196 protein-coding genes, 1 pseudogene and 1 riboswitch (2 of these 198 cut by a window edge) are annotated in these 230,686 nt (G+C 71.3%); of the genes and pseudogenes, 96 read left to right on the top strand and 101 right to left on the bottom strand.

From position 1 onward, the window contains the following. The 4 genes from OHA21_RS04305 to pgm all read right to left on the bottom strand — a co-directional run. Positions 1 to 997, bottom strand: partial view of a hypothetical protein gene (locus tag OHA21_RS04305; protein WP_328470348.1) — the 5' portion only. It extends 299 nt beyond the left edge of the window; only the first 997 of its 1,296 coding nucleotides appear in the window; the start codon lies at positions 995 to 997; the stop codon falls past the left edge of the window. A gap of 154 nt (positions 998 to 1,151) precedes the next feature. Next, a complete protein-coding gene (locus OHA21_RS04300) occupies positions 1,152 to 2,525 on the bottom strand; it encodes an MFS transporter (RefSeq protein ID WP_328470346.1) in 1,374 nt (457 codons plus the stop codon). 49 nt (positions 2,526 to 2,574) lie between these two features. Beyond that, positions 2,575 to 4,812, bottom strand: a complete 2,238-nt coding sequence (locus tag OHA21_RS04295) for a putative bifunctional diguanylate cyclase/phosphodiesterase (protein WP_328470344.1) — start codon at positions 4,810 to 4,812, stop codon at positions 2,575 to 2,577. A 147-nt stretch (positions 4,813 to 4,959) separates the two neighbouring features. Continuing rightward, positions 4,960 to 6,600 carry a phosphoglucomutase (alpha-D-glucose-1,6-bisphosphate-dependent) gene (gene pgm, locus OHA21_RS04290; protein ID WP_328470342.1) on the bottom strand — a complete coding sequence of 547 codons (1,641 nt, stop codon included), beginning with the start codon at positions 6,598 to 6,600 and terminating at the stop codon, positions 4,960 to 4,962. Positions 6,601 to 6,721: 121 nt separating this feature from the next. Between pgm and OHA21_RS04285 the strand changes: the two genes are divergently transcribed. From OHA21_RS04285 to yaaA, 3 genes are read left to right on the top strand one after another with little or no spacing between them, the layout of a single operon-like run. Beyond that, positions 6,722 to 8,476, top strand: coding sequence for a copper resistance CopC/CopD family protein (locus OHA21_RS04285; RefSeq protein WP_328470340.1), 1,755 nt, complete (start codon positions 6,722 to 6,724; stop codon positions 8,474 to 8,476). Between the two features lie 32 nt (positions 8,477 to 8,508). Continuing rightward, a complete protein-coding gene (locus OHA21_RS04280; protein WP_328470338.1) occupies positions 8,509 to 8,859 on the top strand; it encodes an STAS domain-containing protein in 351 nt (116 codons plus the stop codon). Between the two features lie 9 nt (positions 8,860 to 8,868). Next, entirely contained in the window at positions 8,869 to 9,678 is an 810-nt protein-coding gene (yaaA, locus tag OHA21_RS04275) for a peroxide stress protein YaaA (protein WP_328470336.1), read from the top strand. 15 nt (positions 9,679 to 9,693) lie between these two features. On the opposite strand, the gene OHA21_RS04270 is transcribed toward yaaA, so the two are convergent. Beyond that, positions 9,694 to 10,233, bottom strand: a complete 540-nt coding sequence (locus OHA21_RS04270) for an FKBP-type peptidyl-prolyl cis-trans isomerase (protein ID WP_328470334.1) — start codon at positions 10,231 to 10,233, stop codon at positions 9,694 to 9,696. Between the two features lie 223 nt (positions 10,234 to 10,456). On the opposite strand from OHA21_RS04270, the gene OHA21_RS04265 reads away from it, so the two are divergent. The 3 genes from OHA21_RS04265 to OHA21_RS04255 all read left to right on the top strand — a co-directional run bounded on the left by OHA21_RS04265 (position 10,457) and on the right by OHA21_RS04255 (position 18,908). After that, positions 10,457 to 11,218: a hypothetical protein gene (locus tag OHA21_RS04265; protein WP_328470332.1), complete on the top strand. Its 762-nt coding sequence runs from the start codon at positions 10,457 to 10,459 to the stop codon at positions 11,216 to 11,218. A gap of 94 nt (positions 11,219 to 11,312) precedes the next feature. Then, positions 11,313 to 17,204 carry an MMPL family transporter gene (locus OHA21_RS04260; protein WP_328470330.1) on the top strand — a complete coding sequence of 1,964 codons (5,892 nt, stop codon included), beginning with the start codon at positions 11,313 to 11,315 and terminating at the stop codon, positions 17,202 to 17,204. A 300-nt stretch (positions 17,205 to 17,504) separates the two neighbouring features. Then, positions 17,505 to 18,908 carry an SDR family NAD(P)-dependent oxidoreductase gene (locus OHA21_RS04255; RefSeq protein WP_328478288.1) on the top strand — a complete coding sequence of 468 codons (1,404 nt, stop codon included), beginning with the start codon at positions 17,505 to 17,507 and terminating at the stop codon, positions 18,906 to 18,908. Positions 18,909 to 18,966: 58 nt separating this feature from the next. Here OHA21_RS04255 and OHA21_RS04250 read toward each other — a convergent pair whose 3' ends face one another. The 7 genes from OHA21_RS04250 to OHA21_RS04220 all read right to left on the bottom strand — a co-directional run bounded on the left by OHA21_RS04250 (position 18,967) and on the right by OHA21_RS04220 (position 27,210). Continuing rightward, positions 18,967 to 19,629: a hypothetical protein gene (locus OHA21_RS04250; protein ID WP_328470328.1), complete on the bottom strand. Its 663-nt coding sequence runs from the start codon at positions 19,627 to 19,629 to the stop codon at positions 18,967 to 18,969. 458 nt (positions 19,630 to 20,087) lie between these two features. Continuing rightward, positions 20,088 to 21,023 (bottom strand): membrane protein insertase YidC, encoded by a 936-nt coding sequence (gene yidC / locus OHA21_RS04245; RefSeq protein ID WP_442875063.1) that lies wholly within the window; start codon positions 21,021 to 21,023, stop codon positions 20,088 to 20,090. A gap of 100 nt (positions 21,024 to 21,123) precedes the next feature. Further along, the gene (locus OHA21_RS04240; protein WP_328470326.1) at positions 21,124 to 21,405 is read right to left on the bottom strand and encodes a DUF6412 domain-containing protein; all 282 of its coding nucleotides are present in this window, start codon (positions 21,403 to 21,405) and stop codon (positions 21,124 to 21,126) included. A gap of 28 nt (positions 21,406 to 21,433) precedes the next feature. Then, positions 21,434 to 22,201: an SWIM zinc finger family protein gene (locus OHA21_RS04235; protein ID WP_328470324.1), complete on the bottom strand. Its 768-nt coding sequence runs from the start codon at positions 22,199 to 22,201 to the stop codon at positions 21,434 to 21,436. Then, positions 22,194 to 25,304 (bottom strand): DEAD/DEAH box helicase, encoded by a 3,111-nt coding sequence (locus OHA21_RS04230; protein WP_328478284.1) that lies wholly within the window; start codon positions 25,302 to 25,304, stop codon positions 22,194 to 22,196. Before OHA21_RS04230 ends, OHA21_RS04235 begins: the two co-directional genes overlap by 8 nt. 67 nt (positions 25,305 to 25,371) lie before the next feature. Further along, complete coding sequence (locus OHA21_RS04225) at positions 25,372 to 25,818, bottom strand: DUF5990 family protein (RefSeq protein WP_328470322.1); 447 nt, start codon at positions 25,816 to 25,818, stop codon at positions 25,372 to 25,374. A gap of 555 nt (positions 25,819 to 26,373) precedes the next feature. Further along, a complete protein-coding gene (locus tag OHA21_RS04220; protein ID WP_328470320.1) occupies positions 26,374 to 27,210 on the bottom strand; it encodes a PHP domain-containing protein in 837 nt (278 codons plus the stop codon). A gap of 56 nt (positions 27,211 to 27,266) precedes the next feature. On the opposite strand from OHA21_RS04220, the gene OHA21_RS04215 reads away from it, so the two are divergent. From OHA21_RS04215 to OHA21_RS04190, 6 genes are all read left to right on the top strand, one after another. Further along, the gene (locus OHA21_RS04215) at positions 27,267 to 28,025 is read left to right on the top strand and encodes an arginase family protein (RefSeq protein ID WP_328470318.1); all 759 of its coding nucleotides are present in this window, start codon (positions 27,267 to 27,269) and stop codon (positions 28,023 to 28,025) included. A 45-nt stretch (positions 28,026 to 28,070) separates the two neighbouring features. After that, entirely contained in the window at positions 28,071 to 29,102 is a 1,032-nt protein-coding gene (locus tag OHA21_RS04210; protein WP_328470316.1) for an alpha/beta hydrolase, read from the top strand. A 16-nt stretch (positions 29,103 to 29,118) separates the two neighbouring features. Beyond that, positions 29,119 to 30,357, top strand: a complete 1,239-nt coding sequence (locus tag OHA21_RS04205) for an ATP-grasp domain-containing protein (RefSeq protein WP_328470314.1) — start codon at positions 29,119 to 29,121, stop codon at positions 30,355 to 30,357. Between the two features lie 32 nt (positions 30,358 to 30,389). Continuing rightward, positions 30,390 to 32,603: a glycoside hydrolase family 9 protein gene (locus OHA21_RS04200; protein ID WP_328470312.1), complete on the top strand. Its 2,214-nt coding sequence runs from the start codon at positions 30,390 to 30,392 to the stop codon at positions 32,601 to 32,603. Positions 32,604 to 32,622: 19 nt separating this feature from the next. Beyond that, positions 32,623 to 33,885, top strand: coding sequence for a cytochrome P450 (locus tag OHA21_RS04195; RefSeq protein WP_328470310.1), 1,263 nt, complete (start codon positions 32,623 to 32,625; stop codon positions 33,883 to 33,885). A 959-nt stretch (positions 33,886 to 34,844) separates the two neighbouring features. Then, the gene (locus OHA21_RS04190; RefSeq protein WP_328470308.1) at positions 34,845 to 35,744 is read left to right on the top strand and encodes an NAD(P)H-binding protein; all 900 of its coding nucleotides are present in this window, start codon (positions 34,845 to 34,847) and stop codon (positions 35,742 to 35,744) included. Here the strand turns inward: OHA21_RS04190 and OHA21_RS04185 are convergent. Then, the gene (locus tag OHA21_RS04185; RefSeq protein ID WP_328470306.1) at positions 35,637 to 35,972 is read right to left on the bottom strand and encodes an STAS domain-containing protein; all 336 of its coding nucleotides are present in this window, start codon (positions 35,970 to 35,972) and stop codon (positions 35,637 to 35,639) included. The two genes, OHA21_RS04190 and OHA21_RS04185, sit on opposite strands and share 108 nt — an antisense overlap. Before the next feature lie 283 nt (positions 35,973 to 36,255). Here OHA21_RS04185 and OHA21_RS04180 point away from each other — a divergent pair, with 283 nt between their 5' ends. Further along, positions 36,256 to 37,779, top strand: coding sequence for an amino acid permease (locus OHA21_RS04180; protein WP_328470304.1), 1,524 nt, complete (start codon positions 36,256 to 36,258; stop codon positions 37,777 to 37,779). Next, positions 37,776 to 38,654: a universal stress protein gene (locus tag OHA21_RS04175; protein WP_328470302.1), complete on the top strand. Its 879-nt coding sequence runs from the start codon at positions 37,776 to 37,778 to the stop codon at positions 38,652 to 38,654. The genes OHA21_RS04180 and OHA21_RS04175 overlap by 4 nt, the downstream gene beginning before the upstream one ends. A gap of 223 nt (positions 38,655 to 38,877) precedes the next feature. Here OHA21_RS04175 and OHA21_RS04170 read toward each other — a convergent pair whose 3' ends face one another. The 3 genes from OHA21_RS04170 to OHA21_RS04160 all read right to left on the bottom strand — a co-directional run bounded on the left by OHA21_RS04170 (position 38,878) and on the right by OHA21_RS04160 (position 42,362). Then, positions 38,878 to 39,834 (bottom strand): serine/threonine-protein kinase, encoded by a 957-nt coding sequence (locus OHA21_RS04170; protein ID WP_328470300.1) that lies wholly within the window; start codon positions 39,832 to 39,834, stop codon positions 38,878 to 38,880. A gap of 613 nt (positions 39,835 to 40,447) precedes the next feature. Continuing rightward, positions 40,448 to 41,359 (bottom strand): hypothetical protein, encoded by a 912-nt coding sequence (locus tag OHA21_RS04165; protein ID WP_328470298.1) that lies wholly within the window; start codon positions 41,357 to 41,359, stop codon positions 40,448 to 40,450. Between the two features lie 67 nt (positions 41,360 to 41,426). Continuing rightward, positions 41,427 to 42,362 (bottom strand): sulfotransferase family protein, encoded by a 936-nt coding sequence (locus tag OHA21_RS04160; RefSeq protein WP_328470296.1) that lies wholly within the window; start codon positions 42,360 to 42,362, stop codon positions 41,427 to 41,429. Positions 42,363 to 43,140: 778 nt separating this feature from the next. Between OHA21_RS04160 and OHA21_RS04155 the strand changes: the two genes are divergently transcribed. The 6 genes from OHA21_RS04155 to OHA21_RS04130 all read left to right on the top strand — a co-directional run bounded on the left by OHA21_RS04155 (position 43,141) and on the right by OHA21_RS04130 (position 53,085). Continuing rightward, a complete protein-coding gene (locus tag OHA21_RS04155; RefSeq protein ID WP_442875062.1) occupies positions 43,141 to 44,331 on the top strand; it encodes a glycosyltransferase family 2 protein in 1,191 nt (396 codons plus the stop codon). Between the two features lie 100 nt (positions 44,332 to 44,431). Next, positions 44,432 to 45,400 carry a glycosyltransferase family 2 protein gene (locus OHA21_RS04150; protein ID WP_328470293.1) on the top strand — a complete coding sequence of 323 codons (969 nt, stop codon included), beginning with the start codon at positions 44,432 to 44,434 and terminating at the stop codon, positions 45,398 to 45,400. Further along, positions 45,397 to 46,737, top strand: coding sequence for a glycosyltransferase (locus tag OHA21_RS04145; protein ID WP_328470290.1), 1,341 nt, complete (start codon positions 45,397 to 45,399; stop codon positions 46,735 to 46,737). Before OHA21_RS04150 ends, OHA21_RS04145 begins: the two co-directional genes overlap by 4 nt. Positions 46,738 to 48,767: 2,030 nt before the next feature. After that, on the top strand, positions 48,768 to 51,008 hold the full coding sequence (locus OHA21_RS04140; protein ID WP_328470288.1) for a hypothetical protein: 2,241 nt from the start codon (positions 48,768 to 48,770) through the stop codon (positions 51,006 to 51,008). Then, on the top strand, positions 51,005 to 51,829 hold the full coding sequence (locus OHA21_RS04135; protein ID WP_328470287.1) for a DUF1616 domain-containing protein: 825 nt from the start codon (positions 51,005 to 51,007) through the stop codon (positions 51,827 to 51,829). The genes OHA21_RS04140 and OHA21_RS04135 overlap by 4 nt, the downstream gene beginning before the upstream one ends. Before the next feature lie 29 nt (positions 51,830 to 51,858). Further along, the gene (locus OHA21_RS04130) at positions 51,859 to 53,085 is read left to right on the top strand and encodes a glycoside hydrolase family 26 protein (protein ID WP_328470286.1); all 1,227 of its coding nucleotides are present in this window, start codon (positions 51,859 to 51,861) and stop codon (positions 53,083 to 53,085) included. A gap of 27 nt (positions 53,086 to 53,112) precedes the next feature. Here OHA21_RS04130 and OHA21_RS04125 read toward each other — a convergent pair whose 3' ends face one another. Both OHA21_RS04125 and OHA21_RS04120 read right to left on the bottom strand, forming a co-directional pair. Further along, on the bottom strand, positions 53,113 to 54,183 hold the full coding sequence (locus tag OHA21_RS04125; RefSeq protein ID WP_328470284.1) for a glycoside hydrolase family 26 protein: 1,071 nt from the start codon (positions 54,181 to 54,183) through the stop codon (positions 53,113 to 53,115). Beyond that, entirely contained in the window at positions 54,180 to 55,010 is an 831-nt protein-coding gene (locus tag OHA21_RS04120) for a polysaccharide deacetylase family protein (protein WP_328470282.1), read from the bottom strand. Before OHA21_RS04120 ends, OHA21_RS04125 begins: the two co-directional genes overlap by 4 nt. A gap of 257 nt (positions 55,011 to 55,267) precedes the next feature. Between OHA21_RS04120 and OHA21_RS04115 the strand changes: the two genes are divergently transcribed. Next, positions 55,268 to 55,930: a hypothetical protein gene (locus OHA21_RS04115; protein WP_328470280.1), complete on the top strand. Its 663-nt coding sequence runs from the start codon at positions 55,268 to 55,270 to the stop codon at positions 55,928 to 55,930. 1 nt (position 55,931) lies between these two features. Here OHA21_RS04115 and OHA21_RS04110 read toward each other — a convergent pair whose 3' ends face one another. Further along, positions 55,932 to 56,903, bottom strand: coding sequence for a ScyD/ScyE family protein (locus OHA21_RS04110; RefSeq protein ID WP_328470278.1), 972 nt, complete (start codon positions 56,901 to 56,903; stop codon positions 55,932 to 55,934). Positions 56,904 to 57,004: 101 nt separating this feature from the next. Between OHA21_RS04110 and OHA21_RS04105 the strand changes: the two genes are divergently transcribed. From OHA21_RS04105 to OHA21_RS04090, 4 genes are all read left to right on the top strand, one after another. Next, positions 57,005 to 57,634, top strand: coding sequence for a nucleoside/nucleotide kinase family protein (locus OHA21_RS04105; RefSeq protein ID WP_442875061.1), 630 nt, complete (start codon positions 57,005 to 57,007; stop codon positions 57,632 to 57,634). Positions 57,635 to 58,465: 831 nt separating this feature from the next. Continuing rightward, positions 58,466 to 59,650 (top strand): metallophosphoesterase, encoded by a 1,185-nt coding sequence (locus tag OHA21_RS04100; protein ID WP_328470275.1) that lies wholly within the window; start codon positions 58,466 to 58,468, stop codon positions 59,648 to 59,650. A 1,335-nt stretch (positions 59,651 to 60,985) separates the two neighbouring features. Further along, positions 60,986 to 62,221 carry a styrene monooxygenase/indole monooxygenase family protein gene (locus OHA21_RS04095; protein ID WP_328470273.1) on the top strand — a complete coding sequence of 412 codons (1,236 nt, stop codon included), beginning with the start codon at positions 60,986 to 60,988 and terminating at the stop codon, positions 62,219 to 62,221. Positions 62,222 to 62,684: 463 nt separating this feature from the next. Then, on the top strand, positions 62,685 to 66,173 hold the full coding sequence (locus OHA21_RS04090; protein WP_328470271.1) for an ABC transporter ATP-binding protein/permease: 3,489 nt from the start codon (positions 62,685 to 62,687) through the stop codon (positions 66,171 to 66,173). 52 nt (positions 66,174 to 66,225) lie between these two features. Here the strand turns inward: OHA21_RS04090 and OHA21_RS04085 are convergent, their stop codons facing one another. Further along, positions 66,226 to 67,107, bottom strand: coding sequence for a S1C family serine protease (locus OHA21_RS04085; RefSeq protein WP_328470269.1), 882 nt, complete (start codon positions 67,105 to 67,107; stop codon positions 66,226 to 66,228). Positions 67,108 to 67,366: 259 nt separating this feature from the next. Between OHA21_RS04085 and OHA21_RS04080 the strand changes: the two genes are divergently transcribed. From OHA21_RS04080 to OHA21_RS04060, 5 genes are all read left to right on the top strand, one after another. Further along, positions 67,367 to 67,567 carry a hypothetical protein gene (locus OHA21_RS04080; protein ID WP_328470267.1) on the top strand — a complete coding sequence of 67 codons (201 nt, stop codon included), beginning with the start codon at positions 67,367 to 67,369 and terminating at the stop codon, positions 67,565 to 67,567. Next, positions 67,564 to 68,034 (top strand): DUF732 domain-containing protein, encoded by a 471-nt coding sequence (locus OHA21_RS04075; RefSeq protein WP_328470265.1) that lies wholly within the window; start codon positions 67,564 to 67,566, stop codon positions 68,032 to 68,034. Before OHA21_RS04080 ends, OHA21_RS04075 begins: the two co-directional genes overlap by 4 nt. 180 nt (positions 68,035 to 68,214) lie before the next feature. After that, entirely contained in the window at positions 68,215 to 68,496 is a 282-nt protein-coding gene (locus OHA21_RS04070) for a peptidoglycan-binding protein (protein ID WP_328470264.1), read from the top strand. Positions 68,497 to 68,524: 28 nt separating this feature from the next. Beyond that, positions 68,525 to 69,220, top strand: coding sequence for a TIGR03089 family protein (locus tag OHA21_RS04065; protein ID WP_328470263.1), 696 nt, complete (start codon positions 68,525 to 68,527; stop codon positions 69,218 to 69,220). Positions 69,221 to 69,497: 277 nt separating this feature from the next. Beyond that, entirely contained in the window at positions 69,498 to 71,408 is a 1,911-nt protein-coding gene (locus OHA21_RS04060) for a LysM peptidoglycan-binding domain-containing protein (RefSeq protein ID WP_328470261.1), read from the top strand. A gap of 15 nt (positions 71,409 to 71,423) precedes the next feature. Here the strand turns inward: OHA21_RS04060 and iolB are convergent, their stop codons facing one another. The 4 genes from iolB to OHA21_RS04040 form a co-directional block, all read right to left on the bottom strand. Next, positions 71,424 to 72,359 carry a 5-deoxy-glucuronate isomerase gene (gene iolB, locus OHA21_RS04055; RefSeq protein WP_328470259.1) on the bottom strand — a complete coding sequence of 312 codons (936 nt, stop codon included), beginning with the start codon at positions 72,357 to 72,359 and terminating at the stop codon, positions 71,424 to 71,426. A gap of 281 nt (positions 72,360 to 72,640) precedes the next feature. Further along, on the bottom strand, positions 72,641 to 73,240 hold the full coding sequence (locus OHA21_RS04050; RefSeq protein WP_328470257.1) for a GNAT family N-acetyltransferase: 600 nt from the start codon (positions 73,238 to 73,240) through the stop codon (positions 72,641 to 72,643). Continuing rightward, a complete protein-coding gene (locus tag OHA21_RS04045; protein ID WP_328470255.1) occupies positions 73,237 to 74,745 on the bottom strand; it encodes an APC family permease in 1,509 nt (502 codons plus the stop codon). Before OHA21_RS04045 ends, OHA21_RS04050 begins: the two co-directional genes overlap by 4 nt. 51 nt (positions 74,746 to 74,796) lie before the next feature. Next, entirely contained in the window at positions 74,797 to 75,447 is a 651-nt protein-coding gene (locus tag OHA21_RS04040) for a GOLPH3/VPS74 family protein (protein WP_328470253.1), read from the bottom strand. A gap of 431 nt (positions 75,448 to 75,878) precedes the next feature. On the opposite strand from OHA21_RS04040, the gene OHA21_RS04035 reads away from it, so the two are divergent. Beyond that, a complete protein-coding gene (locus tag OHA21_RS04035) occupies positions 75,879 to 76,640 on the top strand; it encodes a dioxygenase family protein (RefSeq protein ID WP_328478280.1) in 762 nt (253 codons plus the stop codon). 743 nt (positions 76,641 to 77,383) lie between these two features. Continuing rightward, positions 77,384 to 78,391 (top strand): TerC family protein, encoded by a 1,008-nt coding sequence (locus OHA21_RS04030; protein WP_328470251.1) that lies wholly within the window; start codon positions 77,384 to 77,386, stop codon positions 78,389 to 78,391. A gap of 172 nt (positions 78,392 to 78,563) precedes the next feature. Here OHA21_RS04030 and OHA21_RS04025 read toward each other — a convergent pair whose 3' ends face one another. The 8 genes from OHA21_RS04025 to OHA21_RS03990 all read right to left on the bottom strand — a co-directional run bounded on the left by OHA21_RS04025 (position 78,564) and on the right by OHA21_RS03990 (position 86,164). Next, entirely contained in the window at positions 78,564 to 78,803 is a 240-nt protein-coding gene (locus OHA21_RS04025; protein WP_328470249.1) for a hypothetical protein, read from the bottom strand. A 193-nt stretch (positions 78,804 to 78,996) separates the two neighbouring features. Then, positions 78,997 to 79,560, bottom strand: coding sequence for a hypothetical protein (locus OHA21_RS04020; protein ID WP_328478278.1), 564 nt, complete (start codon positions 79,558 to 79,560; stop codon positions 78,997 to 78,999). A gap of 18 nt (positions 79,561 to 79,578) precedes the next feature. Continuing rightward, positions 79,579 to 80,769, bottom strand: coding sequence for an ABC transporter permease (locus OHA21_RS04015; RefSeq protein WP_328470247.1), 1,191 nt, complete (start codon positions 80,767 to 80,769; stop codon positions 79,579 to 79,581). Then, the gene (locus OHA21_RS04010; protein WP_328470245.1) at positions 80,766 to 81,476 is read right to left on the bottom strand and encodes an ABC transporter ATP-binding protein; all 711 of its coding nucleotides are present in this window, start codon (positions 81,474 to 81,476) and stop codon (positions 80,766 to 80,768) included. Before OHA21_RS04010 ends, OHA21_RS04015 begins: the two co-directional genes overlap by 4 nt. Further along, the gene (locus OHA21_RS04005) at positions 81,473 to 82,642 is read right to left on the bottom strand and encodes an efflux RND transporter periplasmic adaptor subunit (RefSeq protein WP_328470243.1); all 1,170 of its coding nucleotides are present in this window, start codon (positions 82,640 to 82,642) and stop codon (positions 81,473 to 81,475) included. The genes OHA21_RS04010 and OHA21_RS04005 overlap by 4 nt, the downstream gene beginning before the upstream one ends. Positions 82,643 to 82,733: 91 nt before the next feature. Then, positions 82,734 to 84,161, bottom strand: a complete 1,428-nt coding sequence (locus OHA21_RS04000; protein ID WP_328470241.1) for a sensor histidine kinase — start codon at positions 84,159 to 84,161, stop codon at positions 82,734 to 82,736. Continuing rightward, entirely contained in the window at positions 84,158 to 84,907 is a 750-nt protein-coding gene (locus tag OHA21_RS03995) for a response regulator transcription factor (RefSeq protein WP_328470239.1), read from the bottom strand. Before OHA21_RS03995 ends, OHA21_RS04000 begins: the two co-directional genes overlap by 4 nt. Positions 84,908 to 84,940: 33 nt before the next feature. Then, on the bottom strand, positions 84,941 to 86,164 hold the full coding sequence (locus OHA21_RS03990) for an efflux RND transporter periplasmic adaptor subunit (protein WP_328470237.1): 1,224 nt from the start codon (positions 86,162 to 86,164) through the stop codon (positions 84,941 to 84,943). A gap of 161 nt (positions 86,165 to 86,325) precedes the next feature. Here OHA21_RS03990 and OHA21_RS03985 point away from each other — a divergent pair, with 161 nt between their 5' ends. Beyond that, the gene (locus tag OHA21_RS03985; RefSeq protein ID WP_328470235.1) at positions 86,326 to 86,943 is read left to right on the top strand and encodes a hypothetical protein; all 618 of its coding nucleotides are present in this window, start codon (positions 86,326 to 86,328) and stop codon (positions 86,941 to 86,943) included. A gap of 260 nt (positions 86,944 to 87,203) precedes the next feature. Here the strand turns inward: OHA21_RS03985 and OHA21_RS03980 are convergent, their stop codons facing one another. After that, positions 87,204 to 88,091: an alpha/beta hydrolase family protein gene (locus OHA21_RS03980; protein WP_328470233.1), complete on the bottom strand. Its 888-nt coding sequence runs from the start codon at positions 88,089 to 88,091 to the stop codon at positions 87,204 to 87,206. A 181-nt stretch (positions 88,092 to 88,272) separates the two neighbouring features. Here OHA21_RS03980 and OHA21_RS03975 point away from each other — a divergent pair, with 181 nt between their 5' ends. After that, on the top strand, positions 88,273 to 91,257 hold the full coding sequence (locus OHA21_RS03975; RefSeq protein ID WP_328470231.1) for a helix-turn-helix transcriptional regulator: 2,985 nt from the start codon (positions 88,273 to 88,275) through the stop codon (positions 91,255 to 91,257). Between the two features lie 208 nt (positions 91,258 to 91,465). Here OHA21_RS03975 and OHA21_RS03970 read toward each other — a convergent pair whose 3' ends face one another. The 4 genes from OHA21_RS03970 to OHA21_RS03955 form a co-directional block, all read right to left on the bottom strand. Continuing rightward, positions 91,466 to 91,873 (bottom strand): hypothetical protein, encoded by a 408-nt coding sequence (locus OHA21_RS03970; RefSeq protein ID WP_328470229.1) that lies wholly within the window; start codon positions 91,871 to 91,873, stop codon positions 91,466 to 91,468. A 106-nt stretch (positions 91,874 to 91,979) separates the two neighbouring features. Next, the gene (locus OHA21_RS03965) at positions 91,980 to 92,954 is read right to left on the bottom strand and encodes a LacI family DNA-binding transcriptional regulator (protein WP_328470227.1); all 975 of its coding nucleotides are present in this window, start codon (positions 92,952 to 92,954) and stop codon (positions 91,980 to 91,982) included. Between the two features lie 9 nt (positions 92,955 to 92,963). Then, complete coding sequence (locus tag OHA21_RS03960) at positions 92,964 to 93,542, bottom strand: histidine phosphatase family protein (protein ID WP_328470224.1); 579 nt, start codon at positions 93,540 to 93,542, stop codon at positions 92,964 to 92,966. A gap of 9 nt (positions 93,543 to 93,551) precedes the next feature. After that, positions 93,552 to 93,938: a hypothetical protein gene (locus OHA21_RS03955; protein WP_328470222.1), complete on the bottom strand. Its 387-nt coding sequence runs from the start codon at positions 93,936 to 93,938 to the stop codon at positions 93,552 to 93,554. A 94-nt stretch (positions 93,939 to 94,032) separates the two neighbouring features. Between OHA21_RS03955 and OHA21_RS03950 the strand changes: the two genes are divergently transcribed. The 4 genes from OHA21_RS03950 to erm all read left to right on the top strand — a co-directional run bounded on the left by OHA21_RS03950 (position 94,033) and on the right by erm (position 96,320). Next, on the top strand, positions 94,033 to 94,251 hold the full coding sequence (locus OHA21_RS03950; protein WP_328470220.1) for a PLD nuclease N-terminal domain-containing protein: 219 nt from the start codon (positions 94,033 to 94,035) through the stop codon (positions 94,249 to 94,251). Positions 94,252 to 94,387: 136 nt separating this feature from the next. After that, a complete protein-coding gene (locus OHA21_RS03945; protein ID WP_442875060.1) occupies positions 94,388 to 94,948 on the top strand; it encodes a DoxX family membrane protein in 561 nt (186 codons plus the stop codon). Between the two features lie 152 nt (positions 94,949 to 95,100). Beyond that, positions 95,101 to 95,289 (top strand): DUF1918 domain-containing protein, encoded by a 189-nt coding sequence (locus tag OHA21_RS03940; protein ID WP_328470218.1) that lies wholly within the window; start codon positions 95,101 to 95,103, stop codon positions 95,287 to 95,289. Between the two features lie 269 nt (positions 95,290 to 95,558). Next, complete coding sequence (erm, locus tag OHA21_RS03935; RefSeq protein WP_442875153.1) at positions 95,559 to 96,320, top strand: ErmE/ErmH/ErmO/ErmR family 23S rRNA (adenine(2058)-N(6))-methyltransferase; 762 nt, start codon at positions 95,559 to 95,561, stop codon at positions 96,318 to 96,320. A 236-nt stretch (positions 96,321 to 96,556) separates the two neighbouring features. Here the strand turns inward: erm and OHA21_RS03930 are convergent, their stop codons facing one another. The 7 genes from OHA21_RS03930 to OHA21_RS03900 all read right to left on the bottom strand — a co-directional run bounded on the left by OHA21_RS03930 (position 96,557) and on the right by OHA21_RS03900 (position 104,664). Then, entirely contained in the window at positions 96,557 to 97,153 is a 597-nt protein-coding gene (locus OHA21_RS03930; RefSeq protein WP_328470214.1) for a class I SAM-dependent methyltransferase, read from the bottom strand. Between the two features lie 115 nt (positions 97,154 to 97,268). Then, positions 97,269 to 97,589: a carboxymuconolactone decarboxylase family protein gene (locus OHA21_RS03925; protein WP_328470212.1), complete on the bottom strand. Its 321-nt coding sequence runs from the start codon at positions 97,587 to 97,589 to the stop codon at positions 97,269 to 97,271. A gap of 13 nt (positions 97,590 to 97,602) precedes the next feature. Continuing rightward, on the bottom strand, positions 97,603 to 98,157 hold the full coding sequence (locus tag OHA21_RS03920; protein ID WP_328470210.1) for a cysteine hydrolase family protein: 555 nt from the start codon (positions 98,155 to 98,157) through the stop codon (positions 97,603 to 97,605). Between the two features lie 9 nt (positions 98,158 to 98,166). Next, the gene (gene narI / locus OHA21_RS03915; protein ID WP_328470208.1) at positions 98,167 to 98,898 is read right to left on the bottom strand and encodes a respiratory nitrate reductase subunit gamma; all 732 of its coding nucleotides are present in this window, start codon (positions 98,896 to 98,898) and stop codon (positions 98,167 to 98,169) included. After that, positions 98,895 to 99,521, bottom strand: coding sequence for a nitrate reductase molybdenum cofactor assembly chaperone (gene narJ / locus OHA21_RS03910; protein WP_328470206.1), 627 nt, complete (start codon positions 99,519 to 99,521; stop codon positions 98,895 to 98,897). Before narJ ends, narI begins: the two co-directional genes overlap by 4 nt. Next, positions 99,518 to 101,050, bottom strand: coding sequence for a nitrate reductase subunit beta (gene narH, locus OHA21_RS03905; protein ID WP_328470204.1), 1,533 nt, complete (start codon positions 101,048 to 101,050; stop codon positions 99,518 to 99,520). Before narH ends, narJ begins: the two co-directional genes overlap by 4 nt. Next, on the bottom strand, positions 101,050 to 104,664 hold the full coding sequence (locus OHA21_RS03900; RefSeq protein ID WP_442875059.1) for a nitrate reductase subunit alpha: 3,615 nt from the start codon (positions 104,662 to 104,664) through the stop codon (positions 101,050 to 101,052). Before OHA21_RS03900 ends, narH begins: the two co-directional genes overlap by 1 nt. Before the next feature lie 186 nt (positions 104,665 to 104,850). Here OHA21_RS03900 and OHA21_RS03895 point away from each other — a divergent pair, with 186 nt between their 5' ends. Next, positions 104,851 to 105,801: a LacI family DNA-binding transcriptional regulator gene (locus OHA21_RS03895; protein WP_328470202.1), complete on the top strand. Its 951-nt coding sequence runs from the start codon at positions 104,851 to 104,853 to the stop codon at positions 105,799 to 105,801. 183 nt (positions 105,802 to 105,984) lie between these two features. Here the strand turns inward: OHA21_RS03895 and OHA21_RS03890 are convergent, their stop codons facing one another. Beyond that, entirely contained in the window at positions 105,985 to 106,911 is a 927-nt protein-coding gene (locus OHA21_RS03890; protein WP_328470200.1) for a helix-turn-helix transcriptional regulator, read from the bottom strand. 63 nt (positions 106,912 to 106,974) lie between these two features. On the opposite strand from OHA21_RS03890, the gene OHA21_RS03885 reads away from it, so the two are divergent. Genes OHA21_RS03885 through OHA21_RS03855 form a run of 7 tightly spaced genes read left to right on the top strand, consistent with a single transcriptional unit; the run spans position 106,975 to position 110,900 of the window. Further along, entirely contained in the window at positions 106,975 to 107,385 is a 411-nt protein-coding gene (locus OHA21_RS03885; protein ID WP_328470198.1) for a VOC family protein, read from the top strand. Between the two features lie 10 nt (positions 107,386 to 107,395). Then, the gene (locus OHA21_RS03880; protein WP_328470196.1) at positions 107,396 to 108,016 is read left to right on the top strand and encodes a GNAT family N-acetyltransferase; all 621 of its coding nucleotides are present in this window, start codon (positions 107,396 to 107,398) and stop codon (positions 108,014 to 108,016) included. A gap of 4 nt (positions 108,017 to 108,020) precedes the next feature. Beyond that, entirely contained in the window at positions 108,021 to 108,572 is a 552-nt protein-coding gene (locus OHA21_RS03875) for a hypothetical protein (RefSeq protein ID WP_328470194.1), read from the top strand. A 60-nt stretch (positions 108,573 to 108,632) separates the two neighbouring features. Further along, on the top strand, positions 108,633 to 108,959 hold the full coding sequence (locus OHA21_RS03870) for a DMT family transporter (protein WP_328470193.1): 327 nt from the start codon (positions 108,633 to 108,635) through the stop codon (positions 108,957 to 108,959). Continuing rightward, a complete protein-coding gene (locus OHA21_RS03865) occupies positions 108,956 to 109,510 on the top strand; it encodes a TetR/AcrR family transcriptional regulator (protein WP_328470191.1) in 555 nt (184 codons plus the stop codon). Before OHA21_RS03870 ends, OHA21_RS03865 begins: the two co-directional genes overlap by 4 nt. Before the next feature lie 54 nt (positions 109,511 to 109,564). Then, positions 109,565 to 110,299 carry a YwiC-like family protein gene (locus tag OHA21_RS03860; RefSeq protein WP_328470189.1) on the top strand — a complete coding sequence of 245 codons (735 nt, stop codon included), beginning with the start codon at positions 109,565 to 109,567 and terminating at the stop codon, positions 110,297 to 110,299. 10 nt (positions 110,300 to 110,309) lie between these two features. Beyond that, positions 110,310 to 110,900 (top strand): O-methyltransferase, encoded by a 591-nt coding sequence (locus OHA21_RS03855; RefSeq protein ID WP_328470187.1) that lies wholly within the window; start codon positions 110,310 to 110,312, stop codon positions 110,898 to 110,900. A 274-nt stretch (positions 110,901 to 111,174) separates the two neighbouring features. Here the strand turns inward: OHA21_RS03855 and OHA21_RS03850 are convergent, their stop codons facing one another. Beyond that, positions 111,175 to 111,768 carry a TetR/AcrR family transcriptional regulator gene (locus OHA21_RS03850; protein ID WP_328470185.1) on the bottom strand — a complete coding sequence of 198 codons (594 nt, stop codon included), beginning with the start codon at positions 111,766 to 111,768 and terminating at the stop codon, positions 111,175 to 111,177. Between the two features lie 98 nt (positions 111,769 to 111,866). On the opposite strand from OHA21_RS03850, the gene OHA21_RS03845 reads away from it, so the two are divergent. Together OHA21_RS03845 and OHA21_RS03840 are read left to right on the top strand one after the other, a co-directional pair. Further along, complete coding sequence (locus OHA21_RS03845; protein WP_328470183.1) at positions 111,867 to 113,069, top strand: hypothetical protein; 1,203 nt, start codon at positions 111,867 to 111,869, stop codon at positions 113,067 to 113,069. Positions 113,070 to 113,888: 819 nt separating this feature from the next. Next, a complete protein-coding gene (locus tag OHA21_RS03840) occupies positions 113,889 to 114,473 on the top strand; it encodes a cupin domain-containing protein (protein ID WP_328470181.1) in 585 nt (194 codons plus the stop codon). A gap of 420 nt (positions 114,474 to 114,893) precedes the next feature. Here OHA21_RS03840 and OHA21_RS03835 read toward each other — a convergent pair whose 3' ends face one another. From OHA21_RS03835 to OHA21_RS03820, 4 genes are all read right to left on the bottom strand, one after another. Then, a complete protein-coding gene (locus OHA21_RS03835) occupies positions 114,894 to 115,088 on the bottom strand; it encodes a hypothetical protein (RefSeq protein WP_328470179.1) in 195 nt (64 codons plus the stop codon). 101 nt (positions 115,089 to 115,189) lie between these two features. Continuing rightward, positions 115,190 to 115,810: a putative glycolipid-binding domain-containing protein gene (locus tag OHA21_RS03830; RefSeq protein ID WP_328470177.1), complete on the bottom strand. Its 621-nt coding sequence runs from the start codon at positions 115,808 to 115,810 to the stop codon at positions 115,190 to 115,192. An 89-nt stretch (positions 115,811 to 115,899) separates the two neighbouring features. Next, complete coding sequence (locus OHA21_RS03825) at positions 115,900 to 116,376, bottom strand: hypothetical protein (protein WP_328470175.1); 477 nt, start codon at positions 116,374 to 116,376, stop codon at positions 115,900 to 115,902. Then, entirely contained in the window at positions 116,364 to 118,619 is a 2,256-nt protein-coding gene (locus OHA21_RS03820) for a molybdopterin oxidoreductase family protein (protein ID WP_328470173.1), read from the bottom strand. The genes OHA21_RS03825 and OHA21_RS03820 overlap by 13 nt, the downstream gene beginning before the upstream one ends. Before the next feature lie 62 nt (positions 118,620 to 118,681). Here OHA21_RS03820 and OHA21_RS03815 point away from each other — a divergent pair, with 62 nt between their 5' ends. Further along, positions 118,682 to 119,668, top strand: a complete 987-nt coding sequence (locus OHA21_RS03815) for a serine hydrolase domain-containing protein (RefSeq protein WP_328470171.1) — start codon at positions 118,682 to 118,684, stop codon at positions 119,666 to 119,668. On the opposite strand, the gene OHA21_RS03810 is transcribed toward OHA21_RS03815, so the two are convergent. After that, positions 119,657 to 120,169 (bottom strand): DUF1990 family protein, encoded by a 513-nt coding sequence (locus OHA21_RS03810; RefSeq protein ID WP_328470169.1) that lies wholly within the window; start codon positions 120,167 to 120,169, stop codon positions 119,657 to 119,659. The genes OHA21_RS03815 and OHA21_RS03810 overlap by 12 nt on opposite strands. Before the next feature lie 75 nt (positions 120,170 to 120,244). Continuing rightward, positions 120,245 to 120,700: a hypothetical protein gene (locus OHA21_RS03805; protein ID WP_328470167.1), complete on the bottom strand. Its 456-nt coding sequence runs from the start codon at positions 120,698 to 120,700 to the stop codon at positions 120,245 to 120,247. Positions 120,701 to 120,790: 90 nt separating this feature from the next. Here OHA21_RS03805 and OHA21_RS03800 point away from each other — a divergent pair, with 90 nt between their 5' ends. From OHA21_RS03800 to OHA21_RS03785, 5 genes are all read left to right on the top strand, one after another. Then, complete coding sequence (locus OHA21_RS03800; RefSeq protein WP_328470165.1) at positions 120,791 to 121,075, top strand: pyrophosphorylase; 285 nt, start codon at positions 120,791 to 120,793, stop codon at positions 121,073 to 121,075. Positions 121,076 to 121,118: 43 nt separating this feature from the next. Beyond that, the gene (locus tag OHA21_RS03795) at positions 121,119 to 121,781 is read left to right on the top strand and encodes a protein kinase domain-containing protein (protein WP_328470163.1); all 663 of its coding nucleotides are present in this window, start codon (positions 121,119 to 121,121) and stop codon (positions 121,779 to 121,781) included. Beyond that, positions 121,663 to 122,073: a hypothetical protein gene (locus OHA21_RS52655; RefSeq protein ID WP_442875152.1), complete on the top strand. Its 411-nt coding sequence runs from the start codon at positions 121,663 to 121,665 to the stop codon at positions 122,071 to 122,073. The genes OHA21_RS03795 and OHA21_RS52655 overlap by 119 nt, the downstream gene beginning before the upstream one ends. A 313-nt stretch (positions 122,074 to 122,386) precedes the next feature. Then, positions 122,387 to 123,298, top strand: a complete 912-nt coding sequence (locus tag OHA21_RS03790) for a hypothetical protein (protein WP_328470161.1) — start codon at positions 122,387 to 122,389, stop codon at positions 123,296 to 123,298. Positions 123,299 to 123,300: 2 nt separating this feature from the next. Further along, complete coding sequence (locus OHA21_RS03785; RefSeq protein WP_328470159.1) at positions 123,301 to 123,837, top strand: DUF6529 family protein; 537 nt, start codon at positions 123,301 to 123,303, stop codon at positions 123,835 to 123,837. Here OHA21_RS03785 and OHA21_RS03780 read toward each other — a convergent pair. Beyond that, complete coding sequence (locus OHA21_RS03780; RefSeq protein WP_328470157.1) at positions 123,826 to 124,746, bottom strand: DMT family transporter; 921 nt, start codon at positions 124,744 to 124,746, stop codon at positions 123,826 to 123,828. The two genes, OHA21_RS03785 and OHA21_RS03780, sit on opposite strands and share 12 nt — an antisense overlap. Before the next feature lie 73 nt (positions 124,747 to 124,819). Between OHA21_RS03780 and OHA21_RS03775 the strand changes: the two genes are divergently transcribed. Next, complete coding sequence (locus OHA21_RS03775) at positions 124,820 to 125,695, top strand: LysR family transcriptional regulator (protein WP_328470155.1); 876 nt, start codon at positions 124,820 to 124,822, stop codon at positions 125,693 to 125,695. Positions 125,696 to 125,997: 302 nt separating this feature from the next. Here the strand turns inward: OHA21_RS03775 and OHA21_RS03770 are convergent, their stop codons facing one another. Further along, positions 125,998 to 126,612, bottom strand: a complete 615-nt coding sequence (locus OHA21_RS03770) for an FMN reductase (RefSeq protein WP_328470153.1) — start codon at positions 126,610 to 126,612, stop codon at positions 125,998 to 126,000. Next, positions 126,609 to 127,715 carry an LLM class flavin-dependent oxidoreductase gene (locus tag OHA21_RS03765; RefSeq protein WP_328470151.1) on the bottom strand — a complete coding sequence of 369 codons (1,107 nt, stop codon included), beginning with the start codon at positions 127,713 to 127,715 and terminating at the stop codon, positions 126,609 to 126,611. Before OHA21_RS03765 ends, OHA21_RS03770 begins: the two co-directional genes overlap by 4 nt. Before the next feature lie 130 nt (positions 127,716 to 127,845). Between OHA21_RS03765 and OHA21_RS03760 the strand changes: the two genes are divergently transcribed. The 5 genes from OHA21_RS03760 to OHA21_RS03740 all read left to right on the top strand — a co-directional run bounded on the left by OHA21_RS03760 (position 127,846) and on the right by OHA21_RS03740 (position 134,950). Next, positions 127,846 to 128,142 carry a hypothetical protein gene (locus OHA21_RS03760; protein WP_328470149.1) on the top strand — a complete coding sequence of 99 codons (297 nt, stop codon included), beginning with the start codon at positions 127,846 to 127,848 and terminating at the stop codon, positions 128,140 to 128,142. A 101-nt stretch (positions 128,143 to 128,243) separates the two neighbouring features. Next, entirely contained in the window at positions 128,244 to 129,725 is a 1,482-nt protein-coding gene (locus OHA21_RS03755; protein ID WP_328470147.1) for an Nramp family divalent metal transporter, read from the top strand. Between the two features lie 44 nt (positions 129,726 to 129,769). Next, a complete protein-coding gene (locus OHA21_RS03750; RefSeq protein ID WP_328470145.1) occupies positions 129,770 to 134,476 on the top strand; it encodes a DUF6531 domain-containing protein in 4,707 nt (1,568 codons plus the stop codon). Then, positions 134,469 to 134,672 carry a hypothetical protein gene (locus OHA21_RS03745; protein ID WP_328470143.1) on the top strand — a complete coding sequence of 68 codons (204 nt, stop codon included), beginning with the start codon at positions 134,469 to 134,471 and terminating at the stop codon, positions 134,670 to 134,672. The genes OHA21_RS03750 and OHA21_RS03745 overlap by 8 nt, the downstream gene beginning before the upstream one ends. Positions 134,673 to 134,677: 5 nt before the next feature. Beyond that, positions 134,678 to 134,950 carry a hypothetical protein gene (locus OHA21_RS03740; protein ID WP_328470141.1) on the top strand — a complete coding sequence of 91 codons (273 nt, stop codon included), beginning with the start codon at positions 134,678 to 134,680 and terminating at the stop codon, positions 134,948 to 134,950. Positions 134,951 to 134,956: 6 nt separating this feature from the next. Here OHA21_RS03740 and OHA21_RS03735 read toward each other — a convergent pair whose 3' ends face one another. The 5 genes from OHA21_RS03735 to pgi form a co-directional block, all read right to left on the bottom strand. After that, positions 134,957 to 139,201 carry an FtsK/SpoIIIE domain-containing protein gene (locus OHA21_RS03735; RefSeq protein ID WP_328470139.1) on the bottom strand — a complete coding sequence of 1,415 codons (4,245 nt, stop codon included), beginning with the start codon at positions 139,199 to 139,201 and terminating at the stop codon, positions 134,957 to 134,959. 65 nt (positions 139,202 to 139,266) lie between these two features. Further along, a complete protein-coding gene (locus tag OHA21_RS03730; RefSeq protein WP_328470137.1) occupies positions 139,267 to 140,295 on the bottom strand; it encodes an alpha/beta hydrolase in 1,029 nt (342 codons plus the stop codon). Positions 140,296 to 140,376: 81 nt separating this feature from the next. After that, positions 140,377 to 141,687 (bottom strand): carbohydrate-binding protein, encoded by a 1,311-nt coding sequence (locus OHA21_RS03725; protein WP_328470135.1) that lies wholly within the window; start codon positions 141,685 to 141,687, stop codon positions 140,377 to 140,379. A gap of 286 nt (positions 141,688 to 141,973) precedes the next feature. Continuing rightward, positions 141,974 to 143,047: a winged helix DNA-binding domain-containing protein gene (locus OHA21_RS03720; RefSeq protein WP_328470133.1), complete on the bottom strand. Its 1,074-nt coding sequence runs from the start codon at positions 143,045 to 143,047 to the stop codon at positions 141,974 to 141,976. Between the two features lie 33 nt (positions 143,048 to 143,080). Then, complete coding sequence (gene pgi / locus OHA21_RS03715) at positions 143,081 to 144,709, bottom strand: glucose-6-phosphate isomerase (protein ID WP_328470131.1); 1,629 nt, start codon at positions 144,707 to 144,709, stop codon at positions 143,081 to 143,083. Positions 144,710 to 144,868: 159 nt separating this feature from the next. Between pgi and OHA21_RS03710 the strand changes: the two genes are divergently transcribed. Together OHA21_RS03710 and OHA21_RS03705 are read left to right on the top strand one after the other, a co-directional pair. Continuing rightward, positions 144,869 to 146,197, top strand: a complete 1,329-nt coding sequence (locus OHA21_RS03710) for an SWIM zinc finger family protein (protein WP_328470129.1) — start codon at positions 144,869 to 144,871, stop codon at positions 146,195 to 146,197. Next, a complete protein-coding gene (locus OHA21_RS03705) occupies positions 146,194 to 148,872 on the top strand; it encodes a DUF7824 domain-containing protein (protein ID WP_328470127.1) in 2,679 nt (892 codons plus the stop codon). Before OHA21_RS03710 ends, OHA21_RS03705 begins: the two co-directional genes overlap by 4 nt. A gap of 151 nt (positions 148,873 to 149,023) precedes the next feature. Here OHA21_RS03705 and OHA21_RS03700 read toward each other — a convergent pair whose 3' ends face one another. Then, positions 149,024 to 150,550 (bottom strand): CBM96 family carbohydrate-binding protein, encoded by a 1,527-nt coding sequence (locus OHA21_RS03700; protein WP_328470125.1) that lies wholly within the window; start codon positions 150,548 to 150,550, stop codon positions 149,024 to 149,026. A gap of 185 nt (positions 150,551 to 150,735) precedes the next feature. Here OHA21_RS03700 and OHA21_RS03695 point away from each other — a divergent pair, with 185 nt between their 5' ends. Further along, on the top strand, positions 150,736 to 151,902 hold the full coding sequence (locus OHA21_RS03695) for a dipeptidase (RefSeq protein WP_328470123.1): 1,167 nt from the start codon (positions 150,736 to 150,738) through the stop codon (positions 151,900 to 151,902). A gap of 421 nt (positions 151,903 to 152,323) precedes the next feature. Here the strand turns inward: OHA21_RS03695 and OHA21_RS03690 are convergent, their stop codons facing one another. Then, positions 152,324 to 154,876 (bottom strand): APC family permease, encoded by a 2,553-nt coding sequence (locus tag OHA21_RS03690; protein ID WP_328470121.1) that lies wholly within the window; start codon positions 154,874 to 154,876, stop codon positions 152,324 to 152,326. 146 nt (positions 154,877 to 155,022) lie between these two features. On the opposite strand from OHA21_RS03690, the gene OHA21_RS03685 reads away from it, so the two are divergent. Beyond that, positions 155,023 to 155,289 (top strand): hypothetical protein, encoded by a 267-nt coding sequence (locus tag OHA21_RS03685; protein WP_328470119.1) that lies wholly within the window; start codon positions 155,023 to 155,025, stop codon positions 155,287 to 155,289. A gap of 316 nt (positions 155,290 to 155,605) precedes the next feature. Here OHA21_RS03685 and OHA21_RS03680 read toward each other — a convergent pair whose 3' ends face one another. Then, positions 155,606 to 156,256: a response regulator transcription factor gene (locus OHA21_RS03680; protein WP_328470117.1), complete on the bottom strand. Its 651-nt coding sequence runs from the start codon at positions 156,254 to 156,256 to the stop codon at positions 155,606 to 155,608. Then, on the bottom strand, positions 156,253 to 157,497 hold the full coding sequence (locus OHA21_RS03675) for a sensor histidine kinase (RefSeq protein WP_328478272.1): 1,245 nt from the start codon (positions 157,495 to 157,497) through the stop codon (positions 156,253 to 156,255). Before OHA21_RS03675 ends, OHA21_RS03680 begins: the two co-directional genes overlap by 4 nt. A 132-nt stretch (positions 157,498 to 157,629) precedes the next feature. Here OHA21_RS03675 and OHA21_RS03670 point away from each other — a divergent pair, with 132 nt between their 5' ends. From OHA21_RS03670 to OHA21_RS03645, 6 genes are all read left to right on the top strand, one after another. Beyond that, positions 157,630 to 158,541: an ABC transporter ATP-binding protein gene (locus tag OHA21_RS03670; RefSeq protein WP_328470115.1), complete on the top strand. Its 912-nt coding sequence runs from the start codon at positions 157,630 to 157,632 to the stop codon at positions 158,539 to 158,541. Next, a complete protein-coding gene (locus tag OHA21_RS03665; protein ID WP_328470114.1) occupies positions 158,538 to 159,293 on the top strand; it encodes an ABC transporter permease in 756 nt (251 codons plus the stop codon). The genes OHA21_RS03670 and OHA21_RS03665 overlap by 4 nt, the downstream gene beginning before the upstream one ends. Positions 159,294 to 159,370: 77 nt before the next feature. Beyond that, entirely contained in the window at positions 159,371 to 161,464 is a 2,094-nt protein-coding gene (locus OHA21_RS03660; RefSeq protein ID WP_328470113.1) for a peptidase M6 immune inhibitor A, read from the top strand. A 162-nt stretch (positions 161,465 to 161,626) separates the two neighbouring features. Beyond that, complete coding sequence (locus tag OHA21_RS03655; protein WP_328470111.1) at positions 161,627 to 162,208, top strand: MerR family transcriptional regulator; 582 nt, start codon at positions 161,627 to 161,629, stop codon at positions 162,206 to 162,208. Then, positions 162,205 to 164,736, top strand: coding sequence for a VIT domain-containing protein (locus OHA21_RS03650; protein ID WP_328470109.1), 2,532 nt, complete (start codon positions 162,205 to 162,207; stop codon positions 164,734 to 164,736). The genes OHA21_RS03655 and OHA21_RS03650 overlap by 4 nt, the downstream gene beginning before the upstream one ends. A gap of 347 nt (positions 164,737 to 165,083) precedes the next feature. Next, positions 165,084 to 165,779: an RICIN domain-containing protein gene (locus OHA21_RS03645; protein ID WP_328470107.1), complete on the top strand. Its 696-nt coding sequence runs from the start codon at positions 165,084 to 165,086 to the stop codon at positions 165,777 to 165,779. Positions 165,780 to 166,050: 271 nt separating this feature from the next. Here OHA21_RS03645 and OHA21_RS03640 read toward each other — a convergent pair whose 3' ends face one another. Then, positions 166,051 to 166,473 carry a DUF2000 family protein gene (locus OHA21_RS03640; protein WP_442875058.1) on the bottom strand — a complete coding sequence of 141 codons (423 nt, stop codon included), beginning with the start codon at positions 166,471 to 166,473 and terminating at the stop codon, positions 166,051 to 166,053. A 50-nt stretch (positions 166,474 to 166,523) separates the two neighbouring features. Here OHA21_RS03640 and OHA21_RS03635 point away from each other — a divergent pair, with 50 nt between their 5' ends. Both OHA21_RS03635 and OHA21_RS03630 read left to right on the top strand, forming a co-directional pair. Further along, complete coding sequence (locus OHA21_RS03635; protein WP_328470103.1) at positions 166,524 to 167,300, top strand: helix-turn-helix domain-containing protein; 777 nt, start codon at positions 166,524 to 166,526, stop codon at positions 167,298 to 167,300. 117 nt (positions 167,301 to 167,417) lie between these two features. Next, entirely contained in the window at positions 167,418 to 167,765 is a 348-nt protein-coding gene (locus OHA21_RS03630) for a hypothetical protein (RefSeq protein WP_328470101.1), read from the top strand. Here OHA21_RS03630 and OHA21_RS03625 read toward each other — a convergent pair. The 3 genes from OHA21_RS03625 to OHA21_RS03615 form a co-directional block, all read right to left on the bottom strand. After that, complete coding sequence (locus OHA21_RS03625) at positions 167,762 to 170,458, bottom strand: molybdopterin-dependent oxidoreductase (RefSeq protein ID WP_328470099.1); 2,697 nt, start codon at positions 170,456 to 170,458, stop codon at positions 167,762 to 167,764. The genes OHA21_RS03630 and OHA21_RS03625 overlap by 4 nt on opposite strands. A 254-nt stretch (positions 170,459 to 170,712) precedes the next feature. Next, on the bottom strand, positions 170,713 to 171,498 hold the full coding sequence (locus OHA21_RS03620) for an FAD binding domain-containing protein (protein ID WP_328470097.1): 786 nt from the start codon (positions 171,496 to 171,498) through the stop codon (positions 170,713 to 170,715). 714 nt (positions 171,499 to 172,212) lie between these two features. Further along, positions 172,213 to 174,126 carry an ATP-binding protein gene (locus OHA21_RS03615; RefSeq protein WP_328470095.1) on the bottom strand — a complete coding sequence of 638 codons (1,914 nt, stop codon included), beginning with the start codon at positions 174,124 to 174,126 and terminating at the stop codon, positions 172,213 to 172,215. A gap of 372 nt (positions 174,127 to 174,498) precedes the next feature. On the opposite strand from OHA21_RS03615, the gene OHA21_RS03610 reads away from it, so the two are divergent. Next, the gene (locus tag OHA21_RS03610; protein ID WP_328470093.1) at positions 174,499 to 175,107 is read left to right on the top strand and encodes a DUF6230 family protein; all 609 of its coding nucleotides are present in this window, start codon (positions 174,499 to 174,501) and stop codon (positions 175,105 to 175,107) included. Positions 175,108 to 175,182: 75 nt separating this feature from the next. Next, positions 175,183 to 176,589: a DUF6114 domain-containing protein gene (locus OHA21_RS03605; RefSeq protein WP_328470091.1), complete on the top strand. Its 1,407-nt coding sequence runs from the start codon at positions 175,183 to 175,185 to the stop codon at positions 176,587 to 176,589. On the opposite strand, the gene OHA21_RS03600 is transcribed toward OHA21_RS03605, so the two are convergent. Next, positions 176,576 to 176,971, bottom strand: coding sequence for a J-domain-containing protein (locus tag OHA21_RS03600; protein WP_328470089.1), 396 nt, complete (start codon positions 176,969 to 176,971; stop codon positions 176,576 to 176,578). The genes OHA21_RS03605 and OHA21_RS03600 overlap by 14 nt on opposite strands. A gap of 49 nt (positions 176,972 to 177,020) precedes the next feature. Here OHA21_RS03600 and OHA21_RS03595 point away from each other — a divergent pair, with 49 nt between their 5' ends. Beyond that, complete coding sequence (locus tag OHA21_RS03595) at positions 177,021 to 177,290, top strand: DUF2277 domain-containing protein (RefSeq protein ID WP_328470087.1); 270 nt, start codon at positions 177,021 to 177,023, stop codon at positions 177,288 to 177,290. A 64-nt stretch (positions 177,291 to 177,354) separates the two neighbouring features. Beyond that, positions 177,355 to 178,989 carry a serine/threonine protein kinase gene (locus OHA21_RS03590; RefSeq protein ID WP_328470085.1) on the top strand — a complete coding sequence of 545 codons (1,635 nt, stop codon included), beginning with the start codon at positions 177,355 to 177,357 and terminating at the stop codon, positions 178,987 to 178,989. 61 nt (positions 178,990 to 179,050) lie between these two features. Here the strand turns inward: OHA21_RS03590 and OHA21_RS03585 are convergent, their stop codons facing one another. Continuing rightward, a complete protein-coding gene (locus OHA21_RS03585) occupies positions 179,051 to 180,280 on the bottom strand; it encodes a L,D-transpeptidase (RefSeq protein ID WP_328470083.1) in 1,230 nt (409 codons plus the stop codon). 256 nt (positions 180,281 to 180,536) lie between these two features. On the opposite strand from OHA21_RS03585, the gene OHA21_RS03580 reads away from it, so the two are divergent. Next, positions 180,537 to 181,004: a GNAT family N-acetyltransferase gene (locus OHA21_RS03580; protein ID WP_328470081.1), complete on the top strand. Its 468-nt coding sequence runs from the start codon at positions 180,537 to 180,539 to the stop codon at positions 181,002 to 181,004. Here the strand turns inward: OHA21_RS03580 and OHA21_RS03575 are convergent, their stop codons facing one another. After that, on the bottom strand, positions 181,005 to 181,472 hold the full coding sequence (locus tag OHA21_RS03575) for a peroxiredoxin (protein ID WP_328470079.1): 468 nt from the start codon (positions 181,470 to 181,472) through the stop codon (positions 181,005 to 181,007). A 60-nt stretch (positions 181,473 to 181,532) separates the two neighbouring features. Here OHA21_RS03575 and lon point away from each other — a divergent pair, with 60 nt between their 5' ends. Beyond that, the gene (gene lon, locus OHA21_RS03570; protein WP_328470077.1) at positions 181,533 to 183,881 is read left to right on the top strand and encodes an endopeptidase La; all 2,349 of its coding nucleotides are present in this window, start codon (positions 181,533 to 181,535) and stop codon (positions 183,879 to 183,881) included. Positions 183,882 to 183,993: 112 nt separating this feature from the next. Further along, a pseudogene (locus OHA21_RS03565) lies at positions 183,994 to 184,650 on the top strand (winged helix-turn-helix transcriptional regulator); the annotation flags it as partial. Between the two features lie 50 nt (positions 184,651 to 184,700). Here the strand turns inward: OHA21_RS03565 and OHA21_RS03560 are convergent. The 4 genes from OHA21_RS03560 to OHA21_RS03545 all read right to left on the bottom strand — a co-directional run bounded on the left by OHA21_RS03560 (position 184,701) and on the right by OHA21_RS03545 (position 188,447). After that, a complete protein-coding gene (locus tag OHA21_RS03560) occupies positions 184,701 to 185,318 on the bottom strand; it encodes a Pr6Pr family membrane protein (protein ID WP_328470075.1) in 618 nt (205 codons plus the stop codon). 76 nt (positions 185,319 to 185,394) lie between these two features. After that, the gene (locus OHA21_RS03555; protein WP_328470073.1) at positions 185,395 to 186,750 is read right to left on the bottom strand and encodes a sensor histidine kinase; all 1,356 of its coding nucleotides are present in this window, start codon (positions 186,748 to 186,750) and stop codon (positions 185,395 to 185,397) included. After that, positions 186,750 to 187,409, bottom strand: coding sequence for a response regulator transcription factor (locus tag OHA21_RS03550; protein ID WP_328470071.1), 660 nt, complete (start codon positions 187,407 to 187,409; stop codon positions 186,750 to 186,752). The genes OHA21_RS03555 and OHA21_RS03550 overlap by 1 nt, the downstream gene beginning before the upstream one ends. Before the next feature lie 69 nt (positions 187,410 to 187,478). Beyond that, positions 187,479 to 188,447 carry a dioxygenase family protein gene (locus OHA21_RS03545; protein ID WP_328470069.1) on the bottom strand — a complete coding sequence of 323 codons (969 nt, stop codon included), beginning with the start codon at positions 188,445 to 188,447 and terminating at the stop codon, positions 187,479 to 187,481. A 115-nt stretch (positions 188,448 to 188,562) separates the two neighbouring features. Between OHA21_RS03545 and OHA21_RS03540 the strand changes: the two genes are divergently transcribed. Continuing rightward, on the top strand, positions 188,563 to 189,687 hold the full coding sequence (locus OHA21_RS03540; RefSeq protein ID WP_328470067.1) for a LolA family protein: 1,125 nt from the start codon (positions 188,563 to 188,565) through the stop codon (positions 189,685 to 189,687). A gap of 55 nt (positions 189,688 to 189,742) precedes the next feature. On the opposite strand, the gene OHA21_RS03535 is transcribed toward OHA21_RS03540, so the two are convergent. The 7 genes from OHA21_RS03535 to OHA21_RS03505 form a co-directional block, all read right to left on the bottom strand. Then, complete coding sequence (locus OHA21_RS03535) at positions 189,743 to 190,351, bottom strand: tyrosine-protein phosphatase (RefSeq protein ID WP_328478270.1); 609 nt, start codon at positions 190,349 to 190,351, stop codon at positions 189,743 to 189,745. A 483-nt stretch (positions 190,352 to 190,834) separates the two neighbouring features. Further along, positions 190,835 to 191,605, bottom strand: a complete 771-nt coding sequence (locus OHA21_RS03530; RefSeq protein ID WP_328470065.1) for a phosphatase PAP2 family protein — start codon at positions 191,603 to 191,605, stop codon at positions 190,835 to 190,837. Positions 191,606 to 191,720: 115 nt separating this feature from the next. Next, positions 191,721 to 193,121: a tetratricopeptide repeat protein gene (locus OHA21_RS03525; RefSeq protein ID WP_328470063.1), complete on the bottom strand. Its 1,401-nt coding sequence runs from the start codon at positions 193,119 to 193,121 to the stop codon at positions 191,721 to 191,723. After that, complete coding sequence (locus OHA21_RS03520) at positions 193,118 to 194,578, bottom strand: ATP-binding protein (RefSeq protein ID WP_328470061.1); 1,461 nt, start codon at positions 194,576 to 194,578, stop codon at positions 193,118 to 193,120. The genes OHA21_RS03525 and OHA21_RS03520 overlap by 4 nt, the downstream gene beginning before the upstream one ends. 191 nt (positions 194,579 to 194,769) lie before the next feature. Next, entirely contained in the window at positions 194,770 to 195,735 is a 966-nt protein-coding gene (locus tag OHA21_RS03515) for a C40 family peptidase (RefSeq protein ID WP_328470059.1), read from the bottom strand. Between the two features lie 16 nt (positions 195,736 to 195,751). Then, positions 195,752 to 195,886, bottom strand: a riboswitch (cyclic di-AMP (ydaO/yuaA leader). Positions 195,887 to 196,009: 123 nt separating this feature from the next. Continuing rightward, entirely contained in the window at positions 196,010 to 196,918 is a 909-nt protein-coding gene (locus OHA21_RS03510) for a M56 family metallopeptidase (protein WP_328470057.1), read from the bottom strand. After that, positions 196,915 to 197,268, bottom strand: coding sequence for a BlaI/MecI/CopY family transcriptional regulator (locus OHA21_RS03505; protein ID WP_328470055.1), 354 nt, complete (start codon positions 197,266 to 197,268; stop codon positions 196,915 to 196,917). The genes OHA21_RS03510 and OHA21_RS03505 overlap by 4 nt, the downstream gene beginning before the upstream one ends. Positions 197,269 to 197,344: 76 nt before the next feature. On the opposite strand from OHA21_RS03505, the gene OHA21_RS03500 reads away from it, so the two are divergent. The 3 genes from OHA21_RS03500 to cydC all read left to right on the top strand — a co-directional run bounded on the left by OHA21_RS03500 (position 197,345) and on the right by cydC (position 203,843). Beyond that, on the top strand, positions 197,345 to 198,754 hold the full coding sequence (locus OHA21_RS03500; protein ID WP_442875151.1) for a cytochrome ubiquinol oxidase subunit I: 1,410 nt from the start codon (positions 197,345 to 197,347) through the stop codon (positions 198,752 to 198,754). Positions 198,755 to 198,765: 11 nt separating this feature from the next. After that, positions 198,766 to 199,746 carry a cytochrome d ubiquinol oxidase subunit II gene (cydB, locus tag OHA21_RS03495; protein ID WP_328470051.1) on the top strand — a complete coding sequence of 327 codons (981 nt, stop codon included), beginning with the start codon at positions 198,766 to 198,768 and terminating at the stop codon, positions 199,744 to 199,746. Positions 199,747 to 200,246: 500 nt separating this feature from the next. Then, positions 200,247 to 203,843 carry a thiol reductant ABC exporter subunit CydC gene (gene cydC, locus OHA21_RS03490; protein ID WP_328470049.1) on the top strand — a complete coding sequence of 1,199 codons (3,597 nt, stop codon included), beginning with the start codon at positions 200,247 to 200,249 and terminating at the stop codon, positions 203,841 to 203,843. On the opposite strand, the gene OHA21_RS03485 is transcribed toward cydC, so the two are convergent. Further along, positions 203,827 to 204,996, bottom strand: a complete 1,170-nt coding sequence (locus OHA21_RS03485; RefSeq protein WP_328470047.1) for an acetyl-CoA C-acyltransferase — start codon at positions 204,994 to 204,996, stop codon at positions 203,827 to 203,829. The two genes, cydC and OHA21_RS03485, sit on opposite strands and share 17 nt — an antisense overlap. 84 nt (positions 204,997 to 205,080) lie before the next feature. Between OHA21_RS03485 and OHA21_RS03480 the strand changes: the two genes are divergently transcribed. From OHA21_RS03480 to OHA21_RS03450, 7 genes are all read left to right on the top strand, one after another. After that, entirely contained in the window at positions 205,081 to 205,698 is a 618-nt protein-coding gene (locus tag OHA21_RS03480; RefSeq protein ID WP_328470045.1) for a TetR/AcrR family transcriptional regulator, read from the top strand. Positions 205,699 to 205,774: 76 nt separating this feature from the next. Further along, entirely contained in the window at positions 205,775 to 206,191 is a 417-nt protein-coding gene (locus OHA21_RS03475) for a hypothetical protein (protein WP_328470043.1), read from the top strand. A 2-nt stretch (positions 206,192 to 206,193) separates the two neighbouring features. Next, positions 206,194 to 206,532, top strand: a complete 339-nt coding sequence (locus tag OHA21_RS03470) for a type VII secretion target (protein ID WP_328470041.1) — start codon at positions 206,194 to 206,196, stop codon at positions 206,530 to 206,532. Continuing rightward, complete coding sequence (locus OHA21_RS03465) at positions 206,529 to 207,020, top strand: WXG100-like domain-containing protein (RefSeq protein ID WP_328470039.1); 492 nt, start codon at positions 206,529 to 206,531, stop codon at positions 207,018 to 207,020. Before OHA21_RS03470 ends, OHA21_RS03465 begins: the two co-directional genes overlap by 4 nt. After that, positions 207,013 to 207,579, top strand: coding sequence for a nucleotidyltransferase domain-containing protein (locus OHA21_RS03460; protein ID WP_328470037.1), 567 nt, complete (start codon positions 207,013 to 207,015; stop codon positions 207,577 to 207,579). Before OHA21_RS03465 ends, OHA21_RS03460 begins: the two co-directional genes overlap by 8 nt. Positions 207,580 to 207,591: 12 nt before the next feature. Continuing rightward, on the top strand, positions 207,592 to 207,933 hold the full coding sequence (locus OHA21_RS03455; RefSeq protein WP_328470035.1) for a hypothetical protein: 342 nt from the start codon (positions 207,592 to 207,594) through the stop codon (positions 207,931 to 207,933). A gap of 15 nt (positions 207,934 to 207,948) precedes the next feature. Then, the gene (locus tag OHA21_RS03450) at positions 207,949 to 208,512 is read left to right on the top strand and encodes an exonuclease (RefSeq protein WP_328470033.1); all 564 of its coding nucleotides are present in this window, start codon (positions 207,949 to 207,951) and stop codon (positions 208,510 to 208,512) included. Here OHA21_RS03450 and OHA21_RS03445 read toward each other — a convergent pair. From OHA21_RS03445 to OHA21_RS03390, 12 genes are all read right to left on the bottom strand, one after another. Next, positions 208,484 to 209,653 (bottom strand): RNA polymerase sigma factor, encoded by a 1,170-nt coding sequence (locus OHA21_RS03445; protein WP_328470031.1) that lies wholly within the window; start codon positions 209,651 to 209,653, stop codon positions 208,484 to 208,486. The genes OHA21_RS03450 and OHA21_RS03445 overlap by 29 nt on opposite strands. After that, positions 209,650 to 209,994, bottom strand: a complete 345-nt coding sequence (locus OHA21_RS03440) for a YciI family protein (protein WP_328470029.1) — start codon at positions 209,992 to 209,994, stop codon at positions 209,650 to 209,652. The genes OHA21_RS03445 and OHA21_RS03440 overlap by 4 nt, the downstream gene beginning before the upstream one ends. 88 nt (positions 209,995 to 210,082) lie before the next feature. Next, on the bottom strand, positions 210,083 to 211,048 hold the full coding sequence (locus OHA21_RS03435; RefSeq protein ID WP_328470027.1) for a DNA topoisomerase IB: 966 nt from the start codon (positions 211,046 to 211,048) through the stop codon (positions 210,083 to 210,085). Further along, a complete protein-coding gene (locus OHA21_RS03430; RefSeq protein WP_328470026.1) occupies positions 211,029 to 211,955 on the bottom strand; it encodes a glycosyltransferase family 9 protein in 927 nt (308 codons plus the stop codon). Before OHA21_RS03430 ends, OHA21_RS03435 begins: the two co-directional genes overlap by 20 nt. Further along, positions 211,952 to 212,632 carry an SDR family oxidoreductase gene (locus OHA21_RS03425; protein WP_328470024.1) on the bottom strand — a complete coding sequence of 227 codons (681 nt, stop codon included), beginning with the start codon at positions 212,630 to 212,632 and terminating at the stop codon, positions 211,952 to 211,954. The genes OHA21_RS03430 and OHA21_RS03425 overlap by 4 nt, the downstream gene beginning before the upstream one ends. Continuing rightward, positions 212,633 to 214,006, bottom strand: coding sequence for a PfkB family carbohydrate kinase (locus OHA21_RS03420; protein WP_328470022.1), 1,374 nt, complete (start codon positions 214,004 to 214,006; stop codon positions 212,633 to 212,635). Further along, positions 214,003 to 214,608 carry a D-sedoheptulose-7-phosphate isomerase gene (locus OHA21_RS03415; protein ID WP_328470020.1) on the bottom strand — a complete coding sequence of 202 codons (606 nt, stop codon included), beginning with the start codon at positions 214,606 to 214,608 and terminating at the stop codon, positions 214,003 to 214,005. Before OHA21_RS03415 ends, OHA21_RS03420 begins: the two co-directional genes overlap by 4 nt. Further along, positions 214,605 to 215,807: a glycosyltransferase gene (locus OHA21_RS03410; RefSeq protein ID WP_328470018.1), complete on the bottom strand. Its 1,203-nt coding sequence runs from the start codon at positions 215,805 to 215,807 to the stop codon at positions 214,605 to 214,607. Before OHA21_RS03410 ends, OHA21_RS03415 begins: the two co-directional genes overlap by 4 nt. Continuing rightward, positions 215,792 to 216,712: a glycosyltransferase gene (locus tag OHA21_RS03405; RefSeq protein ID WP_328470016.1), complete on the bottom strand. Its 921-nt coding sequence runs from the start codon at positions 216,710 to 216,712 to the stop codon at positions 215,792 to 215,794. The genes OHA21_RS03410 and OHA21_RS03405 overlap by 16 nt, the downstream gene beginning before the upstream one ends. Then, a complete protein-coding gene (locus OHA21_RS03400) occupies positions 216,709 to 218,367 on the bottom strand; it encodes an HAD-IIIA family hydrolase (RefSeq protein WP_328470014.1) in 1,659 nt (552 codons plus the stop codon). The genes OHA21_RS03405 and OHA21_RS03400 overlap by 4 nt, the downstream gene beginning before the upstream one ends. Next, positions 218,364 to 219,497 (bottom strand): glycosyltransferase family 2 protein, encoded by a 1,134-nt coding sequence (locus OHA21_RS03395; protein WP_328470013.1) that lies wholly within the window; start codon positions 219,495 to 219,497, stop codon positions 218,364 to 218,366. The genes OHA21_RS03400 and OHA21_RS03395 overlap by 4 nt, the downstream gene beginning before the upstream one ends. Then, a complete protein-coding gene (locus OHA21_RS03390; protein ID WP_328470012.1) occupies positions 219,494 to 221,143 on the bottom strand; it encodes a carbamoyltransferase family protein in 1,650 nt (549 codons plus the stop codon). Before OHA21_RS03390 ends, OHA21_RS03395 begins: the two co-directional genes overlap by 4 nt. Before the next feature lie 173 nt (positions 221,144 to 221,316). Here OHA21_RS03390 and OHA21_RS03385 point away from each other — a divergent pair, with 173 nt between their 5' ends. Genes OHA21_RS03385 through OHA21_RS03370 form a run of 4 tightly spaced genes read left to right on the top strand, consistent with a single transcriptional unit; the run spans position 221,317 to position 223,968 of the window. Continuing rightward, on the top strand, positions 221,317 to 222,702 hold the full coding sequence (locus OHA21_RS03385) for an aldehyde dehydrogenase family protein (RefSeq protein WP_328470011.1): 1,386 nt from the start codon (positions 221,317 to 221,319) through the stop codon (positions 222,700 to 222,702). An 18-nt stretch (positions 222,703 to 222,720) separates the two neighbouring features. Continuing rightward, on the top strand, positions 222,721 to 223,479 hold the full coding sequence (locus OHA21_RS03380) for a nucleotidyltransferase domain-containing protein (RefSeq protein ID WP_328470009.1): 759 nt from the start codon (positions 222,721 to 222,723) through the stop codon (positions 223,477 to 223,479). Then, positions 223,463 to 223,639 (top strand): hypothetical protein, encoded by a 177-nt coding sequence (locus OHA21_RS03375; RefSeq protein WP_328470007.1) that lies wholly within the window; start codon positions 223,463 to 223,465, stop codon positions 223,637 to 223,639. Before OHA21_RS03380 ends, OHA21_RS03375 begins: the two co-directional genes overlap by 17 nt. A gap of 35 nt (positions 223,640 to 223,674) precedes the next feature. Next, positions 223,675 to 223,968: a hypothetical protein gene (locus OHA21_RS03370; protein WP_328470005.1), complete on the top strand. Its 294-nt coding sequence runs from the start codon at positions 223,675 to 223,677 to the stop codon at positions 223,966 to 223,968. A gap of 310 nt (positions 223,969 to 224,278) precedes the next feature. Here OHA21_RS03370 and OHA21_RS03365 read toward each other — a convergent pair whose 3' ends face one another. The 5 genes from OHA21_RS03365 to OHA21_RS03345 form a co-directional block, all read right to left on the bottom strand. Next, positions 224,279 to 225,109 (bottom strand): glycosyltransferase family 2 protein, encoded by an 831-nt coding sequence (locus tag OHA21_RS03365; protein ID WP_328470003.1) that lies wholly within the window; start codon positions 225,107 to 225,109, stop codon positions 224,279 to 224,281. Beyond that, entirely contained in the window at positions 225,106 to 226,062 is a 957-nt protein-coding gene (locus OHA21_RS03360) for a TIGR03557 family F420-dependent LLM class oxidoreductase (protein WP_328470001.1), read from the bottom strand. Before OHA21_RS03360 ends, OHA21_RS03365 begins: the two co-directional genes overlap by 4 nt. An 83-nt stretch (positions 226,063 to 226,145) precedes the next feature. Then, entirely contained in the window at positions 226,146 to 226,775 is a 630-nt protein-coding gene (locus tag OHA21_RS03355) for a DUF3618 domain-containing protein (protein WP_328469999.1), read from the bottom strand. Next, positions 226,751 to 227,158, bottom strand: a complete 408-nt coding sequence (locus OHA21_RS03350; protein WP_328469998.1) for a phage holin family protein — start codon at positions 227,156 to 227,158, stop codon at positions 226,751 to 226,753. Before OHA21_RS03350 ends, OHA21_RS03355 begins: the two co-directional genes overlap by 25 nt. Further along, on the bottom strand, positions 227,155 to 227,961 hold the full coding sequence (locus OHA21_RS03345; RefSeq protein WP_328469996.1) for a hypothetical protein: 807 nt from the start codon (positions 227,959 to 227,961) through the stop codon (positions 227,155 to 227,157). The genes OHA21_RS03350 and OHA21_RS03345 overlap by 4 nt, the downstream gene beginning before the upstream one ends. Positions 227,962 to 228,221: 260 nt before the next feature. Between OHA21_RS03345 and folP the strand changes: the two genes are divergently transcribed. Then, entirely contained in the window at positions 228,222 to 229,022 is an 801-nt protein-coding gene (gene folP, locus OHA21_RS03340; RefSeq protein WP_442875150.1) for a dihydropteroate synthase, read from the top strand. A 69-nt stretch (positions 229,023 to 229,091) separates the two neighbouring features. Here the strand turns inward: folP and OHA21_RS03335 are convergent, their stop codons facing one another. Then, entirely contained in the window at positions 229,092 to 229,640 is a 549-nt protein-coding gene (locus tag OHA21_RS03335; RefSeq protein ID WP_328469992.1) for a TetR/AcrR family transcriptional regulator, read from the bottom strand. Between the two features lie 66 nt (positions 229,641 to 229,706). Here OHA21_RS03335 and OHA21_RS03330 point away from each other — a divergent pair, with 66 nt between their 5' ends. Then, positions 229,707 to 230,686: the 5' portion of an MFS transporter gene (locus tag OHA21_RS03330; protein WP_328469990.1), read on the top strand. 412 nt of this gene lie beyond the right edge of the window; only the first 980 of its 1,392 coding nucleotides appear in the window; it begins with the start codon at positions 229,707 to 229,709; its stop codon lies beyond the right edge, outside the window.

Below are 230,686 nucleotides of genomic sequence, written 5' to 3'. Positions count from 1 at the left end.
AGCCCACCATCACCGCACCGGCGAGGTTGACCCGCTGTTCGAAGAGGGATCGCGAGACCGAGGCCCCGCGGCCCAGCTCGTCGGTGTAGGTGAGCAGGTCCTCGTCAGCGATCCCGTCGACCATGCCGCGAATGATGCCGAGCGGATCGCCGGCGCTCCGGTCGGCCGGGCCGGCCCCGAACCGGGCGGCCATCGCCACGGCCAGGTCCCGGTTGTCGACGAGCAGTTCGGCCAGCGGGATGGCCGCCTCCTCGACGTGGTAGCAGGTCTCGGTGCGCAGGCGGGAGTTGTCGCCTTGGGCGACCACGTCCGCCCCGTCCGCGAGCATCGCGACACTCGGGGGAAGCTGCCGCCCGCACCTTCGCTCCCCTTCCGGCGCACGGTCCGGCAGACCGGGACTCACCCGGGCCTTGAACGCCTCGTGATTCGCCTCGCTGGGGTCCAGCATCATGGTCAGGAACGCCTCGAGCACGGCCGGGTCCCGGTAGAGGTCTTCGCAGTCCAGCGAGACACGGCGGATCCGGTAGTGCTCCCGGGCGTCCAACCGGCAGTTGTTGGCCTGGACCACGACCGGGGTGTCCGCGGTCGTCAGGCGTTGCGGTTCGCACGGGGCGCTACTCTCCCAGACCACCAGGCGGTCGTGGGCCGGCGCCACCACGTCCAACCAGAGCGGCGGAAGTTCGCTGCGCCGCAGGCGGAGGTCGAGGTCGTCCATCGGGCCGTCGAGACGGCGGGCCAACTGGTTGAACTGAGTCTCGATCGCCGACAGCTCGCCGGAGGTGCGGCGGACGAGGAAGGCGGGGTCGGAGACCGCCCGCCCGAGGTCCAGGACGGCTGACGTGGCGGCGATGGCCGCCTCGGTAGTTTCGTCCCTTTCCAGCCGGCGCAGACGCTGGGTTAACCGGGCGTACGCCGCCTCTGCCGCGTCCGAGCCGGCGACGAGCGATTTCAGCCGGCTCGTCGGACCGTGCAGCGCATCCGCCGGGGCAGACCGCACAATCTCTGACGGTGTAGGTGGCAGCGAGGGCACCGGCGCGGGTGTGCGGGGCCGCTCCGACGACGGACGCTCCGGGTTCAACCAGCTCACCATCGATCCCCTCTCGCTGCAAGTGAGCGCAGCATGACAGAGAGCGACGCGCGTCGATGTCAGATCATGGACTTACGGTGGGCACGGTGTCGTCCTCGGCGCTGGGCTCGGCCGAGGCAGGGTTCTCGGCCAGGCGGCGGCTCAGGCGGCGGTAGGGGCGGCTGAGCAGGGCGAGCGACGTGGCGATCACGCCGATCAGGCCGGTCAGGATGAAGACCAGGGCCATGCCGCGGTCGGCGCCGGTGCCGAACCACGGGCCGATGGTGCGGGCGCCGGCGCCGTCGGTCATGAACGGGATGAAGACGAACTGGGTGATCGGCGAGATCAGGAACGCGGTCAGCGGGGAGGCGGCCTGTTCCACGCTCTGCGCCAGGCCGAAGACGCGGCCCTGCCGTTCGTACGGCACCACGCGCTGCAGGATGGTCTGCTCGGTGGCCTCGGCGTACGGCACCAGGACCATGTACAGGAAGAAGCCGATTGCCAGCGGGATGATCGACGCCCACAGCGGGAACACGATGATGATCGTCCAGAGCACCAGGTTGATCAGCAGCAGGAGCCGGACCGGGCGTTTGCCCAGACCGGTCCGCGAGACCAGCAGCCCGCCGATGATGAAGCCGGTGCTGAGCACGCCCCACAGCAGGCCCCACGCCTGCACGGACACGAGCGACAACCCGTACGCATCGGCGAGCGCCATGAAGACGCCGCCGAGGAAGTTGTTGAACGTGCTGAACAGGATCAGCGCGGTCAGCCCGGGCACCCCGGCGATCAGCCGCAGGGTGCCGCGCAGGTCGACGCCGGATTTCGGCACGTCCTCGCCGGTGTGCAGCACCCCCCGCTCGGGGATCGTCACGAAGGCCAGGTGCGCGACGGCGAGCCCGAGCACCACCAGCGCCAGCAGCAGCACCGAGAACATCCCGTCCAGCGCCACCAGCAGCCCGCTGATCACCGAGGTGACCAGGAACGTGGTGCCGGAGACCGTGCCGACCAGACCGTTCGCCCGGTCCCGGGTGTCCTCCTCGATCAGCAGCGTGACCAGGGTGGGCAGCGCGATGGTCCGGATGTTGCCGGCGATCACCCCGAACATCAGCAGCAGGACGAACGCCCAGAGCAGCGCGCTCGCCGGGTCACGGAACTCGTCCTCCGGGGTGACCAGGTAGAGGGCGAACGCGGCCGCGTACAGCAGGAAGGACGCGACGGCCGAGCCCTGCAACGCGGTCTTCTTGCGGTGCCCGTCGACGAGGCTGCCGAACCAGATGCCGGTGAGCGCGGTCAGCACCAGGAAGATGCCGGAGATCATCCCGGTGGCGAAGACCGATCTGGTCTGCAGGTACACCCAGAAGGTGACGGCGAACCACACCGTGAAATTCATGACCGACACCAGCAGCGTGTTGCCGAGCAGCTGATAGAAGGTCTTCACGTTCCCCCGGATGACGGCCATCCCAAGACCGTATTACCTCAACAGGTCTTGAGGTCCACCGGATTTTCGGCTACGCGGCGCGGGCCCGGACCGGGTCGGCGGCCATCAGCGCGCCGCACTCGTCCGCCGGCAGCGGCTTGGCCATGAAGAAGCCCTGCCCGTACCGGTAGCCCATCTGCCGCAGCCGGTCCACCTGCTCTTCGCTCTCGATGCCTTCGGCGACCGCCTTGAGCTGCAGATGTTCCGCCAGTTGGGCGACCGCCGCGGCCACCGCGACGCGGCCGCGGTCCTCGCCGTCGGCGATCCCGTCGACGAACGACTTGTCGAGCTTGAGGACGTCGACCGGGAAGGCGCGCAGCAGGCTGAGCGACGACTGGCCGGTGCCGAAATCATCCAGGGCCAGGCGTACGCCCATCTCGTGCAACGCCTGCAGCGTCTCGCGGACCTGCCAGCCGTCGACCACCGAGGACTCCGTGACCTCCAGGATCAGGTTGTTCGGCATCAGCCCGGTGTCGCTGAGCACCGCCGCGACCTCGTCGACGAACCCGGCCTCCCGCAACTGCCGGACCGCCACGTTCACGTTGACCGCCTCGATCGCGTTCGGGTGCGCCTGGCGCCACCGCGACAGCTGCGTGCACGCCTCCCGCAGCACCCACGCCCCGAGCGGCACGATCAGCCCGGACCGCTCGGCCACCGGGATGAACTCACCCGGCGACACGAAACCACGACTCGGATGCTGCCACCGCACCAACGCCTCCGCGCCGTGCAACCGCCCGGTGACCAGGTCGAAGACGGGCTGGTAGAGCAGCCGCAGCTCGCCGCGGATGATGCCGTTCTGCAGCTCACTGGCGAGCCGGGCATGGTTCACCATGTCCTGGCGCATCCGCGGCTCGAAGCGTACCCAGGACGCCTTGCCGGACTCCTTGGCCGCGTACATCGCGATATCGGCGTTGCGGAGCACCTCGTCCGCGGTCTCGCCGGTGCCCGCCAGCGCGATGCCGGCGCTGGAGTGCAGCAGCAGCGTCTGGTCGCCGACCCGGAACGGGTCGGCGAAGGCGAGCAGCACCCGGCCGGCGGCCTCCTCGGCCGCTTCCGGGTCGTCGACCGGCAGCAGTACGGCGAACTCGTCACCGCCGAGCCGGGCCGGCATCTCGCCGGCGCCGCAGCGATCCCGCAGCCGCTGCGCGACCTGGAAGAGCAGCTGGTCACCGGCGGCCGGGCCGAGCGTGTCGTTGATCATCTTGAAGTCGTCGACGTCGATCAGCAGCGCGCCGGCGGCCTGGTGGGCGCCGATCCGCTCGGCCAGCGCGACCCCGAACCGGGCCCGGTTGGGCAGCCCGGTGAGCGAGTCGCTGAGCGCCAGCCGCTCGAGTTCGGCCTGCTGGCGGCGGATGCCCTTCAGGGCGAGGGTGTTCTCGCGCAGGCTGAGCAGCTGACGGGCGACGACGAGCCCGGCGATCAGCACCGCGCCGATGATCAGCGTGCGCTGCCGGCCGGTCATCTCCTGGGCGCTGACGCTGACCACCAGGCCGGCGGTCGCGGTGACCGCGAGGAACGGCAGCAGGTTCAACAGCGAGCGGTGCGAGAGCGCGGCGCCCTGCGGCCGCTCGCCGCCGGTCAGCGCCCGCCGCTGCAGGTGGGCGCCGACGCAGAGGGAGACACCGACCATCGGAATGGCCAGCACGGACAGGGCCAGCCGGCTCCAGTCGCCGCCTGCGATCAGCAGCATGTTCCCGGCGATCGCGGCGAGCGGCGCGACGGCCAGCACGCGCAGCGCGGCCGGGTCGACCATGGTCTGCGGCCGGGCCGCCGCCTTGCCGATCACCACGAGCAGCAGCATGCCGCCCATGCCGACCACGGCGGCCGCGGTCCGGGCCACCATCGAGGTGCCCTCGGGGGCCAGGTCGAGGACGACGTACCAGAAGATCAGACCGCTGGCGACCGCGACGGTGGCGGTGTCGAGCACGCCACGGATCCAGGCCACCGGGGTGCGTTTCGGTCCGGGCAGCAGCAGGAAGGCCGCAAGCAGCAGGAGTACGCCGGCCAGCAGCGGAACCCCGACGTACGGCGAGAGTCCGGTATTGTTGTTCGCCCGGAACAGCGCGACGACCGCGCCCACCAGCAGGCAGATGCTCGCGTGCTCCAGCCGGCGCCAGAACGAGCGCACCGCCCGGGGCAGTTGCACGATCCGGGCGATCCGCTGGCAGGCGAAGACCGCGGCGGCCATGGTGACCGGGCCGCCCACATACCCGAGATGGAGCACGGACGTGTCCACCAGCAGCCACACCAGTACCGCGATGGTGGCCACGACAGCCACCATCACGGGGGTGAGCCCACCGGCTCGCTGCCTCTCGGGTGCGCTCATCGGGTTCGTACGGCTCCTCGCCAGGTGTGCCTATTGCTTGCGGCATACCAGTCGGCGAAACCGTCCCGAACCTGAGTAGAACCCGATCAGTCAGGCATTCAGGGCGGCCGAGACCACGGCCCGGGCCTCCTCCTGGATCCGGGCCAGGTGCTCCGGACCGTGGAACGACTCGGCGTAGATCTTGTAGACGTCCTCGGTGCCGGACGGGCGGGCCGCGAACCAGCCGGACCCGGTGACCACCTTCAGGCCGCCGATCGCCGCGCCGTTGCCGGGCGCGCTGGTCAGCACGCCGGTGATCGGCTCGCCGGCCAGCTCGGTGGCGGTCACCTGCTCCGGCGACAGCTTGCCGAGGATCGCCTTCTCCTCCCGGCTGGCCGGGGCGTCGATCCGCGCGTACGCCGGCTCGCCGAACCGCGCGGTCAGCTCGCGGTAGTGCTCGCTCGGCGTCTTCCCGGTGGTCGCGATGATCTCGGAGGCGAGCAGGTCGAGCAGGATGCCGTCCTTGTCGGTGCTCCACACGCTGCCGTCGCGGCGCAGGAACGAGGCGCCCGCGCTCTCCTCGCCGCCGAAGCCGATCGAGGCGTCCAGCAGGCCGGGCACGAACCACTTGAAGCCGACCGGCACCTCGTCGAGGCGGCGGCCCAGGTCGGCGGCGACCCGGTCGATCATCGACGAGGACACCAGGGTCTTGCCGATGCCCGCGGTGGCCGGCCAGTCGGTCCGGGCCCGGAACAGGTAGCCGATCGCCACGGCCAGGTAGTGGTTCGGGTTCATCAGGCCGCCGTCGGGGGTGACGATGCCGTGCCGGTCGGCGTCGGCGTCGTTGCCGGTGGCGATCTGGAACCGGTCCTTCTGCTCGATCAGCGAGGCCATCGCGTGCGGCGAGGAGCAGTCCATCCGGATCTTGCCGTCCCAGTCCAGGGTCATGAAGCCGAACCGGGGGTCGACGGTGGGGTTGACCACGGTCAGGTCGAGGCCGTGCCGGTCGGCGATCTCGCCCCAGTAGGCGACGCTCGCCCCACCGAGCGGGTCGGCGCCGATGCGCACCCCGGCCCGCCGGATCGCCTCGATGTCGATCACCGAGGGCAGGTCGTCGACGTACGTGGCCAGGTAGTCGTACCCCGAAACGGTCGCCGACTCGCGTGCCTGCGCCGCGCTGACCCGCCGGACGTCCTTGAGACCGCCCGCGATCAGCGCGTTGGCGCGGTCCTGGATCCACTTGGTGGCGTCGGTGTCGGCCGGCCCGCCGTTCGGCGGGTTGTACTTGAAGCCGCCGTCGTCCGGCGGGTTGTGCGAGGGCGTGACCACCACGCCGTCCGCCTTGCGCGACGACGAGCGGTTGAAGGTGAGGATCGCGTGCGACAGCGCGGGCGTCGGGGTGTAGCCGTCCCGGCTGTCGATCAGCGTGGTCACGTCGTTGGCGGCGAACACCTCGAGCGCGGTGATCATGGCCGGCTCGCTCAGCGCGTGGGTGTCCCGGCCCAGGAAGAGCGGACCGTCGACGCCCTGCTCCCGGCGATATTCGACGATCGCCTGGCTCGTCGCGGCGATGTGGTCCTCGTTGAACGCACAGCGCAGGCTGGACCCGCGGTGCCCGGAGGTGCCGAACGCGACCCGCTGCCCCGCCTGCCCGGGGTCCGGGTGCTCGGTGTAGTAACGCGAGATGACCTTGGGCACGTCGATCAGATCAGCGGGTTCGGCTGGCCGGCCGGCACGGGGGTGGACAGACATCGCGGCCTCCTTGGGAGCATGGACCTGTGCCGGATCGTATCCAGATGCGGGCCGGTTGAACCTTTCGCGGGTGCCTTCCGAACTACCTGGAGTGACAAGGGTTCGCAACATTCCACTCCTGATGCTGTTCGCCGTGCTCGGAGTGCTGTTGCTGCCCGCCACGCCGGCCTCCGCGCACGCCACGCCGGTCGGTTCGGACCCGGCGCCGGGCAGCGTCATCAGCGCCTCGCCGAGCGTCGTGACGGTCACCTTCAGCGAACCGATCGCCGTGGTCAGCGGACGGATCCAGGTGATCTCCCCAGCCGGTGAGCGGATCAACGGCACGCCGACCGTCGAGGGCGCCGTCCTGCGCATCCCGGTCCGCAAACCCGACCGCCCGCTCGGCACCTACCTGATCAGCTTCCGGGTCATCTCCGCCGACAGTCACCCCGTCGGCGGCGCCATCACCTTCTCGGTCGGCGCGCCCTCCGAGCGGCCCGAGGCCGCGACCAGCACCGGGCCGCACTGGTCGGTCGCGGCCGCAGTCCCCACCCTGAAATTCCTGGGGTACGCCGGACTGGCGCTGATCGCCGGCCCGGCGATGTTCCTGGCCCTCCTGTGGCCGCCGCGCCGCTCCCGCCGATCGGCGCTGCGCACCGTGCAGGCCGGCGTCGCCCTGACCGCCGTGGCGACCGTCGGAGCGCTCGGCCTGCAGGCACAGCAGGGCAGCGGCTCCGCCCTGTGGCAGGTCAGCGCGAGTGAGCTCGGCGAGGTGCTGACCAGCCAGTTCGGGCTGCTGCTGGTGGCCCGGCTGGCGATCCTGGCGATCCTGGCGGTGATGCTGCCTCCGCTGCTGCGCGGCCCGCGCCGGACTCCGCCGACCGGGTCCTCCCCCGCGCCCGCGCCGGCCCGCGAACTCGTGCCCGCCGGCGGTCCCGCCCTCACCCTGGTCTCGACAGATACCCCGGCGGTCATCCCGGTCCCGCGGGTCGCTTCCCGTGTTGCCGAGCCGCGCGCGCAGCGGGTCCAGGTCACCGCAGTGCTGCTGCTCGCCGTCGCCGGGCTGGTCACCTGGCCGCTGACCGGGCACGCCGCCGCCGCGCCGATGCCCGCGGTCACGATCGCGGTCGGCGTGGTGCACCTGGCCGCCATGGCCGTCTGGATCGGCGGCCTGGTCACCCTGATCGCGTTCCTGCTTCGTGGCACCCACCAGCGGGTCCTCGCCAGGATCCTGCCGGTCTGGTCCCGCTGGGCGGCCATGTCCGTGCTCTGGCTCGCGATCGCCGGCGGGGTGCAGTCGGCCGTGCAACTCGGCTCGGTCGAGGCGCTCTGGCGCACCGGGTACGGCCAGTTGCTGGTCGCCAAGCTGGGCGTTCTCGCCCTGGTCCTCGGCGCCGCGGCGATCGCCCGCAAGCTGGTGCTCTCCGCCCGCAACGGCGGAGGGCTGCGGCGCACGGTCGGCATCGAGGTCGTCGCGACCGTGGTGATCCTCGCGCTCAGTGCCGTGCTGGTGCAGGTGGATCCTGGCCGCACCGCCGGGGTCAAGGACGACGCGATCACCGCCCGGGGCAACTCGGAGACCCTGGACAGCCCGATCTACGCGCTCCAGTTCAACATCTACCCGGTGGAGCTGGGCGAGTACAACACCGTGCACGCGTTCCTCTACTCCCCGTCCGGCGCCCCGCTGCGGGCCGCCGAGTGGCAGCTGACCGCCCGCCTGCTCGATCAGGACCTGGAAGCGGTCCCCCAGCCGATCGCCGGCCTGGACGCCCCCTCGCACCAGGCCCTCGGCTCGGTGACCTTCCCGCTGCCGGGCACCTACGAGCTGGCCTTCACGATCCGGACCAGCGAGATCGAACGGGCGACCGTGAAAACCACCGTTTCCGTGGAGAGGTGACGCGGAGTCGCATTCTGGGCAGAGAGAAGAGAATGTTCGTCTCCCTCGCCGAAGAACCCGGCGCCGTCGTGGTGACGGTGCGGGGGCATCTGGACCTGGACAGCGCCCCGTCGCTGGCCACGAAGCTGGACGAAGCGCTGTCCCGGCCCCGGCCACAGGTCGTCGTCGACCTGTCCGGGATCGAGTTCTGCGACTCGATCGGGTTGAGCACGTTCGTCGTCGGGCACAACCGGGCCCGCGCCGACGGCGGCTGGATCCGGCTCGCCGCGCCCGGCGAATTCCTCGAACGGCTGCTCGACACGGTCGGCCTGACCAACCGGATCGGGGTGTATCCCAGCGTTGCGGACGCCCTGGCCGACCGGCTCGACGGACCGCACGGCTAGTCTCGCCGCGTGCTCATCCTGCTCCCACCGTCCGAGGGCAAGACCCCGGCCACCACCGGCGACCCGGTCGACCCGGCGGCCCTCTGGCTGCCCGCACTCGCCAAGGCCCGGACCCGGGTGCTGACCCGTCTGGTCGCGCTCTGCAAGCGGACCAGCGAACGGTCGATCGCGGACTCGCTCGCGACACTCGGTCTCAGCGCCGGGCAGCGCGGCGAGATCACCCGCAACGCGGAGCTGCCGGCCGCGCCGGCTGCGCCGGCCGCGGAGATCTACACCGGGGTTCTGTACGAGGCACTGGGCGCGGACAGTCTTGCCCCGGCAGCCCGGGAGTGGCTGGACCGCAGCGCGGTGGTCTTCTCCGGGCTGTGGGGCGTCGTGCGCCTGGGTGACCGGATTCCGGCGTACCGGTGCTCGGTCGGCGTCACCCTTCCGGCGCCGGTCGGTGGGCTCACCGCGTACTGGAAGAAGGCCCTGCGCCCGGAACTGGACGCCGCCACCGCGGGCGAGCCGGTGCTGGACCTGCGCTCCGGCGCGTACGCGGCGATGTGGTCGCCGCCCGCCGGCGCGGCGGCACAGACCGCCTCGCTGCGGGTGCTGCACGAACGCAACGTCGGCGGGGTGGTGAAGCGGTCGGTGGTGAGCCACTTCAACAAGGCCACCAAGGGGCGGCTGGTCCGCGCCCTCGCCGAGGACGGTGCCGCGCCCGGCTCGGTCGGCGAGCTGGTCACCGCGCTGCGCGACCTGAAGTTCACGGTCGAGGAGACGCCGGGCGCGGCCGGGAAGCCGCGCGCCCTCGACGTCGTGGTGGCCGAGCTCTAGTTACTTCGCGTCCGGTTACTTCGCCTCCAGGATGTCGAGGACGAAGCGCAGGTCGCCCTTCGACGGCCCGTACGCCAGGTCGGCCGGCACGTCGAGCTGGGCCCGGGTGCCCACCTTGAGGCCGGGCACCGCCTGGTCCCAGCCCGGGATCAGCTGGCCCACGCCGATCGGCGAGGAGAACGGCTGGCCGCGCTCCCAGGACGAGTCGACCAGCTCGCCGGTGGAGTACGAGATCACCTTGTAGTTGACCGTGATGGTCTGGCCCTTCTGCACCACCGGACCGGTGCCCGGCACGAGCTCGGTGATCTTGATCTTCTCGACCTTGCCGGTGCCGGGCTTCACCTCGGGCTCCACGGCCAGCGGGTTCGCCGCCTGGGCGGACGGCTCGGCCGCCGCGGGCTGGGTGGCCGCGGCCTGGGTGGGAGCCGGATCCTCGTCGCGGGACTGCACGAAGAAGAAGACCGCGGTCAATGCCACGAAGACCAGCACGCCGGTGAGCACGCCCGCCACCGCGCGGCCGCGGCCCTTGCTGTTCGAACTGGTCCTGTCACTCATCGCCATCCCCTGTCCGGCAGTCGGAAACTTCGGACACGGTACTCGTGACCGGGAGGTAACCCACGAAGAACCTCCGCCGAATCGCCGATGCGGATGATCACCCGTACGTCCCCGACCCGCGACCCCCTCTTCTATCCCGGGGCATGAGATGAGATCGTTTATCGCCTCGCGCGGGCTGCCTGCGCCGGGTTCCCCCCGCCTATCCGCCTGATCTGGAGGGTCGTTGCCCGATCAGACGACCGTGCACTGGCAGGAACACCTCGCGACCGCGGGCGTGATCCTGCTCGGGGTGCTCGCCGTGCTCTCCTTCGGCCTGGTCGTGCGCGCCCGCTCGACCGAGCACGCCGCACCCGCGGCGCCGCCACCGGCCGCGCCGACCGCCGAGCAGCTGCCGATCCCGCTGCCCAGCGCGTCGCCGTCGCTCACCGTCGACCCGGTCAACTCGATCGCCGTCGAGCGGGTGCCGGCCACCGGCCCGGTCGATCTGTCCCTCGAGGGCCAGATCGACTGGGTGCACTGGGGCGAGCAGGGGCGGTACGCGCTCGAGCGCAAGGCGGACGGCAACTTCGTGATCCTCGAGGGCACCCCGGACGCGCCGCGGGAACGGGTCACCGGCAGCCCGCAGGCATACCGGTGGACCGGTGGCAGCCCGCTCGCCTCGGCGAAGGGTGTGACCAGCGGAGTTCGTACCTGCGGGGAGGGCAACGGCTTCACGCTCACCGCGCCGGTCGGCACGGTCGGCAACACGCTCCGGCTGTACCTCGGGGTCTCGTCCGGCGTGGGCCGGCTGGAGGCGCGGCTGTCCACCGGCGGGCAGCCCTGGACCGATCGGTGGGAGCAGCCCGACGGGCAGTTGTCGACAGCGGCCTACACGGTGAACTACCGGGCGATCAAAGCTGGCAAGATCTCGGTGCGGTGGATCACCGAGGAGTCCACCGGCGGTAATTGCGGCGGGGTCGTCCTGTTCGCCGCAACCGTGAGCTGAGCTGCGGAAACTCGCAGAAGAACGACGATAAGGGGAATTTGTGTTCGCGGGCTGGGGATCGCGGGTCGCCCGTCTCCGCTGGACGGTGCTGTCCGTGGCGCTCGTCGCGGTGATCAGTGCCGGCGTGTGGGGTTTCGGCGTCTTCGACCGTCTCTCCGAAGGTGGCTACAACGACCCGGGCAGCGAGTCCGGCCAGGCCGCCGAGGTGGTCGCCGAGGCGCTCGGCGGGCAGGGTGGCGACGTCATCGCGATCTACACACCCGACCAGGGCGGCATCGACGACGCTGCGCTGACCAAGCGGATCAAGGAGCGCCTCGCGGCGCTGCCCGAGTCGGCGGTGAGCGGGCAGAACTCGTACTGGTCGGCAACCGGCGACGCCCGCGCGGCCTACGCCGCCGAGGACGAGTCCAGCGCGGTCGCGGTGATCACCCTGGTCGGCGATGACGACGCCGAGAAGATGGATGCGTACGCCGAGATCGAGGACGCCTTCACCGTCCCGGGCGCCCACGTCCAGCTGGCCGGCGGTGTGCCGCTGAGCCACACCTCGTCCGAGCGGTCGACCCGGGACCTGGCGTCGGCCGAGCTGATCTCGCTGCCGATCGTGCTGATCCTGCTGCTGCTCATCTTCGGCTCGCTGGTGGCCGCGGCGCTCCCGGTGCTGATCGGCGGCTGCGCGGTGCTGGGCTCGCTCGGCGTGCTGCACGCCGTGGCGCTGACCCACGAGGTCAACTCGTTCGCCGTGAACGTGGCCAGCCTGCTCGGTCTGGGCATGGCGATCGACTACGGCCTGTTCATGGTCGGGCGGTTCCGGGAGGAGCAGGCCGGGCACAGCACTGCGGAAGCCGTACGCCGCACGGTTGCGACCGCTGGGCGTACCGTGCTGTTCTCGGCCACCCTGCTGATGACCGCCCTGGCCGGCCTGCTGCTCTTCCCCCAAGGCTTCCTGAAGTCCCTGGCCTACGGCGGCCTCGCCGCCGTCTTCCTGGCCATGCTGCTCTCGCTCACCCTGCTCCCGGCGATCCTGGCGATCATCGGCCCCGGCGTCGACAAGCTCCCGGTGCGGCTGCCGTTCCGCCGCGGCGCGGAATCCGGCACGCCCGGCGGGTGGGAGAAGCTGGCCGGCGTCGTGCTGCGCCGCCCGTTCCTGGTGGCGCTGCCGATCCTCGGTGTCCTGCTGCTGCTCGCGCTGCCGATCACCGACGCCCGGTTCGGTGAGAACGACGAGCGGGTGCTGCCCGCCGGCGACCCGTCCCGGGTCGCAATCGAGACGCTCAAAGCCGACTATCCGCAGTTCAGCGCGGACGGCGTGCAGCTCGTGGTGCGCGGAACCAACGGCAAGCTGCCGGACGTCCGCCGGTTCACCGAGACCGCCGCCGACATTCCCGGCATCGCCGACGTCACTGTGACCGGCACCAGCGAGGACGTGGTGGTCCTCAACGCCGATCTGGAGAGCAGCGACTCGTTCACCGCCGAAGCCCGGCAGGCCGTCGAGGACCTGCGCGCGCTGCCCACCCCGCGCAGCGCCGAGGTGCTGGTCGGCGGCACGACCGCCCGCAACGTGGACAGCCTGGCCGCGATCGGCGACCGGCTGCCCCTGATGATCGGCATGCTGGCCGGCGCCACCCTGCTCCTGATGTTCCTGGCCTTCGGCTCCATCCTGCTGCCGATCAAGGCCGTGGTGATGAGCGCGCTGTCGCTCTGCGCCACCTTCGGCATCCTGGTCTGGATCTTCCAGGAGGGCCACGGCGCCGGGCTGCTCGACGTCACGCCCGCACCCCTGGAAGCCGGCATCGTGGTGCTGATGGCGGCCGTGGTGTTCGGCCTCTCCACCGACTACGAGGTTTTCCTGCTGTCGCGGATGGTCGAGGCCCGCACCCGCGGCTCCTCCACCGCCGAGGCGGTCACCATCGGCCTGAGCCGCACCGGCCGGGTCATCAGCGCGGCTGCCCTGCTGCTCATCGTGGTGACCGGGGCGTTCGCGCTCTCCTCGGTGACCACCATGAAGTTCGTCGGCGTCGGCATGATCATCGCTCTGGTTCTGGACGCGACGGTCGTACGGATGCTGCTCGTCCCGGCTGTGCTCGCCCTGCTCGGGGATGCGGCCTGGTGGGCGCCGGGGCCGCTGCGGCGGCTGCAGGAACGTGCGGGCCTGGCTGAGCACGCCGGGGAAGCGGAGATCACGGACTGGCAGACGCCGTTGCAGGCCACCGCTTCTCTGCCTTCCTCGTCCTCTTCGCCATCTTCGTCCTTGTCCTCGTCCTCGTCCTCGTCCTCCGATGAGACGGTTACTTTCGCGCTGCCGGCCGGGTTTGCGGCGGCGGGCGCACTGCCGGCCGGCACGTCGGCGTCGGCATCCCAGACTGTGGTGCTGGATTACGCCGCGGTGCTGGAGTACATCGCGGAGAAGGAGGAGGCAGCGGCTACGTCCCGGTCGCTGACCACGCCGCCTGCCGGGCCCGGTGAAGAGACCACGCGGCTTGAGCTGCCCGCGGGCCCTGCCGCCGAGCCGACCTCAACCGACACCGGCTCTCCGGAGCCGGCTTCCGAAGCTGCGGCGCCGGTCTCCGTTGATGCCTCGCCGTCGGACTCCACGTCCGCAGCAACGTCAGATTCTTCGCCGGTTGTAGCGCCGGATTCTTCGCCTGCGGCAGCGGCGGGTTCGTCGTCGGATTCGTCGCCTGCTGCAGCGGCGGACTCTTCGTCGGCTACGGCGGCGGCTGCCTCGCCGGCAGCTTCCCCGGCGGCAGCTTCTTCGCCGGCGGCTTCCTCGCCGGCAGCGGATTCCTCGATCGCAGCAGCGTCGGACGACGCGGTGCCGTCGGCCATCGGAGACGTCTCGCCGACGGTTACCTCGAACGACTCGCTCGCCCCGGCTGAGTCCGACCTGCCGGCGGTATCCGAGGCCGGCACGCCGGACTCCGCCGATGATGACGACATCGTCGACCTCCCGGTGACCTCGCTGCTCGGCCTCGAACCGGAAAAGCTCACCGAAGGCGCCGCCTCCTACCCCGGCCTCTTCGCAGAGTCCCCGCCCGATGCCGAACCGGACATCGCGGTGACCGAAGACGCCACCGTCGAGCCCGAACCCGAGCCTGCCGGCCACGCCGAGGAGCCGGTGCCGGATCCCGAGCCGGAGGACGAGCCGTTGCCGCCGCTCCTGGAAGCCGTGACCAAAGCCCGAACCGCGGTGGACGAGTTCCTCGCCGCAAGCACCCCCACCGAGCCGCCGTCCCCGGTCGCGCCGTCCGAGCCACCCCTCTTCGCCACCACCGCGGCGACCACCGAACTCTCGATCCTGTCCGGCCCGAGAACCCCAGCCGAGCCCGCCCCCGCACCGGCCGACGCCGAACTCTTCCCAGCGATCCCCCCTACCCCGGACACCAGGCCGACCGCGGCGGCAAACACCGAACCGTCCCCGGCATCTCTCCCCGCAGCCTCCGCTGCGACGGACACCGAACCGTCCCCGGCGCCCCTCCCTACTGCCCCCGACGCGGCGGTCGCCGAACCGTCCCCGGCGCCTCTCTCTACAGCCTCCGCTGCCGCGGTCGCCGAACCGTCCGCGGCGCCTCTCTCTACGGCCTCCGACGCGGCGGTCGCCGAACCGTCCCCGGCGCCTCTCTCTACAGCCCCCGCTGCCGCGGTCGCCGAACCGTCCGCGGCGCCTCTCTCTACGGCCTCCGACGCGGCGGTCGCCGAGCCGTCCCCGGCGCCTCGCACCGCGGCTGACGCCGAACTGTCCACCGCGGCCTCCGACCCGGCGGACGCCGAACCGTTCCCTGCGCCTCACACCGCGGCTGACGCCGAACTGTCCACCGCGGCCTCCGACCCGGCGGACGCCGAACCGTTCCCTGCGGCAGCGGCCGAACCTTTCCCAGCGCCGTCCACTACGTCGGATGCCGAGCCGTCCGCGTCGGCAGACGCTGGACTGTCTCCGGCGCTTCCCGATGTCGTGACGCCGCCCGCGTCTGACCGCCCGGCGACGGTGTCCGAGGCAGCGGAGGCGGCATTCGTGCCCGAGCCGCAGACTGAATCCCTCGCCGAGGAGACCTCCGCAGGCTTCGAGGCCGCGGCCTCCGTGCCTGGCAGCGAGGCGGAACCTGCACGCCCCCGCCCCGCGGAAGAGGCGGAACCCGCACACCCCCGCCTCGCGGAAGAGGCGGAGTCCGCACGCTCCGCAGAGGAAGCCAACTCCGCGCGTTCGCTGGAGGAAGCCGAGGTTGCGCGTCCCGTAGACGAGCCTGCGATTACGAAATCGGACACTTCCGCCGACAGCGGCCCGCAGGCTGTGCCAGTCGAGGTCGAAAACCTATTCGCCTGGCGCTCCGACCCGCGTCTTGCAAGCTTGGCCGCGCCCGGTTCGGACGAATTCGACTGGCTGGCAGGGGCAGCTGCGGCCCGCCGCGACCAGAACACGCCGGACGCGGCGGCAACGCCCGACGCGGCGGCAACGCCCGACGCGGCGGCAACGCCCGACGCGGCGGCAACGCCGCACGCCGCCGCAACCCCCAACGCGGCGGCAACCCCCAACGCATCCGCAACGTCAGCGGAACCGGCGTCAGCGGAACCGGCGTCAGCGGAACGGGCGGCAGCGGAACCGGCGGCGGAACCGGCGGCGGAACCGGCGGCAGCGGCAGCGTCGGCGGACCTGTCAGAGCCCGCAATGCCGGCGGCGCCGGTCGAGTTCGCCGGCGAGACCGCTCAGGTAGCCGAGGCTGACTCGGGATCGCTGGCCGGCACCGGGGCCTACGCCGATTCCGGTTCTCACTTGAGGGCCGGCTACGAACTCGGCTTCAGCGAGACCGAGCGGGACGGGCAGGACGCCGTGTCCGCGCAGCGGCATCCGGCCGCGCGGATGCCGGAGGCCGCTCTGCCCTACTCGTTGCCGGATTCCGCCGCCACGGGCCGGCCGCAGGACCTGGGTGACTGGCTGAGCGGAAGCTCGGCCGGCGACCGCCCCCGAACCCTCGACGACCTGGCGGCCCCGGTCAGCGGGATCCCGGCGGGGCGCCGGCCGCAAACCCTCGACGAGTGGCTGACCAGCACAAAGCCGGAAGTCGAACGCCCCTCCGACGCCGGGACGCCAGGCGGCCTCACACCAACCGGCCCGGGCGACCTCCCGCCGGTTGGCTCCGGCGAACTCACGCCAACCGGCCCGGGCGACCTCACATCTGCCGGTCCGGGGGACCTTGCACCGGCAGGCCCGGGCAGCGGAGACCTTCCGGGTGCCGGCGACGGTGCCGCCGAGGGGCCGGCCGCCACAGCCTCGCCGGAACCCATCCCGACCAAATACCTGGAATTCCGGGACTTCGCTGCTTCCAAGCCGCAGACAACCCCGATCGCGAAGCCGCGGCCGGAGGCAGAGCAGGAACCGGAAGCAGCACGGGAACCGGAAGCAGCACGGGAACCGCAAGCAGCACGGGAACCGGAAGCGGCGCAGGAACCGGAACCAGCACGGGAACCGGGAGCGCCGGAACTGGAAGCGGCACGGGAGCCCGAAGCGCCACGGGAACCGAGTCTGGAATCGGCGGCTGCGCCGGTGAGCGGAGCCCCCGGGTTCATCCGGCGGCCGCAAACCCTCGACGAATGGCTGAAGGGCGGCCCGGTCAACCCCGAGCCCGCGGCAGCCACCGAGCGGCCGAACTCGCTCAACGACCTGACCACCCGGAAGATCCGCCGGCCGAAGAACCTCGACGACTGGCTCACCGGCGCGCCTCCGGCCGGGACCCCGGCGGATCGGCCCCGGCCTGCCCGTCCTGCGACGCTCGCCGACGACGAGGCGACGGCACGGCAGCGGCGGGCCGGGAACGGCGCGCCGAACTCGTGGGCTGCCGGGTCGGGCGAGCATCCGTACGATCGATCGGGTCGCCGCCCGTCCTCCCTGGCCGACCACCCCGGGCCGGCACCGCGGGCGCGCAGCAAGCCCGCCGGGGACGAGCGCGAGCCGGCCGCAGGCGAACCGGAACCCGGCACCGCCCCGCACGCCTGATCCCGCGGGCGCGGATCCGAAGATCCGCGCCCGCGAGCAGGTCGCGGCCAGGCCACAGCGTCGTCGTCTCATCCTCCGTTGCCGCAGGCCGGATCCGCGGGGGCGAAAAGGCACTTCCGGGACACCGAAGTCCGGATCCGTGGCTGCCGGGAAAGATGAAGCGGAGGGCCGGGGAAGGATGGAGCGGACCGCCCGGCAAATGCGAAGAGTGACCGGCACCCCTTGCCCGAGACGGTCGGCGGCCGATAGGACGGCCGGGTAAGTACAGTGCCTGCGGTGGGAACAGAGGGGGACGTACGAATGACCGGTGACGCCGTGGGCGTGGACCCGGACCGCCTCGCGGCATGCCTTGCCGTGCTGGCCGAGGTCGAGGCCTTGCCGGTGGAGCACCCGGACGCGGTGCGGGTGCGGCGGGCGGTCGGCGGGCTGTTCAAGACGGCGAAGCTGCAGCGCCGCCGGGATCGCCGGGACGCGGTTCTGGCGAACGACAAGGCGGTGACGGAGCAGACCGCGACCGGCGCGCCGGGGCGGATCGACGACGAGACCGCCGGGATTCCGCTGAAGAGCACGGTTCGCGGGGCGACTGCCGGGGTGCTGAAGCAGGCGCGCGGATGCTATGTGTGCAAGCAGCGGTACACCGTGGTGGACGCGTTCTACCACCAGCTCTGCCCGTCCTGCGCCGAGCTGAATCATGCGCGCCGCGACGCGCGTACCGATTTGTCCGGTCGCCGGGCGCTGCTCACCGGCGGCCGCGCCAAGATCGGGATGTACATCGCGCTGCGGCTGTTGCGCGACGGCGCGGATCTGACGATCACCACGCGCTTCCCGCACGATGCGGTCCGCCGCTTCGCGGCGATGCCGGACAGCGCGGACTGGCTGCACCGGCTGCGGGTCGTGGGCATCGATCTGCGGGACCCGGCCCAGGTGGTCGGCCTGGCAGACTCGGTCGCGGCCCGAGGGCCGCTGGACATTCTGATCAACAACGCGGCCCAGACTGTACGGCGTACCGCAGGCGCCTACTCGGCTATCGCAGCCGCCGAAAATGAGCCGCTGCCCGGCGGAAAGCTCCCCGAACTCGAGTATTTCGGAACCGCCGGCGCCTCCCCGGCTGCCGCCCTGACCGCGGGCACGTCCACGCTCTCCCCGCAGCAGATCACCGAGCTGGCGCTGACCGCCCGGTCGACCGCGATCGACGCGGGTGGTCTGGTGCCGGACACGACGTCGACGAACAGCTGGAGCGACCGGGTGCACGAGGTCGACCCGCTGGAGCTGCTCGAGGTTCAGCTGTGCAATGTGACCGCGCCGTTCATCCTGGTCAGTCGCCTGCGCGCGGCGATGCTCGCGTCGCCGTTCCCCCGGCGGTACGTGGTGAACGTGTCCGCCATGGAGGGGATCTTCGCCCGCGGCTACAAGGGGGCGGGGCACCCGCACACCAACATGGCGAAGGCGTCGCTGAACATGCTGACCCGCACCAGCGCGGTCGACATGTTCGCCGACGGCATCCTGATGACCAGCGTGGACACCGGCTGGATCACCGACGAACGGCCGCACCCGACGAAGATGCGGCTGCACGAGGAGGGCTTCCACGCCCCGCTCGACCTGGTCGACGGCGCGGCCCGGGTGTACGACCCGATCGTCCGCGGTGAACTCGGCGAGGACGTGTACGGCTGCTTCCTGAAGGACTACGCCCCGGTCGCGTGGTGACCTGAGACGACGAATCGGGCCGCATCGTGCGTACGATGCGGCCCGATCTCAGGTTTTGTCAGCCGCCGACAGGCGCGTTTACCACCTGCGGGCCACCCTCGCCCTGGAACTTGTCCTTCATCTTGTCCCTGAACTTGTCGTTCGGGCCCTGGAAGTCCGTCCAGTCCTTGACCTTGTCGTGGGGACCCTGCGGACCCTGCTGGTCCATCCAGTCCTTGACCTTGTCGCCCGGACCCTGCTGGTCCATCCAGTCCTTGTCCTTGTGGTTCGGGCTGTCCATCCAGTCGTCGAACTTGTTCCCCTTGTAGTTCTTCCACGGGAACTTGTGGTACTTGTACGGCTTGCCGATGTCGAACGGGCCGCCCAGGTAGTCCGGCTTGTTCGGCCAGTGGCCGGGCCACACGCCGTTCCAGTCGTCCCAGTTCCAGTATTCCTCGCGGACCTCGAGCTCCCACGCCCAGCTGCGCCAGCTGATCCGCACCGGGGAACACTTGAACTTGTCCCAGGCGCCGAACTTCACGCCGGTCCATCCGGCGTTGCGGCACTGCCGCTGCCAGCGGTAGTACCCGACGACGTAGTCGTAGTCGTCGGCATAGCTCTGCACGTGGTATCCCGCGGTCGTTCCGGTGGACTGGCCCGCGGCCGGTGCCGCCTGCGCCGGGCCAGTCGCGATCATCGCACCGGCGGCGAGGCTCATGCCGGCGAGCGCAAGCAAACGCATTGCTTTGTTCATGTCACACCTTTTCAGGACAAAAACGCCATGACGTGCGTAGCTCATCACGCTCAGCAACGGGCTTCCGGCCTTTGCCGGAATGCTGACCGTTTGGACGACGGCGCAGGGGCCATACCGCCGAAGCGCCATCCCCTCTCCGCCCCGGCCACCCGAAACCCGCAGCCCAACACCCACCAGCTGACCGCCAACGCTGTCTCCCGGCCGCTGAAGGAGCACTCACCGTCAGCCACGCCCCTGCGGCTGACCCCCAGCGCTGCCTCCCGGCCATTGAAGGAGCGTTCAGCGTCAGCCACGCCCCCGCGGCTGACCCCCAGCGCTGCCTCCCGGCCATTGAAGGAGCGCTCAGCGTCAGCCACGCCCCCGCGGCTGACGCCCAGCGCTGCCTCCCGGCCGTTCAAGGAGCGCTCAGCGTCAGCCAGGGTCCGTTGGTTTGCGGCGGGGTGCGGTCAGGAGCGGCGGCGCTTCGGTCTGGCCGGCTTCGCGCCGACCCTGGGCGCCGGGGTTGCCGAACGGGCCGGGGACGTCGAACCGGCGGAGGCGACCGGGTGGGTGGGAGCCGGCGGTGCGGGTGACGCCGGCTTGACCAGGGGGTAGCGGCGCAGGATCCACGCCTGCTGGCCGAGGGCGTAGAGGTTCTGCACGAGCCAGTACAGGACGACGCCGACCGGGAACAGCACGCCGGAGATCAGCAGGGAGAGCGGGAACCCGTACAGCATCAGGCGCTGCACCAGCCGGCCCTGCGCATCCGTCGCCGGGCCGGATTTGCTGATCATCTGGCGGGTGGAGAGGTACGTCGTCGCGGTCATGATCAGGATCAGGGCGGCGGTGACGATCTTCACGGTCAGGGAGGACGCGCCGAGCAGGCTCAGCTGCTCCGCGGTCGAGTTGAAGCCGGCCGCGATCGGCGCGCCGAACAGCTTGGCGTGCACGGCGCTGTCGAACTGGGTGAGGGTCCAGCCGTACAGCGTGCGGGAGGCCTCGCTTGTCACGTCGGGCCGCACATGGCGCAGCACGTGCAGCAGGCCGAACAGGATCGGCGCCTGCACCAGCAACGGCAGCAGGCTCGCCATCGGTTTGATCTTCTCGGTCTGGTAGAGCTTGGCCAGCTCGGCCTGCATGGCGGGCAGATCACCGCGGTGTTTCTCGCGCAGCGCGGCGATCTGCGGTTGCAGCCGCTGGATCGCCCGCTGCGCCCGCACCTGCCGGACCACCAGCGGGATCAGCGCGGTGCGGACGGTGAGGACCAGGAAGACGATGCCGAGCACCCAGGCCCAGTCGGTCTGCCAGCCGTCGGCGTCGCCGAACACCCGGAACCAGACGTCGTGCCAGAACAACAGAATCGCGGAGATCGCCGTGTAGACGACAGCCATCAAGGAGGACATGAGGAAACCCCTCGGAACGCCGGGACGAGGACGCGAGGCTTGTTCACGACGGCGCGAGCCGTGCGGTCGTGAAGAAGCTGCGGCCGGCGAGCAGGGACGCTCAGGCGGCCGCGAGGGCCGCGGTGGGTCCTCGAGGCCGGGTCCGCCCGGCGGCGTCAGGGTCGCGATAGCGGGGCACACCGGTCCGCCGGGCGCGTTCCCGCAAGACCCGGCGACTGGCGCCGGGGTTGACGGCGGCTGTCCGGCCGCCGAGCAGCACACTGGCGGTGAGGACGGTCACCAGCAGCACACCGGCGATCGCGCCCGCTCCGAGCAGCAGACCGGTCGGGCCGGACTCGGTCAGCACGCTGACCAAGCGCCACAACGCCTCGACCCAGATCACCGGCCCACCCTAACCACTCCGCGCAACCCTAGGCACGCTCGTCGTCGGACAACGCCCGGTACGCCGGCCGCAGCACCTCCACCACCGGTTCCCCATGGTGGCTGATCGCCGGTGGATCCAGCTGGTCGAGCAGCGCGTCGGGCCGCACCCCGGAAACCGGCTCCGGCTCCACATCGGCGTCGCTCCCCCAGAACGCGCCCGGATCCTCCGGATCGATCAGAACGTCGACGGGCGCTTCCGGCGTCTCGGGCGCCGGCGCCGACGTCTCGAGCGCGTCCACCGCCGCCGACTCCCGCAGGTGACGCAGGCGCATCAGCAGCTCGTCGCGCGACCGGCCGCGCCAGGCGAACACCTCGAACGGGTCCGTCTCGAACGCCCGGGCCAGCGCATAGGTCGTGGCCGCCAGGTGCACGCACGGCATCGGCCACCGCTCGCAGCTGCAGTCCATCGCCACCTCGTCGAGCGAGAGCGGCAGCAGCCCCAGCCCGGCCCCGTCGAAAACGGCCTCGATCCCGGCCGGCATCCGCCCACTGAGCAGGTCGGCGACGTAGCGGGCCTCGGAGACCAGGGCTTTCTCGACGCGGCCCCAGTCGGCCGCCCCGAACGCCCGGACCGCGATGCGCGCCCGGAAAGCGTTCGGGTCGTCGGGCCCGCGCACCAGCGCGACGGCCAGGCTGCTGGAGACGGTCAGGCTGCGCACGTGCCCGGCGCGCTCGTCGCGGCGGCCGCGGGCGAAGGTCGGCCCCATCCGCAGGGACTCGAACATGCCCAGGAACGCCAGGGGGAAGTCAGTCAACGATCGCCTCCGGGGCCAGGGCGAACAGGTCGCGCAGTTCCTGAGCGGTGAGCGCGCTGAGCCAGCCCTCGCCGCTGCCGACCACGCGCTCGGCGAGGACCCCCTTGTCGGCGACGAGCTGGTCGATGCGCTCCTCCAGGGTGCCGAGGCAGACCAGGTTGTGGACGTGCACGTCGCGGCGCTGCCCGATCCGGTACGCCCGGTCGGAGGCCTGGGTCTCGGCCGCCGGGTTCCACCAGCGGTCGACGTGCACGACGTGGTTGGCGGCGGTCAGGTTCAGCCCGGTGCCGCCGGCTTTCAGCGAGAGCACGAAGACCCCCGGCCGGTCGGCCTGCTGAAACTCCGCGACCATGGCGTCCCGGGCGCCCCGTGGTGTGCCACCGTGCAGGAATTTCACCGGCACGCCGAACCGCGCGGCCAGGTGCGGCACGAGCATCCCGCCGAACCGGGCGAACTGGGTGAAGCACAGCACGCTCTCCCCCACGCCGAGCGCGTGGTCCAGGATCTCCTCGAGACGGTCGATCTTGCCGGAGCGGCCGGGCAGCGGCGAGTTGTCCTTGAGCACCAGCGCCGGGTGCACGCACACCTGTTTGAGCTTGGTCATGGCGGCCAGCACCAGGCCCTTGCGCCACTTCTCCCCCGGCTCGGCGAGGCGGTCCTCCAGCTCGTCGAGGACCGCCCGGTAGAGGCTGACCTGCTCGGTCGTCATCCCGCACAGGTGCCGGACGTGCCGCTTGGCGGGCAGGTCGGCGGAGATGTGCGGGTCCAGCTTCGTACGCCGCAGCAGGAACGGCCGGGTCGCCTGGCGCAGGCGGGCGGCCGCATCCTCCTCCCCGTAGCGCTCGATGGGCACCGCGAACCGGGCCCGGAACGTGTGCGCCGACGCCAGCAGGCCCGGGTTGACGAAGTCGAGGATCGACCAGAGCTCGGACAGCCGGTTCTCCACCGGGGTACCGGTCAGCGCGATCCGGTTGCGGGCCGGGAACCGGCGGACCGCTTTCGCCGCGCTGCCACCGGCGTTCTTGATGTGCTGCGCCTCGTCGAGCACCACCCGGTCCCACTCGATCCCGGCGAGGGCGTCGGCGTCGCGGACGGCCGTCGCATAGGTCGTCAGCACCAGGTCGGCGCCGTCGGCCAGCGCCGCCGGGCCCTCCCGATCGGCACCGTGCAGCACCCGGACCCGCAGCGACGGCGCGAACCGCGCCGCCTCCCGCTGCCAGTTGCCCAGCACCGACAGCGGGCAGATCAGCAGCGCGGGCCCGGCCCGGTGGTGCAGCAGCAGCGCCAGCAGCTGCACGGTCTTGCCCAGACCCATGTCGTCGGCGAGGCAGGCGCCCAGGCCCAGCGACTCCAGGAAGGCCAGCCAGGAGAAACCCCGAATCTGGTACGGCCGGAGCACGCCGGCCAGGCCCTCCGGCGGGGGCAGCAGCTCGAGGCTCTGGTCGAGGCGCCCGGTCAGCAGGTCGGCCAGCCAGCCCTCGCCGCGCGCGTCGGTCACCGGCAGCGGCAGCTCCTCGGGCGGGAGCAGCCGCATCACCTTGAGCGCGTCCCCGGCGGTCATCGTGCCGCCGCCGCGGCGCAGGAAGTCGAGGCCGGCGGCGAGCCGCTGCGGGTCCAGGAACACCCAGCGCCCGCGCAGCCGGACCAGGGGCACCTTGGCGCGGGCCAGGTCGGCCAGCTCGTGCTCGGTGAGAGTGCGCCCCCCGAGAGCCAGCCCCCACTGGTAGTCGACCATCTCGCGCAACCCGACCGCCCGGTCCCGCAGCACGGTGGAGACCGGGTCGCGACCCCGCACGTTCAGCGAGAGCCCGAGGCTGGGCCGTCGCCGCCACCAGGCCGGCAGCAGCACCCCGTAGCCGGCCTCCTCGAGCAGCGCGGCGTGGCTGAGGAACCGGTGGGCGCCCTCGGTGTCGAGCAGCATCTCGGTCGGGTGGGTGCCGCGCAGCGCCTCGCCCAGCTCCGGGTAGAGCCGGGCGGCCCGCCCGAGCCCGGCCAGCAGCCGCTCCTGCGGATGCGAGGTCCACCGGCTGAGCGGCGCATACTGATCGCGCCACACGTCGGCGGCGCTGACCAGCACGCTGGGCTCGTCGGCGGCCTGCAGCAGGAACTCCAGCCGCCAGGCGTCCTCGGGCAGCGGCACCTCGGCGGGCATCACCGGCTCGTGCTCCCGCGGATCGCTGAGCCGGAAGCACACCCGGACCTCGGCCCCACGCGCCGCCTGGGCGAACCACGCGTCGAGCCGCCCGGTCAGCTCGTCGACCAGCGCCGGCGCTGCCTCGAACTCGGGCTCCCCGGTGAGCGCGGCCAGCCAGCCGTAGTCGGCCAGCACCACGCCGGCCTCGGCCAGCCGGGTCCGCACCAGCCCATCAACCAGCCGCTCCAGCGCGGCCGCAAACACATCCGCCGTGGACCCGTCCGCCATGAACCCGTCAGCGGTGAAGACGTCCGCCGAGGACACGGCCGCCCGGGACGCCGGCCCCGGCGCCTGTCTGCGGCGGCGCGCCACGGCGCCGCGCTCGGCCGCACGGGTCTGCCCGGCCCGGCAGGCCGGGGGCATCCGGTCACGAAGCGACGCGGCCCGCACCGCATCGGCCCCGATCAGCACCGGCCGCCACCACGCGGCCGGGCGCGGGCCGTCGAGGCGCACGCCGGGCAGCACCCGCCCGCGCCGCACCAGGCTCGCCGCGAACGCGCAGAACTCGACCAGCCAGCCGACCGACGGCGCGGCCCGCCCGTCGAACTCGGCCACCAGATCGGAATCCAGGAACGGCACCTCGACCGCGGGCACCCGCCAGGGCCGCGCACGTGGCGTCCCCCGGCGTGACGGCAGCCCGAGCTGCGGGGAGGACAGCGGCCCGGCGCTCGTCGAGGGCAGCATCAGCGTGACCGGCCGCGCGGCGCCCGCCGGAAGGGCATCGGCCGGCACCGCGAACGGATGGTCGGGCGCGTCACCCCGCCGCCTCGCTCCGCCCGGCGAGCGGTCGGCATCGGTCTCCGCCCACAACGCGATCGCACCGTCGGCCCCGAGGAGGCCGTGCAGCACGCGAACCTCGGCAGCGGCAACCGTGACCACGGCGGTCAGATCTGGTGAGTCACGGTCCATCAGCACGCCGCCGACTCTAGGCCGACCCCCCGACACTTTCCCGAAGGGTCTGCTCAGCGCGGGACATTCACCACTCCAAGGTCCAGCTGAGGTCCGGCGGCCGGACCCGGGCGCAGCGCGGGCCGCCGTCCGGGTCGGTCAGGCCGAGGCGGCCGACCAGGGTGCCGCGGCCGTCGGCAGCCGCGCGCAGCAACTGGCCGGGGATGTCGCCGAACAGCAGCTTGGCCCGCCGGAACATCGCGAACGTGTCCCCGTCGACCGAGCCCCAGCTCAGGTAGAGGAAGCGGGCGCCGGGCCGGCCGTGCACCCACGGGCCGCCGACGTCGACGAACCCGTCCACCTCGCGGGTGTCGACCTCCAGCTCCCAGACCGCCCGATCCTCGTGGACCGGCACCCGCCCGACGACCTCGCTCTTGCGCTGCACCCCCACATGCACGCCACCGAGCCGCAACTGCTCGGCCTGCGGGGCACCGGGCCGCCCGGGCAGGTCGTGGCCTTCGATCCGGATCCGCATGCCGCCGACCCTAGTCCGCACGCCGCAGAGCCTTCCGCAGGCCGCCACCGAACAGCATCCGCCGGCCACCGCAACATCCGCCGGCCACCGCACAGCATCCCCGGCCACCGAGCAGCATCCGGCCGGTCGGCGGCAGGCAGCGCTAACGCGCGGCCGGGCCCGCTTTTGGAGGCTGTTCGATCACCGGGCCCTGCGGTAGCGCTGTCTCACCGCCCGGCAGACAGCGCTACCGCAGGGCCCAGTGATCAACAAGGCCGAAAACACCGCCTCAGCCGCCCGCTGGCGACGTCACCCGCCCCCCGGCGCCGGTTCCGCCTCTCCGGCCGGGCACGGAGAGCGACGTGCGCGGCCGCAGGCAGCGCTCAGAACAGGCGGGAGGGCGATCTGCCGGGTGCAGCGTGACGATCAGGGTGAGCCCGGCAGCCGCGCTCGGGGCCGTGACGCGATGCCTGGATCGCGCGGTACGGCAGAACGGCCACGACTTCGGCGCGACGGCGTAGCCCGTACCCCGGAAAAGAGCGGAACCGACGAGCAGACCCTGACCCGCGAAGATGTTCAGAGAGAGCGGCGCCAGAAGTCGTAAGGGGTGTCGCCGGGCCGGAATCCGTACGCCTCGGCCATCGCCGCCGCCTCGCGGAAGCCGTGCCCGACCGCCTCGGGATAGTGGGCGTCGCTGCCGAACGACACCGTCCGGCCGCCCTCCTCGCGCCACCAGCCGAGGATCGTCGCGTGCAGCGGCAGACGCGTGTTGATCTCCAGAGCCCGGCCGGACCGGGCGGTCGCCCGCAGCGCGGCCCGGAACTCCTCCTCGAACGCTGCCGGATCGAACGGCGCCGTAGGCCAGAACCGGACCGGGTAGTCGATGTGGGCCAGCACCGCGAAGTCCCCGGTGGCATCGACCAGCCGGATCACCTCGGCGAGATACTCCCGCAGCACCTCCGCCGCGTCCCGATGCGGATAGATCCCCCACGGCTCGGCGTAGTGATCACCGTCCGGCAGGCAGTGCAGCGACCCGAGCACCCGGTCGAACGTCCCGGTCGAGAGAAGAGCCGCGAGCTGCCCCGCGAACCGGTGCGGCTCCCCCATCTCCAGGCCGGTGAGAATGTGCAGGTCAGGGAAGCGCTCACGACAGCGCGAGATCGTCTCCAGATAGCCGGCGGCATCGAAAACGGGCGGGGTGAACAGCCCGGCCGGGTCGGCCGCCGCGGTGATCCGGTCGTTCGCGTACGGCCCGTCGACCGGCGCGAGCCACGAATGGTGATCGACGTGCTCGGTGAACGCGATCGCCGGAAGCCCGATCTCCACGGCCCGGGCGCAGGTCTTCTCCATCGAGCCGTGCACCGCGTCCCAGGACCACTCGCTGTGCACATGGCTGTCCCCGGGTAACGGCATGATTGCCATCGTGCCAGGGCAGCGGAGGACGGCCCTCGTGGGGCACGCTGGGAACCGTGACGATCATTCTCGTTCCGTACCATCAGGACGAACTGCTCCCGGACGGCGACATCCGGGTGCCGGCGGCGGTCACCGTCCGGGTCGATCCACCGGACGACGACCGCTGGCGGCGGATCGCGGCCGTGCAGCACGCGGTGGCGTCGGCGGTCCAGCCGGTCGCCACGGCCGGCGCCCTTCCGGTGGTCTTCTCCGGGGACTGTCTGGTCGCCGGTGGTGTCGTCGCCGGGCTCCAGTGGGCCGGCCACGACCCGGGCATCGTCTGGTTCGACGCGCACGCCGACCTGCACACCATGCAGTCCAGCACCTCCGGCTACCTGGGCGGCCTGTCGTTGCGGCTGGTCACCGGGGCGCATCCGGAGGCGTACGCGAACCTGTTCGGCCTTCGCCCGGTGCCCCCGCAACGCGCCGTCCTGGTCGACGCGCGGGACACCGACCCCGCCGAGGCGGAATACCTCGCCTCCGGCGCGATCCACCGGATGGCGGTGCCCCACGTGTCCGCCGGCACCGTGCCACCCGGCCCGATCGTGCTGCACATCGACGCCGACGTGGTCGACCCCAGCGAGCTGCCCGGCCTGCGGTTCCCGGTGCCCGGCGGACCCTCGGCGGACGACGTGCTGGCCGCCGCCGGGCGCCTCCTGGCGACGGGTCAGGTCGTCGCCGTGCACGTCGCCTGCCCGTGGTGGCCCGCCGACACCCTGGAGACCGCCGACCTGCGGGCCCGGTTCCTGTCCCGGCTCACCACCGGCATCGACTGACAGCGAAGGCAGGCGGGTCGCCGGGCGCGGCGTTAGGGTGCGTTCATGGCGGGCGCGGGCGGGGCACGGTGGGACGGCGGCACGCTGTCTTTCCGGTACGCCGACGCGGCCCAGTCACTGACCGGCGTCCGGGTGCTCAGCTCCGCCTTCAAGGACGACCTCACCGGCCCCGTCGACGGCGTCTGGGAGCTGCGCCGCGAGGCGCCCCCGGTGCAGCGCCTCGAGTACCGGCTGGAGCTGATCCACCGGGACGGCTCCCGGGAGACCGTCTGCGACCCGGCCAATCCCGACCGCGTGCCCGGCGGCTTCGGCGACTCGTCGGTGCTGCGCTCCCCCGGCTACCGGGAGCCCGCTTGGCTAAGCCTGCCGCCCGCTCCCGGCGGCTGGCGGACTGTGCGGCTGCCGGTCCGTGGCCTGCGCACCAACCTGAGCATCCGGATCTGGTCGCCGCAGAGCCCCACCGCCCGGATCCTGGTGGCGCACGACGGGCCCGACTACGACCGGTTCGGCGAGTTGAGCCGTTACACCGCCGCCATGATCAATGCCGAGCGCGTCCCGCCGTACCATCTGGTTCTGCTCCCGGCCGGGGACCGCATGGAGTGGTATTCGGCCTCCCGCGCGTACGGCCTCGCCCTGGCCGGTGAGATCCTGCCGCGGCTGCGCAGCGGCCTGGAGGGCGGCGCCGTCGTCGGCGCCGGCGCCAGCCTCGGCGCGCTCGCCATGCTGCACGCCCAGCGCCGGCATCCGGCCGGTTTCGCCGGCCTGTTCCTGCAGTCCGGCAGCTTCTTCCAGCCCCGCTACGACAGCCATGAGTCGGGCTTCGAGCACTGGGGGCGCATCGTCCGGTTCACCACGCGCACCCTGCGGGCCCGCCGGGGCCCGGCCGTGCCGGCGACGATCACGTGCGGCGCCGCCGAGGAGAACCTGGCGAACAACCGGGACATGGCGGATGCCCTGGCGAAACAGGGGTATTCGATCGCCACCACCGAGAACCCCGACGCGCACACCTGGGTGGGCTGGCGCGACACCCTCGATCCGCACCTGACCTCCCTTCTGCGGCAGGTGTGGCCCCACTGATCTGAAGGAGGCGGCCGTGGCCGACGTCGAGCACACCATCGGATTGCTGCTGGGCACCGAGGACGACTGGCCACGCGCCTACGAGGCGCTGCTGCGCCGGCTGGGCACCGTCGAGGCGCCCGACGGGCGCAGTCACCGGGCCATTTCGGTACGCGTGACGATCGAGCCGTTCAACCTGCGTGACAAGCCCCGCCACGACCTGGTGATCGACCGCCTGGCGCACTGGTACTACCACCCCCGCGAGTGGCTCAAGAAGATCGCGCTGATGGACGACGTGTACCTGCTGAACAGCCCGTTCACCTTCCAGTCGATGGAGAAGCACGCGGCGTACTGCGCGATGATGCGCCTCGGCCTGAAGGTGCCGGAGACGGTGCTCGTGCCGTTCAAGAATCCCCTGGAGAACTCGCGCTGGGCGTACACGGCGGCCCGCTACAACCGGCCGTTCGACCTGGAGGCGACGGCCGCGCAGGTCGGTTACCCGCTCTACATGAAGCCCTACGACGGCGGCGCCTGGGTGGGTGTCTCGAAGATCCGGAATCCGGACGAGCTGCACTCCGCCTACGACGCCTCGGGTGAGCGGCTGATGCATCTGCAGGCGTCGGTGGAGGGCTACGACGTCTTCGCCCGCAGTCTGAGCATCGGGCCGGAGACGATGGTGATGAAGTTCCGCCCGGACCAGCCGATGCACGCGCGTTACGAGGTGGACCACAACTTCCTGTCGCCCGGGGCCGGCGACGAGGTGGTGACCATCTCGCGGCTGATCAACGCGTTCTTCCGGTGGGAGTTCAACTCCTGCGAGTCGCTGGTGCGCGACGACGAGGTGCACCCGATCGACTACGCCAACGCCTGCCCGGACGTGGCGCTGACCTCGCTGCACTACTACTTCCCGTGGGCGATGGCCGCGCTGCTGCGATGGACGGTGTACTGCGTGGTCACCGGCCGCAAGCCGCGCCTGGACACCGACACGTCGGAGTATTTCGAGATCGCCGGCACCCCGGGGATGTCGTACGCCGAGAAGCTCGCCGGCTACCGCAAGCTGGCCGACGACTACTTCGAGGTGGACCGCTACCAGGAGTTCTGTGCGAAGCACCTGGGCAACGTGGACGAGATCGTCTACGACTGGGTGGTCTCCGAGGAGTTCCGCTCGCTGCTGCGTGAGACGGTCCGCGCGATGTACCCCGTGCACGAGCACGAGAAGTTCCTCGCCCACTTCGGCGGGCTGATCGACGCCTGGATCCGTGACCAGGGGCGTTGACGCGGTAACACACCCGCAATCAATATGTCTCCATGCCTCTATGGGAGCGCTCCCTAAAAATCGGCTTCACAGCCGTACTACTCACCGTCGGCGTCGCCGCGCCAGCCCAGGCCGACGAGGTCGAGCAGGTCGTCAACGGCGGATTCGACAGCACCGCGGACCCGTTCTGGTCGTCCGCGGGCGTGCCGATCGACCTGGTCGACGGCGTCGCCTGCCTGGATGTGCCCGGCGGCACCACCAACCGCTGGGACGTCGCGATCGGCCAGAACGACATCGACCTGGTCGCCGGCGAGACCTACCGGTTCAGCTTCGACGCGAGCGGCAGCCCCGAGGGCCATGTGGCCCGCGCGATCGCCGGGCTCGCCGTCGCGCCCTACGACACCTACTTCGAGCAGTCGCCCGTGCTCAGCGAGGGCGGCCTGACCCACTACGAGTACACGTTCACCGCGAGCACCGCCACCGCGCAGGGGCAGGTCGCCTTCCAGGTCGGTGGCAGCGCCGACCCGTGGCGGTTCTGCGTCGACAACGTCTCCCTGGTCGGCGGAGTTCCGCCGGAGGTGTACGAGCCGGACACCGGGCCGCGCGTGCGGGTCAACCAGGTCGCCTACGTCCAGGACGGCCCGAAGGGCGCCACGCTGGTCACCGAGAAGACCACCGCGCTGCCTTGGGAGCTGCGCTCCGGCGACAAGGTCCTGGCCAAGGGAAGCACCAAACCGCACGGCGTCGACCCGTCCTCCGGGCAGAACGTGCACACCATCGACTTCAGCAGGTACCGGCGCAACGCCACCGGCCTCACCCTGAGCGCGGACGGCGAGACCTCACGACCGTTCGACATCGGCGGGAATGCGTACGACAAGCTGCGCACCGACTCGCTCAAGCTCTACTACACCCAGCGGTCCGGCATCGAGATCCGCGACGACCTGCGCCCCGGGTACGCCCGCCCGGCCGGCCACGTCGACGTGCCCCCGAACCAGGGTGACGGCAACGTCCCGTGCCAGCCCGGCGTCTGCGACTACACCCTGGACGTGCGCGGCGGCTGGTACGACGCCGGCGACCACGGCAAGTACGTCGTCAACGGCGGCATCTCGGTCTGGGGCCTGCTCAGCGAGTACGAGCACAACCGCGGCTCCCGCAAGGTGAACCTGACCATCCCGGAGAGCGGGAACCGGACCCCGGACATCCTGGACGAGGCGCGGTGGGAGCTCGACTTCCTGCTCAGCATGCAGGTTCCGGCGGGTAAGCCGTACGCGGGCATGGCGCACCACAAGATCCACGATCAGGCCTGGACCGGCCTGCCGCTCATGCCCCACCTGGACCCGCAGCCGCGCGAGCTGCACCCGGTCTCCACCGCCGCGACCCTGAACCTGGCCGCGACAGCGGCGCAGGCCGCGCGCATCTACAAGCCCTTCGACGCGGCCTTCGCGGCCCGCGCGCTGGCTGCTGCCCGCACCGCCTACGTCGCGGCCAAGGCAAACCCGGCCCGGTACGCCCCGGTGACCGACGGCGTCGGCGGCGGTGCCTACAACGACGACAAGGTGACCGACGAGTTCTACTGGGCGGCCGCCGAGTTGTTCCTGACCACCGGCGAGAAGCAGTACGCCACCGACGTCCTGAACTCGCCCGAGCACACCGCCGACGTGTTCGGCCCGGTCGCCTTCGACTGGGCGGCCACCGCCGCAGCCGCCAAGATCGACCTGGCGCTGCTGCCGAACAAGCTCCCCGGCCGCGTCCTGGTGCAGGCACAGGTCGTCAAGGGCGCCGAGGAGTACCTGGCGGTCCAGCGCGGCCATGGGTACGGCGTCGCCTACGCCCCCACCAACAACGTGTGGGACTGGGGTTCCAGCAGCATCATCGCCAACAACCTGGTGGTGGTCGCGTCCGCGCACAAGCTGACCGGCCTCGACCGCTACCGCAACGGCGTGCTGACCGGTATGGACTACCTGTTCGGCCGCAACGCGCTGAACATCTCCTACGTCACCGGGTACGGCGAGGTCAGCTCGCAGAACCAGCACAGCCGCTGGTACGCCGCCCAGCTCGACCCGTCGCTGCCGCACCCGCCGGCCGGCACGCTCTCCGGCGGGCCGAACTCGTCGATCCAGGACCCGGTCGCCCAGCAGTACCTGACCGGCTGCGTCGGCCAGTTCTGCTACATCGACGACATCCAGTCCTGGTCCACCAACGAGCTGACCATCAACTGGAACGCGGCGCTGGCCTGGCTGTCGTCGTACGTGGCCGAAGTGGACTGACGGTCCTAAGCTGCCGGGTGTGCAGGCTCTGCGATTCGCCGCAGCGTTGTACGCCCGGCGGCTGGGATTCACGTACCACGGTTACGTGCGGCGGGACCCGATGGCCCGGCTGCAGCTCAAACCGGGCCGCGAGGACCCGTACCTGATCTATGAACGGATCCGGGCGGGTGGGGATCTGGTCCCCACCCGCCTGGGCAACTACGTGACGGCGAGCCACCCGGTCTGCAACGCGGTGCTGCGGGACCGTCGGTTCGGGGTGCGGGCCGCCGAGCTCACCGGGCGGGCCGCGCCGGACCAGCAGGTCGACATGTCGTTCCTGGACAAGGACCCGCCCGACCACACCCGGCTGCGGCGCCTGGCCCAGCCGGCGTTCAGCCCCCGCCAGATGACCGGCTACGCCGCCCGCATCGAGCAGCGCGTCGGCGAGCTGCTCGGCGCGGCCGCGGCCAAGGACGACTTCGACCTGGTCAGCGAGTTCGCCGCGCCCCTGCCGATCACGGTGATCACCGACCTGCTCGGGGTGCCCGACGCGGACGCCGAACGGTTCGCCCGGCACGGCGCCACCATCGGCAGCGCGCTGGACGGGATCCGCTCCCTGCGCCACGGCGCCCGGCTGAAGGCCGCCAGCGACGAACTCGACGACGTCTTCGCCAAACTGTTCGTGCTGCGCCGCGCTCAGCCCACGGACGACCTGGTCAGCAGGATCCTGGCCGCCGAGGGCGACAAGATCCAGTCGCACGAGTTGCTGCCGATGTGCCGGCTGCTGCTGGTGGCCGGCTTCGAGACGACGGTCAACCTGATCGGCAACGCGGTCAACGCCCTGCTCGACCACCCCGATCAGTGGGAAGCGCTCTGCGCCGACCCGGCCGGCCTCGCCGGGCCGGCGATCGAGGAGACGCTGCGCTGGGATCCGCCCGTGCAGCGCACCGCGCGCTGCGCCACCGAGGAGGTCGAGCTGGCCGGGCGTACGGTGCGGCGCGGCCAGTTCGTCGTGACACTGCTCGCCGCGGCGAACCGCGATCCGGCCGTCTACCCGCAGCCCGGCCGCTTCGACATCCACCGCACCCCGTCGGTCGACCACCTGGCCTTCTCCAGCGGCATCCACTACTGCGTGGGCGCTCCGCTGGCCCGCCTCGAAGCCGCCATCGCCCTGCGCCTGCTCGCCGAACGCATGCCCGGCCTCCGCCGCGCCGGCGCCGTACGCCGCCGCAACGCCGGCATCATCCGCGGCCCGATCCACTTCCCGGTCCAGGCCGCAGGCCGCATCCCAGCAGTCAGATAACGGGCACGCCTGGACATGCCGCCGCCCGGCTTCGCTCCCGCCCGGTCAATGCTCGCGCCGTCCGGCCCGTCCCGATCTTCGTCCGGTCACCGCTCGCGCCGTCCGGATATCCCGATCGCCCCGGACCGCCTAGCCCTGGCCGCAAAACCAGCCCTGCTGGCGGCTCGCGCAGCTCGGCCGCCACTCACGCATGCTTCCCGGCCCGCGAAACCCGCACTGCTGGCGGCTCGCGCAGCCCGGCCGCCACTCAGGCAGGCATCGCGGGCGGGATTGCATGCGTGGGCGGCGGCTCGCGCAGCCGGGCCGCCACTCACGCATGCTTCCCAGCCCGGGAAACCCGCCCTGCCGGCGGCTCGCGCGCACCGGCCGCCACTCAGGCACGCAACGCGGGCGGGATTGCATGCGTGGGCGGCGGCTCGCGCACTCGGCCGCCACTCACGCATGCTTCCCGGCCCGCGAAACCCACCCTGCTGGCGGCTCGCGCGCACCGGCCGCCACTCAGGCACGCAACGCGGGCGGCGAGCGATGCCTAGATGGCGGCCCGCGCAGCCCAGCCGCCACTCACGCATGCATCCCAGCCCGCGAAACCCGGCGTGCCGGCGGCCCGCGCGCACCGGCCGCCACTCAGGCACGCAACGCGGGCGGCGAGCGATGCCTAGATGGCGGCCCGCGCAGCCGGGCCGCCGCCCACGCATGCTTCCCAGCCCGGGAAACCCGGCGTGCCGGCGGCTCGCGCGGACCGGCCGCCGCTCAGGCTCGTTTCGCGTGTGAAGCGTGTGTGGGTGGCGGCTCCTGTGGGGCCCGCCGGGGTCGGCCGGCCAGCGGGCACGCGATGAGGCTGCCATCAGGTGGGCGGCTGTCCCGCGAGTCGGCGCGAGCCAGACTTTCGGTCCCGGCCGCAGCCGGCGGGCCAGGAGTAGCCTTCGCGGAAACACTGTTTCCATACAGGAGGCGGCGGGATGCGGTTCGCGATCGTCGGGTGCGGCAACGTCGGCATGGAGCTGGCCCGCCGCTGGACCAAGGCCGGTCACACGGTCATCGGCACCACGACCTCGCCGTCCCGGGTGGACGAGGTCGCCGCAGCCTGCGCCGAGGTCGCGGTGCTGCGCGGCAGCGACCGGGACGCCCTGGCCCGTGCCGTCGAGGGCGCGGACGCCGTGGTGCTCACCGTCAGCCCGCGGATCGGACGGGCCTTCGACGCCGCGGCGCGCGTCACCGAGTACGCGGACACCCTCACCGCCACCGCGCAGACCGCCGTCGCCGTCCACCCGCGGGTGGTCTTCACCAGCTCGATCTCGGTCTACGGCGCCGGCGCCACCGACCCGGTGGACGAGACCACCCCGCTGACCGGCGACCCGGACGCTTCGCCGCGCAATTTCATCGCGGCCGAGCAGGCCGTCCTGCGCACTCCGGGCGGCGCGGTGCTGCGCATCCCCGACGTGTACGGCCACCCGCGCGACATCGACTACCCGAGCCGGGTGAAGCTGGCCCACGACGTGCTCGGTGGCAGCGTGCCGTTCGACGGGGACGCCCTGCTGTACCGGATCGACTACCGGGACGCGGCCGCGGCGCTGGACTTCGTGGTGGGCCGGGGGCTGACCGGGGCGTACAACGCGGTGCCGGACGCGAGCGTGCCGGCCACCAACCGGGAGTTCTTCGCCGCGATCGCCGCCGGCACCGGGCTGCCCGAGCTCGCCGCGGGTGCCGATCAGCTCGGCGAAGCTGCGCGCCGAGGGGTTCGCGTTCGGTTGTCAGACCGTGTAGGTGCGCGACGACGACGGGTCGGACGGCAGGCCGAACAGGTCGGTGAGACCGGTGACGCGCAGCTGGCGGTGCACGAACTCGCTCGGGTTGCGTAGCAGGAACCGGGTGCCGATGTCGCGGGCCGCCTCGTGCCCGGCGACCAGCGTGCCGATCCCCATCGAGTCCATGAACGTCACGTAGGTCAGGTCCACGATCATCAGTGCGGGCCGGTCGCTCTGCAGGGTGTCCAGGAGCGACACCCGCAACGCGTCGACGGTGGCCGCGTCCAGACTGCCGCGGACTTCGACGACGATCCCGCCGTCGGCCTGCCGCCGTGTGGTCATCACGGCCTCGCCCATCATGCCCTCCGAACCGGGCGATTTGCCCGTTCGCCTCACCGTACAACTGACGGCACGCACCTCGCAGGCTGCCGCGCACTTCCGGGGCGGGAGCGCACACGGCGTACGCCGAACGAGTTTTCGCCCCACCTGAACCACCGAACGGCCGCTTCGGCAACTCGGGCGGGCGGAATCGGCGCATCGCGCCGATCATCTTGCGGGCCGGCGCGCGCCTCGGCCACGGTGTCAGGACGGCGGCGACGCGGCCGCCCCGGGGGGGAGGCGCGCCATGGCTGGTCCACAGCGGCGACCGGGAGTGTTCGCGGTCCGGGACGTCGGATCGCTGGTCACCGAGACACATGAGCAGGGCACCGAGCTCAAACGCGCGGTCAGCTCCACACACCTGACCGCGATGGGCGTCGGCGCGATCATCGGCACCGGCATCTTCGTGGTGATCGGTGAGGGCGCGGCGATCGCCGGGCCGGCCGTCATCCTGTCGTTCGTGCTGGCGGCGGTGGCGTGTGCGTTCTCCGCGCTCTCCTACGCCGAGCTGGCCTCGTCGATCCCGGTCTCCGGCAGCGCGTACACGTACGCGTACGCGACCCTCGGCGAGCTGGTCGCCTGGATCATCGGCTGGGACCTGATCCTGGAGTACGGGGTTTCGGTGGCCGCGATCGCGGTCGGCTGGGGCGGCAACCTCAACGCGTTCCTGGACTCGGCGTTCGGCGTCGCGCTGCCGGACGCGATCGCGACCTCGCCGGAGGACGGCGGCGTGTTCAACCTGCCGGCCGTCTTCATCGTGCTGGCGATCACGTTCCTGCTGGTCCGCGGCGTGACCGAAAGCGTACGGGTCAACCTGATCATGGTCGTCGTGAAGCTGGCCGTGCTGATCTTCTTCATCGTGGTGGCGTTCGCGAACTTCAGCACCGGTAACTTCTCGCCGTTCGCCCCGGCCGGTGTGGACGGGGTGACCGCGGCCGCGGCGATCATCTTCTTCGCCTACATCGGGTTCGACGCGGTCTCCACCGGCAGCGAGGAGGCCCGCAACCCGGCCAAGGACCTGCCCAAGGCCATCCTCGGCTCGCTGCTGATCTGCACCGTCTTCTACGTGCTGACGGTCGCCGGCGCGATCGGCATCGCCACCCCCGACCAGCTGTCCGGCAGTGACGCGCCGCTGGCCGCCGCGCTCGAGGAGGGCGCCGGGATGAGCTGGGCGGCGGCGATCCTGGCGCTCGGCGCGGTGGTCGCGATCACCAGCGTGGTCCTGGTGATCTTCTACGGCCAGACCCGGATCTTCTTCGCCATGTGCCGGGACGGCCTGATGCCGCGCCGGCTGGCCGCGGTCAACCAGCGGTACGGCACGCCGGCCCGGCTCACCATCGTCCTCGGCCTGCTGATCTCGGTGCTCGCCGCGCTGGTTCCCCTCGGCACCATCGTGGAACTGGTGAACATCGGCACCCTGTTCGCCTTCGTGCTGGTCAACATCGGCGTGATCGTCCTGCGCCGGACCCGCCCGGACATGCCCCGGCCGTACCGGGTGCCGTGGTCGCCCCTGCTCCCGCTGATCGGTATCGCCTTCGCCGTCTACCTGATGGCCGACCTGCCGTTCGACACCTGGATCCGATTCCTCGGCTGGCTCGCGCTCGGCCTGCTGATCTACGCCGCCTACGGCTACCGGCACTCCCGCCTGCGCCAGGCGGCCGCCGACCCGGTGCCGTCCGGCAGCGACTTCACCCGGCCGGAGTCCCGCCCGGAGGAGGACCCGCGCCCCGGCGACGGCACCGACCGCCGCGGTGACGGAGGCCCGTCATGACGGCGCCGGCAGCCGGGCCGGTCGTCGTCGGCGTCGACCGGGGCGCCGCCGCCGCGGACGCGCTCGCCCTGGGCCGCTGGGCGGCGGAGCTCCTGGAGGTCCCGCTGACCGTCGCGGTGGTCCACCCGGCTCCGTCGGCTCTCGGCTCCGGCCGGGTGGACGCCGAGTGGATCGCCGACCGGCACCGGGTAGCCGAGGAGGTGCTGGCCGGCGCCCGCAGCACGCTCGGCGACCCGCCCGGCGCCGAGTACCGGACGATCGCCTCCTCCTCGGCCGCGCACGGCCTGCACGATCTGGCCGAGCAGGTGCACGCGTCGCTGCTCGTGGTGGGCTCCAGCGCGTCCGGGCCGGCCGCCCGGCTGTTCGCCGGCAGCACCGCCGAGCGCCTGCTCGCCGGCAGCCCCTGCCCGGTCGCGATCGCGCCGGCCGGGATGCCGAACGAGCCGGGCGCGGTGGGCCGGATCGGCGTCGCCTACGTGGACACGCCGGACGGCCGTGCCGCGCTCACCGAGGCGGCCCGGCTGGCCCGGCGGACCGGCAGCCCGCTGCTGCTGGTCACGGTCGTGGCACGCGGCGATGCCGCGGTGCCGTTCCTGCTGGGCGACGACGCTGAGCGGGCTTTTCTGGACACAGCCCGGGAGACGTACGAGGAAGCGCTGCGCAAAGCCGCCGAATGCGTCCCGGACGTCCGGGTCGAGTGGGAGCTCCGCTCCGGCGACGTCGTGGAGACCCTCGCCGAACTCGGCGAGGTCGACGTGCTGTTCTGCGGCTCGCGCGGCTACGGCCCGACCCGCCGCGTCCTGCTCGGCGGCGTCTCCACCCGCCTGCTGCGCCGCGCCTGCCGCCCCCTGGTAGTAGTCCCCCGAGCCGCCTGACCCTCGGCGGCTGGTTAACCCGGCTGTTCGGCCGGCGCCGGAACAGCCCTCAGAGCCAGCCAGGCCGGTTAGTCCGGCTGGCTCTCACGGCTGTTCGACGAGGGTTGGAACAGCCCTGTTGACCACCTGCTTAAGCCCGGCGGCCGCGTTGGGGCCGGGACCGGCTGCCTGGCTCGCGCGGTAGCCGAGGTACTCCTTCGTAGCTCGTACCAAATCATGGTTGTCAGGCTCGGTGGCGGCCGACGCGCTCGGAGATCGCGGAGGCGTCGGAGGTCGGCGCGGAGGCGGCGGCCTCGTCCCAGGCGGAGACCGTGGGCGTGCGATGGAGGTCCGGGCCGAGATCGCTGAGCGGCACGTAGACGCGCGCGTCCACCGCCTCGGCCAGCAGCAGCGCGGCCACCAGCGCGGTGGGCCGGTCGGCCGGATCCTTCGCCAGGCAGCGCGAGCAGAGATCGAGGACCTCGGGCGGCAGGCCGTCGATGTGCGGCAGCGGCTGCGGATCCTCGAAGCGCTCGGCGAGGACCAGCTCGGTGTTGGTGCGCGCGTTCCACGGCAGCCGGCCGGAGAGGCAGTGGTAGATCAGCGTGCCGAGCGCGAACATGTCGGTCGCCGGGGTGGCCGGCATGCCCTCGAAGCGTTCCGGGGCGATGTAGGCCGGCGTGCCCATCACCGGGCCGTGCGGATCCGGGTCGGGCGAGCCGACCACCGCGGCGATGCCGAAGTCCAGGACCTTGGCGCCGGCCGGGGTGAGCATGATGTTGGCCGGCTTGATGTCGCGATGCACCACGTGCTCGGCGTGGGCCGCCGCGAGTGCGGCCGCCACTTCGGCGCAGATGCGTACGCCGATGCGCCAGTCCAGCCGGCCGGCGGCGAGGTGCCGGCTCAGGGTCTGGCCCTCGACAAGTTCCATCACGATGTACGGGACGTCGCGTCCCGGGGCGGGCGAGGTGCCGAAGTCGTGCACCCCGGCGACGTTGGGATGGGCGAGCCGGGCCGCCGAGCGCGCCTCCGCCCGGACCAGTTCGACCCCGATCTCGCCGAGGGTGCCCTCCACCGCCGGCGCCATGATCTTCACCGCGACCGGCCGGTCCAGCACCTTGTCGTGTCCGCGCCAGACCTCCGACATGCCGCCGAGTCCGATGCGGTTCACCAGTTGATAACGCCCGCCAAGCGTCCGCATGCGGCCTCCTCGCGCCCTCCGGCAGGTCAGTCTCGACCTGTCGGACCTGGCGTTACCCAGGGCACCAGGGCACAAACGCGACCCCGGGCCGGGGGTACCTCGAACCGGTGGAGAGCGGACGCCGCATCAGTGCCCGGATGTCCGGGTGAGAACAGGACGTTGATTGGGGCTCGGCATCGTCCGAAAGGATGAGGCGGACGTCAATTCGTCGAAGCTTTACCGGGTGGTCGGCCGGCGTTGGAATCGCGGTTTTCGGGAACGCTCCCAAATACGGTTTCGTAACCGGCGGGTTTACCGCTGCAAAAGCGCGCCGAACGGTCCCGGAAACGGACTCCGCGCTCACTGTGAGTAAAGACGGACCTCGTGGACGACATGGTAGCGTCCCGTCGCTACTTAAGATCCACTAAAGGGTCACTGAAAGTGACCGTCAGCATGGCGGAACCGCTCCTTGTGGGCCCGGCCCCGCCATCAGCAGTGCAGCCCGGGTTTCCGCGCGCACCTGACGCCGGGATCGACGTTAGGGCATCCGGAAGATCGGGGGCAGAGCGCCCCCACCTCGGGTGATCACGCTCTCAGCGGCTGTCCGGCCGGGGTGGCCGGACAGCGCCGGAGATCAAGCCAGTTCGGTACGCAGGTCGTGCGCGCCGTCCGCCCGGGTCGACTCGTAGTAGAGCCGCTGCCGGCCGTCGGGCAAGTCGACCAGGCTCAGATAGCGCAGGCCGTAGGGCGGGTGCGGGCTGCCGATCGGCTCCCGGTCCTCGGCGGTGAGCGCGCCGAAGGAGCCGTCCGGCAGGCGCTCACCCCGGGCCGTCCCGGTGCGCTCCTCCCAGTTCTCCCCCGCTGTGGCGCGGCCGTCGTAGGCGGCGATGATCTCGTCGCCCTGCACCCGGACCGAGGAGATCCGCACGCCCCGGGCGTCCCACTCGCCGGCGCGGCCGGCCAGCGCGGTGCGCCGCCAGGTCCAGTGCACGCCGTCCGGGCTGGTCGCGTACTCGGTGGTCATCCGGTCGGCGTCGTCCCAGGACTCCAGGGGGTGCACCGACGCCCACAGGTGCCAGCCGTGCTCGTCGTGGTGCAGCACCGGGTCCTTGACGCCGACCGTCTCGTCGCCGGCCAGCACGGTGCGGGGCACGGCGGTGGCCAGGCCCTCCGGGGTGTCCGCCTCGAGCAGGTCGACCCGCCAATGCTTGGTGCCCGGGGTGGCGGCGCTGACGTACAGCCGCCATTTGCCCTGCGGGGTGCGCACCAGGGCCGGCCGCTCGAGCGACTCGGCCCCGAAGGCGTCCTTGCTCACCTCGGCCACCACCGTGAAGGTGAGGCCGTCGGCGGAGCGGGCCACGACGTTAGCGATGCCGCGGCCGGCCCCGATCGGCAGCCTCAGCCGGTAGGCGAGGTAGATCCACCCGTCCGCGATGACCGAGCTGGGCGCTCCCGACCACGCCCCGGGCTCGGAGCCGGGCGGCTCCACCACCACGGTGGAGTCATCCCAGCCGGGCAGTGGCAGGGTCGTGATTCCAGTGGTCAAGGCAGCTCCCCGTGGTTGCGGCGACGGAACGCGTCCAAGTTTGCATGAACTATCGGAAATGTGGGCTTTACCGGACCCGGGCGTGTCGGTCGAGGCTCAGCCAGTCGTCGTAGTTCTCGCCGGTCACGTCCTTGAGAAGGGCGATGTCGCCGGCGAAGTACGGCAACAGGGCGGCGCGTTCCTCCGGCGTGGTCACCGGGCGGTTGCCCCGCTTGCGATGCAGCAGCGTGAGCAGTGGTCCCCGAGCGGCGAGACGCAGCGGAACCGGGAACCGGTGCCCGAAGTTGCCACCGGCCCGGAGCAGGCCGCGCAGCACCTTGTTGACGCGAGTGTCCTCGACGTAGTGCCGGTTCACGTTCTCCCTCGGGATCGAGGTGAGCACACCGGTCCGCACGCCCAGGAAAGAGCAGACCCGGTCCAGTGTCTCGGCCGGACTGTCCTTGAGGTCGCGGTAGCGTAGCAGAAGCACCTGCTCACGAGGGAAGCGCTGATAGAGGTGCTCGAGCTGCCGGCCGTACCGGCCCAGGCCGATGTAATGCCAGAAGTCGGCCCAGTTCGCGGCCTTGCGCTCCTCCTCCGCCAGGCAGGCGGTCAGGAAGTCGGCCTCCTCCTCCAGACCGGCCACCCAGAGATGGGTCCAGTTGGAGTGCGCCCGGTCCACCGGGTCGCGCAACAGGATGATCAGCCGCGCGTGCGGGACCAGCGCTTTCATCCGGTCGTGCGCGGCCAGGTCGTACAGATAGAAGGGTGTGGCCTCGCCGCGAAGCGTGCCCGGCGGCGCGGGGTCGAAGAGCGCCTCGTACTCGTCCTGCCGCCAGACGTGCTCCTGATAGGTCTGCACGTCACCGGGCCCGCCGACGACCGGTGGCGGCCCGTCGGAGAGGAAGAACTTCGGTTCCTTCACCGACGGGAGGAAGAGCTCGGGATGTCCGGTCAGCGCCGCGTGCAGCGCCGTGGTTCCGGCCTTGGGCACGCCGGCGATGAGGAAGTCGGGTAGCGCCATCGGTTCCCCCTAGGCTTGCTCGAATTGAGACTTAGCCTACAGATCCACTAGGATTTCGCAGCCCGATGACCACGTGGCGGACGTCTCTTACGGCCGCCTTCCCCTCATCTCTTACGGCCGCCTTCCCCCCATCGTCGGCCGCGGAGCCGGCGCCACCAGCGCCCGGCGCTCCGGAACCGGTTGCACTCGCCCGGCTCGCAGAGCGCGCAGTCCGTCCCGGCGCGGTAATGATCGTGTGCCCGATGCGAATGCCCACAAACGCACAGCCTGGTGTCGGTCGTCATCGCATCACCAACGCCGAACGGCTGAGGAGGCTACGGGCGTTCGGCGACATCGTCCCACCGGTCAACGGTAGCGAGTGGATCAGTCTTACGCCCAGCAATCGCACCGTCACATCGGGACACATAAAATTAACTTTAGGTGAAGGCGTACGTCCGGAAAGTAACGGCTGCGGTTTGCCGATCTTGTCCGTTTATGTAGTGATCCACTACTCATTTACATATTCGCGGGAGACTCTCCCGAGAGATCCACCGCTATGGCCAATGTCCGTTACGCAAGGTAACGATGTGGCCTAGGTCCGCGCTCAGCGACCTGGATGTACTTGCTTCTCCATACTGGAACTGTCAGCTTTATGGCAGCTGTGACTTGAGTCTTTCTCATGGTCTGTTGACGCTACGTAATCGTTTGCTAGGTTGTTTTCCTGAAGCGAGCGGCTGTGCGGTCCCACCTTCGGGAAATCGCGCTACAAGTCGCATTGCCGCCCCCGGAAGGGACCGACATGGAGCTTTCGCACTTGAATACGAACACCGACAGTAACCGCCCGCAATCACCGACCGTGAGCGTCGTGATTCCCACGCTGAACGAAGAGCGGAACCTGCCGCACGTGTTCGCGAAGCTCCCGTCCCTGATCACCGAGGTGATCGTCGTCGATGGCGGCTCCACCGACCGGACCGTCGAAGTGGCTCGTGAGCTGCGGCCGGACGCCGTGATCGTGCAGCAGACGCGGAAGGGCAAGGGCAACGCGCTCGCCTGCGGCTTCGCCGCCTGCACCGGCGACATCATCGTGATGATCGACGCCGACGGCTCCACCGACCCGGCCGAGATCCCACTCTTCGTGGACAAGCTGATCAACGGCGACCACTTTGTGAAGGGGTCTCGCTTCAGCCACGGCGGTCACAGCCACGACATCACCGCGCTGCGCAAGCTCGGCAACGACGGCCTCAACATGGTGGTCAACGTCCTGTTCCGGACGCACTTCACCGACCTCTGCTACGGCTACAACGCCTTCTGGCGCAACGTCGTGCCGGCGCTCGACCTGCCGGACGTCACGCTCCCCCAGCCGGCCGACGGCAGCAAGCTGTGGGGCGACGGCTTCGAGATCGAGACGATGATCAACATCCGCGCGGTCGCGGAGAAGCTGAAGGTCGGCGAGGTCGGCAGCACCGAGCACGAGCGGATCTTCGGCGAGAGCAACCTGAACACCTTCCGCGACGGCTTCCGGGTGCTCCGCACGATCTTCAGTGAGTACGGCCGGATGCGCGGCCGCCGCGGCGCCGGCATCGCCCCGTTCGTCGAGGGCCTGAAGCTGCCGACCGCCAACCCGGTCCCGGCGCCCCCGGTCGTCACCCCGCCGCCGGCTGTCCCCCGGGTCCTCGAGCCCCGCGGCTACGAGCCGGCCGTCAACCCGCCCGCGCCGGTCGTGGTCGCCGCCCACCCGGTCGCGGCGAACCGGCACCCGGCCGACCCGCGCCGCGACACCGGCCAGCTCAACCGGGCCAACCGCCCGCACGAGGTCGGCACCCGGCGCACCGACGACATCAACAAGCTGCGCAAGCCGGCCTTCGACGACCTCGGCATGGGCCCCACCCGGGACCTGCGCGCCTTGCGGGCCCGCGCGCTCGACGACATCGGCAGCGGCCCCACCCAGGACATCAGCAAGCTGCGCAGCCGCGCCTCGCTCGACGACTGAACTTCTTCCCACCTGGCAGGGCCGTAGCAGCAGCTCCGGCCCGATGCCAGGTTGGAAAAGTTCACCAGGCGCCCCTTCCGCCCACAGGAGCACTCCCCTCGTGAACCACACCCATCTGCCCACGACGATCGTCATTCCCACGTACTCCGAGGTGCGCTGGGACTACCTCACCCGTACGCTCGAGTGCGCCCACGCTCAGACGCAGAAGCCCGAAGAGATCGTCGTGGTCGTCGACCACAACCCGGCGATGTTCGACCGGATCAAGCGTGAGCTGCCGGGCATCACGGTGCTGCAGAACGAGTACGCCCAGGGCGTCTCCGGCAACCGCAACACCGGCGCCTTCTACGCCCAGACCCCGCTGATCGCCTTCCTGGACGACGACATCATCGCCGAGCCGGATTGGCTCGAGCGGCAGATCGAGCCGTTCGCCGACCCCGAGGTGATCGGCACCGGCGGCTTCATCCAGCCGGCCTGGGAGGGCCCCGCCCCGAAGTGGATGCCGGGCGAGTTCCTCTGGGCGGTCGGTGGCTCGTACACCGGCATGCCCACCGAGACCGCGCCGATCCGCAACGTCTGGTCGGCCAACATGATCGTGCGCCGGGACGTGTTCGTCGCGGCCGGCGGATTCCGGGTCGGCTTCGGCAAGCTCGGCGACCGCAACCGGCCCGAGGACACCGACCTCTGCCTGCGCATGAGCGAGGTCTCCGACAACGGCCATTGGGTGTACGTGCCGGGCGCGGTCATCCAGCACGAGGTGCCCGCCGAGCGGGCCAGCTTCAAGTTCTTCGTGAAGCGCTGCTACGCCGAGGGCCGGGGCAAGGTCCAGATGGGCAGCCTGCACGAGGAGAACAAGAACGACGCCCTCGGCGCCGAGAAGAGCTACATCTGGTCGCTGCCGAAGGCCGTGGTCAAGCACGTGGGTGCGGCCGCCACCGGCAAGGGCGCCGACCACCTGCTCCGCGCGGGTGGCGTCATCGCCGGCGCCGCCGCCGCGGGTGTCGGTGGCGTCGTGGAAACCGTCAGCAAGAAGCGCGCCGGCCGGCGCAACGAGTCGGAGGCCGCTCAGTGACCACCGGAGTCAACGGCGCCCTCCCGGGCGCCCCGAACCTGGACGACGAGAGCAGGTTCCGCCCCGCGGTCGTGCTCGACCTGGACCTGTCCCAGCCGCTGCCGCCGGTCGCCGCGATCGCGGCGGACGGCCGCCGGGTTCTGCAGGCCCACGTCCTGGTCCGGCTCTTCACCGAGCCGCTCGGCACGGTGCTGGTCGACGTGCCGGAGCAGGGGCTCGCCCCGTACGCGCTGGCCGCGGCGATCGACACCGAGCTCGGCGAGGCGGTGAGCTCCCGCCTGGGCGGCGCCCCCGTCCCGGTGCACGGTTACGTCCCGCACACCGAGCCGGAGTTCCTGGCCAGCCGGCGTGCGATCCTGGCCTCCGCGCCGGAGATCACCGTGGTGGTCTGCACCCGGGAGCGGCCCGGCGCGCTGGCCCGCTGCCTGGACAGCCTGTTCGCCATGCAGTACCCGGTCTTCCGGATCCTCGTCGTGGACAACGCGCCGGTGACCGACGCCACCGCCGAGGTGGTCCGGGCGGCGGCCCGCCGCGGCCCGGTCGAGTACCTGCGCGAGCCCAAGGCCGGCCTGTCGTTCGCCCGCAACGCGGCGGTCGCCGCGACCCACGGGCAGATCGTGGCCTGGATCGACGACGACGAGCGGGCCGACCCGTACTGGCTGGCCGAGGTGGCCCGGGCGCTGGCGATGTACCCGGAGGCCGACGTGGTCTCCGGCGTGATCGTCCCGGCCGAGCTGGAGACCAAGGCGCAGCTCTGGTTCGAGCAGTTCGGCGGGCACAGCAAGGGCCGCGGGTTCCGGCCGGACACGTTCGGCCCGCACACCGCGCACCTCCAGAGCCCGCTCTACCCGCTGCCGCCGTTCGGCACCGGCGCGAACATGACGTTCCGGCCCGGCGTGATGGAACGGATCGGCGGCTGGGACAACGCGCTCGGCGCCGGCACCCCGGCGATGGGCTCGGAGGACACCCTCGCCTTCACCCAGGTGCTGCTCAGCGGTGGGACGATCGTGTACCAGCCGACCGCGGTGACCCACCACTACCACCGGGCCGACTTCGAGGGCCTGCACAAGCAGATGGTCGGATACGGGACGGGGCTGACGGCCGCGTACACCAGTCTGCTGATGAACCGGCCGGGCCTGATCTTCAAGCTGATGGCCCTGGCGCCGACCGCTCTGCGCGATCTGACCGGTTCCGACAGCCTGCGGGTCTCCACACTTCAGGACGACTTCCCACGCGAGCTTCTTTCGGCGAACCGACGGGGGATGATTGCCGGACCACGCGCGTACCTTCGGGGACGGCGTGCCGCCCGGGCCAAGCTCCGGGGAACCGCCCGCTGATCATGGCGGCGTACGATGGGGGCTTGTTCGCGCAGGTGCGGACCGTTGCGAGCAGGCCCGCACACCGGGTGACTTCGCCCGCCGAACGGCATCCTCGGACTCGGGGGTGAGCGAGGCGGGCGGCCCGGTGACGGTGCGCGCCGCCTCGCTGACCTGATCGATCCGAAGTAGCTGTGGAGGCTCTTTTCATGGGGGACCAGCCGACGTCCGACCGGAAACGGACGCCGGAGGAAGCGACCGCGAAGGCCGCGGACCCGCGACCCGACGAGACCGTCGTTCTCACCCGGATACCGGACGAGGACGGCGGGGCCGCTACAGCTCGTGACAAGCCGGGCAAGGAAGCGGTGGCCAAGCCTCCGGTTCCGCCCGTTTCCGCAGCTCAACCCACTGGTTCCGGCGCGCCCAGTTCGTCCGGCGCTCCCGGTTCGCCCGGCGCGCCCAGCTCGCTCAGTTCGCCCGGCGCGCCCAGCTCGCTCAGTTCGCCCGGCGCGCCCAGCTCGCTCAGTTCGCCCGGCGCGCCGGCCAAGCCTGGGCCGCCTGGATCGGCCGGCTCCAGTGGTTCCGCTGGTTCCAACGGCTCCGGTGGTTCGCCGGCCAAGCCTGGACCGCCCACCGCCGATACGCAGCAACCCAAGCCGGGACCGCCTGCCGCACCTGCTCCGGCGGCAGCCTCGCAAGCCCAGCCGGGACCGCCGACACCGGCGGCCCCGCACGCCAAGCCCGGACCGCCGGTGCCTCCGGTCAAGGCCGTGGGCTCCGTGAAGGTGGCCCAGCCCGCCTCCCCGGACACTTCCCCGGCGCGCCCGACCAGCCTCGCGCAGGCTCCTACACCGCCGGCCCGGCCCGCCGCGCCCACTCCTCCGGCCAAGCCTGCGGGACCCGCTGCGCCTGCTCCGCAGCCTTCCTCGGCGCCCCCGGCCAACCAGACACGGCCGGGCACAGCAGGCCCGCAGCCTTCCTCGGCGCCCCCGGCCAACCAGACACGGCCCGGCACAGCAGGCCCGCAGCCCTCCTCGGCGTCCTCCGCAAGCCAAGCGCGGCCTGGTACTTCCGGCCCGCAGCCCTCATCGGCGCCGCCGGCGAACCAAGCACGGCCTGGCACGCCGGGTGCGGCCATTCCGCAGGTGACGCCGGGGTCGTCTGCCGTGCAGGGCAAGCCGGGGCAGGCGACGCCGGCCAAGGCTGTTGCGTCTGTCAAGGTGCCGCAGGCCGCGGCGGCCGCTCCCCCGGCTCCGCAAAGTCCGCCGGCTTCTCCGGCGAGGCCCGGGCCGCCGGGTTCGCCCGCGCCCGCTGTGCCGGTGATCCCGCACGTGATTCCGGGAGCGCCGGGGACGTCTGCCCCGCAGGCGAAGTCCGCGCCACCCGCACCTCCCGCGAAGGCTGCGGCGGCCGCGCCGCAGTCGGCGCCGCCTGCGAAAGCCACTGCGAAAGCCGCGGTGCCATCAGCGCCACCCGCGGGATCGGCCGCACAACCCGCTAAGGGTGCCGCGCCATCCGCGCCGCAGTCAGCGCCGCCCGCTAAGGGTGCCGCGCCATCCGCGCCGCAGTCAGCGCCGCCCGCTAGGGGTGCTGCGTCATCCGCGCCGCAGTCAACGCCACCCTCTAAGGGTGCCGCGCCATCCGCGCCGCAATCTGCGCCGCCCGCTAGGGGTGCTGCGTCATCCGCGCCGCAATCTGCGCCGCCCGCTAGGGGTGCTGCGCCATCCGCGCCGCAAGGTGGGGGGTCGGGCCGGGCTGCGGCGCCGTCTGCGGGCGCTGGCAAGGCTGCGCAACCGCCGGCGCCGCCCGCTGCCAAAGCCTCCGCCTCCGCGCCGCCGGCCAAGGCTGAGCAGGGCAGGCCCGGGCAGGCCAAGGCTGAGCAGGGCAAGCCTGGGCCGGCCAACGCTGAGCAGGGCAAGCCTGGGCAGACCAAGCCTGGGCAGGCCAACGCTGAGCAGGGCAAGCCTGGGCAGGCCAAGTCGGTCGGTGAGGAGACCGTTGTCATCCGGCTGTCCGGAGAGACGAAGAAGAAGCCGGACATCGATGACACCGTGCTGATGCGGCTGCCGCAGGCGGCGCCGAAGAAGCCGGCGGCTGATGACACCGTGGTGATCAGCAAGATCGGGGATCTCAAGCCGGCGGACAAGTCCGGCCGGAAGCGGCCGGTCGGTGACGACACCGTGATCATCCGGCTGCCGGGGAGTCCGCCGAAGAAGGACGCCCCGCGTAAGAAGCCGGTCGGTGACGACACCGTCATCATCCGGCTGCCCGGTACCGCGAAGCCGAAGACCGGCGGGGATCCGAACCGCAAGCGGCCGGGGACCGACGACACCGTCATCATCCGGCTGCCGCAGACGCCGAAGAAGCCGAAGGTCGCCGGCCGGGCCACGGTCGAGCGGGGTTCGGTCGGCGAGGACACCGTTGTCATTCGGATCCCGGCCGAGCCGAAACCGGAGCCGAAGCCCACCGGGCCGCTCGATCTGGGCTACGCGCCCTGGGTGCTCGCCATCTCCAGCCTCGGCGTGGTTCTGGTCGCGCTGGCGTACGGCGGCGGCCGCCACGAGTCCACCTGGGCGATGACCGCGTACTGGATCGGCCAGATCATCGTCTTCACCCCGGTGGTGTTCCGGCTGCTCAGCCGGCTCGCCGGGGTCGCCGAGTCGTTCCTGCTGGTGATGGGCCTGGCGGCGAACCAGTACATGCTCAAGTGGATGTACAGCCCGGACCAGTTCCGGTTCCCCGACGAGCTCCAGCACTGGATGGCCACGACCCTGATCACCGAGTCCGGTGATCTGTTCCGGCCCAACCAGGCGCTGCCTCCGGCCGTACATTTCCCCGGTCTTGCCGAGATGGGCGCCTCGGTCTCCCAGCTCACCGGCCTGTCGGTGACCGCGGCCGGAACCATCGTGGCCGGCGTCGCCCACCTGATCTTCGTCGGCATCCTGTTCGCGGCCGTGCTGCGCGGCAGCAATTCGCCGGCGATGGCCGGTGTGGCGTGTGTGACGTACGCGACGGCCATGCACTACCTGTTCTTCAACTCCATGTTCCTGTACCAGACGGCCGCGCTCCCGTTCTTCATGCTCGCCGTCTGGGCGCACCGGCGCTGGCGGACCGGCGGTGGCCGCAAGTTCATCGCGATCGCGCTGGTCGGCATCGCGATGACCACGGTCAGCCACCACGTCACCGCGTTCGCGCTGGTCGCCACGCTGGGCCTGCTCGCCCTCACCGAGGTGTTCCTGGAGAAGCCGCGGCCGTGGGCCACGCTGGGCCTGCCGTTCATCGCGGGCGCGATCGTGGCGGCCTGGATCGGGTTCGTGGCGACCGACGTCATCGCCTATCTGGAGGCCCCGGTCGACAGCCTGCGGGCCTCGCTGAACCAGATGTTCGGTGGCGGCGAGGACGCCGAGGCCACGGTCACCCCGCCGGTGCCGCTCGTGCAGCTCGCCGTACAGGGTGCGGGTCTTCTCGGTCTGTTGATCTTGTTCCTGGCAGTGGCCCGGGACATGCTGCTCCGCAAGGACCGGGACGCCTGGCGCTGGGCCGCGCTGGTCGGTGGCGGCGTGTTCTTCGCCGGCAACGGCGCCCGGTTCCTGGGCTCCGGCGGCCCGGAGATCGCGGGCCGGCTCTCCACCTTCACCTACGTCCCGATGTCGATCATCGCGGCGATCGCGATCGTGTACGCGGTGCAGCTCATCCCGCCGAAGGACGAGAACGGCCGCCGCTGGCTGTCGGCGCCGCCGCCCGGTCTGTCGGTCACCACCGGCCGCCGTCTCGCCGGGCAGGTCTATCTCGGTACGGCGCTGATCACCGTACTGATGATCGGCGCCCGGACCGGTGGCTGGCCGCCGGTGTCCGCCCTGCTGCCCGGCCCCTATCTGCCGGCCGCCTACGAGCGCTCGGTGGACGAGTTCGGGGTCGACGCCGCCTTCTGGCAGGCCGCGACGCTGCCGCACGGCACCCGCGTCGGTGGTGACATCACCGCGGTGGCGCTGTCGTCGACGTACGGGCGGATGGACCCGGTCCGTGAGGTCGGCGCGCTGTTCTACGCCAGCCAGTGGACCGCCGAGGAGGACGACCTGGCTGCCGGGGTGGGCCTCTCCTACCTGGTCGTCGACGACCGGCTCGGCGACGATCTGCCGTCGAACGACGCGTACTTCCAGAACGACCCGATGGCCGGCCGGATCACCGAGCCGATCCCGGACTCGCAGCTGACCAAGTTCGACCGGGTGAGCACGATCTCCCGGCTCTACGACAACGGCCATGTCCGGATCTACCAGATCGGAGCCTCGTGAACGCCGCCCGCGCCGGTGCCCTCGCCGCAGTGACCGTCGCGTCCGGGGCCGCGGTGCTGGCCGGGCCGCTGGCGGTCTCGGTGCCCGGCGGCCTGCTGCTGGCGTTCATGCTGCCCGGCTTCGCGCTGACCGAGGCGATCTTCCGGCCCGCCCGGCAGGACATCGGCGTGGTGGAGCGGCTCATCCTGATCCCGGCGCTGAGCCTGGCCGTGCTGGTGCTCGGCGGTCTCGGCCTGTGGGCCATCGGGGGCTCGCTGAACCAGGCCGGCTGGCTGTCGATCGCCGCCGCGGTCACCCTGATCGCGACCGGGGTGGCGGTGACCCGCAACCGGATCACGCCGGCCGCCGCCTCGGTGGAGTCGGCCACCCGGATCTCCACGGCTGCCGGGCCCACGCCGAAGCCCGGCAAGAAGGGGTTCCCGCGGCTCTCCCGTCGCCGTCTCTTCCGCGACGTGGTGCCGCTGACCCTGTCGGTGCTGCTGCTCGCCGGGATCGGCTGGTGGTCGTTCAACGACTCGGTGGAGACGTACGACGCCACGGTCACCACTCTGTCGGCTGCCCCGCCCGGGCCGGTGAACCCCGACGGCAACCGGTCCGTGCAGGTCAGCGCGACCGGGCTGGACTCGGCGGGCGGGCCGTACCGGCTCGTGCTGACCGGCACCGCGGGGACGGAGCTCAGCGAGCACAACCTGACCCCCGACGACGACGGCTCGTGGACCGGGCGGGTCAGTGTTCCGGGTGAGGAGCGGATCACCATGGATCTCTTCCGCTCCGGTGAGTCGGCCGCGTTCCGTACCGTGATCATCGCTGTCGCTCAGTAAAGTCCCTGGAGAAAATTCGTATGGCCGACGTGCCACCATCTGACCGCACCCGTTCCCGGCGGGGACGTGCCCTGCTCGCTGCCGCCGGCGCCGTCGTACTGGCGGCCGGGGTAGCCCTCGCGACCCGGCTCGGCGGTGATTCGGACACCGAGACCGCTGCCCCGCAACCGTCCGCCGCGGCAGCGACGGTGAGTCCCACCCCCTCGATTGCGGCGCCCGCCTCGCCGTCCGCGGTGCCGCCGGCGCCCGTACCGACGCTGATGCCGGTCGCCGAAGCGGTGGCCGCGGCCAAGACGAAGGCCGGGAAGCGCTCGGCCCGGGTGCAGTTCTCGCTGCCCCGTGAGGCGGGCAGCTGGCCCGGGAAGTACGGCCTGTCCGGCGTCAACGGCTTCCCGATCCTGAACACCGCATCGGTCGAGTCGTTCTGCAAGGCCCGCGGCCGCGCGTGCAACGTGACGCAGACCTACACCGACCGCACCAGCTACGAGTCGATGACCCGCGGAACCGGCTGGACCTTCGACTTCTTCAGCGGCTTCGACGGGGTCCTCGTGGTCTCCCAGGGCCTGGTGCCCAACAAGGGCGAGGACCAGCTGGACGACTGCGCGGCCGGCGACTACGACCAGCACTGGCGCGACTTCGGCTCGCTGATGGTGCGGCACGGGCGCGGCGACTCGGTGATCCGCCTGGGCTGGGAGATGAACGAGGAGTCGATGGGCTGGCGAGCCCTGGACACCAAGGACTACATCGCCTGCTACCGGCGCGCGGCCGACGCCATCCGGTCGACGAACCCGGAGGTCGTCCTGGACTGGACGATCAACGCGCACAACACGCCGGACGAGCTCTGCGGCGGGCTGACCACCAGCTGCTACCCGGGTGACGAGTACGTCGACATCATCGGCATCGACAACTACGACCACTGGCCGTGGTCGCCGGCCAAGGCCGACTTCGACGCCACCGCCGACCGGCAGGACGGGCTGAACTGGCTGTTCTCCTTCGCCCGGCAGCACGGCAAGCTGTTCTCGGTCGGCGAGTGGGGCGTGATGCCGTTCAGCGACGCGAAGAAGGACAACCCGCCGTTCATCGAGTGGATGCACGGGTGGTTCGCCGAGCACGCCCCGTACCTGGCGTACGAGGCGTACTTCCAGCGCTGCGACGGCCGGACGAACCAGTCGAGCATCCTGCGGCCTAACGACACGAACTGCAAGGCCGACACCAGCGGCTCGTCGGACGTGTACCGCTCGCTCTACAAGTCCTGAACAAAGGGGGAACCCCCCGGTCCGGCGTCAGCCGCCGAACCGGGGGTTCCTCGCCATCGCCCGGTACGCCGCCGTCGACGCCGGATCGGTGTCGATGCGCCACCGCTCCGGGTAGCTCGGGTGCGTGTCGGTGTCGAACCAGGTCACCCCGCCGAACGCCGGCCGCTGCTCGATGTACTTCGTGAACGCGGTGATCCAGTCGGCCTTGCTGGTGCCGCCGCGGTCCACCGAACCGATCTCGGTGATGATCAGCGGCTTGCTCGGCGAGTACTTCTGGTAGACCGGGTCGAACAGGGTGGCCGGGTCCTCCTTGTGGAGGTTGTAGCCGGAGACGCCCACCCAGTCGACGAACTCGTCGCCGGGGTAGTAGGCCTCCATCCGGTTCCACGCCTCGGTCGGCGCGCTGTTCCAGTTCGGGCTCCACACCCAGGAGACGTTGTCGGCGCCCTGCTTCTGGAAGATCTTCCACAGGTGCTGGTAGCAGTCGACGTAGCCCTGGGCGTTCTGATTGTTCTTGAAGCCGCCCCACGCATACCAGTCGCCGTTCATCTCCCAGCCCCAGCGCAGCATGGTGGGCCGGCCCAGGTCGCGCAGGTGCCGGGCGGAGGCCGCGATGTAGCTGTCGGACTCGCCGCTGAGGATCGTCTCGTGCTTCGGCCCGCGCCAGGACACCATCGGGATGGCGCCCTTGGGCAGGTACGGGATCGACGACGGCAGATTGTCGCGCCACGCGTAGAAGACGTGCACGATGCGCTGGTCACGGCCCAGCTGCTTCTTGCGCAGCGCGAGCGCCTCGGCGTACTCCAGCCCGTCCAGCCCCAGGTAGGAGCCGAACAGCGCCTTGCCGGGCACGAACGGGACCGTCCCGCCCAGCTTCTCCCCCGGCTTGGCCTGGGCGAACGGCTCCGGCGTCGGGGCGGCCGACGGCTCGGAGACCGGAGTTTTGCCGGGGCCCTTGGTCGCGGAGGTCCCGGACGGCGTGCCGTCCGATTTCATCTGGCTGTAGCCGAAACCGGCGACCGGCAGGGCGGCGAGCGCGGCGAGGCCGAGCAGCCCGCGACGGCTGACCGGGGTGTCCCGGCGGTGCGACTTGCTCATGTCAGGTTCCGGCCTGCTTTGCGTGCCATCTTGCGGACCATCCGCCAGCCCGGCTGGGCCAGCCGCTTCAGCTGCGGAACCAGCTGGGAACCGGCGCCCTCGACGAGGGCGACCAGGTCGGCGCCGGTGTGGTCCGGCGTCGGCTGGAAGCGGGGTACGGCGAACCGGCGCTCACTCGGCGTGTGGAGGCGATAGCCGACCTCGGTCGCGTTGTCGTGCCCGGAGGCCGCGACCACGTCCCGCACCAGACGGCTGTTGTACCCGTGCGGGTACGCGAACGAGCGCACCTTCAGCTGCAGGCGCTGCTCCAGCTGGTCGTGGCTGCTCACCACCTGGTCGCGCAGCTCGCCCGGGGCCAGCACGTCGAGCGGGTGGTGGATCAGGCTGTGGTTGCCGATCTCGATGCCCGGCACGGTGGCCACCTCGGCCAGCTCATCCCAGCTCATCATCGGGCCGAACGCCGGGGCCCACTCGCCCAGCCAGTTCGCTTGGCCGGCGCCGAGGTGGCCGACCGACGCGTACAGCGTGGCGCCGGCTCCGGCGGCCTGCAGCGCGGGCACACCGGCGGTCACGAAGTCCCGGTAGCCGTCGTCGAAGGTCACCGCGACCATCTTCTCGGTGCTGCCCGTGCTGAGCCGGTCGAGGGCCTCGGTGAGACCGACGAGCCGGTAGCCGGCAGCGGTGAGCGCGTGCAGTTGTTCCGCAAGCCGTTCCGGTGGGACGGCCAGATCACGCAGTGGCCCACCGACGGTGGAGACCGAGTGATACATCAGCGCCGGCAGTGTGGTCCAAGCCGGCGTCGCCGCGTCGGTCACCAAGTCCTCCAAGTACTAACACGGTTCCACTGGCCGGGAACTGTATCAACCACAGCAATCGGTCTGACTCCTCCGTTCGCATGGTGTGGATCGTGGTGCGCGCCTCTGGCCAACCCAAACTACAACGAGTAATCTTCGACTGCCTTCAGATCTCCTACCAGCGCAAACGCGGTCACCGTTCAGTTACTTAGCGTCATCGCTGAACTTTTGTCGCATCGGAGACGTACCGAAGGACGACACCGAACCGCTCTACCCCGGGAGCGCGCACCATGTTCCGCCTCATCCAGCTGCACACCGAGGACGGTGTGCCCCGCATCGGCGTCGACCCAGACGGCTACGTCAGCGCCCGCGCCGCCCTGGCCCACTACCGCACCGCCCCGGCGACCTACTTCGCGGTCGGCCGGTTCGACCACGAGGGCACCCTCACCGAGGTCATCCTCGACCCCATCTGCGGGCTGGACGGCGCCTGCCAGCGGCCGGCGTCGGTGGTGCACGCCAAGACGTACGAACGTCTCTGCGAACGGTGCGCGTCCGGCCTCGACGTGCTGACCGTCCCGCAGCTCGCCCGCCGGCTCGGCATCGCCTGCCGCCTCGCCCCGTCCGTCGCCCGCTTCCGGCAGACCGGCCTCGGCGGCCTGCGCGCCCCGGCCGGCAACCGGATCGCCCGGGAGTTCGCCGAGCACGTCCACGACCCGAAGTGGCGCCAGGGCCTCTGCACCGAACTCTCACAGAGCCCGACCGCGCTGAACGGCCTGCTCATCGGCGCCGGCGCGCTCAGCCACCGGCAGGTGCTCGACCTCTACCCGGTGCTCTGCGCGCTCGGCGACGAACTGCCCGCACAGGTCCGCTCCGACCTCACCCGGGCCACCGCCCGCCCGCTCTCCCCCGCCGGGGTGGCCGGGCTGCGCCTCGGGCTCTCCGTCCGGCCCTGAACTACAGCTCGATCCGCACCACCGAGCCCGTTCCCCGGCAGACGCCGCAGTTCGTGACGTAGGCGTGCCGGCCGCGGATGGCGAGACCGCCCGGGGCGGTCAGGCCGGCCGACGCCACGACATGGTGCGGGCCGTGGCCGGAGACGCGGAGCAAGGCGCCGTTCCGGCCGCCGGAGAGCGCGTACAGGCGGCCGTCGGAGGCCCACGCCAGGTCGGTGACGGCCGTAAGACCCGAGGCGTACACCTGGGGCGCGCGGCCCGGTTCGACGCGCCAGATCCGCGCCTGACCGGGCGGGAACGGAAAGCCGGTCAGCTCACCCACGTAGAAAGCCCCGTCCGGGCCGCGGGCCACCGAGGACGGCACCGGGTCCATCGCGATCCGGTCGGCGCGGATACCGGCCGGCGCCGGAACGGATCGGCGTGGGAACGTTGCGACGGTCAGAATCCGGCCGCGCGGGCCGACTCGCAGCAGCGCGTTGCTGCCGGCGTCGACCAGGAGCCGGTCGCGGCCGACGGCGAGCACGGCGGCCGGGTTCGCTGCCTGGGCGGTGATCGCCTGCCCGTCCCGGTAGAGGCCGGGGGCGCCGGGAGACGGGGTACGCCGGTCGGCGCCGACCGTGTAGTAGAGGCCGCCGCCGGGGCCGGCCGCGACGTCCGACGGGCCGACGGCGCCGGTGCCGCCCGGTGCCGCCACGGATGGCAGGTTGGTGAGGATCCGCTGCTGTCGGCCGTACGCGATCCGGGTTATCGCCCCTGATCGGCCGGCGCAAGCCAGGCCGGACCGGCACGGACCGGCACCGCCCCGCCCGGCCTCGGCGACGTAGAGCTCGCCGTGCGGGCCGAAAGCCAGCCCGCGTGGGCTGTCCAGGCCGGTGGCCAGCGTGAGCAGAGGTGGTGGCTCGGCTGCATACGCCGGCGTGGCGATCAGAAACAGCCCCGCCACCGCGGCGCACAGTGAACCTAGCGTGATCATCAGACTCCCCCGAGTATCGGATGGCACCCGGACAGGTTCCGGCACCAGCACGGCTCGGCGGGGCCGGGAGTCGGGGATCCGACCCCGGTACGGTGACGCGTGTGATCTCCGAACTGGTGCGGCGGGCGGCTGGGCTGTACACCGGTGGGGCGCGGGCATTGCTGGGCATCGCGGGGCCGCCGGGGGCGGGCAAGACCACGCTCGCTGAAGAGCTGGTTGCTGCGCTGGCTGCCGCGCCGCCGCCGGGACATGACGCCGGCTGGGTGGCGTATGTGCCGATGGACGGCTTTCATCTGGCCGATGTCGAGCTTGACCGGCTCGGCCTGCGAGGACGCAAAGGTGCGCCGGAAACCTTTGATGTGTACGGCTACGCGAACCTGTTGCGGCGGCTGCGCTCGGACCGGGACGAGATGATCTACGCGCCGGGCTTCGAGCGGGTGCTGGAGCAGCCGATCGCCGGGGTTATCGGCGTACCCCGTGCGGCCCGGCTGATCGTCACTGAGGGCAACTATCTGCTGCTTTCCTCGCCGCCGTGGCAGCGGGTTCGGGAACTGCTGGATGAAGTCTGGTACACCGACCTCGAGCAGGAGGAACGGTTGCGGCGGCTGATCGAGCGGCATGTTCGGTTCGGGAAGACGCCGGAGGCGGCGGAGGCTTGGGCCAGCGGCACGGATGAGCTCAATGCGGTGCTGATCGCCGCGAGCCGTGACCGGGCCGATCTGATCGTCTAGGAAGCTTCCGCTTCCGCTTGGGCCTCCGCTTCCCCTTTCGCTTCCGCTTCCGCTCCGCTTGGCCTTCCGCCTTCCGCCCCTGCGCTTCTCGCGCGAGCCAGGCGGCTCCCGGGCGCGCCCGCCCGGTCCCGTGCGAACAGATCCTCGGGCCGAGGTCGTCCGCCCCGCCAAACCAGCCCGGCTGGCGCTCACGGTCGTTTCCCACCCGCGCAAGCGACGGTCTAACTGTTAGTCGATCAACAGAGCAGCCGTAACTCCCAGCTCGGCTGATCCACAAGGCCCGATCGCGGCTCCAGCTGTGAGCTCTGGCTGCCTCAACCGGATGGAAAGGTGCACAACTCCCAGCCGGATGATCAAAAAGGCCGAAAATCGGGGCCCGGCTGTGCCTTATGTCTTCCGGACCCTCTTGTAGCGCAACTCTGCAGCAAGACGGCTGGCGCCATCGCCACCGACCGGCTTGACCCCAGGGCTGCGGACGGGGCGAGATGCGGTGCCGCCCCGGGTGACAGCACTGCCGCGCGGCCAAGGCCCGATCCGGCGCTCGGTTGATCACCCAGCCGTGCGGTGCTGCCCTCTCACCGCACAGCAGGCAGCACTGGTGCGCGGCTGAGTGATCAACGAGTCCGAAATACCGGTGCCGGCCGCACGTTGGCGCTGTCACCCACCGATCTGCCGACGCGCACCGCAGCCCGCTCGCCAGTTCTTCGTCTTGTCGCGATTGCATTCGGCTTGTCGTAATGCAGGCGCAGGCCGACACCCGGACCTCGATCCGGGAGAACTCCAGCCTCCGGTCGCGCGTTTTTGTCATACCTGAGTGGCATGCTTGCGCTCATGTCAGTGGGTGAGGCGGTCGAGGCGAGACCGCGCAGGCGTGCGCCGCGCGCGACGTTCGGCGTGCTGATTACGGTGATCTTGCTGCTGCTGTTCGGCGTGCCGTGGGCGACGCTCGCGTGGTCCGGCAATGCCTGGCCAACACCCGTGTTCGCCGCGGCCACCGCGGTCTTCGTGCTGGTCGCGGCAAGCTTCCCGGTGCTCATGTTCCGCGGCCACGGCGGGCACAGCGATGCCGCTTCCCGGATCGCCGACACCACGCTGGGTGTCGTCTGGGTGCTCTTCACCTGGTCGATCATCGGCCAGGCCTTCGGCCTGGCGCTCGCGCTGTTCGGCGTTGCCGATCCCGTCCGCTCGCGGGTGGTCACCGCAGTGGTCCTGCTGATCTCGGCACTCCTGCTGACTTGGGGGTACGCGGAAGCGATGCGCGTCTCCCGCGTCCGCCGGATCGACGTCGTGCTGCCACGCCTCGGTCCCGGCCTCGACGGCCTGCGGGTCGTGCTGATCACCGACACGCACTACGGTCCGATCGACCGCTCCCGCTGGTCCCGCGGCGTCGTCGACGTCGTCAACTCCCTCGAGCCAGACATCGTGGCGCACACCGGCGACATCGCCGACGGCCAGGTCGAGCAGCGGATCAGCCAGTCCTCCCCACTCGCCGACGTCCGCGCCCGCTTCGCCCGGGTCTACGTGACCGGCAACCATGAGTACTTCAGCGGAGCCCTCGGCTGGGTCGAGCACATGACCTCACTCGGCTGGGACGCCCTGCACAACCGCCACCTGGTCGTCACCCGCAACGGCGACTCCCTGATCGTCGCCGGCGTCGACGACCGCACCGCCGCCGGCTCCGGCCTCCCCGGCCACCACGCCGACCACGAGGCCGCCCTGTCCGGCGCCGACCCCGCCCTGCCGGTGCTGCTGCTGGCCCACCAGCCCCAGCAGATCACCGGCGCCGTCGCCCACGGCGTCGACCTCCAGTTGTCCGGCCACACCCACGGCGGCCAGATGTGGCCCTTCCACTACCTGGTCCGCATCGACCAGCCGGTCCTGCAGGGCTTGTCCCGCCATTCCGACCGCACCCAGCTCTACACCAGCCGCGGCACCGGCTTCTGGGGCCCACCGTTCCGCATCTTCGCCCCCAGCGAAATCACGCTCCTCACCCTGCGCAGCCCCGCCACCCCCTGACCTGCTCCTCCCCGCCGCCAGTTCCCACCGGCCGCAACGCACCTCGCCGTGCCCTCCCCGCCTGACCGACGGCCGCAACGCGCCTGACCCTGCGCTCCCTGCCTGACCGACGGCCGCAACACGCCTGACCCTGCGCTCCCTGCCTGACCGACGGCCGCAACACGCCTGACCCTGCGCTCCCTGCCTGACCGACGGCCGTAACACGCCTGACCCTGCGCTCCCCACCTGACCGACGGCCGAGCAGACGCTAGCCCGGCCAGCCTCTTCACGCCAGGCCGCCTGCCGACCGTCGTAGCGCATTCTGGCGACTTCCGCGGGGCCTACCTCCGGGCGTCCACGAGGGCTTACCTCCAGCCTCTGCGGGTGTCTACCTCCGGCTTCCACGGGACCTTCTGTCTGTGTCCGCGAGACCTTCCGGCTGCGTCCGCGGGGTCTTCTGTCGGCGTCCACAGGGGCCATCGCCTGCTGCACAAGGCCACTGCCGATGTCCGCAGAGCAACGCGGCACCAGGCCACCCCGGACCGGCATCGAATCGGCCTCAATCCGGCCGCCGACCATGGTTGCCAGCCAAGTGCCAGCCAGGCGCCCATCCCGGCTGTCACCCAGGACCGTGACAACCTCCGCCAACCGCACGAATTGCGAGCAGGTCACCCAACTGTCGCAGAGCGTCCCTTCAACGCCATCGGAGCAGCCCCAGGGGACAGCCCGCCGCCCTTGGCTGACGCCCAACGTCCCTTCCCACCAACCGAAGCAACACCCAACGACAGCCCGGTACCCTGGTTGACGCCCAACGTCCCATCCCGCGCGCCGAAGCAACACTGAATGACAGCCACCCACGCAGTCGCAGAGCGTCCCTTCAACGCCATCGAAGCAGCACCAGGGGACAGCCCGCCGCCCTTGGCTGACGCCCAACGTCCCTTCCCACCAACCGAAGCAACACCCAACGACAGCCCGGCACCCTGGCTGACGCCCAACGTCCCATCCCGCGCGCCGAAGCAACACTGAATGACAGCCACCCACGCAGCGGACGCTCGGCCCTCCCAGGGTTGCCGAAGCGGCGTTGCCGCGGAGGAGGGCGCGACCACAAGCGCGGGCGCAAAGCCACAGCGCGAGCGCAAGCCACGGCACGGACGCAAGCCACGGCACGGACGCAAGCCACGGCACGGACGCAAGCCACAGCACGGACGCAAGCCGCGGCACGGGCGCGAGCCGCGGCACGGGCGCGGCGGGAGGGGACGCCTGAGGGTGAGACGTCGGTGTGGTCGCTCTCGGAGGTGATCGTCTGCTGTGTACGGTGCGAGCGGTTCAAAAGCGACGCACCGGAAGGCGGAGGACTTGCGCGACATTCTCATCGTCGGGGCCGGGCAGGCTGGGCTCCAGCTTGGGCTCGGCCTGCGCGCCGAGGGGTATCAGGTGACCATCGTGTCGGCTCGGACGCCGGCGGAGATCCGGGAGGGGTGGCCTACCTCGACCCAAGCCATGTTCGAGCCGGCGCTGGACACCGAGCGGGCCTACCGCCTCAATCACTGGGAGCAGGACGCCCCGCCGATCGCCGGGCTGCATATGGGGCTTTCGGCGCCGCCCGGGACGCTTGCGCTCGACATCCGTGCGCCGCTCGAGAAACCGGCACGGTCCGTCGACCAGCGGATCAAGATGTCCGGCTGGCTCACCAGGGCGGCCGAGAACGGCATCGAGGTGATCCACCGCGAGGTGGCGCCGGCCGAGCTGGACGAGCTGGGCCGCGAGCACGAGCTCACCGTGGTCGCGGCCGGCCGGGGTGAGCTGGTCGGGGCGTTCGAGCGGGACGCGGACCGATCCGTGTACGCCGAGCCGCAACGAGGGCTGGCTGTCGCGTACACCACCGGGTTGAAGCCGGATCCGGCCTGGCCGGAGCCGCATGTGGAGTTCCTCGCCCTGCCCGGCCTCGGCGAACTCTTCGCCATCCCGGCGCTGACCGCGACCGGCGCCTGCGACATCCTCTTCTGGGAGGCCGTGCCGGGCGGGCCGCTGGACGTGTTCGGCGGCCGGCGCGATCCGGGCGAACACCTCGAAATCACCCTCCGCCTGATCAAGGAATACCTGCCGTGGTTCCACGAGCGGTGCGCCGGCGTGCAGCTGGCCGGCGACCGCGCCACCCTGCAGGGACGATTCACGCCGACGGTGCGCCGCCCGGTGGCGCACCTGCCCGACGGTGGGCTCGCGCTCGGCATCGGCGACGTGGTGATCTCCAACGACCCGATCACCGGGCAGGGCGCCAACACCGCCGCCAAGGCCGCCCAGCACTACTTGCGGGCCATCCTCGAACGCGGGAACCGGTCCTTCGACGAAGAGTGGATGACAGGGACGTTCGAGACGTTCTGGACAGCGCACGGCCGGGCGGTCACCAGCTGGACCAATGCGATGTTGCAACCGCTGCCGCCGCACGTACAGCAACTGCTCGGCGCCGCGGCCGGCCACGAAGGGATCGCGCGGCGCTTCGCGGCCGGCTTCGCCGACCCGAACGATCTCGGCAATTGGTTCCTCGATCCGCGGAAGGCGGCCGGCTACCTGGCTGATCTCGGCATTTCATAGAACCGCTGAGGGGTACGGGAACGCGCCGTCCCGCCGAAGCCGACCCGTCCCCGCTTCTCCACGCGGCCGCGCAGCCGGTCCGGGCCCGCAACGCGTCCGCCGGGCTTGAGCACGGGGAGACGTCAGGACGAACCGGAAAAGCCGGCCGGGGCCAAGCGGACGGGTAGGAGAAGGCCGGGCGGGGGCAGGCGGATAGGTGGGCCGGGCCCGGCGAGGGTTGGCCGGGCCCGGCGAGGGTTGGCCTGGCCCGGCGAGGGCAGGTGGGGTCCCGGCGAGGGCGGGTGAGCCCCGGGCGAGGGCAGGTGGGCCCCGGCGACGGCGGGTGGGCCGGAAGGCTCGGCGGGAAGCGCCGTGAGCGGACGGCACAGGTCGGTGGAATGCCGGGAATAAACCGGTTGAGGCAGCCTCCCGAATCCACGCAGGATGGGGTCACCGCCTTCCCCTACCGCCCCGAGGACTGTTCATGCGTCTGCTCCGCGACCTGTGGGCCACAAGCCGAAGTCGCACCGCGCTCGTCGCGTTCCTGATCGTCCTGGGCGCGGCCGGGTCGGCGGGTGCGCTGGCGCTGGCCGGTCCGGTGCTGGTCGACCGGTCGGTTCCGCTGTTCATGCTGCTCGCCGCGGCGCTCGGGGCCGCGGTGCTCACCGACGTGTCGGTGGGGCTGCTGGTGGCCCGGCTGACCGCGGACTGGGCGGCCCGCGTCCGGCGCGGCCTCAACCGGGTGGCGTTCGGGCAGCCGCTGCCCACGCTGGAGAACACGCCGGTCGGTGAGCTGCTGGACCGGATCGACTCGGACGTCTACCAGGTCGGCGCCGAGCTGCGCGGCTCCGGTGTGCGGCTGGCCCAGTCGATGGCCCTCGCGACGCTCTCGATCGTCACCGCGTTCTTCGTCTGGTGGCCGGCCGCGATCGCCATGATCCTGGTGTCGATCCTGCTCTTCGTCACGATGAACAAGCCGGTGCAGCGGATCGGCCCGATCCGGATCCACGAGGAGGAGGCCTGGTCCGACCTGGCGGCGGTGATGGAGGAGGCCATCCACGGGCAGGACGACGTGCGCACCAGCCTCGCCGCGCCCTACGTGCAGAGGCTCTACGCGATCAGAGCCCGCGAGGTCCTGGTCCGGGGCCGCCGCGTCTGGCGCGCGTCCTCGAAGATCACCATGGGGGCCGGCGCGATCACCCGTACGCTGATCGCCGCTCTTGTCGTGGCCGGCGCCTGGGCCCTGGTCGCCGGGCACATCGACAGCGCCCGCCTGACCGCGGTCTGGCTGCTCGCGCTCGGCTTCGGCGGCACCCTGGAGCACGTCACCCGGATGGTCCCCGAGCTGCAGAACGCGCTCGGCGCCTGGAGCCGGGTGCAGCTGCTCAGCAACGTGCCGCAGGAGCCCACCGACGGCGTGCCGCCGGCCGACGGCGACCTGGCGATCCGCAACCTGACCTTCCGCTACGGCGAGAGCGACAGCACGCGTCCACCCGCCCTGCATGACGTCAGCGTGACGTTCGCGCGCGGCCGGTCGTACGCGTTGATCGGCCGGACCGGTTCCGGCAAGTCCACCCTGGCCAAGATCCTCACCCGGGCCGTGGACGTGCCGCGCGGCACGGTCTTCCTCGGCGGGACCGACATCAACGACATCGGCGTGGAGGGGCTGCGCCGGTGGACCGCGATCGTCCCGCAGCGCACCGAGATCCTGGCCGGCACCCTCGCCGAGAACATCGCGCTCTTCGACGAGGATCTGCAGCCCCGGGCCGCCAGGGCGATCGACGAGCTGGGTCTGTCGGCGTGGGTGGCCGGCCTGCCCGACGGCATCGACACCAAGCTCGGCGAGGGCGGCTACAAACTGTCCGCCGGGCAGGAGCAGCTGGTGGCGTTCGCCCGCATCCTGGTCCGCGACCCGCAGGTGGTGATCCTCGACGAGGCCACCGCCCGGATGGACCCGGTGACCGAGTCCTGGGTGCAGCGGGCCACCGACCGGCTGCTGCAGGGCCGGATCGGCGTGATCGTCGCGCACCGGCTCTCCTCGGTGCAGCGCTGCGACGAGGTGGTCGTGCTCGCCGACGGCCGGGTGCTCGAGTCCGGGCCGCTGCGCGAGTCGCAACGGTTCGCCGAGCTGATGGCCAGCAGCAACCTGGCGGTCCCGGTGGCCCGCAGCGGGTCGGGCAGTGCGCTGCTCAGCGAGAACGAGCGGGACTGGGACACCGCGGTGCAGGTCGAGCTCGGCCCGGACGCGCTGGCGAACCCGCTGCCCACAGTGGAGCCGCCACCGCTGCCGGAGCCACCGCAGGCGCACACCATGCGGGAGATCACCCGGCTGGCCACCAACGACGCGCGGTACGGGCTGGGCGCGGTCTCGCTCTTCCTGCTGCTCGTGCTGTTCGGGCTGGATGGGGCGGTCCTGCCGCTGCTCTGGGCCGACGTGGTCGACGGCACCGGCAACCCGCTGTACCCGGCGGCCGGTATCGCCGCCGCGCTCATCCTGCTGATCCCGACGCTGTACTTCACCGGCGCCTGGTTCCCGGAGTGGTGGGTGCGGCAGATGCTGCGGATCAGCCTGCGGCTGGTGCACGGCCAGACCGGGCCGCGGCGGGTCAGCAAGCACACCCCGGCCGAGGTGGTCGCCCAGGGCGGCGACACCGAGCGGGTGGTCATGCTCGCCGACAACCTGATCGACAACTGCGTGGCGCTGTTCGTCGTGGTGGCCATGACGCTGACCTCGCAGTCGTTCGTGCCGGCGCTGCTGTTCGTCGGGACGATGCTGGTGTCGGGGCTGGCCGCGACCCTGTTCGGGCCGCGGCTGGAGCAGGCCGCACGGCGTACCGTGGCGGCCCGGGCGGCGTTCGCGACCTCGCTGGTCTCGTCGCTGTCGGCGGCACGCACGGTGAAGCTGGCCGGCGCCACCGAGCCGGTGCTCGGGCACCTGGCCCGGCTCGACGCGACCCGCAGCGAGCTGCAACGACACGAGATCGCCATTCAGGTGTGGGCCCGCTCCACGCCGTCGATCGCCAGCGGCCTGCTGCCGATCGTCGCCTGGGGGATGTACCTGAACGGGCAGCTCACCGCGGCAGCCACGCTGATCGCGGTGGCCGTGCTCGGGTCGGCCCGGTGGTTCGCGTGGACGACCGCGTCGCTGGTCTCGCACTTCCCGTCGGCGCGGGTGTGGACCAAGCGGACGGTGGCGATGGCCGGCGTCTCCGACTACTCGTCGGAGGTGCCGGGTGTGGACCTGGCCGAGGGCACGGCGCCGGCGCCGCCGACGGCGGCACGCGAGCCGCTGCAGCAGTTGGAGCTGCACGGTTTCAGCGCGGTGCACGAGAACGGCGCCCTGGGCGTACGCGACATCGACCTCACCGTCGACCGTGGACAGCTGGTGCTGGTGGTCGGGCCGGTCGGGTCGGGCAAGTCGTCGCTGCTGCGCGCCCTGGCCGGCATCGTGCACCACACCGGCGAGCTGCGGTGGAACGGCAAGCCGGTCCGTGAGCCGGAGATGTTCCTGCGGCCCAACCAGGTGGGGTACGTTGCTCAGCTGCCCCGGGTGCTGTCCGGGACGGTGGCCGACAACATCCAGCTCGGGCACGAGGTGGACGCGGAGGACGCGGTGTCGGTCGCCCAGCTGGAACACGACCTGACCGCGGCCGGTGGCGGGCTGCAGCTGCTCATCGGGCACAAGGGGACGCGGCTCTCCGGCGGGCAGCTGCAACGGCTGGCGCTGGCCCGGGCGCTGGCTCCGCGTACCGAACTGCTGATCGCGGATGATGTCTCGTCCGCGCTGGACGTGACCACCGAGCTGGAGTTGTGGCGGGCGTTGCGCTCGCACGGGGTGACCGTGGTCGGCTCCACGTCGAAACGGGCCGCGCTGGCCCAGGCCGACAAGGTCGTCGTGCTGATCGGCGGCCGGGCCGAGGACCAGGGCACCTGGGACGAGCTGGCCGACCGCTGGGGCCACCTGGCCGGCTGACCGGGTGCCCGCGCCGTCGACGCGGCGCGGGCGCCCGGAGAGTCCACACAGGTCAGCGGACCTGGGCCTGGAGCTGGCTGACGACCTGGGTCACGGTGTCGGCGGGGATCGCGAAGCCCAGGCCGACGCTGCCGGTGCTGTCGCCGGCGGTGGCGATCGCGACGTTGATGCCGACCACCCGGCCGGACATGTCGACGAGCGCGCCACCGGAGTTGCCCTGGTTGATCGCGGCGTCGGTCTGCAGCAGGCCGGTGAGCTTCTCGTCGCCGGTGTCCAGGCTGCGGTCGAGGGCGGAGACGATGCCCGAGGTCACCGTGCCCTCCAGGCCGAGCGGCGCCCCGAACGCCAGAACGGTGTCGCCGACCGCCACCGAGTCGTCGGTGGCGAACGTGACCGGCGTCAGCCCGGACAGGCCGGTCGCCTGCACCAGCGCGAGGTCGTGCGTGGCGTCGGTGGCGACCACCTGCGCGGGGACGGTCTGGCCGGTGGAGAGCCGGATGCTGACCGTCCCGTCCGCCTCGACCACGTGGTTGTTGGTGAGGATCAGGCCGTCCGCGGAGAGCACCACGCCGGAGCCGAGCGACGACGAGCGGGCGCTGTCGACCAGCACGGTGACGACGCTGGGCTGCACCTTCGCCACGATCGGGGCGAGGTCGCTGCCCTCGGCCAGGGTGGTCACGGTCGCCGCGGCCGCGGCCGGGCGGCTCTCCAGGTAGCGGTCGGCCAGGACAGCGCCGGTGCTGCCACCACCGGCGATCAGTACGAGGATCGCGGCGCCACCGGCCACCCGGCGCTTCCATCGCGGGTCCCGCGGCGGCTGCACCATCTCCGGGGCGATGTGGGTGGGCGGTACCGGCGGCAGGTCGACGACACGCTCGCCGCCGCTGGTGGCGGTCCGGTCGTCGTGGGCGGGGCGGGTCATCAGGTCGGTCATGTCATCGACAGTGCGCCGGCAAATTGTCCCGTACCGGTGAGCCGGTTGTGACTTAGCTGTATGCCGCCGGCAGCAGAGCGACCACCGCCGGCAAGCAGAGCATGCCGCCGCCGGCAAGCAGAGCGTGCCGCCGCCGGCAGCAGAGCGTGCCGCCGCCGGCAAGCCGAACGGCTGGATCGTGCCGGCCTGCCGGTCCCCCTTCCGGGTGACTCCGGCGCGGCATCCGGATCAGCGGGCGGTCGCGCCTAGGGTCTCCCGCGTGTCCCCCACGAATGTCACACCGCGCGACGGCATCGGCCGTCCGCGTACCTCGGTCGAACGCCGTCCGTTCGGCCCGACCATCACCGAACCGGCTGACGCTCTGCGCCTCTCGGCCGGGCGCGGCCCGATCGACCCGGATGTCCTGCGCCCGTCCGCTCCCCCGGACGAGGCCGGCGAGGCGGAAGGCGGGAAGGCGTGAGGCGGCTCGGGCTACTGGTCGCCGCGACGGCCGTACCGATGATCGCTGCCGGCTGCGGGACGGCTCCGGGCGTACCGGAATGGAAATCGGGCATGTCGGCGCCCGCGGCTCCCAGCGTGGCCGGCAGCGTGCCGGCGCCGGAGCAGCCCACGCAGGCCGCGGCACCCAGCCCGGCCGCGACGCCGGCCGCGACGAGCCCGGCGGTGACGAGCCCGGCGGTGACGAGTTCGGCCGGCGATCCCGGTTCGGATGAGCGCTTCGTCGCGGCGGTGCGCGGGCAGCTGCCGGAGGTCGCGGTGGACCGGCGGCCCGAAGAGATCGCCGAGCTCGGCGGCGCGGCCTGCACCTTCCTGGCCGCCGGGCAGCAGCGGGCCGCGGCCGCCGCGGAACTGACCGGGTACGGCGTGACCAGCACCGACGCCCGCGAACTGGTCGTCCTCGCCCGGACCTTCCTCTGCCGCGCATAAAACCGGCCGCAGCAGCAGCCGCAGCCGCAACCTCAGCCGCAGCCGCAGCCGCAACCGCAGCCGCAGCCGCAGCCTCGGCCGAAAGTCGCAGAGCGGCACAGCAGGTGCAGACCTCCGCCGGATGTGCCGCACAGGCCCCCTCGCGATGCTGGATCCATCAGCTCGCAACGGGAGGTCGCGATGTCCGCACGGGGAATGCTCAGCGTGGTCGGCACGGCCGTCGGTGGCCTGATCGGGTGGTCCGAGCCGGCGCCGCCGGCCGACCCGGCGGCGTTGCGCGCGCTCTTCGCCGACCTGGGCGTGCGGATCGGCCCGGACGACACCGAGCTGACTCAGGCGGTGCGTTACTTTCAGCAACGCACCGGCCTGACGGCCGACGGCGAGGCCGGGCCACAGACGGTCCATCTGCTTGCCCGGTACGCGGCGGAGGCTCGCGAGTTGACCGGGCTGCGGGCCGCCTGAGCCCGGCCGCCGTTAGGGTGATGGCCCGATGAGTACGGAACTGGTCACCTTCTACGACGACGCGACCGGCGAACGGGCCGGCCTCTCCGCCACCGACCTGGGCGCCTGGGCCGGGGCGACGGCCTCGCTGCTGTCCGGCGAGTGCGGTCTGCCGCGCGGCAGCCGGGCGGGTGTGCTGCTGCCACCGCACTGGCAGACCGCGGCCGTGCTGCTCGGCGCGTGGGCGGCCGGGATCGAGGTGTCGTTCCAGGGCTGGGCCACCGCCGGGCTGGACCGCGACGCCGGCCCGGAGCCGGACGCCACGTTCGTGGACCGGCGGCGGGTGGACAGCTGGCTGGAGGACGTGCCCCGGGCGCGGCACCGATTCGTGCTCGACCTCGCCTCCGCGAACTCGCCGGCACCGGACGGTTACCGCGACTTCATGCAGGCCGCCCGCCCGCACCTGGGCGCCCCGCCACCCGCCGGCATGGTCGACGCCGGCGCGAGCGCCACTGTGGACGGTACGACGTTCGGCGAGTACGGAGCAGTCGCCGGCGAGGTGGCCCGGTCCCGTGGACTGACCGCGGGCGACCGGGTGCTGATCGACACGACGACGTCCGAGGAGCCGCTGATCTGGCTGCTGGCGCCACTCACCGCCGGCGCCTCGATCGTGCTCTGCGCCAACCTGGACCGGTCCCGGCTCGACGCACGGATCTCCGCGGAGGGCGTGACCCACGTCTGGTGAACGCTGCGCGCTTCCTGGACCGGGCCGGGCTGCTCAGGTTGCACACCCGCTGAAAGCGTTCGAAGTCTGAAATAACTCGAATACTGTCGCTTACCTGTCCGACCGGCCTTGCGCGGTCGTCCTAAGGTGTCGGCCATAGAGGTACCGGTGGTTCCTGCGCGCCGCCACGTGCGCACCGGCGCCCCAACGACGGCCGCCCCCGGTCGGATCTCTCCTTCGGCCCGTCGCGATCCCGGGTGCACTGCACCCACAAGGACATCTGCGAAGGGAAATCAGCATGCCGCGTCTCGGACACGGACGCCCCATCACCGAACAGGACGTCAGCACCGCCCGCAGCGAAGTAGCCGAAGTGGCCACCCGGTCCCGGCTCTCGTTCGCCCTCACCCCTCCGGTACGGACCCACGATTTCGACCTGCTCTTCCCGACCCTGCAGGAGGACGAGGCGAATCTGCTCCCCCGGTCACCGGACACCCCGGCCCGGCTCAAGGCACTCGGCGCGACCATGGAGGACGCCGACCGGCGGGGTGAGGACAGCCCGATCCCGGCGGCGTACACGTACCTCGGTCAGTTCATCGACCACGACATCACGCTCGAGGCACAGCAGCCCGGGCTCGGCTCCGGAACCATGGCCGAGCTGCTCGACCCGAACATGGCGCCGCTGCAGCTCGCCGACATCCGCAACGCCCTGCGCAACCTGCGCACCGCCACCCTGGACCTGGACAGCCTGTACGGCCTGCCCGCGCCCCGGATCGGCGACAAGCTCGGGGTCGGCCCGGTCGTCAACCTGCCGCAGACCGGCCCGCCGTTCGACCGGCCGCCGGGCAAGTCGGACGACAACGACCTGCCCCGGGAGCCGGAGAGCGACGACATCACCCACGACCGGGCGGCGCTGATCGGCGACCCGCGCAACGACGAGAACACCATCGTCTCGCAGCTGCACGTGGCGTTCCTGAAGGCGCACAACGCCCTGGTCGACCAGGGGCTGTCGTTCTCCGCGGCCCGCCGGGTGCTGCGCCAGCACTACCAGCACATCGTCGTGCACGACTTCCTGAAGCGGGTCGCGGACCCGGAGATCGTCGACGACATCGTCACGAACGGCAACCGCTGGTTCGACCCGTACGCTGACGCGTTCTTCATGCCCTTGGAGTTCGCCGTCGCCGGCTACCGGTTCGGCCACTCGATGGTGCGCGGCACCTACAACTTCAACCTGAACTTCCCGAACGCCACTCTGGAGCAACTGTTCACCTTCACCGCGCTCAGCGGGCAGCTGGGCGGCAGCCCGCGACTGCCGGAGAACTGGATCATCCAGTGGGAGCGGATCATCGGGGACGCCGGCCAGAAGACCCGCCGGATCGACACGAACCTCGCCCGCGTCGGGGGACGGGCGCTGTTCAACCTGCAGACCGTGGACGGCCAGACCGAGACGCCGCCGGACGCGGGCCGGCTCGCCGTACGCAATCTGCTCCGCGGCTACCGGCTCCGCCTGCCCACCGGCCAGGCCGTCGCGGCCCTGCTCGGCGTGCCGGTGATGGGCAAGGACGACCTGCTCGCCGCGGCCGGCACACCGGCTCAGCGGGCCGCGCTGGAGGCCGGCGACTTCCAGTCCCGCACTCCACTGTGGTACTACGTGCTTGCCGAGGCGCAGCACTTCAACGGCGGCGCCCACCTGGGCCCGGTCGGCAGCACGCTGGTCGCCGAGGTCCTCGTCGGGCTGGTTCGCCGCAGCGAGGACTCGATCCTCAAGTTGCCGGCCTGGCACCCGACCCTGCCCGCCGCGAAACCCGGCACCTTCGAGCTGGCCGATCTGCTGCGTCTCGCCGACGTGCTGCCCGGCCGGGAGCCGCCGCGGACCTACACCGTCCGCAGCGGTGACTCGCTCACCCGGATCGCGCAGAACGAGCTGGGCGACCGGGACCGGTGGACCGAGATCTTCCTGCTCAACCGCGCGGTGATCCGCAACCCGAACCGGATCTTCCCGGGTCAGGTGCTGGTCCTGCCGCCGCGTCAGCCGACCGGGCCGATCCCCCGGCTGTACGTGGTGAAGCGCGGCGACACGCTCAGCGAGATCGCCCGCGCCGAACTCGGCAACGCGAACCGCTGGCAGGAGATCTTCGCCCTCAACCGGGACGTGATCAGCAACCCGGACCGGATCATTCCCGGACAGATCCTGGCGCTGCCCGCACGCTGACAGCGGCGCTGCCGCTCACCCCCGCCGGCGTTCCCGGACGGAGGTGAGCGGCAGCCTGGGATCCATCTGTTCGCCGGCCCAGCGCCCGCGCACCCAGCCGTGCGCCGGGTCGTCGCGGACCAGCCAGCGCCGCTGACCGGGGCCGGCCATCACGTTCAGGTAGTAGAGGTCGTAGCCGGGTGCCGCCATCGACGGGCCGTGCCAGCCGTACGGGATCAGCACGACGTCACCGCTGCGCACCTCGGTGCAGACGTCGATCGGGCGGTCGGGGTGGCCGTACACCCGCTGGAAGCCGCAGCCCGGGCCGCCGCCCGGTGAGGTCGCCACCTCGAAGTAGTAGATCTCCTCGAGGTTGCTCTCGCCCGCGCCCTCCTCGTCGTGCTTGTGCGGTGGGTACGACGACCAGTTACCGCCCGGGGTCAGCACCTCGCAGGCGATCAGGCGGTCGGCCTCGAAGCTCTCCGGCGTACAGAAATTGTTGACCTGGCGGCTGGCCTGCCCGGCGCCGCGCAGCTCGACCGGAACGTCCTCGGCCGGCCCGTAGCGGAACGGCAGCTTGCGCCCGGCCCGCGCGGCCGGCAGCGCGAACCGGCCGCCGTTGGGCGCGCGCAGGGTGACCGTGCTGTCCCGTGGCACATATGCGAAATCGGTCACCCGGGAGAAGACCGAGCGCCGGCCGGTCAGCGTGAGCCGCTCGTCGTCGCAGGCCACGTCGCAGCCACCGGAGAGCGGCAGGACCAGCATCTCGTCACCGCCGGTGACGAACCGGACCCGGCCGCCGACCGGCAGGTGCACGACCCGCAGGCCGCTGAAGTCCCAGCCCGCGTTCTCCGGGGAGACCACCACGTCGTAGGGGCGCTCGGCGGAACTCCCGCGGCGCACCAGCGGATTGACCCGCGGCGTGTTCATCACCGGCTGGTCCCGGGTCGGCCATCCGGTCCGCTCAAGCATGAGCGGCACCCGCTGCCGGGGAACGCCACGAGGCGGCGACGGCTCCGGCGTCATTGACGGAGCACGTCACCGCCTCGAGGAGCCGATGATTTCGTCCAGGGTGGAGGTTCACTGATCCGCTCCCTCCGCCGTTGTCACCCAGCGGTAACGGACCGGCGACGCTGGGTTCGGACCTGGTTTCGATGTAATTACGCCACCGCGCCCGCGTCAATACCCGCCGGGCGCGGCGTAAAAGAAAGCCGGGGTACGGGTGACCCGTACCCCGGCTTCCGCAGCGGACGTCAGACGGCCCGCCACATGCGGTAGAACGGCGTGCCGTCGGGCAGGTAGATCTCGAACGGGTCCATCGGCTCGTAGCCGTACCGGCGGTAGAGCCGGACGTTGTTCTCGTTCGTGGCCTCGAGGTAGGCCGGCACCCCGGCCGCGTCCAGCTCATCGTGGGTGCGCTTCATCAGCGCGCCGCCCAGGCCGTGGCCCTGCTCGGACGGGCGGACCGCGAGGAACTGCAGGTGCCAGTGCTGCTCGGTGGGGTGGTTCTTCTCGAACAGCTCACCCAGGGCGCCGAAGCGCTCGAGGTGCTCGCCGGCCAGCGCGGCGAGCCGGTCCATGTAGTCGTCCGGCGTGGGCAGCTCGTTGACCCGGTCGAACCAGACCGCGGCGGCCGCATACCCGCCGTCCGGGTGGTCGATGACCTCGACCTTGCCGTACTTGAAGGCCGTCTCGGTCTCCAGGGTGAAGAAGTCGGCCATCACCCGCTCCCGGTCGGCCGGCACCGGCACCAGGTAGGCGTCCGCGGCGAGATCGTCGAACGAGTTCGAGATCAGGGCGCCGATCGCGGCGAGCTCGTCCTCACGGGCCGGGCGGATCACGGGGTCGGTCATCGGTAGCCCTCCGGCTCGTTCAGCGCAGCGGCGAACCCGCCCGCGGTCGTGGCGCTGCGGGCGCCGAGGCCGATGCCGGCGTACACCTGCGGCCGGGATCCGCGCAGGATCAGGCCCCAGATGATGCCGCCGATGAAGAGCGCGACGAACGACAGCGGCACGACCAGCGCCGGCGTGCTGCCCTCCTCCACGCCGAGCAGACCCGCGATGTTGTCGATGGCCAGGTAGGTCATGATGATCAGCAGGATCGAGCTGACCACCGGCGCGATCACGCGGTGCAGCAGGTCCTCGCCCTGCGGGTTGCGGGCGAAGTAGCCGATCACCGCGAACGAGGTGATGGTGACCAGCAGCAGCACGCCGAGGCCGCCGCCGGTGCCGCCCCAGAAGAAGAGCTGGACCAGCGGGTCCCAGTCGAAGACCGCGTACGCCACGATGACGATCAGGCCGAGCGCCGACTGGGCGAGCGAGCCGTTCTTCGGCGCGCCGGTGCCGGGCACGGTCCGGCCGAACGCGCGCGGCAGCACGCCTTCGCGGCCGAGCGAGAACATGTACCGGGCGATGATGTTGTGGAACGAGATCATCGCGGCGATCAGCGAGGTCAGGAACAGGATGTGCCCGAGGTGCAGGGCGGTGCTGCCGAGCTGGTCGGAGGCGAGGTTGAAGAAGAGCTCGGGGCCCTCGGCGCCGGCCCGCTCCACGACGGTGGGCCCGGCGGCGGAGATCATCGCCCAGGAGGCGAAGGCGTACACCACGGCGATCAGGGCGATCGCGATGTAGGTGGCCCGCGGCACGGTACGGCGCGGGTCGCGCGACTCCTCGCTGAACACCACGGACTGCTCGAAGCCGACGAAGCCGGTGACCGCCATGACCAGCAGCGCGCCGGCGCCGGCGCCGACCAGGTTGCCCGGGTCGAGCGCCTCGGTCGAGGCGGTGAAGGTGTCCGCGCCGATCTCGGCGAAGCTGAACACCAGGGTCAGCGCGATCTCGGCGACCAGGAGGGTGGCCAGGACCTTACCGTTGACGGCGACGTCGCGTACGCCGAGGACGGCGACCAGGGCCCAGGTCGCCAGCGCGAGGGCCCACCACGGGATGTTCAGGCCGAACCAGTCGGCGAACAGCGGCTCGGCGATCGCGCCGAAACCACCGTAGGACGCGACCTGGAACATGTTGTACGACAGCAGCGCGACCCACGAGGTGCCGACACCGACCGGACGGCCGAGACCCTGTGAGACGTACGCGTAGAAGGCGCCCGCGTTGGCGATGTGCCGCGCCATGGCGACGTAGCCGACCGAGAAGATCGCCAGCACCAGGGCGACCGCGAGGAAGGCGATCGCGATGCCGGTCAGGCCGGTGACCGCGAGGCCGGTCGGCACGACGCCGGCGACCACGGTCAGCGGGGCGGCCGCCGACATCATGAAGAAGACGATCGCGGCCACGCCGAGCCGGTCACGGGCCAACGCGTCGGAGAGCTGACTTCCGGGGGGTTTGGTTGCGGTCGAGGACACGCGGACTCCAGATTTACGAGGGGGGTGGTTGTTTTGTCAGCGTTTGTCAGCTCAAGCGCGGCGGGCCATGACGGCGTCACCGACAGCCGCCTCGGCATGCGCGACGAGCTGCTGCAACATGGCTGGGAAGAGCCGTCGGAACTGGTCGAACAGTGCGGCCCGGTCGCGGGCGTTGAGCGTGGCCAGCACGTGCTGGTCCAGTCCCGTGGCGAGGATCAGGCCGGCGAGCAGCAGGTCGGCGACGTCGAGGGGTTCGTCGCGGGAGACCCGGGTACGGATACGGGTGGCCGGCCAGCCGGCCGTCATCGAGTCGGCCGGCACGAAGGAGACCTTCGTGCCGAGCAGGCCGCGCTTCTCCACCCGCTTGATCAGCCCGGCCCGGGCGAGGCGGCGCTCGACCAGGTCGGTGGCGATGCCGGTGGAGAGATACGACAACCAATTGCGTACGCCGTGCTGGCCGGCCTCGCGCCGCAACTGCTCGAGGACGGCGGTGGTCGCGGCGTCACCGGTCGGGCGCTCGTCGATGATCACGAGCTCGGTCTCGACCAGGTCGATCCGCCGCCACAACACCAACTCACCGAGGAGCGCCGCGCCGAGACCGAGGCCGAGGGTGGCCGGTGACAGCAGGGATTTGCCACGGATCGTGTCGTGAGCAGTCAGGTAGAGATCATCCGCGGGCGGTAGCTGCGGCGGCGACGCCACTGCTGGTTCTCCTCTCGACGCCGGGGAAGTTGCCCGCGAGTTCACCGAACGTAGTTATGGTGAGGTTCCACGAAGCAATTACGTTGCGCTCCCCCCAGCGCGACCGGCAGTAGCCTGCCAGGTCCGGACCCGCTGCGCAACGTCCAGATGCGACAAAATCGCGATCCACAGTAGGCGTTGTTGATCACACTGCTGGACAGGAAATTTGAGCATCGATCAATAAAACGACCATGTCGATCCAATATCCTCGATATTTAGCTATTTCGAGTGATCGAAATGTCGGGCGAGATCGTCGGCGATGGGCGCGGAGCGTCACGAATCTTCGCAAAGTTATACGCTAAGTAATTACGCGCGGGGATAGTTGCGGCATCAACAAATTCCGCGTAGCGTGGGTCGAGAAAGTTGAAGTTTCAACGGAGGTCATCGTGCGGATGCCCGCTCTCTTTCTCAGTCACGGCGCCCCGCCGCTCGTCGACGACCCGGCATGGGTCGCCCAGCTGCGCGACCTCGCCGCCGGCCTGCCCCGGCCGCGGGCCATCCTGGTGGCCTCCGCGCACTGGGAGTCGGCGCCGCTGATGCTCGGCGCCACCGAAACGGTCCCGCTGGTCTACGACTTCGGCGGTTTCGCGCCGCGCTACTACCAGGTGCAATACCGTGCGCCCGGCGCACCCGGCCTCGCCGACCGGGTCGCCGCCCTGATGCCGGACAGCGAAACCACCGCCCGCACCAACCGCGGCCTCGACCACGGCGCCTACGTGCCCCTGACCGTGATGTACCCGGAGGCCGACATCCCGGTCCTGCAGATGTCGCTGCCCACTCTGGAGCCCGACAAGCTGCTCGACCTCGGCGCCCGGCTGGCCCCACTCCGCGACGAAGGCGTGCTGATCATCGGCTCCGGCTTCACCACCCACGGCTTGCCGTTCCTGCGCGACTGGCGCCCTGACGCGGCCGCGCCCGGCTGGTCCCGCGAGTTCGACGCCTGGGCCGCCGAGGCCTTGGCCCGCGGCGCGGTCGACGAACTGGCCGACTTCCGCAGCCGCGCCCCCGGCATGCCCTACGCGCACCCGACCATCGAGCACTTCGCCCCGATGTTCCTCACCCTCGGCGCCTCCGGCGACCCGGAGGCCGCCCCTTCGCAGCCCATCGACGGCTTCTGGATGGGCTTGGCAAAGCGCTCCTTCCAAACAGCCTGACCCCGCAGCTGTCACCCACCGCTGCCTTCCGCGCCGCTCCGCAGCATCCAGCGACAGCCGAGACTTCGGGCTGACGGCCAGCGCTCCCTCCCGCGCTGCGAAGCAGCGCTCAGTGACAGCTGAGGGTGCGAGCTGACGCCCAACGCCGCCTCCCCCGCCGCGAAGCAGCACCCAGCGACAGCCGAAACCGCGAGCTCACGCCCAACGCCGCCTCCCCCGCCGCGAAGCAGCACCCAGCGACAGCCGAAACCGCGAGCTCACGCCCAACGCCGCCTCCCCCGCCGCGAAGCAGCACCCAGCGACAGCCGAAACCGCGAGCTCACGCCCAACGCTGCCTCCCCCGCCGCGAAGCAGCACCCAGCGACAGCTGAGGGCGCGGGCTGACGCTCAGCGCTGCCTTCCGCGCTGCGGAGCAGCGCTCAGCGACAGCTGAGGGTGCGGGCTGACGCGCAGGGCTGCCTTGCGCGCTGCGGAGCAGCGCTTGGCGGCAGTTGGGGGTGGGGTGATGCCGGCGTTTGTGCATTGGCCGGCGGCGGGGGCGGCATGGGGTGGCTGGCGGCTGGGTCGGGGATGTGGCGGGACTTTTCGTCGCGCGTACCGGGGAAGGGGGTGACCAAGATCGCCCAGGGTGACCACCGCTATGTCCCCTTGAGCCCTGCCTGACTGGATTATGTGAGCCAGCGTGGGTCCGGAAACTCCGGTTACTCAGCATGTTCGCAGTTTCTTTGGAGATCCTGTGAAGCATGCTTGAGGTCTCCGCGCTCGGGTGGATCGTGACCATCGGGGTCATCGTCGCCCTGCTCGCCCTCGATTTGACTCTCGGGGTGCTCCGTCCACATGTCGTCGGCTTCCGCGAAGCCGCCGCCTGGTCAATCTTCTACATCGCCGTCGCGATCGCGTTCGGCATAGTCTTCGCGAGCATCTCCGGCTGGGAATACGGCACCGAGTATTTCGCCGGCTACATCGTCGAGAAGAGTTTGTCGGTCGACAACCTCTTCGTGTTCGTGATCATCATGAGCACGTTCGCGGTGCCGGAGCGGTATCAGCAGGAGGTGCTGACCTTCGGCATCATCATCGCGCTGATCCTGCGGGTCATCTTCATCGCGCTCGGTGCCGCGCTGCTGAACCTGTTCTCGTTCATGTTCCTGGTGTTCGGCCTGATCCTGCTCTATACGGCGGTGCAGCTGTTCCGGCACCGGGACGAGGATCCGGACGTCGGGGAGAACGCCCTGGTCAAGGCTGGGCGGCGGTTCCTGCCGGTGACCGACGACTACGTCGAGGGCAAGATGATCACCCGGGTCGACGGCAAGAAGATGTTCACGCCGTTGTTCCTGGTGTTGCTGGCGATCGGCGGTACCGACCTGCTGTTCGCGCTCGACTCGATCCCGGCGGTGTTCGGCGTGACCGAGGAGGCGTACATCGTCTTCGTCGCCAACGCCTTCGCGCTGCTCGGCCTACGGGCGCTGTTCTTCCTGGTGAAGGGTCTGCTGGACCGGCTGGTCTACCTGTCCACCGGCTTGTCGATCATCCTGGCGTTCATCGGTGTGAAGCTGGTGCTGCACTGGGCCCACAAGGACATCAGCGAGTCGGTGCCCGAGGTCAGCACCCCGGTGTCGCTCGGCGTGATCATCGGCATCCTGGTGATCACCACGGTGGCCAGCCTGATCAAGTCGGGCAAGGATCCGTCGCTCAAGGCGCACGCCGGCAGCCTGCGGCCGAGTAGGGAGAAGCAGCAGCAGTCCGACCACTGACCCCCGTCCGACGAAACTGCCCCCGGCGCTCATGTGAACGCCGGGGGCAGTTCGCTGTCCGGTCAGCAGTGGCAGCCGGCACCCGGGAATGCGGCGGCCGACACCCGGAGCGCGGTCAGCGCGTGGGGGCGCGGTCGGCGCCTGAGGGCGCGGTCGGCGCCTGGAAATGCGGTCAGCCGTGGTAGCCGGTTACCTGGAGGGTGTCGCGGTAGCGGCGCTCGGCGTCCTGCCGGCTCAGGATCTGCTGGATCTCGCGGGTTTCCTCGGCGGTGTGGCGGCCGAGCATCAGGTCGAGCTCGGTGCGCTCCGCCGCGGTGCGGAACGCCGCGAGCTCCTCGCTCAGCTGCCGGTGTGCGCGGCGGGCGGTCCGGCGGTCGGCCAGGGCGGTACGGGCGTTGCGGATGAACTGCACGGTAACTCCTCGACGGATAGTGACGGAGAAAGCCTCGTCGCTTCCAGGTACAACAATCCACCGTTCGTGCATCATCCCCAAATCGACCAGGTAAAACTCTTGGTACGAAAGTGACCGGCACCACCGTCTGGCGGTGGCGCCGGTCACTCTGAGTGGCGAAGTTGCTGGTCACCGGGGGCCGGTGACGTCGGCCTCACTTGGTGCTGGTCACCGAGGTGGCGGTCACCGTGCCGTCGTCGCCGGTCGAGCCCTGGACGGTGATCGCATCGCCGGCCTTCACGTCGCTCAGCTTGCCCTTCTTGGCAGTGGAGACGGTGGTGCCGCCGTCGGTCTTGACCGTCACGACGGTGCCGTCCTCGGTCTCCACGTAGATGGTCTTGCCGTTGACCAGCTTGACCTTGCCGGTGGTGCCGGCCGCCGCCGTGGTCGCCGCATCCTGGCCGGCGCCGGCGTTGGCGCCGGCGTTGGCGTTGGCGTTGGCCTGGCCGAGGCCCGGGGCGCCACTGGCGCTGAGCCCGCCCGGGAACCCGCCGCTCCCCCGCATCCCGCCGCCCGGGAAGCCGCTGGCGGCGCTGGTCTCAGCCGTACCCCACTGCTTCTGCGCCTGCACCCCACCGAGGAAGCCACCCATCAGCAGGGCCGCCACGCCCAGCCCGACGGTGCCCTTGTTCCACCAGCGCCGGGGAGCCGACGCGGCCAGTTCAGCGGAGAGATCGTCGGCGGGCACCGGGGACAGCACCGCGGTCTCGTCGTTCATCGTGGTCACAGAGCTTCCTCACTCGTAGCGCAGCGCGTCGATGGGCCGCAACCGGGCGGCACGGGCGGCGGGCAGCCCGCCGAAGAACAGCCCGATGGCGATGGAGACGCCCAGGGCGAGCCCGATCGAGCTGGGCACGATCACCGGCTGCACGCCGACGATCTCGAACCGGCTGCCGATCAGCGCGGCCGCCACCCCGAGGCCGCCGCCGATGACGCTGAGCAGCGTGGCCTCGATCAGGAACTGGGTCAGGATCACCCGGCGGGGCGCGCCCAGGGCTTTGCGGATGCCGATCTCGCGGGTCCGTTCGGTGACCGTGACCAGCATGATGTTGGTGATGCCGATGCCGCCGACCAGCAGGCTGATCGCGGCGACCGCGCCGAGCAGCGTGGTGAACGTGTCGGCGGTCTCGGTCTGTGTCTCCAGCAGGGACGACGCGTTCTGGATCCGGTACGGCGTGCTCGTGCTGGACGACGACACGTCGAGCTGCTGGTTCAGGATCGTGGAGACCTGGCCCTGCACGGCGTCGACCTTGTCCGGGTCGGCGGCCTCCACGATGATCGAGGTCAGCGCGCCGTACCCGGTGAGCACCTGCTGGACCGCGGTGAGCGGGGCGATCGCGGTGTCGTTGGCGTCCTGGAAGCCGGTGGAGCTCTTCTCGTCGAGCACCCCGACGATGGTGAACAGCGCGCCGCCGACGGTGACCTGCTTGTCGATCGGGTCGACGCCGGGGAAGAGCTCCTCGGCGACGGTCTGCCCGATCACCACGACCCGCCGGCCCTGGTCCACGTCGTCGTCGGTGAAGGCCGCGCCCTGGCCGACCGGGGTGCTGGAGGCGGTGAACCAGGCCGGGGTGGTGCCGACGAACGTGCTCACCTCGTGCTCGGCGCCTTCGTAGGTGACGGTGGCGGAGGCGCTGACCACCGGCGAGATCGACTTGACGTCGGGCGCGAGCACCGGGTCGGCGAGCGCCTCGGCGTTGCCCGTGGTGAGGCCGGCGCCGCCCCGGCTGGTGCTCATCACGGTGATCGTGTTGGTGCCGAGCGCCTCGATCCGGTCGCTGACCGCCTTGGCCGAGCCGTTGCCGACCGCGACCAGCAGGATCACCGCGGCGACACCGATCAGGATGCCAAGCATGGTCAGCGCGGAACGCAGTTTGTTGGCGGAGAGCCCGCGCAACGAGAACCGGATGACCTCGAAGAGACTCATGCGTAGTGCCGCCCCACCGCGTACTGGCGCTCGTCGTGCACGATCGTCCCGTCGACCAGGCGGATCAGGCGCTTGGCCCGGGCGCCCACCTCGTCCTCGTGCGTGATGATCACGATGGTCCGGCCGGCCGCGCTCAGGTCCTCGAAGACCTGCAGCACGTCTTCGGTGGACTTGGAGTCCAGGTTGCCGGTCGGCTCGTCGGCGAGCAGCAGCGCCGGCTCGGTGACCAGCGCCCGGGCCACCGCGACCCGCTGCTGCTGACCGCCGGAGAGCTGGTTGGGCTCGTGGCCGGCCCGGTCCGCGAGGCCGACCACGTCCAGGGCTTCCAGGGCGCGCCGGCGGCGCTCCTTCGGTTTCACCCCGGCGTACGCCAGAGGCAGCTCGACGTTCGCCAGGGCGCTGGTCCGCGGGATCAGGTTGAACGCCTGGAAGATGAAGCCGATGAGCCGGTTCCGGGCCAGGGCGAGCTGCGCGTCGGAGAGCCGGCTGACGTCCACCCCGTCCAGCCGGTACGTGCCCGAGCTGGGGATGTCGAGCGCCCCGAGAATGTTCATCAGGGTCGACTTGCCCGAACCCGACGACCCCATGATCGCCACGTAGTCGCCGCGTTCGACGGTCAGCGAGACTCCGCGCAGCGCGTGCACGGTGGCCTCACCCGTACCGTAGATCTTCTTCAGGTCGGTGACCTGCAGGACCGGCCGGCTCACCGGCCGGCCCCGCCGCCACCGGGCATGCCGCCCCCGCCGGGCATTCCGCCGCCGCCGGTGAAGCCGCCTCCGCCCGGGAAGCCGCCGCCACCCTGCTGCGATGTGCCGGTCGAGGTGGTGGTCTTCACGACGACCTGCTCCCCCGCGGTCAGCCCGGAGGTGATCTGGGTGGCCGTGTCGCCCTCCAGGCCGATCTCCACCGAGCGGGTCTCCTGGACACCGTTGGCGACCACCGTGACGGTGTGCCGGTTGCCGACCGTGGTGAGGGCGGCCGCGTTCACCAGGACGGCGTTCTGCACCGAGCCGGTGGTGACCGCGACCGAGACGGTCTGGCCGACCTTGGCGCCGGTGGGCACCTCGTCCAGGGTGAGCGTCACGCCGTAGGTGACGACGCTGTTGGTGGTGGTCGCCGACGGGTCGATCGCGGCGACCTTGGCGCTCTGTTCGACGCCGCTGAGCGCGTTCCAGGTGACGGTGGCGACCTGGTTCTCCTTGAGGCTGGTCGCGTCCGCCTCGGCGAAGGCCGCGGCGACCTGCATCTTCGTCAGGTCGGCGATCTCCACGAAGCCGCTGCTGCCACTGCTGCTGCTCTCCGTCTGAGCCCCCTGAGACGAACCGCCGGAGGAGCCTGACGAGCTGCCGATCGTTCCGTTCACGGCGGTCACCGTGCCGGCCGTCGGCGCCTTGAGGACCGTGCCCTCCACCGCGGCCTCCGCCTCGTCCACCTTCAGCTCGGCCGCGTCCACCTGGTTCTGCGCGTCCGAAGTGTCCGAGGTGTCCGAGGCCCGGTCCAGCGCGTCCTGCGCGGCGTCCAGGTCGGCCTCGGCCGCGTCCAGGTCCCGGTTCGCGGCGGCCGGGTCGATCTTGGCGAGGATCTGGCCCTTCTTGACCTTGTCGCCGACCTTGACCCGCACCTCGGTGACCGTGCCGCTGGTCTCGAAGCCGGCGGTCGCGGTGCTCGCGCTCTCCAGCGTCCCGTCCGCGGTGGCGGTCTTGGTGACCGTGCCCTGCTGGACCGGGACCGTACGTTCGGAGGCCACGGCGGCCGTCCCGTCATCGGAACCGGAGAACGTCTCGTACACCGTGAAGGCCCCGGCGACGAGCGCCACGCCGATCACGGCGTTCACCACCAGGGACGGGTGGCGGCTCCATCTGCGATTTTTCATCGGTGTTCCGCCGCGGGGAAGCTGAGCAACTTCATGCCGGCCACTCTGCGGGCGCGGGCTATGAGGATCTTCGGCGGAACCTGGGAGTCGGCTAGGAAGTCTCCCGGACGGCCGGGATCAGGACCCGGAACGTCGCGCCGCCACCGGGTGTGTCGTGCAGCTCCACCCGGCCGCCGTGGCCCTGCACGATGGCCGCCACGATCGCCAGGCCCAGCCCGGATCCGCCGCCTTTGACCCGGGTACGGCTGGAGTCCGCGCGGTACAGCCGCTCGAAGATCCGGGGCGCGTGTTCGGCCGGCACCCCGGGCCCGTTGTCGCTGACCTCCAGGATCGCCAAAGACGGCGCGTCCCGCGTGTGGCCCACGCGTACCGTCACAGTGGTCCCCGGTGGGGTGTGGTTCTGCGCGTTCGCCAGCAGGTTCGTGGCGACCTGCCGCAGTCCGTGATCGTCGCCGAGCACGGTCACCGGCTCGAAGTCGTCGGCGAGCCGGATCGTCCGGTCCGGCGCGCGGGCGTGCGCGTCCCGGACCGAGTCGAGGACGATCTCGAGCAGGTCCACCGGGCGCAGGTCCAGGGTGCGCTGCCGGTCCAGGCGGGCGAGCATGAGCAGGTCCTCGACCAGCACACCCATCCGGCCGGCCTCGCCCTCGATCCGGGCCATCGTCTCGTCCAGGACCGGGCCGGGTGGCGTCCCGCCGCGGCGGTACAGCTCGGCGAAACCGCGGATCGAGGTGAGCGGCGTACGCAACTCGTGCGAGGCGTCCGCGACGAACTGCCGCAACCGCTGCTCCGAGGCGGTACGCGCATCGACCTCGTTCTCGATCCGGGACAGCATGGCGTTCAGGGCCCGCCCGAGCCGCCCCGGTTCGGTGTGCGGGTCCGGGTCGGGCACCCGGCCGGACAGGTTGCCGGCCGAGATGTCGGCGGCCACCCGTTCCATCTCGGTGAGCGGGCGCAACCCGAGCCGGACCACGAACGCGGCGCCCAGCCCGAGCAGGCCGAGGATCAGCACCATCACGGCGGCGTCGATCAGCAGCAGCCGTTCGGTGGTCTGCTCGACCTCCTGCAGCGAGGAGCCGGTCAGGACGTATCCGCCGGTCAGGCCGAAGGGAACGGCGATCATCCGCCAGTCGGCGCCCTCGGCCGTGGAGACGGTGAACGGTTTCCCGGCGGCGACGCGCTGCCGCACCTCGTCCATCGGCAGGGCCGCCGGCCTGGTCGCATCGGCCATGGAGCTGACCTCGGGATCGAGGGTGCCGTCCGGCAGGTAGAGGTACATGACCTGGTCCGGGCCGATCCGGAGGCGCGGGGCGCGGGGCAGGAAGCCGCTGCGCGGAGGATTCGGGTCGGCCATCATCCGGCTGATCGGTTTCAACTGTTCGTCGACCCGATCCAGCAGGTAACCGCGGATGAGGACGAGGCCGGCCACGTTCGCCACGATCAGGGCGACCGCGGAGAGGGCGCCGACGACCAGGACGAGCCGCGAGCGCAGCGTCCAATGTCGCCAGCGAAGGATCATTCCTCGCCGCCGCGGGGCAACCTGAGGGCGTAGCCGACGCCACGCACGGTGTGGATCAGCGGCGGATCGGTCCGGTCGATCTTGCGGCGCAGGTAGTAGACGTAGGACTCGACGATCCGTCCGTCGCCGCCGAAGTCGTACTTCCACACCCGGTCCAGGATCTGCGCCTTGCTGACCACCCGGCCGGCATTGATCATCAGGTAGCGGAGCAGGTTGAACTCCGTCGGGGACAACTCGATCAACCGGCCGGCCCGCCGCACCTCGTGCGCGTTCTCGTCCAGCTCCAGGTCTGCGTAGCGCAGCACGCCGGTCTCCGGTTGCGGTTCGTCCGGCTGGCTGCGCCGCAGGATCGCGCGGATCCGTAGCACGACCTCCTCAAGGCTGAACGGCTTGGTCACGTAGTCGTCGGCGCCGGCTGACAGCCCGTGGATCCGGTCCTCGACCGCGTCGCGGGCGGTGAGGAACAGGATCGGTACCCGGTGCCCGGCGGCGCGCAGCCGCCGGGCCACCTCGAAACCGTCCATGCCGGGCATCATCACGTCCAGGACGATCAGGTCCGGCTCGAAGTCCTGCAGCGCCACCAGGGCCGCGTGCCCGGACTCGGCGACCCGGACGTCGAAGGCGACCAGCCGAAGCGTCGCGCTGAGCAGCGCGGAGATGTTCGGCTCGTCGTCGACGACGAGGACGCGGGCGGGAGGCGCCGCGGGGTCACTGACGACTACGGAACCACGGTTTTCGGAGTGCACCGCACAGACTTACCAAGCCAGCCTTTGAAGAACCTATGAGCGAGCCACCAGATCCCCCTCAGTCAGGCCGGACGTGATCTCGGTGTACTGGTCGCCGCGGAGGCCGATCTTCACCTCGGTGGCGGCGCCGTCCTTGAGCACCGTGGCGGTCTCGCCGGAGACGTCGTGGACGGCGGTGCTCGGTACGCGTACCACGTCGTCCTTGCTGCCCGTGGTCACCCGGACCGCCGCGCTCTGGCCGACCAGCAGCTCGCCGGGCGCTTCGTCGAAGGAGAGCACCACGCCGAACCGGGTCAGCGTGCCGTCGCTGGTGCCGACCGGGTCGACCTGCACGACGGTGGCGCCGAACGTCTCGCCCGCCCGGTCGGCCAGGGTCACGACCGCGGCCAGGCCGACCGCGAGGTGGTCGGCGTCGGCCTCCGGGAAGTCGGCGCTGATCTGCATGTCGTACACATCGGCCAGGGTGATGAACGCCGACCCGGAGCTGACCTGGCTGCCGACCTTGCCACCGACCGTGAGGATCTTCCCGGCGATCGGCGCGGTGATGGTGGTGCCGGCGAGGGCCTCCTCCGCCTTCTCCAGCGTCAGCCGTGCCTGGTTCACCCGCTGTTCGGCGCTGAGGATGGCGTCCCCGCCGCTCCGGGTGCCGCCGCCGGCCGGGCAGGTCGATGTCGAGCTCGGCGCACGCGAGCTGGGCCTCGACGGAGCTGTCGTCTTCGTCGGCGCGGCCGTTGCGGTCCGGGACGCTACGGGCGTGGGAGAGGAAGACGCCGACGGCGACGGCGACGGCGACGGCGACGGCGACGCGGAGGGCGAGGTGGTGAAGGCTGCCGCCACATTCACCCCGGCACACGACGACGACGTCGTCGTAGTCTCCTCCGCCTCGTCCAGCGCATCCTCAGCTTCGGCAAGCGCTTCAGCAGCGTCGTCCACCGCCTCGGCCGCGTCCGCGTCGTCCACCGTGGCGAGCACGTCGCCCGCCGCCACCGTGGTGCCCGCCCGCACCTTCACCGCCTCCACCGTGCCGGAGACCGCGAACGACAGACTGCGCGTCTGCGCCGCCTGCAACGTGCCGGTGGTGGCGACCTCGGTGGTCACCGTCCCCTTGTCGACGGTGGCGGTCCCGGCCGCTTTCGTGTCCTTCTGCGTGGCGCCGGCCGTCAGCGCCCGCACCACGCCGAAGGCGAGCAACGCGAGCACGACGACCGCCACGCCGGACCAGATCAAACGCCGGCGACCGGCCATTGCAACACCCATGGGCGAGGAGTCTGCGCAGCCGTCCTCGCCGCGGGCTAGGTCCCACCTGGGAGTTCGCTAGGAGCCGCGGCTCTTACGAAACTCCTAGGGTCGTCCGATCTTCCGCACAGGTGGCGCCGCTTTCCTGTCCCTCGTCCCACCCCCGACGAAGGAGACCCAACGTGCCGGTTGTCAGTTCGAAGGCGCACCGCCGCGCCGCCGCCCTGCTGGCGGCCTCCGTGGCGATGCTGTTCACGGCGGCCTGCGGCGGCTCGGACTCCGAGAGCACGGCGAACACCTCGTCCGCCCAGAACGGTGGCGGTGGGAACAACGCGTTCGCCGCGTACCTCAGCTGCCTCAACGAGAACGGCGTGACCATCACGATGCCGTCCGGCGGCCCCGGCGGTGGCCCCGGCGGCGTCCGCCCGTCCGGTGCACCGGAGGGTGGTCCGGACGGCAGCCAGCCCCGCGCCATGCCGTCCGGTCAGCCACGCCCCGACGGCAGCGCCGGCCCGCGCGGTGGCGGCGGCTTCCCCGGCGGCGGCGGTTTCAGCAAGCCGGAAGGCGTGGACGACGCCACCTGGGAGAAGGCCCAGTCGGCCTGTGCCTCGGTGCGACCCAGCATGGGCGCCGGCCGCGGCAACCGCGACAACGGCGCGAACGCCGCCTACACCAACTGCCTCAAGGAGAACGGCGTCACCGGCACCGCCGATCTGGACACCACCGACGCGACGGTGCAGAAGGCCGTGGAGACCTGCGCGGTGCTCAAGCCCACCGCCGCGGCTTCCGCCGCTTCCTAGAAACTCCGTGCCGGCGCAGCACGTCCCCCCGTCGTTCGCTGCGCCGGCACGGCCATTTTTTCGGTACGAGTTTTCGAAGGAGTACCCCGCTACCGCGCGATCCAGGCGCGGAGCCGGGCCCCAGCGCGACCGCCGGGAAACACCAGGCGGTCCCGCTCACCCCAACCCATCGGCTGGTCCTCAGGGCTGTTCCGGCGGGGTTTCAACGACCCTGAGCGCCGGCCGGACAGACCGGCTGGCGCTCAGGGCTGCATCGATGATCAGCTCAGCGGGCAGGTGCTCCGGTAGTCCGAGATGGACAGGCCGGTGCTCGGGCCCGGGCAGATGAACTGGTCGTAGCGGGTGTCGTTGTCGACGAACCGCTTCAGCCAGGAGACCATCTGCACCGCGGTCGGCGTGTTGGTGGTCTGCGGGAAGAAGTGGCTGGCGTTGTTGAGCTCCAGGTACGACTTCTCCGCCGACGACGGGATGCTGTTGTAGAACGGGATCGAGTGGCTGCTCACCGAGGCGATGGAGTCGCTCTCGCCACCGATGATCAGGGTCGGCACGCGGAGCTCGCTCCACGACTTGTCCAGGTTCCACGGCGCCAGCGGGACCGCGGCCTGCAGGGACGGCCGGTCACTGGCCGCCTCCAGGCTGCCGCCGCCGCCCATCGAGTGGCCGGCCACCGCCAGCCGGGACGAGTCGATCCGGGTGCGCACCGAGCTGCGCTGGGTCAGGTAGTCCAGCGCGGCGAGCAACTGCTGTCCACGCGAAGCCGGCTGGTCGGCCGTGGTGTTGGTCTCGATGCCGATGACCACGAAGCCGTGCGAGGCCAGGCGCGGCCCGAGCCAGGAGATGCTCGACCAGTACGCGGTGAAGCCCGGCGAGATCGCGATCGCGCCGAACGTACCGTCGCTGGTGGTGCTCGGGTAGTAGATCTCGCCGCCGCCGAATCCGGTGGCCGCGAGGCGGGAGACGGACGTGGTGGAGACGCTGTACGGGCCGCGGGACGCCTCGAGGGCGGCCCGGGTGGGCGCCGGGCCCCGCTCGTACGGGTTGTCGGCGGCCTGTGCGGCGGTGGCGCCGGGAACGGCGACGAGGGCGAGAGCGGTGGCCGCCGTGACGAGGAACCGGCGAGCCCGGGTGGGGACGGATGACAGTTGCACGTCGAATCTCCTTTACCGGGGATTGGATCGACGAGCGTCAGTTTCAGCGGGTCGCGGCGGGTGCCGCATCGGCGAAATCACCGGCGTCGTGTCATAGCCCGGCAACATCCCGGAAATTTCATCCACTGAAATCCGGTGCCAGGGTCTTCCTTCGGGCGGCTCGGCGCGGAACACTCGCCGCATGTTTGATGCACCGTCAGTGCAGAAACTTTCCCCGACGGCAAACTCGGCCGGCACGGCTGGACCGGGCGCCGGGGCGGCCGGGCTGAACCTCGGCCCGGCGAAGGCTCCCGGCCTGTTCGGGCGCGACGCGGACCTGGGAGCGATCAGCCGGCTCACCGCTTCGGCGGCGGCCGGGCGCAGCGGCGCACTCGTCCTCGCGGCGGCGCCCGGCGAAGGACGAACCGCCCTGCTCCACGCCGCGGCGGCCGCTGCCCGGGGGTGGACCGTGCTCACCGCCTCGGGGTGTGTGGAGGAGCGCGCGGTCCCGTACGCCGGATTGCACCGCCTGCTCACCCCCGTGCGGGACGGGCTCGCCGAGCTGGAGTCCGCGCAGCGTGCCGCGCTGTCGCGTGGCTGGTCCGGGCAGGAGACGGACCGGCTCACCGTGGGCCTCGCCACCCTCGGGATGCTGACCCTGGCGGCCCGGCGCGCCCCGGTGTTGTGCCTGCTGGACGACGCGCATCTGCTGGACCTGCCGAGCTGGCAGGCCGTCACCTTCGCGGCCCGGCGGTCCGGCGGCGAACGGCTCGCGATCCTGGCCACCGCGGCGACCGGTACGGAGACCGCCGGCCTGCCGGTGCGCCGCCTGGGCCCGCTGACGGCCGGCGCGGCCCGGGAACTGCTCGCCCACCGCGCCCCGGACCTCGCCGAAGAGGTCGCCGCGGCGGTCGCCGAACTGTCCGGCGGCAACCCGGCGGCCCTCATCGACCTCACCGACGCCCTCACGCCGGAGCAGCGGCGCGGCTTCGCCCCACCACCGGAAACCCTGCCGCCGGGCAGCACGCTGCGCCGCCGCTACCGCGCCGAGCTGGACGCCCTGCCTGCCGGCACCCGGCAGTTGCTCCTGCTGGCCGCCGCCCCACCGCACTCCCCGCTGGCCGACCTGCTCGCCGCAGCCGCCCGCGACGACCAGTGCGGGCTCGCAACGGCCGAGCAGGCCGGGCGAGCCGGCACCGACGCCTCGGGCGGTCTTTGCGGGTTCGCATCGGCCGAGCAGGCCGGGCGAGTCGACACCGACGCCTCGGGCGGTCTTTGCGGGTTCGCATCGGCCGAGCAGGCCGGACGAGTCGACACCGACGCCTCGGAGGGTCTGCGCGGGTTCGAGCCGGCGGAGCGGGCCGGGCTGGTCAGCATCGGCGCGGACGGGGTGCGCTTTGCGTCGCCGTTGTTGGCGGCGTGTGCGTACGCGGAAATGCCTGCGGCCTCGCGCCGGGCTGCGCACGCCGCGCTGGCCGGGGTTGCCGGGGAACGCGGGGCCCGGCTACCGGAGCTGCTGCATCGTGCGGCGGCGACCGCCGGGCCGGACCCGGCGCTGGCCGGGCAGCTGACCCGGATCGCACGCACGGCCGACCCGGCAGTTGCCGCGGAGGCGCACCGGTGGGCTGCCGGACTCTGCGCGGAACCCGGCGACCAGGGCACGGCGCTGCTCGACGCGGCGCGGTCGGCGTGGCTGGCCGGGCGGCCGTACGATGCCGGGCTCCTGGTGCGGCGGATTCCGTCGGCGGCCGGACCGGCCCGGGTGCGCGCCCGCGGCCTGACCGCCGAGATGCGGCTGCCGGAGGGCCGTCCCGGCAGCCGCGAGCTGCTGCTCGACGTGGCCACCGACCTGGCCGCCACCGACACCGCCGCCGCTCTGGACGCGCTCGCCCTGGCCGGGGAGGCCGCCGCCGAACCCGGCGAGCAGGGCCGTTACGCGGGACTGGCCCGCCGGATCGTGGCACGACAGCGCGGCGACGAGCCACCGGCCGTGACCCTCGCCTTCCACCACGTCGCCGGGCTGGCCGGGATCGCCGACGGTGACGAACCGGCCGCGTTCGCGCGGTTCCGGCGGGCGCTCGACGTGGCCGACCGGGTCACCGAGCCGGGGCCGCTGATCCGGGCCGCGACCGCCGGGATCCTGGTCGGCGATTCCCGCCGGGCGGCCGCGCTGGCCGGGCGGGCAACGGTTCTGGCCCGCGAGTCCGGGGCGACCGTGCTGGTGCCGCGCGCGCTGGAACTCGCTGTCGTGGCCGGCATGGCTTCCGGGGACTACACGGCCGCGAACACCGCGGCTCTGGACGGCGCGGCGGTGGCCCGCGGCACCGGGCAGCCGGTGCTGGCGGGCGTGCATCTGGCGCTGCTCGGGGTGCTGGCCGCGCTGGTCGGCGACCGGGAGACGGCATTGACCCGGATCGAGGCTGCCGGCGGCGGGCCGGCGCGGGCGCACAGCGGCTGGGCGCTGGCACTGCTCGACCTGGTGGAGGGCCGGTTCACCACGGCCACCGAGCGTCTGGTGTCGGTGCTGACCGCGCCACCCGGGTACGGTTCCGCGCTCCTCCAGGTCGCCGTGGTGCCGCACCTGCTAGAAGCGGCCGCGCAGGCCGACGCCCGGACGCCGGGCGGGCACCCGGGTGCGTCGCTCGGGCTGGAAGCGGTGGCCACCGGATTCGACCGGTGGACCGGGCGGACCGGGCAGCCGGCCTGGCTGGCCCTGCGCGACCGCTGCCGGGCGTTGCGGGCTACCGACGCCGAGGCCGCGGAGGCGCATTTCGGGCAGGCGCTCGGGCACATCGGCGAGGCCGGATTCCCGCGGGCGCACACCGAGTTGCTCTACGGCCGGTTGCTGCGCCGCCGTCGCCGGCACGTCGAGGCGCGCACCCACCTGCGGCGGGCTGCCGAGACGTTCCGGCTGCTGGACGCGGACCCGTGGGCCGAGCAGAGCGTCCGCGAGCTGCGGGCCGCGGGTGAGCGGATCGAACAGCCGGTGCAGGTGCCCAGCGGGCCACCGCTGACCGCGCAGCAGGAAAGGATCGCCGCCCTGGTGGCCGGCGGCGCCACGAACCGTGAGGTCGCCCAGGAGATGCATCTGAGCCCGCGCACAGTGGACCATCACCTGCGCAACGTCTTCGCCCGGCTCGGCGTCCGGTCCCGCACGGAGATGGCCCGGCTGCTCAACTCACGCTGACCAGCTCCGGCTCCGGCTGCTCGGCGACCGGCGAGCGGCGAACGGCGAGCGGCGAGCGGCGAGTGGTCCGCACGGGAGGGCGCGGCTGCTCGGAGAACGGTGACCCGCTGCTTATGCCCGGCGCCCGCGCTGCGGCCCGGACCCGCTGCCTGATCGCGCGGCTCGGCGGGACGGCGTCGATTTCGGCGGGACCCGATGCCCGTACAAATCAGGATGCAAGGCCGATATGTGCCCAGCGTTCGGTGAGCTGGCGGCGCCGGCAGGCGACGAGGTGGCCGGCGAGAATCGCCGGATGGCCGCCGCGGACGCAGACGTCGGCGCCCGCGCTGAGCACGCCGGCGACCAGCTCGCCCGGCGCCCAGTCGTCGATCAGCGCGATCACCCGGGTGTCGGCGGACAGCACCTCGCGGGCCTGGTGGACAGCGGCAACGGTCGCTCCGCTGAGGACGATCAGCTCGCCGGGGCGCGCCGCCTCCAGGGTGGGGATCAGGCGCATGGTCCAGCCGTGCGGAAGGTACTGCGGCAGGCTCGCCACCCGGCTCGGCTGCCCGAGCACGGCCACCACCGGGTCAGGCGCCGGCTCCGGCGCCACGTCGCGATCGATCTGGGTGAGCATGGTGTCATCCCCTCGCTGGGTCCCTCGTGTGATCTCCACGATTCGCCTCGCGGCTGTGCGTCACCATGTGCCGAAGCTGTGCGTTTCTTGTCAGCTCTTGCCCGGATCAGGCGGATTCACGAATGACGATGGAGATCAGGTCATCGCCCGGCGGCGGCGGGGCCGGGCGGCCGCTGACCGCGGCCAGCACGATGGCGGCGAGGTGGGCGGCCAGCCTGCGCTGGTCGGTGGTCACCGTGGTCAAGGGTGGTACGGCCAGACGCGCCGCCGTGATGTCGTCCACCCCGATCACGGCGAGGTCGCCCGGCGCCGAGAGCCCGAGGCGGCGCGCCCCGGCCAGGACCGCGAGGGCCACCTCGTCGTTGTAGGCACACACGCCGGTCACCCCGCCCGCCCGCCACCGGCGTACTGCCTCCGCCGCACGTTCCGGATCCAGCGGGACGATCTCGACCTGCGGGTCGCCGCCGGCACAAGCCTGCACCCCGGCGAGGCGCGGCTCGGCGAAGATCCGCAACCGGTCGTCGTCGGGGAACGCGTAACCGAGCCGCCGATGGCCGGTGGCCCGCAGATGCTCGGCCTGGCGCCGCCCGGCCAGCCGTTGCGGCATCTCCAGCTCGCGCCCGTCGCTGCTGGCCCGGCCGAGCAGGGCGACCACCGGGGCGACACCGGCGGCCCGCATCGCGTCGAGCTCCCCGTCGGAGAACCCGGCGAACACGATCACTGCGGCCGGGGTGATCGCCTTCCAGATCTCGCCGGCCGGCCGGTCCGCGGGGCTGCCCGGATGCACCACGAAGGTCAGCCCGGCCCGGGCCAGTTCGGTGGAGAGCCGGCCGAGCAGGTCACCGACCTCGTCGCCGATCGGCCAGTCGGGCAGCAGGCAAAGGACCACGTCGGAACGCCCGGTACGCAGGGCTCGCGCGGCGGCCGAAGGGGCGTAACCGAGGCCGGCCGCGGCGGCGAGGACACGGCTGCGCGTGGCGGGCGAGATGCTCTGACCGGGCGTGTCGTTCAGGACATAGCTGACGGTGGCCCGGGAAACCCCGGCGGTGCGGGCGACGTCCGCACTGGTCACCCGTGACATGCGAGCACCTTACCCGGGCAGCGGCGCGTTCCAGGTGATCAGGACCGGATCCACCTCGTGTTCGAAGCCGAGCACGGAAAGGGTCGCGGTATCCAGTTTGAGCAGTCCGCCGGCGCTCGGCGGCAATCCGACCCAGCGCGCCCCGGCGACCCGCAGGCAGTGCCCGTGCGCCACCAGCGCCACGTCGCCATCGGCGGTCAGCTCGCGGGCCCGGGCGAGCACCCGATCCAGCCGGGCGCCGGCCTGCTCCGGGGACTCACCGCCCGGGCAGCCGTCGGTCCACAACGACCAGTCCGGCCGGGTGGCGCGGATCTGTTTCGTGGTGATTCCTTCGTACTCGCCGTAGTTCCACTCGGCGAGGTCCTCGGTCACCTCGGTCACGGTGAGCCCGGCCAGGTCCGCGGTGTGCCGGGCCCGCTTACGCGGGCTGGAGAGAACAGCAGCGAAGGTACGCCCGGCGAGTTGCTCACCGACCACCCGGGCTTGGCGTTCGCCCTCCGAGGTCAACGGCAATTCGGTGTACGAGGTGTGCCGCCCGTTGGCGCTCCACTCGGTCTGCCCGTGCCGGACGAGCACGATCTCCGCCATCGGGTGCGATCACGCCTCTTCGGGGAGGGACAAAGGGTGCCGGGTCCGGTCCCGTTCGGCCAGACAGGCCATCGCCTTCTGGTACTGATGCTGGGTCAGGTCACCCTGGATCAACTGGGCCACCAGCAGACCCTCGGTGCTCTCGGCGCGCGGCAGGCGACGGACCGGGGTTGTTTCCATTGTTGCGGCCGGCGCGGTGGTTTCCGTCGTCGGCGGCACGGCTTCCGGGGCCGGTGAGTCCCGCGCGGTGCGGGGCTTCGGCCAGAGGGCAAACGTCCACGCGGCGATCATCGCCACGATCAGAACCACCAGGACCAGCATGATGACCAACTCCTCGGTTACATGGTGGCCCTTCGATACCCCGGGGGCCAGGGATCTCACCCCGGCATGTCGCATCCCGGAAATGTTACAGCCCCCTCCGGGGCCGTCGGCGACCCGGCAAATGACGCCAATTCCCCCGTCGTACCGCCGGTTCCCTTACCGTGATGCGATGACCGTACGTTCCTGGCAGGACCTGTCCCGCGGGCAGAAGGTGGCGATCGCTGTCGTCGCCCCGATCGAGATCGCCCTCACGACGGTGGCGGTGGTGGACCTGATCCGCCGGCCGTCGTCCGGCGTACGCGGCCCGAAGGCCGCCTGGTGGCCGGTGCTGTTCGTGCAGCCGTTCGGCCCACCGTCCTATCTGCTCTGGGGACGCCGGTCCCGATAGGACTGTCGTCCGGCCAGGTCCTTGGTCCTGAACCGGGCAGGCCGCACGGACCTCGATCCGATGGCCTCCGGCACCGGTGCGAAGCCCTCCACCAGCGAATAGTCATAGGTGAAGACAACGTCGCTAGGAGGACCAGATGGCCACCATCGGTCGCCACAACATCACCCAACTCGAGTCCGTCGAAGCACCCGGCGCCATGCTGACCCACGCCGCGGCCCGTTCGCTGGCCGTCCTCCGGATCGCCACCGGGTTCGTCTTCCTGTGGGCCTTTCTCGACAAGACCTTCGGCCTCGGGTTCTCGACCCCCACGGAGCGTGCCTGGATCAACGGCGGCTCGCCCACCAAAGGTTTCCTCAGCTCGCTGGAGACCGGCCCGTTCGCCGGCTTCTTCCACGACATCGCCGGCGCCGGCTGGGCGAACTGGCTGTTCATGCTGGGCCTGCTCGGCATCGGCCTCGCACTGATCCTCGGCATCGGCCTGCGCATCGCCGCCGTCGCCGGCGCCCTGATGATGGCCTTCATGTGGGTCGCCGAATGGCCCCTGGCCAGCGGCTCCTCCAACCCGGTCGTCGACTACCACGTCATCTACGGCATCGCGGGCGTGGTCGTGGCCCTCACCTACGCCGGCCACACCTGGGGCCTGGGCCGCTGGTGGGCGAAGCTCCCGCTGGTCCAGAAGAACCGCTGGCTGATCTGACCTTCCCCCGTCCCTCCCCCACTGCCCGGCCGCACCCCCGCGGCCGGGCATCTCCGTGTCGTGACAAATCGGTTGATCGGCTCTGCCCGCGGCGTGCGGGAGATGCCATGCTGCCGGAAGCGGCAGTCAAACCGGCACACGTGGAGGCAGGGATGATCGCTCAGGTAGGCGACCGGCTCGTCGTGAAAGGCAAACACGTCGGCGACGGCAACAAGGTCGGGGTGATCACCCGGCTGCAGCACGAGGACGGCTCCCCGCCCTACGAGGTCCGCTGGGAGGACGGCCACACCGGCCTGATCTTCCCGGGCCCGGAGACCCACGTGGAGCGCGGCTCCGAGTAAATCGGATGACCACTCCGGCGGGCCCGGCTAGGGTTCGCGACATGCCTACGACGCACGCTCTTCTCGCGCTGGCGCTGACGCCCGCGCGGGGATCGCTGCATGCCATCCGTCTGCGCGCCGGGCGTCACGCCCTGGCTCGCCGCTGACTTCTCCATCGCTGCGCCAGGGCCCGAGAGTCCTTTTCGGATCGGACGGGCCGCGATGCCGCCTGTCCGTGTTTCGCCGCCGCCCGGCGGCAGACAGGACCCGCCCCGATGGCGCCTCAACCACTGCGGCGCGAGCACAACCGTGCCCGCCGCGTTTTCGGACAGAACTTCCTTTTCGACCCGGCCGCGGCCCGGCTGATCGCCGACACCGCGGTCATCGATCCTGACATTCCCGTCTACGAGGTGGGCGCCGGGCGCGGCCGCCTCACCGTTCAGTTGGTGCGGCGGAGCCGGCGCGTCATCGCGTACGAAATCGATCCCGACCTGGCCGGCATGCTGCCGGAACACCGCGCGCTCACCGTGCGCACCGATGATTTTCTCGCGGCGCAAGCGCCGCCGGGGCCGTTCACCGTCGCAGGCAACATTCCGTACGGGCTGACGTCCGCTGTAATCACCTGGTGCCTGCGCGCGCCCGGCCTGCGGCGTGCCACCCTGCTCACCCAGTGGGAGTACGCGCGCAAGCGCACCGGCGACTACGGCCGCTGGAGCCGACTGACCGTGCTGACCTGGCCGGAGTTCGACTGGCGGCTGGCCGGGCGGGTGCCGGCGGCGGCGTTCCGGCCGGTCCCCCGCGTCGACGGCGGCATCCTGGTGCTGGACCGGCGGCCGGTTCCGCTGGTGCCGCCGGACCGGATGCCCGGGTATCGGCGGCTGGTCGAACTCGGCTTCACCGGGGTAGGCGGGTCGGTGCACGCCAGCCTCGCCCGGCGCTACGGAGCACGCCGGGTGTCGGGGGCGTTCCGCGCGTGCCGGCTGGACGAACGCGTCCCGGTCGGCGCGGTGTGGCCGGAGCAGTGGCTGACCCTCTTCCGGCTGTTGCGCTGAACCGGTTGCCGGCCGCACGGCACAACCCGGCATGTACTTGGAGTCCCCGCACCTCGACCCGAACCGGGACAGCGCGCTGACGGCTGCCCCGCCGTCCGCGCCGCAATCCGGGCCGCCCGGCGGGCCGGCCGCGCAAATCGCACCGCAATCTGCGCCGCTTGCGAAGGGCGCCGCGTAGCCCGCGCCGCAATCCGGGCCGCTTGCGAAGGGCGCCGCGCCATCCGCGCCGCGGCGGATCAGGCAGAGCGGCGCAGGACGGCGACCAGGAAATCGGCGTCCGGGGTGCGGGGGCGCAGGTCCCAGGTGCTGAGCAGCAGGTCCGGGGTCAGGCCGGCCTTGGTGGCGTCGGTGAGGAAGTCGTCGAAGTCGTAGCCGCGGTCGGCGCCGAAGCCGATCACCGCTCGGCCGCCGTCGGCGAGATGGGTGGCGAAGCGGCTCAGGATTTCGACGCGGGAGGCGGGGGCGGCGAAGGTCATCACGTTGCCGGCGCAGACGATGGCGTCGAAGCGGTCGGGGAGGGCGAGTTCGCTGAGGTCGCCGACCTGCCAGCGGGGGCCGGGATGGTTCTGCTGGGCCTCGGCGATCAGCTCCGGGTCCAGGTCGACTCCGGTGACCTCGTGGCCGGAGGCGGCGAGGTGGCCACCGACCCGGCCGGTGCCGCAGCCGGCGTCGAGGATGCGGGAACCACGCGGGACCATCGCGTCGATCAGCCGGGCCTCGCCGGCCAGGTCGTCGCCGCGGGCTGCCATCTCGCGGAACCGGTCGATGTACCAGCGCGAGTGGCCCGGGTTCTCGGCGATCTTGCGCAGCCAGAGATTGTCGGTGGCGGTCATCGAGCGGTCACTACCTCTTCGTCGGGGAGCCGGACGGCCCAGTGATCATCGAACAGCAACTCTACGTCGCGGCCGGCAAACGGCCCCGGCAAGCCGGTACGGGACGCCGGGGAAGTCACCCGGCTTCGGCGACCTCCTCGATCCAGCCCAGGGCGGCGACCGCCGCGGGGAAACCGCACGTGGTCACCGCGGAAAGGGCGACCGCCCGCACCTCGTCCAGCGTGGCGCCCTGCTGCAGCGCCTTGCGGACGTTGGAGCGCACGGCGCCCTCGGCCTCGGCGCCGATCGCGATGGCCAGCTTGAGAAGGCGGTCGGTGCGCGAGTCGAACGGGTTGCGCTCCCGGATGGTGCGGGCCAGGTTGCCCTGGGCCTCGGCAACCTCCGGGAAGCGCGACAGAAACTGCTGGTAGATGCCGGGCAGGTAGTCGTCGGTCATCGTCTCACCGTAGTCAGCCGGCGAAGTCGACCTTCGCCGTTTCGGTCAGCCCGGCGGTGCGGCCGGGAGCGCTCTGCCACTGCCAATACAGGTTGGTGTGGGCGATGACCTGCTCGGGTGCTGGAGCACCATACGCCGAGAGGTCCTCGGTGGTGTGCGCATCCGACACCAGGGTCACGTCGTAGCCCCGCACGAAACCGCCGTGGATGGTGCTGCGGATGCAGGCGTCGCTCTGCGCGCCGGTCACCACGAGGCGGCCGACACCGCGCTCGGCGAGCAGCGACTCCAGGTCGGTGGCCTCGAACGAGTCGCCGTAGTTCTTGTGGACCAGCGGCTCGGCGTCGCGGCGGGTCAACTCGGGCACATATGCCCACTCGTCGCTGCCCTGGACGAGGCCGTCGTCGGAATGCTGCACCCAGATCACCGGCACCTCCTCGGCACGGGCCTTGTCGAGCAGCGCGTTGATGTTGGCGATCACGTCGTCGCGGCGTGGGGCGCCGGCGACCACCCCGTTCTGCACGTCGATGACCAGCAGAGCGGTGTTCGGACGGTCAGGCAAGGTCGTCATGGCCACACCCTAGAGCCCGGGTACGACATTCCGAACGGAAGCGGGAGCGGGCTGCGGTTCCGGGGCCGGGCCGCGACGGCGGCGGTAGACCACGTACGGCCGCGACAGGTAGGCGAGCGGCGCGGACCACACGTGGACCAGGCGGGTGAACGGCCACAGCGCCAGGAACAGGAACCCGCCCAGCGCGTGCAGCTGGAAGACCAGCGGAGCGCCGGTCATCAGGGACGGGTCCGGCTGGAAGTAGAAGATCTGCCGGAACCAGACGGCGAGCGATTCGCGGTAGTCGTACCCGTCGCCGAACAGGTTGATCACGACGGTGCCGCTCATGCCGAGGACGACCATCGCGGTGAGCGCCAGGTACAGGACCTTGTCCATCCGGGTGGTCACCCGCCGGATCCGGCCACTGACGAAACGACGCGCGATCAGCAACGCCAGCCCGACGACCAGCATCACGCCGGTGATGACGCCACCGGTGACCGAGACGAGGTGGTAGGTGTGTTCGGAGACGCCCAGGGCGTGCGTCCACGAGGCCGGCACCAGCAGGCCCATGGCGTGCCCGGCGATCACCCCGAACGCGCCGAGGTGGAACAGCGGCGAGCCGAGCCGCAGCAGCCGGTTCTCCAGCAGCTGGCTGGTGTGGGTGGTCCAGCCGAACTGGTCGTGGCGCCAGCGCCAGATGTGCCCGGCCACGAACACGGCGAGGCAGGCGTAGGGGATCACGACCCAGAGCAGGGTGTTCATCGGGAGGCCTCCGGAACGGAGCAGGCGGCGGCGTAGGGAGAGAGGTCCGGCCCGAGGCCGACCGCGTCGAGGCCGACGGTCTCGACCGGCGGCCCGTCGAAGGCCAGGGCGGCGAGCGCGGCGCGATCTTCATCGGTGAGTTGCGGCAGCACGGCACAGACCGCATCCAACACCGCGGCGTACGGGCTACGCGTCGAACTCAGTGCCGCATGCAGCAGTTCGATGCCCTGCCGGTGCTGACGCAGCGGCGCTTCGCCGTCGCCCGCTCCTACGGTGGCCGCGAACTCCAGGACGACCGGCAGCAAGTCGGGCAGCTCCCCGTCGGCCAGCCGGAGCCCGTGTGCCCGGTAGCGCTGCTTGAGCACGAGCAGCGCCATCCCGCGCTTGCGGGTGTCGCCGTGCAGGTAGTAGGTCAGATAGAGCCCGGACCGACGCCGCAGGTCGAACGTCTGCACGTAGTGCCGCTGCACCTCGATCGGCGCGGTCGCCAGCAGCCAGTCCAGGAACTCCTCGATCTGCGGGAAGCCGTCGGCCGCCGCACGCAGTTCCGGGCCGGCGGCGAGCAGTTCGTCGTCCGGGTAGGTGAGCAGCAGCGAGGCGAGCTGGAACAGCCGGGCTCTCATGACCGCCTCCGCATCGGGTTGAGGGACAGGCCCCGGACGCCCTCGATGAGATGGAAGTTCTCTCCCATGCCCGGCCCGCCCTCGCAGTTCAGCGAGCAGTCCGGCTGGGCCGCGGCCTGGGCTTCGAGGGCTGCGGCGTCGCGCGCGTGCGCCGCCGGGATGACATACCGCTCGTCGTACTTGGCGATGGCGAGCAGCCGGTACATCGCCTCGACCTGCGCACCTGTCATGCCGATGCCGTCGAGAATCTCCTGGGCGACCGTCCCGTCCAGGGTGCGGGCCCGCATGTAGGACCGCATCGCCGCCAGCTTCATCAGCACCCCGCCGGCCACCTCGGTGTCGCCCGCAGTGAAGAGCGACGCCAGGTATTCGACCGGGATCCGCAGGTCCTGGATGGTGTGGAAGATGTCGTCGGCGTCGGTGTCGTCACGCCCGGCGGCACCGGCCGCGTCGAGCACCGGCGACAGCGGCGGGACGTACCAGACCATCGGCAGGGTCCGGTACTCCGGGTGCAGCGGCAGCGCGATCCGGTATTCGCTGATCAGCTTCCAGACCGGGGAGGCCTTGGCCGCCTCGATCCACTCGTCGGGGTGGCCGGCGTCGCGGGCGGCCTGCTGCACGGCCGGGTCGAACGGGTCGAGGAAGACGGCCCGCTGCGCATCCAGCAGGTCAGCTTCAGGGACTGATGCGGCGGCGAGGACGGCGTCTTCGTCGTACCAGAGAATGCCCAGATAGCGCAGGCGGCCCACGCAGGTCTCGCTGCAGATGGTGGGCTGCCCCGCCTCGATGCGCGGGAAGCAGAACGTGCACTTCTCGGCCTTGCCGGTGGCGTGGTTGACGTAGACCTTCTTGTACGGGCAGGCCGAGACGCACATCCGCCACCCGCGGCAGCGGTCCTGGTCGACCAGGACGATGCCGTCCTCCTCGCGCTTGTACATGGCGCCGGACGGGCACGCCGAGACGCACGCCGGGTTGAGGCAGTGTTCGCAGATCCGCGGCAGGTGGAACATGAAGGTCTTCTCGAACTCGAACTTGACCTTGTCGGCCAGCCCGGCCAGGTTCGGATCCTCCTGACCGGTGGCGCCGCCGAGGGAGTCCTCCCAGTTCGCGCCCCACTCGATCGTCGTGGGCTCGCCGGTCAGCGCGGAGTACGGCTTCTTGACCGGGGTGTCGGCCAGGCCACCGGGAGCGTTGACCAGGATGTCCTTGTCGAAAGTGGCCGGCTCGTAATAGTCGTCGATGGTCGGCAGATCCGGGTTGGCGAAGATCCGGCTCAGGCGTTTGGCCCGGCCACCGGACCGCAGCACGAGGCGGCCGCGGGAGTCGAGCTTCCAACCGCCCTTCCAGCGCTCCTGGTCCTCGTAGTGCTTCGGGTAGCCGATGCCCGGCTTCGTCTCGACGTTGTTGAACCAGACGTACTCGGTGCCCTCCCGGTTGGTCCACGTCTGCTTGCACGTGACCGAGCAGGTGTGGCAGCCGATGCACTTGTCCAGGTTCATCACCATGGCGACCTGCGCGCGGATGCGCATCAGTACTCCACCTCCTGCTTGCGGCGGCGGATCACGGTGATCTCGTCGCGCTGGCTGCCGATCGGGCCGTAGTAGTTGAAGGCGTACGTGAGCTGGGCGTGCCCGCCGGCCAGATGGGTGGGCTTGACCAGCAGCCGGGTCATCGAGTTGTGGTAGCCGCCGCGCCTGCCGGACTTCTCGGCCTTGGGGACGTTCACCGTGCGCTCCGGCGAGTGGTACTGGAAGACCGTCCCCTCGGGCATCCGGTGGCTGACCACGGCACGGGCGACCACCACGCCGTTGCGGTTGTGCGCCTCGATCCAGTCGTTGTCGGCGACGCCGATCTTGGCCGCGTCCGCCACGCTCATCCAGATCACCGGGCCGCCCCGGGACAGGGCCAGCATCAGCTCGTTGTCGTGGTACATCGAGTGGATCGACCACTTGGCGTGCGGGGTCAGGAACCGTACGGTCACTCCCCCGTCCACGGCGTCGCCGGGCTTGCCGAAGTGCCGGGCCATGTTGAGCGGCGGCCGGAACGCCGGAAGCTGCTCGCCCAGCTCGGCCACCCAGTCGTGCTCGACGAAGAAGTGCTGGCGGCCGGTGATGGTGTGCCACGGCTTGAGCCGCTCCACGTTGATCGTGAACGGCGAGTAGCGGCGGCCGTTCTTCTCCGAGCCGGACCACTCCGGGCTGGTGAAGACCGGCTGCGGCTGCTCCTGGGTGTCCGGGAAGGTGATCCGGTCGTTCTCGTGGCCCGCGATCAGGTCCACGAAGGACTGCCCGGTGCGTTTCTCCAGCTCGACGAAGCCGGCGTGGGCGACCCGCCCGTTCGTCGTCCCGGACAGCGCCAGGATCGCCTCACACATCCGGTCGGCGGTGGCGAGAGAGGGCCGGCCGTCGATCACACCGTTCTGGTGCTTCAGGTAGGAGATCTCGGGGCTCACGTCTACCGTGATCGCCTTGGTGGTCGTGCCGAGCTTGTCGAGCAGCGGGCCGACCGTACGCATCTTGCGGCCGATCTGCGTGTAGTCACGCTCGATCGACACCAGCTTCGGCATCGTCCTCCCGGGCACCGGCGCGCACTCACCGAACTTCCAGTCACGGACCCGGCCGCTGGGCATGGCCAGCTCGTCCGGGGTGTCGTGCTGCAAAGGCGCGGCAAGCACATCGGTACGCACACCGAGGTGCGTAACCGCCAGCTCGCTGACCTTGTCGGCGAGCGCCAGGAACGTGTCGTAGTCGGTGTGCGCATCGGACGGCGGCTCCACCGCCGGGCTGAACGCGTGCACGAACGGGTGCATGTCGGTGGTGGAGATGTCGTGCTTCTCGTACCAGGTGGCGGCGGGCAGGACCAGGTCGGAGTGCAGGCCGGTGTTGGTCATCCGGAAGTCGAGCGTGGTGAGCAGGTCGAGCTTGCCCACCGGGGCCTCGTCACGCCAGGTGACGTCGCGCGGCCGTTGTCCCGGCTCGCACTCGGTGGCGCTGGCCAGCGAGGAGACGCCGAGCAGGTGGCGCATGAAGAACTCGTTGCCCTTGCCGGAGGAGCCGAGCAGGTTGGCCCGCCACAGGGTGAGGCAGCGCGGGAAGTTCGCCGGGTCGTCCGGATCCTCCGCGGCGGCCGTCAAACGGCCGGCCTGCAGCTCCGCCACGACATGATCTTGAACGGGCTTGCCGGCGGCCACCGCAGCGTCCGAAATATCCAAAGGGTTCTGATTGAAGAACGGGTGACCGGGACTCCAGCCCATCCGCTGAGCTGCGGCAACCGTGTCGGCGAACGCCATCCCGGCGAACCGCCCGGTCCCCAGCGGCGACGACAGCTCGTCGGCCGGCACCCGCTCGTACCGCCACTGATCGGTGTGCAGGTACCAGAACGGGGTCGACGCCTGGTGCCGCATCGGCCGCTGCCAGTCGAAGGCGAAGCTCAGGTGCTGCTGCCCGGTGACCGGCCGGGCCTTCTCCTGGCCGACGTAGTGCGCCCAGCCGCCGCCGTTGACACCCTGGCAGCCGGTGAGCGTGACCAGCGAGATGAACGCCCGGTACGTCATGTCGGAGTGGAACCACTGGTTCGCGCCGGCCCCGAGGACGATCATCGAGCGGCCGTTGCTGCGCTCGGCGTTGCGGGCGAACTCCCGGCCGATCCGGGCCGCCAGCGCCGCCGGCACACCGGTGATCTTCTCCTGCCAGGCCGGGGTGTTCGGCGAGTCGGCGTCGTCGTAGCCGGTGGGCCACTCACCGGGCAGATCACCCCGCCGCACGCCGTAGGTCGCCATGACCAGGTCGAACACCGTCGTGACCAGATGCGAGCCGACGCGCCGGACCGGGACGCCGCGCTTGATCGTCGAGCCGCCCTCGGTGTCGCCGATGTCGAAGCGGGCCAGTTCCACTTCGACGGCGTCGTCCGAGGACCCGATGCCGAGCGCGGGGACGACGTCACCCAGATCGAGATTCCAGCGGCCGGGTTCGGCGTACCGGAAACCGAGCGAACCGTTGGGAACGACCAGCTCGCCGTTGCGTGCATCGATGAGCACTGTCTTGTGCGATCCGTCAGGATCGCCGAGATCGGCGGCGGTGAGGAACCGGTCGGCCTTGCCGTCCTTGAGCGTGACCAGGAACGGCAGGTCGGTGAAGCGGCGAACATAGTCGGTGAAATAGGGCACTTCGCGGTCGGCGAAGAACTCCTTCAGGACCACGTGCCCCATCGCCATCGCCAGGGCGCCGTCGGTGCCCGGGTGCGGGGCGAGCCAGTCGTCGGCGAACTTGACGTTGTCCGCGTAGTCGGGCGAGACGGCGACCACCTTCGTGCCCTTGTAGCGGGCCTCGGCCAGGAAGTGCGCGTCCGGTGTGCGGGTCACCGGGATGTTCGAGCCCCACATCATCAGGTAGGTGGCGTTCCACCAGTCCCCCGCCTCCGGCACGTCGGTCTGGTCACCCCAGATCTGCGGGGAGGCGATCGGCAGGTCGGCGTACCAGTCGTAGAAGCTGAGCAGGGTGCCGCCGAGCAGCGCGTGGTAGCGGGTGCCGGCCGCGAACGACGCCATCGACATGGCCGGGATCGGCGAGAACCCGACCACCCGGTCCGGCCCGTACCTCTTCGTCGTGTAGACGTGCGCGGCCGCCACCAGCTCGATCGCCTCGTCCCAGCTCGCCCGCACGAACCCACCGCGGCCACGCTGCGACTTGTAGGCCAGAGCCTTCAGCGGGGTCTCCACGATCTCCGCCCACGCGGCCACCGGGTCACCCAGGCGCTGCCGCGCCTCCCGATACATCTCGGCAAGAACACCGCGGAGGTACGGGTGACGCACACGGGACGGCGAGTACTCGTACCAGGAGAAGCTCGCCCCGCGCGGACAGCCCCGCGGCTCGTAGTCCGGCGCGTCCGGCCCGGTCGCCGGATAGTCGGTGGCCTGGTGCTCCCAGGTGATCAGCCCGTCCTTGACGAAGACGTTCCACGAGCACGAGCCGGTGCAGTTGACCCCGTGGGTGGACCGGACGACCTTGTCGTAGCGCCACCGGTCCCGGTAGAACGCGTCCCACTCGTTGCCGTCGACCTGGTGCACGGTGCGCCCGTGGTCGCCGACCGTCTCCCTGGTGAGAAAACGGCGTGCGGCCAGTAACGGCGACGGGATCTCGGACACGGTGGGGTTCCTCTCGGGCGGGTGCTCGACGCCCTTTCAGCCTTGTCCGCCGGGGCCGTTCCGGCCTGAGCCGCCGGTCCCGGGCGGCCCGGGACCAAAGTCCCGTATCTTCGTCGCCATGGCCCACGTCGCCGTCACCCACCTCGCCGTCACCCACCTCGCCGTGACCGCGAAGCTCACCTCGCCATGACCGCGAAGCTCACCGATGTCGCGCGCCGCGCCGGCGTCTCGATCGCCACCGCTTCCCGGGTGCTCTCCGGCCGCGGCCCGGCCTCGCCGGCCAGCCGCGACGCGGTACGCCGCGCCGCCGCCGACCTCGGCTACGTGCCGCACCCGGTGGCCCAGCACCTGTCTCGCGGTGAGGGCACCCGGATCGTGTTCGCGTTCCGGGACCGGCGCACCGACATCCTGCGGGACCCGTTCGTCAGCCGGGCCGCCGCCGCGATGGCCAGTGCCGCCGAACCGGACGGCCTCGGCGTCAGCCTGCGCCGCCTCCCGCTGGACGCGGCCGGCGAGCTCGAGTCGATCGCGGCCGACCGCAGCGTCGCGGCCGTGGTGCTGGCCGGCCACGACCGGGCGATGCTCGACCGGCTGCCGGCCCGGCTGCGCGGCCGGACCGCCGCGATCGGCGCCGGCGGCGTGGACGTGGACAGCGGGGCCGGCGTCGGTTCCCTGGTCCGGCACCTGATGGCGACCGGCCGCCGGCGGATCGCCCTGATCGGCGGCCCGCCGTGGGTGGCCGCGTCCCGGGCGCCGCTGCACGCCTACACCGAGCTGATGCGCTCGGCCGGCCTGCCGGTCCGGGTGGTGCCGGGCGACTTCACCACGGTCCGCGGACGCGCCGCCGCCCGCATCGTGATGCGCCGCTGGCCGGACACCGACGCGATCGCCGCCGTCAGCGACGCCACCGCCCTCGGCGTCCTGCAGTCCCTGGCGGCCGCCGGCATCCCGGTCCCGGACGACGTCGCGGTCACCGGCTTCGACGACATCCCCTTGGCCGCGGCCACCAACCCGGCCCTGTCCACAGCCACCCACCCGGTCGAACTGATCGCGGTCGCCGCCGCCCGCGCCGCCCTCGGCGCCCCCGAACGCGGCCGCCTCTTCCCCAGCCGCCCGATCCTGCGAGCCACCGCCTAGCCTCGCCTTCCAGCTGACCGCCACCGCTGCCTCAACGCCCGGGAAGCAGCAGTGGCCGTCAACCCAACCCCATCGGCTGACGCCCACTGCTGCCTCAACGGCCCGGAAGCAACACGGGCCGTCAGCCCAACCCCACGGCTGACGCCCACTGCTGCCTCAACGGCCGGGAAGCAACACTGGCCGTCAGCTGTACAGGGCCGCCAGCTCGGTGCCGATTCGGGCCAGCGAGGCGCGTACCTCGGGTGGGTCGAGGACCTCGACGTCGGCGCCCCATCCGGCCAGGGTGCGGGCGATGTCCAGCGGGGTCGGCGCTCCCACCCGGACCCGGCTGCGGCCGTCGTCCAGCACCGACACCTCCTCGCAGTGCCGCCCGAAGTGGTCACGCAGCACCCAGACGAACCGGGACGCGATCAGCAGCGTCGCCCACGTGCGCGCCCGCTTCTCCTCGACCTCCCCGACCACCCGCTCCCAGGCCGAGTCCAGGGCGAAGTCCGCCGGCCGTTCGAAGCCGGACCCGGTGACGGTCACCGACGACATCCGGTCCAGGCGGAAGGTGCGCTGCCCGCGGGACGTGCCGGCGATCAGGTACCAGATGTCGTTCTTGTCGACCAGGCCCCACGGATCGGCCTCGCGGGAACTGCCCTGATAGGTGAAGCGGATCCGGCGCTGTCGCACCACGGCGTCCTGCAGCAGGCCGACGCCGTCCGGCCGCTCCCGGTCGAGCGCACCCCAGCCCGCCGGGTCGATCAGCGTCGCGGACGCGGCTGCCTCGGCGTCGGTCCGGAACGGCGCGGGCAACGCCCGCAGCAGTTTGCGCAGCGCCGCCTTCGCCTCGCCGGACACCGCTGCAGCCGGGCCCACCAGCAGGAACAGCGCCTGCGCCTCAGCCGCCGACAGACCACTGAGATCGGTACGCGAGCCGCCCACCAACGACCAGCCGCCGTGCCGCCCCGGCTGCGGATAGACCGGGATCCCGGCCGCCGACAGCGCTTCCAGGTCACGGCGCGCAGTCGCCACCGAGACCTCCAGTTCGGCGGCGAGTTCCGCGGCAGTGACCCGCCCACGGTTCTGCATCAGCAACAGGGTGGCGACGAGCCGGTCCGCACGCATGTCCTCAAGGTTCGCAGAGAAAGTGCTCAGAAGATGAGCACTTAACCCGCGAGGATCGGTCGCATGATGCTTCGCGGATTCACCACAGTCACGTTCTTCGCCGACGACATGGCCGCCGCCACCGCCTGGTACACGAAGGTGTTCGGCATCGAGCCGTACTTCAACAAGGAGGACGCCTACATCGAGTGGCGCGTCGGCGACTACCAGCACGAATTCGGCCTGCTCGACAGCCGGTTCGCGCCGCACCAGCCGGCCGGGCGCCCGGCCGGGGCCGTCATCTACTGGGCCGTCGACGACGTGGAGGCCGCCTACCAGCGGCTGCTCGCGCTCGGCGCCGAACCGCACGAGAAGCCGACCGAGCGCGGCCCCGGGTACGTCACCGCGTCGGTCACCGACCCGTTCGGCAACATCCTCGGGGTCATGTTCAACCAGCACTACCTCGATGTTTGCGCTGGAAACGGTTTCACCGCCTAGCGTCGCGGGCGTGCCTGAGATCCGTCAGTACCGCCCCGCCGACCGGCCCGCCCTCTACGACATCTGCGTGCGCACCGCCGACGCCGGCGGTGACGCGCGCGGACAGTACTCCACCGACGACCTGATGGGTGACCTGTTCGCCGGCCCGTACGCCCACCTCGAACCGCACCTGGCGTTCGTCCTGGACGACGGCGGCGAGGCGGTGGGCTACGTGGTCGGCACGTCGGACACGGCGACGTTCGCCCGCCGCTACCGGGCCGAGTGGATCCCGCTGGTCGGCGACCGCTACCCGGTGCCGCCCGCAACCGGCCGGACGCCGGAGCAGGCGATGGTCGCGCTGCACTACGACCCGGAGCGGATGCTGGTCCCGGGACTCGAGGACTATCCGGCCCACCTGCACATCGATCTGCTCCCGCCGTATCAGGGACAGGGCTGGGGGCGGCGGCTCATCGACCGGTTCCTGGCGGTGGTGGACGCTCCGGGCGTACACGTCGGGATGGTGACCGCCAACGTCAAGGCGCGCGGCTTCTACGACCGGCTCGGTTTCACCGGGCTCGCGGTGCCGGATCCCGGCCCGCTCACCTATCTCGGCATCCGGGTGGAACCTGACCGGCCCGCCGCGGTGTCGTAACCATGTGAAGATCCTTCTGACCGCCGTCCTGCTGATCGCCGCCTGTTCTCCGGCCGCACAGCCGCCGATCGCGCCGACGCCACGCGCATCCGTGGACGGCTTCGAGATCGGCTACCTGCCCGCCGGGCTCCGGCTGGACGGCCCGTCCGGCGGGGCCGCCTACGTGATCGAGAAGGACCGGCTGCGCACCGACCGCCCGGCGTCCGGCCGGGACGAGCCCACCGCGGCGATGACGATGCATCGCTACGTGAGCAACGACGTCGGCGCCTCCCGGCTGTGGATCACGGTGTCCCGGCCGGAGCAGACCACCGCGGCGGTCGATGCGACGCTCATCACCCGATGGCTGGTCGGCTTCCACACGGCCGGCACCGAGCTCGCCGACGAGTACGACGTGCCGGCCGGCCTGGCCCGGCTGATCAAGCATGTGGGCAGCGAAACCACGGTCTCCGAGGTGGTGATCACGGCAGCCGGGGGCGCGGTGATCAGTGTGTCCGGGCCGGGCACGATGCCGGCCGCGGAGATCCAGGCGGTGGCCGAGGGCCTACGGCCCCTATAAATGCGTGGACCATTCTTGTACGATCGTACTTGTACATTAGTACAAGAAGGAGTTCCTGCAGTGCCGTACGTCTTCCTGTTCACCGCCATCGCCGCCGAACTCTTCGCGACCAGCCTGATGAAGGCGACCGAAGGCTTCACGAAGCTCTGGCCCACCGTCGCCGTCCTGATCGGCTACGGCCTCTCCTTCGTGCTGCTCGCCCAGGCCGTGAAGGGCATCCAGGTCGGCGTCGCGTACGCGATCTGGTCCGCGGTCGGCACCGCCGCGATCGTGGTGATCGGCGCGCTCTTCCTTGACGAGCCATTCACTGCGGTTAAGGTTGCCGGGGTCTCGCTCATCATCGCCGGAGTCGTCATGCTGAACCTGAACAGCGGGACGGCCCATTGACCGGCCGCCGCCCGCAACGCGCCCGCGACCCCGAGGCGCGCCGTGCCGCTCTCGCCGCCGCGACCATGGAGGTCATCGCCGAGGCCGGCGTCGGCCGCACCACGCACCGGGCCGTCGCCGCGAAGGCCGGCCTGCCGCTCGGCGCCACCACGTACTACTTCCCCACCCTGGACGACCTGATCGCCGCCGGGCTGCGGCACGCCGTCGACCACCTCCAGACCGATCTGGACGAGTGGGCGGAGCGGCTGCGTTCGGCGGCCGACCCGGCTGCCGCGCTCGCCGGGCTGACCAGGGAGTACCTGACCGACCGCCGGCAGGTCCGCCTGGAGTACGAACTGTGCGTGGCCGCTGCCCGGTCCGAGGCGCTGCGGCCGATCGCCGAGGTGTGGATGCGCGGCCTGCCGGAGATCCTCGAGCCGCTTTTCGGGGCCGCGGCCGGTCGCGACATCTCCGCCCTGCTCGACGGGATCATCCTGCTCGCCCTGGTGACCGAGACCGAACTGGACGAGCCCGGGCTGACCGCCGCGATCCGCCGCCTCATCGCGAGCTGATCCGGGACCTTCGTCCCTGGCCGGTCGCCACTCGCGCGACGTAGCGTCCGTCTCGTGCCCGCCACCACCGCCACCGCCCGGCCGGTTCGACGCCGGTACGTTCCCCCGCAGCACGGCGCGTGGGCGATGCTGCTGGTCCCGTACGTCGCGGGTCTTTTGGTGGCTGGTTTCCGCTGGCCGGACGTGCCGCTGCTCGGCGCCTGGCTGGCCGGCTACCTGTTCTCGTACTTCGCGTTCCAGGCGGTGAAGACCCGCCGGCCAGGGCGGGTCCGGAAGCAATTGCTGCTCTACGGCACGGTCACCGCGGTGCTGGCCGTCCCGGTGCTCTGGGCCCGGCCGCAGCTGCTGTGGTTCGCGCCGGTCTACGGGCTGCTGCTCGCCGTCAACGGCTGGTACGCGCTGCGCCGCAACGAACGCGCCCTGGTCAACGACCTGGCCTCGGTCGTGCAGAGCTGCCTGATGATCCCGGTCGTGGCGGTCGTCGCCGGTCTGCCACCGCAGCGGGTGCTCGAGCCGTTCCTGATCGTCCTGCTCTACTTCACCGGCACGGTGCTCTACGTCAAGACCATGATCCGGGAGCGCGGCGTCCTCGCGTACCGCCGGGCCTCGATCGGCTATCACCTGGCCGCGCTCGCCCTGACGAGCCTGCTCGGCGCGCTGCCCGCGGTGGTCTTCGCGCTGCTGCTGGCCCGCGCGTGGCTGCTGCCCGGGCGGCCGCTCACCCCCAAGCGGGTGGGCCTGCTCGAGATCGGGGCGAGTGTTCTGGTGCTGGTCGCCGCCGCCACGTAGAACCAGAGGTGTGGACGACGCGCTGCGGACCCTGCTCGACGACCTGTATGCCGAAGGCCTCACCGCCGACGCCGTCGAGCCGGACCGGCTGCGCCGACGCCGCAACCTCGAACCGGACGCCGCCGCCCTGCTCACCCTGATCATGCGGATGGCCGGGGTGCGGGTCGTCGTGGAGATCGGGACCGGCAACGGGTACTCGGCGATCTGGCTCGCCGACGCTGTCCGGGACACCGGGGGTCATCTGACCAGCGTGGATGTGGCGTCGCCGGCTTCGGCGGTGGTCAATCTGGCGCGGGCCGGGCTGGGTGGGCTGGTGACGTTCGAGGTCGGTGACGGCGGCGGGTATCTGGAACGGCTGCCGGACGGGAGCGTCGACCTGTTGTTCCTGGATGCTGAGCGGGTGCAGTACGCGGGGTGGTGGCCGGCGCCGCGACGGGTGATCCGGGCGGGTGGGATCCTCGCGGTCGACAACGTGCTGTCCCATCCGGACGAGGTCGCCCCGTTCCTTGCGCTGACCGGGGCTGATCCTGCCCTCACGGGCACGACGGTCGCGGTCGGCAAGGGCCTGCATCTGGCGTGGCGCCGCCCCGAACCCGGCTGACCGCCAGGGTTGCACAACGGGCGCGCAGGCAGCCCTGAGCGTCAGCCGGCCCGCCTCGGCTGGCGCTCACGGCTGTTTCGCGGGCTGCGGAACAGCCGTCAGAGCCAGCCGGGCCTACGCGCGGGGACAGCGCTTCCGGTCGGCTGAGGGCTGGGATGGGGGATGGTCTGCATGCGGGACCACCTGCATGGGCCCGGCGGTCGCGTTGGGGCCTTGGGTGGTTAGGCATCGCGCGGATGTCGGGTGTGAGGGCGATTGCTCGTACCCCCGCGTTTCATTCGGCCGCGAGCAGCGCGCGGACCCCGGCCACATAGCTCTGGCGGTCGGTCTCGCCGACCAGGATGCGCTGCAGGATGTAGCCCTGGATCAGGCCGAACAGGGCGGCGCCGACGCCTTCGGCGTCCGCGTCGGGCGGCAGCTGGCCGGTCGTCTTGGCGCGCTCGGCCATCTTCACGGCGCGGCCGCGGACACGCCCGTAGATCTCCGCCACAACGGCGCCGACTTCGGCATCGTGGACGGCCTCACCCCAGACCTGTACGGCGATGCGCACCGGACCACCCTCACCGACGTTGGTGTCGACGATTTCGAGTACGCGTTCGATGATCGTCGTCAGGGGTGGCATCGGGTCCTCGGTGAGCAGGTCGTCGAGGACCGAGGTGACCTGGCCGATCTTCGTGCCGGCGATGGCGGTGATCAGCTCGTTCTTGCTCTTGAAATAGCGGTAGAACGCCCCGACCGACAGGCCCGCCTCCTTGATGACGTCCTGCATCGACGTCTGGTGGAACCCGTTGCGGACGAAGCAGCGGGCCGCCGCGTCGAGGATCTGCTGCCGCCGGGCGGCGAGGTGGGCTTCGGAGACTCTCGGCATGCACCAACTGTAAAACGAACGCTCGTTCTTGACGAGAGGGTGGAGGAGGGTTCATGCTCGGTTCCAACGAGAACGAGCGTTCGTTTTAGGAGATTGTCATGCATGCAAAAGCTCGGCCCTTCGCCATCGCCCTCGTCGTCGTCCTCGTCCAGGCGGCGCTGGTGGCCTTCTTCGCTTGGCCCGCACTGCGGACCGCGCCGCGCGACCTACCGGTCGTGGTCAGCGGCCCGGCCGCCGCCCAGGTGCAGGAGAAACTGCCGCCCGGCTTCGAGATCACCACGGTCGGTGACGCGGCTGCCGCTGATCAGGCCTTGCGCGAGCGTGCGGCGTACGCGGCCTTCGTCACCGGCCCCGACGGCATCTCGCTGCACGTCGCCTCGGCCGCCTCCCCCACTGTTGCCGCGCTGCTCACCCAGCATGCGCCCGGCCCGGTCGTCGACGTGGTCCCGGTCGACCCCGACGATCCACGCGGCGCCGGTCTGGCCGCGGCGTTCCTGCCCATCGTGCTGACCAGCATGATCGCCGGCATCATCCTGTTCCTGGCCGTCCCGTCCCGGCTGGGGCGGTTGGTCGGCCTGACCGGGTACGCGCTGCTCGCCGGACTCGCCGGCTCCTGGGTGCTGCACCAGGGCTACGACATCCTGCCCGGCGACTATCTCACCGCGGCCGGGGCGCTCGGCTTGCTGGCCCTGGCAGTTTCGGCCACGCTGGCCGGTCTCGGCACCGCCCTCGGCCGGCCCGGCCTGGGCCTGGGTGCTTTGCTGGTCTTCCTGCTCGGCAACCCGCTGTCCGCGATCGCCTCGGCTCCGGAACTGCTGCCCCAGCCGTGGGGCGCCGTCGGCCAGTTGTTGCCGCCGGGGGCAGGGGCGACGCTGTTGCGCTCGACTGCGTACTTCGACGGCGCCGGCGGTGCGGCCGCGGCGTGGACATTGGCGGGGTGGGCGGTGGTCGGTTTGCTCCTGGTGACTGTGTCGGGTCGGCGCGGTGGCCTGTCCCCGGCTGGTGGGTCGGCGGGCCAGGACGGCTCGGCTGGCCAGAACGGCTCGGCTGGCCAGAACGGCTCGGCCAACGAGAAGGGCTCGGCCGTAGAGGGCGAGCTGGCCGGCCACGGCAACCTCGCCGGGCATGGCAACTCCGCTGGGCAGGGCAATTCCGCTGGGCACGGCGACTTTGCTGGCGAGAGCGGCTCACGCCACGTGGCTGGCCGGAGCGGATCGGCCAGCCCGGCCGGTAGCGATTCGGGAATTGCTGAATCGGCCGTCACGTCCGGCGAAGACCGCATCATCACAGCCGGCGCTTGATCGTTCCGGCCATTGACCGCTCCGGCGTCGTGCCCCCGACGCCGGAGCCTCGGCCGTCCACAGCCACTTTCCGGCACCAGCACTTGTCACGGTCGGTGGCGGTGAACTCTCCATGTTGACCACGTCGGAATCACCCGGTGCGGCTGGACAGATCGACGAACGGCGACAGGTTCCTAAGTGACAGCTCGCTGACGAGAATGTCCGATTTGGGAGGCGCGGCTGTGCGTTATGGCTGTCTCCCGGCGGCTGAGGCAGCCATAACGCACAGCCGGATGATCGAAAGGCTCCGAAATGGGTGCTCAGCTGTGCGTTATGGCGTTCCGTGCCAGCGTGCCGAGCGCTACGCCGGCGTTTGCCCGGGACTACCGCCAGCGTCGCCGCGCGCTCCCGCCGGCGTCGTCGCACACCACCAACGTTGCCGCGCGCTCCGTCGGCATCGTCGCACGCCAGCAGCGTTGCCGCGCGCTCCCGCCGGCATCGTCGCACGCCAGCAGCGTTGCCGCGCTCTCCCGTCGGCATCGTCGCACGCCGGCAGCGTTGCCGGGCGCTGCAGCCAGCATCGCCGCGTGGGCCATGTCGTGCAGGCCACGGGCCCGGAGCTAGGCGAGCCACCAGCGTTGCCAGCGGCTTCCCTCAGCATCGCCGCACGCCACCAACGTTGCCGGCGCTGCCACCAGAATCGCCGGCGTTTCCCAGTTCGGGTGCGGTCGGCACGCAGCGGCTGGGTGTTACTAATGCCCGGAGCGGCCGGTTCGGGCAGCGCCTGGGCGGCGTCCGCGATGCCTCCGTTCTCGGGGCAGGTCGGTAAGATCGGCGTTCATGACGGTTCGGCCGCCGCTGGCGGAGCAGCTCGACATGGCGCCGCATCCTGAGGGCGGCTGGTTCCGGGAGACCTGGCGGTCTCCGGTCACGTTCTCCCCCGACGGCTATGACGGACCGCGTAGCGTCGCCACCGCGATCTACTTCCTGCTGCATCCGGGCGAGGTCTCCGCGTGGCATGTGGTCCGCTCTGACGAGATCTGGTTCTGGCATTCCGGCGGGCCGCTGGAGTTGCGGCTCGGCGGCAATGGGGAGACGCCTCGCGAGGTAGGTGCCGCAGGAACGGCCCACGCCGTGGGGGCAACAAAGGCGGCCGGGACCGCCGGGACTGGGACCGCCGGTACTGGGACGGCCGGAGCGGCTCAGGGTGTGGGGACGGCGGCTCGGCAAGTCAATGACGCGGAATTGGCCAGCGAGGCTGCCCGGGTGGTGGTGCTCGGCTCGGATCTGGCTGCGGGTCAGCGGCCCCAGATTCTCGTGCCGGCCGGAGTCTGGCAGTCGGCCGTCCCGGCGGGTGATCAACCGGTCCTGGTGAGCTGCGTGGTTGCGCCAGGCTTCGACTACGCCGATTTCCGACTTCTCTGACTTAAGCGGAGAGTCCGCCTAAAGGCCGAGCAGGAACCTGCGGGAACGAGCGGTAGTCCACGGAGATCAAAGCAGGAATCTCCTGAGATCCAGCGGAGCCCGCGACAACCCGCGGAGTACGAGCGGAGCCCGCGGAGAACGAGCAGGAAGCAGCGAGCTGAAGTCCGCGGGAGACCGAGCAGGAGCCCGCGAAGGCAAGCTGCAGCCTGTGGAGACCGAGGTGGAACTCGCTGAGATGGGGCGGCGGCTCGCGAGATGGAGCGGCAGCTCGCCGGGACCGAGCGGCAGCCCGGCGAGATGCGGAAAGGTCGAGCCCACCCCAGCTGGATCCGGCTGTCCACGCCGGTCTGCCCATCAGTTGCCGGATCCGCCGGGGCAGGGTGCGCGCCGACAAGCCCAGCCCGGCCGGCGACGGCCTGGTCAGCCCGGCCGGCGATGGCCTGGTCGGTCAGGCCGGCCGGCGATGGCCTGGTCGGTCAGGCCGGCCAGGAGCAGGCCGAGCGCCTGCCGGTCCAGCGGATCCAGGTCGCCCGGGCTGGTCTCCACCAGGTCGAACGGTCCGGCGCGCAGCGGATACCCCCGCTGCCGTTCCGCCTCGGAGTAGGAGATCAGCACCGACGGCGGTGGCTCAGTGCCGAGGCCGGCGAGTGGGTGCGGTCGCCGTGCAGGGGCAGGAACGCCGCCGAATGTCCTACCGGGACGGCGGCAGCCTCGGCTTAGCGCACCAGGCGCAGGCGTCCGGCCTGGTAGGCGACCACGCCGGCCGGGTCGAGCTCGTACGTGGTGGCCGGGCCGTCGCCGGTGACGCGTAACCGGTTCGGGCTGACCAGGTGGTAGGTGGTGGTGCCGGGAACCACGGTGAGCGAGGGCAGCAGGACCCGCACGGACGCGACTGTCACCGGGCCGCCCTTCACGGTGAGGCCGAGCCGGCGGACCGCCCAGGTCACGAAGACCGGCGAGTCGGCGAGGCGGACCACGGCGTCGGCGGCGATTCCGGCCGGCTCGGGCGCGCCCGGCGGCGGCAGGCCCGCGTCGCCGGACTCGTCGGCCCGGCAGGCCCACTCCTCGCCGGTGCGCCGCAGCTGCAGGGTGCGGCTCCAGCCACCACCCCGGCAGGTGACGCTCAGTTCCCGCACGACCGCGTCGTCGTCGAGCTCGGCGTGCCACTCCACCGCGTACGGCGTGGCGCCGGTGACGACGGCGGTGCCGCTGCCGCTGGGGAAGACCAGCTCGGTGCCGACCACGTCGGTGCGCTGCCAGGCCAGCGGACCGGACGGCAGGGTCTCCAGCCGGCCCGCCGGGCGGGTCTCGGTCTGGCCGACCATGGTCTCGGACATCTTCGTCCTCCTTTTACCGCCGTGCCGGATTCCCATGGTGGCATCCGGTTCACGCGGATGCCGACAATACGCCCGATAGGGGTGGCCAGTCAGTCCCGCCCGGCAACGATCAGCGCCTGTGGAGCCGCCGCCTTCATCCGGGTGTTCAACCAGGCCAGCTGCCGGGACGTCTCGGCCGAACAGTGCCGGGCCGCCCCGATCAGCTCGGCGTCGCGCAGGCCCTGTGCGGCCTGGTGGACGACCGTCCAGGTGGTCTGTACCAGAGTGCCCAGCACGTGCAAGTCCTGCAGATCCCGCAGCAGGCCAACCGGGCCCTGGCGCACCTCGGCCAGCCCGTCGGCGTGCAGACGTTCCGGTTCCTCGACGTCGGCGCCGCTGTGCTGCTCGCCGTACCGGTCGACGACCGGGGTGAGCCGGCGGACGTGGTCGTCGCTGAGCGCGGCGAGCTGCTCGCAGATGAGTTGCACGTCGGGCTGGTCGGCGTGGCCGTGCCCGACGACCCGGAACGACTCGGCGAGGGTCTGTTCGGCGTGGTGCACCAGACCGAGATAGATCACGAGTTGCATGGCGTCACCCGGCAGACTGCGGTCTTGAAGGCCGGTTGTTTGGAGACCGGGTCCCAGACCGTCGCGGTCAGCTCGTTGGCCTGGCCGTAGTGGAACGGCACGAACACGGTCCCGGTGGGCACCCGGGTGATCCGGGCGGGCACCTCGACGGCGGATCGGGGCGACTCCACGCGTACCCGATCCCCGTCCTTGATCCCGAGCTTGGCCGCATCCGCTTCGGAAAGCTCGGCCCACGCCTCGGGTGCGGCCCTGTTGAGCGGCCGGGAGCGGCCGGTCTTGGTCCGGGTGTGGAACTGGTGGACGGTCCGCCCGGTGGTGAAGAGCAGCGGAAACTCCTCGGAGGGCGTCTCCGGCGCCGGGTGGTACGGCGCGCCCTTGAGGAACGCCCGGCCGTCCGCACCCTGCGCGCGGTGCTCCTGCTCGGTGACGGTCGCGCCGGTCAGCAGATCGTGGCCGTAGGTCTCGCAGAAATCGGTCGCGCTGGGGAAGCTCGCGTCGGTGTAGAGCCGGTCCGCGCCCCAGCGCAGCCCGCCCGAACTGCGCAGCCGGTCGTAGGACAGCTCGCTGTAGTCGCACGGGCGGCCGCGGCTCGCCTCCCGCCACGCCTCGAACGCATGCTCCGGCGTCCGCCACCCGATCAGCGGCCGGCCGTCCGCGTCCCGGAAATCCATCGCGTCGGCGTACCCCAGAAAGATCTCGAAGTCGCTCCGGGCCTCGCCCGGAGGCGACACGGCCTGCTCGCTCAGATGGACCGTCCGGTCGGCGTTGGTGAACGTGCCGGTCTTCTCACCCCAGCCGGCCGCGGGCAGGACCACGTCGGCGAGCTCGGCGGTCTCGGTGCGGAACAGATCCTGGACGACCACGAAGCAGTCGCCGCCGAGGATCCGGCGGATCCGCGCCGACTCCGGCAGCGACACCGCCGGGTTGGTGGCCGAGATCCAGAGCAGGCCGATGCTGCCCTCCTCGGCGTACTTGAAGATCTGCAGGGCGTGGGTCGGCTCGGCCCAGTGCGGGATCACCAGCGGATCGACGTTCCAGAGCCGGGCCAGCTCGGCGATGTGCTGCTCGTTGTCCCAGTTGCGGAAGCCGGGCAGGTCGCCGTCGGCGCCGCACTCGCGGTTGTTCTGCGCGGTGGGCTGGCCGTTCATCTGCAGGATGCCGGCGCCGGGCCGGCCGAGCATGCCGCGCAGCAGGTGCAGGTTGTTCACCGCGACCGCCGACGCGGTGGCCTGATGTGACTGGTAGAAGCCCTGCAGGACGGTGGAGAGCACGCGCTGGGAGGTCCCGAAGATCCGCGCCGCCTTCGTCACGTCCTCCGGTTCGACCTCGCAGATCCGTGCGACCTCGTCCGGCGTGTAGGGAGAAACGATCTCCCGCAACGTCTCCACGCCGACCGTGTGCTCGCCGACCCAGTCCTCGTCCACCCAGCCGTTGACGAACAGCTCCCGGACCAGGCCGTTCATCAGCGCCAGGTTGGTGCCTACCTTCGGCGCCAGATGGACCGTGGCCTCGGCCGCCACCGCGGTACGCCGCGGATCCACACAGACGAGCACCGGCGGATCCGCGCCCCGGAGCCGGTCGAGCACCCGCGCCCACAGGACCGTCTGCGTCTCCGGCATGTTGTGGCCGTACAGGAAGATCGCGTCGCAGTGCTCGACGTCGTCGTAGCAGCCCGGCTGCCCGTCCGCGCCGAACGACTCCTTCAGCGAGGCGGCCGCGGTCGCCGTGCACAGCCGCGTGTTGCCGTCCATGTGCGGGGTGCCGATGCCGGCCTTCCCGATCACGGCGAGCGTGTAGTACTCCTCGAGGAAGAGCTGGCCGCTGGTGTAGAAGCCGTGCGACAACGGGCCGCGCTCGCGCAGCAGCCGCCGGGAGACCTCGGCGATCCGGCCCATCGCGGTGTCCCAGTCGCATTCGACGAGCTCGCCGCCCTCGCGGATCAGCGGCCGGGTGAGCCGGTCCGGGGAGCGGGACCAGGGCGTGCTGCCGTACAGGCCTTTCGGGCCCAGCCGGCCGCCGTTGACCGGGTCGTCCGCGCGGCCGCGGACGCCGACCATCCGGCCGTCCTTCACGGCTATCTCACAACCACAGCCGTTGCTGCAGAGCACGCAGGCACTCGGCACCCAGCGGTCCACCTGCGCCTCGGTCAGGCCCTCGTCGAGGTGCAGATCCACCCGTGCCGGCCAGGTCGTGCCCCGGGAGTGCGGGTTACGCGTACCCCAGATGTCGCTGATCCGATCCACCCCGCCGGTGTTCCCCGATCCCCGGTGATCCAACCTTGCGGCGGCGGACCATGATGGAGCCCATGTCCGATCTTGATGGCCCGGTCCGGCAGACCCTCGGAAGACTCGCCCCGGGACGGCACGGCGTGGTGGTCGCGGCGATCGCCGGCGACACCGTCGAGATCCAGGGCAGCGGCGGCCTGGACGCGACCACCCGCTTCGAGATCGGCTCGGTGACCAAGGTCTTCACCGCGCTCACCCTGGCCCGGCTCACCCTCGCCGGCGTCACCTCGCTCGACGAACCGCTGCGCGACCTGCTGCCGGCCGGGACGAAGGTGCCGGCGCGCGGCGGGCAGGAGATCACCCTGCGGCATCTGGCCACGCACACCTCCGGGCTGTCCCGCCTGCCGACCGGCATGCTGCTGGGCGCGCTGCTGCGGCCGAATCAGCCGGATCCGTACGCACACTGCTCCGAAGACCATCTGCTCGGCGCGCTGGGCCGTGCCAGGCTCGGCGCCGTGCCCGGCCGGCGCTTCCGCTACTCCAACTTCGGCGCCGGGCTGCTCGGCCTGGCGCTGGCGCGCCGCGCGGGCCTCGGCTACGACGCACTCGTCAGCCGCGAGATCAGCATGCCGTTGGGATTGATCGGTACGTCTACCGAAGGCGTGCCGACACAGGGACACCGCCGCAACGGCAAACCCACCGGGCCCTGGCACCTCGCCGACCTGGCCGGGGCCGGTGGACTCCGGTCGACCGCCACCGACGTGGTCGCGTTCGTCCGGGCGCATCTGGCCGACGGTGAGCTGACCCCGGCGATCCGGCTGGCGCTGGAGACCGAGCACCGGGTGAACCCGTTCCTGAGCGTGCGGCTCGGCTGGATGGCCCTGCGGCGGCATCCGAAACAGGGCGGTCACCTGCAGATCTACCACAACGGCGGCACCGGCGGATTCTCGTCGTTCGCCGGCTGGGACCCGGAGAAGAAGGTCGGGGTGGTGGTGCTCAGCGACACCCAGCGGATGGTCGACAACCCGGCGTTCGAGCTGCTCACCGAGCTGCGGTCAGCCTCGTGAGAGCCTGCGTAGTGCGCCGACGTAGCGGCTCGTGGCGATCTCCTGCACGGCGATGGACAGTGGGCCGCCGGCGCGGGCCAGGACGGTGGCCGGGCGGGAGAACGCGGTGATCCGGAACCGGACCAGGCCCGAATCGGTCAGATGCACGGCGAACGCCTCCTCGCCGCGCTCCGGGTGGCCCGGCAGGGTGCCGTAGGCGAAACCGCGCAGCCGGGGATGTTCCAGGCAGTAGACCACCCGGCAGGGGATGCCGATGCTCAGCGGGCCCCAACCCAGGCGGAGGTGCACGAATGCGCCGGGCACGGCACGCGGCGTGGAACCTGCCGCCACGGTCAGGCCGGCGTGGCGGTGCATGCGCCAGGTGAGGAGGGCTTCGCAGGCGCGGTCGAAATCGGCCTGGCCGGAACCGATCGGCGCGTCCCGGCGGACGTGGCGGTAGCCGGGTGGCAGCGGGGTTTCCCGGGTGGCGCCCACCTCGGCGTACGTCAACTCGGGCCGCATCGATCCAAGCTACCGGGCTTCTCCCCTGCTCGCGGCCCCTGCTCCTGGCTCGCGCCTCTGGCTTGCGGCCGCGCCTTATTCGCGGCCCGCTGTCACCGGTGCTGGGGACGTGTAGACCGGTGGGGTGACCGGGTCCGGCACCGGGGGCAGGTCGTCCTCGCCGAAGATGAAGTCGCCGATCTGCTCCAGCACGCCCTCGTCCTGCTGCTGGCGCTGCCACGCGCGGGCCTTCTCCCGGCGCTCCTGCTCCTCGCGGGCCAGCCGGCTCAACTCGTCCACCTGGTTCGCCGCCTGCCGCATGGCCGCGGCCAGCCGCTGCGCGTCGCCGGTGCAGATCCGCATCCGGCCGGCGAACTGCCGCGCGTACAACCCGCGCCACTCCTCGGCCGCCAGATTCGCCACCGCGGTCCGGCGGGAGATCTGGCCCTCGCACTCCTCGGCGCTCGCTCGCAGCTGAGCGGCCAGCCGGCCGGCCGCACCCCAGTCGAACGGCACGTCCTCGGAAATCCCCCGCAGATCGACCATCGCCATCCTCTGAATCGGCCTCACATCCGGCAGAGATTCATTGCGATGATAGGCGGGTCGTGCCGACAATGGCAGTCCGAGAAAGGGAGTGGACAGATGGCGGGACGCGTACTCTCGACGGACCAGGCGAAAACCTCGATCCAGCAGGTGCAGGCCATCATCAACGGGGGGCTCACTGATCAGATCGCTCAGCTCGACGCGCAGGGAAAGATGCTGTCCAACCCGGACGTGTGGGACGGTCCGCTGGCCCAGCAGTTCCGGGATCAGACCTGGCCGGAGACGAAGGCCGCGCTGGACAAGGCCAAGGTCGAATTGGATCAATTGCGCGAGCAACTGCAGAAGATCGCGCAGAACATCATGACCGCCGGTGGCGGATACTGAGGAATTCTCGCTCATTCGAAGATCAATTCTGAGAGGTACGGGGATGGCCGATCAGGAGCCGCTCGGCCGGGAATATCTGCTGCACGAGGAGATCGGCCGCGGCGCGGTGGCGGTGGTGCGGCGGGCGACCAGCCGGAACGGCGGCCCACCGCTGGCCGCGAAACTGCTGCGCCCGGAGTTCGCCGCCGACCGCCGCATCCGCGAGTTGTTCCTCCGCGAGGAGGCCGCGCTGAGCAGCCTGGACCACCCGAACGTGGTCGGGCTGCGCGACCTGATCGTCGAACGCGGCACTCTCGCGCTCATCATGGACTTCGTCGACGGGCCCAACCTGCGGCGCCACCTGTCCCACCGCGGCGGCCGCCTCGACCCATCCGAGGCCACCGCGATCACCGCCCAGGCCGCCGCCGCGCTGGCCGCAGCCCACGCCCAGGGCATCGTCCACCTTGACCTGAAGCCGGAAAACGTGCTGGTGGCGCGCGGTTCCGCCGCGCCTTCGGTCCGCATCACCGACTTCGGCGTGGCGGTGCTGCTGCACGACGCCGACCGGGGGTGCGGTCGGCGGCACACCGGGCTACACCGCCCCGGAGATCTTCACCGGTGCCGCACCCACCGCAACGGCCGATGTGTGGTCGCTGGGCGTCCTGCTGGTGGAGATGGTCACCCGGGAACCCGCGCGGCACGCCGGACGAGTTGCCCGCGCCGTTGAACGCGGTGGCCCGCGACTGCCTGGCGGCCGATCCCCGCCATCGCCCGCCAGCCCGGCGGGTAGCCGCCTACCTGCGGCAGCTGACCGCCGCCGGCACACCACGCCCCGACGCACTCTCGCCCGGCGCTGCGGCCTTTCCCGGCACTGCGGCGGCGGGGCCGCTGCAGCCCGGCGCCGCCGCGGCTGGCGCGGGAGGTCCGTTATATCCCGGTGCCGCCGCTGCGGGCGGGGCTGGCACGGCAGGCGCGGCGGCGGCCAGCGCGGCAGGGGCCGCAGGCGTGCCACATCCTGAGTCACCCGGGTTCGGCTCTGCCTATCCCGGCACTCCTGGCCCCGGCGCAGCCGATCAAGCTCATCCCGGCTCGCCGATGCCGGGCAGCACGGGAGCGCCGCACGGGGACGCGCCATACCCGGGATCTCCGGGGCCCAGCCCCGTTTCCGAGCAGTACCCCGCCGGCCCCGTTCCGGGCGGCGCCTACCCCGGATCGCCTGCGCCGGGACCGACCGGGGAGCCGTATCCCGGCGCCTCGGGCTCGGGCTCGGGTTCGGTCGGCGGCCTGTGGCCACCGCGCCCCGGCTCACCTACGCCGGGCCCGGCGGGCGCAGTGGACGCAGGCGCTGAAGGCGCGGGTGCCGCTGCGGACCCGGGAGTTGCAGGGCAGCCCTATCCCGGGCGGCCGACCGCGGACAACCTGGCCCACTGGGCCGGGCAGCTGCCCGGCGACGAGCAGCGGGAGACGCGTCTCAGGCCCGGTGTCACGCCGCCCACTCCTCCCCCGGCCGGGCCGCCGGCGCGGGAGAAAGGGCGATGGCGGCGCGGGCCGCTGCTCACCCTGACCGGCGCCGCGCTGGTCGCGGCGGTCCTGATCGGGCTCAACATGACCGCCTCGGCGGACCAGCGGAACATCCAGACCGTTCAGCAGGTCAGCCTGCCACCGGCGGTGACTCCGCAGACCGGGGGCAACGCCGCGCCCGCCTCGCTGCCGCCCACCACGGAGCTGGCGATTCCGCCGGCCGGGGCGTCGGCCAGCCCGCAGAATCTGCGGGTCACCCTGGCCGGGGAGGTCGCGGACGACGGCGGGACCCTCGCGGTCTCGATCCGGGACGGGAAGGCCATCGCGTACGTCTGCGACGGCAACCGGGTCGAAGAGTGGCTGCAAGGCACTGCTCGCGGCGGCGTTCTCTCGCTCAAGGGCAAGGGCGGCGGCAAGATCACCGGTACGTTCGACGCGCGCCGGGCCAAGGGCAAGATCACCGTCGAGGGCGACACGAAGGACTTCGCGCTCGGCCTGGTGAAGAAACCCTCCGGGCTTTACCGAACAGCGGCCCGGGTACGCGGCGCCCAGCTCAACGGCTCCTGGATCGTGCTCCCGAACGGCCGCCAGGTCGGCGTGCTCACCGAGGACGGCGTGCCCGCCCCGGCGCCGTCGCTCGACGTCACCAACCGCACCACCACGGTCGACGGCACGACGCTCACCGCGACCACGATCGACGTCGACAGCGGCGAGGGATTCTGACCGTGGACACCGGCACCGTACGGCAGCCGCGCGTGTGGCTGCCCGCGGTGGCCGGTGTCGGCGTCGCAATCGGTCTCGGGGTGTACGGCCGGCTGCACGACCCGGCCGGCAGTTCCACGATCTCCGAGTTCCTGCGGTTGCAGACCACCAAGGTGTGGCTGGCCACCGCCGTCGCTGCCCTCGCCGTCGTACAGCTGCTCTCCGCCCTCTCCCTGTACGGCAAGCTGCCCACCGCACGCTGGACCCCCATGGTGCACCGGTGGAGCGGCCGGCTCGCCCTACTGGTCTCGCTGCCGGTGGCCGTCCACTGCCTGTACGCCCTCGGCTTCCGCAGCGACAGCCCCCGCGCGCTGGCCCATTCGCTGCTCGGCTGCCTGTTCTACGGCGCGTTCGTCGCCAAGATGCTGCTGCTGAGCCGCCCCGGTGAAGGCCGCGCCTGGGCGTTGCCGCTGGCCGGCGGCCTGGTCCTGACCGCTGTCGCGGGGTTGTGGCTGACCTCGTCGCTGTGGTTCTTCACCACGATCGGCTCAGGCTGGTAGCAGCGCCCGATCGGTGGCCGGCGGGGCGGCGGCCCGATGCTGGGCTTCGATGCGCAGGCCGAAGTGGGCGCCGGCGAGGACCAGGACGATGCCGAGGAGGGTGGTCGCGGTGAGATGTTCGCCGCCGAGCCCCACGCCGATCAGGACCGCCCACACCGGTTCGGTGCCGAGCAGCAGGCCGGCCCGGGAGGCAGAGGTGCGGCGTACGGCCCACAGCTGCACCAGGAACGCGAAGAGGCTGCACCCGACGGCCAGATAGACGACGCCGAGCCAGTGCACGGGTTCGAAGGCGCGCACGGTGACGGCGAGGACCGGTGCGGCCGCGATGGTGAAGACGATCGCTCCGACCAGGGTCTGCATCGCGGTGAGGGTGACCGTGTCGTAGTCGCGGCCGCGGGTCAGGTGCCCGGAGAGGGTGACGTGAACCGTGCGCACCACGGCGGCGGCCAGCATCAGCGCGTCACCGGTGGAGGGCGGGCGCAGGCCGGGGCCGGCGACCAGCAGGACGACACCGGCGAACGCGACGGCCGCGGTCAGGAAGAACCGGCCGGGCAGCCGCCGCCGGGTCAGCGCGCCCTCCAGGGCGGGGGTGAGCAGGATGGTCAGGCTGATCAGCACCCCGGCGTTGGTGGCGCTGGTGAGCGACACCCCGTACGTCTCGAGCACCAGCACCGCGGCCTGGGTGAGGCCGAGCAGTGCGCCCACGGCGAGTTCGCGCCGGCCCGGCCGCGGAGGGCGGCGGGCCATCACGACGGGGGCCATCGCCAGGACGGTGACGAGGAAGCGCAGGGCCAGTACGGCGAGGACGCCGCCGACCACGACGAGGCTCTTGGCGGCCAGGTAGCTGCTGCCCCAGACCACCGCCACGGCGAGCAGCAACAGGTCGACCCGGCCCCGCAGCATCAGCATGGGGTCCAGCCTCGGGCGGCCCGATGATGTAGACAAGGCAGCAACTTCTCAACTGACGATGTAGCGAGGACTAATGGATCTGCACCATCTGCGGCTCCTGCGCGAACTCGGCGACCGGGGCAGTGTCGCCGCGGTCGCCCGTGCCCTGCACATCACCCCGTCGGCGGTGTCGCAACAGCTGAAGGCGCTGCAGCGTTCCACCCGGGTGCCGCTGACCGAGTTGCGTGGCCGCAAGCTTGTGCTCACCGACGCCGGCCGGGCCCTCGCCGGCGCGGCGGCCGAGGTGTGGACCGCCCTCGACAAGGCGAACCGGATCGTCGACGCGTACCTCGACGATCCGGCCGCGCCGGTCACCGTGGCCGCGTTCCACAGCGCCGGTGTGACGTACTTCCCGCAGCTCTTGACCGCCGGCGGCCCGCCGGTGCGCTGCGCGGACGCCGACGTCGCGCACGCCGATTTCCCGGCCCTGGTCGCCGACTACGACCTGGTCCTGGCGCACCGGCTGGCGCACAGCCCGCCCTGGCCGACCGACCGGGTCACCGTGGTCCCGCTGGTCCACGAGCCGCTCTACGTGGCGATCCCCGCCGGCCACCGGCTGGCCACGAAGTCCCCGCTGACCAGCGCCGACGTCAGCACCGAGCCGTGGATCAGCGTGCACGACGGCTTCCCGCTGGAAGGCACCCTGACCGCGATCGCCGCGGCCGCCGGACGTCCGCTGACCATCGCGCACCGCATCAACGAGTTCACCGTCGCCGCCGCGGTGGTCGCCTCAGGTGCCGCCTTGGCGCTGCTCCCCGGTTACACGACAGTCCCGAACCCCGGCGTCGTCCTCCGCCCGCTCGCCGACCTCCCGGCCGGCCGCCACATCGACGTCCTGACCCGCCCCGAGACCCTGCACCGCGCCGCAGTCCGCACAGTCCTGGCCACCCTGCGCCGAATCGCCGGCTGAACCGCGCTGAGCGTCAGCCGGCAACCCCCGGCTGACCACCAACGCTGCCTCAAGCGCTGCGAAGCAGCGCTGAGCGTCAGCCAGCAACCCCCGGCTGACCACCAACGCTGCCTCAAGCGCTGCGAAGCAGCGCTGAGCGTCAGCCAGCAACCCCCGGCTGACCACCAACGCTGCCTCAAGCGCTGCGAAGCAGCGCTGAGCGTCAGCCGGGCCGCCACGTGCTTCAGCCCGGAAGTGGCGCAGCGGCCCGGGGATGTGCCCAGGCCGCTGCGGTAGTCGGGGGAAGCTGCGTAGGCGTACGGCTAAAGGTTTTTCATCAGATCTTCGAAGCTGGCCGTCAGCGCGAAGGGATCCGTCACCGTTGCCGGCTCGCGATGTTCGATCTCGCGGGCGAGCTCGGCCGCGGCGCGGTCGATGCGGCCGCGCAGGGGGCCCTCCACCGAGTTGGCGCCCCAGTCGTCGCTGGCCGCGAAGACCGAGGTCGGGATCATGGTGGCGCGCAGGTACGCGAAGAGCGGGCGAAGCGCGTGCTCGAGAACCAGCGAGTGCCGCGCGGTGCCGGCCGTCGCCGCCAGCAGGACCGGCTTGTCGACGAGGGCGTCCTTGTCGAGCACGTCGAAGAAGGACTTGAACAGGCCGCTGTAGCTGGCGCTGAACACCGGCGTGACCACGATCAGCGCGTCGGCCGCGGTGACCGCCTCCTGCGCCTGCTTCAGGTTGGTCTTGGCGAAACCGGTCAGCATGTTGTCGGTGATCTCGTGGGCCAGGTCGCGCAGCTCGATGACCTGAACGTCGAGGGTGACACCGAGCCGGGCGGCGGCGCCGACCGCCGCCGCGGACAGCTGGTCCGCGAGCAGGCGGGTCGACGACGGCTGGCTCAGGCCCGCGCTGATGACGACGAGCTTGCGCTGCTTCATGCCTGGACCTCTTCCTTGTTCTCGTCCTTCGCCAACTTCGAAGCCAGCAGGGACGCATGGGTGGGCGCGTCCGGGACGTGGGCCGGCTTGAGCGCCGCGAACTCCTTGCGCAGGACGGGGACGACTTCGGAACCGAGCAGGTCGAGCTGCTCCAGGACCGTCTTGAGCGGCAGGCCGGCGTGGTCCATCAGGAACAGCTGGCGCTGGTAGTCGCCCACGTAGTCGCGGAAGCCCAGCGTGCGGTCGATGACCTGCTGCGGGCTGCCGACGGTCAGCGGCGTCTCCCGGGTGAAGTCCTCGAGCGTCGGGCCGTGGCCGTAGACGGGCGCGTTGTCGAAGTACGGCCGGAACTCCTTGACCGCGTCCTGGCTGTTCTTGCGCATGAACACCTGGCCGCCGAGGCCGACGATGGCCTGGTCGGCGGAGCCGTGGCCGTAGTGCTCGAAGCGCTGCCGGTACAGCTGGACCATGCGCTGGGTGTGCGACGCGGGCCAGAAGATGTGGTTCGCGAAGAAGCCGTCACCGTAGTAGGCGGCCTGCTCGGCGATCTCCGGGCTGCGGATCGAGCCGTGCCAGACGAACGGCGGGATCTCGTCGAGCGGGCGCGGCGTGGAGGTGAAGCTCTGCAGCGGGGTGCGGAACTTGCCCTGCCAGTCGACGACGTGCTCGCGCCACAGCTTGTGCAGCAGCGAGTAGTTCTCGATGGCGAGGGGGATGCCGGCGCGGATGTCCTTGCCGAACCAGGGGTAGACCGGGCCGGTGTTGCCGCGGCCGAGCATCAGGTCGACGCGGCCGTCGGCGAGGTGCTGGAGCATCGCGAAGTCCTCGGCGATCTTCACCGGGTCGTTCGTGGTGATCAGCGTGGTCGCGGTGCTGAGCTGCAACGTCGAGGTCTGCGCGGCGATGTACGCCAGCGTCGTCGTCGGCGAGGACGAGAAGAACGGCTCGTTGTGGTGCTCGCCGAGCGCGAAGACGTCGAGGCCGACCTCCTCCGCGTGCTTCGCGATGATGACGATGTCCTTGATGCGCTCGGCCTCGGTCGGGGTCCGGCCGGTGGTGGGGTCGGTGGTGATGTCGCTGACGCTGAAGATTCCGAACTGCATGACCCGCTCCTGGAGCTTCCGGCCGGGGCTCTGACGTCCCGGATCTGCCCTGCACAACTTCCTTGACGGAGAAACTATTTCAGATTCAAAGAACTTGTGCTGCGGCGGGGGTCACAGTCACGCTGACCGGGTGGGCAATCGCTTCCGGTTGACGCTCGCCGCCCTGTGCTGCGGCGGACTGGTCGGCGTCTCGGTGCTGCCGCACAGCAATGACCCCGAGCCCCGGCCGGAACCGCAGCCGGCGCCCACCGCCGGCTGGGCGCCACCCCAGGCGGTCCGGGTCGGCGTGCAGATCGGGCGGCGCTGCACGCCGAACTGGGCGATCGGCCGGACCGCGCACGGCCTGGCGACGATCTGCGGGCCGGACCGCAAGGGCCGCAACCGGTGGCGGCCGCTGACGCCGACCGCGCAGCGACACCTGCATTGATTGACTAATATCGATCACTTTTCCAGATCGTGCACCGAACCGGTCCGGCTCTTGCCCCCTGCACAGGGGGCGGACGAAGGTTCTTCCCGAGGAGGCGCCTTATGGACCAGTACCCGCTGGGACGCAGCCGCCCGGACCTGGCTGTGGACAACCTGCCCGAGCCGGAGCAGGTCTTCAAGATCAGCCGGATCGGCCCACGCCAGCTGTTCATGTACGTGGTCGGCCCCAGCCTGATCGCGCTGGGCATCTCGATCGGCAGCGGCGAGTGGCTGCTCGGCCCACAGGCGGTCGGGCAGTACGGCTTCGTCGGCGTCGGCTGGGTCATCCTGGTCTCCGCGGTCCTCCAGACGTTCTACAACGTGGAGTGCTCGCGGTACGTCCTGGCCACCGGCGAGGCGCCGGTCGTCGGCTGGGGCCGGGTGCCGCCCGGCTACCTGCTCTGGGTGCCGCTCTCGGTCTTCATCGTGATCTTCTCCTTCATCGCCGGCGGGTGGGCCGCGGCTGCCGGCCAGGGCATGTACGCCCTGGTGCACGGGGAGGTCGCACCGGCCGGCGCCGAGGAACCGCGGCTCTGGGCGATCGGCCTGCTCGTCGTGGTCTTCCTGCTGACCGCGTTCGCCCGCCGGATCAGCCGCGCCCTGGAGCTGGCGAACTGGCTGATGGTCGGCACGATCCTGGTCGGGCTGATCCTCATCGACCTGTTCGTGGTGCCGTTCTCGATGTGGTGGGAGGGCATCCGCGGGTTCGTCACCCCGGCAGCGCCGCCGGAAGGGATCACCGCGACCCAGCTGGGTGGCCTGGCCGGCTTCACCGCCCTCGCCTCCGGCCTGAACTGGTACGTGATGGGCCACTACCGGGACAAGGGCTACGGCATGGGGTACCGGACCGGGTTCATCTCCGGCCTGCGCGGCGACCAGACCAAGTTGCTCGACGTCGGTGTCACCTTCCCCGACGACGACGCCAACCGGGGACGCTGGCGCCGGTGGTACCGACTACTGCTGGTCGACATGTGGGGCGTCTTCTTCGTCGGCGCCATGATCGGGATGTTGCTGCCGACCATCCTGATGGCGCACGCCGTGGAGGTCTCCGGCACCCGGCCCACCGCCGCGGACGTGCCCACCTTCGTCGCCTCCGTGCTGGAGGCCGAGTACGGCCGCGGCATGTTCTACATCGCGCTGATCCTGGGCGTGCTCATCCTCTTCAGCACGCAGCTCGGCATCTTCGAGGCGATGGTCCGGGTGACCACCGACGCCGCGCACGGCACCAGCCCGAAATTGCGCGCCATGATCGAGGGCGATCCGCGCCGGTTCTATTTCCCGTTCATGCTGGTGCTGCTCGTGGTCATTTCGGTGATTCTGCATCTGGCCCTGCCGGTGAATCTCGTGCAGTGGTCGGCGAACATGTCGAATCTCGGCGCGCTGATCTATCCGTTCATGTTGATGTACCTGAACAGCAAGCTGCCCAGGCCCGCACGCCCGCGCCCGTGGCACTACGTGCTGCTGGCGGCGAACGTGTTGTTCTTCGGATTCTTCTTCATCAACTTCATCGCCGACTTCTTCGGGGATCCGCTCGTCACGTTCTGAGTTCTAGAATAAGGCGATGATCAATACGCGGGGGATTTTCTGAAATGGCGAGCAGTTCGGCCCGCCCGGATGATCTGGACGCGTTCGTCCGGGGCAGCCGGGCGGCCGACGACGAGCTGCGCGGGCACGCCGCACGGCTGCGCGCGGCCTATGCGGAGTTTCAGGACGGCACGCGCTGGGGCAGTCTGGACGCGACCTCGCTGATCACCGCCTTCGGGCAGTATCTGGATCTCAACGAGACCGACGCCCGCTGGGTCGCGCAGATCTCGCAGGCGTTCCGCGCGGCCGGCGGTGACGGCGACCTGGCCCGGCTGCCGGACGCGGCCATCGCCGCGAGTCTGCGGGCGGCCGGCCTGAGCGGTGGGCGCGCGGCCGTGACGTTCGACGACCCGGTGGCGTACGGGTTTCCGCCCACCAGCGGTTTCGCGGACGACCCGGTCAACACCGCCAGCGGGAACCTGGTTCTCAAGGTCACCGACCGGCCCACCTTCAGCCGGGTCTTCAACAGCAGGTCCGACGTGGTCGGCGCGTTCGGCCGCGGCTGGTCCTCGTGGGCCGACACCCGGTTGCACGCCCGCCCGGACGGCGCCGAGTACGCCGGGCCGGACGGGCAGCGGGCGGTCTTCGGGCGCCAGGGCGACGGCTACGGCCGGGTCGTCGGGGTTCCGGCCACGGTGCATCCGGTCGCGGACGGTCTGGAGCTGCGCTGGTTCGACGGGGAGGTCTGGCGGTTCGACCACGCCGGGCATCTGCGCCACGCCGGGCGGCTGGAGTTCGGCTGGACCGCAGACCGGCTCACCTCGGTCGGGCCGGTGACGCTGACCTGGACCGATGACCGGATCACCGGGCTGGCGGACGCCGCCGGGCGGATCGACTACGGCTATGCGGACGGCGTGCTGGTCGAGGCCGACGGCCATCGGTACGAGGTGGACGACCACGGGCGGGTCACCGCGCTGGTCGACGCGGACGGGGTGGCCGAGGCGCGGACGGGGTACGACGCTGACGGGCGGGTGGTCGAGCAGGTCTCGCGGTTCGGGCGGCGCACCGGGTACGCGTACCTGCCGGGGCGGGTCACGGTGGTCGGCGAGACCGACACCTATGTGCACGACGACCACGGCCGGCTGCTCGCGGTCACCGACGGGCACGGGAACACGCTGCGGCGCACCTACGACGAGTGGGGCAACCCGGTCACGGTGACCGACCGGAACGGCGCGGTGAGCACTATGCGCTGGGACGATCGCGGGCACCTGCTGCGGAAAGGGCAGTTCGAGTACGGCTACGACCCGGCCGGGCGGCTGATCCGGGTCGCGGCGACGACCGGCTCGGAGGTCCGCTACCGCTACGACGGCGAGGAGCGGACGCCCAGCGAGATCCTCGGCCCGGAGGGCGGGATCACCCGGCTCGACGTCCGGGACGGCCTGGTGCACCGGATCGCCGACCCGGACGGGGTCACCGTCTCCTTCGGCTTCGACGGCGCGCGCAACCTGATCTCCGCCACCGACGCGCTCGGCAACACCGCCCGGGTGGAACGCGACGCGGCCGGCCGGGTCACCGCCACGATCAGCCCGCTCGGCCGCCGCAACACCTTCCGGTACGACCAGCGCGGACGCCTCGTCGAGTGGCGCGACCCGGCCGGCGGCGCCTGGCGGTACGAACACTCCCCCGGCGGCCGGCAGATCGCGGTGACGGATCCGGCGGGCGCCCGGAAGGAGACGGTCTACGGGCCGCACGGCGACCCCGAGACCGCGATCGACCCGCTGGGTCACCACACCACGATCGCCTACGACGACGTCGGCAACCCGGCCCGGCTGATCCTGCCGGACGGCGCGAAGTGGGACTTCACCTTCGACACGCTCTCCCGGCTGGTCGCCACCACCGATCCGTCCGGGGCGAGCTGGATGCGCGAGTTCGACGCGACCGGCAACCAGGTCGCGGCCCTCGACCCGATGGGGACCCGGCGCACGGTGACCGTGGACGACGAGAACCGGGTGACCGGGCTGCACGACGGGCTGACCGGGAGCGGGTTCGAGTACGACCCGCTCGGCCGGGTGACGGCGCACGTGCGGCCGGACGGCGCCGCGGCCCGGGCGGAGTACGACCGGTGTGGGCGCCGCACGGTGATCGAGGGGCCGGACGGTGGGCGCACCCGGATCGAGTACACGGCGGCGGGGCGCGTACGCCGTACCATCTCGCCCTCGGGAAGGGTGACCACCTTCGAACATGACGCCGCCGGGCGGATCTCGGCCCGGATCGACGGCGCAGGCCGGCGCGTCGCCTTCCAGCGCGACGCCGACGGCGCCCTGGTCGCCGTGCAGCACGGTGAAGGGCTCACACAGACTTTCGCGTACGACGTCGCGGGTCGCCTGGTCGAGCGGGAGATCCCGGGACGTGGCCGGGCCAGATACGAGCACGACGCGGCCGGACGGGTCGTGGCGGTCACCGACGCGACCGGCGGCACGCGCCGCTTCGAGTACGACGCGGCCGGCCGCCTGATCGCCGCGGTGGACGCGCTCGGCAACCGGACCGGCTACGAACGGCATCCGCGCGGCTGGATCACGAAGATCGTCGATCCGCTCGGTGCGGAGACCCGGTTCCGCCATGACGAGTCCGGGCGTGTCGTGCAAGACGGGCGCACTCACTACGAGTACGACCAGGGCGGACGGCTGACCGCGCGGACCGACGGCTCCGGCCGCACGATCCGCTGGACCTACGACACATCGGGCCGGGTCGTCACGATCACCGGTGGCGACGGGCCGCCGCTGAGGTTCCGCCGTGACCGGCTCGGCCGGCCGGTCACGGTCACCGAGGGCGACCGCCGGGTGGATCTGGCGTGGGACCGGGCCGGGCGGCTGGTCTCGCGCAGCCGGGACGGCGTGACCGTGGGACACCGGTACGACCCGGACGGGCAGCGGGTGGCGCTGGTGCATCCGGACTCCTCGGAGAGCACCTACTCGTACGACGCGGGTGGGCGGCTGGCCGCGGTCGCACACCCGGTGACCGGGACGATCACGATCCGCCGGGACGCGCTCGGCCGGGTGATCGCCGCGGAGTCCGGGCAGGCGCGGATGACCTGGGAATACTCGGGTGGGCTGCGTACGGCGTACACCTTCGAGTCATCGGCCGGGAGGCGCACCGCCCGGTTGACCCACGACGCGGCCGGGCGGATCACCGGGGACGGCGAGCGCACCTACCGCTACGACGCGGCGGGCCAGCTGACCGCGGCCGGGGAGATCACCTTCGAGTACGACGCGGTGGGCCGGCTGGTCCGCGAAGGCGACCTGACATATGTGTACGACGCGGCGGGCCGGCTGCTGTCCCGCGGCGACACCCGGTTCGAGTACGACGGCGCAGGTCGCCGCGTCCGGGAAGGTGACCGGACGTATCACTGGGATGCGCTGGGCCGGCTCGCCGCGGTCGACGACCTGGAGCTGCGCCACGACCCGCTCGGCGAGCTCGCCGAAGTGGGTGGGCAGCCGGTCGTCTGGGACACCGGACCGGCCGGGATGCTGTGCCGGCTCGGCGACCAGCCGGTTCTGGGGGCATTCACCCCGTGGGTGGTCGGTGATCAGCAGCTCACGCCCGACTGGCAGGGCACCCCTTCGCACCGCGACGCGTGGGGCGCGCCGGCCCGGGACGAACCGGGCATCGGATATCGCGGCGAGCTGGAGTTCGCCGGGCTGACCTGGCTGCGCAACCGGGTCTACCAGCCGGGGAGCCGCTCGTTCCTGTCGCCTGACCCGCTGCCGCCGATCCCGGGCACGTCCTGGGAGGGCAACCCGTACAGCTACGCCGGCAACGACCCGCTCGGCTCGGCCGATCCCCTCGGGCTGCGCCCGATCACCGACGCCGAGCTGGCCTCCTACCGCGACGAGATGAGCAGCGGCGCCTTCGAGGACGCCGCCGCATGGGTCGGCGACAACTGGGAGTACATCGCCGCGGGCGCGATGATCGTCGGCGGCATCGCCGTGATGGCGACCGGCGTCGGCGGGCCGCTGGGAGCCGCGATGATCGGTGGCGCGCTGCTCAGCGCCGGCGGCAGCACGGCGGTGCAGAAAGCCACGACCGGCGAGGTCAACTGGGGCGAGGTCGCCGTTTCCGGCCTGATCGGCGGCGCGACCGGCGTTGTCGGCGCCGGTGCCGGGCTCTTCGTCGGCAGTTCCGCCCGGCTCGCCGCGACGAGCCCGTTTCTGCGCGGCGCGGTCGCCGGCGGAGTCAGCAATGTCCTCGGCGGCGGGGTCAATCGGGGCCTGCACGGCGAGGATGTGTTCGACCCGGCGGGAATGGCCACGGACCTGCTGCTGGGCGGGGTGACCGGAGGCGTCGGCGGCCGGGTCGGCGCTCGAGCTCAGACCTCGAACCGGCCTTATCAACTCGCCAATCTCCCGCCCAACACCCTGGGTCAAACCGACGAGTTCGGCCGCATCTTCATCCAGCCGGGCCAGACACCGGCCGGATTCGCCGAGACACTGCGGCACGAGACCGTGCATTCCATCCTCACGCCGGGCCGTGACGCGCTGCGCAAGATCACACTGGGCCTCTACGACAAGTCTTCTCTCTGGCGTTACACGGAAGAGGCGGCCGCGGAAAGCTACGGGACGCTGAATCCGTTCAAGGGAATGGCGTTCCCCCTCAAGGAGGGCTATGTCACGCCTGGGCGGTTGCTCGCCGAGACGGGAGCAGTCGCCGTCGGCGCCGGGGCGGTGGGATACGGCGGCTACAAGGTCCTCGAAGGGGTGTTCTCCGATGATTGACCGCGATCAGGCTGTCGAACTGGCACGGGCCGAGGTCGAGCGCAGTGGCCTGCCCTGGCTCGAACCCGTGACCGTCAGCTGGGGCCTGTTCCGTTACGAGGTGCTGACAAATACGTCCTTCCGCGGAGGCAACGTCATCGTCCGGGTGAACCGGCGCTCGGGAAAGGCCACCGTGGTGACGACGATCCGTAGGTGAAGGACATGAGCACAGTGCTGGATCCCTCCGAGTACGACGACGTCATCGTCACCGTGGCGACCTCGCACGGCGAGACCACCGCCACCCTGACCGAATGGATCGAGAGAGGACCCGGCCCGCGCCCCTTCGTGCACATCGTGGCAGCGCAACGCCGTGGCACCGGCGAGCGGATCGACCTCGATGAGATCCCCCTCGAGTACCACAACAGCCGGGAGAGCCGCCGGTTGCAACGCCTCGGGCAGCTCCCGACGCCGTGGGGACCCCCGCCGCCGGAGTGATCCCTCCTACCCGGCGGCGGCCTGGACGATGTCCCACTCGCCGTTGTGGATGAGGTAGCCGCGCCCCACCCCCAACCGCACCGGCGCCCGCCGCGGCAGCGTCACCCCCAGCAGATCACCGTCCAGATCGATGTTCGGCCGCAGCAGCAGGCCCGCCTTCGACCGGCGGACCGTCTGCGTCCAATGGCCGTACAGCGCCCGCAACGCATCCGCCCGCGCCGCGATGATCACGTGCAGGTCGGGGCGGTTCGCTGCCAGCAGGCCGGCGATCGCCCCGTCCGCGTCGTCCATGGTCTCCGCGTCGTCGATCAGCAGGACCACCGGACCGTCCATCGTCCGCAGCTCCGCGAGCAGCCCCGACGCCGCACCGCCAGCCGCCGCGAACCGGTCCAGGTCGGCGCATTCGCGCAGCGGTGACCGCCGCCCGCCGGTCGCCGCCACGTAGGCGCTGCCCCGCAGCACCGCGGCCAGCGTCGCCAGCACCGTGCTCTTGCCGCAGCGGGCCGGCCCGGCGATCAGCGCATGATCGCCCTCGTAGAGCACCAGCGGCGCGGCCTCCAGGTCCGACTCGCGGATCCCGACCGGCAGCCGCCACGGCTCGCCGGCCAGCGACGGCGCGGGCAGATCAGTAACGGCCACCGCCGAGGGAAGCACGCCGATCCGGGCCGCCGGCCGGGGCCCGTCCGGGTACTTCGCCGCGACCGCGGCAGCCATCGCCGCCGGTGTCGGCGTGGGCCGCCCCACCTGCGCCTGCAACCCCGCCGGCAGAGTGACCATGCGCCCGGCGCGTTTCGCGGGCACGTCCTTGCGGGTCAGCCCGGCCTGCACATAGTCGTAGGGGTCGGGCAACCGGAACAGCCACCGCTGCGTGGTCACCGACGTCCAGGCCGGCAGCACTGTGCTGAACCGGTCAGCGGTCACGGCGAACCAGATCCCGGCCGCGGTGCCGTCCGCGTACAGCCGGGTCAGCGTGTCCAGCACGGCAAGCCCTTCGACGTCGTCGAACTCGGCGCGCATCGCGGCCAGGTTGTCGATCAGCACGAGGATCGGGCGCCCGGCCGGTCCGGCGCGGCGACGGTCCAGCTCGGCGCGCAGGTGCCGGACCAGCCGCACCTGCCGCTCCCGGTCGTCCGCGGCGAGCACCGCGCCGGTGTGCGGCAGCGCCTCGAGAACGCCGAGGTCACCGGTGCCGTAGTCGATCGCGTACAGCTCGAGCTGATCCGGCGCACGAGCGACGGCCAGGCTCAGCGCGATCGACTGCAGGGCTGTGGTGGTGCCGCTGCCGGTGATCCCGAAGAGCAGCAGGTTCCCCTCGCCCGGATCCCAGCCGACCGGATACTGCTCCTGCCGATCCGGATCATCAGCGAGCGCGACCACAGCCCGCTCCGCGTCGGGTCGCAGCGCCGCCAGATCCACATCGCCGCCCAGCGGCTCAGGCCAGGGACGACGCGGCGCCGGCAAGCCTGCCGCAGCTGCCGCGATGGCATCCACCAGCCGCGCCAGGTCAGTTCTTTCCAACCCATTTCCGGTACGCGCGACGCCGTGAAACGCCGAATCCCGGCCGTCCCCTTGGTTCGGGCCCGCGACCGCGCCGGGGGCGGCCTGGGAGCCGCCGTCACGGCCCGGGCCGAAGACGAATGGCATCACCGACACCGGCGCGTCATCCCCGCCACCCGAAACCGTCGTGACCAGCGCCGTCTGGATCGGCACCACCTCACCCGGTCCGAGCCGCACATAGGCCCGCCCCGGCAGCAGCCGGCTCAGCTCGGCCGCCTCCCGGACCCCGATCACGTCCACCGAGTCGGCGGCGTCCTGCACCCGCAGCGCCACCCGCAGGTTCGTGTTCGTCCGGATGTTGTCGTTCACCGCGCCGGACGGCCGCTGCGTGGCCAGGATCAGGTGCACGCCGAGGGTGCGGCCCCGCTGCGCGATCCCGACCAGCGCGGTCAGGAAGTCCGGCAGTTCCTTGGCCATCGTGGCGAACTCGTCGATCACCACCACCAGTCGCGGCAGCGGAACTTGTGCGGCAGCGCCGCTTCGCACGTACTCGATCAGGTTGTCGGCCCGGACCTCGCGCAGCCGGCGCTCGCGATGCCGCAGCTCCGCCTCCAAAGCGCGCAAGGCGCGCTCGCCGAGCTGTTCGTCGAGATCGGTGACGAGCCCGACGGTGTGCGGCAGCCGCGCGCACTCGTCGAACGCCGCGCCGCCCTTGTAGTCCATCAGCACGAACGTGAGGCGGGTCGGGTCAGCGTTCGCGGCGAGGGCGGCGACCAGGCTGCGCAGCAGTTCGCTCTTGCCGGAGCCGGTGGTGCCGCCGATCAGCCCGTGCGGCCCGTCCCGGATCAGGTCGAGCGTGAACACGCCACGGTCGGTCACGCCGAGCGGCGCGGCCAGCGCCACCGGGTCGGCCCGGCGCCAGCGATCCCGGATCGCTTCCGCCTCGATGCTGGTCAGGCCGAGCATCGGGAGCAACCGTACGCCGTCCGGCAGCCCCGCCCCGCTCCGCCGCAGTTCGGGATCGTCGAAGCGGGACAGGTTCCGGGCGCAGGCCCGGGCGTCCGCGACCGCCAGCCCGGCGAGCAGCACCCCGGTCACTTCAGTGCCCTCGGCGGGCCGTCGCACGGTCGCGTCGCCGTCCTCGTCGAGGATCTCGATCACCGTGTCGCAGGCTGCGGGCAGCCGGTCGGCGGTCGCGGCGAGCACAATCGCGGCCACCGGAACCGGCCTCTCGCCCGGCACTCGCCTCGGCATCCTCGCCGCGTTCAGCAGATCCCGGGCCGGCGAGTGGACACCCTCGGTGAGCACGTCCGAATCGAGCACGATCAGCGCGGTACCGGCGGCCGCACCGGCCGCGAGCTGCCGCAACATCCCGTCGCTCTCGGCACGGCGGTGCGACAGCCACCGGCCGCTGTCGTCGCCGAGCCGGGTGTGCGGCAGCCACTTGCACCAGTCCCACTCCGGTTCCCGGCCGTCGTCGGCGAACACGCCGATCGACAGGTCGGCCGGCCCGTGATGCACGGCCGCCTGGCAGAGCAGGCTGCGGGCCACGGCCAGCGCGGCGGCCCGGTCACCGACGATGCCGGTCACTCCCCCGCCGGCCAGATTCACCTCGACCGGGGCGGCCGGCAGCCGGGCCGCCTCGATCCGCTCGGTCACGGCCTCCGGCAGCCGTCCGGCCGCGGGCTCGACGGGCGGGTTCCAGGGGCGGTCGGCGAGGCCCGCGTGCAGCAACAGGAAGTCGTCGTGATGCGTACGCCGCTCCCACAGCCGGGTGCTCGGCAGCTCGGCGCGGCGCAGGGCCTCGGCCGGGTCGGCGAGGATGTGCCGCAGCCGGGCACGCTCCACTTGCCCGGACGCGGCGAGCCGTTCGTCCAGTTCGGTGAGCTCCCGCTCGTACCGTTGCTGATCAGCGGCGGCCTCCTTGCGCCCGCGCCGCCGCGACTCCAGGTAGGTGCCCACCCCGATCAGCGGCGAGAGCAGCGCGAACAGCCCGAACCGCAGATCCCGGGTGATCGCCACCATGAGCCCGGCGAGGACCAGCGGACCCAGCGTGGAAGCAACGCTGAAGTGCGGTTTCGCCGGCTCCTTCGGTTCCGCCGGCGCGGTGGTCCCGGGTGGGCCGGCCGGTGGCGCGGACCGTGGCGGCCTATTGAAGGCCACCGTGCCGCCGCGGCCCAGATGCCGCAGCAGGTCCAGGCCAGCCGGGCGGTCCGCGTCGCTGACGCGACGCACCACCAGCGCGATCGCGCCGATCCCCAGCACGTCCCGCGGGTCGATCTCCGCAGGTTCGGTCAGGTTCACCCCGTTGATCTGTACGCCGTTCGCAGCGCCCAGATCGTTCACGGTGACCCCCTCCGGGGTGACCGTGAACAGGCAGTGCTCCCGCGAGACGGTGTCGTGGTCGAGCCGCAACCCGGCCTGCGGGCTGCGCCCGACCACCCACTGCCCCGGCGGCAACGGGAAGACCTGCCCGGCCCGCAGCCCGCCGACCGTCACCGCCTCGAAGCGCGGCCGGCTCCACGGCCCGGGCATCGCCGCTGCGCCCGCGGTGAGCAGGGCCCCTTCATGCAGTCCGGAGTCCCCGATCGGAACGGTCGTCGCAACGGGCCGGCCATCGATCGTCGCCGTGCCCGGGTCGGCCACGCCGAGCGCCCGGAAAAGGTCCGCAAGCGTGGCGTCCCGGCTGCGCGGGCGCACCGCGACGTCCCAGCCCGTCGCGGTCCCCGACCCCGCCGCGTAAGTGATGTGCACGCCCACCTCGCCTCGCCGTCCCGGCCCAGGCTAGCCGCAGACATCAGGCGATATCGATGTTGATCTCAGTCCCGTCGCAGTCGTTCGGCGAGCCAGGCCACGGCGAGCGGATAGCGGTAATCGATGCCGCCGTGCTTGCCCGGGAACAGCTCGAACGCGACCTTCTCGTCCGGCAGGCCGACGCGGCGCAGACCTTCCTTGAACGCTTCCGCACCCAGGTCGAGGAACCACTCGTCGCTGGTTCCGGCGTCGATCCAGACCGCGCGCAGGGAACGGAGCTCGTCGGCGTACCGATCAATCATCCGGATCGGATCCCAGGCCAGCCACCGCTCCCAGATCTCCGGGATGAGCTGCCCGGACCGTGGATCGAAGGGCAGCCGCGGCGTGCCGTCGGCGTCGGCCGAGAAGGCGGCCGTGCAGCCCAGCAGCAGCGTGAGCGGCATGTCCTCCTCCTTGGTGAACGCGACCCGCGAGTTGAAGTCCTTCCACCAGGCCTGAATGTCGTGGTCGTAGGCGCGCAGCGCCCGGGTGGCCTTGGCGAACTCGTTGAGATAGCAGTACTCGTAGAGCGCGTCCCCGGCGTGCGTGGCCAGCGCGCCGAACAGATCCGGCCGCAGCATCGGGCTGATCATCGCGCCGAACCCGCCGGACGACTTCCCGGAGATGGCCCGCGACTCCCGGTCCACGATCGTCCGGAAATGCGCGTCCACCCAGGGCACGACTTCGTCACAGAGGTACGAGTGGTACTTCCCGGTGCCCGGCGAGTCGACGAACTGCGACCCGCCGTAAGCGGTCCAGGCGTCCACGAAGACCAGGATGCAGCCCGGCGCCCGGCCCTCGGCGAACAGCCGGTCGGTGTTCTCGATGAACGAATCCCGGAACGCCTGCTTGTTGGCCCACATGGTGACCTGGCCCGAGTACCCCTGGATCACATAGATGCTCGGGTAGCGGGTGTCGCCCTGCTCGTACCCCGGCGGCGTGTAGACCCAGAGCGGCCGCACATGCGGGTCCCCGAGCGGGTTGTCCCGCAGCAGCGCCGACTCGATGCTCTCGTGGTGCAGAGTCCCGGCGAGTTCACTGATCCATATCGACATGGAGTCGAGTCAACTATCTTTTCCCGGCGCCCGCAGCCCACCGGCCCGGGGACGGTCCGGACCGATGAGCTGCTCCGGGTGTCAGCGACCCTGCAGGGCCTTGACGTTGTCGCCGAAGGTCCAGTTCCGTGAGCCGTCCCAGTTGATCGACCAGGTCATCAGGCCCTTGATGCCGGGAACGCTGTTCCAGGCCTGGCTGACCAGGGCGGGCGTCATGTAGCCACCACCGGCGCCGGGCTGGGCGGGCAGACCGGGCACCTGCTTGTCGTACGGAATCCGGATCGTCGTGCCCTGGATGGTCAGACCGTTGGCGAGGCACTGCGTCTGGACCGTGAAGCCCTGAACCGTGCCGGCCGAGTACGAGTCGCCGGCGCACCCGTACATGCTGCCGTTGTAGTACTGCATGTTCAGCCACCAGAGCCGGCCGTTGTCGAGGTACTTCTTGATGATCGGCAGGTAGGAGCCCCAGATCGAGCCGTAGACGACGCTGCCACCGGTCACGTACGCCGTCTCCGGCGCCATGGTGAGCCCGAAGTTCGACGGCATCGCGGCGAGCACCCCGTCGATGATCCGGATCAGGTTGGCCTGCGAGGTGGACAGCGTATTGATGTTGCCGCTGCCGGTGAGGCCGGTCTCGATGTCGATGTCGATGCCGTCGAAGTTGTAGGCCTTGAGGATCGGCACGATCGTCGCCACGAACCGGTCGGCGACCGCGCTCGAGCTCAGATCGATGCCGGCCGTGGCACCGCCGATGGACATCAGGATGGTCGCGCCCCGAGCCTTGGCCGCACAGATCTCGGCGGCGGTCGGCACCTTGACGCCGGCGTCCATGCCGTTCTCCCAGAGCACGGTGCCGTCCGAGCGGATCACCGGGAAGGCCGCCATGAGCACGTTGTAGCCGTGCTGGGTGATCCGGCTGTCGTTGATCGGGATCCAGCCCATGCCGGGGTGCACGCCGTTGGAGGCGCCGTCCCAGTTCTCCCAGTAGCCCTGCAGCACCTTGCCGGCCGGCCGCCCCTTGATCGCGCAGGCAGGCTGGCTGGTGGACGGCGACGGCGAGACCGACGGCGAGGTGGACGGCGAACTCGACGGCGACGCCGGAACTGACGGTGACGGCGAAGAGCCTCCAGTGCAGGCGCCCAGGTCACGCCAGAGCGTCGGCGTGGCGGCCGGGTTCCAGCCGGTCCCGGCGTAAGCGGTGTGCGTGACCAGGGCCTGATACAGCTTGGACTGGTAGGTGACCTGCTGCCCGGCGGTGTAGGTGGGCCCCTCCGCCCACACCGTCGAGGAGCAGGCGACAGCCGCGGCCCCGGTCGGCGAGAACGCCATCACGGCCCCGGTGGCCACCACCATCCCGGCGACCACTGCCATCAACCCGCGCCGAATTCCCATAGCCGCTCCCTGACCCGTGCGGACGTGTGCCTGACATAGTGGCGTTCACATCCGTAAATATCAAGGCTTCTTAACTATTACGGCTCCCGGCGCATCGGCCGAGTCCGGAACAGCGCTCAGCGTCCGCCGACCCGCAAGACTGAGGCTGAGCGCTGCACTCAGCGTTACCGAATGCTTGAGCCCGGAAGTCGCGTCGGTACCGCGCCCAGCGAGGTGGCCGCGCCGGGGCGGCGGGAACGGGCACGATTCGGCGGGACGGCCTCGCGCGTACCCCGAAGTGGGAAGCTCAGCCTGCCGCCGGCTTGACCGTCAGTGGGAGGCCGACGTAGGACGCGAAGCGTTCGAGGGCTGGTCGGGCATCGTCGAGGTCGAAGTCGGCCACCGGCTGGACGGTGACCGTCACCGCCTTCTTGCCCAGGGTGCGTTTCCACGTCGCCACCACGAGGCCGTCACGGACCAGGGTGGACTGGAAGACGCCGTTGTTGCCCGGGACGATCTTCGCCAGCTGCTCCTTGGTGGCCATCATCGAGCGGTCCTTGTAGCCCAGCAGATACTCATCGAAGCCGGGCAGCGCCCACCAGCCGGTCACCGGGCCGGCGTCGAGCACCTCCGGATCGGCCCACATCTCCACGCCGTCGACGTCGACGGACACCAAGCCCGCCGCCGCGATGCCGGCGCGGGAATCGGTCATGGGCAGACTGGTCCAGCCGGCGAAGTCCTTCACCGTGGCCGGGCCGTGTGACCGGAAATAGCGCTTGGCGAAGATCGCCAGGCCTTCCTCGCGGGACGGCTCATTCCGCGCGGGAACCCACTCGTCGAGCAGGACGAACGTCTGCTCCGAACCGGCATTCGGCGCTATCGCGGTCAGCGAGCGCTGTGACGCGTACCAAAGAAGGTGGTAACCGCGCTGACCGGTCACGTCGAGGCCGCCCTCGGCGAGCGCGGCCAGGCAGCTCGATCGCGGAAGTCGGCCGCCGCCGGCCGCCAGGGCGGCGGCGAGAAGCTCCATCGCCTGGTTGGCGATCTTCTCATTGAGCCCCAGATAGTCCCAGCGTTTCTCGACCGCGGTCAGCTGGCGCACGCCGGTGAGATCGAGCATCCAGTGCGCGTCGGCGGACGCGATGAGATGGACGGTGCCGCGCATCGGCCAGGTGCGCACCACCTGGCGCTCCTCGGTGGCCGCGACGATCTCGGGCAGAGACCTGCCTGGCAGGCGGGCGCCGAGTGACCAGAGCACACTGTTCAGATCCTGCGCCTGCATGGCGCCGAACCACTCCACGATGCCGGGCACGTCGTCGATCGACCGCGGGCCCAGCAACAGGCTGGTCATGCGAAGGCTCAGTGCCGTGTTCGTGTCCACGGCACCGAGCCTAGGCCTGAGGTACGACAGAAATCAGCGTCCGCGCGCCGCCCGGTAGCGCTTGATGAGCACGTTCGTGGACGAATCGGCGTCGTCGGCCGGCGCCGAGGCCGAGGTCAGCTTGGGCGCGAGCTGGTTGGCCATCACCTTGCCCAGCTCCACACCCCACTGATCGAAGGAGTTGATCTCCCAGATCACGCCCTGGGTGAAGGTGATGTGCTCGTAGAGCGCCACCAGCTGACCGAAAGTGCCCGGCGTGAGCTTCTCCGCGAGGATGGTCGTGGTCGGGTGATTGCCCTGCATGACCCGGTGCGGCGCGACCTTGGGGTCGGTGCCCTCGGCCTGGACCTGCTCCAGCGTGCGACCGAAAGCGAGCGCGCCGGTCTGAGCCAGGAAGTTCGACATGAACAGGTCGTGCATCTCGCCGATGTCGTGGTTGGGCACGCTGAAGCCGATGAAGTCCGCCGGGATCAGCTTCGTGCCCTGGTGAATGAGCTGGTAGAAGGCGTGCTGGCCGTTGGTGCCGGGCTCGCCCCAGAACACCTCGCCGGTCTGGAAGGTGACCGGGTCGCCGGACAGGCGCACCGACTTGCCGTTGCTCTCCATCGTCAGCTGCTGGAGGTAGGCGGCGAAGCGGTGCAGGTACTGCGCGTAGGGCAGGACCGCGTGCGACTGGGCGCCGAGGAAGGTGTCGTACCAGACGTTGAGCAGGCCGAGCAGCGCCGGTACGTTCCGCTCGATCCGCGTGCTGCGGAAGTGCTCGTCGACGGCGTGGTAGCCGGCGAGCATCTCGGTGAAGCGCTCCTTGCCGATCGCGATCATCACGGAGAGGCCGACCGCGCTCGGGAGCGAGTACCGGCCGCCGACCCAGTCCCAGAAGCCGAACATGTTCTCGGTGTCGATGCCGAAGTCAGCGACCTTCGCGGCGTTCGTGCTGACCGCGACGAAGTGCTTGGCGACGGCGGCATCATCGCCGAGTTTGCCGAGGAGCCAGCTCCGGGCCTCGCGCGCGTTGGTCAGCGTCTCCTGCGTGGTGAAGGTCTTCGACACCACGATGAACAGCGTGCTCGCCGGGTCGAGGTCCTGGGTCTTCTCGTACAGATCGGTGGGGTCGATGTTGGAGACGAACCGGCACTCGATGTCGCGCTGCGAGAAGTCCTTGAGAGCCTCGTACGCCATCACGGGGCCCAGGTCGGAACCACCGATCCCGATGTTGACGACGGTCTTGATGCGCTGACCGGTGTGCCCGGTCCACGCGCCGGAGCGGACCTTCTCGGCGAAGGCGCCCATCCGGCCCAGCACCTCGTGCACGTCGGCGACGACGTCCTGGCCGTCGACGACCAGCTTGCTCGAGGACGGCAGGCGCAGGGCGGTGTGCAGGACGGCCCGGTCCTCGGTCACGTTGATGTGCTCGCCCGAGAACATCGCGGTGATCTTCTCGCTCAGCTTCGCGCGCTGCGCGAGCGCGAACAGGGCGGTGAACACCTCGTCGGTGACCAGGTTCTTGCTGTAGTCCACATACAGGTCGGCGACCTCGGCGGCGTAGCGCTCGCCGCGCTGCGGATCACTGCCGAACAGGTCGCGCAGGTGCACCGCCGAGAACTTCTCCGCGAGTCCCTGGAGGGTCTGCCATTCGGCACTGTCGGAAACGTGTTCGCTCATCTCTCCCACTCCGAAATCCTGGCATGAACCGCCGTACCCGCGAGGTTAGTCGGCGGACGATCTGCCCCGCTTGCTACCCCGTACGGCACTCGTGTCCCCCGAGACTGCTGGTTTCACTCCTGCCGGAAATTGTCGTACCTACGTTCTAAGTTCTCCGGCATGGTTTCCGCGGCGTACTCGTATCTCGGCTCGTCCACCCTGGACGAGAGCCTCACCCTGCAGACTTCCGGCGGTCCGGCGGCGCACCCCCGGTTCTTCACCGGCTTCCTCACCGATCCCGGCGCCGCGGCGACCGGCCTGCTCGCGGTCGCCGAGGTCGCGCGGACCAGATATTTCCGGCCGGTCAGCCCGGCCAGCCTCGATCCGGTGGTCACGGCCGGGTCCGACCGGTTGCGGTTCGAGTCCTTCTCCGGCTGCTGCGGGGTGTACGCGCGGATGGACGTGCTTCCTGCAGGGCTGGACGGGGAGATCGTGGCGCACGGGACCACCAACGTGGACGTCAATGTGCCTTTGCAGCGGGCTCTGACCCGGGTCGGGCGTGCTGACCCGCTGCACGTCGCGGTCGGTCCCGACGATCTCACCGTCACCACGTTCGACGGTCCACTGGTCGAGCGGAAGGTGCCGCTCCCGTCCCGCTGGCTGCGCGGTTTCGCCGAGGCGCAGGTGCTGACCGCCCGGTTCGACCCACGCGCCGAGATCGGCGCCGCCGAGGCTCGGGTGCTGCTCAACCGGCTTCCGGCCAGCGACCGCTCGATCCTCTGGGCCGTTCCAGCCGGGCGCTCATTGCGCCTCACGTCCCGGCCTGCGCCGGGCGCGGTCTGCCTGCCGGGCGCCGGCCGCCTGGCCGCTTTGAAACCCTTCCTTCGGTACGCGTCAGCGCTGCGCGTGTACGGTCCATCCGTCGCGGCGGGCAGCGGTCCGGTCGCCAGCACCTGGGAGCTCAGCATGCCCACGCTGCGGTTGTCGCTGACCCTGTCGCCGGAGCCCTACCGGGGGTTCTCCGGCGAGGGCGCGGTGCTGGAGTCACTCGCCGCCGACGAGACCTCCGACGACGCCGACCTGATCAGCGCCCTGCTCTCCTGGGACCCGGCGATCGACGTGGACGCTCTCGCCCTGGCCGCCGGCATCGAGGCGCGCCGGGTCCGGGACGCGCTCGCCCAGCTCGGGGTGGCCGGGCGGGTGGGCTACGACGTGGCCGAGGCGGGCTACTTCCATCGCACGCTGCCGTACTCGGCGGCGGCCGTGGAGCGGATGAACCCCCGCCTGGCGGCTGCGCGGGCTTTGGCCGAGACGGGTGCCGTCGCTTACACCGGCGACCTGGCGATGGTGCGCAGCGGGGACATCTCCTACCAGGTGCGGCACGCCGCCGGGGCGTATTCGTGCACCTGCCCGTGGTGGGCGAAACACCGCGGCGAGCGGGGCCCGTGCAAGCATGCCCTCGCCTTCCGGATGGTCCGCACCGAGTTCGCGGTGGAGTCGGCGGCATGAGCCTCACCTGGGAGGAGCTCGATCAGCTTGCGCAAGCCGGCCAACTCGACCGCATCTCCGCGCGACTGGTGTCGGCCACCGAACCCGAGCGGCTGGCGGCCGCCAAGCAGGTGGAAGCGGGCATCAGAAGTCTGGACCCCGATCTCTTGTGGCGGTCGGATCATCAGCCGTCCGCCGGCTGGGCCCTCGCCGTGATCGGCTGCATGCCGACCGCGGCCCGCGCCGCCGCGCTGCTCGGCCGTCGCAGCATGCGCTCGTGGAGTCGGACCGCTCCGGAGCGGTTCCTGGTGATCGCCCGGGTCCGCGAGCTGCCGTGGATCGGTGAGCTCGGCGTCCGGCTCGCTGAGCGGCTGCCGGCCCGTGACGTCTGGTCCGAGGACTGGCAGTTCACCGCCGCCCTGCTGCGGGCGGGCGGCGCCGAGCCACCGGTCACCGAAGGTTTCGTGCGCGGCTGGCTGGATGATCTGCTGCGCTCCTGGTTGCAGTCCCCGTTGCACCGGCGGCTGCGCGAGGATCCGTTCCTCGACCGGTTGCTTCCCGCCGTCTTCGAGATCGACGGGCTCGGCGCCGAGACGGCCACCGGGCAGTGGGACGCCGTGCCCCAGTTCCCCGCCGCCGTCGCGGCGCTGGTGGCCGAGGGCAGGCTGGACCGCAAGGTCATCCTGAACTCCACCGTCGACCGGCTGGTCCGCGGTGACCGGGCCAGCGCGTTGCGACCGTTCGCGATGCTGCACGAGGCGCTCGACCCGACCGTCGACGAGCTCGCCTCGCACACCCTCGACTACGCCCGGCTGGTGCCCGACGCGCCGTCCACCATCGCCGGCATGGCGCAACGCGCGCTGCGTGCGGTCGAGGAGGCCGGCCGGCTGGACCTGGACACCCTGCTGGCGGTCAGCCTGCCCACCCTGCTGCGGGCTGAGAAGACCCTGGTCAAGGTCCAGCTGTCGGCGCTGGAGCGGGCGGTTCGCCGGGAGCCGGAGCGGGCCGGCGAGATCCTCGAAACGGTCGCTGCGGCCTTCAGCCATCCCGCTCTTGACATGCAGGAACGGGCTCTCGCCCTGATCGGCCGGCACACCGGGCGCCTCGACCGGGACACCCTGGCCCGGCTGGCTGACGCCGCCGGGTCGCTCGCCGGTGACCTGCCGGTCCGCAGCGCGGAGGTGCTGGGTGTGGCCGTTGCGGCGGACGAGCCGGTGGTGCTTCCCGGTCTGCCGCCGGTCCAGCCCGTGACCGAGGTGCCGCCGCCGATCGGGAGCGCCGCCGAGCTGGCCGAGGAGGTGCTGCTCCTGGTGACCGGTGAGACCGCGCTGGGCTGGGAACGGGTGTTGGAGGCCCTGCTGAGGCTGCCCCCTGCCGAGGTCGGCACCGCGCTCGCTCCCCTGCTCGATCGCTACCCGCACCACTTCTCGGAGCAGATCTGGGCGCCCAGCCAGCAGCGCCTCGCGTATCTCGGCGAGGCGATCCGCGTGCTGTCCGGGCGACGGCGCGGCGGCGGTCTGTGGAACCGGATGATCCGCGCGCTGAACACCGGCCGGCGCGGTGGTGCCGACTCGCCCTTCGAACGGAATCCGGAAGGCGTGTTGTCGGCCCGCGTCGCCGAGATCTCGGTCGAGTTGACTCGCTGCCCGGTGCCGCTGCTCCTCGCCACGCCTACACACGTCAACGGCAGCCTCGACGCCGAGGTGCTGTTCGAGCGCCTCACCCGGTTCGAGGCGGACGGCTTACAGCCCTGGCGCCTCGATCTCGAGCAGGCCCTGCTGCGCCTGCCTCGCCCGGCCGTCCCCGATCCCGCCCTGGTCGAGCGTGCCCGCCGGCTCACGTCGCCGGCCGGCCGACAGTTCGCGGTCTGGCTGGCCGACGGTGGACTGCCCGATCCGGTCAGCACCCGGGTGGAGCAGTGGGTCGGGGCGAAATCGCCACGGACCGGCCGGGTCCGGCCCGACCGGGTGCTCGTGGATCTGCGGCCGGCCCGCACGGGCGGGCTCAGCCTGGAGAAGCAGTTGCTCACGCTGGAGCGTCCGGCTCTTCCTCGCTATCTGGCGACCGAGGATCCGGCGGAGAGCGACATCGTCACGGCTGTTCTGCCGCATCACCGCGAGGCGGTTGCGGCTTGGGCTCTTCCCGGTCTGGCTGCGCTGGCCGACCAGGATGTGCGCGGCGGCGGAAAGCTCCTGCCTCTGCTGGCCGAGTGCACCGGTCCGGTCGGCCCGGCAATGATCTTGGCGCTGGCATATGTGCTGGCCGCACGCCATGAGTCCGACCGGGTGGCCGGGGTTGATGCGTTCCTGACCCTGGCCGCTGGAGACTCGCCATTCGCCGGCCGCGAACCCTCTGCTACCGGCTGCCGCTCTTTCGCCGCCGCGCTCGGCGCCGAGCTGGGCCGGCTCTGCGGCCCGGACAGCCAGATTAAACTCACCCGAGTCGTGCCGGCGCTGACCGACGCCCACCGCGCCGGTGCCACCGCCGCCGTCTGGGACGTCCTGCAGCACGCCCTTCCCTTGCTGCTCCCGAAGCCACCACGCGGCCTGCCCGACCTGCTCGAGCTGGCCACCCAGGTGGCCCGGGCGGTCCGGGCCAGCGCCGACATCCCCGAGCTGGCAGCGGTCGCCGGCCGCAGCGGCTCGTCCCGCCTGTTCAAGGAGGCCAGACGCTTGCAGAGCGTCCTGACCACCTGACCGGCCGAGAGTTTCACTGCCGGCCCAAAGGGGCGGACCTGCCGACCAAGGCCGCGCGGTCCCTGACCCCGGCCGTGACACCTTGCGACGGAACGGGAAAGCGCCGCCCGGCGGGGGACCGGACGGCGCTTTCCTTGAGGGGGGAGGTAAGTCAGCCGAGCTTCACGTTGAAGATCGGGTTGGCGGCCAGCTTCTTGAAGGAGGCCAGGCCGGCCGGGGTGCTGTCGATGCTGATGTCGCGGTTGCCCTCGTCGTCGGCCTTCGTGTCGAAGTGCACGATCGCCTTGATCGCGGGACGCTTCACGAGCTCGGGCAGAACGCTGTTGTAGACCGCGGACTTGTCGGTGGTCTTGCCGATGCGGTGGTAGCCACCCCACTCGGCGATCATGATCGGCTTGCCGGCGTGCTTGGTGGTCGCCCACTCGTAGAAGCCGAGGCCACCGCCCTTGGGCGCACGGTCCAGCAGGTCAGCGAAGTTGCCGTAGTGGTAGTAGCCCTTCTCCACCGAGACGTACGAGTCCAGGCCGATCCAGTCGACGATGTCGTTGCCCGGGTACAGGTCCTTCCACCAGGTCTGCGCCATCCACTTCTCGTTGCCCATGTACGCCATGACGTTGACGACGTTGGTCACGCCCTGCGCACGCAGACGCTGGATGGTGTGGCGGTACATGGCGGCGAAGTCCTTCGCCTCCCAGCCGGAGCCGGCCTTGGCGACGACGTCGTTCTCCGGCTCGTGGTTGAGCACGAGGAAGGTCTTCTTGCCGTACGCCTTGACCCGGGCGGCGAACGCGTCGATCCGCTTGTTCTGCTCGCCCTTGGCGACCTTGGCCCAGGTGGAGCCGTACGCGACCTTCCAGTTGAGCAGGAGCACGCGCGGCTTGGCGGCGTCGTTGGTCATGGCGATCTCGGCCTTGGTCGGGAACGCCTCGTCACCCTTGTGGTACGTGTGGAAGATCGTCGCGGTGCGGCCGCTCAGCTTCTCCCAGTTGCGGTGCTCGAGGTCACGCGGCTTGCTGGTGAAACCACCGGCCGCGCCGCCCCAGAGCACGCCGCAGGACGGCACGAGCTTGGCGTCGGTGACGCAGTTCTTGTAGTCGCCGGAGACGACCGGGGTGCCCGGCTTGACGACCGGGGCGGCCGGGGCCTTGCCGTCGGTCGTGATGAGCAGCTCGGGGCCGCCCTTGGCCTTGTTCTCGGCCGACTGGAACCGGACGAGGCCGGTGGAGGTCACCGCGAACGAGTAGGTGCCGGCACCGGTGATCTCGGCGCTCAGGTCGAACCCGATGCGGGTGTCGGTGGACGCCGGGGTCACCGAAGCGACCGCGAGGCCCAGCTTCGGCGCGTTACCGGAGGTCAGCTTGCCCTCGGTCCACGAGTTGTCCACGACCCGCGACACGGTCAGCTTGCCGGACGGCTTGCCCGACGGGCTGAGGAACAGCCGCGCCTTCTTGACGTCGGTGCCGGCCGGAACCGTGAACTTCAGGAACGCGGTCTTGCTGTCGTTGCCCGACTTGCCGGCGACGAGCTTCTCGTCCGAGCCGAACGCGGCGGTCTTACGGGTGCTCGAGGTGTAGCTGTCGTCAGCGGCCTGCACGGCCAGCTCGGCGTCGGCCGCGTGAGCGGCACCCGGCACCAGCACAGCGCTGGTTCCGGCGAGTACGGCGGTCAGAGCTGTCAAGGACTTCGGCAGCTTGGCGCGTCGCAATGTAAATCTCCCCCGGTTTGTCCGGCCCATGTCGGCCGGGCATGTGAAAGAGATTCCAGGGCGGCGGGTGCATGCCAAGTGCCCGTGCAGGTGCCGCCCGGTTGCGGTGTTCTCCGGTTCTGCTTGCACCGCGGCACGCGGACCGGTAGCCAGAGAGCATGCTGCTGATCATCGACGGCCACAACGACCTCCCGATGCGCCTGCGCGAATGGCACGCGTCGAGCGTCGCCGAGCTGGAGCGGGAACGCCCACCCCTGCACACCGACCTGCCACGGTTACGCGCCGGCGGCGTCGGCGGCCAGTTCTGGTCCGTCTACGTCCCGTCCGATCTGCCCGAGCCGGTCGCGCTCGCGCACACCCTGGAACAGATCGACATCGTGCACCGGATGGTCGCCGCCTACCCCGACGACCTGGAGATCGCCTACACCGCGGACGACGTGCAACGGATCATGGCCACCGGCCGGATCGCCTCACTGATCGGCGTGGAGGGCGGCCACAGCCTGGCCGGCTCGCTCGGCGTGCTGCGCAGCCTAGCCCGGCTCGGCGTGCGCTACGTGACGCTCACCCACAACCACAACACCGCATGGGCAGATTCGGCCACGGACGTTCCGGCAGCAGGCGGCTTGACAGCCGAAGGGCAAGCGATCGTACGCGAGATGCAGCGCATCGGCGTTCTCGTCGACCTCTCCCACGTGGCCGCGACAACCATGCACGCCGCCCTGGACATCGCCACCGCTCCGGTGATCTTCTCGCACTCGGGTGCCCGGGCCGTCACCGATCATCCCCGCAACGTCCCGGACGACGTACTCACCCGCCTGCCGAGCAACGGCGGCGTCATCCAGCTGACCTTCGTGTCGTACTTCGTCGCCGCCGAGACGTTCGAATGGAAACTGGCCGCCGACGCGGAGTGGGAACGGCTCGGCCTCCCACCCGTGCCCAACGAGTGGCCGGCCACGTCACAGCCCGGCGCGGAGTCGCCGGTTCCCGTCAATCTGCCTGTCGACCCGGCGGCCGAACCCGCCTTCCGCGCCTGGCTGGCCGCCAATCCGAAGCCGTCCGCCACCATCGCCCAGGTGGCGGCGCATGTCGAACACGCCCGCGAGGTGGCCGGCGTGGATCACATCGGCATCGGCGGCGATTACGACGGCACACCCGAGGTTGCTGCCGGCCTGGACGACGTCTCCGGCTATCCGCGCCTGCTGGACGAGTTGCGCGGCCGCGGCTGGTCCGAGCCCGACCTGGCCAAACTGGCCAACGGCAACGTCCTGCGCGCCTTGCGCCAGGCCGACGAACACGCGACGGATCCTCAGCACCCACGCCGCTAACCGCCTGTGCTGCCGACGCTTCTACGACCCGCGATTCACGGGCGGCACGGCTTACAGCCCGCGCGATTCACGGCCGGCGCGGCTTACGGCCCGCGTTTTGCGGATCCGCCGGCGACCCAGCTGGTGGGTTCGGACGCCGGGCCTACCGGCGGATCGGCCGGCACGCACCGTGATGCCTGGTGGGCTTCGCGACTGCTGCCGGTACACAAGCGGTGTGGCCGCTTGTCGTGAGAACCATACGGATTCCCAGCATGCGAGAGCCTGCCAGGGTGCCAGACATCGACGAACGGCGCGCATGCGGTTCGAGGCGCACGCCTAGGGCAAGCGGCCGCCTCTCGGCAAGCGTCCCAACTGAAGGGATCGCTCTACCGAGAGCGAGCAGCCACCTACGCGGGGCGCGGGTAACCCGTGTTTTGGCAGCTCAGCTGAGTCCCTCGGTGCCTCCGGGATCCGGTTTACGTGCGCGCGGCGCACGACGCCGCGGCAGCTTCGCCGGATCTTGCCCTTGAGCGGGGGTCGCTTGAGCATCCTCCGGCAGCTCCGCGACGGACGACGGCTCCGCACTCTGGTCCCGCTGCACCGGACCCGAGGCCGCCGCAATAGGAGCAGTCCCAGAGATCTGCACAGAGGGTGATGTGTCCTCGGGCACGGAAGGTTGCGAACCCGCCGCGCTTCCCGCCGAGCTAGCCGACTCCCCCGCCGTGGTTGGCCGGCCGGAAGACGCCGACGCAGTGTCGCCCGGCGACCCGCCGAAACCAGTTTTGGGCTCGAGCGCACTCGCCCCCGCCCCGGTGGCCGAGTTTCCGGCACCCGTCCGGGAAACCGGCCCGCCCGCACCAGCCTCATCCCCCACGTCCGCGCCGGTTGCCGCTTCGCCCATACCAGCACCGGTAGCCGAGCCGCCCGTACCAGCACCGGCAGCCGAGGCGCCCGTACCAGCACCGGTAGCCGAGCCGCCCGCGCCCGTCCGGGGCGCCTGCGCGCTCGAACCCGAGCCGGGTGAACGCCGTGCGCGTGGCGTTCGCGGCCGCCGGACCGGCGCCGGCGCGCCGGAGGCCCCGTTTGTAGGAGCCGACTCCACCGCCTCCCCCGGTACAGCGGTGGCTGGCGTGCCGTCAGCCGGCTTCGCGGCACGCCGGCTGGCAGCAGCCCGCTTGCGCGGGCTCGTCACCTGCGGCGGCGAAGCTGAAGTCGAGGCAGTCTTCCCAGACTTCAACCCACCAGAGCCGCCCTCACCCTCCTCCGCACTATCGGCCGACCGGGCGGCCTCCGAAGCGCCCGTCTCCCCACCTCCCGCTGGCTGGACACCCGGGTCATCCCCTGCATCAGCCCGCGAAACGCCGACCCTCTCGCTTCCGGCCGGCTGGGCAGCCACCTTCGAAGCACCGCCCTCCTCCTCGCGAGCCGGCCCGGCAGCAGCCGGGGCAGCACCCATGACCGCTTTCGATTCGCCGACGCCCTCGCCCGGCCCGGCTTCCGCGGCTTCGGCCGACGCCTCGGCCGCCCCCCGCTGCGAAGGCGACTCCCCCGAACCCTCCCCTCCTGCCCCGGAGGAAGACGCCGACTCAGGCGCCGACGGCGGCAGACCCGAACCGATCACCGCGTACACCTCAGGCCGTTCCCGCCGCAACTGCCTGCCCCAGCGCACCCCCACCAGAAAAAGCAGCAGGAACGCCAACGGCGGCGACCACACCTTAAGCAAATTGTCGGAGTCGAGCAGAATGCCGAACGACGCCACCGTCAACAGCAGAATCAACACCAGGAAAACCAGCGCCGTCCACGGCGCAATAGACCGCCGCCAGCGAGTCTCCCCATGACCATCAGCCCGGAAGTACCGAACCACCGCAATAGCCGCGATGACCATCAGGACCAGGACACCGAGCCCACCCGAAACCGTGCCGAAGAAGAACAGATCCGTGGTGGGATTCCAACCCGCCAAAGCAAAGATCAACAGTACGCCGAGAGCGAGCCCCGACTGCGCAAGCGAAGCAGCGACCGGCACATCCTTCCGAGTACGGGCCAGCGGACCCGGAAGCACACCCTCTCGTGCCACAGTCAGCGCGTACCGAGCGACGGTGTGATGAAACGCGAGCATCGCGGCAAACAGGCTGGTCGCGAAGAACACCCGGGCGAGGTCGATCACGACCGCCGGCAGATATGGCTCCGGCAGGAAGAAGAACAGGTCGTCGAGGTGATCAGCGGCGACCACGATGATCTGGTCGGGACCGGCCGCGACCGACATGACCCAGGCAGTCCCACCGTAGAGAACTGCGGCCACCAGCAGAGTCAGACCAATCGCGCGGGCAACGGTACGGCGCGGATCACGGGCCTCGGCCGCATACACCAGCGGCGCTTCAAAGCCGACCATTCCCGCGACGGCAGCCACCAGCAGAGCGACGCCACCAGCACTGGCGATCAACGCCGGGTTCAGCGTGTCGAAGGTGACAGTCCCGCCCGCCGGGTTGCCCAGCATCGCGGCGTCGAGAACCAGCACGATCAGCACTTCGGCGCAGACCAGGACAGTCAGGATGCGGGCGTTCAGGTCAATGTTCAATCGGCCGAGCACAGCGATCAACGCCCAGCCGAGCAATGCCCAGACGATCCAGGAGATCTCCACACCAAAGATGGCCATGGCATTGTGCGCGGCCACACCGAACGCGCCATAGAGGCCGATCTGCATGGCGTTGTAGGCAAGCAACGCCACAAAGGCGGTGCCGACACCAGCCGGCCGAGAAAGGCCAGCAGCCGCGTACGCGTAGAAAGCGCCCCGATTCGGAACATGCCGCGCCATCGCGGCAAGTCCCACCGCGAATACGCCGAGCACGGCCGCGACCAGCATGTACGCGACCGGAATACCTTTCTCCTCAACCTGTCCGTAGCCGAGCGGCAGTGCTCCGGCCACAACGGTCAGCGGTGTCATGGCGGAGACCGCGATGACGAAGATCGGCCACGTGCCGAGCCGGCGCTCGGTCACCGTGGTACCCGGCTGGGGCATGGCGCCTCCTATCGACTCCGGTGGCCGCCCTCCATCATGTCCTCCACAACGGACGAGCGACATAGAAAGTTCTCGATCTTGAATGCTGGCGTTTCCTCCTCGGAGACGCCGGGTACGCTCCGCCCATGCCCATCGGACCGCAACCACGCGGACGCCGCGGCACCTTGGAGAGGCCTTACTCCCCGCTGAACCTGCGGCTGGCCCTAGCCGTGTTCGGACTGCTCATATGCAGCGTGCTGGCCGTGTTCCTGTTCCGAGCCGGCTGGACCGTCCCCGGCTGGCTACTGGTCGGCTGGGCAGTGGTAGCCGCAATCGACATAGTGGTCGTCCAGCTACGCCGCCGCGCCCGAGCCCGCGCCGACGGCGGCCGCAGCCACTCCCTGTTCGAGTAGTCGGCCCCGCCGGGCCAGCCTCTCCCCACCACTCAGCCAAAACCGGCCCCGTTACACCGCCCCACACCCGCCGCCCGGCCGCGCATCGCCACCCCACACCCGCCGCCCGGCCGCGCATCGCCACCCCACACCCGCCGCCCGGCCGCGCATCGCCACCCACACCCGCCGCCCGGCCGCGCATCGCCACCCACACCGCCGACGACCTCACCGCGTGCCTATCCCGGCACCAGCAGCGTCCCCGGAAGCCATTCCGCACCACCCCCAGCACCGCCGGCCGCGCCCGACACCCGCGAACGGCTCCCAGGGCGGTGCCCGCTCAGGCCAGGCCGGCGTCGTGCACCAGAAGCGCCACTTGCACGCGGTTGTTGAGGCCCAACTTCGTCAGCACCCTCGACACGTGCGCTTTCACTGTCGCGACCGACATGAACAAGTCGGCCGAGATCTCCGCATTCGACTTGCCCTGCGCCACCGCGAGTGCCACCTCACGTTCCCGCGCGCTCAAGCGTGCCAACTCCTCAGCAGCCTGACTGCGATCCGGCGGGCCGGCTGCGACGTGGGCGATGAGCTGCCGGGTCACGCTGGGCGAGAGCGTCGCCTCACCGCGGGCCACCCGCAGCACCGCCTGCTTGATCTGCCCAGGTGGGGTGTCCTTGAGCAGGAAGCCACCGGCCCCGGCCCGCAACGCCCGCAACACGTACTCATCAGCATCGAACGTCGTCAGCACCAGAACCTCGGGAGCGCCTGGCCGCTTGCGCAGCGCCTCGGTGGCCGCCAATCCGTCCACCCCGGGCATGCGGATGTCCATCAGCACCACGTCCGGCCGGTGCTCGGCTACCGCGGCCGGCACCTCACCGCCGTCGGCCGCCTGCCCCACCACGCTGACCTCGTCACCGCCGGAAAGGATCATGGAGAGGCCCGCCCGCACCAGAGGATCATCGTCGACGATGAGCACGCGGACCGGAGTCATGCCGCCCACGGCAGCCACGCTGCGACGACGAACTCATCGCCCTCGAGGCCATGAGTCAGCCTGCCGCCCGCGAGAGTGGCCCGTTCGGCGAGTCCCACCAGGCCCATTCCCGTACCTGGTATCGGCACCGCAGGGACTGTGACCGCAAGCGGATTCCTGATCTCTATGCTCAGCCCTTCACCTGGAGCACCGCCGACGGCGACACTCACCGCAGCCGCGGGGGCATGCTTGCGCGCGTTGGTCAAACCTTCCTGAACGATCCGGTACGCGGCACGCCCGGTCGTCGCCGGCACCTCATCAGGTTCGGCCGCCATGTCCAGCCGTACCCGGATTCCTGCGGACCGTGACTCCTCAGCAAGCGCGGGTAGCGCGCTCAGCGTGGGTTGTGGCCGTTCCGGCGGCCGGTTCTCCTCGGACTGGCCGTCCCGCAGCACGCCGATCACCACCCGGAGATCCTGAAGGGCCTGATGAGCGCTTTCCCGCACGACAGCTGCGGCCCCGGCGATCTCCTCGGCCGGCGCGTCCGGCCGGAACTCCAGCGCCCCCGCATGCAGGCTGAGCAGCGAGATCCGGTGGGCGAGGACGTCGTGCATCTCTCGCGCGATACGGGTGCGCTCCAGAACACGGGCCTGCGCCACTCGAAGTTGCTGCTCGGCCTCGGCCCGTTCAGCCCGCTCCCGCCAGGAGAGGATGAGCTGGCGGCGGGCTCGAACGAGCATGCCGCACAACGTCACGATCAGGATCGTTGCCACGCCCCACCAGAACGCCTCGTAGAACCTTGGGCCGATCCCCTGCCTGATCAAGGAAAAGATCACATTGGTCGCCAGGAGCGCCGGGACCAGAACGATCAGCCAGGTGAAACGGCGATGGACAGCAACCGTGAAGAGGACGATCAGTAGGGTCACGGCGCTGGCCAGGGAGAAGAACGAGAGCAACACCAGGTAGCAGATCAGCGGGGTCAGGAACCGGCGGCGCCACCAGAGCCCGAAACCAGCAATCGCGCTGAGCCCACCGTCGAGCAGCACCAGCCACTCGGGTGTGTGGGCCCACTGCACGAACACGACCGAGACCGGCCGGAGCAGGTCGACCGTGATGCCGACGGTGAATCCGAACCCGAGCAGGAAGCAGAGGGTGTCGACCACCCAGTCACGCATGGAACGGCGTGCCGGCAGCGGGCCCGCCGGGTCCGTGGCCAGCGCGGACGGCCACAACCAGCGGTATTCCGTCATTGACGCCCCCATATGTCCGACGATACGGGCCGGCCGCATGCCGCCGATACCGACCAAAGTTGTAACCCGGATACCGACGAAGGTTCGCGAGCATCGACCTGCGGCCGACGCGCGGCCACCCTGGGAGGCCGCAGGCTGACTCGCATGATTGAGGTCGAACATCTCACCAAGCGGTACGGCAGCCAGCTAGCCGTCGACGACGTGTCATTCACCTGCGAGCCGGGCACCGTGACCGGCTTCCTCGGACCCAACGGCGCCGGCAAGTCGACCACGATGCGGATGATCTGCGGTCTCACCCCGCCCACCTCCGGCGGCGCCACGGTGGGCGGCATTCCGTACCGCCGGCTCGGGAACCCGGGCCGGAAGGTAGGTGTGCTACTCGATGCGTCCGCGCAGCACTCGGGGCGCACCGGCCGGGAGATCCTGTCTCTGGCCGCCATCACGATGGGGCTGGACACCGCCCGGATCCCGGAACGCCTGACCAAGGTCGGCCTGGACGCCTCCGCGGCGCGACGCCGGCTACGGGCGTACTCGCTCGGCATGCGGCAGCGGCTGGGCCTCGCATACGCGATGCTCGGCGACCCGGCCGTGCTCATCCTCGATGAACCGGCCAACGGCCTGGATCCCGAAGGCATCTTCTGGATGCGCGGCCTGCTGCGCGACTTCGCCGACCGTGGCGGCACCGTGTTGCTCTCCTCGCATCTGCTTCGCGAGGTCGAGGCGGTCGCCGACCGTCTGGTCGTGATCGGCAACGGCCGCATTCTCGTCCAGGGTGGCAAGGACCAGCTGCTCGGCGAAGCCGGAACCCTCGTTCGGGCTGCCGATGCCGGCGAGCTGGACACCCTGCTGCAGAGCATGGGCATCACCGGAACGCGGTCGGCGGACGGCAGCGTCCTGGTGCCCGCTGATGCGCAGACCATCGGGAAGGCCGCCGCGGCGGCCGGGGTGGTGCTGCTCGAACTGCGCCCGGCCGGTGCCGGTGGACTGGAGGAGATGTTCCTGCGACTGACCGGGAACGGCAACGGCAACTCCAAGCTCGAGGAGATCAACCGATGAGCGTCCTGACCGAGAACCGCAATGTGCCGCTCAGCCGGCTGACCCAGGTCGAACTTCGCAAGCTCGCCGACACCCGGGCCGGGTTCTGGCTGCTGTTGATCATCGGCCTGGCCACCGCGGGCACCTCCGCGATCCTGCTCGGCTGGGCGGAGGACGCCGAGCAGACCTTCTCCGAGTTCTTCACGTTCGGCATGCTGCCTTCGGCGGTGCTGCTGCCGGTACTCGGCATCCTGTCGGTGACCAGCGAATGGTCGCAGCGCACCGCGCTGACCACCTTCACCCTGGTGCCGGCGCGCGGCCGGGTGATGACGGCGAAGATCGTCGCCGGTGTCCTGATCGCGATCGCGGCGACCGTGGCGGCCGGGCTGCTGGCCGCTGTGGCCAATCTGATCGCTGGATCGCTGGGCGGCGATGCCTCGTGGACGCTGGACTCGTCGCTGATCTGGCAAAGCCTGCTCCTTCAGATGATCTTCGTGCTGATGGGAATCGGCTTCGGCGCTCTGCTTCTCAACACCCCGTTGGCGATCGTGATCTACTTCGCGCTCCCCACCGTCTGGTCGATCGTCGGCGGGATCGTCACCAAGCTGGCCGACGTCGCCAAGTGGCTCGATCTGAACGTCACCTCACAAGCGCTGTCGGAGGCGGACGCGACCGGCGGCGAGTACGCCCGGCTGGGAGTCTCCGTCGCGGTCTGGGTCGTTCTTCCGCTCGTGCTCGGCTTCATCCGGGTCCTCAGGCGAGAGGTTTCGTGATCCACTGGGTGGTTTCCTGATCCGCAACAACCGGTGTTGGCGTCACGGCCTCGCGATCGCAGGTAGCGTCGCGAGACGTGACGCGCACCCTTTTTGCGAGCTTCGCGGCTATTACCGTTACTGTCCCGCTATTGGTTGGCCCGCTCTCCGCGGGTGCGGCGCCACCCACGCCACCGCCTTCGCCCACTCCCAGTCCGAGCGACTCGCCCGCCGTCCCGGCCGACGGCGTACCTGGCCTGATCCCGGACCGGCTCACCCTCAACGGGGAGCCGCTGCCGCCGGCCAGTTACGAGCCGCGGCCGGCCGCACGGCGGGCCTCGGCCGAGACTCCACCACTCGGAACGGTGCGCAGCTGGGCCGGGTTGAACGTGATCGACAACGACGTGTACCGCAAGGATTACAAGCTGCGGTCGGTCGGCAAGCACATCGAGGTGTGGGTCGCCGACGACCTCGCCTTTCCAAAGGGTGACTGCCGCGGCAACGCCACCGTGATCACCGACGCCCAAGTCGACGGCCTTGTCCGAGAATTCGACGAGAACATCTACCCCAAGGAAACCGCGGCGTTCAGCACCCCGCCGGACCGGACCGGGGCAAATGCCGGGCTGGAGGGTGACTTCACCGGTGCGGGCGACCGGACCGTGACGCTGGTCGACAACATCCGCGACGAGAACTACTCCAACTTCCCGGAACGTCCCACCTACGTCGCCGGGTTCTTCTCCGAACAACTCAACGAGCTGTTCGACCGCAACGTGATCACGATCGACGCCTACGACTGGGCGCATCAGACCGGCGCTGAGCCGAAGAACGAACCGACCGACGACCGGTGCACCAGCCGCCCCGCCCGTCCCCGCCTGTACGAGTCGACATTCGCCCATGAATGGCAGCACCTGCTCGGGTACTACACCGACCCGGCTGAGGAGGTCTGGGTCGACGAAGGTCTCGCCGAATACGCCCAGACGCTGGTCGGATACGTGAACCCCAGCATCAACGTCTACCGGCGTGGCTTCGACGCCCACCTCGCCTGCTACCAAGGCTTCGGCTCGGTCAAGACCACCTACAACCCGAATCCGCGTGACTGCGATGCCCCGGCGAACTCGCTCAACCTGTGGAAGGAGGGCGGCCCCAACGAGATCCTTGCCGACTACGGCATCACCTACCAGCTGATGCTCTACCTCCATGACCGCTTCGGCGCGGAGGTCATCTCGGCCCTGCACCGCGACACCGCGAACACCGGCCTGGCCGGGGTTGCCGCGGCCCTGCCCAAGGGCACCGATCTGCATGACGTGCTGCACGATTTCCAGATCATGACGCTGGTGGACAAGGCAGTGGGCCAGCCGGGCGGCGTGATGAAGGGACTGCCCCGAGAGCGTGTCACCGCGCCAAGCCTGCGCTCCACGGTCAACTTGGCCGGCAAATCCGCTTACGGCGCACCCGGTGCTGCCCCGAACGGCGCCGATTACGTCCGCCTGCCACGGGACCTCGAGTCCGTTCAGTTCCGTGGCGCGGCCACGCTCCCGCCCCAGCCCCTGCTCTGGACGATCGACAGCGGGATGCTCTTCTCCGGCAACGAACCGGACACCGACACGACCGCGGTGCGGGCGATCGACGTGCCGGCCAAGGATCCGGTGCTGCGCTTCACTTCGACGCACGGGCTGGAGAAGGACTTCGACTACGGATACGTGACGATCTCCGCCGACGGCGGGAAGACCTACGAGCCGGTCGCCGGCGACCACACAGTGAAAGGGCCGCTGGGTGCGGCGCTCACCGGCCAGGCGGCGGACGTCACATTGAGCTATGACCTCTCCGCGTACGCCGGGAAGCGCGTGCATCTCGGTTTCCGCTACGTCAGCGACGCCGCCGTGAGCCTCGGTGGCTGGCATGTCACGGACCTCCGGGTCGGTGCCACCGCGGTGGACAGCGCGACGCTCGACGGGTGGAAGTCGCCCACCCAGGTGCGCCCGACGCCCGTGCACAAGTGGCACGTCACTCTGGTCGGACTGGGCAGCTCGCGAGCCAAGGCGGTGCCCGTGCACGATTTCGCCAAGCTCGCCAGTTATCCGAAGGTGGTGGCAGTCGTCGCCTACGACGAACCCACCGGTCAGGTGACGCAATACGCCCCATACACCCTGACGGTGAACGGCACGTCTTACCCGGCGGAGGACACTCCCTAGGAAAGCTCTGCCGAACCACCTGCCCGCCACTGCGCTTGCCCGCGGTGGCGGGCAGAACTGTTTCCCCCATCGACTCCGGACAGCCATCGCCTCTCCCCCGTCGGGCTTCGCTGCATGCCACAACATTGACAGTGTCAGCATGACAGTGTCAACATCGAAGGCATGTGGACGATGGAGCAGTTGGTGGAACGGGTACACGCGGCCCTCGCCGCGGAGTACCCCGGAGCGCCCAACGGCCGTGTCCGCGAGCTGCCCGACCGCCGGTCGATCCGGTGGTACACGACGATCGGCCTGGTCGACCGGCCGCTCGGCACCCGCGGGCGGGTCGCCCTCTACGGCCCGCGGCACCTGCTGCAGCTCGTCGCGATCAAGCGCCGGCAGGCAGCCGGACGGACTCTGGCCGAGATTCAGGTTGAGCTGACCGGCGCCTCCGACGACGCCCTCTCAGCCGCTGCTCGCGTGCCGGAGGATCTGCTGCTCACCGACATGCCATCGGTCGACGGCCCGGCACGCCCCGATTTCTGGAAACACTCCCCCGCCCCGGCGCCGCCGGAGCGGGTGGCCGCATTCTCCGCTCCGGACGATACCGGGCTGACGCTGACCGGGGTGCCCCTCGGCATGGGCGTGATCCTGCTCGTTCCGAACGCACTGGACCACGTCGACCGAGGCGACATCGCCGCGGCCGCACAGCCCCTGCTCGATCTGCTCGCGTCCCGTGGGCTCACCGATGGGAGAGATGAATGATCATTTCCGTCAATCCGATGGGCCCGCAGGAGCGGGACCGACTGCGCGACCAGCCCGGCTCCGGTTTCGGCGCGCTGCTCACCGACCGGGGAAACCTGCCGCTCGACCGGCTCGACGTCCAGGCGAAGATCAGCGGGCTGGTGGTCCGGACGGAGCTGACCACCGAGTTCGTCAACACGCACGACTCCGCGCTGGAGGCGACCTACATCTTCCCGCTGCCGGATCGGGCTGCGGTCACAGCCATGTCGATGACCGCGGCCGACCGGACCGTCGCCGCCGAGCTACGGGAGCGGGCCGAGGCCCGGGCGGAGTACGACCGAGCCGTCGCCGCCGGCCAGCGAGCGTCAATCGCCGAGGAGGAGCGACCGGACGTCTTCACCATGCGGGTCGGCAACATCCTGCCGGGCGAGCGTGTGACCGTCAGGCTGCGCCTGGTGGGCCCGCTCGCCTACGAGGACGGCGCTGCGACCTTCCGGTTCCCCCTGGTTGTCGCGCCTCGCTATGTGCCCGGCGTGCCGCTGTCAGGGCCCTATGCGGGGGACGGCCAGCATCCCGACACGGACGCCGTGCCGGACGCCTCGCGGATCACCCCGCCAGTCCTGCTACCCGGCTTCCCGAACCCGCTGAAGCTCTCGATCGGGGTGGAGGTGGACCCGGCCGGCCTCGACCTGGGCGAGGTCCGGTCCAGCCTGCACACGGTCACCGACGACGACGGAACGCTGCGGATCGCTCCCGGTGAGCGCGCGGATCGAGACTTCGTGTTGCGGCTGGCGTATGCGGCAGGTGGTGAAACGGCCGTGGTCGTGCCGGACGAGGAAGGCGACCAGGGCACCTATCAACTAGTCGTGCTCCCGCCGGAGGCCGCGGCTGCCCCACGGCCCAAGGACGTCGTGTTACTACTGGATCGTTCCGGCAGCATGGGCGGCTGGAAGATGGTGGCCGCCCGGCGCGCCGCCGCCCGCGTGATCGACACCCTGACCGCCGCCGACCGGTTCGCCGTGCTGACCTTCGACCACCAGGTGGAACGGCCCGACGGCCTCGCCGAAGGTTTGATGGAGGCGAGCGACCGCAACCGCTACCGCGCAGTCGAGCACCTGGCCCGCGCCGACGCCCGCGGCGGCACGGAGCTCCTTTCGCCGCTCACGACCGGCCTCGGCCTGCTGTCCGACAGCACCGGCCGCGACCGGGTGCTAGTGCTGGTCACCGACGGCCAGGTCGGGAACGAGGACCAGATCGTGCGTGCCGTGTCCGGGCAGATCGGTGCGACACGGGTGCACACCGTCGGCATCGACCGAGCGGTCAATGCCGGATTCCTGGGCCGTCTCGCAGCACTCGGCGCCGGCCGAGCCGAGCTCGTGGAGAGCGAAGACCGGCTGGACGAGGCAATGGAGCACATCCATCGCCGCATCGGCGCGCCGGTCGTGACCGGGCTGTCGGTCACCGGCGACGGCATCACTCTGCTCGGTGACACCCGCAGTCCGGCACGGCTGCCAGGCCTCTACCCGGGCGTTCCGTTGGTGGTTACAGGTCGGTACACGGGTGCGTTCGGCGGTTCTCTCATCGTCGCCGGCCAAACCCGTGACGAGCAGGAGTTCCGGACGGCGGTTGCGGTCCAGAGGCGATCCGAGCGGGCGATCACCGCGTTGTGGGCACGGGCCCGGATCCGGGACCTGGAAGATGCGTACGCGGCTGGAGATCGCTCGACCGAGCGGGAGATCGTCGACACCTCGCTGCGTTTCGGGGTGCTCTGCCGCTTCACCGCGTACGTGGCGGTCGACGAGCGCGTCGTCAACGAGGGCGGAAAGACCAAGCGGGTGACCCAGCCCGTAGAGCTGCCATCCGGCTGGGAAGCACCCGCGGCCGGAAGCGCCGCCGTCAAGGGCCCGATGTGGCTCGGCATGGCGGCGGACACCGCCCTTGGCGCCCCCGCAGCACCGATGCCACCCGCCGCTCCTGCCGGGGCTCCGCCGCCCAGGCCGCAGTTCGCTCCGGTCCGCGCCCGCCGTGCTGGAGCGCCCGGAGGTTCAGCCGCGTCCGGGCCACAGCCGTTCGCGTCGCCTCCTCCGTCTTCGATCCAGCGGCGTCAGAGGCTCTTCGACGAAGCCGACGTGCCGGATTTCCTGAGCTCCGGCGGAGCTCCGGAGTCGCTCTATGACGCGGAGGAGCAGTCCCCGGCCTCGGCCTCAGGTGAGCCACGCGAGGTCACCGAGTTCCGCGAGTTGGTCGCCGTAGAGGTCAGCCGCCTGCGCGAAGCGACCGACCTGCCCGCGGCCGACCGTCGTGACCTTCTCGATGACCTGGCTACCCGCCTGGCCGTGCTTCTCGAAACGGTGCACGGGCGCCTGCCAGAGGTGCGCGAGCTCGTCGACCTGCTACGCGGCAGTGCGCCGCTGGACGAGAAGTGGAGGCGCGCCCTGGACGTCCTGACAGCGGTCAGCGGCAGCGGCGTGAAGTCCGCCGGCGATACCGAAGCCGATCCTTCCGAGGGTGGTGAGACGCCTCCACGAGTGCCTTTCTGGAAGCGGTGACGGCTGATCTTCGGCCGAACGGCCCCCGCAGGATTGGGCGGGTCCCGGTAAGTTGGGTGGCCGATGTGCCTGAGCGGGGGGTGGCTTAGTCAGTGAGCGCAGGCTCAGCGGACGACGATGCGAGGACCGATGGCGACGGGCTCGACCCGTTGCTGGTGCGACCATTCGTGTTGCAGGACGGTGACCGTGCCGAGGTTCCCGCATCCGCCGCTACCTGGCCTGCCGACCCGACCCGGGAGATCCCTACACAGGTGATCCCGGTGGTTTCGGCCGCGCCGGAGCCAGCCGCTTACCGCTCCCGGCGGCGACGCCGTTCGCTGCTCCTCGTAGGTGCCGGGATTGCGGCGGTGCTGGCGGTCGCCGGCTGGGCGGTTCTGCGGCCGCTCGCGCCTACGGTGTCCAGCTCGCTGCCCGATCAGCAGTTCCCGGTGGTCAGCGGACCTGCCCCGGCAAGTGCCGTGCCGAGTGAGGAGCCGGGCGCCGGGGCGGCTCTCGGCGACACCGGCGGCGGAAATTCGGGGGACAGCGACGACACGCCTCCGGCAGGCTCGAAGTCGCTGCCGAACGCGCCTACCGGGAATTCCAAGCCGTCGCGGTCGGCGGCACCGCCCACCGCGACGAAGACCACGACGGCGGCGCCGGCTCCGCCCGCCGATCTGGTTCCTTCGCCTTTGAACGGGCCGGCGGCGCTGGTCAGTGGCAACGGGTTGTGCCTCGATCTGCGCGGCGGCGACATCAACGAAGGCAGCGACGTTCACGTCGACGACTGCAACGGCACCAGCCCACAGCGGTGGCAGCTGAACGCTGACCGCACGCTGGAGGTCGGGGATCTGTGCGCATACATGGAGGGTGACGGCGGCGTCGAGCTGATCCGGTGCGACGGCCGGACCACCGCCCAATGGGCCCTCAACAACGACGGCCGCCTGATGAACGCCGCGAACGGACGTTGCCTCACCGACCCGAACTTCGGCGGCCGCCCAGCAAACGAGGTGATCGTGGCACCCTGCGTGGGCGCCTCGAACCAGCGCTGGACCTTCCGCTAGCCGACACGGCCGCCAGCGGCGCAGACCACGGGCGGACCGCATCCTGAAGCGGGGCCGAGCGGGCAGTTGGTCCAAGGGCAGCCGCGCGACGGTGGCCCAGACCGAGCCGAGTGGGCGACGGCGACGGCGACGGCCACGGCGACGGCGACGGCGACGGCAGAACCGGCGGTGGCTCGTCCCGACGCGGGGCTAAGCGGTCGCTCGGCCCGGACGCGGGCTGATCGGCCGGGACCGGGCGCGCGGCCGGGACGAGCTGCCTGGCGCAGGCATCTCAGGGGTGCATGGTGGCGCCCTTGAAGATCTTGTCGACGGCGTTGCGGGGGCCGTGTACTGCCAGGCCGACCAGGTCTAGGTTTTCGGTTCGTACGGCTCGGACGGCGGCGCGGTTGTCGGCGTCGTGGCCGGTGGTGAAGAGGTCGGAGGTGAAGATTGACATCGGCACCTCGCGGGTCAGGGCGCGGGTGTGAGCTGCGGTCAGCAACTCCTTGCTGCCCTCGAAGACGAGCACCGGCTGGCGGAACATCGGCAGGTAGGTGATGTCGTCGGCGTCCGCGTAGGGGTCGCCGATCACCTCGGGGGCGGCGGTTGCGAGGCCGCTGACCAGGAAGGCGGTGACGTTCAGGCGTTGCCAGACGAGCAGGTCGTCCCGGAGGAGGACGGCGATCTTGGTGGGGAAACGTACCGGTGCGCTCATGGGGATCATCGTCGTCCGGGCGTACCGGGCAGGTCTTGTACGATTTTGACGTGCCCGGCGGGCCGCAGATCCGAGCCTGGCGACCACCGCTCGACGGGGTTGCCGAGGTTCTGCATGCCCGGTTCGGGGAGCACGCGTACCCGATGCATGCCCATGACACCTGGACCGTCCTGCTGGTTGATGACGGCGCGGTTCGGTACGACCTGGACCGGCACGAACGTGGAGCGTTCGGAGAGTTGGTCACCGTGTTGCCGCCCCGGGTTCCGCACAACGGCACGGCGGCCCGGCCCGGTGGTTTCCGCAAGCGTGTGCTGTATCTCGAGCCGGGCCGCCTTCCCGACCACCTGATCGGCACCGCAGTCGATTCCCCCGCTGTCGCTGACGGGCAGCTCCATCAGATGATCTCCGGCCTGCACCGCACGCTGCGCGCTCCCGGTGACGAACCGGCCGCCGAGGGACTGCTGGCCGTCGCCGTCGAACGGCTGCGTGCCCACCTCGGTGATCAGGTTCCGCCGCCGCCGGTGCGGGACGCGGCGCACCGGCTTCGGGATCTCCTTGAGGAGCACATCGTTCCTGGTCTTCCGCTGGCGTCGGCCGCTGCGGAACTGCACTTCGATCCGGCGCATTTGGTCCGCTCGTTCAGCCGGGAGTTCGGCATGTCGCCGCACCAATATGTGATCTCTCGGAGGGTGGATCTGGCCCGCCGCCTGATCCTGTCCGGGGAGCCTTTGCGGTCGGTCGCGGTCAGCGCCGGGTTCTACGACCAGCCGCACCTGGTCCGGCACTTCAAACGCATCCTCGGAGTGAGCCCGGGCCGATTCGCCTGAACGCGAAGGACGAAGCAGAGCCGGGAGCGCAAAGCAGAGCCCGATGCGCAAAGCAGAACCCGGCGCGAAAACATAGCGGCCTGGACCGAGGGCGGATCACCGGCCAGGATGATCGTCATGGCTCGGTCGGTGCTGGTGTTCGCCCTCGTCAGCGTCGTCGCGGTCGCGGTCACCAGCTGGGCGGTGGCTGACCTCGTGCACGAGATCGGCCTGCCCCGCTGCGTCAGCGGTCGCCGGGTGGTGAGTTGTGGTGGCGGCAGCGAAACCGGATGGATCAGCGCACTGCTCGTCTTTCCGGCGCTGTTCACGCTGGTCGGGACGTACCTCTACCTCTCGTCGCGGCTGGTGCGCGCCGAGAAGGCGAAGCGCCGCGACGCACGGCGGGTCGCGTTGCGACGGCAGTTCGCCCTGATTCTGCTGGTTTCTACAGCAGTGACAGTGCCGGTCACCCTTCTGCTGCGCTAACGCTGCATGGCCTGCCAGATCCGGTCAGCGGTCAAGGGCAGAACCGTGAGGCGTACGCCGATCGCGTCCCGAACCGCATTGGCTAGAGCAGGCGAAACCGGGTTGAATGGGCTCTCGCTCATCGACTTGGCGCCCAGCGGGCCGATCGTGTCCGAGGTGTCGGCGAAATGCACCTCGGTGTGCGGCACGTCCGCGAACGTCGGCAAGTGGTACTGCCGGAAGCCCGTCGTCGTCACCTCCCCGGACTCGTCGATGTCGACGTGCTCGGCCAGTGTCGCGCCGAGCGCCTGGGCCACGCCGCCTTCGATCTGGCCGCGCAGTTGCAGCGGATTCATCACGGTGCCCGCGTCCGCGCTGTGCACGCTGCGGAGAATGCGGAGCTCGCCGGTGTCCGGGTCGACCGCCACCCGGAACCACTGCGCGTTGAACGCTACCGACCGGGGTGTTCCGTCGAAATAGCCGTGCGCGGACAAGGGCCCCTCGACCCCAGCAGCGATCTTGGCGCGCAATGCCCGGGCCGCCCGCAGCACGGCCTGGCCGGCCACGACCACGCCGGTGGAGGCGAACGCGCCGGTGTCGTGCCGGACCACGTCGGTGTCGGACTGCCGGATCACGATCCGGTCGGGGGTGGTGCCCAGTTCGTCCGCCGCGATCTGCGCGTGCACGGTCGTGCTGCCGTTGCCGAACTCAGCGGTCCCGACATCCACCTGGTAGCAGCCGCCCGGCAGCCGGGTGATCGTGGCGTCGGCGAAGTGCCCGCCGGGCGGACCTGCGGCGATCATCGCGATGGCCATCCCCTGCCCCACCAACCAGCCGGGCGGTGCTTCGTCGGTGGTGGCAGCGGCCGCACGCATCCGGTCAAGGCACTGGTCGAGGCCGTAGCTGGCGATGCCGAGATCGTCGACGTGGTCGCCGGGAGCGGTCAGATCGTCGCCTTCGCGGACCACGTTGAGCTCGCGGAACGTGACCGGATCCATGCCGATGCGCCGGGCGAGTTCGTCGAGCACCGATTCGACCGCAAAGGTCACCTGGCCGAGGCCGTAGCCACGGAAGGCGCCGGCAGGCACGGTGTTGGTGTAGACAGTCACAGCATCGGTACGCATGTTCGCGCATCGATAGACCGCAAGGGACTCGTGGCAGCCGTGGTGCATGACGGACGGGCCATGATTGCCGTAGGCGCCGGTGTCGACGAGCACGTCGAGCTGCATGGCCGTCAGCGAACCGTCCCGCCGGGCGCCGGCCTTGAGCGTCACGACGAACGGGTGCCGCGTGGTGGCGCCGATGAACTGTTCGGCCCGGGTGAACTCCCAGCGCACCGGCCGCCCGGTCCGCAGCACGGCGAGCGCCACCAGGTCCTCGACCAGCATCTCCTGCTTGCCGCCGAAGCCGCCGCCGACCCGGCCGGCGATCACCCGGACCCGGTCGGTGGGCAGATCGTAGAGCCGCGCTACGAGTCGCCGGGTCAGGAAGGGGGTCTGCGTGCTGCTCCGGATGACCAGGCGACCGCCTTCGTCGAGCCAGCCGACCGCGCCGTGGGTCTCGAGGCTGGCGTGCTGGACGCGGGCGGTGCGAAATGTCTCCTCATATACGACATCGGCGGCCGCAAAGCCGGCGTCGACGTCGCCGAGCGAGGCATGCAGCTCAGCAACGACATTGGACTGCGCACGGGAAGGGGCGACCGGGGACACGTCGGCGGAGGCGGCCGGGGCCACATCGACAGGGGCGGCGGAGGACGCGTGGGCAGGGACGGCGGGAGAGTCCGGAGAGGTGGAGTCGGTGCAGGGGATGGACGGTGTTGACGGATGCAGGATCGGGGCGTCCGGACGGAGGGCGGCCTCGGGGTCGATCACTGCCGGCAGGATCTCGTAGGTGACCTGCAGGCGACGGCAACCCTCCTCCGCCGCGGCCTCGGAGGTGGCGACCACCGCGGCTACCCGCTGGCCCACGAAGCGGACGACCTCGTCGAGGACGCGCGTGTCGTACGGATCTTCGGCCTCTCGCTCGTGCTGGGCTGTGGAGAAGAGCTGGTCCGGCGCGTCCTTGTGGGTGAGCACCAACTCGACGCCGGGGACGGCGAGCGCTTCCGAGGTGTCGACCGAGATGATCCGGGCGTGCGGGTGCGGTGAGCGGAGGACCTTGAGGTGCAGCACGCCGGGTACGTCCAGGTCGAACGTGTAGCGCGCGGCGCCGGTCACCACCTGCGGGCCGGCCGGGGCGCCGAGACTCGCACCTACGGCGGCGCCCGGAGCCGGATCGACTGCGGCGGGCGGCCGGGCGGTTATGGCGTCGGTTATGGCGCGGTAGCCCGTACATCTGCAGAGGTTACCCTTGAGAGCGCGGGGCAGATCCTCGCGCTGGCCTGCAGAGAGTGCCGCCGCGGTCATGATCATGCCGGCTGTGCAGAAGCCGCACTGGAATCCTTGCGCGTCCAGGAAACATTGCTGCATGGGATGCAGGTCCGCAGGGCCGGCCAGGCCCTCGATCGTGGTGACGCTGCGCCCCTGTGCGCGGAATGCCGGATAGACGCAGGAATGCACCGGCTTGCCATCGATGTGCACGGTGCAGGCGCCGCAGTCGCCGGTGTCGCAGCCCTTCTTGACCCCGAAGCAGCCCTCTTCCCGCAGGTAGGTGCGCAGGCACTGCCCGGGCCGCGGCGCCCGCTCATGGGCAGCGCCGTTGATCTCGATGCTCATGGGCCGCGTCTCCCTTCAGCAGTTCTTTCGGCGTTCGCCCGGCGCCGCCAGCGGAAAGCCGCCGGCAAGGACGTGGGCAGGCGCGCGGCCGCAGCCAAACGTGAAGGCCGCCCAGGCAGGCGCGCGGCCGCAGCCAAACGCAGCTGCGCGGGCATGCGCACAGCAGCCGACAAGCGCCAATCCTGTGGGCGAGACCCCGCTGGTAAGCGCAAGGCCATCCGACGCGCCGCCGACGGCAGGTGGAATGCGGGTGATCATGTCAGCTCCGCGCGGATCTGTTCGGCATAGTGCCTGGTCAGGTGCTGTCGCCATATCGGGCGGCCGTGCACGTCATCCACATACTGCTCGGCCGGGATGGCTGCCAGCGCCGCCTCCACCTCGGCCGCCTGCGGGGCTGCGGCGAAGCGCAGCACGTGCGGACGCCGGGTCGCGGCGGTCACGGTGAGTGTCAGGCCGCCGGCGGGCTCCGCCCGGCCGATCAACAGCACGGCCGAGCGGCCATGGCGATGCAGAGATCCGCGACGGTACGCGGTACGCGCCCCGAGCGCCCCCGCCGGCAAGTGGATCGACCGGAGGAACTCGCCGTCCCGGAGTACGGTCGCCCCCTCCCCCGTCACGAAGTCGGCGGTTGCAACACGGCGCTCGGTGCTGTCCGGGCCGATCAGCAGCAAGGTCGCGTCCAGCGCCACGCTCAGGGAGATCATCGGGCCGGCCGGCAGCGCCGCGCAGAGGTTGCCGCCGACCGTGGCCACGTTCCAGATCTTGAACGAGGCGAGGAAGGCGTGGCAGCACTGCCGGACGATGCCGTAGCGAGTAAGGCCCTCAGCGAGTTCGGCGACCGTGCAGGTGGCCGCCACCTCCACCCCGTCATCACGGAACGTGAGCGACGGCCAGCCGGCTGCGGTCAGATCGAGCAGCCGGTTGAGGTGCGGCCGGGGCTCGCCGAACAACGCGGTGCCGCCGCCCAGCCAGGCGTCACCCGGTCGCCAGGTGCCGGGCGCGGCCGGGCTGATCACTTCGGTGACGGTGTTCAAATCCACGTTCGTACGCTACGCGCCCCGTGTTTCCGATCTTGACAATCTTCGGACTGGGCCGGTTAACCGTTCCGGAACGCCGCCCGATGCAACCGCTGGCGTCAGCCGAGCCCACCCGGCTGACGCCCAGCGCTGCCTCAGCGGCCGCGAGGCAACACTCAGCGACAGCCGAGACACTCAGCTGACGCCCAGCGCTGCATCAACAGCCGCGAAACGACACTCAGCAACAGCCGGGGCACGCGGCTGACGCCCAACGCTGCCTTGGCGGACAAGGAGGGGTGGGCGGCGGTAGCCGCGGAGCGAGCGAGCCGGGTAAGCCCAGCGGCGGCGCTGGGGCCGGGAGCGGGCTGGTTGTCGCGGGGTGCGGTGGCAGGCGCAGGGACCGAATCGGTATGCCGGCAGCGGCGCTGCGGCCAGGAGTGGGCTGGTGGCCGCGGGGTGCGGTGGCAGCCGCGGGGTGACCAAAGGGGTAAGCCCGGCGGCGGCGCTAAAGGCCGGGAGTGGGCTGGTGGCCGCGGAGTGCGGCGGTAGCCGCGGGGTGACCAAAGGGGTAAGCCCGGCGGCGGCGCTAAAGGCCAGGAGTGGGCTGGTGGCCGCGGGGTGCGGCGGTAGCCGCGGGGTGACCAAAGGGGTAAGCCCGGCGGCGGCGCTAAAGGCCAGGAGTGGGCTGGTGATCGCCAGGGTGCGGCAATACCTCGGGTAGTTCGTACCAGGAAAGGGTTATGCGACCGGAACTGGAGCCTGGGCCGCCGGCAGGGTGATGGTGAACGTGCTGCCCCGGCCGACGACCGACTGGACGGCGATGCTTCCGCCGTGATCTCGGACGATGTCGCGGACGATGGCCAGGCCCAGCCCGGGCCCCTGGACGGCCTGGTCCATCGCGTTGCCGGCGCGGTGGAAGGGGGTGAAGAGGCCGGACACGTCCTCCGGCGGGATGCCGATGCCGGTGTCGGTCACCGCCAGGGTGACGGTGCGGTCGTCGGCCGCCAGCTGCCAGGTGACGCTGCCGCCGGGTGGGGTGAACTTGATCGCGTTCTCGAGCAGTTTGCGGAGGGCGCGCTGAAGTTGGGTACGGTCGCCGCGTACCCATGCCTCACCGGCCTGGTAGTCGACGGCGAGTTCCTTGGCGCGGGCGGCGTTGTCGAGTTCGCCGTGTACCTGGGAGGCGATGCCGGCCAGGTCGAGGATCTCGGATTCGGCGGGAGTGTCGCTGTCCGGGCGGTCGAGCAGGACCAGGTCGCCGATGGTGTCCTGCAGGCGGTGGGCGTTGCGCAGGATGGCGTTGAGGGCCCGTTCGCGCATCGGGGTCAGGTCGTCGCCCTCGTCCTCGATGATCATTTCGGTGTAGCCGAGGATGCTGGTCAGCGGGGTGCGCAGCTCGTGCGTGACCGTTTGGATGAAGACGTCCTTGCGCTGGTCCAGCATGCGCAGCTCGGTGATCAGCCGGGCCTGGTGCTGCTGGAAGGTGAGCTGGCGCAGCGCGCGTTCGATCTCGCGGGCGGCGCCGAGCAGGGCCCGGCGTTCGGAGTCCGGCCAGTCCGCGCCGGGGCGGGTGACGAGCAGGTAGCCGGGTTCGCAGTCGGTGCCGTCGCAGATCTTCACCGCGAACTCGCCGCCCGCACCCACGACGGGCCGGCCGGGCTCGCCGGCCAGCACCTCGGCGACCAGGCCGGCGGGGGGTTCGGCGGTCCCCGGCAGGTGGGCCTGGACCGGCCCGGCGCCGGGGATCAGCAGCTCGCAGTGCACGCCGGAGGCGCCGACGGCGGCGCCGATCAGCTCGGTGACGCGGCGCGCGGCGGCAGCCGGGTCGCTGATGTCCTGCAACTCGGCGGCGAGCGCCTGCCGCAACCCGGCCCGGGCGGCCCGGGCCTGCTCGGCGGCGAGCAGGGTCTCGGTCTGGGCCGCAAGATCATTAAGAGCATCGATCACGGTACGCAGTTCGGCCGCTCCGTGCGCCTCGGCTCGGGCCGAGCGGTCCCCCGCGGCGAGCCGGCGGATGGTTTCGCCGAGCCGGGCCAACGGGGCGAGCAGTTGCCGCCGACTGGTACGCGCCACCGCGTACCCGGCCGCCAGGATCGCCACCACGAGCGCGACCGCCGCGATGTTCAGCAGGCGGGTGGCGGCGGCGCCGGCTGAACCGACCTGCCGGCGTTCGGCCGCGAGCGCCTCGTCCGCCGCCTCGTTGGCCTGCCGCAGCTGGTCGAAGAGCTGCTTGCCGCGGGCCGAACGGAACGGGTCGTGATCCGGCACCCCGGCGGCGACGATCGGGGCGGCGAACTCGTCGAGCCAGGCCCGCATCGCCTCGTTCTCACGGAGAAGCAGACGCTGTACGCCGTCGTCGCGGGTGTTGGCGCCGACGGTGGCGAGCGCGTCGCCGGCGGACCGGGTACCGGACCGGTAGGGCTCCAGGAACAGCTGTTCCCCGGTGACCTGGAAGCCCCGGATCCCGGTCTCGGCGTCGGTCATGCGCTGCAGGAACTCGTCATTGGCGAGCTGGGCCCGGGCGACCCGTTCGATCTCCTGGGTGTGATTCGCCCGCTGCCGTTCGCCGAGCCCGAACTGCACCACCAGGAAGGCCATGAAGAGCACGAACAGGGCAGCGAAGCCCACGTTGAGCCGCCGCTGCACGCTCATCGGCGGCTACCCTCGCGGACGGTCATGCCTTCCAGATCGGCAGGCCGGGGCCGAGACCTAAGTCACCCTGGCCACATCGACCCTCACCGCCGGTAGCGGCCGGCTTTCGTTACCCATCCGTGACAAACCAGGTCTTGCGTACCCGCGGTAACGGGTAAATCGCGGCTCGGCTGATCTATGTCCGAAATGCCGGGCCAGGCGGTGGCGGACCTCACCCTGAGTCACTTTGATCAAGTGACCTGAGTTACTGACTGGTAGCCGCGGGTCTTGTAGTCGCCGACCTCGAGGGGCAACATTTCCGGCACATTACGGCCGCGACATCGACCGACCTCGCTGTCAGCTCGTCGGCCGCAGCCATCACTAGGAGGTTCCGTGAAGGATGCGCAAAGCGCTCCGGCGTACGGGCGCACCAACTGGCGCCGGTTCGCCGTGGCGGTGGGCGTGCCGACGGTCGTCGCCGGTGGCCTGGTCGTGGCGCTCGCCGAGGGCGCTCTGGCCGCGAATTTCACCATTTCCGGCAAGCAGTTCAAGTTGTCCGCCAGCAAGCTGGTCGGCGACGGCTTCACCCAGTACAGCGGCGAGCTGGAGACCAAGGACGGGTCGGTCCCGGCCGCGATGTCCGGCATCGAGAGCGCCACGCTGAACGACCTCTGCCAGTCGGTGGCGGTCGGCCCGGTCACCCTGCGGATCCAGGCCGGCGACGACCCCGAGCACCCGGTGGAGGCGACCAACCTGCTGATCGGCATGTCCGAGCTGGGCGGCGACGCCACGTTCGAGAACATGCAGATCGGTCTGGACGCCGCCACGCTGGACGCCGCGCAGGACGAGGCGCACGGCGCCCCGGGCGGCTTCGGGCAGCAGGCCACCAAGGTCACCATCATCAACCTGCGCCAGCAGGCGTACTACACCTCGGCCTCGACCTTCACGCTGAACGGCATGAGCCTCAAGCTCCACATCGGCGGCGAGCACGAGTGCTACTGATCTGAGCTCCTCCGGGCTCGCGGAGCGTCCCTCCGCGAGCCCTCCCCTTTTGTGTCAGAGCTATCGGAGGAATGCGTGGCGACGGAGAGCTTCTGGGTCAGGTTCGGCCGCTGGCGGCGCGGCCGGCCGTTCTGGGGCGGATTGCTGCTGGTCCTGTCCGGGCTGGAGATGTTCTTCAGCGCCAACATGGAACTCGACAACATCGAGATCCACATCGGGCCTCAGGGCTTCCTGTCGTACCTGCTGCCCACGATCATGCTGGTCTGCGGAGCGCTGATCTGGTTCACCCCGGCGCAGCGGCTGTTCTACGGCATCGTGGCCACGCTGACCGCGCTCTACTCATTCGTCGGGCTCAACCTCGGTGGCTGGATCATCGGGATGCTGCTCGGCATCGTCGGCGGGGCACTCGCCATCGCCTGGGGGCCGCCCCGGCAGCCGCCGGTGGAGAACAGCGAGCCGCCGGAGACCGAGCCCGGCCCCACCACCGAGATCCGACCTCCGGCCGGCGACCCCACGATCGTTCCCGGCATGGAGCCCGGCCCCACCAAGCACCCGCTGCACCGCAAGGCGCTGTTGTGGATCGTGCCGCTCGCCGTCGCCGGCTCGGTGATGGCCGTCAGCACCCCGTCCGCCGACGCGGCCGAGTGTCCGGAGGGTCTGCCGTCGCGGACCGCGACTCCCGCACCGAAGAAGAGCACCGCCGCTCCGAAGCCCGGGACCAGCACGAAGCCGCGCGGGTCCGCGGCGCCGGCGCCGTCAGCACCGGCCTCGGTCTCGCCCTCCGCGTCCGCCACGCCTTCGGCGCCGAGCAATCCGGTCGTGGACGGCATCAACGACTTCTTCGACGGCATCGGCGACTTCCTCGGCATCGGTGGCGGCGAGGAGACCCCGGCGCCCAGCCCGTCGGCGGCACCGCCCGCCGCGGCCCCGGGGCCGACCGCCCCGGCTGAGTCCGGGAAGCCGTCGCCGAGCAGCAGCCGCAGCGCGGGCCCGAGTGCGAAGCCCAGCAAGTCGGCCGAGGTCATCCCGTGCCTCGGGCCCCGGCAGGAGGGCCTGACCGCCGCGGCCGACGGGCTGCCGCGGGCCGCGATCAAGCCCGGCCTCATGAAGGTCGGGTCGCTGACCATGTACAACTCGACGTACGAGGGTGTCACCGAGCTGCCCACCCGCAACGGCACGATCCAGGCGCTGCGCTTCGTCATGGACAAGGCGGTGAACAAGCCGTTCAGCCTGGAGATCGACGAGCCGGGCGACGCCACCACGCTGATCAAGAGCAACGAGCTGATCACCGACGGGAACGTCGAGTTCTACTCCCCCAGGTTCGCCGGCAAGCTGTTCGGCCTGATCCCGGTGACGTTCACCCCGGAGCAGCCGCCACCGCTGACCCTGCCGGTCCTCTGGTTCACCGACGTGACGATCGACCTCGCGTACGTGCAGTGCGACGTGCTCACCGCCGACCCGATCGCCATCACCGAGTCGTAGTCCGCCGCGCCCGCCACTGCTCGACCACCTCGTCGGCGTCGAACCGCGGCAGCACCACCGGCGGGCCGTCGATCAGCCCGCGCCGCGCCTTGTCGATCCGCTCGTTCAGTTCGGCGACGTGCTCCCGGACCGCCCGCTCCGCGGTGAACCGGCCGACCGCGGCCGGCAGGTCCTCCGCCGCGCGGCGCACCGCCAGGCTCGCCGGGATCACGCCGGCGGCGCCGCCCTCACGGCGCAGCCAGTCCTTGACCCACCAGTCCTCGTCGTACTCCTCGCCGTAGCCGGTCAGGGGCTTCCCGGCGCCGGAGAGACCGTCGAACTCGCCCCGCTCGGTGGCCTCGCGCATCTGCCGGTCGATGGAAGACTCGTACCAGTGCACCATGAATCGAGCGTACGCAGACGCGTGCCGCCCGGCAGTGAGGAGCCCTTCCGTGTGCCGCAACATCCACCAGCTGCACAACTTCGAACCGCCGGCCACGCCGGACGAGATCCACGCCGCCGCCCTGCAGTACGTCCGGAAGATCGCGGGGAGCACCCGGCCGTCGCAGGCCAACCAGGCCGCTTTCGACGCCGCCGTGGCTGCGGTCGCCGCGGCCACCGCCGAGCTTCTGGACAATCTGGTCACCAACGCGCCGCCGAAGGACCGCGAGGTCGAGGCGGCCAAGGCCCGGGCCCGAGCCGAGAAGCGGTACGCCTCCTGACCATCTCCGTCCCGGGGTGATCGACCTGCGTACAATCCCGGCGGCAGGAGGGGGACAGCCGCAGATGAGCATGCCGCTAAGGCCGGGCGACCGGACCAGCCTGGGCCGGTACGAGCTGGTCGGCCGGCTCGGCGAGGGCGGCATGGGCACCGTGTTCCTGGGCCGGGAGCCGAACGGCCGTCCCGTGGCGATCAAGGTGGTGCGGCCCGAGTTCGCGCACGAGCCCGAATTCCGCGGCCGGTTCCGCAGCGAGGTGAACCGGGCCCAGCAGGTGCCGCCGTTCTCCACCGCCGAGGTGCTCGACGCCGACCCCGATCACGACCCGCCCTACCTGGTGGTCGAGTACGTCGACGGGCCCAGTCTGGCCGCCGAGGTCCGGGAGAAGGGGCCGCTGTCCGGGGCGGCGCTGCACGGCGTGGCGGTCGGTATCGCCACCGCCCTGACCGCCATCCACGGGGCCGGTGTGATCCACCGCGATCTCAAGCCGGGCAACGTGCTGTTCGCCCGCGGCGGCATCAAGGTGATCGACTTCGGTATCGCCCGGGCGTTCGAGGCGACCAGCATGCACACCCGCACGGATCAGATGGTCGGCACGGTGGCGTACATGGCGCCGGAGCGGTTCGACCCGGCGGATGGTCGGCCGGTCACCGCGGCCGCGGACATCTTCGCCTGGGGCGCCGTGGTGGCGTACGCCGCGACCGGCCGGACCCCGTTCGCCGCCGACTCGGCGGCGGCCACCGCGATGCGCATCCTCACCCAGCCGCCGAACCTCGCCGGGCTGCCCGCGACCCTCGCCGGACCGGTCGAACGCGCGCTGGCCAAGGACCCGGCGGAACGCCCCACCGCCCGGGAACTGCTGGACATGCTGCTCGCCGGCGGATCGAACCACCCGGCCGCCCCGGCACGGCTCGCGCCGGTAGCGCCCGGAGCCGGCGCGCCGGTGACGACCGCCGCACCCGGAGCCAGCGCGCCGGTGATGCCTGCCGCAGCCGCAGCCGTCACGCCGACGCCGCCCGGTGCGCCGGCACCAGCCCGGCGCCGGCGCCGCACCGCGCTGATCGTCGCCACCGTGGCCGCCGTGCTGGTGGCCGGTGGCCTCGGCGCCGCGGTCCGATACTTCCCGGACAGGTCCACGGCCGCGGGCGGGCCCAGCCCCGCTCCCTCGTCGGTGGTGACCACGGCTGCTCCGTCCGCGGCACCCGCACCGCAGACCCAGGAGGAGCGGCTCCAGGCGATCCGCGCCGGCAAGCACCGCACCCTGATCCACATCTCGGAGATCGATCGGGACCTCGCCCTGGACTCGCATTTCTCGCAGGTCGAGGCGGGCGACGGCACCGGCGTGAAGTCGGAGTTCGCCCTGGTCCCGGTCGGTGTGGACTTCCTGATCCGCTCGCTGCACGACCCGGCGGGCAGCCGGGAGAGCTGCCTCGGCGTCCGGGTGGTCCCGGACGAGGGGGCGATCCTGGTCGCGGCCGAGTGCGACGCCACCCCGGCGACCGTCTTCTCGCTGACCCGCACCGGCGGCCAGGACGACCAGGGCCGGCCGACCTTCACCATCGACAACGACAAGCACGGCTTCGTGCAGTGGAGCACCGACGACAAGGAACTGTTCGTGGAGCACCTCGGCGACGCCCCGCCGCTGTCCACCTTCAGCTTCGTGGACCGCGGCCCGCTACCGTCGCCCTCCCCCAGCCGCTGAGGGCCCGGACAGCCCGGACAGCCCGCTGAGAGTGTGCGGCCGGCAGCCCCGGCCGGCCGCCTCAGTCAGCGCGGCCGTATTTGTCGAACGGGACCGTCCAGTCGCCCAGCCCGTTCCAGATCGGGAGCTCGCGGGGCGTGTTCTTCACGTCGACGATGTCGCCGACCCGGAAGTTGTTGTAGACCCACTTGGCGTCGGCCGTGCTGAGGTTGATGCAGCCGTGCGACAGGTTGGCCCGGCCGAGCGAGCCGTTCCACGGGGCGGCGTGCAGATATTCGCCGGAGTAGCTGATCCGGGTGCAGAACTCGATGTTCTCCGTCACGTAGTAGTTCGGGTCCTTCGGGTCGGTGACGCCGTAACTGGCCGAACTCATGGTGTGCTTGCGCTTCTTGCCGAGCACGACGTGCGGGCCACCCGCCGTCCAGTAGCTGATGTGCTGGCCGTTGGCCCCGGTGGTGCCGCCGCCCTTGCCGAGGCTGCTCTTCATGGTGCGCACGAGCTTGCCGTCGATGTAGACCTTCGTCATGTGCGTCCGGTTGTCGGCGACCGCGATCAGCTGCCGCCCGATCCGGAAGTTCGTCGACGCGTTCTTCGCCCCATAGGTCTCTTTGCCGAGCTTGACGCCGAACGTCTTGACGCTCACCTTGATCGTCGTGCCGGCGGCCCAGTATTTCGCCGGCCGCCAGTGCACGGTCTTGTCGTCCCGCCAGTAGAACTTGCCCTCGACGGCGGGCGACGTCGTGATCTCGATGGCCTTCTCCGCCGCCTTCTTGTTGACGGCCCGGCTGAACGCAACGATCACCGGCTGTCCCGCCCCATACGTGCTCCCCGCTTTGAGGGCGAGCATGGCGTTGGCCTGGAAGGTGACCTTGGCGACGGACTCCGGTTTCAGCGTGGTGAAGACCGTGTCCTCCGTGGTCGTCGCGCCCGCACTGTCGGTGGCAGTGACGCTGACTTTGTATTTCTTGCCGTAGTCGAGCTCGCCGGTCGAGCGCCAGGTGCCGTCGGCCTGCATCTCACCGGCGATCTTCGCCTTGCCGGCGGTGACGGTGACCGACTCGAGCTTGCCGTCTGCCGCGGTGACGACGATCGGCTCCACCGGCGACACCTCGGCGGCGCCGGCCGCCGGCGTCACGCTCAGGCGGACCGGTGCGACCGGCTGCTCATTCGCCACCGGATCGACCCAGGACGTGGTGTCGCCACCCGCCTTGCCCGGCGAGGAACACCCGGCGGCGGTGGCTGCCGCCGCCACGCCGAGCGCGCCGATGATCACCTTACGTCGCTGAATCATGACTCTCACAATCGAGGGATCCCAGTCGTCACCCTGCATAGAGAAAGACGTGACCAGGGCCCGGATCGTTGCCTGTTCCGTCGATCAATCTCCGCCGGGAGGGAGTCATCCTGGCAGATCTTGATCTCGCTCGGTAGACGCCGTCTCGGCAAGCGGTACGGGGCCGTCTCGGCAAGCGGTACGGGGCCATCTCGGCAAGCGGTACAGCACCGACCCGCACCGGCCGGGCGCCCCGGCACTCGGCAGGATCTCGGGAATGTCAAGCAATCTGGACCGGATCACGGTGCACCGCGCCGGCGCCGGCGACCTCCCCGAGGCAGCCGCCCTGTTCGCCGGGTACCTCGACTTCTACCAACGGCCGGCGCCGCAGGAACGCGTCCTGGCGTTCCTCCGCGAACGGCTGGACCGCGGGGAATCGGTGCTGCTGCTGGCCCGCACCGCCGGCGGCGAGCCGGCCGGCTTCGTGAACGTCTACCCGACCTTCTCGTCGCTCTCGATGGCCCCGGTGTGGACGCTCAACGACCTCTTCGTCGCGTCCACCGCGAGGCGCACCGGCGCCGGCCGCGCACTGGTCCGGGCCTGCGTCGCCGAGGCACGGGCCGCCGGCGCCGTGGGTGTCCAGCTGCAGACCGCACCGGACAACCACGCCGCGCAGGCGCTGTACCGGGCCGAGGGGTTCGAGCCGGACACCTTCGCCGCGTATTACCTCAGCATCCCCGCCTGATCAGGCCTTGGCGGCGGCCGCCACGCTGAGCGCCTGTGCGGCGTGCTGGTTCATGTCCAGCTCGCTGTGGATGACGTCGAGGATCTTCCGGTCCGTACCGATCACGAACGTCATCCGCCGGGTGCTCAGCGGGCCGAGGTTGAGCTTGCGCTTCACGCCGTACGCCGCGATGGTCTCCGACTCCGGGTCGGACAGCAGCGGGTAGTCGAAGGTGTAGGACTCCGCGAACTGCTTCTGCTTCTCGACGGTGTCCCGGCTGATGCCGACCCGCTGCACACCGGCCGCGCTGTACTCCGCCGCCAGGTCGCGGAAATGGCAGGCCTCGGCGGTGCATCCCTTTGTCATGGCCGCGGGGTAGAAGAAGAGGACGACGGGACCGTTCGCGAGGAGGTCGGTCAGCCGGCGCGGCGTACCGTCCTGGTCGGGAAGTTCGAAGTCGGGCGCGATGTCGCCCTTGCCGATGCTCACCCGGGGAAGTGTACGTAGCTGTTCGCTTGCAGTGAACGGTGGAAGATCGGGGCCTCCGCCATGGTTGAGCCGCCTGTACTCAACTCCTCGGAGGTACCGGTGACCAGCAAACGACTCCCCGTGTTGTTCCTCGACGACATCGTCCTGCTCCCGGGCATGGCGGTGCCGGTCGAGTTGGATGAGAAGGCCCAGGCCGCCGTCGACGCGGCCCGCACCTCGGCCGGCTCCGAACTGCTGATCGCCCCGCGGCTCGAGGACCGCTACGCCTCGTACGGTGTGGTGGCCAGTGTCGAGCAGGTCGGCAAATTCCGCGGCGGCACGCCCGCCGCCGTTCTTCGCAGCGGTGTCCGCGCCCGCATCGGCAGCGGTGTGACCGGCCCCGGCGCGGCGCTGTGGGTGGAGGCCGAACCGGTCCCGCCGAGCGCCCCGACCGAGAAGACCCGTGAACTGGCCGCCGAATACAAGAAGCTGGTCGTCTCGGTGCTCCAGCGCCGGGAGGCCTGGCAGGTCATCGACTCGGTCAGCGCCATCGACGACCCCGGTGACCTGGCCGACACCGCGGGCTGGGCGCCGTACCTGTCCGTCGACCGCAAGCGCGAGCTCCTCGAGACCCCGGACGTCGAGGCCCGGCTGCGGCTGCTGATCGACTGGACCCGGGACTTCCTCGCCGAGTCCGAGGTCAGCGAGAAGATCGAGCACGACGTCCGCGAGTCCGTCGAGAAGCGCAACCGCGAATACCTGCTGCGCGAGCAGCTCAAGGCGATCCGCAAGGAGCTCGGCGAGGGCGAGGCGGACGACAGGGACGACTACCGCACGCGGGTCGAGGCGGCCGATCTCCCCGATCCGGTACGCGAGGCCGCGCTGCGCGAGGTGGACAAGCTCGAGCGGGCCGGCGACCAGAACCCTGAGGCCGGCTGGATCCGCAGCTGGCTCGACACCGTGCTGGACCTGCCCTGGAACGTCCGCACCAGCGACAACACGGACCTCGGCGCCGCCCGCGCGGTGCTCGACACCGACCACCACGGCCTCGACGAGGTCAAGGAGCGGATCGTCGAGTACCTCGGCGTCCGCGCCCGCCGGGAGTCCCGTGGCCTCGCGGTCGTCGGTGGCCGGGGATCGGGCGCGGTGATCCTGCTGGCCGGCCCGCCCGGTGTCGGCAAGACCTCGCTCGGCGAGTCGGTCGCGAAGACCCTGGGCCGCAAGTTCGTCCGGGTCGCCCTGGGCGGCGTGCGCGACGAGGCGGAGATCCGCGGCCACCGCCGGACGTACGTCGGCGCGCTGCCCGGCCGCATCGTGCGCGCCGTCCGGGAAGCGGGTTCGATGAACCCCGTCGTCCTGCTCGACGAGGTCGACAAGGTCGGCAGCGACTATCGCGGTGACCCGGCAGCGGCGCTGCTGGAGGTGCTGGACCCGGCACAGAACCACACCTTCCGCGACCACTACCTCGACCTGGATCTGGACCTCTCGGACGTCCTCTTCATCGCGACCGCGAACACGCTCGAGACGATCCCGCAGGCGCTGTTCGACCGGATGGAGCTGATCACGATCGACGGCTACACCGAGAACGACAAGGTCGCCATCGCCCGTGACTTCCTGCTGCCCCGCCAGCTGGAACGGGCCGCGCTGGACCCGGGCGAGGTGACGGTCACCGAGGACGCCCTGCGCGAGATCGCCGCAAATTACACCCGGGAAGCAGGCGTACGCGCATTCGAGCGCTTGCTCGCCAAGGCGCTCCGCAAGGCCGCCCTGGGCACACTGCCCGCCACGGTCGAGGCCGCCGACCTCAAGGACCTGATCGGCCGGCCGAGGTTCACCCCCGACTCGGCCGAGCGCACCGCCGTCCCCGGCGTGGCCACCGGCCTGGCAGTCACCGGCATGGGCGGCGACGTCCTCTACATCGAGGCGTCACTGCTGCCCGGTGACAAGGGTGGCCTGTCGGTCACCGGTCAGCTCGGCGACGTGATGAAGGAGTCCGCACAGATCGCCCTCTCCTACGTCCGGGCGCACGCCGGCGAACTCGGCATCTCGCCGGAGCAGCTCGACCACCCGATCCACCTGCACGTGCCCGCGGGCGCCGTGCCCAAGGACGGACCGTCGGCCGGCGTCACCATGACCACCGCGCTGGTCTCGCTGCTGCTCGGCCGCAACGTGCGCGCCGAGGTCGGCATGACCGGCGAGGTCTCCCTGACCGGCCGGGTCCTCCCGATCGGCGGCGTGAAGCAGAAGCTGCTCGCCGCACAGCGGGCCGGGCTCACCGAGGTCTACCTGCCGCAGCGCAACGAACCCGACCTCGACGACGTCCCCGCCGACGTCCTCGACGCGCTGACCGTGCACATCGTCTCCGACGTCCGGGAGATCCTGAGCACCGCCCTGGACGAGGTGTCCGTCGGCACGGTCGCCGCGGCCTGAGTCAGGAGGCGGAGCAGATGACCAAGGGCGGCACAGCCGCGATATCCGTCGGAAACAGTCCACGAATAGCGTGCGGACCAGCGCAGTAGCGGGCCGCCGCGAAAGGGGCTTCATGAATATTCTCCTGCTGACGGACAGCCATCACGAGGTGTTGCCTGCCCTGGGCTTGCTGCCGCACACCGTCCGGGTCGCATCGCGGGACGGCTGGGCCGAGGCGATCAAAGGACCGCACGTGGCCGCGATCCTGGTCGACGCCGGTGAACAGCTGAACCAGGCCCGCGCCACCTGCCGGCTGATCCGGGCGACCGGACCGCAGGCGCCGTTGATCGCGGTGGCCCGCGAAGCCGGCCTGATCTCCGTCGGGGCCGACTGGTGTGTCGACGACTTCGTTCTGGCCACTGCCGGCCCGACGGAGGTGGCGACCCGGCTGAGCATGGCGGTGCAGCGACGCGCGGCGGAGACCGCCACCGGACAGGAACAGATCCACATCGGCGACCTGACCATCGACCCCCACAGCTACACGACCAGGCTGCGCGGCGAGTCCCTCTCCCTGACCTACAAGGAGTTCGAGCTGCTCAAATACCTCGCCCAGCAACCCGGCCGGGTGTTCAGCCGGGATCAGTTGCTGCGTGAGGTCTGGGGTTACGACTACTTCGGCGGCACCCGCACGGTGGACGTCCATGTCCGCCGTCTGCGGGCGAAGCTCGGACCGCGCTGCGAATCGATGATCGGCACGGTTCGCCAGGTCGGCTACAAATTCGTCGCGCCGGCGGGAAGCCTTCGCCGGGACAACGACGCCTGGTCCGACGCACGTGCGGTCTACGAGGACGGGATGCGGTCCCCGATGGCCGGCGAACCGCCGGGCAGCCGGGTGTCGCAAAGCCGCAGCACGGTAGCCAGCAGCGTCGCGATCACCACGACCGCGCCGAGGTTGACCAGCACGGTCGGGTAGCCCAGGGCGGTCACGTCCGAGAAGGGGTACGGGTACCAGTCGGTCGCTGCTCCGTGGGCCAGGGTGTAGCCGATCCACAGGGCGGGCCAGAGTGCCGACCAGGCCAGGGTGCGGCCGTCGATGCGCGGGCGGGGGCCGAAGATCAGCCAGCCGAGCAGGGCCGCCCACGGGGCGACGTAGTGGAAGCCGACGTCGGCAAGCCACGCGGCGCCCTGTGGGTCGGACTCACCGGCCAGGATCGTGCTGTAGACGATGCCGGTGATCACGATGCCGAGGAGGGCGTCGAGGCGGATCACCCGCCACAGGCGGCCGTCGCGGTCCGGATTCAGGGCGAGGGCGGTCACGGCGATCAGCAGGAGCAGGTTGCTCTGGATGGTGAAGTAGCTGAACAGCTGCACGAACCTGGTGAGCGCCGGGTCGCCGCCGGTGTCGGTCGCGGTGAGCACGATCCGGATCAGCAGTGACGTGAGGACGATGACGCCCAAGGCGCCTTGGTAGATCCGGGACTTCAATTCTGCGCTCCAGCTCGATGATCTTCGCTGGGCAGCAGCGTAACGGCGGTCAATGGCCGGCTGGAAGGCGTACCTCGACTCGCAGGCCGGGCTGAGCGTCGCCCAGGGTGACCGTGCCGCCGTGCCGGCGCACCAGTTCGTGGACGATGGCCAGGCCGAGCCCGGAGCCGCCGGCGTCGCGGGCCCGGGCGTCGTCGAGCCGGGTGAAGCGGTGGAAGACCCGCTCCCGGTCGGCCTCGGGGATGCCCGGTCCGTCGTCGGTGACCACGATCAGCAGGTCCGGGCCCTCGGCCGCGGTGCTGACGGTGACCCGCGAGGTGCGGTGACGGATCGCGTTGTCCAGCAGGTTGGCCACCACCCGGGCCAGCGCGTCCGGCTCGCCGACCAGGGGCAACGGCACGCCGGGGTCGTGGTACTCGACGTCGGGGTAGCGTTCGGCGGTCTCGCCGACCAGCTGCGCCAGGTCCAGTTGCTCGACCCGGCCGGTGACCGCGCGGGTCGTGCCGTCGTCCTGGCGGGCCAGCAGCAGCAGGTCGTCGACCAGCCGGGAGAGCCGCTGCACGTCGGCGAGCAGGTCCTCGGTGAGCGCCGGCCAGTCGGTGTCGTCCGGCAGCCGCTGCGCCACCTCCAGCTCGGTGCGCATGTTGGTCAGCGGGCTGCGCAGCTCGTGTGCGGCGTCGGCGACGAACGCCCGCTGCCGGGCGCGGGCCGAGTCGAGCCGGTGCAGCATGTCGTTGAGGGTCACCGCGAGCCGGTGGATCTCGTCGCGGGAGTTGGGCAGCGGCAGCCGGCCGGCCCGGGTGCCGCCGGTGATCTCCTCGGCGCCCGAGCGCAGCGCGTCCACCGGGCCCAGCGCCGCGCCGAGCGCCCGCCACAGGATGGCCGCGAGCAGGACCACCAGCAGCGGGTACAGGATCATCAGGGTGACCTGGAGCAGGTGCACGCTCTGGGTGATCTGGTCGGTGGAGCGGGCGACCAGGATGCGGAGCGGGGCGGTCGGCGGTCCGGCGGTGATCTTGACGACCCGCGCCTCGCCGACGTAGCCGATGCGGGTTCCGGGGATCGGCACGCTGCGGCCGTCCGGCAGGTCGCGCAACTCGTCGGCGTACAGGATCGGCACCAGCCGGTCGGCGGTCGCCGAGACCGCCACCACCCGGCCGTCGGCGTCGATGACCTGGACCTGCACGCCCGGGGTGACCGGGATCGGGTTGGTCAGCGCGCCCTGGTCGACCAGCCGCTGCACGCCTTCGGCGGTGTCCATCGACTCGTCGTAGACCGAGCGGGTCTGCGCGTACCCGAGGACCGCCACCAGCAGCACCCCGCCGGCGGCCAGGCCCAGGATGAGGGCGGCGGCCGAGACCAGCAGCAGCCGGGCCCGCAGGCTCAGCTCACGGATCCGGCGCATCAGACGGCGGCGAGGCGGTATCCCGCGCCGCGGACCGTCTCCAGCCGGTCCCGGCCGATCTTGCGGCGCAGGTAGCCGACGTAGACCTCCACCGCGTTCGGCGCGGTCTCCAGCGCGGCGTCCCACACGTGGTCGAGCAGCTCGGTCTTGGAGACCACCTGGCCGGGGCGGCGCATCAGGTATTCCAGCAGCGCGAACTCCCGGGCGGTCAGGGTGACCTCCTCGCCGGCCACGAGGACCCGGCGTTCCGCCGGGTCGAGCTCGACATCTCCGAAGGCGAGGACCACCGGCCGGGCCTGGGCGCCACGGCGTAGCAGGGCACGGAGCCGGGCGAGCAGCACCACGTACGAGAAGGGCTTGGTCAGATAGTCGTCGGCACCGCAGTCGAGGCCGTCGGCCTGGTCGTACTCCCCGTCCTTGGCGCTGAGCATGAGCACCGGCAGCCAGTGCCGCTCGGCCCGCAGCTGCCGCACCACCCGGTAACCGGACAGGCGCGGCAGCATCACGTCCAGGATCATCGCGTCGTAGCCGCCGTGGCGCGCCATCTCCAGGCCGTCCTGCCCGTCGGCGGCGACGTCCACCGCGAAACCCTCGGCCTGCAGGCCGCGGCGCAGCGCCGCGGCGAGCCGTGCCTCATCCTCCACCACCAGCAACCGCACCCCCACACCTTGGCATGCCGCCGCCCTCCGGTGGCACCCGCTCTCAGCGGGTTCACAGCGCTCCGTCGATCAGCGGCTCGGCGGGGCCCCACCGCCCGGCGGCATCCCACTCGGCATCCCACTCGGCGGACCACCCGGGCCGCCACCCGGAGGCGCTCCCGACGGCGCCCCGTCGCCGGTGTTCTGGCCACCGGTCGGTGTCGTCGTGGTGTCCACCCCCACCTCGAGGGCGACGGCGAAGCCGGTCGTGGCGTCGCCGGTCACGGTCGCCAGCTGGGTGACCCCGGAGTCCTCGCCGAAGACGTTGTCGCTGTCCAGGGTGACCTGCTGAAGGTTGGTGACGGAGGATTCGTAGCCTGTCGTCGCGTACACCTCATCGCAGTTGACCTTGGGAAGTGCGATCTGGGAGGTCGCGATGGCCTTGGCCGCGTCGCTGATGCTCGCCTGGTCCGGATAGACCTCGAAGTGGATGTGCGGCCAGCGGCCGCTGTAGCAGGCCGGGAAGATGCTGGTGAACTCGACCTTGCCGGCGCTGTCCGCGATCTGCACGCCGCGCAGGTAGTTCTCGGCGGTGATGCCGGCCGAGTAGAGCGAGTACTCCCCGGCCCGGTTGCAGTGCCAGACGTAGACCGCGACCCCGGCGAAGGCCGCGCCAGACTTGGCCAGGTCCTTGATGGTCAGGGACAGCGTGATCGGTACGCCTTCCGCAGTGCCGCTCGCCTCCCCGAAGCTGGACCGGATGTCCTTGCGGATGACGCCGCTCTCGGTGAGCACGTTCGGCCCGTTGGAGCCGTCGCCGGGATAGGGCCCGGCGGTCTCGTCCGGGATCTCGCTGAGACCGGTCTCTGTCGTCCCGGCCGTCGTGCCGCTCTCGTCGCCGTCGTCACCGCAGGCGCCCAGCCCCAGCGCGACCGCACCCAGCCCGAAGGCGCGCAGCACCTGGCGGCGCCGGGCCACGGTCTCCAAGTCGAAGGCGAGCCCCTGGTCGACCAGTTCCTCGCCGGGCCGGGGCAGGGCCCGCCCCTCATAAACTGCCACGTGATCCCCTTTGTCGAGAATGTCGGTATTAAGGCTATACCCCTAGGGGACCTTCTCAGCGGGATCACAGCGGCGCCGGAGCACGATGGGTTCCAGACAACAGGAGGTGGACATCGTGTCCGTGTTCAGGTCCAGGCCGGCGCTGCGCTGGCTCGTACCGTCGGCCGCCGCGGTGGCGGTCATCGGGGGCGGCGCGGCGGCCGGAACGATCGTGGCGAGCGCCGATCCGGCGCTGCCCGAGCGCACTGCCGCCGAGCTGCTCGTCGATCTGCAGAACGCCGACCCGGACGGGCTCTCCGGCACCGTGGTGCAGAGCTCCGACCTGGGTCTGCCGGGCATCGCCGGGCTGCTCAGCCAGGCCGCACCCAGCGGCGGAGGCCTGACCAGCCTGATCGCCGGCAGCAACACCGCACGCATCTGGTACGCCGGTGAGGACAAGGCGCGGGTGGCGCTGCTCGGCACCGACGGCCAGACCGACATGATCCGCAACGGGTCGGACGTCTGGGTGTGGAACAGCAAGGAGAACACCGGCACCCACGCCAAGCTGCCGGCCGACAAGCAGGACCCGAAGTCGCTGCCGAGCGGTGTGCCCTCACCGCAGGAAGCGGCCGACGCGGCCCTCTCCGCGATCAACCCGAGCACCGAGGTCGCCACGACCGGCGCCGCCGAGGTGGCCGGGCGGGACGCGTACGAGCTGGTGCTCACGCCCCGCGACAGCGAATCGCTGGTCGGGCAGGTGCGGCTCGCCATCGACGCGACCGAGCACATCCCGCTGCGCGTCGACGTCTACGCGAAGAACACCACGAAGCCGGCCTTCCGGGTCGCCTTCGAGCAGATCAGCTTCGACGTGCCGGACGCCGAGCAGTTCACCTTCAACCCGCCGCCGGGCGCCAAGGTCGACGAGGCCGGCACGGTCTTCGGGCCGGACGCCGCGCACACCGGCAAGCCGTCGACCGGCAAGCCCTCCGGCAACCCGGGCGACGAGCCGAAGGTGATCGGCGAGGGCTGGACCACGATCGTGTCGGCGAAGCTGCCGGAGTCCCCGGACAAGGCGATCGCGGGCGCTGACAAGGACGAGGCCAAGCTGGCCGAGAGCTTCCTCGGCACGATGCCGAAGGTCAGCGGTTCGTGGGGCAGCGGCCGGTTGCTGAGCGGCGCGCTCTTCACCGTCCTGCTCACCGACGACGGGCGGGTCTTCGCCGGGGCGGTCACCCCGGAGGCCCTGTACGAGGTCGCCTGATCCTCACTTTGCCGAGCCCCGCTGCTTCATCTTCATCCGAAGCGGCGGGGCTCGTCTATTCCTCGACCAGGCGGTCGCGGATCCGGTCCAGGTCGGCGGCCGGCACGCCGGCCTCGAGCAGGTAGCGTTCCACGCCGCCATATCTGCGCTCGGCGTGCGACAGCGTGTTGCGCATGGCTATTGCTTCAGTTCCGGGGGTACGCGCGAAGTCCGCGGCAATCGTCTCCGCGTCCACCCCGGCGACGCCGAGGAGCAGCGCGATCAGCGCCCCGGTGCGGTCCCGGCCGCCGTGGCAGTGCACCAGCACCGGGCCGGGCGGGGCGGCCGCGATCGTCCGGAACGCCAGGGCGATCCGCTCACTGTTGTGGTCGAGCATCGGCGCGTAAGTGTCGTCCGGCGGGTCGTAGCCCAGCGGGTCGGCGAGCAGCGGCACGTTGCGGTACGCGGGGTCGGCGGCGAGGGTGCTCGGATCGCGTTCGCATTCGCGGGGCCAGCGCAGGTCCAGGATCAGGGCCGGATGCAGAGCCTGGACGGTGGCGACCGAGGCGGCTGTGAGCAGGCCGTGGCTGTCGGACCGGATCAGCGCGCCGGGCCGGATGCGGCGGCCGTCGTGGGTGGGGGTGCCACCCAGGTCGCGGGCGTTGCTGCAGTCGGGCCACTCCATCTGCACGGCCGCAGCGTACCTGGCTGCCGCTCTCCGCGGCGCGGGCTCGATCCCTCCCGGCGCGGTCGAAACCTGCCTGACGGGCGGCCCGCGACCACCAGCCGCCAACCAGACGCCCTACCGCCCCGCCGAAACCCGCCTGCCCGGCGGCCCGCAACCACCAGCCGCCAACCAGACGTGCTACCGCCCCGTTGAAACCTGCCTGACGGGCGGCCCGCAACCACCAGCCGCCAACCAGACGTGCTACCGGCGCGCTGAAACCTGCCTGGCGGGCGGCCCGCGACCACCAGCCGCCAACCAGACGTGCTACCGGCGCGCTGAAACCTGCCTGGCGGGCGGCCCGCGACCACCAGCCGCCAACCAGACGCCCTACCGCCCCGCCGAAACCTGCCTGACCGGCGGCCCGCGACCGCCAGCCGCCAACCAGACGCCCTACCGGCCCGCTGAAACCTGCCTGGCGGGCGGCTCGGGCCGGGTGGGGAGCTAGCTGACGGGGGTTTGCTGGGTGGCGGTTCTCTGGCGGGGTAGGCGGGGGACGGTGTCTGGGGGGCGGTTCGGGCGGAGGAGGGCGTAGGACGCGGCCAGCAGGGCGCCGGCGGCTAGTGCGTCGAGCCAGTAGTGGTTGCCGGTGACTACCACGACCAGCAGGGTGATCGCGGGGTGGAGCAGCCAGAGAGCTCGATACCGGGCGGTCGGCATGGCGGCCAGCAGGGCGATCGCCACCACCAGGGCCCAGCCGACGTGCAGGGAGGGCATGGCGGCGTACTGGTTGGAGAGCTGGTCGGTCTCCGGGGCGCCGTAGACGGCCGGGCCGTAGAGGCGGCCGAGGTCCAGCATGCCGGTGGCGGAGAGCATCCGGGGCGGCGCGAGCGGGATCAGGAAGTGTACGACCAGGGCGCCCGAGGTGAGCAGGACCAGGACGTTGCGGGTCCAGCGGTAGTGGGCGGGGCGGCGCAGGTACAGCCAGATCAGGCAGGCGGCGGTGGCGGGGAAGTGGACGTACGCGTAGTAGCTGTTCGCCGCGGTGACCAGAAACGGCCAGTCCAGGATGGCGTGCTGCAGGGCCAACTCGCCAGGCAGGTGCAGGCGGCGTTCGAGGTCCCAGATCGCGTCCGCGTTGCGGAAGGCGTCGTCGACGTGGCCGACCGCGACCAGCCGGGCCGCCTTGTAGATCAGGAACAGGACGGCTACCAGGGCGAACTCGCGTAACGCCGGGACCCGGAGCCTGGTGGGCGCCGGGTTGCCGCTGGTCAAACGGCACCTGAATTCGCCATGATGCTCCCCCGTATATTCGGACTCGGGCCAGCATCCGGCGATCTTGCAGTTTGTGCAAGATTCAAATGGGCGAAAGTGATGTAACGCGCAGCTGTTACACAGGGTCGGCTCGGCGGACCAGCAGACCTGCCGCCAGAGTGAGAGCTGTCAGCTGCCAGAGGGCGGTCACCGCGTACCCCAGAAGGAGCGTGACCGTCGCGCCTGCCGCGACCAGACCGCCGAGAATCGCCCGGCGCGTGCGCGGCGGCAGCAATGTCAGGCAGCGCCAGGGCAGCAGGCCCGCCGGGATCAGAACACGGAGCCCGAACAGCAGCAGTACGACAGCGACCGTGCCGGCCGACGCGCGGGCCAGCAGAACCGCGCCGGACCACCAGAACGCGGTCACCACCAGCGCCGCGGTCACCGGCACGCCCACCGTCAGGCCGCGGCGCAGACCGGCGAGCAGACCGCGGATCGGCCAGGTCATAGCGGTGACGTCGAGCCGGCCGGGATGGTCGGCGGCCAGGCCACGCAGTCCGCGCATGGCCGAACCGACCCGCAGGCGTTCGGCGTCCAGCAGGGCGATCAGCCAGCGGCCGTCCGGGTTCTCCGGATCGCGGGCGAGGGCCTGCTGGACGGCCTGCCGTGCGGCGCCCCGCCGGCCGGCGATGCGTTCGATCTCGGCCAGGGTGAGCAGGTCGGTGACCGAGCCGGGGGCGAGTTCCAGGGCGCGGCGGGCCGCCTCGCGGGCCCGGCCGAACTCGCGGCGGAGGACTAATGTGCGGGCCAGCACGCGATGGGCCGGCGGGAAAGCGGGCGCGAGGCGGACGGCCTCCTCGGCCTCGGCCAGCGCTTCCGCCAGGCGCTGCTCGTCTGCACGATCGCGGTCGGCGCGCACCCTCCGGCGCCGGCCCGCCGCGGACGCGCCGCGCCGGCTGCCGGACCCTGCACCAACCGCCAAGCCGGGCTCACCGCCGGACCCCGCACCAACCACCAAGCCGGACTCCCCGCCGGACCCTGCACTAGCTGCCAAGCCGGGCTCGCCGTCGGACTCGGCACCAACCGCCAAGCCGGACTCGCCGCCGCACCCGGCACTAGCTGCCAAGCCGGGCTCGCCGCCGGACCCCGCACCAGCCGCCAAGCCGGGCTCGCCGTCGGACCCGGCGCCAACCGCGGAGCCGGACTCGGTGCCGGCCTCCGCGTCGGCCGCGAAGCCGCGCCCGCCGTTGGGGTTCGGAGTGGGCGGGATGCCGGGATCGGGGGCGGGTGGAAGCAGGAGCAGGCACTCGGCTCGTTCGATGTGGGCGCCGGAGAGCTGGGGAGCTGCGGCGACCGCGGCGTCGGCTGCGGCCAGGGCGGCGGAACGGCGGCCCTGCAGGCGGAGCACACCGGCCAGCAGGGCGAGCAGCTCCGGGTCGGCGGGCGTCTCGATCAGGCCGGTCCGCAGCGCTTGCTCGGCCTCGGGGAGCCGGCCCACGTCGGCGAGGGCCCGGGCACGGGCGGCGGCAGCGGTCACCGCACCTTGCGCTTCTTCAGGTAGGCGGCCAGGTCGTCGTACTCGCCGCTCTCGTTGGCGAACATCGCCACGTTGCGGGCGGTGCCGAACCAGGCGTCGGTGGACGGGCGGATTTCGCGGGCGGCGGCCAGCATGTCGGCCTGGTTGATCATGCGGATCTCGCCGGTGGCGATCGAGTCGCGCATCGCGTACTCGGCGGCGGTCTCGCACAGGTGCGCCAGGTCGGCGCCGGAGTAGTGCTCGGTCGCGGCGGCGACCGCGGCCAGGTCGATGCCGGCGACCGGGCGATCACGCAGGTGGTACTCCAGGATGGCCGCTCGCGCGGGCGCGTCCGGAGGAAGAACCAGCACGGTACGGTCCAAGCGTCCCGGACGTCGCAGCGCGGCGTCGACGTCCCACGGGGCGTTGGTGGCGGCCAAGACGAACACACCGTCGTTGCCGCCGTCCACCCCGTCGAGCTCGGTGAGCAGCTGGTTCACCACGGTACGCATGGACGACTGCAACTGGCTCCGCTTGTGCCCGAGGGCGTCGATCTCGTCCAGGAACAGCACACAGGGTGCGTGGCCGCGGGCCGACTCGAACAGGTCGTGGAGGTTGCGTTCCGAACTGCCGATCCACATGTTCAGCACGTCGGTGATGCTCAGCGAGATGAACGACGCGCCCATCTCCCCGGCGACCGCGCGGGCCAGGAAAGTCTTGCCGCAGCCGGGCGGGCCGTAGAGCAGCAGGCCGCCGCGCAGGCTCTTGCCGAACAGCGACCGCAGCTTCGGGTTGCGCAGCGGGCCGAGGAACGAGACCTCGAGGCGCTTCTTGACGTCGGCCATGCCACCGACGTCGGCCAGGGTGACGGTGGAGCGCTCGATGTCGAAGGTTCGGTCGGCGTGGCCGTGGACGGGATCGGGTTCCCCGTCGGCCCGGGCGAAGCGCGGCGGGACGACGTCGCCGAACTGCTGCTCGAGGGCGGCCCAGTCGACCCCGCCGGGCGAGGGTGCAGCCTGGTCGGCCGGATTTGCCGGACTTTCCGGATTTGTCGGAAAAGAAGCAGTGCCGGACGCGCCAGCCGCGCCGGGTCCGCCGGACGCGCCAGCCGCGCCGGGTCCGCCGGACGCGCCAGCCGCGCCGGGTCCGCCAGCAGCGCCAGCCGCGCCGGGTCCGCCGGACGCGCCAGCCGCGCCGGGTCCGCCGGCAACGCCGGGCGCATCGACGGCGCCGGCTGTGCCGGAGGCGCCGGGCGCGCCGGGCGCGCCGCCTGTGCTCGCCGGGCCGAGGGCGCGGGCCATGAGCTGCTGCGCGGTGGTGTTGCCCGGCTCGCGGGCGAGCACCTGAGCGGCGTGACCGATCGCCTCGGCGCCGCGGCCGGCAGCGACCAGCAGTTCGGCCAGGTGCAGCCGCAGTGGCAGGTCGTCCGGGCGGGCCTGCACCGCCGCGGTGAGGCTGTCGATCAAGGCGTCGCTCATGAGAGGCGATTATGCCCCGGTCCGCTGAGGGCCTGTCCGTGACGGTGACCAGAAGCCACACGCGAAAGGCGCGTCAGGGCCGCAAGCGGGCTGGGGCTCGCGGTGGGAGAGCGGGGACTTTTCGTCACGCGTACCGGAAAATGCGAAACGGCCGCTGCCCGATGCTGACAGCGACCGTTTCGTGGAGTGCTCTAGCCCGGTCGGCGATAGCCAGCGATCGGGCCGCGATCGATCGACGCCATCCGCACGTGGTCGCCCGTGTGCGGCGCGTGCACCACCTTGCCGCCGCCGATGTAGAGGGCGACGTGGTGCAGGTCCGAGTAGTAGAAGACCAGGTCACCCGGCTTCAGCTCGGCACGGCTGACCGGTGAGGTGGATCCCCACTGGTCTTTCGTGTAGTGCTCGAGGTGGACGCCGACCGAACCCCAGGCCTCCTGCGTCAGGCCTGAGCAGTCGTAGCTGTTCGGGCCGTTGGAGCCGAAGACGTAGGGCTTGCCGATCAGGTCGCACGCCTTCTGGGCCGCGCGACCACCCTTGTCGTTGGTGTACGTCACCGGGCACGGACCGGTCCGCAGCGGGCCGTCGTTGACGTCCGCCGTGCCGTACGCATCGATCCGCAGCTGCTGGAGGTCCTCGATCTCGCCCTCGATCGTCGTCTTCTTCGACGCCAGATCCTTGTCACGGACGGCGATCTCGGAGGCGAGCTGGTCCACCTTCGCCTTGTCGGCTGCGTACTTGTCGCGCAGCCGCGCCACGTCGGCGATCGACTGCTCCCGGTTGTAGGCCAGCTGGTCGAGGAGGGTGAGCTTCTCGGTCAGGCCGTCCGGGTCGCCACTCATGATCGCGTTGAGCGCGCTCGGCGGCCCCTGCATGTAGGCGTCCACCGCGAGGCCGCGGACCTCGACCATGGCGGCGTCCACCTGGGCCTGCAGCGGGGCCAGGGTCTTCTCCAGCTGTTTCTGCTGCTTCTGCAGCTTCTTCAGCTTGCCGTGGACGTCGTTGTACTGCTCGATGACGGGTTCGAGCTTGTTCCACTCCGTATCGATCTTCTTCTCGATGTCGGAGGGGGTGGGCTCGGCGTGGGCAACGGCCGATCCGGTGAGCACGAGCCCAGCCGCGGCCACGGCGCAGATCAGGCCGCGCACAATCCGTTTCACGAAGGTGCGTTGTCCTTTCTTCCCACTCGGCCGCCGACCGGGTTAGCTGACGGGTTCGGGCGGGAAGCGCGCCCGGCCGCGTCGCCGCGGCTTCACCCCGGTTACCTGGTTCCCCGGTTCGCCCTCGCGGGCGACTAGGCGGTGGCTCGTCCAGATCGGCCGGATGGCCGATGGGGGGCTGTCGAACCGGGGACCACCGTACTCGGATCAAGGACGTAACTGAAGCGTGCCCACGTGGCGAAACCGTCCGCGCTTCGTCGGCTACTTTGCGTGATCAGAACGGCCAAGTGTTCAGGGCTTTGCCGAGCCAGGGGACGACCAGGACTACGGTGGGTAACACGAGTAGGCCTACCGCGGCGGTGGTCGCGGCGACGGTCAGTGTCGTGGAGCTACGGTCCGGGCCGTCCAGCCGGGCCAGGCGCCGGCGACGTGATTCACCCTCCGGGTCGGCGGCCACCTCCTCCGCCAGGGGGACGGCGTCGGCGAGACGAGCAAGCGCGGCCCGCAGCGGCGCCGGCCCGGTGCGGCGCCGCGCGGCATCATCGGCCACCATCTCCAACAGCAGGTGTACGGCGTCCAGCGGCGCCCTGCTCCGCAGCGGCCGGGGCACCGCCCGGTAGAACGCGGTGAACGACTCCATCACCAGCTCGTGCTTGTGCCGCAGGTGGGCGCGCTCGTGGGCGAGGACCGCGTCGACCTGTTCGGGGTCGAGCACCTGCAGGACGCCGTCGCTCAGGACCACGCGGGGGTCCCGGCCGGGGACGCAGTACGCCATCGGGAGGGGGCCGTCGAGTACGCGTACCTCGCCGCCCTTGATCTCTTCCCGGCGCTCCACCCGGTCGAGCAAGTCGACAAGCATCCGGTGCCGGGCGCGACGGGCCCGGGCCCGGTAGCTGACCCGGCCGAGCGAGATCAGCAGACGGATCACGATGGTCGCGGCCACCGCGAGGGAGAAGATCAGCGCGGCCACGGTCTCCGGGTGACGGGCGCCGGCGGCGCGGGTCACCTCTTCCGGGGCGGCGAGGACGACGCCGAGGGCGCAGAGCACCGCGGTCAGCGTGAGCGCCTGCCAGAGCAGGACGCCGGCGACCGGGGCACGGTCGAGCCAGCGGACGTGCGCCAGGATCCCCGGCGCGATCAGGGAGAGGGCGAGCCCGAGCGCGCCGAGCAGGAGGGCGGTCACCGCTCGGGGTTGCGCGCCGCTTCGATAGCCGCCTTGAGAGCGTCCGGGGGCAGCTGACCGACGAAGTACGCCAGGGCGGCGTCGCGGTCGGGGGTGGCGCTGAGCGCGTCGAGCATCAGCCCGGCGGTCATCTCCTCGCGGGTCTGCGCCGGCGCGTACCGATAAGCGCGGTCCGCCTTCTGCTGGGTCACGAGCTTCTTCTTGGCGAGCCGGTCCAGCACGGTCATCACCGTCGTGTACGCCAGGTCGCGGTCACGGCTGAGCAGCTCGTGCACCTGCCGGACGGTGAGCGGCTCGCGCGCGTCCCACAGCTTCGTCATGACCTCGCGCTCGAGGTCGCCCATTGCCATGCCCGGAGTCTACTTCAACTTGTCGTACTACGCGGCGTAGTATCTACTACGAGGCGTCGTAGAAGTGGGGGACCTCGTGGACGTGCTCGATCTGACCCGGCTGCAGTTCGCGGTCGTGACGATCTACCACTACCTGTTCGTACCGTTGTCGATCTGCCTGTCGGCGGCCGCCGCCGGCCTGCAGCTGACCTGGATGCGCACCGGCAAGGACAAGTACCTGCACCTCACCAAGTTCGTCGGCAAGCTGCTGATCGTCACGTTCGCCGTCGGCGTGGTCACCGGACTGGTCCAGGAGTTCCAGTTCGGGCTGGGGTGGAGCGCGTTCGCCCGGTTCTACGGTGACGTGTTCGGGCCGACGCTGGCCATCGAGGGCATGCTCGCGTTCTTCCTCGAGGCGACGTTCCTGGCGCTCTGGTACTTCGGGTGGGACCGGCTCCCCCGCCGGCTGCACGCGGCGACGATCGTGGTGGTCGCGGTGGGGACGCTGCTGTCGGCGTACATCATCCTGGCCGCCAACTCGTTCATGCAGAACCCGGTGGCGTACGCGCTGGACCCGGAGACCGGGCGGGCGCACCTGACCAGCTTCACCGAGCTGCTCACCAACGAGGTGGTGCTCGCGGCGTTCCCGCACACCATCGCCGGGTGCGCGATGGCCGGCGGCGGGCTGCTGATGGCGATCGGCATCTGGCGGGCCTCGGCGGACACCGCGTTCCGCACGCTTTCCCGGCTCGGCGCCTGGATCATGCTGGTCGGCGGGGCGGCGGTGGCGATCAGCGGCGACCACCTCGGCAAGGTGATGACCGCTGTGCAGCCGATGAAGATGGCGGCCGCCGAAGCGCTCTACGAGACCACCACCGGGGCGCCGTTCTCGCTGTTCGCGATCGGGTCGCTCGGGCACGACCGGCCGTTCTTCAGCATCGAGGTGCCCTATCTGCTGTCGTTCCTCGGCACCGGCTCGTTCGACGGGACCGTGCAGGGCATCGACGATCTGCAGGCGGCGTACGTGGCCCAGTACGGACCGGGCAGCTACATCCCGATGATCCCGGTGGCGTTCTGGACGTTCCGTCTGATGATGGGCGCCGGGATCCTGGCGATGATTCTCGCTGCCTTCCATCTGTGGTCCACCTCGTCGCTGCGGCTCACAAGGCTCCCCCGCGTTCTGCGGCCCGGCCAGGGCACTCCGCGCTGGCTGCGGCGCTTCGTCCTGATCGCGCCGATCCTGCCGGCGGCGGCCAACACCTTCGGCTGGATCTTCACCGAGACGGCGCGGCAACCCTGGCTGGCGTTCGGCATCTCCAAGGTGTCCGACGGCATCTCCCCCGGGCTCACCAGCGCCGAGGTGATCGCGTCGCTGGCCGGGTTCACGCTGGTCTACGGGCTGCTGGCGGTGGCGTGGTGCCGGCTCGTCGTGCACCTGTCCCGCGAACCGCTCGTCCCCGTGGAGGGGCCCGCCCCGTCCTCCGCCGAACCCGCCCCGGCCTACTAGGAGCACTCGACATGATCACCTTCTGGTTCGCGGTACTCGTCCTCGCCTGGGTGCTCTACTTCGTCCTCGAAGGCTTCGACTTCGGCGTCGGCATCCTCGGGCCCGTCGTCGGCCGGTCGCCGCACGAGCGGGGGGCGGTCATCCGTACGATCGGCCCGTTCTGGGACGGCAACGAAGTCTGGCTGGTCGCCGCCATCGGGGTCACCTTCGCCGCGTTCCCCGACTGGTACGCCGCCCTGCTCTCCGGCCTCTACCTGCCGATGGTCCTGATCCTGCTGCTGCTCGCGGTCCGCGGCGTCGCCCTGGAGTTCCGCGGCAAACACGACTCGCCCGGCTGGCAGCGCCGCAGCGACTGGCTGCTGTCGGCCAGCTCGGCCGGCGTCGTGCTGCTCTGGGGCGCGGTGCTCGGCATCCTCGTCGACGGCCTCGCCCTCGGCGCCAACGGCGAAGTCACCGGCACCGGCCTGTCCCGCAGCCTGTCCCCGCTGATCAGCCCCGCCGCCGGGCTGGGCGCGCTCGCCGCCCTGCTCGCGGCGGTCATGCTCGGCGCGACGTTCCTCGCGCTGCGCACCACCGGCCCGGTCCGCCGCCGGGCCCGCGACCTGGCCCGGCACACCGGCACCGGCGGGGCGGTCACCCTTCTGCTCATCGGCATCGGTACGGGCAACCGGCTCGTCCTCGCCGCCGCGGCCCTGGTCTTCGTGGCCGGTCTGCAGGCGCGACGGTCCCGCGAGGCCGGCGCTTTCGCGGCGGTGGCGGCCGCGGTGGCCGGGGCGGTGGTCGCGGTCTTCACAGCGCACGGCTCGGTGGTGCTGCGCAGCACCCTGGACCCGGCCTGGAGCCTGACCCGCTCAGGCGCGGCGGCCGGCCCGGAAGCCTTGCAGCTGATCACGATCGCCGGGGTTCTGATCCTGCCCGGCGTGCTCGTCTACCAGGCCTGGTCCTACTGGGTCTTCCGCCGCCGCGTAGCCAGCGAACGGGTCGCGTCGTGACTGCCGGGCGCGCTTTCCCGCTGCCTTCCGGCCGGCCGGCCCTTCTTCGCGCCCTTTTCGGCTCCGCCTCCGCCGTTCCTTCCGCTTCGGCGGCATCGCACCCCACGCCGGGCGATCTTGAGCGATTGACCACGCCGGGAGGTGGTTGGCGGCCCAAGATCTGGCTGCGCCGCGGAGCCCGCGTGGATCTTGCGCTGTCGACCACATCGGGGTGTGGCACAAGGCCCAAGATCGCGCGACGGAACGACGAATCGGTGGCGCTGCGGCGCGGAACCGGACCGCAGCGCAGCATTGAACTGCAGGACGGAATCGGACCGCAGCGCAGCATCGAACTGCAGGACGGAATCGGACCGCAGCGCGCGACCGCGCCGGGAGACGGAACCGGATCGCAGGACGAAACCCGATCGCAGCGCGGGACCGGGTCGCGGGGCGGGACGAGGCGGCGGGGTAAGCGGGGGCCGGTTGATCCGCGGCTTTTGCGGCATGCGCGGGCCAGTCGGGTGGGGATCGGGCTGCTCGCTGTCATCGGGATCGGGCAGGCCGCGGCGACGCTGACCATCGCGGTGGCGTTGTGCTGGATCGTTGCGGGTGGGTTCGGGGCGGGTGGGTTCGGCGCCGGCGGGTTTGTTGCGGATGGGTTCGTGGCGGGTGGCGCCACGGCGGAGCCTCGGATGGCGGCTGTGGGGCTGCTGGCGGGGGCGTTCGCGGTGCGGGCCGGGCTTGCGTGGGTGGAGCAGGTGGTGGCTCGGCGTACGGCGGCTCGGGTCACCGATGAACTGCGGCGGTCGCTGTTGGCGGCCATGGTGCGGCGCGGGCCGGCGTGGGTCGCGTCGTTCGGTGCGGGCCGCCTGACTGCGGTCCTCGGCACGGGGCTGGACTCGCTTCGGCCCTGGTTCTCCGGCTATCTTCCGGCCCTGGTGCTCGGCGTCGTTCTGCCGCCGGCGGTTGTCGTCGGGCTGGCCGTTGTGGACCCGGCGTCTGCGGTGATCGCGTTGTTCACCCTGCCGCTGATTCCGCTGCTCGGGGCGCTGATCGGCTGGGCCACGCAGGCGCGGGCCAAGCAGCGCTGGGCGGCCGATGCCCGGCTGGCCGGGCACTTCCTGGACGTGGTGCGCGGGCTGGCGACCCTCAAAGTCTTCGGCCGGGCCGAACGCCAGACCGAGGTGATCGCCGACCTGACCGACCGGCACCGCAGCGCGACCATGCGGGTGCTGCGGGTCGCGTTCCTGTCGTCTACCGCGCTGGACCTCGTCGGCACGCTGTCGGTCGGGCTGATCGCGGTTCAGGCCGGGCTGCGGGTGGCGGCCGGGTCGATGGACCTGGCTCCGGCGTTGCTGGCGATTCTGCTGGCTCCGGAGGCCTACCGGCCGTTGCGGGAGATGGCTGCCCGCTACCACGCCTCCACCGACGCCACCGCAGTGATCGCCGACGTGGACGAGATCCTCGCCAGCGATACCACGGAGAGCACAGAGACCCGGGACATCCACGGAACCGGCGCCGAGGCGAGCGGCACCGGCCGGGGGGACAGCGTGCGGCTGGCCCTCAGTCCGATCGCGGCCGGGCGTTGGGGAGTGCGGGTCACCGGGTTGCGTGCGCGCTACCCGGGTGCGGCGGTGGACGCGCTGCGACTTGACGAGCTGGGGGTGCGGGCGGGCGAGCTGGTCGCCCTGCGGGGGCGGTCCGGCGCGGGGAAGACCACGGCGCTCCGGGTTCTGGCGGGACTCCAGTCCGCTGAGGCCGGGGCGGTGGCGGTGGGGCGTACCTTCTATCTGCCGCAACGGCCGGCATTGCCGCATGCCCGGGCCGTCGCGGAGGTCTTTCCACCTGGGGCGACCGCGGACGAGATCCGGGCCGCGCTGCGCACGGTCGGTCTGGACGGTGAGATCACAGCGGAGACTGCACTCAGCGAGCACGGCGGTGGGATCTCCTCCGGCCAGCGTCAGCGGTTGGCGTTGGCGGCCCTGCTCCACCGGGCCGGATCCGGCAGTGCCGAGCCCGCCGGAGTCCGGCGCGGGTCCGGGCCGGTGGTCACGTTGCTGCTGGACGAGCCGACCGCGCACCTGGACGCCGCGGCGGAACAGTTGGTGATCGAGCGGCTGCAGGCTTTCGCCGGTCGCGGATGTGCGGTACTCGTGGTCGCGCATCGCCCGGCACTGCTCGCCGCGGTCGATCGCATCGTCGATCTCCAGCCGCCGGCCGGCGGGCCCGGCCCGTCCCGCCACAACGGCCGGACGGGCAGCCCGAACGACAGCGAACCTGCGGACACTCACCTCAGCCAGGGCAACGCCGCGGGGACGGGTGACCAGGCAAGATCCGGCAACCGCGAGCCGATCCGGGACCGGGCCGCATTTGGCGACGCGGGGCCGGCGGCGGGGAGCGGGAGCCCGGCCGGGGTTGAGGTCACGGCGCAGCGGTGGGGATGGCTTCGGCGGCCCGTTGTTGCGGTGGTGCTCGGGGCGGCGGCGTCGCTGGCTGGGGTGTTGTTGACCGGGGCGGCGGCGTGGCTGCTGGTTCGGGCGTCGTCGTTGCCGCCGGTGTTGTCGCTGTCGGCTGCCGTGGTGCTGGTTCGGGGTAGTGCGGTTGCCCGGCCGTTGCTGCGGTACCTGGAGCGGCTCGTCTCGCATGATGTGGCGTTCGCGCGGTTGGGCGGGCGGCGGGCGCGGGTCTATGCGGAGCTGATTCCGCGGGTTCCGGGGCGGCTGGCGCACCGGCGTGGGGACCTGCTGACCCGGCTCGTGGACGACGTGGATGCGCAGGTGGACGGGCTGTTGCGGGGACGACTGCCGGCGCTGGCTGCGACGGGGACGGTCACGGTGGCGGGGCTGGCGGTCGTCCTGACTGCGCCGGTCGTCGTGGTGCCGCTCGTGGTCGGGGTGCTGGTCGCGGGGGTGCTGGCGCCGGCGATGGCGGCTCGGCAGGCGGCTCGGCTGGACGCGGCTACCGGGGTGGCCCGGGCACGGCTGCGGGACGCGGTGGTGGAGACCGTGGACGGTGTCGAGGAGTTGGGGGCGGGTTCGGGGCGGTTGGGCGTACCGGAGGAGAGAAGCCTGAGTCTTGCCGAGCTGGAGGCGCGGGGTGCGCGGGAGGCCGGCCTGGCCGCGGCCGTCGCCCACCTGGGGTGGGGGGCCGCGGCGGCCGGGACCGCGCTGGTGCTCGCCGGGGCCGGGCTGCCTGCGGAGTGGAGTGCGGTTCTGCTGCTCGGCATGATCGTGCTGGGTGAGACGGTGGTGGCGCTGCCGGAGGCGGCGATCGCCCGGCGGCAGGCTACGGGCGCGGCCCGGCGGGTCGCCGCACTGACCTCCGAGCCACTGCCGTCGGCCGGGCCACAGCAGACAGCGACTGCGAGCGGGCGGCAGCCGGTGGAAGACACCAGCCGCCTGAAGGAAGGGCAGGCTGGGTGGCGGCCGGGATCGGCGCCGGCTGGCGGTGGGGAGGCAGGAGTGGTTGCGGGATGCGCGGTACGGGTGAGTGGGCTGGTGGCCGGGTGGGATGCGGACCGGCCGCCTGTGCTCGACGGGCTGGAGCTCAACCTGCCGGCCGGATCGCGGACCGCTGTCACCGGGCGATCCGGGTCCGGGAAGTCGACGCTCGCGGCCGTGCTCGGGCGGCTCCTCGCGCCGCGCACCGGAGTGGTGGAGATCGACGGGCGGGACGTGCGGGAGCCGGCGGAGGACAGCCGGCCCGTGGTGCTCGTCGGGGATGAGACGTCGCATGTGTTCGCGTCGACCGTACGGGAGAATCTGCGTCTCGCCTCGCCCGGCGCGAGCGATGCGCAGCTCGTTGCTGTGCTTGAGCGGGTCGGGCTCGGCAGTTGGCTGGCCGGGCTGCCGGACGGGCTGGACACCTGGCTGGGGACCGGCGGCAGCACCGTGAGCGGCGGGCAGCGGCGGCGGCTGGCGACCGCGCGGGCGCTGCTCACCGAACCCGGGCTGCTGATTCTCGACGAGCCGACCGAGGGCATCGACGAGGCGGGGGCGCGAGAACTGATGGCCGACCTGTTGGATGCGTCGTCCGGGCGTACCGTGCTGGTCCTCGCGCATCGCGCGGAAGGTCTTGATCTGGTGGATCGGGTGCTGGAGCTCAGAGACGTTCGATGACGGTGGCGTTCGCGGTGCCGCCGGCCTCGCACATGGTCTGCAGGCCGTACCGGCCGCCGGTGCGTTCCAGCACGCCCAGCAGGGTGGTGGCCAGGCGGGCGCCGCTGGCGCCGAGCGGGTGGCCGATGGCGATCGCGCCGCCGTCCACGTTGACCTTCGCCGGGTCGGCGCCGGTCTCCGCCTGCCAGGCCAGGACGACCGAGCTGAACGCCTCGTTGACCTCGAAGGCGTCGATGTCGGCCACGGTGAGCCCGGCACGCGCGAGGACTTTCGCGGTGGCCGGGATGATGCCGGTCAGCATGAGGATCGGGTCGTCGCCGGTGGCGACCGCGGTGTGGATCCGGGCGCGCGGCCGCCAGCCGCGCTGCCGGGCGATCTCGCTGGTGGTGATCAGTACGGCCGCGGCTCCGTCGTTGACCGGGCTGGAGTTGCCGGCGGTCACCTTCCAGTCGATGGCGCCGAACCGCTGCTCCCAGCGCGGATCGGCGAACGCGGGCCGCAGTCCGGCGAGGACCTCGAGGCTGCCGCCCGGACGGATCGTCTCGTCCTCGACCAGCGAGTTGATCGGGGCGAGCTGCCCCTCGAACGACGCCGCGGCCGCCCGCTCGTGGCTGATCAGGGCGAATTCGTCCAGCTGGGTGCGGCTCAGGCCCCACTTCCGGGCGATCAGTTCGGCGGCGACGCCCTGCGGGATCAGGCCGCCGGGGTAACGTTCGGCGAGGAGCGGGCCGCCCACATCGGCTCGCGCGCCGTTCACCACGGCGGCGCTGCCGATCGGTACGTGTGACATCGACTCGGCCCCGGAGGCGATGACGATGTCGTACCCGCCGGAGATCACGCCCTGGGCGGCGAAGCTGATCGCCTGCTGACTGCTGCCGCACTGGCGGTCGACGGTGACGCCGGGGACGTGCTCGGGAAACCCGGCGGCGAGCACGGCGAGCCGGGTGGCGTTGCCGGCCTGTTCGCCGACCTGGCTGACGGTGCCGCCGATGACGTCGTCGATGTCGGCGGGGTCGAGGCCGGGCACCCGCTCGGTGAGGGCGCGCAGCACGTGGGCGTGCAGGGTGACGGGGTGGAGGGCGGCGTAGGCACCGGTGGGCTTCCCCTTGGCCACCGGTGTGCGCACCGCGTCGACGATGACGGCGTCCCGCATGGTTCCTCCCTGGATCTCCATTACGGACTGATCGGTCCGAGTCTATTGTCCGATCGGACTGAGCGGTCCGTTAAACTCGTCACCATGGCACGAACGCCCACGCCGGGCACCCGCGAAACGATCCTCACCGCCGCCGCCGGGCTCTTCTACGAACACGGCGTCCGGGCCGTCGGGATGGCGCAGGTGGTCGAGGTGGCAGGCTGCGGGAAGAACCTGCTCTACCGGCATTTTCCCAGCAAGGCCGAGCTGGCGGCGGCATATCTGGCGTTGGCCCGCCGGGAACGCGAACGCTCCGCCACCGAGGCGCAGCGCTGGGCGGCCGGCCCGCGGGAGCAGCTGCTCGCCCTGATCGGCGAGATCGCCGACATGGTGCGGCGGCCGGGATACCGGGGGTGCGCCTTCCGCAACTACCTGACCGAGTTCCCGGGCGAGGACGACGCCCCGGCGCGGGCCGCGAAGTCCTATCTTGCGGACACCCGCGCCGAGATGGACCGGCTGGTGGGCGAGCTGGGCGGCGACGCCCTGCTGGCCGACCGCCTGTGGCTGATCGTCAACGGCCTGTACGGCGGCCCACCCAGCCAGGCCCAGGTCGCGATGGACTGGGTTCACGACCTGATCACCGCTGCCGGCCGAGGAGCGAGAAACGCCGCAGATTCCGTCAGATCATGGACGGAAGGGGCCACAACGTCACCACCAGGATGAATGCTGTCGACTCTTGTCGATGCAGGGTGGCGCTGCCGCCCGGCTCCGCCTGGAGGTGCCGGTGACAATCAACCCGATGGGCGTCGCACGCCTGGACGCCCTGCTGGAGAGAGCCAACGCGGCCCTCGATCGAGCCGTCACCCAGCCGACCGCGGGCCGCCAGAACGCGGAAGGGCACGCCAGCGGGGCCGATGGGCTGATCCAGGTCCGCGTGACTCCAAGTCGGCTGGAATCACTGCAGATCGACGCTCACGCCATGCGTATGGGATCGGCGGAACTGGCGGCGGAGATTCGGGCCGCAGTGAACCGGGCGTTCACCGCCCTGGCCGAAGATGACGACCCGGAAGCCACCGCACAGGCGGCCCGATCCGCCGGGGAGGCTCTCGCAGGCGAGCTCCGCGACATCCAGAACGAGTCGATGCGCAGCATGGCGATGTTCGTCCAGACGATGCAGGACACGGTGGCGAGGTTCGAACAGGACCGAGGCCGGTAGCCATGACGCAACCCGGTCAAGGCCTCGACATATACCCTCCCGGCCTGCGCGCGGCGGCGGACGAGTTGCGTACCGCTGCGGAAGCGCTGGACCATGCCTGGCAGCAGCACTTCGCGGATTCGAGCGGCCGTGGCGACATTTTCGGAACAGACCCGATCGGCTCTCTCATCGGCGCCTCTTATCAGGCGGCACTCGACACCGCCGAGTCGGCATATACCTCGGTGAGCGCCAGTTTCACGGCATTCGCCGATGCGCTGCGCATCGTCGCGGACGACTTTGAGAACACGGACCGCGATAGCGCCGAGAGCATCACCCGAGCGGGCGGTGGAGGCCAGGAATGAGCATCCAACTACCCGGAGAACTGGCGAAGCTTCTCAACGAACTCGGCTATTCGTGGCCGGAATCTGACGAGGACCAGTTGATGAGTCTCGGCCAGGAGTGGACCCGCCTCGCCACGCTCATCGACGACCTGCACCAGGATGCAACGGCGATCGCACGGCAGGTGGCCAACGATCACACGGCGAAATCGATCGAGGCCTTCCTCAACTCGTGGCAGGCGGATGACAGCGGTGCCGCGGTGCTGGCTCGGGGCAGCGCAGGCGCGACTGCCGTGGCCGGCGGCCTCACGGTCTGCGCCGGCGTAGTCCTCGCCCTCAAGATCAATGTCATCGTGCAGTTGACTCTCCTGGCCGCACAGATAATCCAGGCGATCGCGACGGCCGCGCCGACACTCGGGGCCTCCCTGCTCGAGATCCCGGTCTTCAAGCAACTGACCAACGTCGCGATCAATTTCCTCGTCAACCAGGCGACGGAGGCCGTTCTTGGCTAAGGGAGCGAAACCTGTCAGCGCGGCAGCCGGCGTCATCGCCCGGCTGGCGGCTAAGCAATTCGGTGCACCGGCTGCCGAGATCACGGCAAAGGGTGCTGCGGCCGGCGCGGGCCGCAGCGCAGCACGGCAGGGCGCTTCGGTGGTTTCCGGAATCCCGAAGGGGTTCACGGAGCGGCAATTCGCCCGGTTCGCGCGTGGAGCCCGCCAGTTGCAGCGACATGCCGGACTACCCGATGGGGAACTGGTGGTGCACGGGAGCCGAGTTCGCGGCACGGCACACCCCAAGTCCGATATCGATGTGGCTTTGCGAGTGAACGATCGCACCTTTTTCGAGCTCTCGGAGAAGGCATTGGCCCGGGCTCGACCCGGCACCAAACTCCGTAACTCCATGTTGCGTCGCATCAACGGAAACGGGCAGCTGTCCAGTTTCGACCTGGGTCCCGAATTTCAGCGCCTGCGCCATGACCTTCTCGATCCCGAATCCCCGCACCCTGTTCAGTTCTCGGTGCTCCGGAAGGGCGGTAAGCTCGACACCGGACCGTTCCGCCCCCTAGCTTGAGGAGCCGACGAGGTGGACGATAATCAGTTCCTGCTGATGGTCGACAGTGCGACGGAACGGTCCCGGCTCGTTGACGAACTGCTTGCAGGTTTCCCGGAGATGGACCGGCGAAAAGAGAACTCCGGCCATATTCGCGGTAACTGGCTGGAAGTCTGGCCCAACGACGACGCAGACGAGAAGCAGGCGTCGGACCCGGAGAACGGCTATCTCCACTTCAGGTGGCGGATCGAACTCACGCCGCTCACCGCTGTTGAGGAGGATCACCAGGTGCAATTGGCTCGCGACCTGCTGCGGCACTTCCAAGCCGCAGGCAGCCGGGCCGAGGTGTGCGCCAACTTCGAGGACCGCCTGTAGTTCTATGCTGCCGCAGTGACGAAGCTTCCGGAGCTGTACGTGGCGGTCGATGTGGAGGCGGACGGGCCGATTCCCGGGCCGTACAGCATGATTTCGCTCGGGATGGCGGTGGCCGGGCGGCCTGACCTCACGTTCTACACCGAGCTGAAGCCGATCTCCGAGGAGTACGTGCCGCAGGCCCTCGCCGTGTCCGGGCTGGACCGGGACCGGCTGGTGCGGGAGGCGCCCGCGCCGGAGCAGGCGATGGCGGCGGCCGCGAAATGGGTGAACGGGCTCCGGAAGATCGGGCGGCCGGTGTTCCTGGCGGCGCCGGCGGTGTGGGACGGGATGTTCGTGCACTGGTATTTCGTGCGGTTCGTGGGGCACAGCCCGTTCGGGTCGACCGGGTCCGGGGTCGACCTGCGCAGCTACTGGATGGGTGTGACCGGCAGCGAGTGGGTGGATACGCGGAAAGGGAAGATCAAGCACGAGCTCGGCCTGACCGGAGTGCCGCACACGCATCATGCGGGTGAGGACGCGGCCGAGCTCGCGCAGATCTTTCAGGCGGTGCTCAACCGCCGGCCGGCGGCACGCGACTGAGCAGGAAGCGGCGTTCGGCGTCGTCGGGGGTCAGGCCGGCGGCTGTGCGGTAGGCGGTCGCGGCCTCGACGGGGCGGTTCAGGCGGCGGAGCAGGTCGGCTCGGACCGCGTGGAAGACGTGGTGGCCGGCCAGGCCCGGTAGGGCTTCGACCTCGGCCAGCGCCGGGGCGGGGCCCTTCACCTCGGCCAGGGCCACGGCGCGGTGCAGGCGGATCACCGGGGTGCCGGCCAGCGCGATCAGGTGGTCGTACAGGGTGAGGATCTGCGGCCAGTCCGTGTCGGCTGCCGACCGGGCCTCGGCGTGCACGACGTTGATCGCGGCCTGCAGTTGGTACGGGCCGGGGTGGTTGCGGCGCAGGCATTGGGAGACCAGGTGGCGGGCCTCGGCGATCGGGGCGTGGTTCCAGAGCGTCCGGTCCTGGTCGGCGAGCAGGATCAGGTCACCGGTGGGTGTGGTGCGGGCCGGGCGGCGGGCTTCGACCAGCAGCATCAGGGCGAGCAGACCGAGGACCTCGGGTTCGTCCGGCATCAGGCCGGCGAGCATGCGGGTCAGGCGGATGGCCTCGGCGGTCAGGGCCGGGCGGTCCAGGCGGCCCTCGTTGAAGATCAGGTAGAGGACGGCGAGGACGGCCGGCAGGCGTTCCGGGAGTTCGGTGTCGTCGGGGACGCGGTACGGGATGCCGGCGTCGCGGATCTTCGCCTTGGCGCGGACCAGGCGCTGCGCCAGCGTGGGCTCCGGGATCAGGAACGCGGCGGCGATCTCGGGCGTGGTGAGGCCGCCGAGCAGGCGCAGGGTCAGCGCCACCCGGACCGACGGCGCGAGGGCCGGGTGACAGCAGGTGAAGATCAGCCGCAGCCGGTCGTCGACCGGGTCCGGCGACGACGGTTCCGGCTGAAGGAGGGCGTGCTTGGCCTGCCGGGCCGCCTCCCGGCGCAGGTGGTCGACCGCGCGGTTGCGGGCGGTGGTGACGATCCACCCGGCCGGGCTCGGCGGGATGCCGCGCTCCGGCCAGGTGCGCAGGGCGACCAGGAAGGCGTCCTGCACCGCGTCCTCGGCCAGTTCGATGTCACCGAAGTGGCCGATCAGGATCGCCACCGCCCGCCCGTACCCGGAGCGGAAGGCGGCCTCGACGTCGGTCATCCGAAGGCCAGCGGCCGCACTTCGATGGGCAGCGTGGTGACGGCCGCGAACCGGTGCGCCCAGGCCAGGGCGCCGTCCAGGTCGGCGGCCCGGATGATGGTGAAGCCGCCGAGGTGTTCCTTGCCCTCGGTGAACGGGCCGTCGGTGAGCACCGCTTCGCCGTCGCGGTCGCGGACCACGGTCGCCGCGGACGGCGGGTGCAGGCCGGCCTCGTACACCCAGGCGCCGGCGGCTTCCATCTCGGCGCGCAGCGAGGCGAGACCGGCCATGATCGGCTCGAGGATCTCCGGGGCCGGCGGGTCGCCGCCGGGCTGGTAGAGGCTGATCAGGTACTGGCGCATGGTGGGCTCCTTCCGGGCCGGTAAGGTACCGGCTCACCTCTGTACGAACGGGAGCCGCCCCGATCGACAGACCCACCGGAAATTCTTGTCAGTCGTCGGTGAGCAGGTCGAGCACTTCCTCCTCGCCGGAGGCCACCTTGCCCTCCTCGTAGTGTTCGATCACGCGCGGGTCGATGTAGGAGTTCCTGGCCACCGTCGGCGTGTTCCCCAGCAGCTCAGCCACCTCTCGCGAGGCCTGCGCGACCGCCTTCTTGCGTTTGGCCTTCGTCGGCTGCGGACCCGCCTCGGCCAGGGCCGAGGCGGCCTTCACCGTGCCGTGCCAGGTACGGAAGTCCTTCGCGGTCATCTGCTCGCCGCTGATCTCCCGCAGATACTCGTTGATCGCCTCGGCCCGGATCTCCTGCCAGCGCCTGCGTGCCGGGTCCCAGTACGCGAACAGCCGGTCCGCGCCCCGGCGCCGGCGCTTCAGGTCACGCAGCACCGCGCACACCTCGCCGTCGCCGACCGTGGCCGAGTGCGACACCCCCGACTTGCCGGTGAACTCCAGCAGCACACACCCGCCCTTGCCGCGCAGATGTTCCGGCCGCAACGTGGACAGCCCGAACGACGGGTCCTCCTCGCGCGCTGCCGACTCCTCCCCGCCGACCCGGAACATGCCCATGTCGAGCAGCCGGACGATGGCGGCGAGCACCCGTTCCCGGCTCAGCCCGCGGCCGGTGAGGTCGGCGCAGAGCCGGTCACGCACCTCCGGCAGCCGCGACGCCACCTCGAGAGCGTGGTCGAACTTCGCCCGGTCCTGCTGCTCGCGCCACGCCGGGTGGTAGAGGTACTGCTTGCGCCCGGCGTCGTCGATCCCGATGGCCTGGATGTGCCCGCGCGGCTCCGGCGAGATCCACACGTCCTTCCAGGCCGGCGGGATGACCAGGCTCTTGATCCGCTCGACGGTCTCCTCGTCGCGGAGCACCGAGCCGTCCCGGTCCAGGTAGGTGAACCCCTTCCCGGACCGGCGCCGGCCGAGGCCCGGCTTGCCGGGGTCACTGCGCCGCAGCCGCATGACACACCGTTTCCGCAGCGGCGAGGACCTCGTCCCCGGTGACGGCGAGCAGGGCGGGATGCACCGGGCCGGGCAGGTCACCCCGCTCGTTGCGGGTGCCGTGCCAGATCGCCCGGTGCCAGGGGCGGTCCGCGGGCGGGCCCCAGCGCTGCGGCGAGACCGGACCGAACAGCGCCACGGACGGGGTCCGGTAGGCGGTCGCCAGATGCGCGATCCCGGTATCGCCGCTGATCACCAGGCGCGCGCCGGCCACCAGGGCGGCCAGCTCACCCAGCCCGGTACGCGGGACAGCCGACTTCTCGAGACCGGCGAGTTCGGCTACGCGTACGCATAGATCGTGCTCTGCGTCGGAACCGGTGATCACCACGCGGTGGCCTGCGGACCGCAACCGCCGCGCGACGTCCGCGAAGCGGGCCACCGGCCAGCGGCGCGCCGGCGACTTCGCGCCGGGATGGATGATCGTCACGCCCTGCGGCACCTCCTCCGGGGGGACGGCGAGGTCGAGGTCCTGCTCGGAACAGTCGACGCCGTAGTAGCGGACCAGCCGGCACCAGCGGCGCACCTCGTGCTCGTCGTCGTGCCAGCCGGGGCCGTCGTCGTGCCCGGCCGGGCGGCTGGCGAACGCCCACAGTGTCCCCGGCCGCAGCGCCTGTAAACGCCGGTGCGACTCCGGACCGGAGCCGTGCAGGTTGATCGCGAGCCGCGGCCCGGCCGGGGCGTCCAGCGGCTCCAGCTCGCGGGCCGGGATGATCCGGTCGATGCCCCCGATCGTCTCGATGAGCGGGGTGAGCCAGGTGGGGGCGGCCAGGCTCAGCGTCTCGCCGGGGAAGGCGGCGCGGAGCCCGCGCAGGGCGGGCACCGCGGTCGCCAGGTCTCCCACGCCGAGCGCGCGCAGGACGAGGATCACGGGTACGAGCTCTCCGTCTCCGCCGCCACGACCAGTTCCCGGACCGCGCAGCCGGCGGGCTGGTTGAGCGCGAAGAGCACAGCGGCGGCCACGTTGGCCGGGTCATTGAGGATGGCGTCCGGTCCCGGCTTGTACTTGGCGTCGCGCTCGTCGAAGAACTTCGTGCGCATGCCGCCGGGGATCAGCAGCGTCACGTTGACCTCGCCGGCGAGTTCGGCGGCGAGCGCCCGGGTGAAGCCGACCACGCCGAACTTCGCGGCGCAGTACGCGGTGGCGTCCGAGACCGCCTTGATGCCCAGCGTCGAGGAGATGGTGACCACCCCGCCGTGGGACTGCTTCAGCGCCGGCAGCGCGGCGCGGATCACCGCGGCGGTGGCGAGCAGGTCGATCGTGACGATCCGGTCCCAGGTCTCGCCGGGGATGTCGGCGAGGGTGCCGGGCACGTCCATGCCGGCCGCGGTGACCACGCCGTCGATGCGCCCGCCGGCCCGTTCGATGAGTTCTCGGGTGGCGCGCTCGGCGGCCCGGGTGTCGGCCAGGTCGCACTGGATCCACTCGACGCCGTCCTTCGGGGACTGCCGGTCGATGACCAGCGGACGGCCACCTTCCTTGATCACCGCGTCCACGACGGCGGCGCCGAGGCCGCTCGATCCTCCGGTGACGATCACTGCGTCCATTCACTGACCTCCCGATTTAGCTGCTGCGATGGTCTTGGTGGTGGAACGGCCGTCCAGGTAGGGCACGATCACGGTCTGCCCGCCCCAGCGCTCGACGACCTCGGTCTCCGGCAGCGAGTCGTAGTCGCCGCCCTTCACCCACACGTCCGGGCGCAGCCAGGACAGGACCGCCTCGGGTGTCGGCTCGTCGAAGACCACGACGGCGTCGACGCAGTCCAGGGCGGCGAGCAGGCGGGCCCGGTCGTCCTGGCCGGTCAGCGGCCGGTCCGGGCCCTTCAGCCGGCGCACCGAGTCGTCGCTGTTCAGGCAGACGATCAGGCAGTCGCCGAGGGCGCGGGCGGCGCGCAGGGTGGCCAGGTGACCGGTGTGCAGCAGGTCGAAACAGCCGCCGGTGGCGACGACCGTGCCGCCGCGGGCCCTGGTCTCGGCGACCAGGCGGCCGGCCTCGTCGGCGCCGGCACGTCCCGGCTTCTCCGCGGGCGCCGGGCGCGGTTCCAGAGCCGCCTGCACCCCGCCACCCGCCACGAACCCGCTGGCGACCGCGACCGCTTCCTGCACCGCCTCGGACACCAGCGCGCCCCGGGCCAGGGCCAGCGCCGCCGCGGACGCGAACCGGTCCCCCGCCCCGCAGGTGTCCCCCTCGGAGGCCTCCCGCGGCGGAATCACCAGCGGAGTCGGACCGGAGTGGCAGAGCACCGCGCCCTGCGCACCGCGGGTCACCACCACCGCGCCGGCCCGCCACCGCTGCCGGAGCTGGTGCCCGGCCCGCTGCGCCGCCGCCAGACCGGACCCGTTGCCGGCGTCGTCCGCCAGCCGCTTGGCCTCGGATTCGTTCGGGGTCACCAGGCGCACGTTCGGCACCGGTGGCGGCCCGTTCGGGTGCGGGTCCCAGACCACCGGCGCTTTCGACTCCTCGATCGCGGCGCGCAGCGCGGGATGCCGGGCCACGCCACGGCCGTAGTCGCTGACCAGGATCGCGGTGGCGTCGCGGAGCACGTCGAGGACGGCCTGCGGAGCGTCGCCCGGCGGCTGCGGCGTACCACCGCGGTCCAGGCGGAGCAGGACCTGGCCGCCGGCGCGCAGGCGGATCTTCTCCGGGGTGGCGCCGGGCAGCGGGAGGGCGTACAGCTCGATGCCCGCGGCCGTGAGCAACTCGCTCAGCCGGGCCCCGGCCGGGTCGGCCGCGAGTGCCGTGACCAGCGCGACCTGGTATCCGTGGCCGGCCGCCAGCAGGGCGGCGAGGCCGGCGCCGCCCGGACGTTCGTGGACCTCCTCCTCGTCGAGGACCGGCGCCGGGGCGTCCGGGGCGATCCGGTGAACGCTGCCCTGGACGTCCCGGTCCAGCAGGGTGTCGCCGACGATCACGAGCCTCATACCGCGGCCATCTCCTTCCGCTGTGTCGCTGCGACGAAAGGGAGCAGGTACCGGTCCAGGTACTCGCACATCACGTGCACCGAGACCAGGTGCAGCTCCTGCACCACCTGGCTGTCCGGGGACGGGCAGCAGAGCGCCTCGTCGCAGACGTCGGCGAGCGGGTTCGGCGCCTCGCCGACCAGCGCCCACGTGTGCAGACCCAGCTCCTTGGCGGCTTCCACCGCGGCGATCAGGTTCGGGCTGCGGCCGCTCGTGGAGAGCACCATCAGCACGTCGCCGGGCCGGCCGTGGGCGCGGACCTGACGGGCGAAGACCTCCTCGAAGCCGTAGTCGTTGCTGATCGCGGTGACCGCCGAGGAGTCCGGGGTGAGCGCGATCGCGGAGAGCGGCATCCGCTCGTCGCGCAGCCGGCCGACCAGTTCGGCGGCCAGGTGCTGGGCCTCGGCCGCGCTGCCGCCGTTGCCGGCGACCAGCAGACGGCCGCCGGCGCCGAGGTGGCGGGCCAGGTGGGCGCCCCAGACCTCGAGGATGTCGGCCTTCTCCCGGTACGCGTCGAGCGCGTCCGCCAGCCCGTTCAGGTGACTCTCCAGGGGGTTGTTCACGCGGCAACCTCTCGATCAGCGACGGTGGAGTAGACGGCGGACAGGCGTTCGGCGATGCGGGGCCAGGAGTAGGAGGCGGCCGCCCGGTCCTCGGCGGCGGCGGCGTACGCGAACCGGCGTACCTCGTCCCCCACGAGCCGGCGCAGCGCGGCGGCCAGCGCCCGCGGATCACGGGGTGGGACCAGATCACCGGTGACGCCGTCGACCACGGTGTCGGTCAGTCCGCCGACCGCGGTGGCGACGACCGGCACCCCGCAGGCCATCGCCTCGAGCGGGGTCAGGCCGAACGGCTCGTACCACGGGGTCGCGGCGACGATGTCGGCCGAGCGGTACCACCGCGGCATCTTGTGCGCCGGAACAGCGCCGGCCAGGGTGACCCGGTCGGCGACGCGGCAGTGCTCGGCGAGGGCGCGCAGCCGCCGGGCGTACGGATCGTCGGCCAGCTCGGCCGCCGGCGGACCGCCCACCACGACCAGCTCGGCGCCCGGCACCGCGGCGAGCGCCCGGATGGTGTCCTCGACACCCTTGCGCTCGACCAGCCGGGCCACCGTGAGGATCCGGGTCAGGCTCCCGGTGCGGGGCGCCACCGGGCCGCGGGAGCTGAACCGTTCGGTGTTCACCCCGGACGGGACCAGGTGCATCCGGGACCGGGGCACACCGAGTTTCAGCAGCTCGGCGATCTCGTCCCGGCACTGCACGATGACCCGGTCGACACTGCGCCCGAGGTGCCGCTCGTACCCGATCCGCCCGGACGGGCTGGTGTCCGCGGCGCCCTGGTGCCGCCGCTTCACCGAGCCGAGCGCGTGGAAGGTCTGCACCACCGGCACCCCGCAGGCCTGCCCGGCGTCCAGCGCGGCCAGACCGCTCATCCAGAAGTGCGCGTGCGCCACGTTCGGGCGCCACTCGTCGCGCCAGTCCGCGGCCATCCACTCCGCGAACTCCCCCATGTACGGCAGCAGCTCGTCCTTCGGCAGCACCCCGGCCGGCCCGGCGGGCACGTGCACCACCTCGACCCGCTCCCCCATCGGAACGACCTGGGGCAGGTCCGGGTTGTCCCGCCGGGTGTAGACGCGCACCTCGTGGCCGTGCCCGGCGAGCGCCGCGGCCAGTTCGGCGACGTGCGAGTTCTGCCCGCCGGCGTCGACCCCGCCGAGCGCCGCGAGAGGGCTGGCGTGCTCCGAGATCATCGCGATGCGCATGTCTCCTCCTCCAGCAGTCGGTCCCAGTCGGCGAGGAAGCGGTCCAGCCCGTACCGGGCGAGGGCCACCTGCCGGGCGCGCTCGCCGAGGCGGGCCGCGGCGTCCGGTTCGTCGATCAGCCACTGCGCGGCGTCGACGAGGGTGTCCACCCGGGTGGAGAGGACCCCGGCGTCCGGCGGGACCGCGGCGATCGCCTCGGTGGTGGCCAGCGCGATCACCGGCATGCCCATCTGCATGGCCTCGATCAGGCTCAGGCCGAGCGAGGTCCACCGGCAGAGGTGCAGGTAGGCGCGCCGCTTCGCCACCTCGGTGTGCATCAGGTGCTGCGGCGGGTCGTCGTGGGCCGTCACCCCCTCCAGGCCGGCGACGCCCATCCCGAACACGTCGAGCGGCGCCACCGCCGCGAACTTCGGGAACAGGTCGGTGCCGGTCACCCGCTGCCGGCGGACCGGCTCGTTGGTGACGATGGCCAGCCGCTCCAGCTCGCCCGACCACCGGGCCTTCGGTTCGACGATGCCGTGCTCGATCACCGTGGTGCGGGTGCCGCCACAGTCCCAGAACAGCTCGTTGAAGTGCGTGACGTGCGCGATCAGCACGTCGTCCCGGTCGGCGAGCGGGTGCCGGGAGTTCGGCACGTCGCCCTTCGGGGTGTTGTGCTCCACGTAGATCACCGGCACGTGCGGCGGGATCAGGTCCAGCTCCTCGGGCCGCTGCGCGATCGCGACGTCGATGTCCTTGATCTGGTCGAGGGGTAACTCCTCCACCGTCTCCGGCCAGTCGAACGTGCGTGCCCGGCCACGGCCCCAGGCGTCGCGCTCCGCGTTCACCGGCACCAGATAGCGGTGTTTGCCCTGGACGAACGAGGTCGTCCAGGAGCCGTGCACATGCCAGAGCAGGATGTTCACGCGGCCTCAGCTTCCATCAAGGGGTGGTCGGTCACGCCGATCCGGCGGACCGCGTCCAGGACGTCCCGCGGCTCGACCGTCGCCAGGCAGGGGTGGCCCGGGATCGGGCAGCGGGTGGCCCGGGTGTCCCGGCACGCCGCGGCGGCGTCGCCGAGACGGACCGCGGGGACCCGGTAGGGACCCCACTGGCCGTAGGGGACGGTGGGGGCGTACAGGCTGATCACCGGAGTTCCGACGGCCGCGGCCAGGTGCGCCGGGCCGGTGTTCGCGACGATCAGGCAGGCCGCGCCGGCGATCAGCGTGGCGAGATCTTCCAGGGGCATCGGGCCGGCGTCGGTGCCGGCGTCACCGGCGACGAACGCGGCGAGGTGCCGCTCCCCCGGACCGCCGGTGACCAGGACGCGATGCCCGGCATCGGCCAGCGCGGCGACGATCCGGCGCAGGTTCTCCGGCGGGCAGGACCGGGCCTCGCAACTCGCTCCGGGATGCACCACCAGGTAGTCACCACGGCCGGTGGGCGGCGCGGTCACCCTCAGGCGCCCGTCGTCTCCCTCCGGGAGACCGAATCCCGCCGCTGCCGCGATGCTGCGGGCACGTTCCGGTTCCGGCAGACCGAGGGGTACGCGATGACGTACGTCCAGCAGCGACCCGGGATAGTCCTCGCTGATCGCGGTGATCCGGGCGACCCCGGCCGTGCGGAGCAGCAGCGCGAGCGGCAGAGCGGACTGGTGGAACGAGGTGAAGACGACCGCCTCGTCGGCGTTCACGGCCCGCAGCCGCTCGGTGAGCGCCCGCATGTCGTCGGCGTCGACCGGGCCCGGCTCGGGGTCGATCCACGGCAGCCGCCATTCGATGATCTCGTCCACGCCGGGGAGCAGTTCGGCGGCGGACCGGCCGCGCGGGCCGCACAGCAGCACGACCCGGTCGGCGCCGGCTTTGAGCGCGCGGATGGCCGGGCCGGTGACCAGCACGTCCCCGGCCGAATCGGACCTGACCGCCAGCACCGTGCCGGGCCTCCGCGTGATCGGGCCCGGCTTCGCCGGGTCCGTGCCGGGGGTTGCCGGATCCGTGCCGGGCGTCGCCGGGTCTTGGCCGGGCGTTGCCGGGCGGGGTGCCGGGGTCACCAGGGCCTGCCGGGTCAGGATCAGGTCAGCGGCCGCGGACAGGTCGGCGGCCCGGTGCGGAGCGGCGGCGATCTCCGGCGGGAGGGTGACGTCGGTGGGCACCAGGATGCCGGTGGCGCCTGCGGCCAGGGCGGCTTCCATGTCCCGGCCGATGTCGCCGACCACCACGCAGCGGCCGGGCGTGGTGCCGAGCGCGGCCGCGGCGGCGATGACCATGCCGGGGGCCGGCTTGCGGCAGGCGCAGCCGGCGGTGTCGTCGTGCGGGCACACCTGCCAGGTGTCGAACGGCCCGAGCAGCTCCTCGACCCGGGCATTGACCGCGGCGAGCTGCTCCGCGGTGAACCGGCCGCGGGCCAGCCCGGACTGGTTGGTGACCACGCCGAGGCGCAGGCCGGCGGCGCGCAGCCGGTCCAGGGCGGCCTTCGCGCCGGGCATCAACCGCACGAGCTCCGGGTCGCCGTTGTAGGGGACGTCGACGACGAGCGTCCCGTCCCGGTCGAACAGGACCGCGTCGTAGAGGGCGCCGCTCACCGGCCGGCCTCCGCGATCGCGGCCTCGCCGGCGCTGCGGGCCTCTTCCACGCTGCGGGCTTCTTCAGCGCTGCGGGCCTCGTCAATGCTGCGGGCCGAACCGGCGCTGCGGGCCGAACCGACGCTGCGGGCCGCTTCGGTGCCGAGGAAGAAGGCGGGCGCCGGCATCGGCTGGGCTGAGCGCCAGCGGAGCCAGCCGCGGACCCAGTGGGTGATCGCCATCGGAGGGATGGCCGCGCTGGTCAGCAGCATCGTGGTGACCTCGCGGGCGTCGCGCGGGCCGGGGGCGATGCGGGCCGCGGCGAACTCGGCGGTGCCGGCGGCCCAGGCGGCGCCGGCCACCGCGGCGGCGGCCGACCAGCTCCGGCGGCCGGTCACCGCACCGGCGACACCGCAGGCCAGGGCTGCCGCGCCGGCCAGGGTGATCGCGGCGTGCCGGTGGCGGCGGCCGGGCGGGATGCCGAGCCGGTCCCGCCAGTCCGGGCCGTAGAGGCGGCGGAGCAGCGCGTCGTCGGTGTTGCCGCGCTGGGTGCGTACGCTGACCCAGCGACGCTCCGGGCGTACCGGATGGGTCGTTGATCGAAGCCCGCGCCGCAGCTCCCAGCCTGCCTCCCGGATCCGGTGCGCCAACTCGGCGTCCTCCCGGAAAGCGCGCGGCAGCCGCTCGTCGAAGCCGCCGACGCGGGCCAGCGCCGCCCGACGGTAGGCCATGTCCGCGGTGATCCACTCCCCGTCGGCGAGGCCCGCGGTGACCCGCTCCCAGTCGGTCGGCCGGCGGTCCGCGGGCAGCGGGACGTGCAGCCGGGCCTGCACCCCGCCGACCTGCGGGCCGGCGCCGTCCAGATCGGCAGCGAGCGCCTCGGCCCAGCCGGGATCGGGCAGCACGTCGTCGTCGAGGAACGCCACCCACTCGTGCCGGGCGGCCCGCCAGCCGATGTTGCGGGCCGCGGCCGGCCCGGCGGCCCGGCCCGGCAGGATCCGCGCGCCGGGCAGCTCGAGCGGAACGTCGCGGTCCGCCCGGTCGTCGACGACGATCAGCTCCGTCGACTCGGGCAGCGGGCCGAGCGCGCGCAGGAGTTCGTGCAGGCTGGGCCGCCCGAGCGTGGGTATGACGACGCTGACGCCGGTCAACGGGCGCTCCGGTCGGCTTCGCTCCGGTAGATCTCGCTCCGATGGACCGCGAACGGCCCGATGGCCAGCAGGTCGACCGGCGCCGAGCCGAACAGCTCCAGAGCCTCGCGCGGGGTGTCGACCATCGGCCGGCCGGCCGTGTTCAGCGAGGTGTTCACCACCACCGGCAGGCCGGTGCGCTGCTCGAACTCGGCGAGCATCTCGGCGACCAGCGGCTCGGTCTCGGTGTGCACGGTCTGCACCCGGGCGGTGCCGTCGACGTGGGTGACCGCCGGGATGCGGTCCTTCCACTCCGGCTTCACCTTGTGCACGAAGAGCATGTACGGGCTCGGGTAGACGCCTTCGAAGATGTCGCCGAACCGTACGGCCCGGACCATCGGGGCGATCGGGCGGAACTGCTCGCGGCCCTTCACGTCGTTCATCCGGGTCTGGGTGTCCTGGTCGCCGGGATGGGCGAGCAGAGAGCGGTGGCCCAGCGCGCGCGGGCCGTACTCGCTGCGTCCCTGGTACCAGGCGACGATCCCGTTGCGGGCGAGCACCTCGGCGGCCTCGGCGGCGATCGACGCAGGCTTCGTGTACGGCACCGCGGCACGCTTGAGCTCGGCCTCGAGTTCGTCGTCGCTCCAGCCCCGGCCGAGCGCGGCGGTGCCGAACGGGATGTGCTGCTTCGTCAGGGCCAGGGCCGCGCCGAGGGCGGTGCCCGCGTCACCCGCGGCCGGCTGCACCCAGACCCGCTCGAACGGGCCCTCGGCGGCGATCCGCGCGTTCGCGACGCAGTTCAGGGCGGTGCCGCCGGCCATGGTCAGCGTCTTCACGCCACCGGACGCCTCGTACGTCCACCGGGCCAGGTCGAGCAGCACCTCCTCGAGCCGCACCTGCACGCTGGACGCCAGGTCGGCGTGCGCCTCGGTCATCTCGCCGTCGGCGGTCCGGGCCTTGGCCAGCGCGTCCCAGTCGATGCGGTCCACGGTGAAGCCGCCGTCACCCTTGGCCCGCACCAGGTCGCGCAGCAGCCCGATGAACTTGGGCCGGCCGTACGAGGCGAGCGCCATCACCTTGTACTCGTCGCTGGAGTGCATGAACCCGAGGTGCCGGGTCAGGTCCTCGTAGAGCAGGCCGAGCGAGTGCGGCAGCTCCTGGCTGCGGAACGTCTCCAGCTGCCCGTCCCGGAAGGCGCCGGCCAGGTGGCTCGCGGACTCGCCGCGCCCGTCCAGGACCAGCACCGCGCTCGGCCCGTCGACGCTGAGCCCGGCCGAGGCGGCGTGCGCGACGTGGTGCGGCACGAACCGCACCTGCTCGGGATCGAGGCCGGGCAGCGCGGTGGCCAGGAACTGCGGGGCCCGGCGGGCGTAGTCGACGCGCAGGTGGTCCCACGGGTCGTTGATGCCGGCCTCGGCGGGGTCGCGGCACAGGTCCGGGTCGAAGGAGTACGCCACCGCGTCCAGATCGCCGGGCCGGAGCCCGGCCTGCTCCAGGCACCAGGCGGCGGCGAGCTCCGGAAGCTCCCAGGCGGAGAACGGCACCGGGCGCTTGCCGTGCTTGCGGCGACTGAACCGCTCTTCCTCCGCGGCAGCCACCACACGACCGTCGACGATCAGTGCCGCCGACGGATCATGGAAGATCGCGTTGATCCCGAGTACTCGCATAGTCCGGCGGTTACCCCGGTATTTTGCGTCTACTCACATGATCATCGACTTCTCCTGAACGGCCGGTTTATTGCGGTTTCGGCACCACCACCTGCACTGATCGTTACCGTCCGGAAGGGGATCTTTGCTGTGAGTCAACGTTTCATGCGATGCAGTGTGGGCAGACTGGCCCCATGTATGAGGTTGAACAGCCCGGCGGCGACGGCCGGACCCTGACTGTTCTGAATCCCCGGGACGATTCGCCGGTGTCGCGCGTACACGTCTCTTCCGAAGCCGATGTGGCCGCAGCGGTGAAGGTGGCCCGCGCCGCCGCACCGGGCTGGGCCCGGACCGCGCCCGCGGCCCGCGCCGCCGCTCTGCACGCGGCGGCGAACGCGGTCGAGGCAGCCGCGGACGAACTCGCCGAGATCATGTCCGCCGAGATGGGCAAGCCGGTCGACGGCGCCCGCGACTCGATCGCGGCCGGTGTCGGCACCCTGCGCCAGTACGCCGAACTGGGCCCGGTCCACCGTGGTCGCGCCCTGGCCGGCAACGACGAGGCGATCGACCTGATGGCGTACGGCCCGCGGGGCGTGGTCGCGGTGATCACCCCGTGGAACGACCCGGTCGCGGTCTCCTGCGGCCTGCTCGGCGCCGCCCTGGTCACCGGCAACACCGTGGTGCACAAGCCGAGCGAGCGCACCCCGGCCACCGGCTGGCGGCTCGTCCAGTTGCTCGCCCCGCACTTCCCGGAGGGCGTGCTGAACCTGGTCAACGGGGACGGCCCGGTCGGCGCCGCCCTGGCCGCCGCCGAGGTGGACGTGGTCGCGCACGTCGGATCCACCGCCACCGGACGGGCGATCGCCGCGGCCTGCGCGGTCTCCGGCGCCAAGGCGCTGCTGGAGAACGGCGGCAGCGACCCGGTGATCGTCGACAGCGGCGTCGACCCGAAGTGGGCGGCACAGCAGGTGGCCCTCGGGGCGTTCGTGAACTCGGGGCAGATCTGCGTCGCGGTCGAACGGGTCTACGTGCACCGGGACGTGGCGGCGCCGTTCCTCGAGGCCCTGGTTGCCGAGGCCGCGCAGTGGGAGTCGCAGATCGGGCCGCTGGTCGACCGGCGGCTGCGCGACGGCGTCGACGCCCAGGTGCAGGCGGCGGTCCGGGACGGGGCGCGGCTGCTCTGCGGCGGGACGGTTCCGGAGGCGCCGGGCGCCTTCTATCCGCCGACCGTCCTCGCCGACTGCACCGACGACATGGCGGTGGTGCGGGAGGAGACGTTCGGCCCGGTGGCGCCGGTGGTCACGGTGGACTCGTTCGGTTCGGCGCTGGCGCGGGCGGCGGACTCGCCGTACGGGCTCGCCGCCACGGTCCTGACCACCTCGATGAGCCACGCCCAGCAGGCCTGGCGGGAGCTGCCGGCCGGCACTGTGAAGATCAACGCGGTGTTCGGCGGTGCGCCCGGTGGCGCCGCGCATCCGCGCCGCGGTTCCGGCCAAGGTTTCGGGTACGGTCCTGAGCTCCTCGACGAGATGACCGTGACCAAGGCGGTACACATCGAGGCGCCCCCGTCCGGTTGGTAAAGCGATATCAATGTCGGCATGGACTTGCTGGAACGAGTTCTGGCCGGCTCGGCTGCCGATCCGGGCGTGCGCGGGGTCATCCTGACCGGCTCGCACGCCCGGGGTCTCGCCACCGCGCACTCCGACCTCGACGTGACCATCGTGCTCGCCGAGCTCGACGACCCCTGGCAGCACCGGGTCCGCAACGCCGAGTTGGACGAGACCGTCTGCACGGTCGAGGCGCTCGCCGACACGTCGGTGCAGCGGCGCCGCTACGGCTTCCGCGGCGCGCGGGTCCTGCTCGACCGGCTCGACGGGGGCATCGCCGCCCTGGTCGAGCGCCAGGCCGTGCCGACTCCCGCCGAGGCCACCGAGGCCGCCCGGGCGATGCTGGACGCGTACGTCAACCAGCTCTACCGGGCGGTCAAGAGCCGCCGCGACGGCGATCCTCCGCTGGCACATCTGGACGAGATCGAGGCCGTCCCCTGGCTGCTGGAAACCGTCTTCGCGCTGCACGGCCGGCTGCGGCCGTACAACAAGTACCTGCCGTGGGAGCTGTCCACCCACCCGCTCCCCGGCGACTGGAACGTTCTACTCACGCCGGCCGACCTGCCGACCGGTGCCCTGCGCCTGTTCCCGGCCATCGCCGACCTGGCCCGCCGACACGGTCACAGCGACGTCCTCGACAGCTGGGGCACCGACCTCGACCTGATCATGGCAAGCTGCGCTGATGCCGGACGTCTTCGAGTCGGTCACCGGCCGGTCGCGCGCCGAGATCGGCATGCCGGAGACCCCTGACGAGAGCTTCGTCCTGGAGGACTCCGACACGATCGCGTCGATCCGCCGGGCGCACCGCGAGGCCTGCGCGGCGGCCCGAGAGGCGACCGCGCGTGAACTGGCCCGGCACTGCGGTCACGCCGACATCCTGCGCGAGCAGATTCTCATCCGCCCCGAGTGATCCGCGGCGCCGCACCGCGGCCCGAGAATCCGGCCATGGGCTGCTTGTTCGCACTTTTCGCGGGAGTCTTCCCGAGGCTGGGACTCTTCATCATCTGGATCGCCCGGCCGGCGCTGGTGAGCGCCGCGTTCGGCTCGTGGATCTGGCCGCTGCTGGGCATCATCTTCCTGCCGTTCGCCACCCTGATCTACGTGATCCTCTACCGGCCGGGCGTGGGGCTGTCCAACTGGGACTGGTTCTGGGTGATCCTGGCCGCGCTGCTGGACATCACGCACTGGGCCGCCAGCTCCACCCAGCGCAACCAGATCCCCGGCTACAGCCGCCGATAGCCACCTTTCGTGGTCAGGGCAGCGTCCGAGAACCCACCTTCGGCGCCACCCGGCGGGCCGGGGCGCCACTCGACGGGCAGGTCGGGCGGCCCCGGTGACGTATGGGTTCCCGAACGCCGGCACACCCGTGGCGGGTGTAGGTACACCCGCTGTGGGTGTGGCCGTTTTTCGGAAGGTCTCCCGCCGGAGAGCGTCGGCCGCCGCGCGCGGTGTTCTGCCGGCCGGGGCGGGTTCGGCTGGATCGAAAGGGAGGGCGGGCTGGTGCGCGCCTCGGAAGACGACCCTGAGCGCCAGCCGGGCCAACAGTGGGCTAGCCGGACGGGAGGCGGGCCAGGTTCGCCTCCACGGCGGGAGGCAGGCGCCGCCGGTGGCGCAGCGCCCAGGGCAGCGCACGCAGCACGTCCCAGCCTGCCGCCGGTGAGTCGCGCGCGGCCGACACCAGAGTGCGGGCGACCACGGCCGGCGGGCGGCGCAGCAGCGCGGTGAGCATCCGGTTGCGGGCCTCGATGCGCCGGCGGGCGCCGTCGTCGCGGCCGGCGGGCTGCGGAAAGTGCCGCACGACCAGGGCTTCGTCGTAGCACAGCCACCAGCCCGCGGCGGCCATGTCCATCGCCAGGAGCGCTTCCTCCCCGTACACGAAAAGGTGTGGCTCGAAACCGCCCACCGCGAGGAACGCCTCCCGCCGGACCACCACCGCGCAGGAGAGAAAGCCCAGCACGGAAGGCCCGGGCGCGCCGGGCGGGGTGCCGATCGGCGCGGCGGCCATGGCCGCCGAGACCGGGTCGAGGCGGCCTTCCGGGCCGATCAGAACCCTGGCCGTGACCAGCCCGAGCTTGTCGTGCCGGTCCAGGAGGGCAGCGGCCCGGGCGAGCGACCCCGGTGTCCAGTACGAGTCATCGTCGGCAAAAGCGACGTACGGGGTCCCCGCCCGCCGCACTCCCTCGTTGCGGGCCGCCGCTCCCCGGTTCTCGCCGAGCCGCACCACCTCGACGGCGGGAAAGGCCGTCGCGATCGCCTCCGGCCCGCCGTCGTCGGACCCGTTGTCGACCAGGATCACCGGCGCCGCGTGTTCCGGCAGTGTCTCGAAGAGCCGGTCCCGCCGGTTGCGGGTGGCCACGACGACGGTCACCTGGTCGTTCACCGGGACTGCAGCCGTTCCCGCAGTTCCTTGTCGAAGAAGTCGAGGAACCCGTCCGGGTCCGGGCCGACGTTCATCAGCACGACATGGTCGTAACCGGCATCGACATAGGACCGGACCGCTTCCACGTACCGTGCCGGATCCGGGCCGGCGGTGAACTGCTCGCGGACGTCGTCGAGGGTGACCGTGGCCGACGCCGCCTCGAAGTTGACCGGGTTCGGCAGCTCGGCCATCACCTTCCAGCCGGTGACCGACCAGCGGGCGGTCCGGTGCGCCTCGGCCAGCGCCGCCTCCTCGGTGGGCGCCCACGCGACCGGCACCTCGGCGTACTTCGGGCCGCTGCCGCCGGCCTCGGTGAACGTGGAGACCAGGTCGGCGCGGGGTTCGGTGGCGAACAGCCCGCTGCCGTGCGTGGCGGCCAGCTCGGCGGCGGCCTGGCCACCGGCGGCGACCGCGATGTCCGGCAGCCGGTCCGGCAGGTCGAACACCCGCGCGTCCTCGAGCTGCAGATACTTGCCCTCGTACGACTGGTAGCCGCCCTGCCAGAGCAGCTTGATGATCTCCAGGGCCTCGCGCAGCCGCTCCTGCCGTTCCCGGACGCTGCCGAAGCCCTGCCCGACGACGTGCTCGTTGAGCCGCTCACCGGAGCCGACGCCGAGCGTGAACCGGTCGTCCGAGATGATCGCCAGGGTGGCGGCGGCCTGCGCGATGATCGCCGGGTGGTACCGCACGGTGGGGCAGGTCACGCCGGTCGCGAGGCCGAGCGTACGGGTCTGCACCGCGATCGCGCTGAGGACGTTCCACGCGAACGGGGAATGGCCCTGCACATCGAGCCACGGATGGTAATGGTCGCTGATCTCGACGAAGTCGAAGCCGGCCTGTTCGGCCCGGATCCCCTGCCGGATGAGCTCCTTGGGGCCGAATCCTTCGGCGGCGAGCTTGTATCCGATTCTCATGGTGCTGCCGATTCCCCCGTCCCGGGCGAACAAACGCGGGGACGGACCGGCCCGGGCCGGTCCGTCCTCGCCTTGGGGAGGGTTCAGGAGGTCGCTGCCTGCTTGGTCTGGTCGCGGACGTCCTGCGCGTTCGAGGTCGCCGTCTCCCTGGTGGTCTGCGCGGCGTCGCGAGCGGTCTCCCTGACCTGCCCGGCGGCCTGCTGCACAGTGCCGCCGAGGTCGTCCTTGAGGTCGCCGGCCACGTCCTTCACCTTGTCGGTGAGTTCGCCGCTGTGGTCCTTGATCTGCTGTCCGGCGCGGCGTTCGGCGTCGGTGACCGGGATCAGCGAGGAGGCCAGCAGGCCCACACCGAAGGCGATGATGCCCGCGGCGACCGGGTTGCCCTGCGTCTGGCCGGCGACGGCGCGCGGCGCGGAACGGACCGCGTCGGCGGCGTCGTGCGCCTTCGAGGAGGCCTTGTCGCTCAGGTCGGAGGCCTTGCCGCTGACCTTGTCGCCGAGGTCGGACGCCTTGTCGCTGAGCTGCGACGTCTTCTCGTGGGTGGTGTAGCGCGCCTGTTCGGTCGTACCCATGACCTTCTCCTTCACCGCGGTCCAGCGCCGCCGGGCGACCTGGCGCGGGCTAGTCTTCTCGGCCAGCAGGTCGACGTCGCGCGTCAGCGTGGCCCGGGTGTTCTCGATGTCCTGCCTCAGCCGGTCGGGTTCTTCAGCCATTGCGCGTCCTCCTTCAGGGTTTCCGCGGTGCGGCGCGGCACCGGGTCGACGGTCTTGAGCTTCTTGCGGCCGTTGACATAGAGAACGGCACCGACTGCGGCCCACACGAGGCCGACGATGAACGCGGCCCAGCCGAGTGGGATGACCTCGCCCAGGCCGAAGACCAGCGCGAAGCTGAACAGCACGATGGCGAGGTAGCCGGCGAAACCGGCGCCGCCGAGCATTCCGGCGGCCTTGCCGGCCTTGGTCGCCTCCTGCTGGATCTCCGCCTTGGCGAGGGCGACCTCCTGCCGGAACAGCTGCGACAGGTCGTTGCTGATGTTGCCGATGATGTCGCCGATCGAGGTCTCGGCGACCTGCTCATCGCGGTACGGGGAGCTCATGACCGGCGCTCCGGGTACGTCTCGTCGACCACCGCGGGGGTGCCGGTGCCGGTGGCGGCGTACTCGGTGGTGGCCGGGGTCACGTACCCGACCGGTTCGGTGTCGTAGCCGGCGACGCGCTCGACGGCCGGATCGCCCGGGAAGCTCTCCCGCGCAGGCGGAACGCCGTACCCGGAAGTGGTGGCGCCGGAGCTGAACGTGTCGGTGTCCGGCTTGCCGGCGGTGTCGTCGGCCTTGGCGATGCTCTTGCCTAGACGCCCGACCACGAAGCCGGCGGCCAGCGCGGTGGCGAGGAAGGCGCCGGGGCGACGCCGGGCGAAGTCCTCGACCTCGCGCAGCACACCGTCCGGGCCGTGCCGGTCCAGGTAGTCGGCGAACTGCCGGCCACCCTCGGCGACCCGCGAGACGACCGCGGCGGCCGGCGAGTCCTGCCGTTCCCCGCGCATCTCGTCGAGCTGGTCGGCGGCCTGCCGGATCCCGCCGACGAGCCGCTGGTTCTGGTTCCGGGCCTGGTCACCGAGCTTGCCGCGGACCTCGGAGGCGACGGTGCGCGCCTGGTCGCGCGCCTCGGCGCCGACCCGCTGCACCTGCTCCTTGGCAGTGTCCTTCACATCGCTGGCGGCCTGACCGGCCGACTCGCGGGCCTGCTCAGCCACCTGCCGCGGCTTGGACTGCTCAGCGCCCGCGCGCTCTTGATAAACCGCCGGGGTGGTGGGGAACTCCGGGTCGTAGGCCGTCTGCGGCGGCACGTCGACCGGGTACGCCGGGTCCGGCGCGCGGCCGGCCGGGGAGACGTCACTCATGGTTCCTCCAAGGGGTGTTGGCCGTTGTGCCCACGGCCCTGAGCTACCCCGGAATTCCGGTCGCGATTCCTCTCCTGATGTGATGAATGGCGCTAAAAGGCAAATTCATAAAACCGCAGATCAGGGGTACGCCGTACTCACGAGTCTCTTTCACGAAAGGCCCTTCGGGGCCAACTGTTAATGTCCGTCCCGTGAGCGAGCACAGCGGTACGCGGGTCATCAGCGGCCGGACTTACGACTTCTCCCGCCGGGCCGTCGTGATGGCGATCGTGAACCGTACGCCGGACTCGTTCCACGACCGCGGCCGCACGTTCGCGCTGGAGAAGGCGACCGAGGCGGTCCGTGCCGCGGCTGCCGACGGGGCCGACTGGATCGACATCGGTGGCGTGCCGTTCGCCCCGGGCCCGGAGGTGTCGGTCGCCGAGGAACTGGACCGGGTGCTGCCGGTGGTCGAGGCGGCCGACGGCCTGGCCGTGGTCTCGGTCGACACGTTCCGCCCCGAGGTGGCCCGTGAAGTCATCAAGGCCGGCGCCGGGGTCGTCAACGACACCTCGGGGCTGCGCGACCCGGCGATGGCCGACGCGGTCGCCGGCACCGGCGCCCAGCTGGTGATCTGCCACAGCCTGGCCGCGCCGCGCACCCTCTACCCGAAGCCGCAGTACGGCGACGTCACCGCCGAGGTCGGCGCGTTCCTCCGGGAGAAGGTCGCCTTGGCGCTGTCCCGCGGGGTACGCCCGGACCAGATCATCATCGACCCGGGCCACGACCTGAACAAGAACACGTACCACTCGCTGGAGATCACCCGGCGGCTGGACGAGATCGCCGCGATCGGTTACCCGATGCTGGCCGCGCTCAGCAACAAGGACTTCATCGGCGAGACCCTGGACCGCCCCCAGCAGGAACGGCTGGCCGGGACCATCGCGACGGTGGTCTTCTGCCTGCTGCGCGGCGCCCGGATCATGCGGGTGCACGACGTGCGGGCCGCGGTCGACGCGGTACGGATGACCGAGGCGATGCTGGGCTGGCGGGAGCCCGCCTACACCCGGCACAACATGGACTGATCAGCCTGCAGGAACGTGGCGAGTCAGCCTGCAATAACGTGGCGAGTCAGCCTGCAGGAACGTGGTGAGTCAGCCTCTCGGGAACGTGGCGAGAAGCTCGGTCGCCCACGGCGGCAGCGGCACCGGGTCGGGGCCGAGCACCCGCATCGCGCCGAGCACGGTGATCAGCATGCCCATCGCGAAGAACTCGCGGATCTCCTCCGGGGTCGCGCCGGTCAGCTCGCGCACGACGTCGTAGAGCCGGCCGTAGCAGTCGCGCACCGCGTCGCCGATCACCGGGTCGCCGGCTGCGGCATACCCGTGCAGCAGCACGACCAGCAACTCGCGTTCGGCGAGCAGGTCCTCGTACGCCCGGCCGAGGGCGGCCAGGCTGGCTTCGCCCGCGGCGGCGGCCCGCCATTTCGCCTCGATCCGGTCGCCCGCGTAGCGCATGGTGGCGAGGAACAGCTCCTGCTTGGAGCCGAAGAGGCGCACCACGTACGGCTGGGAGACGCCGGCCAGCCGGGCCACCTGGTCGGTGGTGGTCCCGGCATAACCACCCTCGGCGAAGGCCTGGAGGGCGGCCGCCACGAGCTGGACGTGGCGTTCCTGAGCAGTGAGACGGGTCCGCGGAGTCACGTTGACATGTTATCAGTCAATGCTTACGGTGCTTAGTTATCAGTGGATAACAACTTAGGGGAAGTCGTGACCACTCTCGCTCCCGAACGGCCCGCCGTCCGGACCCGCCCGCTGGCACTCGTGCTCGCCGCCGTCGGCATCCCGACGTTCATGGGGTCGCTCGACAATCTCGTCGTCAGCACCGCGCTCCCGGTGATCCGTACCGACCTCGGGGCCTCGATCACCGATCTGCAGTGGTTCGTCAACGCGTACACCCTGCCTTTTGCCGCCTTCCTGCTCACCGCCGCCGCCCTCGGCGACCGCCTCGGCCGCCGCCGGATGTTCCTGGCCGGCATCGCGCTCTTCACGCTGGCCTCGGCCGGCGCGGCGCTCGCCGCCGAGCCGTGGCAGCTCACCGCGGCCCGCGCCCTGCAGGGCCTGGGCGGCGCCGCCATCGCACCGCTGTCGCTGACGCTGCTCGCCCAGGCCGTGCCCGACCATCTGCGCAACGTCGCGATCGGCATCTGGGGCGGCATCACCGGCCTCGGCGTCGCGGTCGGCCCGGTCGTCGGCGGCGCCGTCACCGAGGGCCTCGACTGGAACTGGATCTTCTGGATCAACGTGCCGATCGGCGTCCTCGCACTGGTCCTGGCGGCCGTCGCGCTCGACGAGTCGCGCGGCGGCGCCCGCCGGCTCGACCCGCTCGGCCTGGTGCTCTCCGCGAGCGGCATGCTGCTGCTGGTCTGGGGTGTCGTCGACGGCCCCGAGCACGGTTGGACCAGCGGCCGGGTGCCGGTCATGCTGGGCGCGGGCGTCGCGCTGATCACCGGGTTCCTCTTCTGGCAGCACCGCAACCGCACGCCGATGCTGCCCCTGACCCTCTTCAAGTCCCGCTCGTTCAGCCTGGTCAACGTCGTGACCCTGACCTTCTCGGCGGGCGCCTTCGGCTCGGTCTTCCTGCTCGCCCAGTTCTTCCAGGTGGTGCAGGGCCTGAGCCCGCTCGAGTCGGGCCTGCGCACCCTGCCGTGGACCGCCGCCCCGATGGTGGTCGCCCCGCTGGCCGGCAT

It is taken from the genome of Actinoplanes sp. NBC_00393, assembly GCF_036053395.1.
Lineage (GTDB): Bacteria > Actinomycetota > Actinomycetes > Mycobacteriales > Micromonosporaceae > Actinoplanes.
The sequence above is the reverse complement of the archived record's forward strand: the minus strand, read 5'-3'. Positions and strand labels throughout refer to the sequence as shown.

Coding starts and splice junctions, on each gene's coding strand:
- OHA21_RS04300 (WP_328470346.1), bottom strand. CDS start 2,525: ATGGCCGTCATCCGGGGGAACGTGAAGACCTTCTATCAGCTGCTCGGC.
- pgm (WP_328470342.1), bottom strand. CDS start 6,600: ATGTCTGTCCACCCCCGTGCCGGCCGGCCAGCCGAACCCGCTGATCTG.
- OHA21_RS04285 (WP_328470340.1), top strand. CDS start 6,722: ATGCTGTTCGCCGTGCTCGGAGTGCTGTTGCTGCCCGCCACGCCGGCC.
- OHA21_RS04280 (WP_328470338.1), top strand. CDS start 8,509: ATGTTCGTCTCCCTCGCCGAAGAACCCGGCGCCGTCGTGGTGACGGTG.
- OHA21_RS04270 (WP_328470334.1), bottom strand. CDS start 10,233: ATGAGTGACAGGACCAGTTCGAACAGCAAGGGCCGCGGCCGCGCGGTG.
- OHA21_RS04255 (WP_328478288.1), top strand. CDS start 17,505: ATGACCGGTGACGCCGTGGGCGTGGACCCGGACCGCCTCGCGGCATGC.
- OHA21_RS04250 (WP_328470328.1), bottom strand. CDS start 19,629: ATGCGTTTGCTTGCGCTCGCCGGCATGAGCCTCGCCGCCGGTGCGATG.
- yidC (WP_442875063.1), bottom strand. CDS start 21,023: ATGTCCTCCTTGATGGCTGTCGTCTACACGGCGATCTCCGCGATTCTG.
- OHA21_RS04230 (WP_328478284.1), bottom strand. CDS start 25,304: ATGGACCGTGACTCACCAGATCTGACCGCCGTGGTCACGGTTGCCGCT.
- OHA21_RS04225 (WP_328470322.1), bottom strand. CDS start 25,818: ATGCGGATCCGGATCGAAGGCCACGACCTGCCCGGGCGGCCCGGTGCC.
- OHA21_RS04220 (WP_328470320.1), bottom strand. CDS start 27,210: ATGCCGTTACCCGGGGACAGCCATGTGCACAGCGAGTGGTCCTGGGAC.
- OHA21_RS04210 (WP_328470316.1), top strand. CDS start 28,071: ATGGCGGGCGCGGGCGGGGCACGGTGGGACGGCGGCACGCTGTCTTTC.
- OHA21_RS04200 (WP_328470312.1), top strand. CDS start 30,390: ATGCCTCTATGGGAGCGCTCCCTAAAAATCGGCTTCACAGCCGTACTA.
- OHA21_RS04190 (WP_328470308.1), top strand. CDS start 34,845: ATGCGGTTCGCGATCGTCGGGTGCGGCAACGTCGGCATGGAGCTGGCC.
- OHA21_RS04185 (WP_328470306.1), bottom strand. CDS start 35,972: ATGACCACACGGCGGCAGGCCGACGGCGGGATCGTCGTCGAAGTCCGC.
- OHA21_RS04180 (WP_328470304.1), top strand. CDS start 36,256: ATGGCTGGTCCACAGCGGCGACCGGGAGTGTTCGCGGTCCGGGACGTC.
- OHA21_RS04175 (WP_328470302.1), top strand. CDS start 37,776: ATGACGGCGCCGGCAGCCGGGCCGGTCGTCGTCGGCGTCGACCGGGGC.
- OHA21_RS04170 (WP_328470300.1), bottom strand. CDS start 39,834: ATGCGGACGCTTGGCGGGCGTTATCAACTGGTGAACCGCATCGGACTC.
- OHA21_RS04160 (WP_328470296.1), bottom strand. CDS start 42,362: ATGGCGCTACCCGACTTCCTCATCGCCGGCGTGCCCAAGGCCGGAACC.
- OHA21_RS04155 (WP_442875062.1), top strand. CDS start 43,141: ATGGAGCTTTCGCACTTGAATACGAACACCGACAGTAACCGCCCGCAA.
- OHA21_RS04125 (WP_328470284.1), bottom strand. CDS start 54,183: ATGAGCAAGTCGCACCGCCGGGACACCCCGGTCAGCCGTCGCGGGCTG.
- OHA21_RS04115 (WP_328470280.1), top strand. CDS start 55,268: ATGTTCCGCCTCATCCAGCTGCACACCGAGGACGGTGTGCCCCGCATC.
- OHA21_RS04110 (WP_328470278.1), bottom strand. CDS start 56,903: ATGATCACGCTAGGTTCACTGTGCGCCGCGGTGGCGGGGCTGTTTCTG.
- OHA21_RS04100 (WP_328470275.1), top strand. CDS start 58,466: ATGTCAGTGGGTGAGGCGGTCGAGGCGAGACCGCGCAGGCGTGCGCCG.
- OHA21_RS04090 (WP_328470271.1), top strand. CDS start 62,685: ATGCGTCTGCTCCGCGACCTGTGGGCCACAAGCCGAAGTCGCACCGCG.
- OHA21_RS04085 (WP_328470269.1), bottom strand. CDS start 67,107: ATGACCGACCTGATGACCCGCCCCGCCCACGACGACCGGACCGCCACC.
- OHA21_RS04070 (WP_328470264.1), top strand. CDS start 68,215: ATGTCCGCACGGGGAATGCTCAGCGTGGTCGGCACGGCCGTCGGTGGC.
- OHA21_RS04065 (WP_328470263.1), top strand. CDS start 68,525: ATGAGTACGGAACTGGTCACCTTCTACGACGACGCGACCGGCGAACGG.
- OHA21_RS04060 (WP_328470261.1), top strand. CDS start 69,498: ATGCCGCGTCTCGGACACGGACGCCCCATCACCGAACAGGACGTCAGC.
- iolB (WP_328470259.1), bottom strand. CDS start 72,359: ATGCTTGAGCGGACCGGATGGCCGACCCGGGACCAGCCGGTGATGAAC.
- OHA21_RS04050 (WP_328470257.1), bottom strand. CDS start 73,240: ATGACCGACCCCGTGATCCGCCCGGCCCGTGAGGACGAGCTCGCCGCG.
- OHA21_RS04035 (WP_328478280.1), top strand. CDS start 75,879: ATGCCCGCTCTCTTTCTCAGTCACGGCGCCCCGCCGCTCGTCGACGAC.
- OHA21_RS04030 (WP_328470251.1), top strand. CDS start 77,384: ATGCTTGAGGTCTCCGCGCTCGGGTGGATCGTGACCATCGGGGTCATC.
- OHA21_RS04020 (WP_328478278.1), bottom strand. CDS start 79,560: ATGAACGACGAGACCGCGGTGCTGTCCCCGGTGCCCGCCGACGATCTC.
- OHA21_RS04015 (WP_328470247.1), bottom strand. CDS start 80,769: ATGAGTCTCTTCGAGGTCATCCGGTTCTCGTTGCGCGGGCTCTCCGCC.
- OHA21_RS04005 (WP_328470243.1), bottom strand. CDS start 82,642: ATGAAAAATCGCAGATGGAGCCGCCACCCGTCCCTGGTGGTGAACGCC.
- OHA21_RS04000 (WP_328470241.1), bottom strand. CDS start 84,161: ATGATCCTTCGCTGGCGACATTGGACGCTGCGCTCGCGGCTCGTCCTG.
- OHA21_RS03990 (WP_328470237.1), bottom strand. CDS start 86,164: ATGGGTGTTGCAATGGCCGGTCGCCGGCGTTTGATCTGGTCCGGCGTG.
- OHA21_RS03975 (WP_328470231.1), top strand. CDS start 88,273: ATGTTTGATGCACCGTCAGTGCAGAAACTTTCCCCGACGGCAAACTCG.
- OHA21_RS03970 (WP_328470229.1), bottom strand. CDS start 91,873: ATGCTCACCCAGATCGATCGCGACGTGGCGCCGGAGCCGGCGCCTGAC.
- OHA21_RS03965 (WP_328470227.1), bottom strand. CDS start 92,954: ATGTCACGGGTGACCAGTGCGGACGTCGCCCGCACCGCCGGGGTTTCC.
- OHA21_RS03960 (WP_328470224.1), bottom strand. CDS start 93,542: ATGGCGGAGATCGTGCTCGTCCGGCACGGGCAGACCGAGTGGAGCGCC.
- OHA21_RS03955 (WP_328470222.1), bottom strand. CDS start 93,938: ATGCGACATGCCGGGGTGAGATCCCTGGCCCCCGGGGTATCGAAGGGC.
- OHA21_RS03950 (WP_328470220.1), top strand. CDS start 94,033: ATGACCGTACGTTCCTGGCAGGACCTGTCCCGCGGGCAGAAGGTGGCG.
- OHA21_RS03945 (WP_442875060.1), top strand. CDS start 94,388: ATGGCCACCATCGGTCGCCACAACATCACCCAACTCGAGTCCGTCGAA.
- OHA21_RS03940 (WP_328470218.1), top strand. CDS start 95,101: ATGATCGCTCAGGTAGGCGACCGGCTCGTCGTGAAAGGCAAACACGTC.
- OHA21_RS03930 (WP_328470214.1), bottom strand. CDS start 97,153: ATGACCGCCACCGACAATCTCTGGCTGCGCAAGATCGCCGAGAACCCG.
- OHA21_RS03925 (WP_328470212.1), bottom strand. CDS start 97,589: ATGACCGACGACTACCTGCCCGGCATCTACCAGCAGTTTCTGTCGCGC.
- OHA21_RS03920 (WP_328470210.1), bottom strand. CDS start 98,157: ATGACGACCTTGCCTGACCGTCCGAACACCGCTCTGCTGGTCATCGAC.
- narI (WP_328470208.1), bottom strand. CDS start 98,898: ATGAACACCCTGCTCTGGGTCGTGATCCCCTACGCCTGCCTCGCCGTG.
- narJ (WP_328470206.1), bottom strand. CDS start 99,521: ATGAGAGCCCGGCTGTTCCAGCTCGCCTCGCTGCTGCTCACCTACCCG.
- narH (WP_328470204.1), bottom strand. CDS start 101,050: ATGCGCATCCGCGCGCAGGTCGCCATGGTGATGAACCTGGACAAGTGC.
- OHA21_RS03895 (WP_328470202.1), top strand. CDS start 104,851: ATGACCGCGAAGCTCACCGATGTCGCGCGCCGCGCCGGCGTCTCGATC.
- OHA21_RS03890 (WP_328470200.1), bottom strand. CDS start 106,911: ATGCGTGCGGACCGGCTCGTCGCCACCCTGTTGCTGATGCAGAACCGT.
- OHA21_RS03885 (WP_328470198.1), top strand. CDS start 106,975: ATGATGCTTCGCGGATTCACCACAGTCACGTTCTTCGCCGACGACATG.
- OHA21_RS03850 (WP_328470185.1), bottom strand. CDS start 111,768: ATGCCGAGAGTCTCCGAAGCCCACCTCGCCGCCCGGCGGCAGCAGATC.
- OHA21_RS03845 (WP_328470183.1), top strand. CDS start 111,867: ATGCATGCAAAAGCTCGGCCCTTCGCCATCGCCCTCGTCGTCGTCCTC.
- OHA21_RS03840 (WP_328470181.1), top strand. CDS start 113,889: ATGACGGTTCGGCCGCCGCTGGCGGAGCAGCTCGACATGGCGCCGCAT.
- OHA21_RS03830 (WP_328470177.1), bottom strand. CDS start 115,810: ATGTCCGAGACCATGGTCGGCCAGACCGAGACCCGCCCGGCGGGCCGG.
- OHA21_RS03825 (WP_328470175.1), bottom strand. CDS start 116,376: ATGCAACTCGTGATCTATCTCGGTCTGGTGCACCACGCCGAACAGACC.
- OHA21_RS03815 (WP_328470171.1), top strand. CDS start 118,682: ATGTCCGATCTTGATGGCCCGGTCCGGCAGACCCTCGGAAGACTCGCC.
- OHA21_RS03810 (WP_328470169.1), bottom strand. CDS start 120,169: ATGCGGCCCGAGTTGACGTACGCCGAGGTGGGCGCCACCCGGGAAACC.
- OHA21_RS03805 (WP_328470167.1), bottom strand. CDS start 120,700: ATGGCGATGGTCGATCTGCGGGGGATTTCCGAGGACGTGCCGTTCGAC.
- OHA21_RS03800 (WP_328470165.1), top strand. CDS start 120,791: ATGGCGGGACGCGTACTCTCGACGGACCAGGCGAAAACCTCGATCCAG.
- OHA21_RS03795 (WP_328470163.1), top strand. CDS start 121,119: ATGGCCGATCAGGAGCCGCTCGGCCGGGAATATCTGCTGCACGAGGAG.
- OHA21_RS03780 (WP_328470157.1), bottom strand. CDS start 124,746: ATGCTGATGCTGCGGGGCCGGGTCGACCTGTTGCTGCTCGCCGTGGCG.
- OHA21_RS03775 (WP_328470155.1), top strand. CDS start 124,820: ATGGATCTGCACCATCTGCGGCTCCTGCGCGAACTCGGCGACCGGGGC.
- OHA21_RS03770 (WP_328470153.1), bottom strand. CDS start 126,612: ATGAAGCAGCGCAAGCTCGTCGTCATCAGCGCGGGCCTGAGCCAGCCG.
- OHA21_RS03765 (WP_328470151.1), bottom strand. CDS start 127,715: ATGCAGTTCGGAATCTTCAGCGTCAGCGACATCACCACCGACCCCACC.
- OHA21_RS03755 (WP_328470147.1), top strand. CDS start 128,244: ATGGACCAGTACCCGCTGGGACGCAGCCGCCCGGACCTGGCTGTGGAC.
- OHA21_RS03750 (WP_328470145.1), top strand. CDS start 129,770: ATGGCGAGCAGTTCGGCCCGCCCGGATGATCTGGACGCGTTCGTCCGG.
- OHA21_RS03745 (WP_328470143.1), top strand. CDS start 134,469: ATGATTGACCGCGATCAGGCTGTCGAACTGGCACGGGCCGAGGTCGAG.
- OHA21_RS03740 (WP_328470141.1), top strand. CDS start 134,678: ATGAGCACAGTGCTGGATCCCTCCGAGTACGACGACGTCATCGTCACC.
- OHA21_RS03730 (WP_328470137.1), bottom strand. CDS start 140,295: ATGTCGATATGGATCAGTGAACTCGCCGGGACTCTGCACCACGAGAGC.
- OHA21_RS03725 (WP_328470135.1), bottom strand. CDS start 141,687: ATGGGAATTCGGCGCGGGTTGATGGCAGTGGTCGCCGGGATGGTGGTG.
- pgi (WP_328470131.1), bottom strand. CDS start 144,709: ATGAGCGAACACGTTTCCGACAGTGCCGAATGGCAGACCCTCCAGGGA.
- OHA21_RS03710 (WP_328470129.1), top strand. CDS start 144,869: ATGGTTTCCGCGGCGTACTCGTATCTCGGCTCGTCCACCCTGGACGAG.
- OHA21_RS03705 (WP_328470127.1), top strand. CDS start 146,194: ATGAGCCTCACCTGGGAGGAGCTCGATCAGCTTGCGCAAGCCGGCCAA.
- OHA21_RS03695 (WP_328470123.1), top strand. CDS start 150,736: ATGCTGCTGATCATCGACGGCCACAACGACCTCCCGATGCGCCTGCGC.
- OHA21_RS03685 (WP_328470119.1), top strand. CDS start 155,023: ATGCCCATCGGACCGCAACCACGCGGACGCCGCGGCACCTTGGAGAGG.
- OHA21_RS03680 (WP_328470117.1), bottom strand. CDS start 156,256: ATGACTCCGGTCCGCGTGCTCATCGTCGACGATGATCCTCTGGTGCGG.
- OHA21_RS03675 (WP_328478272.1), bottom strand. CDS start 157,497: ATGGGGGCGTCAATGACGGAATACCGCTGGTTGTGGCCGTCCGCGCTG.
- OHA21_RS03670 (WP_328470115.1), top strand. CDS start 157,630: ATGATTGAGGTCGAACATCTCACCAAGCGGTACGGCAGCCAGCTAGCC.
- OHA21_RS03665 (WP_328470114.1), top strand. CDS start 158,538: ATGAGCGTCCTGACCGAGAACCGCAATGTGCCGCTCAGCCGGCTGACC.
- OHA21_RS03655 (WP_328470111.1), top strand. CDS start 161,627: ATGTGGACGATGGAGCAGTTGGTGGAACGGGTACACGCGGCCCTCGCC.
- OHA21_RS03650 (WP_328470109.1), top strand. CDS start 162,205: ATGATCATTTCCGTCAATCCGATGGGCCCGCAGGAGCGGGACCGACTG.
- OHA21_RS03640 (WP_442875058.1), bottom strand. CDS start 166,473: ATGAGCGCACCGGTACGTTTCCCCACCAAGATCGCCGTCCTCCTCCGG.
- OHA21_RS03630 (WP_328470101.1), top strand. CDS start 167,418: ATGGCTCGGTCGGTGCTGGTGTTCGCCCTCGTCAGCGTCGTCGCGGTC.
- OHA21_RS03625 (WP_328470099.1), bottom strand. CDS start 170,458: ATGAGCATCGAGATCAACGGCGCTGCCCATGAGCGGGCGCCGCGGCCC.
- OHA21_RS03615 (WP_328470095.1), bottom strand. CDS start 174,126: ATGAGCGTGCAGCGGCGGCTCAACGTGGGCTTCGCTGCCCTGTTCGTG.
- OHA21_RS03600 (WP_328470089.1), bottom strand. CDS start 176,971: ATGGTGCACTGGTACGAGTCTTCCATCGACCGGCAGATGCGCGAGGCC.
- OHA21_RS03590 (WP_328470085.1), top strand. CDS start 177,355: ATGAGCATGCCGCTAAGGCCGGGCGACCGGACCAGCCTGGGCCGGTAC.
- OHA21_RS03585 (WP_328470083.1), bottom strand. CDS start 180,280: ATGATTCAGCGACGTAAGGTGATCATCGGCGCGCTCGGCGTGGCGGCG.
- OHA21_RS03580 (WP_328470081.1), top strand. CDS start 180,537: ATGTCAAGCAATCTGGACCGGATCACGGTGCACCGCGCCGGCGCCGGC.
- lon (WP_328470077.1), top strand. CDS start 181,533: ATGGTTGAGCCGCCTGTACTCAACTCCTCGGAGGTACCGGTGACCAGC.
- OHA21_RS03555 (WP_328470073.1), bottom strand. CDS start 186,750: ATGCGCCGGATCCGTGAGCTGAGCCTGCGGGCCCGGCTGCTGCTGGTC.
- OHA21_RS03535 (WP_328478270.1), bottom strand. CDS start 190,351: ATGGAGTGGCCCGACTGCAGCAACGCCCGCGACCTGGGTGGCACCCCC.
- OHA21_RS03520 (WP_328470061.1), bottom strand. CDS start 194,578: ATGAGCGACGCCTTGATCGACAGCCTCACCGCGGCGGTGCAGGCCCGC.
- OHA21_RS03505 (WP_328470055.1), bottom strand. CDS start 197,268: ATGGCAATGGGCGACCTCGAGCGCGAGGTCATGACGAAGCTGTGGGAC.
- cydB (WP_328470051.1), top strand. CDS start 198,766: ATGATCACCTTCTGGTTCGCGGTACTCGTCCTCGCCTGGGTGCTCTAC.
- OHA21_RS03485 (WP_328470047.1), bottom strand. CDS start 204,996: ATGCGGGACGCCGTCATCGTCGACGCGGTGCGCACACCGGTGGCCAAG.
- OHA21_RS03480 (WP_328470045.1), top strand. CDS start 205,081: ATGGCACGAACGCCCACGCCGGGCACCCGCGAAACGATCCTCACCGCC.
- OHA21_RS03475 (WP_328470043.1), top strand. CDS start 205,775: ATGGGCGTCGCACGCCTGGACGCCCTGCTGGAGAGAGCCAACGCGGCC.
- OHA21_RS03470 (WP_328470041.1), top strand. CDS start 206,194: ATGACGCAACCCGGTCAAGGCCTCGACATATACCCTCCCGGCCTGCGC.
- OHA21_RS03465 (WP_328470039.1), top strand. CDS start 206,529: ATGAGCATCCAACTACCCGGAGAACTGGCGAAGCTTCTCAACGAACTC.
- OHA21_RS03445 (WP_328470031.1), bottom strand. CDS start 209,653: ATGACCGACGTCGAGGCCGCCTTCCGCTCCGGGTACGGGCGGGCGGTG.
- OHA21_RS03440 (WP_328470029.1), bottom strand. CDS start 209,994: ATGCGCCAGTACCTGATCAGCCTCTACCAGCCCGGCGGCGACCCGCCG.
- OHA21_RS03435 (WP_328470027.1), bottom strand. CDS start 211,048: ATGCGGCTGCGGCGCAGTGACCCCGGCAAGCCGGGCCTCGGCCGGCGC.
- OHA21_RS03425 (WP_328470024.1), bottom strand. CDS start 212,632: ATGGACGCAGTGATCGTCACCGGAGGATCGAGCGGCCTCGGCGCCGCC.
- OHA21_RS03420 (WP_328470022.1), bottom strand. CDS start 214,006: ATGAGGCTCGTGATCGTCGGCGACACCCTGCTGGACCGGGACGTCCAG.
- OHA21_RS03410 (WP_328470018.1), bottom strand. CDS start 215,807: ATGCGCATCGCGATGATCTCGGAGCACGCCAGCCCTCTCGCGGCGCTC.
- OHA21_RS03390 (WP_328470012.1), bottom strand. CDS start 221,143: ATGCGAGTACTCGGGATCAACGCGATCTTCCATGATCCGTCGGCGGCA.
- OHA21_RS03385 (WP_328470011.1), top strand. CDS start 221,317: ATGTATGAGGTTGAACAGCCCGGCGGCGACGGCCGGACCCTGACTGTT.
- OHA21_RS03380 (WP_328470009.1), top strand. CDS start 222,721: ATGGACTTGCTGGAACGAGTTCTGGCCGGCTCGGCTGCCGATCCGGGC.
- OHA21_RS03375 (WP_328470007.1), top strand. CDS start 223,463: ATGCCGGAGACCCCTGACGAGAGCTTCGTCCTGGAGGACTCCGACACG.
- OHA21_RS03370 (WP_328470005.1), top strand. CDS start 223,675: ATGGGCTGCTTGTTCGCACTTTTCGCGGGAGTCTTCCCGAGGCTGGGA.
- OHA21_RS03360 (WP_328470001.1), bottom strand. CDS start 226,062: ATGAGAATCGGATACAAGCTCGCCGCCGAAGGATTCGGCCCCAAGGAG.
- OHA21_RS03355 (WP_328469999.1), bottom strand. CDS start 226,775: ATGGCTGAAGAACCCGACCGGCTGAGGCAGGACATCGAGAACACCCGG.
- OHA21_RS03350 (WP_328469998.1), bottom strand. CDS start 227,158: ATGAGCTCCCCGTACCGCGATGAGCAGGTCGCCGAGACCTCGATCGGC.
- OHA21_RS03345 (WP_328469996.1), bottom strand. CDS start 227,961: ATGAGTGACGTCTCCCCGGCCGGCCGCGCGCCGGACCCGGCGTACCCG.
- folP (WP_442875150.1), top strand. CDS start 228,222: ATGGCGATCGTGAACCGTACGCCGGACTCGTTCCACGACCGCGGCCGC.